At 59.5% G+C, this 230,686-nt stretch carries 189 protein-coding genes, 1 tRNA gene, 19 pseudogenes and 2 riboswitches (2 of these 211 only partly in view); of the genes and pseudogenes, 126 read left to right on the forward strand and 83 right to left on the reverse strand.

Going from position 1 to position 230,686, the window contains the following annotated elements:
- Together CRX69_RS19525 and CRX69_RS19530 are read left to right on the forward strand one after the other, a co-directional pair.
- Window positions 1-243: the end of a FecR domain-containing protein gene (locus CRX69_RS19525; protein ID WP_107322639.1), read on the forward strand. 717 nt of this gene lie to the left of the window's left edge; 243 of the gene's 960 nt are visible here — the last part of the coding sequence; the start codon falls outside the window, past its left edge; its stop codon occupies window positions 241-243.
- 101 nt (window positions 244-344) lie between these two features.
- The gene (locus CRX69_RS19530; protein WP_107322640.1) at window positions 345-2,822 is read left to right on the forward strand and encodes a TonB-dependent siderophore receptor; all 2,478 of its coding nucleotides are present in this window, start codon (window positions 345-347) and stop codon (window positions 2,820-2,822) included.
- Window positions 2,823-2,864: 42 nt separating this feature from the next.
- Here the strand turns inward: CRX69_RS19530 and CRX69_RS19535 are convergent, their stop codons facing one another.
- Window positions 2,865-4,487, reverse strand: a complete 1,623-nt coding sequence (locus tag CRX69_RS19535; RefSeq protein WP_047227800.1) for an MFS transporter — start codon at window positions 4,485-4,487, stop codon at window positions 2,865-2,867.
- A 207-nt stretch (window positions 4,488-4,694) separates the two neighbouring features.
- Window positions 4,695-6,338: a GMC family oxidoreductase gene (locus CRX69_RS19540; protein WP_107322641.1), complete on the reverse strand. Its 1,644-nt coding sequence runs from the start codon at window positions 6,336-6,338 to the stop codon at window positions 4,695-4,697.
- 129 nt (window positions 6,339-6,467) lie between these two features.
- Here CRX69_RS19540 and CRX69_RS19545 point away from each other — a divergent pair, with 129 nt between their 5' ends.
- From CRX69_RS19545 to CRX69_RS19560, 4 genes are all read left to right on the forward strand, one after another.
- Complete coding sequence (locus CRX69_RS19545; RefSeq protein WP_107322642.1) at window positions 6,468-7,352, forward strand: LysR family transcriptional regulator; 885 nt, start codon at window positions 6,468-6,470, stop codon at window positions 7,350-7,352.
- 159 nt (window positions 7,353-7,511) lie between these two features.
- The gene (locus tag CRX69_RS19550) at window positions 7,512-7,883 is read left to right on the forward strand and encodes a c-type cytochrome (protein WP_047227803.1); all 372 of its coding nucleotides are present in this window, start codon (window positions 7,512-7,514) and stop codon (window positions 7,881-7,883) included.
- A 115-nt stretch (window positions 7,884-7,998) separates the two neighbouring features.
- Window positions 7,999-9,297, forward strand: coding sequence for a D-arabinono-1,4-lactone oxidase (locus CRX69_RS19555; RefSeq protein WP_177513953.1), 1,299 nt, complete (start codon window positions 7,999-8,001; stop codon window positions 9,295-9,297).
- Window positions 9,298-9,371: 74 nt separating this feature from the next.
- Window positions 9,372-10,580, forward strand: coding sequence for a DSD1 family PLP-dependent enzyme (locus tag CRX69_RS19560; RefSeq protein ID WP_177513955.1), 1,209 nt, complete (start codon window positions 9,372-9,374; stop codon window positions 10,578-10,580).
- 139 nt (window positions 10,581-10,719) lie between these two features.
- On the opposite strand, the gene CRX69_RS19565 is transcribed toward CRX69_RS19560, so the two are convergent.
- Window positions 10,720-11,658, reverse strand: a complete 939-nt coding sequence (locus CRX69_RS19565; protein ID WP_047227806.1) for a SphA family protein — start codon at window positions 11,656-11,658, stop codon at window positions 10,720-10,722.
- 206 nt (window positions 11,659-11,864) lie between these two features.
- Here CRX69_RS19565 and CRX69_RS19570 point away from each other — a divergent pair, with 206 nt between their 5' ends.
- The 7 genes from CRX69_RS19570 (at window position 11,865) to CRX69_RS19600 (ending at window position 21,382) form a co-directional block, all read left to right on the forward strand.
- Window positions 11,865-12,905 carry an AraC family transcriptional regulator gene (locus CRX69_RS19570; protein WP_107322645.1) on the forward strand — a complete coding sequence of 347 codons (1,041 nt, stop codon included), beginning with the start codon at window positions 11,865-11,867 and terminating at the stop codon, window positions 12,903-12,905.
- A gap of 76 nt (window positions 12,906-12,981) precedes the next feature.
- Window positions 12,982-13,599, forward strand: coding sequence for a transcriptional repressor LexA (gene lexA / locus CRX69_RS19575; protein WP_047227808.1), 618 nt, complete (start codon window positions 12,982-12,984; stop codon window positions 13,597-13,599).
- Window positions 13,599-14,231 (forward strand): translesion DNA synthesis-associated protein ImuA, encoded by a 633-nt coding sequence (gene imuA / locus CRX69_RS19580; RefSeq protein WP_047227809.1) that lies wholly within the window; start codon window positions 13,599-13,601, stop codon window positions 14,229-14,231. Before lexA ends, imuA begins: the two co-directional genes overlap by 1 nt.
- A gap of 7 nt (window positions 14,232-14,238) precedes the next feature.
- Window positions 14,239-15,660, forward strand: a complete 1,422-nt coding sequence (locus CRX69_RS19585; protein ID WP_107322646.1) for a Y-family DNA polymerase — start codon at window positions 14,239-14,241, stop codon at window positions 15,658-15,660.
- Window positions 15,636-18,734 (forward strand): error-prone DNA polymerase, encoded by a 3,099-nt coding sequence (locus CRX69_RS19590; protein ID WP_218277728.1) that lies wholly within the window; start codon window positions 15,636-15,638, stop codon window positions 18,732-18,734. Before CRX69_RS19585 ends, CRX69_RS19590 begins: the two co-directional genes overlap by 25 nt.
- A gap of 159 nt (window positions 18,735-18,893) precedes the next feature.
- Window positions 18,894-21,005 (forward strand): hybrid sensor histidine kinase/response regulator, encoded by a 2,112-nt coding sequence (locus tag CRX69_RS19595; RefSeq protein ID WP_107322648.1) that lies wholly within the window; start codon window positions 18,894-18,896, stop codon window positions 21,003-21,005.
- A gap of 95 nt (window positions 21,006-21,100) precedes the next feature.
- Window positions 21,101-21,382, forward strand: coding sequence for a hypothetical protein (locus CRX69_RS19600; protein WP_047227813.1), 282 nt, complete (start codon window positions 21,101-21,103; stop codon window positions 21,380-21,382).
- A 71-nt stretch (window positions 21,383-21,453) separates the two neighbouring features.
- Here CRX69_RS19600 and srmL read toward each other — a convergent pair whose 3' ends face one another.
- A complete protein-coding gene (gene srmL / locus CRX69_RS19605) occupies window positions 21,454-22,614 on the reverse strand; it encodes a PheS-related mystery ligase SrmL (RefSeq protein ID WP_107322649.1) in 1,161 nt (386 codons plus the stop codon).
- Between the two features lie 445 nt (window positions 22,615-23,059).
- Between srmL and CRX69_RS19610 the strand changes: the two genes are divergently transcribed.
- Window positions 23,060-23,986: a CgnE/CgnB domain-containing protein gene (locus tag CRX69_RS19610; RefSeq protein WP_107322650.1), complete on the forward strand. Its 927-nt coding sequence runs from the start codon at window positions 23,060-23,062 to the stop codon at window positions 23,984-23,986.
- Between the two features lie 245 nt (window positions 23,987-24,231).
- Here the strand turns inward: CRX69_RS19610 and CRX69_RS19615 are convergent, their stop codons facing one another.
- Complete coding sequence (locus CRX69_RS19615; protein ID WP_047227815.1) at window positions 24,232-24,753, reverse strand: DUF4142 domain-containing protein; 522 nt, start codon at window positions 24,751-24,753, stop codon at window positions 24,232-24,234.
- A gap of 217 nt (window positions 24,754-24,970) precedes the next feature.
- Between CRX69_RS19615 and CRX69_RS19620 the strand changes: the two genes are divergently transcribed.
- Window positions 24,971-25,207, forward strand: a complete 237-nt coding sequence (locus tag CRX69_RS19620) for an HP1242/YdcH family protein (protein WP_047227816.1) — start codon at window positions 24,971-24,973, stop codon at window positions 25,205-25,207.
- A gap of 64 nt (window positions 25,208-25,271) precedes the next feature.
- Here CRX69_RS19620 and CRX69_RS19625 read toward each other — a convergent pair whose 3' ends face one another.
- The 3 genes from CRX69_RS19625 to CRX69_RS19635 form a co-directional block, all read right to left on the reverse strand.
- Complete coding sequence (locus CRX69_RS19625; protein WP_047227886.1) at window positions 25,272-26,135, reverse strand: LysR family transcriptional regulator; 864 nt, start codon at window positions 26,133-26,135, stop codon at window positions 25,272-25,274.
- Window positions 26,136-26,409: 274 nt separating this feature from the next.
- On the reverse strand, window positions 26,410-26,727 hold the full coding sequence (locus CRX69_RS19630; protein ID WP_076384034.1) for an SCP2 sterol-binding domain-containing protein: 318 nt from the start codon (window positions 26,725-26,727) through the stop codon (window positions 26,410-26,412).
- Between the two features lie 51 nt (window positions 26,728-26,778).
- The gene (locus CRX69_RS19635; RefSeq protein WP_047227818.1) at window positions 26,779-27,489 is read right to left on the reverse strand and encodes a histidine phosphatase family protein; all 711 of its coding nucleotides are present in this window, start codon (window positions 27,487-27,489) and stop codon (window positions 26,779-26,781) included.
- 229 nt (window positions 27,490-27,718) lie between these two features.
- Between CRX69_RS19635 and sohB the strand changes: the two genes are divergently transcribed.
- Complete coding sequence (gene sohB / locus CRX69_RS19640; RefSeq protein ID WP_047227819.1) at window positions 27,719-28,750, forward strand: protease SohB; 1,032 nt, start codon at window positions 27,719-27,721, stop codon at window positions 28,748-28,750.
- 202 nt (window positions 28,751-28,952) lie between these two features.
- Here the strand turns inward: sohB and CRX69_RS19645 are convergent, their stop codons facing one another.
- The 4 genes from CRX69_RS19645 to metH all read right to left on the reverse strand — a co-directional run bounded on the left by CRX69_RS19645 (window position 28,953) and on the right by metH (window position 35,670).
- Window positions 28,953-29,447, reverse strand: a complete 495-nt coding sequence (locus CRX69_RS19645; RefSeq protein ID WP_047227820.1) for a DUF934 domain-containing protein — start codon at window positions 29,445-29,447, stop codon at window positions 28,953-28,955.
- Window positions 29,431-31,089 carry a nitrite/sulfite reductase gene (locus tag CRX69_RS19650; protein ID WP_047227821.1) on the reverse strand — a complete coding sequence of 553 codons (1,659 nt, stop codon included), beginning with the start codon at window positions 31,087-31,089 and terminating at the stop codon, window positions 29,431-29,433. Before CRX69_RS19650 ends, CRX69_RS19645 begins: the two co-directional genes overlap by 17 nt.
- Before the next feature lie 538 nt (window positions 31,090-31,627).
- A complete protein-coding gene (locus CRX69_RS19655; protein WP_047227822.1) occupies window positions 31,628-31,846 on the reverse strand; it encodes a DUF2970 domain-containing protein in 219 nt (72 codons plus the stop codon).
- Between the two features lie 113 nt (window positions 31,847-31,959).
- The gene (metH, locus tag CRX69_RS19660) at window positions 31,960-35,670 is read right to left on the reverse strand and encodes a methionine synthase (protein ID WP_107322651.1); all 3,711 of its coding nucleotides are present in this window, start codon (window positions 35,668-35,670) and stop codon (window positions 31,960-31,962) included.
- 153 nt (window positions 35,671-35,823) lie between these two features.
- On the opposite strand from metH, the gene CRX69_RS19665 reads away from it, so the two are divergent.
- On the forward strand, window positions 35,824-38,115 hold the full coding sequence (locus tag CRX69_RS19665; protein WP_107322652.1) for a fatty acid cis/trans isomerase: 2,292 nt from the start codon (window positions 35,824-35,826) through the stop codon (window positions 38,113-38,115).
- 94 nt (window positions 38,116-38,209) lie between these two features.
- Window positions 38,210-38,794: a Fe-S biogenesis protein NfuA gene (gene nfuA / locus CRX69_RS19670; protein ID WP_003182850.1), complete on the forward strand. Its 585-nt coding sequence runs from the start codon at window positions 38,210-38,212 to the stop codon at window positions 38,792-38,794.
- Between the two features lie 190 nt (window positions 38,795-38,984).
- Here the strand turns inward: nfuA and cobM are convergent, their stop codons facing one another.
- The 4 genes from cobM to CRX69_RS19690 form a co-directional block, all read right to left on the reverse strand.
- Window positions 38,985-39,731, reverse strand: a complete 747-nt coding sequence (cobM, locus tag CRX69_RS19675) for a precorrin-4 C(11)-methyltransferase (RefSeq protein WP_107322653.1) — start codon at window positions 39,729-39,731, stop codon at window positions 38,985-38,987.
- 75 nt (window positions 39,732-39,806) lie between these two features.
- Window positions 39,807-40,211: a cobalamin biosynthesis protein gene (locus CRX69_RS19680; RefSeq protein WP_076384038.1), complete on the reverse strand. Its 405-nt coding sequence runs from the start codon at window positions 40,209-40,211 to the stop codon at window positions 39,807-39,809.
- Window positions 40,208-40,903, reverse strand: coding sequence for a CbtA family protein (locus CRX69_RS19685; protein ID WP_047227827.1), 696 nt, complete (start codon window positions 40,901-40,903; stop codon window positions 40,208-40,210). The genes CRX69_RS19680 and CRX69_RS19685 overlap by 4 nt, the downstream gene beginning before the upstream one ends.
- An 11-nt stretch (window positions 40,904-40,914) precedes the next feature.
- Entirely contained in the window at window positions 40,915-41,103 is a 189-nt protein-coding gene (locus CRX69_RS19690; RefSeq protein WP_047227828.1) for a CbtB domain-containing protein, read from the reverse strand.
- 102 nt (window positions 41,104-41,205) lie between these two features.
- Window positions 41,206-41,428: riboswitch (cobalamin riboswitch) on the reverse strand.
- Window positions 41,429-41,628: 200 nt separating this feature from the next.
- A riboswitch (cobalamin riboswitch) is annotated at window positions 41,629-41,842 on the forward strand.
- Between the two features lie 99 nt (window positions 41,843-41,941).
- Between CRX69_RS19690 and cobW the strand changes: the two genes are divergently transcribed.
- From cobW to CRX69_RS19725, 7 genes are all read left to right on the forward strand, one after another.
- Entirely contained in the window at window positions 41,942-43,006 is a 1,065-nt protein-coding gene (gene cobW / locus CRX69_RS19695) for a cobalamin biosynthesis protein CobW (protein ID WP_047227829.1), read from the forward strand.
- Window positions 43,007-43,009: 3 nt separating this feature from the next.
- Window positions 43,010-46,771: a cobaltochelatase subunit CobN gene (cobN, locus tag CRX69_RS19700; RefSeq protein WP_107322654.1), complete on the forward strand. Its 3,762-nt coding sequence runs from the start codon at window positions 43,010-43,012 to the stop codon at window positions 46,769-46,771.
- Between the two features lie 194 nt (window positions 46,772-46,965).
- Window positions 46,966-47,967 carry a magnesium chelatase ATPase subunit I gene (locus CRX69_RS19705; protein ID WP_107322655.1) on the forward strand — a complete coding sequence of 334 codons (1,002 nt, stop codon included), beginning with the start codon at window positions 46,966-46,968 and terminating at the stop codon, window positions 47,965-47,967.
- Between the two features lie 53 nt (window positions 47,968-48,020).
- A complete protein-coding gene (locus CRX69_RS19710) occupies window positions 48,021-48,644 on the forward strand; it encodes a vWA domain-containing protein (RefSeq protein WP_370695202.1) in 624 nt (207 codons plus the stop codon).
- A 165-nt stretch (window positions 48,645-48,809) separates the two neighbouring features.
- Window positions 48,810-50,456 carry a phospholipase D-like domain-containing protein gene (locus tag CRX69_RS19715; RefSeq protein WP_107322656.1) on the forward strand — a complete coding sequence of 549 codons (1,647 nt, stop codon included), beginning with the start codon at window positions 48,810-48,812 and terminating at the stop codon, window positions 50,454-50,456.
- 66 nt (window positions 50,457-50,522) lie between these two features.
- Window positions 50,523-50,771 (forward strand): type II toxin-antitoxin system Phd/YefM family antitoxin, encoded by a 249-nt coding sequence (locus tag CRX69_RS19720; RefSeq protein ID WP_107322657.1) that lies wholly within the window; start codon window positions 50,523-50,525, stop codon window positions 50,769-50,771.
- The gene (locus tag CRX69_RS19725; protein WP_053121508.1) at window positions 50,761-51,042 is read left to right on the forward strand and encodes a type II toxin-antitoxin system RelE family toxin; all 282 of its coding nucleotides are present in this window, start codon (window positions 50,761-50,763) and stop codon (window positions 51,040-51,042) included. Before CRX69_RS19720 ends, CRX69_RS19725 begins: the two co-directional genes overlap by 11 nt.
- Here the strand turns inward: CRX69_RS19725 and CRX69_RS19730 are convergent.
- Entirely contained in the window at window positions 51,018-51,491 is a 474-nt protein-coding gene (locus tag CRX69_RS19730; protein WP_107322658.1) for a thioredoxin family protein, read from the reverse strand. The two genes, CRX69_RS19725 and CRX69_RS19730, sit on opposite strands and share 25 nt — an antisense overlap.
- A 345-nt stretch (window positions 51,492-51,836) precedes the next feature.
- Here CRX69_RS19730 and CRX69_RS19735 point away from each other — a divergent pair, with 345 nt between their 5' ends.
- The 8 genes from CRX69_RS19735 to CRX69_RS19770 all read left to right on the forward strand — a co-directional run bounded on the left by CRX69_RS19735 (window position 51,837) and on the right by CRX69_RS19770 (window position 58,527).
- The gene (locus tag CRX69_RS19735; RefSeq protein WP_047227834.1) at window positions 51,837-52,685 is read left to right on the forward strand and encodes a transporter substrate-binding domain-containing protein; all 849 of its coding nucleotides are present in this window, start codon (window positions 51,837-51,839) and stop codon (window positions 52,683-52,685) included.
- Window positions 52,686-52,738: 53 nt separating this feature from the next.
- A complete protein-coding gene (locus tag CRX69_RS19740; protein ID WP_047227888.1) occupies window positions 52,739-53,401 on the forward strand; it encodes an amino acid ABC transporter permease in 663 nt (220 codons plus the stop codon).
- Window positions 53,402-53,410: 9 nt separating this feature from the next.
- Window positions 53,411-54,073: an amino acid ABC transporter permease gene (locus tag CRX69_RS19745; RefSeq protein WP_047227835.1), complete on the forward strand. Its 663-nt coding sequence runs from the start codon at window positions 53,411-53,413 to the stop codon at window positions 54,071-54,073.
- Window positions 54,070-54,861: an amino acid ABC transporter ATP-binding protein gene (locus tag CRX69_RS19750; RefSeq protein WP_047227836.1), complete on the forward strand. Its 792-nt coding sequence runs from the start codon at window positions 54,070-54,072 to the stop codon at window positions 54,859-54,861. Before CRX69_RS19745 ends, CRX69_RS19750 begins: the two co-directional genes overlap by 4 nt.
- Window positions 54,862-54,903: 42 nt before the next feature.
- Window positions 54,904-55,293, forward strand: coding sequence for a RidA family protein (locus CRX69_RS19755; protein ID WP_047227837.1), 390 nt, complete (start codon window positions 54,904-54,906; stop codon window positions 55,291-55,293).
- Between the two features lie 145 nt (window positions 55,294-55,438).
- Window positions 55,439-56,203 (forward strand): IclR family transcriptional regulator, encoded by a 765-nt coding sequence (locus tag CRX69_RS19760; protein ID WP_047227838.1) that lies wholly within the window; start codon window positions 55,439-55,441, stop codon window positions 56,201-56,203.
- Between the two features lie 29 nt (window positions 56,204-56,232).
- Window positions 56,233-57,450 (forward strand): amino acid deaminase, encoded by a 1,218-nt coding sequence (locus CRX69_RS19765; protein WP_107322659.1) that lies wholly within the window; start codon window positions 56,233-56,235, stop codon window positions 57,448-57,450.
- A 153-nt stretch (window positions 57,451-57,603) separates the two neighbouring features.
- Window positions 57,604-58,527 (forward strand): sugar kinase, encoded by a 924-nt coding sequence (locus CRX69_RS19770; protein WP_107322660.1) that lies wholly within the window; start codon window positions 57,604-57,606, stop codon window positions 58,525-58,527.
- 37 nt (window positions 58,528-58,564) lie between these two features.
- Here the strand turns inward: CRX69_RS19770 and CRX69_RS19775 are convergent, their stop codons facing one another.
- Both CRX69_RS19775 and CRX69_RS19780 read right to left on the reverse strand, forming a co-directional pair.
- Window positions 58,565-58,840, reverse strand: coding sequence for a peptidylprolyl isomerase (locus tag CRX69_RS19775; RefSeq protein ID WP_076384045.1), 276 nt, complete (start codon window positions 58,838-58,840; stop codon window positions 58,565-58,567).
- 48 nt (window positions 58,841-58,888) lie between these two features.
- Complete coding sequence (locus CRX69_RS19780) at window positions 58,889-61,426, reverse strand: PAS domain-containing protein (RefSeq protein ID WP_107322661.1); 2,538 nt, start codon at window positions 61,424-61,426, stop codon at window positions 58,889-58,891.
- A gap of 134 nt (window positions 61,427-61,560) precedes the next feature.
- Here CRX69_RS19780 and CRX69_RS19785 point away from each other — a divergent pair, with 134 nt between their 5' ends.
- Complete coding sequence (locus tag CRX69_RS19785) at window positions 61,561-62,679, forward strand: PilT/PilU family type 4a pilus ATPase (protein ID WP_107322662.1); 1,119 nt, start codon at window positions 61,561-61,563, stop codon at window positions 62,677-62,679.
- 151 nt (window positions 62,680-62,830) lie between these two features.
- Here the strand turns inward: CRX69_RS19785 and CRX69_RS19790 are convergent, their stop codons facing one another.
- The 4 genes from CRX69_RS19790 to CRX69_RS19805 form a co-directional block, all read right to left on the reverse strand.
- The gene (locus CRX69_RS19790; protein ID WP_107322663.1) at window positions 62,831-64,786 is read right to left on the reverse strand and encodes an acetoacetate--CoA ligase; all 1,956 of its coding nucleotides are present in this window, start codon (window positions 64,784-64,786) and stop codon (window positions 62,831-62,833) included.
- Between the two features lie 203 nt (window positions 64,787-64,989).
- Window positions 64,990-65,766, reverse strand: a complete 777-nt coding sequence (locus tag CRX69_RS19795; protein ID WP_107322664.1) for a 3-hydroxybutyrate dehydrogenase — start codon at window positions 65,764-65,766, stop codon at window positions 64,990-64,992.
- 8 nt (window positions 65,767-65,774) lie between these two features.
- Window positions 65,775-67,166, reverse strand: a complete 1,392-nt coding sequence (locus CRX69_RS19800; protein ID WP_047227845.1) for a GntP family permease — start codon at window positions 67,164-67,166, stop codon at window positions 65,775-65,777.
- A 301-nt stretch (window positions 67,167-67,467) separates the two neighbouring features.
- A complete protein-coding gene (locus CRX69_RS19805; RefSeq protein WP_047227846.1) occupies window positions 67,468-68,883 on the reverse strand; it encodes a sigma-54 interaction domain-containing protein in 1,416 nt (471 codons plus the stop codon).
- A 222-nt stretch (window positions 68,884-69,105) separates the two neighbouring features.
- On the opposite strand from CRX69_RS19805, the gene CRX69_RS19810 reads away from it, so the two are divergent.
- Both CRX69_RS19810 and CRX69_RS19815 read left to right on the forward strand, forming a co-directional pair.
- The gene (locus CRX69_RS19810) at window positions 69,106-69,321 is read left to right on the forward strand and encodes a TIGR02450 family Trp-rich protein (protein WP_047227847.1); all 216 of its coding nucleotides are present in this window, start codon (window positions 69,106-69,108) and stop codon (window positions 69,319-69,321) included.
- Between the two features lie 167 nt (window positions 69,322-69,488).
- Entirely contained in the window at window positions 69,489-70,823 is a 1,335-nt protein-coding gene (locus CRX69_RS19815; protein ID WP_107322665.1) for a methyl-accepting chemotaxis protein, read from the forward strand.
- 12 nt (window positions 70,824-70,835) lie between these two features.
- On the opposite strand, the gene CRX69_RS19820 is transcribed toward CRX69_RS19815, so the two are convergent.
- The 6 genes from CRX69_RS19820 to CRX69_RS19845 form a co-directional block, all read right to left on the reverse strand.
- Window positions 70,836-72,410, reverse strand: coding sequence for an ABC transporter ATP-binding protein (locus CRX69_RS19820; protein WP_107322666.1), 1,575 nt, complete (start codon window positions 72,408-72,410; stop codon window positions 70,836-70,838).
- Window positions 72,411-72,437: 27 nt separating this feature from the next.
- Window positions 72,438-73,460: an ABC transporter permease gene (locus tag CRX69_RS19825; RefSeq protein ID WP_047227850.1), complete on the reverse strand. Its 1,023-nt coding sequence runs from the start codon at window positions 73,458-73,460 to the stop codon at window positions 72,438-72,440.
- On the reverse strand, window positions 73,460-74,518 hold the full coding sequence (locus CRX69_RS19830) for a microcin C ABC transporter permease YejB (protein ID WP_047227851.1): 1,059 nt from the start codon (window positions 74,516-74,518) through the stop codon (window positions 73,460-73,462). Before CRX69_RS19830 ends, CRX69_RS19825 begins: the two co-directional genes overlap by 1 nt.
- Window positions 74,518-76,386 (reverse strand): extracellular solute-binding protein, encoded by a 1,869-nt coding sequence (locus CRX69_RS19835; RefSeq protein ID WP_107322667.1) that lies wholly within the window; start codon window positions 76,384-76,386, stop codon window positions 74,518-74,520. The genes CRX69_RS19830 and CRX69_RS19835 overlap by 1 nt, the downstream gene beginning before the upstream one ends.
- 130 nt (window positions 76,387-76,516) lie before the next feature.
- Window positions 76,517-76,798, reverse strand: coding sequence for a peptidylprolyl isomerase (locus tag CRX69_RS19840; protein WP_007898306.1), 282 nt, complete (start codon window positions 76,796-76,798; stop codon window positions 76,517-76,519).
- A 96-nt stretch (window positions 76,799-76,894) separates the two neighbouring features.
- Window positions 76,895-77,773, reverse strand: coding sequence for an esterase/lipase family protein (locus CRX69_RS19845; RefSeq protein WP_047227853.1), 879 nt, complete (start codon window positions 77,771-77,773; stop codon window positions 76,895-76,897).
- Window positions 77,774-78,099: 326 nt separating this feature from the next.
- Here CRX69_RS19845 and CRX69_RS19850 point away from each other — a divergent pair, with 326 nt between their 5' ends.
- Window positions 78,100-79,161, forward strand: coding sequence for a hypothetical protein (locus CRX69_RS19850; protein ID WP_240539552.1), 1,062 nt, complete (start codon window positions 78,100-78,102; stop codon window positions 79,159-79,161).
- A 31-nt stretch (window positions 79,162-79,192) separates the two neighbouring features.
- On the opposite strand, the gene CRX69_RS19855 is transcribed toward CRX69_RS19850, so the two are convergent.
- A complete protein-coding gene (locus tag CRX69_RS19855; RefSeq protein WP_047227855.1) occupies window positions 79,193-80,260 on the reverse strand; it encodes a 3-deoxy-7-phosphoheptulonate synthase in 1,068 nt (355 codons plus the stop codon).
- Between the two features lie 617 nt (window positions 80,261-80,877).
- On the opposite strand from CRX69_RS19855, the gene CRX69_RS19860 reads away from it, so the two are divergent.
- The 7 genes from CRX69_RS19860 (at window position 80,878) to CRX69_RS19890 (ending at window position 87,488) form a co-directional block, all read left to right on the forward strand.
- Complete coding sequence (locus CRX69_RS19860; RefSeq protein WP_107322668.1) at window positions 80,878-81,636, forward strand: carbon-nitrogen hydrolase family protein; 759 nt, start codon at window positions 80,878-80,880, stop codon at window positions 81,634-81,636.
- Window positions 81,637-81,646: 10 nt separating this feature from the next.
- The gene (locus CRX69_RS19865; RefSeq protein ID WP_107322669.1) at window positions 81,647-82,081 is read left to right on the forward strand and encodes a GNAT family N-acetyltransferase; all 435 of its coding nucleotides are present in this window, start codon (window positions 81,647-81,649) and stop codon (window positions 82,079-82,081) included.
- A 127-nt stretch (window positions 82,082-82,208) separates the two neighbouring features.
- On the forward strand, window positions 82,209-82,850 hold the full coding sequence (gene gacA, locus CRX69_RS19870) for a response regulator transcription factor GacA (RefSeq protein WP_024781217.1): 642 nt from the start codon (window positions 82,209-82,211) through the stop codon (window positions 82,848-82,850).
- A 2-nt stretch (window positions 82,851-82,852) separates the two neighbouring features.
- The gene (uvrC, locus tag CRX69_RS19875) at window positions 82,853-84,676 is read left to right on the forward strand and encodes an excinuclease ABC subunit UvrC (protein WP_047227858.1); all 1,824 of its coding nucleotides are present in this window, start codon (window positions 82,853-82,855) and stop codon (window positions 84,674-84,676) included.
- 32 nt (window positions 84,677-84,708) lie between these two features.
- Window positions 84,709-85,269 carry a CDP-diacylglycerol--glycerol-3-phosphate 3-phosphatidyltransferase gene (gene pgsA, locus CRX69_RS19880; protein WP_047227859.1) on the forward strand — a complete coding sequence of 187 codons (561 nt, stop codon included), beginning with the start codon at window positions 84,709-84,711 and terminating at the stop codon, window positions 85,267-85,269.
- Between the two features lie 63 nt (window positions 85,270-85,332).
- Window positions 85,333-85,408, forward strand: a tRNA-Gly gene (locus tag CRX69_RS19885).
- 235 nt (window positions 85,409-85,643) lie between these two features.
- Entirely contained in the window at window positions 85,644-87,488 is a 1,845-nt protein-coding gene (locus CRX69_RS19890; RefSeq protein ID WP_240539553.1) for a tyrosine-type recombinase/integrase, read from the forward strand.
- A gap of 703 nt (window positions 87,489-88,191) precedes the next feature.
- Here the strand turns inward: CRX69_RS19890 and CRX69_RS19895 are convergent.
- Both CRX69_RS19895 and CRX69_RS19900 read right to left on the reverse strand, forming a co-directional pair.
- The gene (locus tag CRX69_RS19895) at window positions 88,192-89,016 is read right to left on the reverse strand and encodes an oxidoreductase (protein WP_107322670.1); all 825 of its coding nucleotides are present in this window, start codon (window positions 89,014-89,016) and stop codon (window positions 88,192-88,194) included.
- Between the two features lie 370 nt (window positions 89,017-89,386).
- The gene (locus tag CRX69_RS19900) at window positions 89,387-90,112 is read right to left on the reverse strand and encodes a TetR/AcrR family transcriptional regulator (protein WP_218277729.1); all 726 of its coding nucleotides are present in this window, start codon (window positions 90,110-90,112) and stop codon (window positions 89,387-89,389) included.
- Window positions 90,113-90,203: 91 nt separating this feature from the next.
- Between CRX69_RS19900 and CRX69_RS19905 the strand changes: the two are divergent.
- The 4 genes and pseudogenes from CRX69_RS19905 to CRX69_RS19920 all read left to right on the forward strand — a co-directional run.
- A pseudogene (locus tag CRX69_RS19905) lies at window positions 90,204-90,473 on the forward strand (MMPL family transporter); the annotation flags it as partial.
- Between the two features lie 7 nt (window positions 90,474-90,480).
- Window positions 90,481-90,972 carry a DUF1097 domain-containing protein gene (locus CRX69_RS19910; protein ID WP_218277730.1) on the forward strand — a complete coding sequence of 164 codons (492 nt, stop codon included), beginning with the start codon at window positions 90,481-90,483 and terminating at the stop codon, window positions 90,970-90,972.
- Window positions 90,973-91,294: 322 nt separating this feature from the next.
- Window positions 91,295-92,545: an alpha/beta hydrolase gene (locus CRX69_RS19915; RefSeq protein ID WP_107322671.1), complete on the forward strand. Its 1,251-nt coding sequence runs from the start codon at window positions 91,295-91,297 to the stop codon at window positions 92,543-92,545.
- The gene (locus CRX69_RS19920) at window positions 92,542-93,459 is read left to right on the forward strand and encodes an NADP-dependent oxidoreductase (RefSeq protein WP_107322672.1); all 918 of its coding nucleotides are present in this window, start codon (window positions 92,542-92,544) and stop codon (window positions 93,457-93,459) included. The genes CRX69_RS19915 and CRX69_RS19920 overlap by 4 nt, the downstream gene beginning before the upstream one ends.
- Before the next feature lie 96 nt (window positions 93,460-93,555).
- Here CRX69_RS19920 and CRX69_RS19925 read toward each other — a convergent pair whose 3' ends face one another.
- Genes CRX69_RS19925 through CRX69_RS19955 form a run of 7 tightly spaced genes read right to left on the reverse strand, consistent with a single transcriptional unit; the run spans window position 93,556 to window position 100,822 of the window.
- A complete protein-coding gene (locus tag CRX69_RS19925) occupies window positions 93,556-93,993 on the reverse strand; it encodes a hypothetical protein (protein ID WP_107322673.1) in 438 nt (145 codons plus the stop codon).
- A 10-nt stretch (window positions 93,994-94,003) separates the two neighbouring features.
- Complete coding sequence (locus tag CRX69_RS19930; RefSeq protein WP_107322674.1) at window positions 94,004-94,837, reverse strand: enoyl-CoA hydratase/isomerase family protein; 834 nt, start codon at window positions 94,835-94,837, stop codon at window positions 94,004-94,006.
- A 36-nt stretch (window positions 94,838-94,873) separates the two neighbouring features.
- Window positions 94,874-95,608: a nitroreductase family protein gene (locus tag CRX69_RS19935; protein ID WP_107322675.1), complete on the reverse strand. Its 735-nt coding sequence runs from the start codon at window positions 95,606-95,608 to the stop codon at window positions 94,874-94,876.
- 4 nt (window positions 95,609-95,612) lie between these two features.
- A complete protein-coding gene (locus CRX69_RS19940; RefSeq protein WP_107322676.1) occupies window positions 95,613-96,527 on the reverse strand; it encodes an alpha/beta hydrolase family protein in 915 nt (304 codons plus the stop codon).
- Window positions 96,524-98,215 (reverse strand): AMP-binding protein, encoded by a 1,692-nt coding sequence (locus tag CRX69_RS19945; RefSeq protein ID WP_107322677.1) that lies wholly within the window; start codon window positions 98,213-98,215, stop codon window positions 96,524-96,526. The genes CRX69_RS19940 and CRX69_RS19945 overlap by 4 nt, the downstream gene beginning before the upstream one ends.
- Before the next feature lie 12 nt (window positions 98,216-98,227).
- The gene (locus CRX69_RS19950; protein ID WP_107322678.1) at window positions 98,228-100,003 is read right to left on the reverse strand and encodes an acyl-CoA dehydrogenase family protein; all 1,776 of its coding nucleotides are present in this window, start codon (window positions 100,001-100,003) and stop codon (window positions 98,228-98,230) included.
- Between the two features lie 21 nt (window positions 100,004-100,024).
- Window positions 100,025-100,822 (reverse strand): crotonase/enoyl-CoA hydratase family protein, encoded by a 798-nt coding sequence (locus CRX69_RS19955; RefSeq protein WP_107322679.1) that lies wholly within the window; start codon window positions 100,820-100,822, stop codon window positions 100,025-100,027.
- Window positions 100,823-100,993: 171 nt separating this feature from the next.
- On the opposite strand from CRX69_RS19955, the gene CRX69_RS19960 reads away from it, so the two are divergent.
- Window positions 100,994-101,557: a TetR/AcrR family transcriptional regulator gene (locus CRX69_RS19960; protein WP_107322680.1), complete on the forward strand. Its 564-nt coding sequence runs from the start codon at window positions 100,994-100,996 to the stop codon at window positions 101,555-101,557.
- Here the strand turns inward: CRX69_RS19960 and CRX69_RS19965 are convergent.
- Entirely contained in the window at window positions 101,554-102,165 is a 612-nt protein-coding gene (locus CRX69_RS19965) for a TetR/AcrR family transcriptional regulator (RefSeq protein WP_240539554.1), read from the reverse strand. The two genes, CRX69_RS19960 and CRX69_RS19965, sit on opposite strands and share 4 nt — an antisense overlap.
- 104 nt (window positions 102,166-102,269) lie before the next feature.
- Here CRX69_RS19965 and CRX69_RS19970 point away from each other — a divergent pair, with 104 nt between their 5' ends.
- Window positions 102,270-102,665 carry a cupin domain-containing protein gene (locus CRX69_RS19970; RefSeq protein WP_107322682.1) on the forward strand — a complete coding sequence of 132 codons (396 nt, stop codon included), beginning with the start codon at window positions 102,270-102,272 and terminating at the stop codon, window positions 102,663-102,665.
- 814 nt (window positions 102,666-103,479) lie between these two features.
- Here CRX69_RS19970 and CRX69_RS19980 read toward each other — a convergent pair.
- A complete protein-coding gene (locus CRX69_RS19980; protein WP_107322683.1) occupies window positions 103,480-104,358 on the reverse strand; it encodes an aldo/keto reductase family oxidoreductase in 879 nt (292 codons plus the stop codon).
- A gap of 338 nt (window positions 104,359-104,696) precedes the next feature.
- Here CRX69_RS19980 and CRX69_RS19985 point away from each other — a divergent pair, with 338 nt between their 5' ends.
- Window positions 104,697-105,299, forward strand: coding sequence for a TetR/AcrR family transcriptional regulator (locus tag CRX69_RS19985; RefSeq protein ID WP_107322684.1), 603 nt, complete (start codon window positions 104,697-104,699; stop codon window positions 105,297-105,299).
- Between the two features lie 38 nt (window positions 105,300-105,337).
- Here the strand turns inward: CRX69_RS19985 and CRX69_RS27960 are convergent, their stop codons facing one another.
- The 4 genes and pseudogenes from CRX69_RS27960 to CRX69_RS20000 all read right to left on the reverse strand — a co-directional run bounded on the left by CRX69_RS27960 (window position 105,338) and on the right by CRX69_RS20000 (window position 107,439).
- Window positions 105,338-105,448 carry an IS3 family transposase gene (locus CRX69_RS27960; RefSeq protein WP_240539555.1) on the reverse strand — a complete coding sequence of 37 codons (111 nt, stop codon included), beginning with the start codon at window positions 105,446-105,448 and terminating at the stop codon, window positions 105,338-105,340.
- Window positions 105,449-105,460: 12 nt separating this feature from the next.
- On the reverse strand, window positions 105,461-106,351 hold the full coding sequence (locus CRX69_RS19990) for an IS3 family transposase (RefSeq protein WP_240539556.1): 891 nt from the start codon (window positions 106,349-106,351) through the stop codon (window positions 105,461-105,463).
- Window positions 106,318-106,497: pseudogene (locus tag CRX69_RS27965) on the reverse strand (transposase); the annotation flags it as partial. The gene CRX69_RS19990 and the pseudogene CRX69_RS27965, both read right to left, overlap by 34 nt.
- 270 nt (window positions 106,498-106,767) lie before the next feature.
- Window positions 106,768-107,439, reverse strand: a complete 672-nt coding sequence (locus CRX69_RS20000) for a MoaF C-terminal domain-containing protein (RefSeq protein ID WP_107322686.1) — start codon at window positions 107,437-107,439, stop codon at window positions 106,768-106,770.
- Window positions 107,440-107,470: 31 nt separating this feature from the next.
- Between CRX69_RS20000 and CRX69_RS27970 the strand changes: the two genes are divergently transcribed.
- Window positions 107,471-107,647 (forward strand): hypothetical protein, encoded by a 177-nt coding sequence (locus CRX69_RS27970; RefSeq protein WP_240539557.1) that lies wholly within the window; start codon window positions 107,471-107,473, stop codon window positions 107,645-107,647.
- Window positions 107,648-107,728: 81 nt separating this feature from the next.
- Here the strand turns inward: CRX69_RS27970 and CRX69_RS27975 are convergent, their stop codons facing one another.
- Window positions 107,729-107,914: a hypothetical protein gene (locus tag CRX69_RS27975; RefSeq protein WP_240539558.1), complete on the reverse strand. Its 186-nt coding sequence runs from the start codon at window positions 107,912-107,914 to the stop codon at window positions 107,729-107,731.
- 290 nt (window positions 107,915-108,204) lie between these two features.
- Here CRX69_RS27975 and tnpC point away from each other — a divergent pair.
- Window positions 108,205-109,603 (forward strand): annotated as a pseudogene (gene tnpC / locus CRX69_RS20010) (IS66 family transposase); the annotation flags it as partial.
- Between the two features lie 278 nt (window positions 109,604-109,881).
- On the opposite strand, the gene CRX69_RS27980 reads toward tnpC, so the two are convergent.
- Window positions 109,882-110,094: a glutathione S-transferase family protein gene (locus CRX69_RS27980; RefSeq protein ID WP_338053300.1), complete on the reverse strand. Its 213-nt coding sequence runs from the start codon at window positions 110,092-110,094 to the stop codon at window positions 109,882-109,884.
- 123 nt (window positions 110,095-110,217) lie between these two features.
- On the reverse strand, window positions 110,218-110,970 hold the full coding sequence (locus tag CRX69_RS20020) for an SDR family oxidoreductase (protein WP_107322687.1): 753 nt from the start codon (window positions 110,968-110,970) through the stop codon (window positions 110,218-110,220).
- A 145-nt stretch (window positions 110,971-111,115) separates the two neighbouring features.
- Between CRX69_RS20020 and CRX69_RS20025 the strand changes: the two genes are divergently transcribed.
- Window positions 111,116-112,027, forward strand: a complete 912-nt coding sequence (locus CRX69_RS20025; RefSeq protein ID WP_107322688.1) for a LysR family transcriptional regulator — start codon at window positions 111,116-111,118, stop codon at window positions 112,025-112,027.
- 427 nt (window positions 112,028-112,454) lie between these two features.
- Here the strand turns inward: CRX69_RS20025 and CRX69_RS20030 are convergent, their stop codons facing one another.
- From CRX69_RS20030 to CRX69_RS28125, 3 genes and pseudogenes are all read right to left on the reverse strand, one after another.
- Window positions 112,455-112,697, reverse strand: coding sequence for a thioredoxin family protein (locus CRX69_RS20030; RefSeq protein ID WP_107322689.1), 243 nt, complete (start codon window positions 112,695-112,697; stop codon window positions 112,455-112,457).
- Window positions 112,698-112,719: 22 nt separating this feature from the next.
- Window positions 112,720-113,853 (reverse strand): annotated as a pseudogene (locus CRX69_RS20035) (permease); the annotation flags it as partial.
- Between the two features lie 117 nt (window positions 113,854-113,970).
- Window positions 113,971-114,090 (reverse strand): annotated as a pseudogene (locus tag CRX69_RS28125) (type II toxin-antitoxin system RelE/ParE family toxin); the annotation flags it as partial.
- 14 nt (window positions 114,091-114,104) lie between these two features.
- On the opposite strand from CRX69_RS28125, the pseudogene CRX69_RS20040 reads away from it, so the two are divergent.
- The 3 genes and pseudogenes from CRX69_RS20040 to CRX69_RS20050 form a co-directional block, all read left to right on the forward strand.
- Window positions 114,105-114,393 (forward strand): annotated as a pseudogene (locus tag CRX69_RS20040) (DUF421 domain-containing protein); the annotation flags it as partial.
- Between the two features lie 2 nt (window positions 114,394-114,395).
- Window positions 114,396-114,758 (forward strand): annotated as a pseudogene (locus CRX69_RS20045) (nitric oxide reductase activation protein NorD); the annotation flags it as partial.
- Between the two features lie 37 nt (window positions 114,759-114,795).
- Entirely contained in the window at window positions 114,796-115,152 is a 357-nt protein-coding gene (locus tag CRX69_RS20050; protein WP_047227876.1) for a hypothetical protein, read from the forward strand.
- 188 nt (window positions 115,153-115,340) lie between these two features.
- Here the strand turns inward: CRX69_RS20050 and CRX69_RS20055 are convergent, their stop codons facing one another.
- From CRX69_RS20055 to CRX69_RS27985, 6 genes and pseudogenes are all read right to left on the reverse strand, one after another.
- A complete protein-coding gene (locus tag CRX69_RS20055; protein WP_107322690.1) occupies window positions 115,341-117,362 on the reverse strand; it encodes a nitric oxide reductase activation protein NorD in 2,022 nt (673 codons plus the stop codon).
- Window positions 117,363-118,178 carry a CbbQ/NirQ/NorQ/GpvN family protein gene (locus CRX69_RS20060; protein ID WP_107322691.1) on the reverse strand — a complete coding sequence of 272 codons (816 nt, stop codon included), beginning with the start codon at window positions 118,176-118,178 and terminating at the stop codon, window positions 117,363-117,365.
- A gap of 14 nt (window positions 118,179-118,192) precedes the next feature.
- A complete protein-coding gene (locus CRX69_RS20065) occupies window positions 118,193-119,560 on the reverse strand; it encodes a cbb3-type cytochrome c oxidase subunit I (protein WP_013692871.1) in 1,368 nt (455 codons plus the stop codon).
- Between the two features lie 15 nt (window positions 119,561-119,575).
- Window positions 119,576-120,433: a c-type cytochrome gene (locus CRX69_RS20070; protein ID WP_047227879.1), complete on the reverse strand. Its 858-nt coding sequence runs from the start codon at window positions 120,431-120,433 to the stop codon at window positions 119,576-119,578.
- A gap of 668 nt (window positions 120,434-121,101) precedes the next feature.
- A complete protein-coding gene (locus CRX69_RS20075) occupies window positions 121,102-121,452 on the reverse strand; it encodes a hypothetical protein (RefSeq protein ID WP_034114485.1) in 351 nt (116 codons plus the stop codon).
- Between the two features lie 365 nt (window positions 121,453-121,817).
- Window positions 121,818-121,967 (reverse strand): annotated as a pseudogene (locus tag CRX69_RS27985) (DUF488 family protein); the annotation flags it as partial.
- A gap of 562 nt (window positions 121,968-122,529) precedes the next feature.
- On the opposite strand from CRX69_RS27985, the gene nosR reads away from it, so the two are divergent.
- The 6 genes from nosR to CRX69_RS20110 all read left to right on the forward strand — a co-directional run bounded on the left by nosR (window position 122,530) and on the right by CRX69_RS20110 (window position 130,339).
- Complete coding sequence (gene nosR / locus CRX69_RS20085) at window positions 122,530-124,719, forward strand: transcriptional regulator NosR (protein WP_047227881.1); 2,190 nt, start codon at window positions 122,530-122,532, stop codon at window positions 124,717-124,719.
- A 77-nt stretch (window positions 124,720-124,796) separates the two neighbouring features.
- Complete coding sequence (nosZ, locus tag CRX69_RS20090) at window positions 124,797-126,734, forward strand: TAT-dependent nitrous-oxide reductase (protein ID WP_107322692.1); 1,938 nt, start codon at window positions 124,797-124,799, stop codon at window positions 126,732-126,734.
- A 29-nt stretch (window positions 126,735-126,763) separates the two neighbouring features.
- Complete coding sequence (locus CRX69_RS20095) at window positions 126,764-128,056, forward strand: nitrous oxide reductase family maturation protein NosD (RefSeq protein ID WP_107322693.1); 1,293 nt, start codon at window positions 126,764-126,766, stop codon at window positions 128,054-128,056.
- Window positions 128,053-128,976: an ABC transporter ATP-binding protein gene (locus CRX69_RS20100; RefSeq protein WP_107322694.1), complete on the forward strand. Its 924-nt coding sequence runs from the start codon at window positions 128,053-128,055 to the stop codon at window positions 128,974-128,976. The genes CRX69_RS20095 and CRX69_RS20100 overlap by 4 nt, the downstream gene beginning before the upstream one ends.
- Window positions 128,973-129,803, forward strand: a complete 831-nt coding sequence (locus tag CRX69_RS20105) for an ABC transporter permease (protein WP_107322695.1) — start codon at window positions 128,973-128,975, stop codon at window positions 129,801-129,803. The genes CRX69_RS20100 and CRX69_RS20105 overlap by 4 nt, the downstream gene beginning before the upstream one ends.
- A 23-nt stretch (window positions 129,804-129,826) precedes the next feature.
- Window positions 129,827-130,339: a nitrous oxide reductase accessory protein NosL gene (locus CRX69_RS20110; RefSeq protein ID WP_047230561.1), complete on the forward strand. Its 513-nt coding sequence runs from the start codon at window positions 129,827-129,829 to the stop codon at window positions 130,337-130,339.
- 69 nt (window positions 130,340-130,408) lie between these two features.
- On the opposite strand, the gene CRX69_RS20115 is transcribed toward CRX69_RS20110, so the two are convergent.
- Window positions 130,409-130,723 carry a c-type cytochrome gene (locus CRX69_RS20115; RefSeq protein ID WP_025214358.1) on the reverse strand — a complete coding sequence of 105 codons (315 nt, stop codon included), beginning with the start codon at window positions 130,721-130,723 and terminating at the stop codon, window positions 130,409-130,411.
- 767 nt (window positions 130,724-131,490) lie between these two features.
- Window positions 131,491-133,014: a nitric oxide reductase transcriptional regulator NorR gene (gene norR / locus CRX69_RS20120; RefSeq protein WP_107322696.1), complete on the reverse strand. Its 1,524-nt coding sequence runs from the start codon at window positions 133,012-133,014 to the stop codon at window positions 131,491-131,493.
- Between the two features lie 158 nt (window positions 133,015-133,172).
- On the opposite strand from norR, the gene norV reads away from it, so the two are divergent.
- The 3 genes from norV (at window position 133,173) to CRX69_RS20135 (ending at window position 136,565) form a co-directional block, all read left to right on the forward strand.
- The gene (gene norV / locus CRX69_RS20125; protein ID WP_107322697.1) at window positions 133,173-134,615 is read left to right on the forward strand and encodes an anaerobic nitric oxide reductase flavorubredoxin; all 1,443 of its coding nucleotides are present in this window, start codon (window positions 133,173-133,175) and stop codon (window positions 134,613-134,615) included.
- A complete protein-coding gene (gene norW / locus CRX69_RS20130; protein WP_107322698.1) occupies window positions 134,612-135,745 on the forward strand; it encodes an NADH:flavorubredoxin reductase NorW in 1,134 nt (377 codons plus the stop codon). Before norV ends, norW begins: the two co-directional genes overlap by 4 nt.
- Before the next feature lie 361 nt (window positions 135,746-136,106).
- Window positions 136,107-136,565 (forward strand): alpha/beta hydrolase family protein, encoded by a 459-nt coding sequence (locus CRX69_RS20135; protein ID WP_240539561.1) that lies wholly within the window; start codon window positions 136,107-136,109, stop codon window positions 136,563-136,565.
- A 509-nt stretch (window positions 136,566-137,074) separates the two neighbouring features.
- On the opposite strand, the pseudogene CRX69_RS20140 reads toward CRX69_RS20135, so the two are convergent.
- Together CRX69_RS20140 and CRX69_RS20145 are read right to left on the reverse strand one after the other, a co-directional pair.
- Window positions 137,075-137,858: pseudogene (locus CRX69_RS20140) on the reverse strand (isocitrate lyase/PEP mutase family protein).
- Window positions 137,859-137,971: 113 nt separating this feature from the next.
- Window positions 137,972-138,685 (reverse strand): LuxR family transcriptional regulator, encoded by a 714-nt coding sequence (locus CRX69_RS20145; RefSeq protein ID WP_047229727.1) that lies wholly within the window; start codon window positions 138,683-138,685, stop codon window positions 137,972-137,974.
- 388 nt (window positions 138,686-139,073) lie between these two features.
- Here CRX69_RS20145 and CRX69_RS20150 point away from each other — a divergent pair, with 388 nt between their 5' ends.
- The 5 genes and pseudogenes from CRX69_RS20150 (at window position 139,074) to CRX69_RS20170 (ending at window position 144,020) form a co-directional block, all read left to right on the forward strand.
- Window positions 139,074-139,283 carry an acyl-homoserine-lactone synthase gene (locus CRX69_RS20150; RefSeq protein ID WP_230682647.1) on the forward strand — a complete coding sequence of 70 codons (210 nt, stop codon included), beginning with the start codon at window positions 139,074-139,076 and terminating at the stop codon, window positions 139,281-139,283.
- Between the two features lie 133 nt (window positions 139,284-139,416).
- On the forward strand, window positions 139,417-139,881 hold the full coding sequence (locus CRX69_RS20155) for a hypothetical protein (protein ID WP_173406805.1): 465 nt from the start codon (window positions 139,417-139,419) through the stop codon (window positions 139,879-139,881).
- Window positions 139,882-139,993: 112 nt separating this feature from the next.
- A pseudogene (locus tag CRX69_RS20160) lies at window positions 139,994-140,308 on the forward strand (transposase); the annotation flags it as partial.
- 628 nt (window positions 140,309-140,936) lie between these two features.
- Window positions 140,937-142,628, forward strand: a complete 1,692-nt coding sequence (locus CRX69_RS20165) for a molecular chaperone HscC (RefSeq protein ID WP_047229718.1) — start codon at window positions 140,937-140,939, stop codon at window positions 142,626-142,628.
- A gap of 6 nt (window positions 142,629-142,634) precedes the next feature.
- Window positions 142,635-144,020 (forward strand): J domain-containing protein, encoded by a 1,386-nt coding sequence (locus CRX69_RS20170; protein WP_107322699.1) that lies wholly within the window; start codon window positions 142,635-142,637, stop codon window positions 144,018-144,020.
- Window positions 144,021-144,276: 256 nt separating this feature from the next.
- Here the strand turns inward: CRX69_RS20170 and CRX69_RS20175 are convergent, their stop codons facing one another.
- The 6 genes and pseudogenes from CRX69_RS20175 to CRX69_RS20200 all read right to left on the reverse strand — a co-directional run bounded on the left by CRX69_RS20175 (window position 144,277) and on the right by CRX69_RS20200 (window position 151,281).
- A complete protein-coding gene (locus CRX69_RS20175) occupies window positions 144,277-145,329 on the reverse strand; it encodes an alpha/beta hydrolase family protein (protein ID WP_047229716.1) in 1,053 nt (350 codons plus the stop codon).
- Window positions 145,330-145,544: 215 nt separating this feature from the next.
- Window positions 145,545-145,832, reverse strand: a pseudogene (locus CRX69_RS20180) (transposase); the annotation flags it as partial.
- A gap of 257 nt (window positions 145,833-146,089) precedes the next feature.
- Window positions 146,090-148,480, reverse strand: coding sequence for a TonB-dependent siderophore receptor (locus tag CRX69_RS20185; RefSeq protein WP_107322700.1), 2,391 nt, complete (start codon window positions 148,478-148,480; stop codon window positions 146,090-146,092).
- A gap of 118 nt (window positions 148,481-148,598) precedes the next feature.
- Complete coding sequence (locus tag CRX69_RS20190) at window positions 148,599-149,579, reverse strand: FecR domain-containing protein (protein ID WP_107322701.1); 981 nt, start codon at window positions 149,577-149,579, stop codon at window positions 148,599-148,601.
- On the reverse strand, window positions 149,566-150,081 hold the full coding sequence (locus CRX69_RS20195) for a sigma-70 family RNA polymerase sigma factor (protein WP_107323288.1): 516 nt from the start codon (window positions 150,079-150,081) through the stop codon (window positions 149,566-149,568). Before CRX69_RS20195 ends, CRX69_RS20190 begins: the two co-directional genes overlap by 14 nt.
- Window positions 150,082-150,312: 231 nt before the next feature.
- Window positions 150,313-151,281: an AraC family transcriptional regulator gene (locus tag CRX69_RS20200; protein ID WP_076384078.1), complete on the reverse strand. Its 969-nt coding sequence runs from the start codon at window positions 151,279-151,281 to the stop codon at window positions 150,313-150,315.
- Between the two features lie 101 nt (window positions 151,282-151,382).
- Between CRX69_RS20200 and CRX69_RS20205 the strand changes: the two genes are divergently transcribed.
- The 10 genes from CRX69_RS20205 (at window position 151,383) to CRX69_RS20245 (ending at window position 163,462) form a co-directional block, all read left to right on the forward strand.
- The gene (locus tag CRX69_RS20205) at window positions 151,383-152,633 is read left to right on the forward strand and encodes an MFS transporter (RefSeq protein ID WP_047229711.1); all 1,251 of its coding nucleotides are present in this window, start codon (window positions 151,383-151,385) and stop codon (window positions 152,631-152,633) included.
- Window positions 152,634-152,680: 47 nt separating this feature from the next.
- Window positions 152,681-152,875: a hypothetical protein gene (locus tag CRX69_RS20210; RefSeq protein ID WP_047229710.1), complete on the forward strand. Its 195-nt coding sequence runs from the start codon at window positions 152,681-152,683 to the stop codon at window positions 152,873-152,875.
- Between the two features lie 806 nt (window positions 152,876-153,681).
- Window positions 153,682-157,038 (forward strand): type III effector HrpK domain-containing protein, encoded by a 3,357-nt coding sequence (locus CRX69_RS20215; protein ID WP_107322702.1) that lies wholly within the window; start codon window positions 153,682-153,684, stop codon window positions 157,036-157,038.
- 592 nt (window positions 157,039-157,630) lie between these two features.
- A complete protein-coding gene (locus CRX69_RS27720) occupies window positions 157,631-157,792 on the forward strand; it encodes a hypothetical protein (RefSeq protein ID WP_163006721.1) in 162 nt (53 codons plus the stop codon).
- Between the two features lie 126 nt (window positions 157,793-157,918).
- Entirely contained in the window at window positions 157,919-158,863 is a 945-nt protein-coding gene (locus CRX69_RS20220) for a SctD/MshK family protein (RefSeq protein ID WP_107322703.1), read from the forward strand.
- The gene (locus CRX69_RS20225) at window positions 158,860-159,222 is read left to right on the forward strand and encodes a hypothetical protein (protein WP_047229707.1); all 363 of its coding nucleotides are present in this window, start codon (window positions 158,860-158,862) and stop codon (window positions 159,220-159,222) included. The genes CRX69_RS20220 and CRX69_RS20225 overlap by 4 nt, the downstream gene beginning before the upstream one ends.
- The gene (gene sctY, locus CRX69_RS20230) at window positions 159,219-159,554 is read left to right on the forward strand and encodes a type III secretion apparatus assembly chaperone SctY (protein WP_107323289.1); all 336 of its coding nucleotides are present in this window, start codon (window positions 159,219-159,221) and stop codon (window positions 159,552-159,554) included. Before CRX69_RS20225 ends, sctY begins: the two co-directional genes overlap by 4 nt.
- Window positions 159,551-161,689 (forward strand): type III secretion system export apparatus subunit SctV, encoded by a 2,139-nt coding sequence (gene sctV / locus CRX69_RS20235; protein ID WP_107323290.1) that lies wholly within the window; start codon window positions 159,551-159,553, stop codon window positions 161,687-161,689. Before sctY ends, sctV begins: the two co-directional genes overlap by 4 nt.
- Complete coding sequence (locus tag CRX69_RS20240) at window positions 161,689-163,023, forward strand: type II and III secretion system protein family protein (protein WP_420821195.1); 1,335 nt, start codon at window positions 161,689-161,691, stop codon at window positions 163,021-163,023. The genes sctV and CRX69_RS20240 overlap by 1 nt, the downstream gene beginning before the upstream one ends.
- A gap of 13 nt (window positions 163,024-163,036) precedes the next feature.
- Window positions 163,037-163,462, forward strand: a complete 426-nt coding sequence (locus CRX69_RS20245; protein ID WP_047229703.1) for a hypothetical protein — start codon at window positions 163,037-163,039, stop codon at window positions 163,460-163,462.
- 11 nt (window positions 163,463-163,473) lie between these two features.
- Here CRX69_RS20245 and CRX69_RS20250 read toward each other — a convergent pair whose 3' ends face one another.
- Complete coding sequence (locus CRX69_RS20250) at window positions 163,474-164,253, reverse strand: tetratricopeptide repeat protein (RefSeq protein ID WP_107322704.1); 780 nt, start codon at window positions 164,251-164,253, stop codon at window positions 163,474-163,476.
- 166 nt (window positions 164,254-164,419) lie between these two features.
- On the opposite strand from CRX69_RS20250, the gene CRX69_RS20255 reads away from it, so the two are divergent.
- From CRX69_RS20255 to CRX69_RS20320, 14 genes are all read left to right on the forward strand, one after another.
- Entirely contained in the window at window positions 164,420-165,022 is a 603-nt protein-coding gene (locus tag CRX69_RS20255; protein WP_372241411.1) for a type III secretion protein, read from the forward strand.
- 65 nt (window positions 165,023-165,087) lie between these two features.
- Complete coding sequence (locus tag CRX69_RS20260; protein WP_107322705.1) at window positions 165,088-165,300, forward strand: hypothetical protein; 213 nt, start codon at window positions 165,088-165,090, stop codon at window positions 165,298-165,300.
- 9 nt (window positions 165,301-165,309) lie between these two features.
- Window positions 165,310-165,759 (forward strand): hypothetical protein, encoded by a 450-nt coding sequence (locus tag CRX69_RS20265; RefSeq protein WP_047229700.1) that lies wholly within the window; start codon window positions 165,310-165,312, stop codon window positions 165,757-165,759.
- Window positions 165,760-165,763: 4 nt separating this feature from the next.
- The gene (sctJ, locus tag CRX69_RS20270) at window positions 165,764-166,546 is read left to right on the forward strand and encodes a type III secretion system inner membrane ring lipoprotein SctJ (RefSeq protein ID WP_047229699.1); all 783 of its coding nucleotides are present in this window, start codon (window positions 165,764-165,766) and stop codon (window positions 166,544-166,546) included.
- Window positions 166,543-167,181 carry a type III secretion protein gene (locus tag CRX69_RS20275; RefSeq protein WP_107322706.1) on the forward strand — a complete coding sequence of 213 codons (639 nt, stop codon included), beginning with the start codon at window positions 166,543-166,545 and terminating at the stop codon, window positions 167,179-167,181. The genes sctJ and CRX69_RS20275 overlap by 4 nt, the downstream gene beginning before the upstream one ends.
- Window positions 167,178-167,771 (forward strand): type III secretion system stator protein SctL, encoded by a 594-nt coding sequence (gene sctL / locus CRX69_RS20280; protein ID WP_107322707.1) that lies wholly within the window; start codon window positions 167,178-167,180, stop codon window positions 167,769-167,771. The genes CRX69_RS20275 and sctL overlap by 4 nt, the downstream gene beginning before the upstream one ends.
- On the forward strand, window positions 167,768-169,090 hold the full coding sequence (locus CRX69_RS20285; protein ID WP_107322708.1) for a FliI/YscN family ATPase: 1,323 nt from the start codon (window positions 167,768-167,770) through the stop codon (window positions 169,088-169,090). Before sctL ends, CRX69_RS20285 begins: the two co-directional genes overlap by 4 nt.
- A 16-nt stretch (window positions 169,091-169,106) precedes the next feature.
- Entirely contained in the window at window positions 169,107-169,583 is a 477-nt protein-coding gene (locus CRX69_RS20290; RefSeq protein ID WP_107322709.1) for a hypothetical protein, read from the forward strand.
- Entirely contained in the window at window positions 169,580-170,638 is a 1,059-nt protein-coding gene (sctQ, locus tag CRX69_RS20295; RefSeq protein ID WP_107322710.1) for a type III secretion system cytoplasmic ring protein SctQ, read from the forward strand. The genes CRX69_RS20290 and sctQ overlap by 4 nt, the downstream gene beginning before the upstream one ends.
- A complete protein-coding gene (sctR, locus tag CRX69_RS20300; protein ID WP_047229694.1) occupies window positions 170,635-171,294 on the forward strand; it encodes a type III secretion system export apparatus subunit SctR in 660 nt (219 codons plus the stop codon). Before sctQ ends, sctR begins: the two co-directional genes overlap by 4 nt.
- The gene (sctS, locus tag CRX69_RS20305; protein ID WP_047229693.1) at window positions 171,294-171,563 is read left to right on the forward strand and encodes a type III secretion system export apparatus subunit SctS; all 270 of its coding nucleotides are present in this window, start codon (window positions 171,294-171,296) and stop codon (window positions 171,561-171,563) included. The genes sctR and sctS overlap by 1 nt, the downstream gene beginning before the upstream one ends.
- Window positions 171,564-171,568: 5 nt before the next feature.
- The gene (sctT, locus tag CRX69_RS20310; protein ID WP_047229722.1) at window positions 171,569-172,381 is read left to right on the forward strand and encodes a type III secretion system export apparatus subunit SctT; all 813 of its coding nucleotides are present in this window, start codon (window positions 171,569-171,571) and stop codon (window positions 172,379-172,381) included.
- Window positions 172,382-172,406: 25 nt separating this feature from the next.
- On the forward strand, window positions 172,407-173,453 hold the full coding sequence (locus tag CRX69_RS20315; RefSeq protein ID WP_076384085.1) for an EscU/YscU/HrcU family type III secretion system export apparatus switch protein: 1,047 nt from the start codon (window positions 172,407-172,409) through the stop codon (window positions 173,451-173,453).
- A gap of 215 nt (window positions 173,454-173,668) precedes the next feature.
- Window positions 173,669-176,623: a type III effector HrpK domain-containing protein gene (locus CRX69_RS20320; protein WP_107322711.1), complete on the forward strand. Its 2,955-nt coding sequence runs from the start codon at window positions 173,669-173,671 to the stop codon at window positions 176,621-176,623.
- Here CRX69_RS20320 and CRX69_RS27750 read toward each other — a convergent pair.
- Together CRX69_RS27750 and CRX69_RS20330 are read right to left on the reverse strand one after the other, a co-directional pair.
- Window positions 176,539-176,763: pseudogene (locus tag CRX69_RS27750) on the reverse strand (GMC oxidoreductase); the annotation flags it as partial. The gene CRX69_RS20320 and the pseudogene CRX69_RS27750 sit on opposite strands and share 85 nt — an antisense overlap.
- A pseudogene (locus CRX69_RS20330) lies at window positions 176,754-177,172 on the reverse strand (alpha/beta fold hydrolase); the annotation flags it as partial. The pseudogenes CRX69_RS27750 and CRX69_RS20330, both read right to left, overlap by 10 nt.
- A gap of 88 nt (window positions 177,173-177,260) precedes the next feature.
- Here CRX69_RS20330 and CRX69_RS20335 point away from each other — a divergent pair.
- A complete protein-coding gene (locus tag CRX69_RS20335; protein WP_107322712.1) occupies window positions 177,261-178,700 on the forward strand; it encodes an HD domain-containing phosphohydrolase in 1,440 nt (479 codons plus the stop codon).
- 21 nt (window positions 178,701-178,721) lie between these two features.
- Here CRX69_RS20335 and CRX69_RS20340 read toward each other — a convergent pair whose 3' ends face one another.
- Window positions 178,722-179,639 (reverse strand): LysR family transcriptional regulator, encoded by a 918-nt coding sequence (locus tag CRX69_RS20340; protein ID WP_107322713.1) that lies wholly within the window; start codon window positions 179,637-179,639, stop codon window positions 178,722-178,724.
- 106 nt (window positions 179,640-179,745) lie between these two features.
- On the opposite strand from CRX69_RS20340, the gene CRX69_RS20345 reads away from it, so the two are divergent.
- Window positions 179,746-180,078, forward strand: coding sequence for a nuclear transport factor 2 family protein (locus CRX69_RS20345; protein WP_107322714.1), 333 nt, complete (start codon window positions 179,746-179,748; stop codon window positions 180,076-180,078).
- A complete protein-coding gene (locus CRX69_RS20350; protein ID WP_107322715.1) occupies window positions 180,072-180,848 on the forward strand; it encodes an SDR family oxidoreductase in 777 nt (258 codons plus the stop codon). Before CRX69_RS20345 ends, CRX69_RS20350 begins: the two co-directional genes overlap by 7 nt.
- A 75-nt stretch (window positions 180,849-180,923) precedes the next feature.
- Here the strand turns inward: CRX69_RS20350 and CRX69_RS20355 are convergent, their stop codons facing one another.
- Window positions 180,924-181,973 carry a LacI family DNA-binding transcriptional regulator gene (locus CRX69_RS20355; RefSeq protein ID WP_107322716.1) on the reverse strand — a complete coding sequence of 350 codons (1,050 nt, stop codon included), beginning with the start codon at window positions 181,971-181,973 and terminating at the stop codon, window positions 180,924-180,926.
- 162 nt (window positions 181,974-182,135) lie between these two features.
- Between CRX69_RS20355 and CRX69_RS20360 the strand changes: the two genes are divergently transcribed.
- From CRX69_RS20360 to CRX69_RS20375, 4 genes are read left to right on the forward strand one after another with little or no spacing between them, the layout of a single operon-like run.
- Complete coding sequence (locus CRX69_RS20360; RefSeq protein WP_107322717.1) at window positions 182,136-183,224, forward strand: fatty acid desaturase family protein; 1,089 nt, start codon at window positions 182,136-182,138, stop codon at window positions 183,222-183,224.
- A gap of 36 nt (window positions 183,225-183,260) precedes the next feature.
- Window positions 183,261-183,581, forward strand: coding sequence for a MocE family 2Fe-2S type ferredoxin (locus tag CRX69_RS20365; protein ID WP_107322718.1), 321 nt, complete (start codon window positions 183,261-183,263; stop codon window positions 183,579-183,581).
- A gap of 18 nt (window positions 183,582-183,599) precedes the next feature.
- The gene (locus tag CRX69_RS20370; RefSeq protein WP_107322719.1) at window positions 183,600-184,832 is read left to right on the forward strand and encodes an NAD(P)/FAD-dependent oxidoreductase; all 1,233 of its coding nucleotides are present in this window, start codon (window positions 183,600-183,602) and stop codon (window positions 184,830-184,832) included.
- 1 nt (window position 184,833) lies between these two features.
- Window positions 184,834-185,700 (forward strand): sugar phosphate isomerase/epimerase family protein, encoded by an 867-nt coding sequence (locus tag CRX69_RS20375; protein WP_107322720.1) that lies wholly within the window; start codon window positions 184,834-184,836, stop codon window positions 185,698-185,700.
- Here the strand turns inward: CRX69_RS20375 and CRX69_RS20380 are convergent.
- The 3 genes and pseudogenes from CRX69_RS20380 to CRX69_RS20390 all read right to left on the reverse strand — a co-directional run.
- Window positions 185,683-187,374 carry a thiamine pyrophosphate-binding protein gene (locus CRX69_RS20380; protein WP_107322721.1) on the reverse strand — a complete coding sequence of 564 codons (1,692 nt, stop codon included), beginning with the start codon at window positions 187,372-187,374 and terminating at the stop codon, window positions 185,683-185,685. The two genes, CRX69_RS20375 and CRX69_RS20380, sit on opposite strands and share 18 nt — an antisense overlap.
- 29 nt (window positions 187,375-187,403) lie before the next feature.
- Window positions 187,404-188,156 carry a hypothetical protein gene (locus CRX69_RS20385; protein WP_177513923.1) on the reverse strand — a complete coding sequence of 251 codons (753 nt, stop codon included), beginning with the start codon at window positions 188,154-188,156 and terminating at the stop codon, window positions 187,404-187,406.
- A 324-nt stretch (window positions 188,157-188,480) separates the two neighbouring features.
- A pseudogene (locus CRX69_RS20390) lies at window positions 188,481-188,822 on the reverse strand (MFS transporter); the annotation flags it as partial.
- 162 nt (window positions 188,823-188,984) lie between these two features.
- Between CRX69_RS20390 and CRX69_RS28280 the strand changes: the two are divergent.
- Together CRX69_RS28280 and CRX69_RS28285 are read left to right on the forward strand one after the other, a co-directional pair.
- A pseudogene (locus tag CRX69_RS28280) lies at window positions 188,985-189,146 on the forward strand (TetR/AcrR family transcriptional regulator); the annotation flags it as partial.
- Window positions 189,147-189,734: 588 nt separating this feature from the next.
- Window positions 189,735-190,100, forward strand: coding sequence for a MarR family winged helix-turn-helix transcriptional regulator (locus tag CRX69_RS28285; protein WP_371517147.1), 366 nt, complete (start codon window positions 189,735-189,737; stop codon window positions 190,098-190,100).
- 33 nt (window positions 190,101-190,133) lie between these two features.
- Here the strand turns inward: CRX69_RS28285 and CRX69_RS27990 are convergent.
- Window positions 190,134-190,367 (reverse strand): annotated as a pseudogene (locus tag CRX69_RS27990) (aliphatic sulfonate ABC transporter substrate-binding protein); the annotation flags it as partial.
- 71 nt (window positions 190,368-190,438) lie between these two features.
- Here CRX69_RS27990 and CRX69_RS20410 point away from each other — a divergent pair.
- The 8 genes from CRX69_RS20410 (at window position 190,439) to CRX69_RS20455 (ending at window position 197,829) form a co-directional block, all read left to right on the forward strand.
- Window positions 190,439-190,786 (forward strand): hypothetical protein, encoded by a 348-nt coding sequence (locus CRX69_RS20410; RefSeq protein WP_076384097.1) that lies wholly within the window; start codon window positions 190,439-190,441, stop codon window positions 190,784-190,786.
- A 486-nt stretch (window positions 190,787-191,272) separates the two neighbouring features.
- Window positions 191,273-191,572: a hypothetical protein gene (locus CRX69_RS20420; RefSeq protein ID WP_076384099.1), complete on the forward strand. Its 300-nt coding sequence runs from the start codon at window positions 191,273-191,275 to the stop codon at window positions 191,570-191,572.
- Between the two features lie 271 nt (window positions 191,573-191,843).
- On the forward strand, window positions 191,844-192,350 hold the full coding sequence (locus tag CRX69_RS20425) for an RNA polymerase sigma factor (RefSeq protein ID WP_076384100.1): 507 nt from the start codon (window positions 191,844-191,846) through the stop codon (window positions 192,348-192,350).
- Window positions 192,347-193,273, forward strand: coding sequence for a FecR family protein (locus tag CRX69_RS20430; protein ID WP_107322722.1), 927 nt, complete (start codon window positions 192,347-192,349; stop codon window positions 193,271-193,273). The genes CRX69_RS20425 and CRX69_RS20430 overlap by 4 nt, the downstream gene beginning before the upstream one ends.
- A 131-nt stretch (window positions 193,274-193,404) precedes the next feature.
- Window positions 193,405-195,804 carry a TonB-dependent receptor gene (locus CRX69_RS20435; protein ID WP_076384102.1) on the forward strand — a complete coding sequence of 800 codons (2,400 nt, stop codon included), beginning with the start codon at window positions 193,405-193,407 and terminating at the stop codon, window positions 195,802-195,804.
- Window positions 195,805-196,155: 351 nt separating this feature from the next.
- Window positions 196,156-196,458: an ArsR/SmtB family transcription factor gene (locus CRX69_RS20445; RefSeq protein WP_076384103.1), complete on the forward strand. Its 303-nt coding sequence runs from the start codon at window positions 196,156-196,158 to the stop codon at window positions 196,456-196,458.
- A 62-nt stretch (window positions 196,459-196,520) separates the two neighbouring features.
- Window positions 196,521-197,495, forward strand: a complete 975-nt coding sequence (locus CRX69_RS20450) for a zinc-dependent alcohol dehydrogenase family protein (RefSeq protein ID WP_076384104.1) — start codon at window positions 196,521-196,523, stop codon at window positions 197,493-197,495.
- Window positions 197,496-197,535: 40 nt separating this feature from the next.
- Window positions 197,536-197,829, forward strand: coding sequence for an antibiotic biosynthesis monooxygenase family protein (locus CRX69_RS20455; protein ID WP_076384105.1), 294 nt, complete (start codon window positions 197,536-197,538; stop codon window positions 197,827-197,829).
- A 279-nt stretch (window positions 197,830-198,108) separates the two neighbouring features.
- On the opposite strand, the gene CRX69_RS20460 is transcribed toward CRX69_RS20455, so the two are convergent.
- A complete protein-coding gene (locus tag CRX69_RS20460; RefSeq protein WP_076384106.1) occupies window positions 198,109-199,002 on the reverse strand; it encodes a LysR family transcriptional regulator in 894 nt (297 codons plus the stop codon).
- Between the two features lie 94 nt (window positions 199,003-199,096).
- Here CRX69_RS20460 and CRX69_RS20465 point away from each other — a divergent pair, with 94 nt between their 5' ends.
- From CRX69_RS20465 to CRX69_RS20500, 10 genes and pseudogenes are all read left to right on the forward strand, one after another.
- A complete protein-coding gene (locus tag CRX69_RS20465) occupies window positions 199,097-200,263 on the forward strand; it encodes an MFS transporter (protein ID WP_107322723.1) in 1,167 nt (388 codons plus the stop codon).
- A gap of 150 nt (window positions 200,264-200,413) precedes the next feature.
- Window positions 200,414-200,887, forward strand: coding sequence for a carboxymuconolactone decarboxylase family protein (locus CRX69_RS20470; protein ID WP_107322724.1), 474 nt, complete (start codon window positions 200,414-200,416; stop codon window positions 200,885-200,887).
- A gap of 46 nt (window positions 200,888-200,933) precedes the next feature.
- The gene (locus tag CRX69_RS20475) at window positions 200,934-201,311 is read left to right on the forward strand and encodes a MerR family transcriptional regulator (RefSeq protein ID WP_047230139.1); all 378 of its coding nucleotides are present in this window, start codon (window positions 200,934-200,936) and stop codon (window positions 201,309-201,311) included.
- A 412-nt stretch (window positions 201,312-201,723) separates the two neighbouring features.
- The gene (locus tag CRX69_RS20480; protein ID WP_223194380.1) at window positions 201,724-202,824 is read left to right on the forward strand and encodes an ABC transporter substrate-binding protein; all 1,101 of its coding nucleotides are present in this window, start codon (window positions 201,724-201,726) and stop codon (window positions 202,822-202,824) included.
- 1,288 nt (window positions 202,825-204,112) lie between these two features.
- Window positions 204,113-205,162 (forward strand): annotated as a pseudogene (locus tag CRX69_RS28290) (sensor histidine kinase); the annotation flags it as partial.
- 213 nt (window positions 205,163-205,375) lie between these two features.
- Window positions 205,376-205,711 (forward strand): annotated as a pseudogene (locus CRX69_RS28295) (response regulator transcription factor); the annotation flags it as partial.
- A gap of 519 nt (window positions 205,712-206,230) precedes the next feature.
- Window positions 206,231-206,569 (forward strand): annotated as a pseudogene (locus CRX69_RS28300) (ATP-binding protein); the annotation flags it as partial.
- 184 nt (window positions 206,570-206,753) lie between these two features.
- A complete protein-coding gene (locus CRX69_RS20490; RefSeq protein WP_047230136.1) occupies window positions 206,754-207,368 on the forward strand; it encodes a TetR/AcrR family transcriptional regulator in 615 nt (204 codons plus the stop codon).
- A 280-nt stretch (window positions 207,369-207,648) separates the two neighbouring features.
- Window positions 207,649-208,428: a thioesterase family protein gene (locus CRX69_RS20495; RefSeq protein WP_076384112.1), complete on the forward strand. Its 780-nt coding sequence runs from the start codon at window positions 207,649-207,651 to the stop codon at window positions 208,426-208,428.
- A 50-nt stretch (window positions 208,429-208,478) separates the two neighbouring features.
- Window positions 208,479-209,750, forward strand: a complete 1,272-nt coding sequence (locus CRX69_RS20500) for an OmpP1/FadL family transporter (protein ID WP_076384114.1) — start codon at window positions 208,479-208,481, stop codon at window positions 209,748-209,750.
- Between the two features lie 101 nt (window positions 209,751-209,851).
- Here CRX69_RS20500 and CRX69_RS20505 read toward each other — a convergent pair whose 3' ends face one another.
- Complete coding sequence (locus CRX69_RS20505; RefSeq protein ID WP_047230133.1) at window positions 209,852-210,637, reverse strand: SDR family NAD(P)-dependent oxidoreductase; 786 nt, start codon at window positions 210,635-210,637, stop codon at window positions 209,852-209,854.
- 69 nt (window positions 210,638-210,706) lie between these two features.
- Entirely contained in the window at window positions 210,707-212,167 is a 1,461-nt protein-coding gene (locus tag CRX69_RS20510) for an efflux transporter outer membrane subunit (RefSeq protein WP_107322726.1), read from the reverse strand.
- Between the two features lie 222 nt (window positions 212,168-212,389).
- Here CRX69_RS20510 and CRX69_RS20515 point away from each other — a divergent pair, with 222 nt between their 5' ends.
- Genes CRX69_RS20515 through fabF form a run of 3 tightly spaced genes read left to right on the forward strand, consistent with a single transcriptional unit; the run spans window position 212,390 to window position 217,922 of the window.
- Complete coding sequence (locus CRX69_RS20515; protein WP_107322727.1) at window positions 212,390-213,499, forward strand: efflux RND transporter periplasmic adaptor subunit; 1,110 nt, start codon at window positions 212,390-212,392, stop codon at window positions 213,497-213,499.
- Entirely contained in the window at window positions 213,496-216,576 is a 3,081-nt protein-coding gene (locus CRX69_RS20520) for an efflux RND transporter permease subunit (protein ID WP_107322728.1), read from the forward strand. Before CRX69_RS20515 ends, CRX69_RS20520 begins: the two co-directional genes overlap by 4 nt.
- Before the next feature lie 56 nt (window positions 216,577-216,632).
- The gene (fabF, locus tag CRX69_RS20525; RefSeq protein ID WP_107322729.1) at window positions 216,633-217,922 is read left to right on the forward strand and encodes a beta-ketoacyl-ACP synthase II; all 1,290 of its coding nucleotides are present in this window, start codon (window positions 216,633-216,635) and stop codon (window positions 217,920-217,922) included.
- Window positions 217,923-217,933: 11 nt separating this feature from the next.
- On the opposite strand, the gene CRX69_RS20530 is transcribed toward fabF, so the two are convergent.
- Window positions 217,934-219,637 (reverse strand): ABC transporter ATP-binding protein/permease, encoded by a 1,704-nt coding sequence (locus CRX69_RS20530; protein WP_107322730.1) that lies wholly within the window; start codon window positions 219,635-219,637, stop codon window positions 217,934-217,936.
- Between the two features lie 199 nt (window positions 219,638-219,836).
- Here CRX69_RS20530 and fhuF point away from each other — a divergent pair, with 199 nt between their 5' ends.
- Window positions 219,837-220,520, forward strand: a complete 684-nt coding sequence (gene fhuF / locus CRX69_RS20535) for a siderophore-iron reductase FhuF (protein WP_107322731.1) — start codon at window positions 219,837-219,839, stop codon at window positions 220,518-220,520.
- 178 nt (window positions 220,521-220,698) lie between these two features.
- On the opposite strand, the gene CRX69_RS20540 is transcribed toward fhuF, so the two are convergent.
- The 3 genes in view from CRX69_RS20540 to CRX69_RS20550 are tightly spaced (at most 1 nt apart) and all read right to left on the reverse strand, a layout consistent with a single transcriptional unit that may run on beyond the window.
- Window positions 220,699-222,348, reverse strand: coding sequence for a cyclic peptide export ABC transporter (locus CRX69_RS20540; RefSeq protein ID WP_107322732.1), 1,650 nt, complete (start codon window positions 222,346-222,348; stop codon window positions 220,699-220,701).
- A 1-nt stretch (window position 222,349) separates the two neighbouring features.
- The gene (locus tag CRX69_RS20545; protein WP_107322733.1) at window positions 222,350-226,186 is read right to left on the reverse strand and encodes a non-ribosomal peptide synthetase; all 3,837 of its coding nucleotides are present in this window, start codon (window positions 226,184-226,186) and stop codon (window positions 222,350-222,352) included.
- Window positions 226,183-230,686 carry the final stretch of a non-ribosomal peptide synthetase gene (locus tag CRX69_RS20550; RefSeq protein ID WP_107322734.1) on the reverse strand. Its footprint extends 5,702 nt past the window's final position, so 4,504 of the gene's 10,206 nt are visible here — the last part of the coding sequence; its start codon lies off the right edge, out of view — the gene reads right to left on this strand; the stop codon is at window positions 226,183-226,185. Before CRX69_RS20550 ends, CRX69_RS20545 begins: the two co-directional genes overlap by 4 nt.

Below are 230,686 nucleotides of genomic sequence, written 5' to 3' on the forward strand. Positions count from 1 at the left end.
GCCTGGCAGAAGGGAAGCATCATCGCCATTGACCGTCCTCTGGCGGCGCTGCTGGACGAACTGTCGCGTTACCGCAACGGCGTGTTGCGTTGTGATCCGGCCATTGCCGACTTGAAGGTTTCCGGCGTGTTTCCCGTCGATAACACCGATCTCGCCCTGGCGGCGCTGGAGAGTGGCTTTTCGTTACGCGTGACCCGCTACAGCCGATTTTGGGTCCGGGTATCGAGCGGCGATCAGCGCTGACGTGGCGGCGCGATAAAAAAGAACACTGTCCTGCACTTTTTATCTCCATCGTTCGGCTCTTCCTCAGTGAGTTTTTATCGACCGTTTGGGGGAGGGGAAGCATGTCTTGGGTAAGCGCGCCAGGTCGTCTGGTGTTTGCAGTGAAAATCGGCTTGCTGGCAGCCGTGACCGGCAGCGTCGGGGTCGTGAATGCCAGTCCGGCTCCAGGTGCCTCGGCGCAGCAGCGTTCGGTGCAGGCCTACGATATCGGGGCCGGCAGCCTGGTGGATGTGCTGACCCGGTTCTCCAGTGCCGCCGGTGTCGCCATTTCGTTTGATGCCCGGCAACTCCAGGGCCTGCAATCGCCCGGCCTGAGAGGTTCGTTCGGCGTGGGCGATGGGTTTGCCCGCATTCTTGGCGGTAGCGGCCTGCAAGCCGACCTCCAGGCCAATGGCACGTACGTGCTGCGCTCCGTGCCAGCCAACGGTTCGGCCATGCAACTGGGAGCAACCACCATCGAGGCGCAGATGCTCGGAGCGACCACCGAGAACAGTGGCTCCTACACGACGGGGGCGGTCACGATCGGCAAAGGCGAGCACTCCCTGCGCGAGACGCCGCAATCGGTGACAGTGATCACTCGCAAGATGCTCGATGACCAGAACCTGAACACCATCGATCAAGTGATGGAAAAAACGCCCGGCATTACCGTCTACGACTCGACCATGGGCGGCAAATATTTCTACTCCCGTGGGTTCCGGATGTCCGGTCAGTATCAATACGACGGTGTTCCGCTGGACATGGGCAACAGCTATGTCCAGGCCGACAGTTTCAGCAGTGACATGGCGTATTACGATCGGGTCGAAGTCCTGCGCGGTGCCGCCGGGATGATGAAGGGCGCCGGCGGCACGTCCGGTGGCGTCAATTTCGTCCGTAAACGCGGCCAGGCCACGGCCCAGACCGAACTCAGCCTCTCGGGTGGCACCTGGGACAACTACCGCGGGCAGGTCGATACCGGTGGCCCGCTGAACGATTCCGGCACCCTGCGGGGCAGGGCGGTGATCGCCGAACAGAGCCGGCATTATTTCTACGACGATGCTCGGCGCAAGGACCAGATTTACTACGGTGCCCTGGACTTCGACCTGACGCCCGACACCACCCTCGGCCTGGGCCTGGCCTATGAGGACGTCGATGCGAGTCCTTGCTGGGGCGGGCAGCCGCGCTACAGGGATGGCAGCGATTTGAAACTCAGTCGCTCTACTTGCCTGGATCCGTCGTGGAACACTTGGCGTAGCCAGCGGACCACGGTGTTCAGCGATCTCAAGCATCAACTCAATGACGACTGGGCCGTGAAGGTGGCCGGTGTCTATACGAAAAACACCCAGGACATCAAATACGCCTTTGCATCCGGCTCGGTGACGCCGGGTGTCTCGACCACCAATGTGCTGGGCAGCATGTACGACTATGACCAGGTCGATTACGGCCTCGACGCCTATCTGGACGGCAAGTTCGACGCCCTCGGGCAGCAGCATGAATTGATCGTCGGCTTCAACGCCAGCCGTTCGGACAAGGACGATTTTTTCTCGGTCGCCTTCCTGCCGCAGCAACAGAACGTATTCGATCCGGATCGACACATTCCGGAACCGGATGACAGTTACTTCATCGAGAACTCAACGCGCGGTGGCCCGGTGAAAACCGTCACCCGGCAACAAGGCCTGTATTCGACCCTGCGCCTGAAACTGGCGGACCCGTTGACGTTTGTCGTGGGCAGCCGGGTGAGTTGGTACAACTCCAAGACCGACTCGGTGTTCCTCACCGGCGGTTCGGAACACGCCAAGAGCACGGAGACAGGCCAGGTCACCCCGTTTGCCGCCGTGTTGCTGGATCTCAACGAACACCTGACGGCCTACGCCAGTTACTCGGACATTTTCACGCCCCAAGGCAACTACCGTTCCGAAAGCGGTTCGGCACTCAAGCCCCTGGTGGGTGAAAGCTATGAGCTGGGGATCAAGGGCGAATGGTTCGAGGGACGCCTGAACAGCGCCTTCAACCTGTTCCGCACGTTGCAGAAAGACCAGGCCCAGACCGACTACAACTCAAGCTGTGCGTCCTCGGACGGTTACTGCTACGAGAACGCCGGCAAGGTTCGCGCCCAGGGTTTCGAAGCCGAGATCAGCGGTGAAGTCATCGAGCGCCTGCAACTGCTTGCCGGTTACACCTACACCCAGACCAAGACCCTGAACGACATTGATACCAGCCTCAACGGCGGCTCGTTCAACAGCTATGTGCCGCGTCATGTGCTGCGTCTGTGGGGCGATTATGCCCTGGGTGGGGCGTTCGAACGGTTCAGCGTCGGTGCGGGGGTCAATGCCCAAAGCGACAATTTCCGGGTATCGCCGGCGACGGGGGAGAAGATCACCCAGGCCGGTTATGCCGTGTGGAATGGTCGCGTCGGCTACCGCATTGATGACACCTGGTCGCTGGCCCTCAACGGCAACAACCTGTTCGACAAGCGCTACTACAGCACCATCGGGACCGAGAGCTTCGGTAACTATTACGGTGAGCCGCGCAACCTCACCATGACTCTGAAGGCGCACTTCTGATCCGCTGGCGAGGGAACAAACGCCCTCGCCACGGTTTTGCCCTCAGTTTTTATCCAGGTCCACGTTCCGGGTTTCCCGCAGGCAAATCATGCCCACCACCAGGCTCACCCCGGTGATCATCACCGGGTACCACAGCCCGTAGAAAATGTCCCCGGTGTAGACCACCAGGGCAAACGACACGGTGGGCAGGAAACCGCCGAACCAGCCGTTGCCGATGTGGTAGGGCAGGGACATGGAGGTGTAGCGGATCCGAGTGGGAAACAGTTCGACCATCAGCGCCGCCAGTGGGCCGTAGCACATGGCTGAAATGATGATCAGCGCCACGATCAGTGCCACGATCATCGGCCGGTTGATCTGCTGGGCATCGGCCTGTTGTGGGTAGCCCGCCAGGGTCACCGCGCCGCGCAGGGCGGCTTCGTCGTAGCCTTCAAGCTTCACATCACCGACGCTGACCTGCACATCACTGCCGGCCGGCGCCGCGACACTGCTGTAGGGCAGGCCTTGCTTGACCAGGAAGGTCTTGACCTTGTCGCATGGGCTATCGAAACGGGCCTTGCCCACCGGGTCGAACTGGAAGGTGCACGTGGCCGGATCGGCGATCACGGTGATCGGCGCCTGACGGCTCGCCAGGTCAATGGCCGGGTTGGCGTAGTGGGCCAGTGTCTTGAAGATCGGAAAGTACAACGCCGTCGCCAGCAACAGGCCAATCATCAGTACCGGTTTGCGCCCGACCTTGTCCGACAGCCAGCCAAAAAAGATGAAGAACGGTGCGCCGATGACCACGCTGACGATCAGCAGGCTGTTGGCCAGGGCCGGATCCATCTTCAGGAACTGGGTGAGGAAAAACAGCACATAGAACTGCGCGGCATAGAAGGTCACCGCTTGCCCGGCGTTGATGCTGAACAGCGCGATCAGCACCACCTTGAGATTTTCCCACTTACCAAAGGATTCGCGGATCGGCGCCTTGCAGCACTTGCCTTCTTCTTTCATTTTCAAGAAGGACGGCGATTCATGCAGGCTCAGGCGGATCCAGGTGGAGATGCCCAGCAACACGATCGACAGCAGAAACGGAATGCGCCAGCCCCAGACTTCGAACTGATCGCCCGTGAAATAACGACAGCCCAGTACCACCAGCAGCGAAAGCAGCAGCCCGAGGGTGGCGGTGGACTGAATCCAGCTGGTGTGGAAACCGCGCTTGCCCATCGGCGCGTGTTCGGCGACGTAGGTGGCAGCACCGCCGTACTCACCGCCCAAGGCCAGGCCCTGGAGCATGCGCAGCACCACGAGGATGATGGGCGCGGCAATGCCGATGCTGGCGTAGTTGGGCAACAGGCCGACGCAGAACGTCGCCAGGCCCATGAGTACGATGGTGGCCAGGAAGGTGTATTTGCGTCCGATCATGTCTCCCAGCCGTCCGAATACCAGTGCGCCGAAAGGCCGCACGATAAAGCCGGCGGCGAATGCCATCAGGGCGAAGATGAATGCCGTGGTGTCGTTGACCCCGGCAAAGAACTGCTTGCTGATCACCGCCGCCAGGGCGCCATAGAGGAAAAAGTCATACCACTCGAACACCGTCCCCAAGGACGAGGCGAAGATGACTTTCTGGGTTTCCTGGCTGGTGCCGGCGCTACGCGTGGCTTCCAGGGACTGAACATGTTCAGACATTTGGGTATCCCTCACAGTGATTGTTTTTGTTGTTCCACTGTCGACGCCGGTACAGCGTCTCCTGTTTTGCTGCATACCTTGAATTCAAAGGGTTCTCCTTGTGGGAGCGAGCCTGCTCGCGAAAGCGGTATGCCGGTCGACATCATCGTGAGCTGATACACCGCCTTCGCGAGCAGGCTCGCTCCCACAGGGGGATTCTGTTGTTCTTCAGACCGTGGCAGGTTCCTTTTGGGGCGTGGTGCTGCGGATGTCCGCCTCGAGGATCATCTGCGCCGCCTTCTCGGCAATCATCAGCGTGGGCGAGCAGGTGTTGCCCGAGGTGATGCGCGGCATGATCGAGGCGTCGGCGATGCGCAGGCCGTTGATGCCGTGAACCCGCAGTTGCGCATCCACCACCGCGTCGCGGTCCAGGCCCATGCGGCAGGTGCCCACCGGGTGGAAAATCGTCGTGCCTATACGGGCGGCGGCCTGGTGCAGTTCTTCCTCGGTTTGCAGGCTTGGTCCCGGCAGGTATTCCACCGGCTTGAAGGCGCTCAACGCCGGGGCGGCGACGATGCGTCGGGTCAGGCGGATGGCGTCGGCGGCGACCCGCAAGTCTTCGGGATGGCTCAGGTAGTTGGGCTGGATCAGCGGCGCCTCGTGCGGGTTGGCTGAGCGAATGTCCACCCGGCCACGGCTTTGCGGACGCAGGTCACAGACCGACGCAGTGAACGCCGGGAAACTGTGCAGTGGTTCGCCAAAGCGTTCCAGCGACAAGGGCTGCACGTGGTATTCGAGGTTGGCCGAGGTCTGTTCCGGCCCCGAGCGGGCGAACGCGCCGAGTTGGCTGGGGGCCATGGACAGCGGGCCGCTGCGATCATAGAGGTAGCGCAGCCCCATGCCCATCTTGCCCCATAAAGTGCCGGCGATCTGGTTCAGGGTACGGGCGTTTTCCAACTGGTAGATCAGCCGCAGTTGCAGGTGGTCCTGCAAGTTGCCGCCCACGCCGGGCAGCTCATGAACCACGCCAATGCCCAGGCGTTGCAACAGGTTGCGCGGACCGATTCCCGAGCGCTGCAAAATACCCGGCGAGCCGACGGCGCCGGCGCACAGCACGATTTCCTTGCGCGCCTTGAACGTCATGCCTTTGCCTTGCCAACGGGCGCTGACGGCGTGGGCCCGGTTGTCACGCAACAGCACGCGGTCGACTTCGATATCGGTCATTACCGTGAGGTTGGGGCGCTGACGAACCGGTTTGAGGAAGGCCTTGGCCGCGTTCCAGCGCACCCCGGCTTTCTGGTTGACCTGGAAATAGCCGCAGCCTTCGTTGTCGCCGCCGTTGAAGTCGTCCACGCTGGGGATACCGCTCTGCTCGGCGGCGGTGCGAAACGCATCGAGAATCGGCCATGACAGGCGCTGGCGTTCGACCCGCCATTCCCCGGCGGCGCCATGGAGCTCGGAGTCTCCGGCAAAGTGGTTTTCGCTCTGTCTGAACAACGGCAGCACGTCTTTCCAGGCCCAGCCAGGGTTGCCCTCGGCGGCCCAGCTGTCGTAATCCGCGGCCTGGCCGCGCATGTAGATCATGCCGTTGATGGAGGAGCAGCCACCCAGCACCTTGCCCCGTGGGTAACTCAGTGCGCGCCCTTGCAAACCCGCTTGCGCCTCGGTCTTGAAGCACCAGTCGGTGCGCGGGTTGCCGATGCAGAACAGGTAGCCGACCGGGATGTGAATCCACGGATAGTTGTCGCGCCCGCCCGCTTCAAGCAACAACACCCGGTGCTGCGCGTTGGCGCTAAGCCGGTTGGCCAGCAGGCATCCGGCAGGGCCGGCGCCCACGATCACGTAATCGTATTCATCGACGACAGGTTGCATTCGCGACCTCATTTTTGTTCTTGTGGGATGCATCCTAGTTGTTAGGTTTCGTCAAAAGAATGTTAGTTTTTGCGCAACCACTGTGCGTTTTTAAACAGTCCTGCCTTCAGGCGTGTTCAAGGATGGCCCATGTTCGACTGGAATGACCTGCGCTACTTTCTGGAACTGCAACGCAGCGGCCGTTTGCTCACGGCCGCACGACGCCTGAACACCACCCATGCCACTGTGGCCCGGCACATCGAAGCCATCGAGAAAAGCCTGGGCACTGCGTTGTTTGTCCAGCATGCCCAGGGTTATGAACTGACCCCCGCGGGCGAATCGTTGCTCAAGCACGCCGAAGCCATGGAAAACGTGGCGCTACTGGCTCAGGAGGACATCACCCAGTCCAGCGCGCCCTTGGGCAAGATCCGCGTGGGGGTGACGGAAGGGCTGGGCATCATGTTTTTAGCCAGCCGCATGGAGGGTCTGTTCCAGCGCTATCCGGGGCTGGAGGTGGAGTTGGTGGCGGTGCCGCGTTTTGTCAGCATCCTCAACCGCGAAGTGGAAATCAGCATTCACCTCGAACGCCCGGTGGCCGACCTGCTGGTGACCCGCAAGCTCACCGACTACAGTCTGGCGCTCTACGCCAGCCAGGCCTACCTGGACCGCTCGCCACCGTTGCGCAGTCGCGAAGACCTGGCCCGCCATGCCTGGATCGGGTATGTCGACGACCTGCTGTTCAGCCAGGAACTGATGTTTCTCAACAGCTTTTGCCGCAACCCTCGGGTGGTGTTCCACAGTACCAGCGTCATCGCCCAGCAACAGGCTGCACGCTCGGGATTGGGGATTGCCGTACTGCCTTGCTACATGGCCAGCAGCGACCCGGCCCTGGTCCCTTTACTGCCCGATGAAACCATCCGCCGCAGCTACTGGATCAGCACCCGCCGCGAACTGCACAAATCCGTGCGCCTGCGGGTGCTCTGGGATTATGTGGTGCAGTTGTGCGAGCGCGAGCAGGGGCTGCTGCTGCCCTGATCGCCAATGTCCCTGGCCATCGATCATCCAGCGCTGGCCGCGCAAGTCCCCTTTTATGGCCCCCAATGACCTCAAGCCAACGCGCGGGCGTGCCTTAGTGTGAGTCTGTCTGACCCAACACAATAAAGGCGTGCTCATTGCGCCACCAAGAGGGGCCCCATGTCGGTACCAACGTCTTCAGCCTGGACTCACGCCGCGGCGATTCTTTCGCTTGGCGTATTGCTCGCCGGTTGCGGCGAAGAGGCCAAAACGAGCCCGCCCAGGGCCTTAACGAGTGTGCCCGCCGACGGAGCGCTGGCACAAATCTACGACAGCAGTTGCAAGCTCTGCCACGCCAACCCCGGCGCCGGAGCGCCCCTGACCGGCGACGCCAACGCCTGGGCGCCGCGAGTGGCCCAGGGCAGCGACACCCTGCTTGATCACACGATCAACGGCTACAACGGCATGCCGCCGATGGGTCTGTGTATGCACTGTTCCGAAGAGCAGTTCCTGGCCCTGATCGGCTTCATGTCCGGCCAGCCATTGCAATGACCAACAGGGGAACGACGGCATGACGATGGACTATTCACGGCGCCAGTGGCTGCAACGGGCCGCCGCTGTCGCGGCCTTCACGGCGCTGGGCAGCCAGGGTGCCCTGGCCGAGTTGATGCGCGCCCCGCGACTGATTCCGTGGCGCAATTGGTCCGGTGCGCAAAGTTGCCTGCCGGCAGCGCGTCTGGCTCCCAAGAATCTGGATGAACTGGTGCAAATCGTGGCCCGCGCCGAAGGGCGGATTCGTCCGGTGGGTTCAGGCCATTCCTTCAGCGCCCTGGTGCCCACGGACGGGACTTTGCTGTCGCTGAGTTTTTTCAGCGGTCTGCTGGATCACGATGTCGTCAGCCTGCAGGCCGAGTTCGGTGGCGGCACGCCCATGTCGCGCATGGGCCCGGCACTCAAGGCCATCGGTCAGGCGCTACCGAACATGGCCGACGTGGATTACCAGACCCTGGCCGGGGCCATCGCCACCTCGACCCACGGCACTGGCAAGGCATTCGGTTCGTATTCCGCGCAGGTGGTCGGGCTGCAACTGGTGACGGCCGGCGGCGAGGTGCTTGATTGCGATGCCAACCGCCATCCCGAAGTGTTCAAGGCCGGGCGGGTGTCACTGGGTGCGCTGGGGCTGGTGACCCGTGTGCGTTTGCAGAACCGTCCTGCTTATCGGCTGCGCGAGCGCCAGTGGGTGGCGAAAACCGAAGAGTTGCTCGAGGACCTGGACACCAACACTCGGGACAACCAGCATTGGGAAATGCAGGTGGTCACCCATTCCGACTATGCGTTGTCGATTGCCTTGAACGAAACCACCGATCCGGCCACTGCACCGGTGAGCCCCGAGGAGGAGGGTGGCAACGAATTCGTCACCCTGATCGAAAAGCTCGACAAGTATGGCAGCGACTTTCCGACGATCCGGCGCACGTTGCTCAACAGCCTGCGACTGGTGGCCGACTTCGAGGATCGGGTTGGCGATTCCCACGACATCTACGCCAATGCGCGCACCGTGCGCTTCAACGAGATGGAATATTCGGTGCCAGCTGAACACGGTCCGGCGTGCCTGCGGGAAATCCTCAAGCTGATCCGCGACAAAGACCTGCGCACCTGGTTTCCCATCGAATACCGCTACGTGAAGGCCGATGACATCGCCCTGAGCATGTTCGAAGGCCGCGACAGTTGCTCGATCTCCGTGCACCAGCATTACCAGATGGACCATCACAATTTCTTCGCCGCCATCGAGCCGGTCTTCTGGAAATACCAGGGGCGCCCGCATTGGGGAAAACTGCATTCCTTGAACGCCAGGACGCTCCAGGCGCTCTACCCACGCTGGAATGAGTTTGCCCAGGTGCGCCAGGCCCTGGACCCTGGCGGAAAATTCCTCAACGGGCATCTTTCAACGATTCTGGGAGCGAGCTGATGGGTTTCAATCGTCGAGGGTTCCTGGCTGGGACGGTGGGCGCCGGACTGTTGCTGACCGGCGTCGGTGCCTGGCTGCGACCGCGGGACCAGGGCGGGCCGTACAGCGATTATTTCCGCCAGTTGAACCGGGAACTCAAGGCCCACGGTCCCATGCGACCGGTGATGCTGATTGACCTGGACCGACTCGATCACAACATCGACGTGGTAATGGCCTCGGTCCGGCGCGCCGGCAAACAGCTGCGCTTGGTGGAGAAGTCCCTGCCATCGCCGGGGCTGTTGAACTACATTGGCCAGCGAGCCGAGACTCGACGGTTGATGTCGTTCCACCAACCGTTTCTCAACCACGATGCGTTGCAGTTTCCCACGGCTGATATTTTGCTGGGCAAACCTCTCCCAGTGCGCAGCGCCGCGTTGTTCTATGAGCTTCACAAAGGACCCTTCGATCCGTCACGCCAGTTGCAGTGGCTGCTGGACACACCTGAACGGCTTGAGCAATACCGGGCCCTGGCCCAGGGGCTTGGTACTCGCTTGCGGATCAATATCGAACTGGATGTAGGCCTGCACCGGGGCGGAGTAGCCGACGATGCCACGCTGGAGGCAATGCTCAAGCTGATCCGGGCGAACCCGACGCACTTGGAATTTGCCGGGTTCATGGGCTACGACCCGTTCGTGGGCATGGGCGTGCCCGAGCTGCTGGCAACCCCTCAGGAGCTGCTGGCGCGGGTCATGGCGATCTACACCGCACGGGTGGATTTCGTGCGTCTGCGCTACCCCGACCTCTGGCATCCTGGCCTGACCCTCAACACCGCCGGCAGCCCCAGCTATCGCTTGCACGAACGGGAGAAACTGAGCAGTGAAGTCTCGGTGGGCACGGCCATGCTTAAACCCAGCCACTACGACCTGCCATCGTTGAACGAGCACGTACCGGCCGCCTACATCGCCACGCCGGTCTTGAAGCGCACCGGCCCGGTCAACATCCCGGCACTGGACGACAAGTCGCGGATTTTTTCCTGGTGGGACGTGAACCAGCGCGGGACTTTTTTCATCTACGGCGGCAACTGGATGGCCGATCTCGAATCACCCTCAGGCTTGAAGCACAACGACCTCTACGGTCGCAGCTCCAATCAGGAAATGGTCAACGGTTCTGAAACGGTGGGGCTGGCGGTGGAGGACCAGGTGTTCCTGCGACCGACCCAGAGCGAGTCGGTGCTGTTGCAGTTCGGTGATCTGCTGGCCGTGCGCGGAGGGCGGATAGTCGAGATGTGGCCGGTCTATAGCTGACCACGGATCTTGTGGGAGCGAGCCTGCTCGCGATGACGGCGGTACATTCAGCATCAATGCAGGCTGATCCACGGCTATCGCGAGCAGGCTCGCTCCCACAAGGAATTGCTGGTGAGCCTGCCGGAATCGAATAGAGCGTTCACAACGCAAACGGAATACTGATCTTGGCCCAGAGCATTTCGCCTTCGGGGCGGTTCTCTACGTTGAACTCCTTGGCCCAGCGGATCTCGGCGCTGGCGTATTTGAGAAAGGTCAGGTGCAGCGCCGGACCGATGGCGAACACCTGGCCGCGCACGCCGTCATCCACGTCCTGACCGGCGAACTGCACGGTGCGGCCGTATTGTTTGTCGTCGGTGGTCTGCTTGAGGTAGTAACCGTTGAGCCCCAGCATCACGTTGTCCGTCAGCCGGTAACTGGCGGAGTAATCGAAGTGGAAAATCTGCCCTGAGCGGTAGTCGGTGTCCTTGTTCTCGCGATTGAAACTGTAAGTGCTTTTCATCGACACCTCGGTGTTTTCCGTGGGCAACCAGGTGAAGGAAAACAGCGGCTTGTAGGTGTAGAAATTGGTGCTGGTGTTGGCCAGGCGGTCGGTGCTGTATTCGCCGGTCGGCACGGTGATTTCCAGTGCGGCGGCCAGGGTCAGGTTTTTGCCCATGTCCCACAGCACGATGGGCGAAATGGTGGTATCGCCCATGCCTTCGCGAGTGTCCTGCAGGCCGAACACCGAGATTTCCTGTTTGATCCAGGGCTGGCCAACGTAGATACCCAGGCGTCCACCGGCCACCCGCAAAGGGCTCAGATAATCGATCCGGGGGACCACCGCCGTGGATTCGATTTCGACATCCGGGACTTCGCCGCCCAACGAACTGATGTTGAATTTCCTGGCCTTGTAATGGTTGTAGTAGAGGTTGAACGCAAACATGTGGTCGGGAAGGTTGTCGACGTCCAGCGGCAACACGAAGAAACCGTCGGTGCCGGTGCCGATGTTATCGACTCCGGTTTCGGTGGCCAGGGCCGGCAGGGCACAGGCCAGGCCGAGGGTCAGTTGCAAGGCGAATGTCGTGCGGGTCGGGTTCATGCGGGGGCTCATTATTATTGTTGGAAATGCACCAAAGGTCCGAGCCATACAAATAAGCCGTTCGCCGCCGACAGGGCAGGGTATTGGCGGCCACACAGGGGACATGGGCGGCCAGATTTTTGTGCCCCTCTATACGCTGGGTCATGCTAACGTTTATGAAACAACCGGTTACAAAGACGCCGCCTAACGTACCCCGGAACCCGCCCATGCAGATGAAAGTCATCGACCCGACCTATGAACTGGCGCTGGTGTCGCCGTTTCTTTTGCAAACCTTGGCCGACGTGGTGGCAGACCAGGGTTTCGATGCCGCCAGCCTGTGTCGCGGCCTTGGTTTCGGGCTCGACGATCTGCAGGATCCTGCCCAGCGGATTTCCTATCGCCAGGCCGTGGTCATGATCCAGCGGGCGCTCAAGCTGTTGCCTGATCGGGGCCTGGGCTTGTGGGTTGGCGATCGCAATGTATTGGGTACCCTGGGCCTGCTGGGCCACGTGTTGTCGCTGTGCGAAACCCTGCGCGATGCCTTTGCCCTGGGGATTCGGTATCAACACACCACCGGCGGTATCGCAGTCTCGAGTGTTGAAGAGGCCAGTGACCGGATCATGGTCGAGGCGACTTGCCGCCTGCCTTTTGCCGAGGTCCAGGTCTTTGCGGTCGAAGAGTTTTTCGCCAGCCTGATGGTGTACGGCAGGGCGTTGGCAGGGCCTGACTTCAGGCCCCAGGCCGTGGAGTTCATGCACGCTGCGCCGTCTTATGCCCAGGAATACCAAAGGGTCCTGGGGCCGGATGTGCGTTTCGGTTGTCGTCACAATCGCATGCTGATCGATGCCTGCTGGCTCGGCGTACGCCTGCCCAACCATCACCCGCTGGCCTTGCGTCAGGCCCTGGCCTTGCTGGAACAGGAGGCCACTGAGGTCCATCGCAAGATCGATCTGATCCAGGCGGTGGAGCGGGCGATTGCCCGGGACCTGACCCGTGGCAGCCACATCGAGAAAATCGCCAGCGACCTCAACATGAGCAGCCGCACCCTGCGCCGACGCTTGACCGAGCACAACCTGACCTTCGAAGCCTTGCTGGAACAGGTGCGTCGTGGCCGGACCCTGAACCTGCTGGCCAACCCCGACTGGTCCATCGAGCGCATCACCGAAGAGGTCGGCTACAGCGATGTGCGCAGTTTCCGCCGGGCGTTCCGGCGCTGGACCGGGATGAGCCCGAGCGCGTTTCGGACCGAGGGGTCGACACCGGCTTAGCCGGGACGGTCAATGGTCGGCTCCCTGTGGTTGACTGACTGGCGGTGCTTGTCAGAAAAAACCGACAAGAGTACAAATGTACTCCATGACGACTCTCACCCCCCGCCGTACCGCCATCCTGACCTTCATCCGCGAACGCATCGCCGAGCAGGGGCAGCCCCCCAGCCTCGCTGAAATCAGCGAGGCGTTCGGTTTCGCCTCCCGCAGCGTGGCGCGCAAGCATGTGCTGGCGTTGACCGAAGCCGGTTTCATCGAAGTCAATCCGCACCAGGCCCGGGGTATCCGCTTGCTGAACCAGCCGCCGCGTCCCGAGCTGCTGGACGTACCGGTGCTGGGGCGGGTGGCCGCCGGCCTGCCGATCGGTGCGGATGCCGAGGTCCACAGTCGCCTGATGCTTGACCCGGCGATGTTCACCAAGGCGCCAGATTACCTGCTACGGGTCCAGGGGGACTCGATGATCGAGGATGGCATTCTCGACGGCGACCTGGTGGGCGTGCAGCGTACGCCCCAGGCCTCCAACGGCCAGATCGTCGTGGCGCGCCTGGACGGTGAAGTCACCATCAAGCGCTTCGAGCGAATCGGCGAGCGGATACGTTTGCTGCCGCGCAACCCGGCCTACCAGCCGATCATTGTCGAAGCCGACCAGGACTTGGCCATCGAAGGCGTGTTCTGTGGCTTGCTGAGGCAAGGCTGATGGGCGCTGTCGTTGCGCTGGACACGCTGTTCAACGGTGGCCAGGTCTGGAAGGGCCGGCCCGCGCCCCCGGCTGCCAGCCCGCAGCCCACCGGTCATGCGGCCCTGGACGCGGCGTTGCCCAGCGGTGGCTGGCCGGAAGCGGCGTTGACGGAACTGCTGGTCGCCGCGCCGGGCGTGGGCGAGTTGCAACTGGTCTGGCCAACCTTGGCGCGACTGACGGCGGCGGGGGAGCGGATCGTGCTGGTGGCGCCGCCATTCGTGCCCTATCCGCAGGCCTGGCAGAACGCTGGGGTGGACCTGCGCCAGTTGTCAGTGATCCGGGCCGATGAGCGCGATGCCTTGTGGGCCGCCGAACAATGCCTGCGTTCGGGCAGTTGTGGCGCGGTGCTGTGCTGGCCCCGCCAGGCTGATGATCGCGCCCTGCGCCGCTTGCAAGTGGCGGCGGAAACCGGCCAGACCCTGGCGTTCGCCTGGCGCTCGATTCAGGAAGCCATCAACCCCTCGCCGGCGGCCCTGCGCATCGCCATCGATGGCCGGCCAGGGCAATTGCGGGTGCTCAAGTGCCGGGGCGGGCTGGCCCGTTCGACGCCGATTGCCTTCGCCACGCTCAGCACACCGACCGAGCATTGAGGTTGCGATGCGCTGGGTCTGCATACTCTTCCCGCAACTGGCGCTGGACGCCGCGCTGCGTCAGCGTCCCGATCCCGACGAGCCCTTGGCGCTGTTGACCGGTCCGGCCCAGCGCCGGGTCCTGCAAGCGGTCAATGACCCGGCACGGGCCCTGGGTTTGCGCCCCGGCCAGACCATGACGGCCGCCCAGGCCCTGAGCAAAGGCTTTGCCACGGCCGAATACGATGCGGCGCAGATCGAACACTGGCAACAGTTCCTGGCGGCCTGGGCCTACCGTTTCAGCTCCCAGGTCAGCGTGCATTACCCGCGCACGGTGGTGTTCGAGATCGAGTCGAGCCTGGGCCTGTTCGGCCCCTGGCCGGTGTTCGAGAAGCGCCTGCGGGCCGAGCTGACGCAACTGGGATTCCGGCATCGCATTGTCGCCGCCCCCAACCCGGTGGCGGCGCGGGTGTTGGCCAATGCCTACGACGCCCTGGTGGTGCCCGATATTGAAACCCTGCAAGCCTGCCTGGGGCAGATGCCGGTGGAGCGTATCGGCCTGGAACCCGACGTCGCCACGGCACTGTCACGCATGGGGCTGCGCCAGTTGAGCCAGGTCCAGGCCTTGCCCCGACACACCCTGGCGCGGCGTTTTGAAGCCCAGGTGCTCAAGCATCTTGATGCGCTGACGGGCTGCCGCACCCTGGCGCTGTCGTTTTACCTGCCGCCGGACCGTTTCGATGTGCGCATCGAGCTCAATTACGACGTGCAATCCCACCAGGCGTTGTTGTTTCCGTTGCGCCGGTTGACCGGTGATCTCTCGGCTTTCCTGTGCGGTCGCGACAGCGGCGTGCAACGCTTTGACCTGCACCTGGAACACGCCGGGTTGCCGGACACGCTGATCAAGGTCGGCTTGCTCAGCGCCGAGCGGGATCCTGCGATGCTTTTCGAACTGGCCCGTGGTCGGCTGGAACAGGTGCAGGTCGAGGCACCGGTACGTGGCTTTCGTTTGTGTGCCGAAGACCTGCCCAGTTTCGTGCCCCAACGCCTGGAGCTGTTCGACGAGCGTCCTCAACAGTCCTTGCCTTGGGAGCAATTGCGCGAGCGGCTGCGGGCCCGGTTGGGGGACGACGCAGTGCAGGGCCTGGGGTTTCGCGATGACCATCGGCCTGAATGTGCCTGGCAGATGACCTCTCAACGCCAGGCCCTGGCATGTCCGGTGCGCGAGGGCGTCCGGCGTCCCGGCTGGCTGCTGGACGAACCCCAGGCCTTGCAGGAGAGCCAGGCGCGAATCCTCATGGGCCCGGAGCGCATCGAGTCCGGCTGGTGGGACGGCGCCGACGTGCGCCGGGATTACTATCTGATCGAAACCCGCGCTGGCCAACGGGGCTGGGCCTATCGACCGGTGGGCGAGGGTGGCCCGCTGTGGCTGCAGGGCTGGTTCGCATGAACATCGAATATGCCGAGCTGCATTGCCTGTCGAACTTCAGTTTCCAGCGCGGTGCCTCCAGCGCCCTGGAGCTGTGCCGTCGTGCGCAACAACAAGGTTACAAGGCCCTGGCAATCACCGATGAGTGCACCCTGGCCGGGATTGTCCGGGCCTGGCAGGCTGCCCGGGAGCTGGACCTGCACTTGATCGTCGGCAGTGAGATCCAGATCGAGAACGGTCCGAAACTGGTGCTGCTGGTGGAAAATCTGCAAGGCTATCAAGCCTTGTGCCGGCTGATCACCCGCGCCCGCCGCCGCAGCGAGAAAGGTCGCTATCGCATCGTGCGAGAAGACTTCGACGAGCCCTTGCTGGGGTTGCTGGCGTTGTGGGTGCCCGGTGACAACGATTCCGAAGAGCAGGGGCGCTGGTTGCGGAAGATATTCGCCGAGCGCTTGTGGCTGTCGGTCCAGTTGCATTGCGGGCAGGACGACCGGCGTCGGCTGGCGGACTTGCTGGCGCTGGCCGAGCGTTTGGACCTTCCGGCCGTGGCCACGGGAGACGTGCACATGCATGTGCGCGGCCGGCGCGCCCTGCAGGACACCATGACCGCCATTCGACACCACGTCACGGTGGCCGAGGCCGGTCAGCGCCTGCACCCCAACGGCGAGCGCCACCTGCGCAGTCTCCCGGCCCTGGCCGAAATCTACCCGCGCGCCTTGCTCGACGAAACGTTGAACATCGCCCGGCGCTGTACGTTCGACCTTGGCCAACTGCGTTATCAATACCCCCGTGAACTGGTGCCTGAGGGGCATGATCCAGCGTCCTGGCTGCGGGAATTGACCGAACGCGGTATGCGCGAGCGATGGGCCAAGGGTGTGGAAGACAAAGTACGGGTACAAATCGATAAAGAACTGACTCTGATCGCCGATCTGGGCTACGACAGCTATTTCCTCACCGTACAGGACATCGTCAGCTTCGCCCGCAGCCGCAATATTCTTTGTCAGGGGCGTGGCTCAGCGGCCAACTCGGCGGTGTGCTACGCCTTGGGGATCACCGAAATCGACCCGAGCCAGACCAGCATGCTGTTCGAGCGATTCCTGTCCCGGGAGCGCAACGAACCGCCGGACATCGACGTCGATTTTGAACACGAGCGTCGTGAAGAAGTGCTGCAGTACGTGTTCCAGCGCTACGGCCGCCATCGTGCGGCATTGACGGCAGTGGTCAGCAGCTACCACGGTGCCGGCGCGGTGCGGGACGTCGCCAAGGCCTTGGGCTTGCCGCCGGATCAGGTCAACGCGCTGGCCGACTGTTGTGGGCGCTGGAGTGACGAGGCGCCGCCAGTGGATCGCCTGCGCGAAGGTGGCTTCGACCCGGACAGCCCGGTGTTGCGCCGGGTCCTGAGCCTGACCCAACAACTGATCGGTTTTCCCCGGCATCTGTCCCAGCACCCTGGCGGCTTCGTGATCTCCGAACAGCCTCTGGACACTCTGGTGCCGGTGGAGAACGCCGCTATGGCCGAGCGCACCATCATCCAGTGGGACAAGGACGACCTGGACGCGGTCGGGTTGCTCAAGGTGGATATCCTGGCCTTGGGCATGCTCAGCGCAATTCGTCGATGTTTTGATCTGATCGCGCAGTACCGCGGCCAGCACTACACCTTGGCGACGTTGCCCAAGGACGACGCGGCCACTTACGAGATGATCACCCGCGCCGACACCATTGGCGTGTTCCAGATCGAGTCGCGCGCACAGATGGCGATGTTGCCTCGGCTCAAACCCGAGTCCTTTTATGACCTGGTTATTGAAGTGGCCATCGTGCGACCGGGGCCGATCCAAGGCGGGATGGTGCACCCGTATCTGCGGCGTAAAAATAAGGAAGAAGCGGTGACTTACCCCTCCAAAGCGTTGGAAGAAGTGCTCAAGCGCACCTTGGGCGTGCCCCTGTTTCAGGAGCAGGTCATGCAGATCGCCATCGTTGCGGCGGATTACAGCCCCGGCGAAGCTGACCAGCTGCGTCGTTCCATGGCGGCCTGGAAACGTCACGGCGGCCTGGAACCGCATCGGGAACGCCTGGCGGCGGGGATGGCGAAAAACGGCTACACAGCCGAATTCGCCGCGCAGATCTTTGAACAGATCAAGGGCTTCGGCAATTACGGTTTTCCCGAGTCCCATGCCGCCAGCTTCGCCTTGCTGACCTACGCCAGCAGTTGGCTCAAATGCCATGAACCGGCGGCGTTCGCCTGTGCCCTGATCAACAGCTGGCCCATGGGGTTCTACAGCCCGGACCAGATTCTGCAGGATGCCCGCCGGCATCAGTTGCAGATCCGCCCGGTGGACGTGCGCGCCAGTGACTGGGATTGCAGCCTCGAACCCATGGAAGGCCGACAACCGGCGCTTCGCCTGGGGTTGCGCATGATCAAGGGCTTTCGCCAAGAGGATGCCCATCGCATCGAAGCGGCCCGCCGGCATCGGCCCTTCAGTGACGTGGCCGACCTTGGCGAGCGCGCGCAACTCGATGCCCGGGCCCAGGCGCAACTGGCCGACGCCGGTGCCTTGCGGGGCTTGGCCGGTGATCGTCATCGCGCTCGCTGGGAGGTGGCCGGGGTACAGAAACAGCTGGGCTTGTTCGCCGGTTTGCCCAGCCAGGAAGAACCGCCCGTGGACCTGCCAAAACCTACGGTGGGGGAGAATCTGTTCGCCGATTACGCCAGCGTCGGTACGACACTGGGCCCCCATCCACTGGCTTTGCTGCGCCCCGAACTGCGCGCCCGGCGCTGTCGCAGCTCGCGGGAGCTGCAGGATGTGGAGCATGGCCGCAACGTCAGCGTCGCCGGGCTGGTCACCGGCCGCCAACGGCCAGGTACGGCCAGCGGCGTGACTTTTGTCACCCTGGAGGATGAGTTTGGCAACCTCAATGTGGTGGTCTGGCGCGACCTGGCCGAGCGCCAACGCAAAGCGTTGGTGGGTTCGCAATTGCTCAGGGTCGACGGGCGTTGGGAAAGTGTCGGTGAGGTTCGTCACCTGATCGCCGGCCGCCTGAGCGACCTGACCGAGTTGCTGGCGGGTATCCAGGTGCATAGCCGCGATTTCCGCTGAACCCGGCTGCCACACAGCAAGCATGTCGCCAGCCCGGACAGGTTTGCATCATGACCTGCCCATGAAACCAAACGCCAGCGCAGCGCTCGAAGCTCTGAGCACAAGGGACTTGTGGTATGCCGATTCCCTGCTGGCATTTTCGAGGTTCAGAATCGACTCATGCAGTTCTTATCCCAGAATCATGGATGCCCCGGTTGGGGCGGTGAAATGGCCGGGCGTATCCGGTCGTTCGATTGGAGCCAGACCGAACTGGGTGCCATCGAGCACTGGTCCGCCAGTCTGCGCAGCGCAGTCCAGGTGCTGCTGGCGTCGCCTTTGCCGATGGTCATGTTGTGGGGCCGTCAGGGCTTCATGATCTACAACGATGCTTATGCCGAGTTCGCCGGCGGGCGCCATCCGTACCTGCTGGGCTGCGCGGTAGAGTTGGGCTGGCCGGAAGTGGCCGAATTCAATCGTCACGTACTGGATGTCTGCCTGGCCGGTGGCACCTTGTCCTATCGCAGCAAAGAGCTGGTACTGCTACGCAATGGCAAGCCCGAAGATGTCTGGATGGACCTTTATTACAGCCCGGTGCCCGACGATGATCAGTCTCCGGGCGGCGTTTTGGCGATCGTCGTGGAAACCACCGAGCTTGTGCTGACCGAGCGTGCCCGCCAGGAGGCCGAACGCAGCTACCGCGCCGTCAACGAGCGCATTCAGTTGGCCCTCTCGGCCGGGCCACTGCTGGGGTCGTTTGTCTGGGATATCCAGAACGACACACTTTCCGGCGATGAGCGTTTTTCCCGCACGTTCAATTACCCGCCAGACACGCCTCTGGATGCACTGCCTGTCGAGATTGCCCGCCAGAACATCCACCCCGATGATCTGGAGGAGGTGAACCGGCGGGTCGAACTGACCTTGCGTACCGGAACCCCCTACAACGCTGAGTATCGGGTGCGTCGACTCGGCGGTGATTACCTGTGGGTGCTGGCCAGCGGCCGATGTGAATTCGATACGTTGGGCCGGCCGTTGCGTTTCCCCGGTGTGCTGATTGATATCAACGAACGCAAGGCGGCTGAAGCATCGCTGCTCAAGTTCACCCGTGATCTGGAGCAGCGTGTCGCCGAGGAAGTGCATGCGCGGTTGACGGCCGAAGAGCAGTTGCGCCAGTCGCAGAAACTCGAAGCCATTGGCGGACTCACCGGCGGTGTGGCTCATGACTTCAACAACTTGCTGCAGGTGATCGCCGGCAACCTGCACCTGTTGGCTCGCCACGAACCGCACAACGCCAATGTGCAGCGGCGGGTCAGTGCCTCCATCGAAGCGGTGGAACGGGGCGCCAAACTGTCCTCGCAATTGCTGGCGTTTGCCCGCCGCCAACCGTTGTCACCGGCGGTCTACAACCCACGACGAATCTTCGACGGTCTGGGCGAATTGTTGCAGCGGGCCTTGGGCGAAACCATCCAGATCGAAGTGACCTTGCCCGCCGAGCCCTGGTGCATCCACGTCGATCGCAATCAGCTTGAAAACGCTTTGCTGAACCTGGCGATCAATGCCCGCGATGCCATGTGTGGTGAGGGCACCATCGGCCTGATCGGCGAAAACATCGTGCTCGACGAATCGTCCTGCGCCGGTAAAGACATTCCGGCCGGTGACTATGTGCGCCTGTCGGTGATCGACCGCGGCGCGGGCATGCCACCCGATGTCCTGGACCATGTGTTCGAGCCGTTTTTCACCACCAAGACTGACGGCCAGGGCACCGGGCTTGGGTTGAGCATGGTGTTCGGGTTCGTCAAGCAAAGTGGCGGGCATATCGAGATTACCAGTGACGTGGGAGAGGGCACGCGAGCGCAGATGTATTTCCCCCGCAGTCGGCAACCTGAAACAGGTGAAGAGGCCCCACACAGCCCGCTTCTGACCGGTGGGCAAGAGACGATTCTGGTGGTGGAGGATAACGAAGAGGTGCGCAGCGCGTCGGTGGAGCTGCTGGAACAGTCCGGTTATCGGACCCTCACGGCCGCCAACGCTGATGCGGCCATGGCGCTTTTGCTCGAAGGTGCCTCGGTGGATCTGATTTTTACCGATGTGGTCATGCCTGGCCTGATCAAGAGCTCTGACCTGGCGGCCTGGGCCAGGGTACAGACTCCGCCTATGCCCATACTGTTCACCTCGGGCCACACCCGGGACATCATCTCCCGCAACCACCAGTTGAGCCCCGATACCCATCTGCTGAGCAAACCTTACGGCCCGGATGCCTTGATCACCATGGTGAGGACTGTGTTGGGCAGTTGATCGCGGCGCGCTAAACAAATGGAACCGAAGCCGCCATGCCACCTTCAAATGACCATGACCGGTCATCAATCCGGCCTGTCATGAATGAGGTGCCTATGAACCAAGATCCTGCAAACACCCAGCAACAAGGCCAGACGCAGGCCCCGTCACCGCGCAATGATCCGGCGATCGATCCTCAGGTTTCCCCTGAGCCCGCTGGCACCCAGCCAGTCAGCCCGGCTGGGGCAGGCAAGGCCCAAAGCGCCGACAGCGAAGTCGATCAAAAAAATCACCACCAGGACAACGACAACACCTTCAGCCCTGGCTTCAAGCCTGACCCGGACCGCCCGGAATCCGGTGAGAGCACTGACGCCGATATCGATACGGATGGCGGTTAGCCAATGAGCCCTGCTTCTTTTCTTGAAGCTGGGCTTTCGGATTTCACGACGCCGTTGGGTGGCTGGCGCATCTATTGAGTGGATGAGTGAGGCGACAGGTCCATCCGATACCCAGCCCCCGGCTTGCCTTCATGTAATGCCGACTGGATTTTTTCATACAATGCATTGGCCTCGGCAGTCGTGATTGACCGCGAGCAATCCCGCAATACGACGCGCAACAGAGCATTTTCCTGGCCGGGTAACAGCCCGAGTCGCTCGATGGCTTGTGGTGGTAATTCAGACGAAGTCCAACGACCTTTGACTTGCATCTCCTCAATCCAACCAGAGCAGTCGCCAGCCGCCTGGAGCATTTTCTCAGTCAGTACTTCCTCACTCAAACCCGGAGTCACGGCCACTGAAATGTCCCGAGTAATTGAAGGCAAACGCGAAACCGTACTCCAAGGACGTAAATCTTGCATCTGGGCCTGAACTCGCTCATTAGGGTCACGCAACAGGCGAATATCCGGGATTCCCTTTCGTAGCATAGTCAACCGGTCCAGCCCCATCCCCAACGCCAGACCGCCATGGCGCTGCGCATCGATTCCCAGCCGTTGCAATAACGAAGTGGCAATAAGCCCACACTCCAGCACTTCGACAGCAGAACCATCGTTTATCACATTCACCTCAATGCCACCTTCGGTGTAATGATGCGGACTGTCGCTGTAAACCCAAGGTTTATCGGGGACGGCGACCCCAAGGATATCGCCGACCAAGCGCAAAAGGTGTCCGCGCGCCGAGAGCTCGGGTTCACCCAGCACCCATATGTCCATCTGATGTGGCTCGGCGCAGTGCCAACGATCACGACTGTCGCGGCGGAACGTGATGCCCGGAGCGGCCAGCAAAATGACCTCTCCAGGCTTGCGTTCCTGAGCCGAACGTTGCAGCACAATTGGAATCTGGCTAGTGGTTTGTGTACGCAACAGTGAATGTTCGTCTATCCACCGGGTGTGTTCGCTGCCTAGAGTGATTTCTGCCGGGTCATAACCGAGCAGTCCGTAGTTCTCTTCGGCGGATACGATTCGTGGGCCGGTCTGTATTAGAGCCTGCGGCCACCCAGCACTGACCAGCCCTTCAATTATTTCGTTCATGATCAGGCGGACTGCATGTGTGGGCGAGTGCGCCTCAGTCAGATCTGTAATGGATAACGCCTGCTGAAGCGCGACGTCAGTCAGGTATTTCTTGGTAACACCCATTATTGGCCCCTTTGAATCAGTGTTTGCTACGGCTTGAACAGTCGGAGGAAAAACCTATCAACACTAGACCAAACAAACAACTTAATAAGGCGGATTTTGGTGTTTTCAGAACTCAGCTACAGATGCTTCCTACATAAATAATCTATTTTTATTTTCTGCTATTCTCAGTAGAAGTATTGGTTCTAAAAAGCGATCAAAAAATCATTTAAAAATCAGCATGAATTTGAGCTAATACGACCACCCCCTTGAGCCGCAAGGGGGAAAATAAGGTAAAGGTGAAATCATGAAGAAGCAGAAAGTAATTCAGGAAAAACTTAATCGTATTACCTCAGGTCCAGAAAATTTTGGGTGGGCTCCATTGGCTTGGGCCTATATGGGTGATTGATATCGTTTGATTCAGAAGGGTGGCATGGATCAGCCACCCTTTTTCATAAGGAGCTACTTTATGTCGTCCATGACAAATATCCATACACTTTTTGGCGCTGAGGAATTCTGGGTTGTCGCCGATTCAGAGCAATTTCTTAACAAGTGTTCTAATCAAGGGCTAAAAACTGCGCATATCACCAAGGTCGAAGCTCTGCCTCGCAATAGCATAATTTTCTCCTTCAGCAACAGTGCCGCCAAACTCACATTAGAGATTGCGCAAGCCACACCCAGAAAGAGAAGTGTTTTTTGTGCTGCACAAGTTTTCGAGCCCTCCCTGAGTTGTGCAAGTTATAGTCTGAATTTATTGCTAAATAGCGATTTCAAGAAGGCGCTGAAAAAACAGCGCGCCGTATTAAATATGCTTAATTCTTATGATTTGTTTTCAGTTACAGGCAACGGTTCTTGCGGGCGCGTTACTCTATTGCCCAAGGCAGAGCCTTATGCGCTGATTGCCGAGGATGTCTCTGGCGATTTCATACATTCCGTCGCCGAATTTTTCGAAGTTCATTATGCTCACATGAAGCCTCAAGAACCCTGCCCATTTTTTTTTAGTGGGGAGCTAAATATTTCTGGAATTCTGACTGTCCTGAGAAAGCCTAATCCGATGTTGCCCGAAGATATGAAAATGAAACTTCAGCAGCTATCTGATACCCTTTCTGAGAACGGAGGATTGCTGACTGTCGTGGAGAATAAGGTAACGTCTCTACGAACTGGTAATGGTGAATATATAGAAGTCTTGAAAATGGCCGCAGGAACTCGAGGTCTCGAATTAACCGAATTCGCCATCGGTGTCAACGATGAAATAGCGCCTCTTATAGATTACAAGATGAACTCGCAATTGAATGAGGGTGTCGGCGGTGTTCACTTGGCTATCGGAGATGGCTCTAGTGGTTATCACATTGATTTTCTTAGCCCAGCGGCCAATGTCAGCCCCATAACTCAATAACCTTAATAACGGCGTATGGCAAAGAGAGCAACTCCTCACTGGGGCAGGACTAATACTCTCTTTTTGGTGAAGTAAAATATCAAGGGGGCGCTTCTCGAAGTTGCTCAGAGACATTTCGGTATGCTGAGAGGTCCTCACGTTTGAAACCAAGAATGCCCTGCCAGATTAAACCAGCAGGGCTTCTCGGTCAGGCTGATGATCTCGTTAAACCCTACGTTATGATCGGGCTTTTTTTACATTCTCTGCTATTTACTTGGATGAGCGGCCTGGAGTTTCTTGGCCATTTCCAGATGTTTTTCCAAGTCTGGAAGCATTTTTTGCGCGAACGCCTTCAGCTCGGTGTTGCCGGGCTTCTTGTCGTCAGTGACGGTCTCGGCTTCTTTCTTGAACAGGGCAATGGTTTCTTCGTGGGCCATCACCTGGTTGTTGGCGTAGGCCGCATCAAACGATTCCTCGCGCATATCGAGAATCTTGGCCTTGGCCTTTTTCACCAGCGTGGTTTCGTCCGGCACTTCGATATCGTGTTTTTTCGCCAGCGAGATCAACTCCTCGTTAGCTTTGGTGTGGTCGGAAATCATCATGTTGGCGAATTCCTTGACGTCCGCCGAACTGCTTTTTTCCAGGGCCAGTTTGCTGGTTTCGATTTCCGCGATACCACCGGCCGCCGCGTTGTCGACGAAGTCGCTGGAAGTCGCGGCCCAAGCCATTCCCATACTGGTGCTCAAGGCAACTGCCAGGCCGAGTTGACGCAGGTTGAATCCGTCCATAGGTAAGTCTCCACACAGGTTGTACAAGGGACTTGTGTCGTCCTGTTCAATGGAGAGCGGCGGGCGGACAAAGGTTTGATTGCAAAGCGGTGCGGTACGACGAACGGTCACCGCTGGTCGGATTGGCGGTCGACAGAACCCCGTCGGCGAGGCCATTCTGATAGTCGACGAGCGCCGTAGAAGGCGTTAGCCATCGTTCTACCAAAGGAGGTGTTCCATGCCGGTGATCCACGATTTGTGCCAGGATCTCAACTGCACAAAAGACGACATCCAGCAAAAGCGCAGCGAGAATCCCAGGCTCGACTCGTTACTTCTCAAGTATTCCCAAATAGATGCCGAAGTGGTCGACGCCGAGAAACCGTCCTCCGCGGCACTGTCCGATGTTGCCCTGAAGACGCTCAAGGAGAAACGTTTGCAGGTCAAGGACGAGATCGCGCAGTACTTGCAGGGATAGTCCTAGGGCCGGGCTGTCGGTGAGGAGCCCTCTGCTTGCAGGAGGGCTTTTTTCGGCAGACTCGTCAGGTCAGCGGGTCCCAGCGCTGGGACCAGTCGCTGCCGGTCGTGACGATCTGGCGCAGCACTTCGAACGCTTGCTGCAACGCCGCCGAATCCCGATCCCTGGAGTACACGAGGTAAGTCGGGTAGTTGAATTCCGGCGCCTTGGGCACCCGCTCCAGGATGCCGCTGTCCAGGTAGCTTTGCACCACTCGGGTCCGGAAGTAGCCGCTGCCGCCGTTCTCCAGGATGTACTGCAGGGCCAGGGGGCCGAGGTTGAAGGTCACAGCCGCCTTGGCCTTGTCCGGCAGCGCAGTGTCGTGCTGACGACGGAAGTCGGCACTCCAGTCGATGTACACGTAGGGCTCTGGACGGGTCGCCAGGCGCACCAGGATCAGTTTCTCTTCCAGCAACTGTTCCACTTGCAGCCTCGGCCAGTATTCGGGCTGATACACCACGGCGGCATCCAGCAGGCCCAGTTCCAGTTGTTGCAGCAGTTTTTCGCCATCGCGGATGTCCATGCGCAGGGCATGGCCGGGGATTTTATGGCGCAGTTCCTCGGCCCAGGCGAGCATCAAGGGGTTGCATAGACTGACCTCGCCACCGAGGTGCAAAACGTTGCGAAAGCCTTCGGGCAAGGGCAGGTCTCGGCGGGCCGCTTCCCAGGTCTGCACCAGTTGATTGGCATACACCACGAACGTTTCACCGTCGGCAGTCAGGCGCGCGCCGGCACGGTTGCGCACAAACAGCACGCAGCCAAGCTGGCTTTCAAGCTTCTGGACTCGCGCCGTGATAGCCGTCTGGGTGACGTGCAGCTTGTCGGCCGCGGCGGCGAGGCTGCCGTGGCGGACGATTTCCAGAAAGGTGCGGGCGAGGTCGATGTCCATGGTCAGGCCGATACGGGGAAAGCGGGGATTGTACGACACCTGCGAACTACCGCAGGGTCCTTTGCTGAATGTACCGGCGCTATCGCGAGCAGGCTCGCTCCCACAATTGCTCCGGGTGATGAGGATTGAGCGTCGCTCCAGATCCCCTGTGGGAGCGAGCCTGCTCGCGATAGCGATGGATCGGCCAGTGGAAATGCTCAAGTAAAAACACAAATCCCGCCACAGAGGCGGGATTCGTTTGCAGCCAGGGCGCCCGTAGAAAGGGCAAGCAGACTCAGGCCGGGAACAATTCGGACAGCTTCATCGACAGCATCATGTCGCCTTCGACGCGCAGCTTGCCGCCCATGAACGCTTGCATGCCGTCGGTATCGCCGCTGACGATGCCCTTGAGGGTTTCGCTGTCCATGATCAGCGTGCAGTTGGCGTTCTCATTTTCGCCTTCTTGCAGCTCACAGGTGCCATCCTTGACGATCAGGGCGTATTGCTTGTCTTCGTCGGTGATGTTGAAACCAAATACCAGGTCCAGGCCGGCAGCGGCGGCAGGGTTGAACTTGGCTTTCATGGCTTGTACGGCGTCGGCTACGGAGGTCATGGTTTCGATCCTTATTTGGGTTATACAGCAAGGGTCTACAGTGATCCGGACTCAGCGAAAGGTGATGAGGTCCGGGGCCTTCAGCAGTTGCAGGTGGGCATGACTGTTGAAGGAAGCCAGGGCCACCTCGCGGCCCCTGAATTTCAGGTGGTTGAGCGAGGTGTTGACGATTTGCCAGTTCAGTTCGAAGGCCTGCCGCGCAGGCATCTGGGTGATCAGGTGGAGCAGGGCGGTGATGGTCCCGCCGGAAGTGAACACGGCGATTTTCTGGGAATTGTCGGCTTGCTCCAGAATGCGCTGCAGGCCGGTCTGCACGCGTTCGACGAAACCCAGCCAGCTTTCCAGTTCGGGCGGGTCGTACTGGCCGCTGAGCCAGCGCTCGATGATCAACGCGAAGATGCGCTGGAACTCGGCGCGGTTCTGTGCGGCATTGCGCAGAATGTACAGGGCTTCGGGTTCCTGGGGCAGCATGTCCGGCAGCAGGGCGCGGATCACCGCGTCGGCATCGAACTCATTGAACGCCGAATCGATCTCCAGCCCGGGAACCGGCAGCCCGGCGGCGGACATCTGGCCCAGCGCACCGGTGGCGGTATCCTGCTGGCGACGCAGGTCGCCCGAGAGGCAGCGATCGAACACGACACCCAGTTCGGCCAGGTGGCTGCCCAGCACTTGCGCCTGGCGTACACCGTTTGGCGAAAGGACATCGTAGTCGTCCGCACCAAAGGAGGCCTGGCCATGTCGAATCAGATAGATACTGCCCACGTCCGCGTCATCCCGGTACGTTGAAGGTTTGGCGAGGTTATGAGGATGGCGGTGAGCTGTCAATGAAAAAACATACGCTTGTTTGAAATGCCTGTTACAGCCTTGTCCAGCTGCGCTCCCGTTAAGGTAACCACAGGTTTCACGGCTGGTCGTGGCGCAGGCGCATGGGTATGCTGAACGTGTTGAGTGCCCGCCCTTGAGCGGCGTTTTGAATTTATTAGGAGCCATCGTGGAGTTTTTCATCGAATACGCCAGTTTCCTGGCCAAGACCGTGACGCTGGTGATCGCCATCCTGGTGGTGCTGGCCAGTTTTGCTGCCCTGCGCAGCAAGGGCCGGCGCAAGTCTGCCGGCCAGTTGCAGGTGAGCAAACTCAACGACTTCTACAAGGGACTGCGTGAGCGCCTGGAGCAGACGCTGCTGGATAAAGACCAGCTCAAGGCCCTGCGCAAGACCGAAGGCAAGGCTGAAAAGGCCGCCAAGAAACACAAGGACAAGCCGGCGGCCAAGCCTCGGGTATTCGTGCTGGATTTTGACGGTGACATCAAAGCCTCGGCCACCGAGAGCCTTCGTCATGAAATCACCGCATTGCTGACCCTGGCGACCCCGAAGGATGAAGTGGTGTTGCGCCTGGAAAGCGGTGGCGGCATGGTCCACAGCTACGGTCTGGCCTCCTCGCAACTGGCCCGGATCCGTCAGGCCGGCGTGCCGCTGACGGTGTGCATCGACAAGGTCGCGGCCAGTGGCGGCTACATGATGGCGTGCATCGGCGAGAAGATCATCAGCGCGCCTTTTGCCATTCTTGGCTCCATCGGCGTCGTGGCCCAGTTGCCAAACGTCAACCGTCTCCTGAAGAAGCACGACATCGATTTTGAAGTGCTGACGGCCGGTGAATACAAGCGCACGTTGACGGTGTTTGGCGAAAACACCGAGAAGGGTCGGGAGAAGTTCCAGGAAGACCTGGACATCACCCATGAGTTGTTCAAGAACTTCGTGTCCAACTACCGTCCGCAACTGGCCATTGATGAAGTGGCGACTGGCGAAGTCTGGCTGGGCGTCGCAGCATTGGACAAGCGCCTGGTGGACGAGCTGAAAACCAGCGATGAATACCTGGCCGAACGAGCCAAGAGTGCCGAGCTGTACCACTTGCACTACGCCGAGCGCAAAAGTTTGCAGGAGCGTATTGGCATGGCGGCCAGTGGTTCGGTGGACCGGGTGCTGCTCAGTTGGTGGAGCCGCCTGACCCAGCAGCGGTTCTGGTAACGGCTAACACTGTGGGAGCGAGCCTGCTCGCGATGACGGTGGTTCATCCAGCATCACCTGCTCAGGCGAGCCGCTATCGCGAGCAGGCTCGCTCCCACATTGGGTTCAGGGTGGGCTGAAGATCAGGTTCCGCACCAATCATCCATCCATAAAAAAGCCCTGAACCGGAACACCCGGATCAGGGCTTTTTTTGTATCAGGTTTCAGCGACGACGAAACAACGGCAACGGTTCGTCAGTGGCAGCCTGGTAGGTCACCGAGAAATCCTTGAGGCTTTCGAGGGCTTCAAAGGGGTCCTTGTCGGCGCGCAAGGCAAAGGCGTCGAAACCGCAACGGCGCATGTAGAACAGTTGGTCGCGCAGCACATCGCCAATCGCCCGCAATTCGCCCTTGAAGCCATAACGCTCACGCAGCAGGCGAGCGTTGGAGTAGCTGCGACCGTCGGTGAAGGCCGGGAAGTTCAGGGCGATGACCTGGAACTGATTGGCGTCATCACCGATTTCCTCCGCCTCTTCGTCGGCGTCCAGCCACACACCCAGGCCGCCATCGCGGGCCTTGAGGGCGTGAGCATGATCGCGCCACAGGGCCAGGGGCACGATCAGGTCGTCGCAGTTGGAAATACCATCGAGGGTCGCGTCCTTGGGCAGCAGGTGCCAGGTTTCGTCGATAACCTCGTCGTTCTTAATTATTCGCTGCATAGACGCGTTCCTTGAAGAGGTCGATGCCGATACGTTGATAAGTGTCGATGAAACGCTCGTCTTCGGTACGTTGTTCGATGTAAACGTCGATCAGCTTCTCGATCACGTCAGGCATGTCGTCCTGGGCAAACGATGGGCCGAGGATCTTGCCCAGGCTGGCGTCGCGGCTACCGCTGCCGCCCAGGGAGACCTGGTAGAACTCCTCGCCTTTCTTGTCCACGCCCAGGATGCCGATGTGGCCGACGTGGTGGTGACCACAGGCGTTCATGCAACCGGAAATGTTCAGGTCCAGCTCGCCGATGTCGAACAGGTAGTCCAGGTCGTCGAAACGACGCTGGATCGACTCGGCGATAGGGATCGACTTGGCGTTGGCCAGGGAGCAGAAATCGCCGCCCGGGCAGCAGATTATGTCGGTCAGCAGGCCGATGTTCGGCGTGGCGAACCCTTGCTCGCGCAACTCGCCCCACAGGGTGAACAACTGGCTCTGTTCAACGTCCGCCAGGATGATGTTCTGTTCGTGGGAGGTGCGCAGTTGACCGAAGCTGTAGCGCTCAGCCAGATCGGCCACGGCGTCCAGCTGCTTGTCGGTGATGTCGCCCGGCGCGACGCCGGTCGGCTTCAGGGACAGGGTCACCGCGACGTAGCCCGGCTTCTTGTGGGCCAGGGTGTTGCGGGTGCGCCAGCGGGCGAAGCCCGGATGTTCTTTGTCGAGCGCGGCCAGCTCGGCGTCCTGGTTGCTCAGGGCCTTGTAGTCCGGGTCGACGAAATGCTTGGCTACGCGATGGACTTCGGCTTCGGTCAGGGTGGTCTGGCCGCCGCGCAGGTGAGCCATTTCGGCCTCGACCTTTTCGGCGAACACTTCTGGCGTAAGGGCCTTGACCAGGATCTTGATCCGCGCCTTGTACTTGTTGTCACGACGGCCGTAGCGGTTGTACACCCGCAGGATGGCGTCGAGGTAGCTCAGCAGGTCCTGCCATGGCAAGAACTCGTTGATGAACGCGCCGACCACCGGCGTACGGCCCAGGCCGCCGCCCACCAGCACACGGAAGCCCAGCTCGCCCGCGGCGTTGTAGACCGTCTCCAGGCCGATGTCGTGGACTTCAATGGCCGCACGGTCCGAGGTCGAGCCATTGATGGCGATCTTGAACTTGCGCGGCAGGTAGGCGAATTCCGGGTGGAAGGTGGTCCACTGGCGAACGATCTCGCACCAGGGGCGCGGGTCGATCAACTCATCGGCCGCGACACCGGCGAACTGGTCGGTGGTGACGTTGCGCAGGCAGTTGCCGCTGGTCTGGATCGCGTGCATCTGCACGGTGGCCAGTTCAGCCAGGATCTGGGGCACATCTTCCAGGGCCGGCCAGTTGTACTGGACGTTCTGGCGGGTACTGATGTGGGCATAGCCTTTGTCGTAGTCGCGGGCAATCTTGGCCAGCATGCGCACCTGACGCGAGGTCAGTTGGCCATAGGGCACCGCTACGCGCAGCATCGGGGCGAAGCGCTGGATATACAGGCCATTCTGCAAACGCAGAGGGCGGAATTCTTCTTCGCTCAGCTCGCCTGCCAGATAGCGTCGGGTCTGATCACGGAACTGCTTGACGCGGTCCTCGATGATCCGCTGATCGTACTCGTCATATACGTACATATAAGTCTCGTTCTCAGGCTTGGGCCGATCAGAAACAGCTGCGTGTTGGCTCGCTGGAATCGGATTCTGCCTCGGCAATTCTGCGCGCACGGCCGCGCACTCCTACAGGAGCCGGTGCAAGATACCTGTTTTGAGTTATGCGCAAAAGTGATGTTTGAGTATATGTAAAGAACCAAATCGACTAATGGGATTGATTATTGCCTAACCCACATTTGTCGTGCGGGCAATCATCGTCTTAACTGTGGTCGAGTCCCTATGCAATCACCTACAAAACCGACAAGAGGCGATGCAATGAGCAATCCGACCAAAGCAAGGAAAAGCGACAGTACTGTTGATGCCTGGGCCATTTTGTTCTTGATTATCCTGGTGGTGGGCACCGCGGTGTTCTGGGTCAGTCACCAATAGAGCGGTGGTGAAAAAACTGTGGGAGCGAGCCTGCTCGCGATAGCGGTGGTTCAGTCAATCATGAAGTGACTGACAAACCGCTATCGCGAGCAGGCTCGCTCCCACAGGGGGGTTATGTGTGTCGTAGACAGATTTACAACCCCGCCAGATGCACCACCAGCTTGACGATGCCAAACAGTGTCAGGGCGAAGATCACCGTGAAGGCGATGCCCAATACCACGAAGTGACTCGGCTTGCCGTGGGTGAAGTCACGGGCGCGATTCTTGCCGCTCTGCACGCCGAAGGCGGCAGCCAGCACACTGTGCACCATCTGCCACAGGGTCGGCGGCTTGTTGTCGATCGGATCGTCCATAAATCCCTCGTCTGCCATGGGTTTGGAACAAGCATAGACAAAAGATCGCAACCTGCGGCAGCCCCTACAGCAATACACAAAACCCTGTAGGAGCCTGCGATCCATTAAGGCTCTTAGTTGTCGTAACCCAAATTCGGCGCCAACCAGCGCTCAGTCACGCTCAAGTCCTGGCCTTTGCGCGCGGTATAGCTCTGGACCTGATCCTTGTCGATCTTGCCCACGGCGAAGTATTGCGCCTGGGGATGGGCGAAATACCAGCCGCTGACGGCTGCCGCCGGGAACATGGCGTAATGCTCGGTGAGGAATACGCCGCTGCGTCCAGCCTTCAGTTCGCTGGCCTCGGGGTCGAGCAGGCGGAACAAGGTGGCCTTTTCGGTGTGATCCGGGCAGGCCGGGTAACCGGGGGCAGGGCGGATGCCGGTGTATTGCTCCTTGATCAGGGCGTCGTTGTCCAGGCTTTCGTCCTTGGCGTAACCCCAATGTTCCTTGCGCACCTGCTGGTGCAGCCATTCGGCGCAGGCCTCGGCCAAGCGGTCGGCCAGGGCCTTGACCATGATCGAGTTGTAGTCGTCGCCGGCTTCCTGGTAGGCCTTGGCGACTTCTTCGGCGCCGATGCCGGCGGTGGTGATGAAGCCGCCCACGTAGTCGGTCACACCGCTGTCCTTGGGCGCGACGAAGTCGGCCAGGGAGAAGTTCGGCTTGCCATCGGTCTTGATGATCTGCTGGCGCAGGTGATGCAGGCGGGCCAGTGGCTTGCCATCCTCGCCATAGACTTCCAGATCGTCGTCATGCACCTGGTTGGCCGGCCAGAAGCCGAACACGGCGCGGGCGCTGATGAGTTTCTCGTCGATGAGCTTGCGCAGCATCGCCCGGGCATCGGCGTACAGGGCAGTAGCCGCTTCCCCGACCACTTCGTCGGTGAGGATGCGCGGGTACTTGCCGGCCAGGTCCCAGGAAATGAAGAACGGTGTCCAGTCGATGTATTCGGCCAGGACGTTGAGGTCAATGTTGTCCAGCACCTTGGCGCCGGTAAAGGTCGGCTTGACCGGCTGGTAGCTGCTCCAGTCGAACTGCGGTTTTTTCGCCACGGCGGCCGGGTAGCTCAGGCGTTCGGTACGGGCGCTGCGGTTGGCGGTGCGCTCGCGAACGTCGATGTACTCCAGGCGGGTTTTCTCGACGAATGCCGGCTTGAGTTCCTTGGACAGCAACTGGGTGGCCACGCCCACGGCGCGCGAGGCGTCGGTGACGTAGATCACCGCGTCGTTGCTGTACTTGGGTTCGATTTTCACTGCCGTGTGGGCCTTGGAGGTCGTGGCGCCACCGATCATCAGGGGCAGGTGGAAATCCTGGCGCTGCATCTCGCGGGCCACATGCACCATCTCGTCCAGGGACGGAGTGATCAGGCCGGACAGCCCGATGATGTCGCACTTCTGCTCCTTGGCCACCTGCAGGATCTTCTCTGCCGGCACCATCACGCCCAGGTCGACCACGTCATAGCCGTTGCAACCGAGCACCACGCCGACGATATTCTTGCCGATGTCGTGGACGTCGCCCTTGACCGTGGCCATGAGAATCTTGCCCTTGGCTTCTGGCTTGTCGCCTTTTTCCGCCTCGATGAATGGAATCAGGTGGGCCACGGCCTGCTTCATCACCCGGGCGGACTTCACCACTTGGGGCAGGAACATTTTGCCGGCGCCGAACAGGTCGCCGACGATGTTCATGCCGGCCATCAACGGGCCTTCGATGACTTCGATCGGCCGGGCGAACGACAGCCGCGATTCCTCGGTGTCTTCGACGATGTGCGTGGTGATGCCCTTGACCAGCGCGTGTTCCAGGCGCTTGTTCACTTCCCAGCCACGCCACTCTTCGGTTTCCGCTTCCTTGACGCTGCCGTCGCCCTTGTACTTGTCGGCGATGGCGAGCAGGGCGTCGGTGCCTTCAGGCGTGCGGTTGAGGATCACGTCTTCCACCGCGTCGCGCAGTTCCACCGGGATCTGGTCGTAGATCTCCAGTTGGCCGGCGTTGACGATGCCCATGGTCAGGCCCGAGCGGATTGCATAGAGCAGGAACACCGAATGAATCGCCTCGCGCACCGGGTTGTTGCCCCGGAACGAGAAGGACACGTTGGACACGCCACCCGAGGTCAGCGCATAAGGCAGTTCGTCGCGGATGTAGGCGCAGGCGTTGATGAAATCCACGGCATAGTTGTTGTGCTCTTCGATACCGGTGGCGACGGCGAAGATGTTCGGGTCAAAGATGATGTCTTCCGGCGGGAAGCCGACTTCATTGACCAGGATGTCGTAGGAGCGCTTGCAGATTTCCTTCTTGCGCGCTTCGGTATCGGCCTGGCCAGCTTCGTCGAAGGCCATCACCACCACGGCGGCGCCGTAGCGTTTGCACAACTTGGCGTGATGGATGAACTGCTCGACGCCTTCCTTCATGCTGATGGAGTTGACGATGCCCTTGCCCTGGATGCACTTGAGGCCCGCTTCGATCACTTCCCACTTGGAGGAGTCGATCATGATCGGCACGCGGGAAATATCCGGTTCGCCGGCAATCAGATTGAGGAAGGTCACCATGGCCTTCTTCGAATCGAGCATGCCCTCGTCCATGTTGATGTCGATCACCTGCGCGCCGGCCTCGACCTGCTGCAGGGCCACTTCCAGGGCTTCGGTGTAGTTGTCTTCGCGGATAAGGCGGGCGAACTTGGCCGAACCGGTGATGTTGGTCCGCTCGCCGACGTTGACGAACAAGGAGCTGCGATCGATGGTGAACGGTTCCAGGCCCGACAGGCGGCAAGCCCGCGGGATCTCTGGAATCTGGCGCGGTGCGTAGCCGGCCACGGCCTTGGTGATGGCTTCGATGTGCGCCGGGGTGGTGCCACAGCAGCCGCCGACGATGTTCAGGAAGCCGCTTTGGGCAAACTCTTCGATGACTTTGGCGGTGTCCACCGGCAGTTCGTCGTATTCACCGAATTCATTGGGCAGACCGGCGTTCGGGTGCGCCGATACGTGGGTGCTGGCCTTGTTCGACAGTTCTTCGAGGTACGGGCGCAGTTCGCTGGCACCGAGGGCGCAGTTCAACCCAACGGAGATCGGCTTGGCGTGGGCGACGGAGTTCCAGAAGGCTTCGGTGGTCTGGCCGGACAGGGTGCGGCCGGACGCGTCGGTGATGGTGCCGGAGATCATGATCGGCAGTTCGACGCCTAATTCCTCATACACCCCTTGCACGGCGAAAATCGCTGCCTTGGCATTGAGCGTGTCGAAAATGGTTTCGATGAGGATCAGGTCGGCGCCGCCTTCGATCAGGCCCTTGGTGGCCTCGGTGTAATTCTCCACCAGCTCGTCGAAGGTCACGTTGCGGTAGCCGGGGTTGTTCACGTCTGGCGACAGCGAGCAGGTGCGGCTGGTCGGGCCCAGCACGCCGGCTACGAAGCGCGGCTTGTCCGGTGTTTCAAGGGTCTTGGCGTCGGCGACCTTGCGGGCCAGGCGCGCGCCTTCCAGGTTCAGCTCGTAGGCCAGGCCCTGCATGCCGTAGTCGGCCTGGGACACCTGGGTGGCGTTGAAGGTGTTGGTTTCCAGAATGTCGGCACCGGCATCCAGGTAGGCCTTCTCGATGGCGCCGATCACATCCGGACGGCTCAGGACCAACAAATCATTGTTGCCCTTGACGTCGCTCGGCCAGTCGGCGAAACGCTTGCCACGATAGTCCTGTTCCTCAAGCTTGTAGCTCTGGATCATCGTGCCCATGCCGCCGTCGAGGATCAGAATGCGTTCCTTGAGGGCCTGCTGGAGAAGATAAAGGCGAGCGCTGCGATCGGACATAGGACTACCTGGAAAAAGACCATTACGAAGGCGGGGATGATAGCAAACCTGTACAGGATTTGATCATGGGTGGCTTTTGCATGAATCCTGCTCATGTTTGCATCGCGATGGCGGCCCGGTAGAATCGCCGGATTATCTCTTAGGACCCGAGACATGCCGTACCGCGTCTTATTCGGCAGTCTGTTGCTGCTGTTGTCTTTTCACTCAGTGGCAAAGGATCCCGCCCCGGCGATTTCCTACACTCGCGATATCCAGCCGATCTTCACGGAAAAATGCGTCGCCTGCCACGCCTGCTATGACTCTGCGTGCCAATTGAACCTGGGCAGTGGCGAAGGCGTGTCCCGGGGCGCGAGCAAGCTGCCAGTCTATGACGGTGAACGACGCCAGGCTGCCGAACCCACCCGTTTGTTCTATGACGCCTCCGGCCAGCGGGCCTGGCAGCGCAAAGGCTTCTATTCCGTGCTGGATGCTCAAGGCAGTCAGGCCGCGCTGATGGCGCAGATGCTCGAACTGGGCCACAACACACCGTTGCAGCCCAACGCCAAGCTGCCCCAGGACATCGTGCTTGGGCTTGAGCGTGACAACAGCTGCCCGATGCCGGGGCAATTCGACGAGTACGCCGCCGCGCATCCCAAGGAAGGCATGCCTCTGGCGGTCACTGGCCTGACCGACCAGCAATATCAGACCTTGCAGCGCTGGCTGGCCGCGGGTGCACCCATCGATCAGCAAGCGCTGGCGCCGAGCGCCGCCGAAGCGTTGCAGGTGGTGCAGTGGGAAAACCTGCTCAACGCCCCCGGCGCCCGGGAAAGCCTAGTGGGCCGGTGGTTGTTTGAGCACTGGTTTCTGGCGCACATCTATTTCAAGGATGGCGAGCCGGGGCATTTCTTCCAGTGGGTACGTTCGCGCACGCCTACCGGCCAGCCAATCGATCTGATCAACACCCGCCGCCCGAACGATGACCCAGGCACCCGTGTGTATTACCGGCTCTGGCCGGTACAAGGGGTGATCGTGCACAAGACCCACATCACCTACGGGTTGAGCGCGGCGAAAATGGCGCGGATCAAGAGCCTGTTCTACAGCGGCAGATGGCAGGTCACTGCGTTGCCAGGGTACGGCCCGGAGCGCCGGGCCAACCCGTTTTCCACCTTCGAGGCGATCCCGGCCCAGGCCCGCTATCAGTTCATGCTCGATAACGCCGAGTATTTCGTGCGCACATTTATCCGCGGCCCGGTTTGCCGGGGCCAGATCGCCACGGACGTGATTCGCGACAACTTCTGGGCGTTGTTCCAGGCCCCGGAACATGATCTGTACATCACCGACCCCAATTACCGCGGCCAGGCCACGCCGTTGCTGGCGATGCCGGGGCAGAATGACGACGTGGGCAGTGTTCTGAGCCTGTGGCTGGACTACCGGGACAAGCGCAACGAGTACGAAGCCTTGCGTCGCGACAACTACGCCGACCTGCCTGCGCCCAGTTGGTCGACGCTGTGGGCCGGCAACGACAATGCCTTGCTGAGCATTTTCCGGCATTTCGACAGTGCTTCGGTCACCAAGGGCCTGATTGGCGAGGTGCCACAGACGATGTGGCTGTTCGACTTTCCATTGCTGGAGCGCACTTATTATCAGTTGGCGGTGAACTTCGACGTGTTCGGCAACGTGTCCCACCAGGCCCAGACGCGACTGTATTTCGACCTGATTCGCAACGGTGCGGAGCAGAACTTCCTGCGCCTGATGCCAGCCGATTCCCGCGAGGACTACCTCAACGATTGGTATCAGTCGGGCGGAAAATTCAAGATGTGGCTCGATTACGAGGCTATCGACGACGATAAACCCACCGCTCTCAAGCTTGACGAAGATGATCCCAAGCGCGATTTCGTCCAGCAATTGCTGGTTCGTTATGGCGACTTGAACGCGCGGCCCGATCCGATCAACCGGTGTAATGGCGCCTATTGCTCGCGTCCGAACATTGATCCGGCCTTACAGAACGCCGAACAGGCCCTCAGTCGCCTGGCTTCCAGACCGGCGGCGGGCCTGAGCGTCATCAACCAGTTGCCGGAAGCGACCATGCTGCGCGTCGAAACCGTCAGCGGTCGCCGTGAGGTCTACAGTCTGCTGCGCAACCGCGCTCACAGTAACGTGGCATTTTTGCTCGGCGAGGCGCTGCGATACCAGCCGGGGCTGGACACCTTGACGGTCTTTCCGGGTGTGCTGAGCAGCTATCCGAACTTCATCTTCAACATCCCCGCCGAGCAAGTGCCGGCCTTTGTCGACGCCATGGAGGGCGCCCGGGACGGGCAGGCGTTCGAGCGAATTGTCGAGCGCTGGGGCATTCGGCGCAGTCACCCGCAGTTCTGGCAGTACTTCCATGACCTGAGCCACTACCTGCAGGAGACGGAGCCGCTGGAAAGTGGGGTGCTGGACATGAATCGCTACCAGAACCTCTGACCAGGATATCCGGGCGCTTTCCTGACAAAAATACTAGGACTTTGTCCGGCGCGATGATTGGCGTAAACTGCCGACAAGCCTGCGAGGAGTTTCCATGACCGCCATTACCATTACCGATGCCGCCCACGATTACCTGGCCGACCTGCTGTCCAAGCAGAACACCCCAGGTATCGGGATCCGCATCTTCATCACCCAGCCCGGCACCCAGTACGCTGAAACCTGCATTGCCTACTGCAAGCCGGGGGAAGAGAAACCTGAAGACACCGCGCTGGGGCTCAAGAGCTTCACCGCGTACATCGACTCGTTCAGCGAAGCGTTCCTGGACGACGCGGTGGTCGACTATGCCACCGACCGCATGGGCGGCCAGTTGACCATCAAGGCGCCGAACGCCAAGGTGCCGATGGTCAATGCCGACAGCCCGGTCAACGAGCGCATCAATTATTACCTGCAAACCGAAATCAACCCGGGGCTGGCCAGCCACGGCGGCCAGGTATCGCTGATCGACGTGGTGGAAGACGGCATCGCCGTGCTCCAGTTCGGCGGCGGTTGCCAGGGCTGCGGCCAGGCCGACGTGACCTTGAAGGAAGGCATCGAGCGCACCTTGCTCGAGCGTATCCCGGAGCTCAAGGGCGTGCGCGACGTGACCGACCACACGCAGAAAGAAAACGCCTACTACTGATAGGTGTTCGCTGCGGATAGAAAAAACGGCGCCCGTGAGCGCCGTTTTTTTTGGGCGGATCCGACATCCGCGCAAGCTGATCCACCGCTTTCGCGAGCAAGCCCGCTCCCACATTGGGGCGGCGGTGATGTTCGATTTTTTAATCGCCGCAAATCCCTGTGGGAGCAAGCTCGCTCTTAAAGTTGTGTTTTCAGGGTCTGTAGAGATGCGCGTGCCCGGCGCGGTAGAGCGACGACTCACTGAACACATCATTACCCAGCACGCGTCCCACCAGGATCAGCGCCGTGCGTCGAAAGCCCTTGGCCTGGACCTTTTCGGCAATGTCAGCCAGCGTACCCACCACCCAATCCTGATCCGGCCATGTCGCCCGGTGAATCACGGCAATCGGGCAATCCGCGCCGTAGTGGGGCAGCAGTTCGCTGACGATTTTTTCCAGATGATTGACGCCCAAGTGAATCGCCATGCTCGCCCCGTGCTGCGCCAGGCTGCCCAGTTCTTCGCCGGCGGGCATCGCGGTTTTGTCTGCGTAGCGGGTGAGGATCAGGCTTTGGGACACGTCCGGCAAAGTCAGTTCGGCGCCCAGCAGGGCGGCGCAGGCGGAGGTCGCGGTCACGCCGGGGATGATCTCGAACGGGATGTCCAGTTCCCGCAGGCACCGAATCTGCTCGCCAATGGCGCCATACAGGCTCGGGTCGCCGGAGTGCACCCTGGCCACGTCCTGGCCCTTGAAGTGAGCGGCCTTGATCAGCTCGATAATCTGCTCCAGATGCAGTTCGGCGCTGTTGACCACCTGTTCGGCGCTGTGGCCTTCCAGCACGGCTGTGGGCACCAGGGAGCCGGCGTAGATGATCAGCGCGCAGCTGCGGATCAGTCGCTGACCTTTGACAGTGATCAGTTCCGGGTCGCCAGGGCCGGCGCCAATGAAATATACGGTCATGACCGGTTCCTAAAGGTGAGTCGGCGACCCTTTGAATGAAGATCGCTCATGATCCAGGGCGCGAATTATCGGGTTTTACGACGTCACCGCCAATGCCAGTGTGGCGCTTGGGGTCTTTTGGCGAGGAATCAACAGCGTCGCAGGTGTCGCGCCCAACCGGTCGGCCAGGGCCAGGGCAGCGCTTTCGGCGATGCCATAGCAACCGGTGCGTTCAAAAGCGATCTCGGAGCGGTGACTGAGCCGCTGCTGGTAGCTGGACAATTGCTCGGCATTGAAACAGGTCAGCGGCAACTCCAGTTGCTCGGCCAGCTCCAGCAGGCCCGGCTCGTCACGCTTGAGGTCGATACTGGCCAAGGCGCGAACCTCAGAGAGCTCGATGCCGTGTGCCCGCAAAGTCTGATCAAGCAGTTCTCGCAGCGTGCTGGCCGGGCAGCCGCGTTGACAGCCCAGGCCGACCACCAGGATCGGCCCGGTGCTCATGCGTCGTGCTGAGCCTGGTCGCCACGCCGGAACAACCATGCGCTGACCAGGCCCAAGGCCAGCCAGAACGCAACGTTGGTCACTTGCGAGGCGAGCTTGAACTGGCTTTCAAGTGCTTCGGGCGCCAGCATCGAGTGGACCTCAGGCTGCGGCGCACCGATGACATGGGGCACCAGCAAGGTCGCCACGCCCAACAGTTTGAGCAACCAATGCCTGCCGAAGACAATCAGGGCGATACCTACCGCAGTGGAGGCTGCCGTGCCGATCCACCACATCTGCCGCTGGGCCAGATCGGCCGCCGCCGTGCCGGGCAGCTCCGGTGGCAGGCCGAGGGTGGGGGCCAGGACAAACGTGGCATAACCGGCCAAACCCCAAAGCAATCCCTGGGACGTGCGAGTCGGCGCCCGCAGGGTGTACAAGCCCGCCAACATCAGGGCGAAACCCACCGCGACCACCAGATTGCCGCCGGTGGTGGAGAGCAGTCGTTGCCAACCGTCTTCCGGCTCCCACGCTTGGGCATCATGGGAGTGAACGGCCCCAGCGGCGTGCTCATGGTGCTCGGTAGCCGGTGCGCTTTCGTAGGTTTCGGCCTGCAGAATCAGCGGCGATACCCAGAAACTCTGGAGGAGGGTTAGCAGCAGGGCGGCCAGCAACCCGCTGAAACCGGCGGTTTGCGCGATACGCTTGATCATGTCGTCAGGTCTCAATGGCACGGGAATGCGGCGCTGTGGCGGGTGTCGTGGGCCGCGTTGTGCACCGCTTCGATGTGGGAGAAACCGGCGAAATAGACCAGGCCTGCACCGAGGATCGAGGCGAAAATCGCCGCGCTCAGGCGCTGGCTCAGGGTCGTGGAGCTGCTGGCGGTACGGGCGGTGCTGCTGATGGTCGACATGGCGCTTCCCTATGGTCTCTTGTCATCGGGTGAAGCGAGCGCAATGAAACCCCGGGCGCAGGCCCGCCAAGGTTCGAACAGCGCCCGCCCACCGCGGGTTTGTTGATGCATGAGTCATGGGCCGGTCTCCGGGCTCGCGAGGGGCAGGGCTTGTGCCTGGCCGACAAGCGTCACCTTCCCATGCCGTGAGGCACAGTGGATCTGACGCTTCTCTCGCTTACCGTTGCGGGGGCAGCACCGGACTGACGTGGCCTTGAAGTAAAGCACACGATTCACCGGTTTCCCGTTTCACCCTGTGAAGGGCACCCGTAACTAGGCGCACAGGAGAGCATGGGCGGGGGCGGGGCGTCAATTGGCTGATACCCGTTGCGCCCATCGCGAGCYGGCTCGCTCCCACAGTTGAGCTTTGTTGAACATGAATTTTGTGATCGGCGAGATTTACTGTGGGAGCGAGCCTGCTCGCGATAGGGCCCGCAAGACACCACAGAACTCACCTGCGGACATTGACCCGCCCCCACACCCTGCGTAGCCTTGCGCCTTCGAGGTTCTTCGGCATTGGCCGAAGCTAAGAAGGGAACGCGGTCCAAGCCGCGGCTGCCCCCGCAACTGTGAACGGTGATGTTTCTGCAAGGCCACTGTGCATGCTCTTGACCAAGGGTGCACGGGAAGGCGCAGTAACTGCCAGTCGAATGACTGGCCCGCCGTCAGCCAGGAGACCTGCCTCGACACAGATTCTCACTACAACCGGGCGGGGTGATCCGGTGGCGAAATCTTCCGCGTGCGCCCATGCGTGCGGGTTGTCGTCCCGTTTGCCCGCCACCTTGCCAAAGGGCATCCGATGAAAACACTGGCCAAACTCCCTGTCACCATCGTCACCGGCTTCCTCGGCTCGGGTAAAACCACCTTGCTGCGGCACATGCTCGACAACGCCCAGGGCCGCCGCATCGCCGTGATCGTCAATGAGTTCGGCGAGCTGGGTATCGACGGCGAGATCCTCAAGCAGTGCTCGATCGGCTGCACCGAAGAAGAAGCCAACGGTCGCGTCTATGAACTGGCCAACGGTTGCCTGTGCTGCACCGTGCAGGAAGAGTTTTTCCCGGTGATGCGCGAGTTGGTGGCGCGGCGCGGTGACCTCGATCACATCCTTATCGAAACCTCCGGCCTCGCCCTGCCCAAACCGCTGGTCCAGGCTTTCCAGTGGCCGGAAATCCGCAGCGCCTGCACCGTCGATGCGGTCATCACCGTGGTCGACAGCCCGGCCGTGGCCGCCGGCACGTTCGCCGCGTTCCCGGACCAGGTCGACGCCCAGCGCAAACTTGACCCCAACCTGGACCACGAATCACCGCTGCACGAGCTGTTCGCCGATCAACTGGCGAGCGCCGACCTGGTGATCCTCAACAAAGCCGACCTGATCAGCCCTGAAGACCTGGCCAAGGTGCGCCTGGAAGTGGCCGAAGAACTGCCGCCGGCGGTCAAGGTCATCGAAGCCAGCAGCGGCCGCTTGCCTTTGGAAGTGTTGATCGGCCTGGGCGCCGGCTCCGAGGAGCACATCGATAGCCGCCACAGCCATCACGATCATCACCATGACGGCGACGATGATGATCATGATCATGACGCGTTCGACTCCATTTCCATCGAACTGCCCCAGGCCGACGAAAGCCTGCTGCTGGACGCGCTGACCCAGTTGGTGGTCCAGCACGGCGTGCTACGGGTCAAGGGGTTCGCGGCCATTCCTGGCAAGCCGATGCGTTTGCTGATCCAGGGCGTGGGCACGCGCTTCGACAAACATTTCGACCGGCAGTGGGGCGCCGATGAAGCGCGGGTGACCCGTCTGGTGCTGATCGGCCAGGCGCTGGATGCCGGGCTGCTCGAAGCGCAATTGCGCGCCGCCCTCAGCGTCTAAGCCATGCACCTGCTCAGGACCCAGCCCGGCGGTTTCGTGTCGGACGACAACATTGCCGATCTCGGACAAACCCCCGCCGAGCTGGTGATCCTGTGCAGCGGCGACTCCAGCCTGGCGCTGCTGGCCGAAGCGGCGCGGCAGTTGCCGGACGACTATCCGCAGTTTCGCCTCGCCAACCCGATGCAGGTGCAAAACCACGCCTCGGTGGATCTGTATTTCGACGACGTGTTGCGTCACGCCAAGGTCATCCTGCTTTCCCTGCATGGCGGCATCGGTTATTGGCGCTACGGCATTGAACGTCTTATGGAACTGGCCGAGCGCGGGGTGAAGCTGATCCTGGTGCCGGGGGACGATCGACCCGACCCGGAACTCAGCGACCTGAGCAACGTGCCCAATGAGGATCGGGACCGGCTCTGGCAGTTCCTGCGCCAAGGCGGTTTGGGCAATGCCCTGGACCTGTTCCATAACCTGGCCAGCCAATGGTTCGGTCGCGACTATCCTTGGGGCGAACCGCAAACCCTGCCGCGCACGGCGATCTACCATCCGGAACGAACCAACGCCAGCCTGAGTGATTGGCAAAGCGACTGGCGGGCCGGGCAGCCGGTGGCGGCGGTGCTGTTTTATCGCTCCCACCTGCAAGCAGCGAACACGGCGTTCATCGACGTGTTTTGCCAGCGTCTGCAAGCGGCGGGGCTCAATCCCTTGCCCATTGCCGTGGCGAGCCTCAAGGAGCCTGCTTGCCTGGCCTTGGTTGAAGACTGGCTGGATGAGGTGGCGGCGGGGGTGATCCTCAACACCACCGGTTTCGCCCAATCGAGCCCCGAAGCGCCGCACTTGCGACCGTTTCGCCGCAATATCCCAGTGATCCAGGCGATCTGCGCCCAGGACAACGAGCCTGGCTGGCGCGCCAGTGAGCAGGGTCTGGGCCCGCGGGACCTGGCGATGCACATTGCCCTGCCAGAACTGGACGGGCGGATCATCAGTCGCCCCATCAGTTTCAAGGACCTGGCCTGGCGCAGCGAGCGCAGCCAGAGCGATGTGGTCTGCTACCGGGCCGTGCCCGAGCGCATGGATTTTGTCGCTGAGCTGGCGTGGCGCTGGACTACCCTGGCGTGCCTGCCTAACTCGCAAAAGCGCGTGGCGCTGATCCTCGCCAACTACCCGACCCGGGATGGGCGCATCGGTAACGGCGTCGGCCTGGACACCCCGGCGGCGGCAGTGAATATCCTGCGGGCCTTGCAGGCCGAGGGCTATCCGCTGCCGGCTGAACTGCCTGCGAGCGGCACCGCGCTGATCCAGCAGTTGCTCGGCGGGGTAAGCAACGACCTGGACAGTCTTGACCAACGGCCCTGTCACCAGAGCCTGGCGCTGGATGCTTACCGGGCCATGTTCGACGCATTGCCCGAGGCCAATCGCCAGGCGGTGCTGGAGCGCTGGGGCGCGCCCGAACAGGACCCGATGTTCCGCGATGGCCGGTTGATGATCGCGGGTGTGCGCCTGGGCCTGACGTTCGTCGGCATCCAGCCGGCTCGAGGCTATCAGGTCGATCCGAGCGCCGTGTACCACGACCCGGACCTGGTGCCGCCCCATGGCTACCTGGCGTTTTATTTCTGGCTGCGCAACACCTACGGGGTTCACGCGCTGATTCATGTCGGCAAGCACGGCAATCTCGAATGGTTGCCGGGCAAGGGCGTCGGGCTGTCGGAAAACTGCTGGCCGGATGCGCTGCTGGGACCGTTGCCGAACATCTATCCGTTCATCGTCAATGACCCGGGCGAGGGCGCCCAGGCCAAGCGTCGCACCCAGGCCGTGATTATCGATCACTTGATGCCGCCGCTGACCCGGGCCGAAACCTATGGGCCGCTGCGTAACCTCGAGCTGTTGGCTGACGAATACTACGAAGCGCAACTGCTCGACCCACGCCGCGCCCGGGAACTGCAGCGAGACATACTGAATCTGGTGCGCGAAACCCACATCGACCGCGAGTTGCAACTGGACGGCGACGCTGACGTGGCAATCTGGCTGCCGCGCCTGGACACTTACCTGTGCGATCTGAAGGAGTCGCAGATCCGTGACGGCCTGCACATTTTTGGCGAGTCGCCCACACAACGGTTGCGCATCGACACCTTGCTGGCGTTGCTGCGCATTCCCCGGGGGGATGGCAAGGGCGCGCAGTCGAGTTTGCTGCGGGCGCTGGCCAAGGCCTTTGCACTGGGTTTCGACCCGCTGGATTGTGCGCTGGCCGAACCCTGGACCGGCGCTTGTCCCGAAGCCTTGCGTCGGCTCAGCGACGAACCTTGGCGGACCGCTGGCGATACTCGTGAACGTTTGGAATTGTTCGCCGGGCAATTGATCGAGCAGGCCCTGGAGGGCGGGGTCGCGCAACTTGAGGCGCCGGGTTGGGAAACGGTGAACAGCGTTATTGAAAACCTGCGCGGCGTCGTGGCTCCGCGTCTGGACGCTTGCGGCCCGGCGGAAATGCGCGGTTTGCTCGATGCCTTGAGCGGGCGTTTCGTGCCGGCCGGCCCCAGCGGTGCGCCCAGTCGCGGGCGCCTGGATGTGCTGCCCACCGGGCGCAACTTCTTCTCGGTGGACGTGCGCAACCTGCCGACTACCACAGCGTGGCGCATCGGTTTTCAGTCGGCGTCCCTGATCCTTGAGCGGCACTTGCAGGACCACGGCGATCACCTGCGTCAATTGGGGCTTTCGGTGTGGGGCACCGCCACCATGCGCACCGGCGGTGACGACATTGCCCAGGCCATGGCGTTGATGGGCGTGCGTCCGGTGTGGGCCACGGGCAGCCAACGAGTCGACGATTTCGAGATCCTGCCGTTGAGTCTGCTGGACCGGCCTCGGGTCGATGTCACGCTGCGGGTCTCCGGGTTCTTCCGGGACGCCTTTGCCAATCTGATCCGCCTGTTCGATGCAGCGGTGCAGGCCGTCGCCGCCCTCGACGAACCGGACGACATGAACCCCTTGGCGGCGAAGGTGCGCAGCGAGCGCCAGGCTCTGTTGGAATCGGGCCTTGAACCCGAGGTCGCGGCCCGTCAGGCCGGGTGGCGGATCTTCGGCGCCAAGCCCGGCGCCTACGGCGCGGGTGTGCAGGGTGCCATCGACGGCCGCCTGTGGCAGAGCCGCGAAGACCTGGCGCAGGTCTACCTGAATTGGGGTGGCTACGCCTACGGCGCCGGCGATGAAGGCACTGCCGCCCGGGAGCAGTTCTCCCGGCGCCTTAGCCAGGTGCAGGCGGTGTTGCAGAACCAGGACAACCGCGAACACGACCTGCTCGATTCCAACGATTACTACCAATTCCAGGGCGGCATGCTGGCGGCGGTGGAGACCCTTGGCGGCGCAACGGCGGCCAGTTACCACGGCGATCACAGCCAGCCGGACTTGCCCAAAATCCGCACGTTGAAAGAAGAGCTCAACCGCGTCATTCGTTCCCGGGCGGCCAATCCGAAGTGGATCGACGGGATCAAGCGCCACGGCTATAAAGGTGCGTTTGAACTGGCGGCGACGGTGGACAACCTGTTCGCCTTCGACGCCACCACGCAGTTGATCGACGATCACCAGTACGCCTTGCTGGCCGAGGCTTATCTGCTCGACCCGGACACTCGCGATTTCGTCCGCCAGCACAACCCCGATGCCTTGCGCGACATGACCGAGCGCATGCTCGAAGCGCAGCAGCGCGGAATGTGGCAGGAGCCCGGGGAGTATCGAGAGGCGCTGGAGAACTTGTTGTTGGACATAGAAGAAGACAGCTGACTTGCCCATTCGACGGGCTATACACAACCCCTGTGATGGGTTGACCTGTGGTGAGGGGGTTTATCCCCGCTGGGCTGCGAAGCGACCCTCTTGTCCACATTGGGAGGCCTGCTTTGCAGTCCAACGGGGATAAATCCCCTCGCCACAAGTACTCTGTTCACATCGACGTTACCGACCACCTTTGAGAGTTCAACATGACCGACACCCCTCATTTCCCGCTCTGCGCCGTGGTCGGGGCCGATGACCTGAAACTGGCCCTGTGCCTGGCTGCGATCGATCCGAAAATCGGCGGTGTGCTCATCGAAGGCCCACGGGGCATGGCGAAGTCTACGCTGGCCCGGGGGCTGGCGGACCTGTTGGCCAGCGGTCAGTTCGTCACCTTGCCTTTGGGCGCCACTGAAGAGCGGCTGGTGGGCACCCTGGATCTGGACGCGGCCCTGGGGGAGGGGCGCGCGCAGTTCTCTCCCGGCGTTTTGGCCAAGGCCGACGCCGGGGTGTTGTATGTCGATGAAGTGAACCTGCTGCCCGACCACCTGGTGGACCTGTTGCTGGACGTGGCCGCCAGCGGCACCAACCTGATCGAGCGTGACGGCATCTCACACCGGCATTCGGCGCGTTTTGTATTGATCGGCACCATGAACCCGGAAGAGGGTGAATTGCGTCCGCAGTTGCTCGACCGTTTCGGCCTGAACGTGGCGCTGGACGGCCACACCGCACCGCTTGAGCGCGGGCAGATTATTCGTCGGCGGCTGGATTTCGACAGTGATCCGGCGGCGTTCTGCGCGGAATGGGAACCGACCCAGCGGCAGTTGCGCGAACGCTGCCAACAGGCTCGCGACCGGTTGATGCAGATTCCTCTGGATGACCAGGCGCTGGCGCAGATCACCGAGCGTTGTTTTGCCGCTGGGGTCGATGGCTTGCGCGCGGACCTGGTCTGGCTGCGGGCCGCCCGCGCCCATGCTGCGTGGCGCGGGGCGGATGCCATTGCCGTTGAGGACATTGATGCGGTCGCCGAGTTTGCATTGCGTCATCGCAGGCGCGAGCCTTCGGCCCCTGCGCCGTCCCAGGCGCCGCCAGCCACCGCCGATCAAACCGCCAGGCCTGACGAAGGCCAGGGCCAGTGGGGTGACCTGCCGGCCCGGGCATTGCCCATCGGCACTCGGCGTGACGTGCCGAGCTGGCCAAAAAAGCCCTAGGCATTCGCCCCCGTTCGCCCGCGGGGGTGAATGCCAGACCCCGTGCGGGACGGTTGGACCAGGGGCGCCAGGGCCGCAGCAAAGCGGCGGCCAGCGGGGCGGTGAACTGGCCAGGCACCTTGCTCGCTGGCCGTCCACGCCTGCGTGAAGACCTGCGTTTTCAGCAACGCCATCGTTCGCCCCATGAACTGTGGCTGGTCATCGTCGACGCCTCGGCCTCGACTCGTCGTCATCAAGCCTTGAGCGATGGCAAAGGCCTGCTGGCGCAACTGTTCGATGACGCCTACCGCCAGCGCGCCCGGCTGGCCTTGCTGACGGCCAGCGGCAGCGCACCAGCCTGGCAGGTGCAAGGGCTCAAGGCGTCGGCGGGGCTACGGGACTGGCTCGACGGCCTGGGCGCCGGCGGCGGCACGCCGTTGCTGGCGGCGCTGAACGAGGCCGGACGCTGGTTGACGGCCCGGCGCAAGCGCTACCCGACCGAGCAACAGCGGGTGTTGCTGATGACCGACGGGCGAGTCAAACAGCAGCTGACACTGCCGCCCCTTGATTGCCCAAGCCTGTTGATCGACATCGAACGCGGACCGATTCGCCTGGGCCGGGCCCGGCAATTGGCGGGGCAGTTGGGGGCGCAGTATCGGCATATTGATGAAGGACTACCGGGCTCGGATGTTCGCTGACTGACATGGCCTTATCGCGAGCAGGCTCGCTCCCACATTTAACACTCGATCGATGAATCCCCTGTGGGAGCGAGCCTGCTCGCGATAGCATCGCCCCGGTGTCAGATCCGCACGCTCAATAAGCATCGCTGTTCTATGCTCAGCCAGACCTCACAGGAGTGAACCATGCGCGTACTCGTCACCAACGCCCAGGACGATTTTCGGGTCAAGGCCTACGCTGGCACCAACGGTGTATTGCTCGCCATGGACCTGGCCGAACCCCGGCGCAAGGGCTTGCTCGGCTTTGCCATCGAGAAGCAGCACGGCGCCAAGCCCTGGCTGTTCCTGTTCAACAGCCTGACCTTCCCCGACAAGGTGCATACGTTCCCGCAATTTCGCGCTACGCCGAGCGATAAAGCACCGTTGCAGAAATTTCGCTGGGCCGACTACGCCATCAACCCAGGCGTGGCAATTCACTACCGTGTGCACCTGGCCTATGGCAGCCCTGACGCGCCGCAACTGGGGGAATCACTTGAGGTGTCAGTGACCAGTGACGATGGTCAGCCAAGCAACCAGGGGGTCATCTTCAATCGTGCCGTGGCCGCGAGCCAGGCCTTCCAGCGCAAATTTCCCGAGCTGGATGCGCTGATCGACGCCAACAAAAATCTGTCCATCGATGCTTGGCCCGACGCGCCGCGCCGCTGGCTGGAAAACGGTTTGCTGGGGCGCTTGACCGGTTTTATCGACCGGGCCCTGAACGCCAGTTGGGCCCTGGACGTCGCCATCTATGAATATGAACTGCCGGTGATCGTCGAGGCTGTGAACGCCGCTTTCGCACGGGGGGCGCGGGTACGGGTGCTGTACCACGCTGAGCCGGGAGACGACGGCACATTGCGCAACGAAGCCAGTCTGGCAGCGCTGCCGGCGGCCAACAAGCGCGGGCGCGTCACGCACAATATTTTCCACGACAAGTTCATCGTGCTGAGCAAGGTCGACGACACCGGTTCATTTCACCCCGAGGCCGTGCTGTGCGGCAGCACCAATTTCACTGCCAACGGCGTCTACCGCCAGGCCAACGTTATTCATGTGCTGGACGACGCGCGGGTCAGCAACAGCTATCGCCAGGTGTTCGAGCAGATCTGGGCCGCACCCGAGGACGTCGGGGCCACGCGGCAGTGGATCAACCGGAACAACCCCATGGTCCCCGAGGAGCCATTGTTCACCGGGTTCTCGCCGCGTACGGGAGAGGGCGACCTGGATCGTTTCGTCGATATCATCAATGGCGCTCGCAAGGACCTGCTGTTCGTCACGGCCTTCGCCTTGCCCGACCGGATCCTCGATGCCTTGCTCGGTCAACCCAACGACGACGTGCTGCGTTACGGCCTGCAGAACACCACCAGCCGCATCACTGGCTTTCATGCCGACCGCACCGCCGAATTCGCCGCCACCGCGCTGCTCAATACCGGCCTGGAGGGCTGGCTCAGGGAAAACATGAAAGGCCAGAAAGGCAATCTGCTGGTGCACACCAAAGCCGTCGTCACCGACTTCACCAGCGACACGCCGACCATCATCAGCGGCAGCCACAACCTGAGTGCCGCGGCCAGCAGCGGCAACGACGAGAACTACCTGATCATTCAGGGCGACACCGACCTGGCCGACCGCTACGGGCTTGAGCTGCTGCGCTTCTATGAGCATTACCGCTTTCGCTATTTCGCGAAAAAACTGGCGCTCAAGCAGGTCAAGCCGCTGGCGGTGGATGACAGCTGGACGGACGATTATTACCGCGACGGGGATTTGCGGATGTTGTCCAGAGTGAGGTTTTGCGGACGCTGAACTGTGGTAAGAGGTGTTTTAGAGTGCTATTTTTAGCGCCATTAAGAGTGCTCAAGGACTCACCTCATGACACATATTGTGCTTTCTCAAGTTGTAGCCAGCATTTCCGAACTCAAGAAAAATCCGATGGGCACTGTTGCTGCCGGTGGAGGATTATCCGTAGCAATCCTCAACCGCAATGAGCCGGCATTTTATTGCGTCCCCGCTCGAGAATATGAAGCCATGATGGATCGGCTTGAAGATCTGGAGCTGGTTGCTCTTTGCCGCGAGCGTGAAAATGATCCAACGATAAAGGTTTCTCTTGATGACCTATGAGTTGGAATTTTCTGATAAAGCCTGGAAGGAATGGCAAAAACTGGGTGCAACACTCAAAGAGCAATTCAAGAAAAAGCTCGAGGAGCGACTGGTGAATCCGCATGTCCAGGCAGACCGTCTGCATGGGCTGGGCAACGCCTATAAAATCAAGTTACGTAGCGCCGGCTATCGATTGGTTTACCGAGTGGTAGATGATTTGCTAGTTGTTACAGTGATTGCGGTTGGTAAGCGCGAGCGCGGTCAGGTTTATGACGAGGCGGCCAAGCGGTAGGCGCCCGGCTTTCCTCGCCGCAACCTTTGGAGTCCCCGTGCCCGAGAGACCAGGCACAAGGTTCGCAGTTGCTCGTGCAACCAGTGCAAGTCACGGCGAGGCGAACGACGCGGCCGTCTGGGTTTGGTTCGGCCGATGTGTTCGGCAAAGTTCTGGGTCAGCGAGGCCTGATCACCGACGCCCTTGAGCTTGCGGCGTAACTTCCCATTTTTATAAAACAGCACCGTGGGTGTCCCGGTAACGTCCGGGTGTCGGGGCGATTCGCTGGTACTCAATTTGTAGATCACCGCCCGATCCTTGAATGTCTCGGCAACGCTGCAAAACAGCGGCTCGGCCCAGCTACAGGCGTAGCAGTAGGGGTGGCCGAAATAGAAGACTACCGGGCGCCAGGTCTTGAGAGCCGTGCGGTAGTCCTTCGATGAGGCGATGTGGGTGATGAACGAACTCATGGCGGGTTTCCCTTCATCGATAGGGTGTTTGCAACCATAAGCAACACGGCCGGGCATCGCTACTGTCAGAGTTGACAGTTGAACGGCTCCCTTTTGGTGCGCAAAAGCCTCGCTTGCTCCCTGTCTGGGGCCTTGCTACCCGAGGCTGTAGCCAACAGTAGCAGTCCCTGCGCAGATGCCCGCGTTCCTATTGAAACGTCTGGGCGTGCCATCCTTTTGATTTCATTGGTTTTCCATTTTCCTTATCCATACACCGCATGCCTGTGGCACACTTTCTGCTGTCTATTCCGTTGTTACATACTAAGTTCCGGTATAGCGGAATAAACTGACTCAGGAGTGCTTGCCATGCATCGCCGACCTTCCTTGTTCAAAGCGTGTGTTTTTATCTTCGCGGCCACGACGGCTGCCATGGGTGTCGCTCAGGCGGCGGACAGCAAGCTCGATAGCGTGCTGCAGCGCGGGAAATTGATCGTGGGCACGGGCAGCACCAATGCGCCGTGGCACTTCCAGGGAGCGGATGGCAAGTTGCAGGGTTTTGATATCGACATCGCACGAATGGTGGCCAAGGGTCTGTTCAATGACCCGGAGAAAGTCGAGTTTGTGGTGCAGTCGTCCGATGCACGCATTCCGAACCTGTTGACCGACAAGGTCGACATGAGCTGCCAGTTCATCACCGTCACCGCCAGTCGTGCCCAGCAAGTGGCGTTCACCCTGCCGTATTACCGCGAAGGCGTGGGCCTGCTGCTGCCGGCCAACAGCAAGTACAAGGAAATCGAAGACCTCAAGGCCGCCGGCGATGACGTCACCGTGGCTGTGCTGCAGAACGTCTACGCCGAGGAATTGGTGCACCAGGCGCTGCCCAAGGCCAAGGTCGACCAGTACGACAGTGTTGATCTGATGTATCAGGCGGTGAACTCCGGCCGTGCCGATGCCGCTGCCACCGACCAGTCTTCGGTCAAGTACCTGATGGTGCAGAACCCTGGTCGCTACCGCAGCCCGGCCTACGCCTGGAGCCCGCAAACTTATGCCTGCGCGGTCAAGCGCGGCGACCAGGACTGGCTGAACTTCGTCAACACCACCCTGCATGAAGCCATGACCGGCGTGGAATTCCCCACCTATGCGGCATCGTTCAAGCAATGGTTCGGCGTCGAGTTGCCGTCGCCGGCCATCGGTTTCCCCGTCGAATTCAAATGATCCCGTGAGCCCGGGGCGCCCTTGAGGGCGCCCCGTTGAAGGTACTGCCGACCATGAATTATCAGTTGAACTTTGCCGCCGTCTGGCGCGATTTCGACACCTTGCTGGCGGGGCTCGGCCTGGGGCTTTCCCTGGCGCTGGTGTCGATCGCCATCGGTTGCGTGATCGGCCTGCTGATGGCGTTCGCGCTGCTGAGCAAGCACCGCGTGTTGCGGGTGCTGGCCTCGGTGTATGTCACGGTGATCCGCAATACGCCGATCCTGGTGCTGATCCTGCTGATCTACTTCGCCTTGCCAAGCCTAGGTATTCGCCTGGACAAAATTCCCTCGTTCGTCATCACGCTCTCGCTGTACGCCGGGGCCTACCTGACCGAAGTGTTCCGCGGCGGGCTGCTGAGCATTCACAAGGGCCAGCGTGAAGCGGGGCTGGCCATCGGTTTGGGCGAGTGGCAAGTGAAGGCCTACGTCACCGTGCCGGTGATGCTGCGCAACGTGTTGCCGGCGTTGTCGAACAACTTCATTTCGCTGTTCAAGGACACCTCACTGGCGGCAGCGATCGCTGTGCCGGAGCTGACTTATTACGCCCGCAAGATCAACGTGGAGAGCTACCGGGTGATCGAAACCTGGCTGGTGACCACGGCCCTGTATGTCGCGGCCTGTTACCTCATTGCCATGCTGCTGCGTTATTTCGAGCAGCGTCTGGCGATCCGCCGTTAGGAGTGTTCCATGTACGAATCCCCCAGTTGGTTGCATGAGTTGTGGGTCGCCCGGGAGACGCTGTGGGCCGGGTTCCTGACCAGCGTGCAGTGCTCGGTACTGGCGATTTTGTTAGGCACGCTGATCGGCCTGTTCGCCGGGCTGGTGCTGACTTACGGTCGCTTCTGGATGCGCGCGCCGTTTCGTTTCTACGTCGACGTGATTCGCGGCACTCCGGTGTTTGTGTTGGTGCTGGCCTGTTTCTACATGGCCCCGGCCCTGGGCTGGCAAATCGGCGCATTCGAGGCTGGTGCCTTGGGCCTGACACTGTTTTGCGGCTCCCATGTGGCCGAGATCGTGCGCGGGGCCTTGCAGGCCTTGCCCCGTGGGCAGATGGAGGCAAGCCAGGCCATCGGCCTGACGTTTTTCCAGGCGCTGGGTTACGTGCTGTTGCCCCAGGCACTGCGGCAGATCTTGCCGACCTGGGTCAATTCCTCCACCGAAATCGTCAAGGCTTCGACCCTGTTGTCGGTGATCGGCGTTGCCGAACTGCTGCTCAGCACTCAGCAGATCATCGCCCGGACCTTCATGACCCTGGAGTTTTACCTGTTCGCCGGTTTTCTCTTTTTCATCATCAACTACGCCATCGAATTGCTCGGGCGGCACATTGAAAAGCGGGTGGCCTTGCCATGACTGATGTTTCGACCTCTACCAATGCTCAACCGCTGCTGGACATTCGCGGTCTGCGCAAACAATACGGCCCGGTGGAAGTGCTCAAGGGCGTGGACCTGAGCATGCAGCGCGGCAATGTCGTCACCCTGATCGGCTCCAGCGGCTCGGGCAAAACCACGTTGCTGCGTTGCGTGAACATGCTTGAGGAGTTCCAGGGCGGGCAGATCGTGCTCGATGGCGAGGCCATCGGCTATGACGAGGTGGGCGGCAAGCGCGTGCGCCACCCGGAAAAAGTCATCGCCCGGCACCGGGCCATGACCGGCATGGCCTTCCAGCAATTCAACCTGTTCCCGCATTTGACGGCGTTGCAGAACGTCACCCTGGGCCTGCTCAAGGTGAAAAAGCTACCCAAGGACGAAGCCGTGGCCCTGGCCGAGAAATGGCTGGAGCGGGTCGGCTTGCTGGAACGGCGCAATCATTTTCCCGGTCAGTTGTCCGGCGGTCAGCAGCAGCGTGTGGCGATCGCTCGGGCGATTGCCATGAACCCCAGCCTGATGCTGTTCGATGAAGTGACCTCGGCCCTGGACCCGGAATTGGTGGGTGAGGTGCTGAACGTGATCAAGGGACTGGCCGAAGACGGCATGACCATGCTGCTGGTGACCCACGAAATGCGTTTTGCCTTCGAGGTGTCCGACAAGATCGTGTTCATGAACCAGGGCCGCATCGAAGAACAGGGCCCACCGAAAGAACTGTTCGAACGGCCACAGTCGCCACGACTGGCTGAGTTTCTCAAGAACACCCGTTTTTAATTTTATTGAACCTCTGATTGATACAGGCAAGGAGAAACACCCATGAGCATTACGCGCTACGGCACCGGCAGCACCGCAGGCGGCGGTCAGCCACGGCCCTTCGCCCGAGCCGTTGAGGCCGACGGCTGGCTGCACGTGTCCGGTCAGGTGCCGGCGGTCAACGGCGAGATTATTGTCGGCGGGATCGTCGAGCAGACCCACCAGACCATGAAGAACCTGATCGCGATTCTTGAAGAAGCCGGATACGGCCTTGAAGATGTGGTGCGCTGCGGCGTATGGCTGGAAGATCCGCGGGATTTCTGGAGTTTCAACAAAGTATTTGGTGAATACTTCAGCCCCGAACATGCCCCTGCCAGGGCTTGTGTGCAAGCGAACATGATGGTTGATTGCAAGGTTGAGATTGATTGCATCGCCTACAAGAAAAAGGCTTGAGTCACTGAGGACTCATCGCGGGCACGCCTTGCTCCCACAAGGCAATGCAAACTCCTGTGGGAGCAAGGCTTGCCTGCGATAGCAATCTATCAGGCGGTGCAGCACTCTGGTTAAACTCCCGGCCAATTGAATGGGAACCCAAGACATGACCGAAGACACCATCAAACGCCGGGCCCGAGGGTTGGACCGGGCGTTCGATATCCTCGACTTCCTCAAGGAAATCGGCCAGCCGTTGCGCCCCAATGACATCGCCAGCGGCATCGGCAGTCCCAAGTCCACGGTCTACGAACTGGTGGCGTCGCTGCTGGAGCGACGCATCCTGGAGCCAGTGGGCAAGGACGGCCACGTCTACCTGGGCCGCCAGTTGTACTTTCTCGGGCAGGCGCACCTGCGGCATTTCGACCTGAGTCGCGAGGCCGATCACGCCTTGCAGGAAATCGTCAGCCAGACCCGGGAAACCGCCCAGATGTGCCTGCTCAACGGGCGCAAATACACGGTGGCACTGATGAAGGAGGGGGAGCGGCATTTTCGCATTTCCTCGGACATCGGCGAGAACGCGCCGATTCCCTGGACCGCATCCGGACGCCTGCTGCTGGCGCATCTGAGTGACCAGCAGATCGTCGACCTGATCGACCCCGACGACTTCATCCTACCGGACGGCGAGCGCCTGCCCCTGGAGCGATTTCTCGCGGAGATCCGCCAGGCCGGGCTCGATGGATTTTTCTCCTTCGACAGTGTGGCTGACACCTTCACCCACTGCTTCGCCGCGCCGGTCAAAGACGCCAATGGCGTGGCCATCGCGACCCTGTGCATCGTCGCCCCACGGGCCGACGCCAAGAACAACTACGCCGACTACCGCCGGGTGCTGATCGAAAGCGCCAACAACCTGGCCCGTCGCATCAATGAATAGACAGCCGCGGCTGTGTGAGGAGTGTGAACATGTCTTCTGCCATTCATAACGCTGCCGTGGAGAAGGGGGCCGCCCAAGCGGGCGATCACCTGCTGCGCGACATCAGCCTGCCGGCGCTGGTGCTGCATCGCCAAGCGTTGGAGCACAACATTGACTGGATGCAAAAGTTCGTCACGGACAGTGGTGCCGAACTGGCGCCCCACGGCAAGACCAGCATGACCCCGGCGCTGTTTCGCCGCCAACTCGAGGCCGGCGCCTGGGGACTGACCCTGGCCACCGCAGTGCAGACCCGTGCCGCTTACGCCCATGGCGTGCGCCGGGTGCTGATGGCCAACCAATTGGTGGGCACGCCAAACATGGCGCTGATCGCGGATCTGCTGGCAGATCCAGCGTTCGAATTCCATTGCATGGTCGACCATCCCGACAACGTTGCCGAGCTGGGCGCGTTCTTTGCCTCTCGCGGCGCGAAGTTGAACGTGATGATCGAATACGGTGTGGTGGGTGGCCGGTGTGGCTGCCGGACCGAGGCCGAGGTGCTGGCCCTGGCCGAGGCGATCGGGGCGCAACCGGCGCTGGCGCTGACCGGTATCGAAGGCTACGAAGGCGTGATCCATGGTGACCACGCCATCAGTGGCATCCGTGCGTTTGCCGCATCCCTGGTGGGGCTGGCGGTGCAACTGCAGGACAACGGTGCGTTCGCCATCGACAAGCCGATCATCACCGCCTCGGGTTCAGCCTGGTACGACCTGATTGCCGAGTCTTTCGAGGCTCGGAACGCCCACGGACGTTTCCTCAGTGTGCTGCGTCCTGGCAGTTACGTGGCCCATGACCATGGCATCTACAAAGAGGCCCAGTGCTGCGTGCTGGAACGGCGTAGCGACCTGCACGAAGGTCTGCGCCCGGCCCTGGAAGTCTGGGCCCACGTGCAATCGCTGCCTGAACCGGGCTTTGCGGTGATCGCCCTGGGTAAACGCGACGTGGCCTACGACGCCGGGCTGCCGGTGCCGCTCAAGCGTTACCAACCTGGCTCCGACTCGATAGCGGGGCAGGACCTGGCCGGCTGCAAGGTGACGGCGGTGATGGACCAGCATGCGTTCATGACCGTGGCGCCCGGGGTGGCGTTGCGGGTTGGCGACATCATTTCCTTCGGCACGTCGCATCCGTGCCTGACCTTCGACAAGTGGCGGGTGGCGTGCCTGGTGGATGAGCAGTTGCAGGTGGTCGAGAGCATGGAGACTTGTTTCTAGCCTTGAAACCGAGTCGCGGCTATCGCGAGCAGGCTCGCTCCCACAGTGGGGGCGGTTGTGAACAGAGGATTTATGTTCACCAATATCCCCTGTGGGAGCGAGCCTGCTCGCGATAGCGGCCTGGCAGACACTATCGAAATATCAGGATCGCCCATGAGCTACCCCAACCCAAAACCTCGCATCGCCCTGATCGGCGAGTGCATGATCGAACTGCAGCAGCGCGCCGATGGCAGTCTGCAACAAAGCTTCGGCGGCGACACCCTGAACACCGCTGTGTACCTGTCCCGCGCCCTGGGTGAGAAGAGCGCGGTGGATTACGTTACCGCCTTGGGCGACGACAGTTTCAGCGATGCCATGTGCCAGAGTTGGGCCGCCGAAAATATCGGCCTGGATCGGGTCCAGCGCCTGCCCGGTCGTTTGCCGGGTTTGTATTGCATCCAGACCGACGCGGCGGGTGAGCGGCGGTTTTTGTACTGGCGCAACGAGGCGGCGGTGCGTGATTGCTTCACCACCCCGGCCGCCGCACCGATCCTGGCGGCGCTGCCGGATTACGACGTGCTGTACTTCAGCGGCATCACCCTGGCCGTGCTCGGTGAGCAAGGTCGTGGCAAGCTCATCGAAACCCTGATCCAGGCCCGCCGGCGCGGGGCCGAGGTGGTGTTCGACAATAACTACCGGCCAAGGCTCTGGGCATCAGTGGATGCAGCCCGTGCGGCCTATCGCAGTGTATTGCCTTACGTGGAGCTGGCGCTGCTGACGGTGGACGACGAGCAGGCGCTGTTCGGTTATGCCGACAGCGCTGAGGTGTTCGCCGCGTACGCGCAGTTGGGCACGTCGGAAGTGGTGCTCAAGCGCGGTGCTGAGCCCTGTCTGATCTGTTGTGATGGTGAGTCTTTCGAGATTCCGGCCCAGCGAGTGGAGCGGGTGGTGGACACGACGGCGGCGGGGGATTCATTCAGTGCTGCTTACCTGGCAAGCCGCCTGCTCGGTGGCAGCCCGGTGGAGGCCGCCGAGGCTGGACATCTGTTGGCGAGCCGGGTCATCCAGGTGCCGGGGGCGTTGATGCCCAAGGACTGAAGGGGCCGCGAAGCACCTGTGGGAGCGGGCTCGATCATTAGTCCCGGTAGAACACCTGCACCAGGTGATAGCCGAACTTGCTCTTGATCGGCCCATGCACCACCCGCAGGGGTTTTTTGAAGATTACCGTATCGATCGCACCGACCATCTGCCCGGGCCGTACTTCACCCAGATCACCGCCGCGTTTGCCCGAGGGGCAGGTGGAGTATTTCTTGGCCAGTACATCGAAGGCTTCGCCTTTGGCGATGCGTTGCTTGAGCTGTTCGGCTTCTTCGGCGGTTTTCACCAGGATATGGCGGGCTTGGGCTTTCATTGCAGCAGTGACCTGAACGGTGCGACGGGGCGGCGATTATGCCTCAAGTCAGGCGCCATGGTTGATCATCGTCCGAATCTTGTTCGCCAGCAGATCGAGGCTGAAGGGCTTGGCAACCATATCCATGCCCTGCTCGAGAAAGCCCTGGCGCTCGGTGGCCTTCTGCGCATAACCGGTCATGAACAGCACCTTCAGATCGGGCCGATGCTGGCGGGCGATTTCCGCCAGTTGCCGGCCATTCATGCCTGGCAGGCCGACATCGGTCACCAGCAAGTCGATGCGCTGGCTGGACTCCAGTAGCCCAAGGGCAGCCTTGGCGTCCTGGGCTTGAAGGGTGGTGTAACCCAGGGCGTCGAGCAGATCGAGCACCAGCATGCGCACGGCCGGTTCGTCTTCGACCAGCAACACGGTTTCACCGGCGACGGCGGCCGGTGCATCCAGCGCTACCGGCGCCGCAGTCTGCTGGACAGACGCGACGTACAGCCGCGGCAGGTACAACTGCACCCGCGTGCCCTGGTCCGGCACACTGTCCAGGCTCAGCAGGCCACCCGACTGTTGGGCAAACCCGTAGATCATCGACAAGCCCAAACCGGTGCCCTGGCCGATGGGTTTGGTGGTGAAGAACGGATCAAAGGCCTTGGCCAGCACGGATGGGGTCATGCCGCTGCCATTGTCGCTGACGGCAATCATCACGTAGTCACCGGCCTTGACCGGTTCCAGGGCACTGAGGTCATTCCCGTCGAGGTAGACGTTGGCGGTTTCGATGGTCAATTCGCCACCCTCAGGCATGGCGTCCCGAGCGTTGATCACCAGGTTGAGCAGGGCGTTTTCCAGCTGGCTGGCATCGGTGCTGACCGGCCACAGTTCATCGGCCAACTGCAGGCGCAGCACGATGTGATCGCCGGTGGTTCGGCTCAGCAAGTCTTCAAGTGAACGCACCAGGTCATTGGGGTCCAGCGGTTTGCGGTCCAGCGACTGGCGGCGGGAAAACGCCAGCAGGCGGTGGGTCAGGGCCGCCGCACGATTGGCCGAGGACACGGCCGCTTCGGTGAAACGACCGATCTCGGCGGTGCGACCGCTGGCAATGTAGCGCTGCATCAGGTCGAGACTGCCGAGAATGCCGGTGAGCATGTTGTTGAAGTCATGGGCAATGCCGCCAGTGAGTTGGCCCACGGCCTCCATTTTCTGGGCGTGTCGCAGCGCCTCCTCGGCACGTTCGCGTTCGAACATCTCGTTTTGCAGGCGGTGGTTGGCTTCGGCCAGTTGCTGGGTGCGGGCGATGACGCGTTCTTCGAGCGTCTCGTTGAGGTTGCGCAGGGCCTCTTCGGTTTTCTTGCGCTCGGTCTCGTCGATCACAAAGATGTAGAAACCGTTCACCGCACCATCGGCCCCACGGCGCGGCAGGTAGTTGATCAAGGCATGGCGGGGACGGCCGTCGCGGTGATCCGATTGCACGGTGAAACTGCACGGCTTGCCTGCCAGGGCGTCGGCGATCTGCTCGGCGCGGGCGGCGTAGGCTGAATCGCCAAGCACTTCGCGAATGGTCTTGCCATACAGCTCTTGGGGCGTCAGGCCATACCAATCCAGATAGGCGCTGTTGTTGAGGCGAAAACGTTCTTCCCGGTCCACATAGCTGATAAGGATCGGCATGGCGTTGATGATCAGTTGCAGTTCGGTCTGGCTCTGACGCAGGGCCTGCTCGGTACGCTTGCGATCGGTCAGGTCCAGGGCCGCGCCGAGAAAGCGTTTGGGCCGGCCATGGCGATCCTTGTAGCAACGACCGCGCACGAACACCCAGCGCAGTTCGCCGTCAGGCCGCAGGAGACGGTACTCCTCGGCGTATTCAGTGCTGTGGGTGATGCAATGCTTGATGCTGCGGGTGACCATGGCCCGGTCTTGGGGATGCACGCCTTCAAGGTAAGCGCTGATGGGCAACTGGCGCGACAGGTTCGGGTCGACGCCATGCAGCACCGCGAAGTGCTCGTCGGCAACAAAGCGGTCTTCGCTGATGTCCCAATCCCAGGTGCCTAGCGTATCGGCAGCGGCCAGGGCCAGTTGCAGGCGTTCCTCGCTTTCCTGCTGGGCCTTGAGGCTGGCTTCTGAGCGTCGCTCGAACTCCAGGGCCAGGCGTCGTCGTTCACCGGTCTCGATGGCTGTGACCAGAATACCGGCCACGGCGCCGTCTTCATCGCGCACGGGGCTGTAGGTCAGGTCCAGCCAGACATCGCAGAGGCGACCGGCGAAGGGCACTCGCCATTGCTGATCGCGACAGGTGTGCCCGTGGCCTTGCAACACGCGGTGATAAATCGGCCCGCTCAGGTCTTTGAGTTCGGGCCATGCTGAATGGGTCGGCTGGCCGAACGCCTGGGGGTGTTTGTCGCCCGTCAGGCGGGTAAAGGCGTCGTTGTAGAAATGAATCAGCTGTGGCCCCCACAGCAGGGACATCGGCAGCGGCGAGTGGAGCACGATGTCCAGGGCGGTACGCAGGCTCTGGGGCCAGGTTTGGGCAGTGCCCAGCGGGCTGTTGGCCCAGTCACGTCGGGCGAACAGGCTTTGTATGTCAATGCCGGTGGGTGTTGCGTTCATCACGCAAACCCTGCAAATCGTGTCGCAGCCACGGTGTCTACTATCCTCTGAAGAAGGTAAGCGCGGGTTGGTCTGAAAAGTTTGCTCATCGGGTCAGCTTGTTTCATTGAAGTCTCGCGGAAGTCAATCAGGCCATGGAAATCGATCCCTTGTTACGCATCCTGGCGAGCCAGGATGGCTCCGACCTCTATATGTCCACCGGTGCGCCGCCGTGCGCGCGTTTCGAGGGGGTGCTCAAACCCTTGAGCAACCAGCCCTTCAAGGTGGGCGACATCGCCGGGCTCGCCGAGTCTTTGATGGACGCCGAACAGCGGCTTGAGTTCGATCGAGAACTGGAAATGAACCTGGCTATCTCCCTGGCTGGGGTCGGGCGGTTTCGCGTCAATATCTTCAAGCAGCGCAATGACGTGTCCATGGTGATCCGCAACGTCAAGCTCGACATCCCTCGGTTCGAGGACCTGAAACTGCCAAATGTGTTGCTGGACACCATCATGCAGAAACAGGGGCTGATGCTGTTCGTCGGCGCGACAGGGTCGGGCAAGTCGACTTCCCTGGCGGCGCTGATCGATTACCGTAATCGCAACAGCAGCGGCCATATCATCACCATTGAAGATCCGGTGGAGTATATCCATCGACACAAGAAATCGATCATCAATCAACGGGAAGTCGGTGTCGACACCCGCAGCTTTCATGCCGCCCTGAAGAACACCTTGCGCCAGGCACCAGACGTGGTACTGATCGGCGAAATTCGTGATCGCGAAACCATGGAACATGCCCTGGCCTTCGCCGACACCGGGCACCTTGTGATCTCCACCCTGCATGCTCACAATGCCAACCAGGCGCTGGACCGGGTGATCAATTTCTTCCCGGAAGAACGCCGGCCGCAGCTGCTCAATGATCTGGGCAACAACCTCAAGGCGTTCGTGTCGCAACGCCTGGTGCGCACTCGCACCGGCCAGCGCCGGGCCGCGGTGGAGGTCATGCTGGGCTCGCCCACGGTGGCCGACCTGATCCGCCGCAATGAGTTCGGCGGGCTCAAGGGCATCATGGAAAAGTCAGAAGAACTCGGGATGCAAACCTTCGATCACGCCCTGTACAACCTGGTGGTGGAGGGTGCTATCGATGAGGAGGAAGCCCTGAAAAACGCCGATTCGGCGAACAACCTGCGGTTGCGCCTGAAGTTGCATGCCGAGTCGGGGGCAGCGGTGCCCCCGGCCGATCCGGCGGCGGGGGAGTGGGGGTTGATGGATTGATGGTTCTACAGGCATACCGCGTTGTCGTTCATCGCGAGCAGGCTCGCTCCCACAGGGAATCGATGGTGATTGCCAATCCTGTGTTCACCACCGACCAATGTGGGAGCGAGCCCGCTCGCGATGAGGCCAGATGGCCCATACGGCTTTAACCTCAGGTGGTCAGTTCCAGCCGATCCCTGAACTGCTCCAGCGCCTCGGGATTGGCCAGGGCATCGGTGTTTTTCACCACCTGCCCATGCACCACGTTGCGCACCGCCAGTTCCACCACCTTGCCGCTGATGGTCCGCGGGATGTCGCTGACTGCCAGGATCTTCGCCGGCACATGACGCGGTGTGGTATTGGCGCGGATCACCTGGCGGATCTGTTGCTCCAGGGCCTCATCCAGGGTCACGCCGTCGCGCAGGCGCACAAACAGTACCACGCGCACATCACCCTGCCATTGCTGGCCGATAGCAACGCTGTCCAGCACCTGCTCGACCTTTTCCACCTGCCGATAGATTTCCGCCGTGCCGATGCGCACGCCACCGGGGTTGAGCACTGCATCCGAACGCCCGTGGATCAAGAAACCGCCGTGAGGCAGTTCCTCGGCGTAGTCCCCCTGGGCCCACACACCGGGGAACTGGCTGAAGTAGGAGGCCCTTAGCTTTTCCTGCTGCGGATCATTCCACAGGCCAATGGGCATGGCCGGGAAGTGCCGGGTGCAGACCAGTTCACCTTTCTCACCGATGACCGCCTGGCCTGCCTCGTTCCAGACCTGCACCGCCATGCCCAGACTCTTGCCCTGCATCTCGCCACGGCGAACGGCGGACAACGGATTGCCATTGACGAAGCACGACACAATGTCGGTGCCACCGGACATCGAGGCCAGGCACACCTGGGTCTTGAAGTCGCGATACACGTAGTCGTAGCTATGGGGCGCCAGGGCCGAGCCGGTGGACAGGATGGTTTTCAGGCTGCCCAGGTCATGGGTCTGTCGCGGTTTCAAACCCTGGCTTTCCAGGGCCGCCAGGTATTTGGGGCTGGTGCCGAATACGCTGATGCGCTGCTGGTCGATCAGGTCCAGCAGGCGCTTGGGGCCAGGGTGAAAGGGCGAGCCGTCGTAGAGCACCACCGCACTGCCGACGGCGAGGGCCGACACCAGCCAGTTCCACATCATCCAGCCACACGTGGTGTAGTAGAACAGGCGATCTTCGGGGCCAAGGTCTACATGCAGGCCATGTTCCTTGAGGTGTTGCAGCAATACGCCGCCGGTGCTGTGGACGATGCACTTCGGCACGCCGGTGGTGCCACTGGAATAGAGGATGTACAGCGGATGATCGAACGGCACGTCAACGAACGCCGGTTCGCCGCCACAGCGGTAGAAGTCGCTCCACAACGCGACGCTGGCCGTTGTCTTGAAGTCTTCGGCGCGGGCGTCAGGGCATGCGTAGGGCAGGATGATCAATTGCTGCAGCGAAGGCAGGCGCTCGAGGATTTCGTTGACCTTGGCTCGCTGGTCGATGACCTTGCCGGCGTAGCGGTAACCGGCGCAGGTAATCAGCACCTTGGGCTCGATCTGGCCGAACCGGTCGATGACCCCGTGGGTGCCGAAGTCAGGCGAGGAGCACGACCAGATCGCCCCCAGGCTGGTGGTGGCGAGCATGCCCGCCAGGGTCTGCCAGGTGTTGGGCATGCACGCGGCTACCCGGTCGCCCTTGCTCACACCTGCCGCTTGCAGGCTTTTTTGCAGGCCAGCGACGTGGGCGGCAAGTTCGGCCCAGGTCAGTTGTTCTTGCCCGCCACTTTCGTCGAGGGCAACCACGGCCACGGCGTCATCGCGCCGGCGCAGCAGGTGTTCGGCAAAATTCAGTGTCGCCCCGGGAAACCACCGGGCGCTGGGCATTTGCTCACCTTCGACCAGCACATCGCTGGGCGCCTGGTGAAAACGGATCTCGAAGAAGTCGACGATGGCCTGCCAGAAGGCTTCACGCTGGTCGATGCTCCAGGCGTGCAGCGCCGGATAATCGCTCAGTTGCAGCTGATGCCGTTCGTTGATGAACCGGCGAAAGGCGTCCATGCGTGACTGGGCGATGCGATCGGGGGTGGGTTGCCAGAGGATGTCGGACATGGGGTGCCTCTTTTTCTTTTATGTACACACAAACTATAGAGCGACCCAATCTTGTGGCGAGGGGATTTATCCCCGACTTGTGGGAGCAAGGCTTGCCCGCGATGAACGAAAACGCGGTTTAGCTGTTAAACCGCGGTGCGGCCATCGCGGGCAAGCCTTGCTCCCACAGATAAATCCCCTCGCCACAAGGGATCGCAAGAAATTTACTGAGCCAGCCACCCACCATCAATATTCCACGCCGCGCCACGTACCTGGCTACCGGCTTCGCTGCACAGAAACAGCACCAGTTCCCCCAGTTGCGGCGGGGTGACGAATTCCAGGGAAGGCTGTTTTTCGGCCAGCAGGTCATGCTGTGCCTGTTGCGGGTCGATGCCCGTGGCAATGCGGTCGTCGATCTGTTTCTGCACCAGCGGTGTCAGCACCCAGCCAGGGCAGATGGCGTTGCACGTCACGTTACTGCTGGCGGTTTCCAGGCCGACCACTTTGGTCAGACCGATCACCCCGTGTTTGGCCGCGACGTAGGCGGCCTTGCCCACCGAGCCGACCTGGCCGTGCACCGAGGCAATGTTGATGATCCGCCCCCAGCCCTTGGCGCGCATGCCCGGCAGGCTCAAGCGCGTGGCATGGAACACCGAGGACAGGTTGATGGCGATGATCGAGTCCCAGCGCTCCACCGGAAAATCTTCCACGGCGGCCACATGCTGGATACCGGCGTTGTTCACCAGAATGTCCACGCCGCCGAACTCCCGTTCGGCGTAAGCGAGCATGTCGGCGATCTGCGCCGGATCACTGACATCGGCCGGATGATGGCCGACCTTGCCGCCGAACTGTTTCACCTCGGCGATCACCGTCGAGGCATCGCCGAAGCCGTTGAGGATCAGGTTGGCGCCGGCCTTGGCGAGGCTCAGGGCGATGCCCAGGCCGATGCCGCTGGTAGAGCCGGTGACCAGGGCGGTCTTGCCCGAAAGAGGGGTTGTCATGGGGAGCCTCACACAATGCCAGTGGCGTAGAACACAGCGATCACGAAGAACACCGCGAGGGTCTTGATCAGCGTAATGCAGAAAATGTCTTTGTAGGCTTCACGGTGGGTCAGACCGGTCACCGCCAGCAGGGTGATCACCGCGCCGTTGTGGGGCAGGGTGTCCATGCCGCCGCTGGCCATGGACGCGACCCGGTGCAGCACTTCCAGAGGAATGTTGGCGGCGTTGGCGGCGCTGATGAACGTTTCGGACATCGCCGCCAGGGCGATGCTCATGCCGCCCGAGGCTGAACCGGTGATGCCCGCCAGCAGCGTCACGGTCACGGCTTCATTGACCAGTGGATTGGGGATGTTTTTGAGCCAGTCGGCCAGCACCAGAAAACCCGGCAAGGACGCGATGACTGCGCCAAAACCGTATTCCGAAGCGGTGTTCATTGCCGCCAGCAGCGCACCGCCCACCGCGCTCTTGCTGCCTTCGGCCAGCTTGCTGCGAATGGTGCTGAAGGCGAACAGCAGCACCAGGACAATGCCCACCAGCAACGCGGCCTGCACGGCCCAGATCGCGGTGAGCTTGGCGATGTCGCTGGTCACTGGTGTGGTCATGCCCGGCAGCGCCAGGCTGTGGGTCTTGCCATACCACTGCGGAATCCACTGGGTGAACAGCAGGTTCATGATCCCGACCGCCAACAGCGGCGAAATGGCGAGCCAGGGATTGGGCAGTTTGATGTCTTCGGCAGTCTCCGGCTCGTTGCGCAGTTCGGTGCCGTAGCCTTCGCCTAGGCGCTGGGCCTTGTTGCGCTGGCGTTGCAGGAACAGCATGCCGAAGCTGAACACGAAGATCGTGCCGATCACACCCAGCCAGGGCGCGGCCCAGGCGGTGGTGTTGAAGAAGGTGCTGGGGATGATGTTCTGGATCTGCGGCGTGCCGGGCAGAGCGTCCATGGTGAACGAGAACGCGCCAAGGGCAATGGTGGCTGGGATCAGCCGCTTGGGAATATTGCTCTGGCGGAACATCTCGGCGGCGAACGGATACACCGCGAACACCACGACGAACAGCGACACGCCGCCATAGGTCAGCAAGGCGCAGACCAGCACGATCACCAACATGGCCTGGCGCGTGCCCAGCAGGCGAATCGCCGCCGCGACGATAGAGCGGGAGAAACCCGACAGCTCGATCAGTTTGCCGAACACCGCGCCGAGCAGGAACACCGGGAAATACAGTTTGATGAAGCCGACCATCTTCTCCATGAACACCCCGGTGAAAGCAGGCGCGACGGCGGAAGGGTCAGTGAGCAGGACGGCGCCGAGGGCGGCGATGGGGGCAAAAAGGATAACGCTGTAGCCACGGTAGGCGGCCACCATCAGCAGCGTGAGGGCTGCCAAGGCAATGATCACACTCATGGTGTGTCTCCTGGATTGTTATTTTTGTGGTGAAGCGGTGGGGAGGGCTTTAGCGAGATTTGTGCCAGGTATGTAATTTATTGAAATATAAGGAAATTATTGATTTTTGTGGAAGTGGTTCGAGGGTTTTGTCTCTGTTTTGAGATTTTCAGGGGCTGTGCTGGCCTCATCGCGAGCAGGCTCGCTCCCACAGGTTGACCGAGTTCGTCAGGAAAGTACGGTCCACTGTGGGAGCGAGCCTGCTCGCGATGAGCGCGAAGCGCTCAAAAGGAGCTGTCTATATCTAGAGATATGAGTCTCTTTATTGAGACTCGGCAATCCCCAGCGCCACCATTTTCTTATACAAGGTCGACCTCCCCAGCCCCAACCGCTCAGCCGCTTCAACTACCTTGCCGCCGCATTGCGCGAGGGTGGTTTCGATCAAGTGGCGGTCGAATCGTGCCCGGGCCTGGCTGAAGGTTTCTTGCGGCAGCGGCTCCTGATGTGGATTCAACGCACGGGTGACCGGCGTGAAAGTCCCAATGGCCGCTCGAATATCGGCGGCAGTGAGCAGCAGGTCGTCGCTGAGCAGCGCGGTTCGTTCCAGCACATTGCGCAACTCCCGGATGTTGCCCGGCCAGGCGTGTTGCCCCAGCAGGTCGAGTGCGTCGTGGTTCAGTTCGTGCTGGCTGCGCAGTTCTTCGAGGATCGCCTCGCTCAGGGCCGGTAAATCATCCAGGCGTTCGCGCAGCGGCGGGACCTGGATCGGCAACACATTGAGGCGGTAATACAGGTCGGCGCGAAATTCTCCGCGTTTGATCGCCGCTTCCAGATCCATGGAGGTGGCAGCGATGATCCGCACGTCGCTTTGCAGCACCTCGTTGGAGCCCACGGGTTCGTATTCTTTTTCCTGCAAGACCCGCAGCAGTTTGCTTTGCAGCGGCAGTGGCATGTCGCCAATTTCGTCCAGGAACAGTGTGCCGCCCTGGGCGATCTGCAGCTTGCCGGCGCGGCCTTTGCGGTCGGCGCCGGTGAAGGCGCCCGGGGCGGTGCCGAAAAACTCGGCTTCCAGCAGGGCCTCCGGGATCGCCGCGCTGTTGATGCTGACGAACGCCTTGTGCGCCCTCGGCGAAGCACCATGGATCGCTTGGGCCAGCAGTTCCTTGCCGGTCCCGGTTTCGCCGAGCAACAGCACCGGCGAATCGGCGCTGGCGCTGCGCCGGGCACGACGCTTGACCTCCAGGCTGGCGCTGCTGGTGCCGATGAAGTGGGCGAAGTTGTACCGAGTCTGCCGTGCCCGCAACAGCGAGCGGGTGGAGGCCAGTTCCTCCTGCATGCTCAGGTAGCGCTTGAGCATCGGCGACAGGCTGCGCAATTCATCGAACAGGGCAAAACCGATGGCGCCGATCACCGCGCCCGCGCTGTCGTGGATCGGCAGGCGCATCACCACCAGCGGCTCCTTGGGCGTGTCCTGCATGTCCAACAGAATCGGTCGGCCAGTACGTACCACTTCGCGCAGCAGGCTGCTGGGGATCACGCTCTCGCACGCCCGGCCGATGGCTTCTTGCGCTGAGTTCAGGCCGAAGCGCCGGGCGTAGCGTTCGTTCATCCAGACGATGTTCGCGTCACGGTCGACAATCACCGTGCCTTCGCTGGACTGTTCGATGATCTCGAACAACGAACGGATCGCCAGCGTGCGCACGCGCTTGTAATCCTTGAGGCTTTCGGTGGGGTTCATCGGGCATTTCCAGAAGGTGGGATTTGCCGGCATCCTCCGATCAAAGGGGTTGCCAAAGAGCGGCATTATGCCGGGAGGGGCCGGCCGAGCACTACTCCGCCCGCATCCTTTGCCGTGGCGTATCAATGGCAAACCCTAAGCCTTAGTGGATCTGCTCAGTGGTGGGCAGTCCGATAAACTTGTACAGTTTTCACTAATATGTACATTTTTCTGAGAGCGCTCATGAATAAATTCAACCCTCGCAAGCTGCAGCTCTCCAAATGGACGGCCTGTGCGCCGACTGATCGGGAAAAGCATTTTCTCGTCACCAAGCTGCTCTGTGATGAGGAGGGGACACCCATTAAGATTGAGCTTGAGGCTGTATACAGCGCTCGTGTGACGTTGCTCGACTGGCGCGAGTTGCGCGACAGCAAGCATTGGAAAATGGGCTGGTGCTGAATGGCTTGGGCTGTGCCATAGAGATCCGTATGACTTCTTATAGTTATACACAATCATAAAGTTGTACAAGTTTTCCTGCGATAGTGGCTTAATGCAGCTATCTAGCGATGGCATCTCTGCCTTCGTGTGGCTACAGCCACGCATTCACGCCTCCGGGAGCGCCACCCATGTTCATTCGTACTCGCAAGCATCAGGACGCCTTGCACGAAATCCAGGCCAGGCAGGCTATTCTCGAAGCCGAACGGACGGCCTTGCAGCAATGCATGGCGATCATCGAGTTCACCCCGACGGGCGAGGTGCTCGACGTCAGCCCGGTTTTTTTGAAAATGATGGGGTATTCACTCAGCGAAACCCTCGGTCAGCATCATTCGATGTTTTGTGAGCCTGCCTATTCACGCAGTGCCGAATGCTCGGCGTTATGGCGGCAGTTGGGGCAGGGTTCTCCAGCCGACAGCCAGTTTCTGCATTTGCGGCGTGATGGAAGCTGGCTGTGGGTGCACGCAAGCTACGTCCCTGTGCTGGATCACCATGCAAAGGTGCAGCGCATCATCCTGATTGTTCGCGATATCAACGAGCGGGTGTTGCGCGCCCAGGCCGAAACCAGTTTCATGCAAGCGATCGACCGTTCCATGGCGGTTATCGAATTTGATCTGAGCGGTCAGGTCGTGAATGCCAACGAGAATTTCATGAACGTCATGGGGTACCGCCTGCAAGAAATTCGGGGCCAGCATCACCGGATTTTCTGCAAACCCAGCGAGGTCCAGAGTGAGGCTTATCGTGGCTTCTGGGCCGGGCTCAATCGCGGTGAATACAGGACCGGCCTTTTCGAACGCGTCGACAATCGAGGCGCGACTGTCTGGCTGCAGGCTACCTACAACCCTCTCTACGATGCACGGGGGCGCTTGTATGGCGTGGTCAAGTTCGCCACTGACAGCACTCGCGAAGTCGAGCAACGCCAAAGTGAATCAAAAGCCGCCGGACTTGCTTTCGAGACGTCCCGGCAGACCGATGAGCAAACCCGGCTCGGCACGTGTGTGGTTCAGCAAACCGTTACGGTGGTGCAAAGCATCGCCGATGAGCTTCAGCAGGTGTCAGCCGGGATAGGTGCCCTGAGCGCGCAGTCCGAAGAAATCGGCAGCATCGTCGATGCCATCCGGGGTATTGCCGAACAGACCAATCTGCTTGCCCTCAATGCCGCCATCGAAGCGGCTCGCGCCGGGGAGCAGGGACGCGGCTTCGCGGTGGTGGCCGATGAGGTGCGCAATCTGGCGCGACGTACAAGTCAGTCAACCGTGGCCATTACTCAGGTCGTCGCCAAGAACCGTGAATTGGCCAGGCAAGCGGTGAGCAGCATGCAATCGAGCACGCTCAAGGCAGAGCAGGGCGTGAAACTGGCTAACCAGGCCGGCACTGTCATTCTGGATATTCATCGAGGCGCGCAGCAGGTGGTGGAGGTGATGGGTGAATTCGCTCAAGCGCTGGATCAACGACGTGGTGCCTGAGCGAGCCCGGGATTACTGCGGCTGCGCCGCCGCCAACAGCTCCTTGGTGTAGGGATGCTGGGGCGAGTCGAACACTTCATGGCTGGCGCCGTGCTCCACCACTTTACCGTCCTTGATCACGATCATGTCGTGGGCCAGGGCGCGGACCACCGCCAGGTCATGGCTGATGAACAGGTAAGTCAGGCCATGCTTTTCCTGAAGCTGGCGGAGCAGGGCGACCACTTGCTTTTGCACGGTGCGGTCCAGGGCTGAGGTCGGTTCGTCCAGCAGAATCAGGGCCGGCTTGAGCACCAGCGCCCGGGCGATGGCGATGCGTTGGCGCTGGCCACCGGAGAATTCGTGGGGGTAGCGGTGGCGGCTCTGCGGGTCGAGGCCGACTTCCTGCAGCGCCTGGATCACCTGCGCTTCACACTGCTCGGAACTGGACGAGCTGTGGACCTCAAGGCCTTCACTGATGATCTGCTGCACCGACATGCGAGGGCTGAGGCTGCCGAACGGGTCCTGGAACACCACCTGCATCTGCTTGCGCCACGGTCGCAGGTCTTTCTGCGACAGATGATCGAGGGCTTGTCCCTGGAAGTGGATGCTGCCTTCGGATTCGATCAATCGCAGGATCGCCTGGCCGAGGGTGGATTTGCCGGAACCGGATTCACCGACGATGCCCAGGGTCTTGCCGCGCTGGATCGTCAAGCTGATGCCGTCCACGGCGCGCAGGTATTCCTTGCGCCGGAACAGCCCGCCGCCCAGGGCAAAGCTGACGCGCAGATCCTGCACTTGCAAGACGTCTTCGCGTTCGTCACGGGGCAGGGCTTCGCCTTCCGGTTCGGCGTGCAGCAACTCGCAGCTGTAGGGATGCTTCGGCGCGCTGAAGAGCGTTTCGCACGGCGCCTGTTCGACGATTTCCCCGGCCTTCATCACGCACACCCGTTGCGCGATGCTGCGCACCAGGTTCAGGTCGTGGCTGATCAGCAGCAGTGACATGCCGAGTCGTTGCTGCAGGGACTTGAGCAGCAGCAGAATCTTGCGCTGCACCGTCACGTCGAGCGCGGTGGTCGGTTCGTCGGCAATCAACAGTTCCGGTTCGCAGGCCAGGGCCATGGCAATCATCACCCGCTGTCGTTGGCCGCCGGAGAGTTGATGCGGGTAGGCTTTGAGGCGTTCGGTGGGTTTCTGGATGCCCACCAGGGCCAGCAACTCCAGAATGCGCTGGCGCGCGGCCTTGCCGCCCAGGCCCTTGTGCAGCATGAGGGTTTCGCCAATCTGCTTTTCGACGCTGTGCAGCGGGTTCAGCGAGGTCATGGGCTCCTGGAAGATCATCGCGATCCGGTCCCCGCGCAGTTCGCGCAGGACCCTGGCCTCGGCGCCCACCAGTTCCTGGCCGCGATAGCGGATGCTGCCGGTGGTAAGGTTGCCGGTTTGCGGCAGCAGTTGCAGGATCGAATGGGCCGTTACCGACTTGCCGGAGCCTGACTCGCCCACCAGGGCCAGGCATTCGCCGGGGCGGATATCCAGGCACAGGTTGCGCACCACGGTTTGGTCGTTGAAGGCCACGCTCAAGTCGCGGATTTCGATCAGGTTGTCGCTCATCTCAGGGTTCCGCTTCATGGCCGTGGATCAGGATCGGGGGTCGAATGCATCGCGCAACGCCTCGCCAATGAACACCAGCAGAGAAAGAATCAGCGCCAGGGTGAAGAACGCCGTCAGGCCCAGCCACGGCGCTTGCAGGTTCTGTTTGCCCTGGCCGATCAACTCGCCCAGCGACGCGCTGCCCGCCGGCATGCCGAAGCCGAGGAAGTCCAGGGCGGTGAGGGTGGAAATCGCCCCGGTGAGGATGAACGGCAGATAACTCAGGGTGGCGTTCATCGCGTTGGGCAGGATATGCCGCACGATCACCTTGCGGTCGGACAGGCCCAGGGCTCTGGCGGCCTTGACGTATTCAAGGTTGCGCCCGCGCAGGAACTCGGCGCGCACCACATCCACCAGGGCCAGCCAGGAAAACAGCGCCATGATTCCCAGCAGCCACCAGAAATTCGGCTCGACAAAGCCGGACAGAATGATCAGCAGATAGAGCACCGGCAGCCCGGACCAGACCTCCAGCAGGCGTTGCCCCAGCAGGTCCACCCAGCCGCCGTAATACCCCTGCAAGGCACCGGCGCTGATGCCGATCAGCGCGCTGATGGCCGTCAGGGCCAGGGCGAACAGAATCGACACCCGTGCCCCGAAGATCACCCGGGCCAGCACGTCCCGGGCCTGATCATCAGTGCCCAGCCAGTTCACCGACGAGGGCGGGCTTGGGGTCGGCTGGTTCAGGTCGTAGTTGGGCGTGTCGTCGCTGAACGGGATCGGCGGGAACAACAGCCAGCCGCCGTCCTTGTGGATCAGATCCTGCACGTAGCTGCTGCGGTAATCGGCCTGGAACGGCAACTGCCCGCCAAACTCCTGTTCGGTGTAGCGCTTGAACACCGGGAAATACAGCGACCCCTGGTAACTCACCAGCAACGGCTTGTCGTTGGCGATCAATTCGCCGCCCAGGGTCAGCATGAACAGGCCGATGAACAGCCACAGCGACCACCAACCCCGGCGATTCTTCTTGAAACGCTCAAAACGCCGGCGGCCCAAGGGTGACAACTTGAACATCAGGCGTTCCTCGCGGCGAAGTCGATACGCGGGTCCACCAGGGTGTAGCACAGGTCGCCGATGAGTTTGATCAGCAAGCCGAACAGCGTGAAGATGAACAGCGAACCGAACACCACCGGATAGTCCCGGGACACCGCGGCTTCATAGCTCATGCGTCCCAGGCCATCGAGGGAGAAGATCACCTCGATCAGCAAGGAGCCGGCGAAAAACACGCTGATGAACGCCTGGGGAATCCCTGACACCACCAGCAGCATCGCATTGCGGAACACATGGCCATACAGCACGCGTCGTTCGCTCATACCCTTGGCTCGCGCGGTGACCACGTACTGGCGGGTGATTTCGTTGAGGAACGAGTTCTTGGTCAGGATCGTCAAGGTGGCGAAACCGCCAATCACCAGCGAAGTGACCGGCAGGACCAGGTGCCAGAAATAATCGGTGATCTTGCCCAGTGTCGACAGCGACTCGAAGTTGTCAGACACCAGCCCGCGCACCGGAAACCAGTTCAACGACGTGCCGCCGGCAAACATCACGATCAGGAACATGGCGAACAGAAATGCCGGCATGGCGTAGCCGATGATGATCGCCGTGCTGCTCCACACATCGAAGGCCGAGCCATGGCGCACCGCCTTGCGGATGCCCAGGGGAATCGACACCAGGTAGGTGATCAGCGTGGCCCAGAGCCCGAGGGAAATGGTCACCGGCATCTTCTCCAGGATCAGGTCGGTCACCGTGGCGCCGCGAAAGAAACTCTTGCCGAAGTCCAGTCGGGCGTAGCTGCTGAGCATCAACCACAAACGCTCATGGGCCGGTTTGTCGAAGCCGTATTGTTTTTCGATGTCCTTGATCAGCTGTGGATCGAGGCCGCGACTGGCTCGCGAACTGCCGGTCATGGCAGTGCCCGAACTGCCGACGCTGGCGCCGCCGATGCCTTGCAGTTGGGCGATGGCCTGTTCCACCGGCCCGCCCGGAGCGGCCTGCACGATGACGAAGTTCACCAACAGGATGATGACCAGCGTCGGAATGATCAGCAGCAAGCGCCGCGCGATATAGGCCCACATCAATGCCGCCCTCCAGGGGAGCCGCGTTTGAGGCGTTCGGCGGCCATTTGCTCGTTGGTCAGCGGTGTGGTGCTCATTTCCCACCAGCTCTCGATGGCTTCGTCATTGCTGGCCTGCACTTTGGGTCTGCCAAAGCGGTTCCACCAGACGGTCGAACTGCCCGGCGGGTAGTAGTTGGGGATCCAGTAGTAATTCCATTGCAGCACCCGGTCGAGGGCGTGGGCATGGCGGAGCATGTCGCGCTGGGTGGTGGCTTTGACCAGCCCGTCGATCAGGGCATCGACGGCCGGATTCTGCAAGGCCATGTAATTGTTGGCGCCCGGATCGTTGGCCGCCGCCGAGCCGAAATAGTTGTAGAGCTCCATGCCCGGCGAAGTGCTGACGGGATAGCCGGTGATGATCATGTCGTAGTCGCGACTCATCAGGCGATTGACGTATTGGGAGGCGTCGATGCGCCGGATGCTCATGTCGATGCCGATCTGTGCCAGGGTGCGCTTGTAGGGCAGCAACAGCCGGTCGAGGCCGTTCTGGCTGATCAGGAACGTGAAGCTCAGCGCTTCCCCCTCGGCATTGACCAGGCGGTCGCCGTCGGGTTTCCAGCCGGCCTGTTGCAGCAGCGCCAGGGCTTGCAGTTGTTTGTCACGGATCACGCCGCTGCCGTCGGTTTTCGGTGCGTGGAAGACCTGGCTGAAGACTTCCTCTGGGACTTTGCCGCGCAACGGCTCGAGAATCGCCAGTTCGTCGGCATCGGGCAGTTGCCGGGCGGCCAGGTCGGTGTTGGAGAAAAAACTCTGCTGGCGCACATAGAGGTTGCGCATCATCTGGCGGTTGCTCCACTCGAAATCCCAGAGCATGGCCAGGGCTTGGCGGACACGCCGATCCTGGAACTGCGGTTTTTGCAGGTTGAACACGAAGCCTTGGGCCGTTTGGGGAGCCTCGGTGGCCAGGTGGGCCTTTTGCAGGCGACCGTCATGCAGGGCCGGGCTGTCATAGCCGATGGAATAACCGGTGGCGGAGAACTCGCGATTGTAGTCATAAGCGCCGCCACGCAAGACCTGCCGCGCCACATCGGTATCGCCGAAATACTCGATGCTGAAATGGTCGAAATTGTAGAGCCCGCGACTGACCGGCAGGTCCTTGCCCCACCAGTCGGGGTTGCGCTCGAAGGTGATGCTGCGTCCCGAGTCGATCCGGCCCACCCGATAGGGGCCACTGCCCAGCGGGGCTTCGTAGCCACCTCCACTGGCAAAGTCGCGGGTTTTCCACCAGTGCTCGGGAAAGACCGGCAGTGTGGCGATGTCCAGAGGCAGGGTACGGTTTTCGTTGTTCTTGAAGTCGAAGCGAACGGTGCGCTCGGATTCCACTTCGACGCCTTTGACGGCGGCGAACTGGGTGCGATACCGCAGGCTGCCCTGGGTCATCAACAGCTCGAAGGTGTAGCGCACGTCTTCGGCGGTGATGGGCTTGCCATCGGCAAACCGGGCCTTGGGATTGAGGTAGAAGCGCAAGGACAGGCCATCGTCGGCGCGTTCCATCTTCTGCGCCACCAGGCCATAGACGGTGTAGGGCTCGTCCAGCGAGCGCTGAGCGAGCGGCGAATACAGCATTCCGTCGATCTGGCTGACGCCGATGCCTTTGTCGATGTAGGGCAGGACGTGGTCGAAATGGCCGATCTCGATGGCCGAGCGGCGCATGGTGCCGCCTTTGGGGGCCTGGGGATTGGTATAGGCGAAGTGGCTGAAGCCCTGGGGGTACTTGGCCGGTTCGCCATACACCGTCAGGGCATGTTGCGGTGTGGCATCCACACCGGCGGCACCTGTCAGCAGGACCACGGCAGTGAACAGCAGTGAAGGGAACGCCAGTCGCATTGTCAGCCTTAAAGCCGGGTGATAGATGACCACGATTTGTACGCGAGCTACGCCTTGATCGCTAGCCCCTTGGCCTGACACAAACACAACGGCCCACCGAAGGGCGGGCCGTTATGTCGATAAGCCGGGATCAGTCCTGGCGGCTGGTCACTTCCAGCAGGTGATAGCCGAACTGGGTCTTGACCGGACCCTGCACCACATTGATCGGGGCGCTGAATACCACGGTGTCGAATTCCTTGACCATCTGGCCTGGACCGAACGAACCCAGATCGCCGCCCTGACGGCTGGACGGGCACGAGGAGTTGGCTTTGGCAACTTCAGCGAAATCGGCGCCGGCTTCGATCTGAGCCTTGAGTTCGTTGCACTTCTCTTCGCTGGAAACCAGGATGTGGCGGGCAGTGGCTTTGGCCATGGGTAAAATTCCTTTCAATAGCTTTAAAGGTGTTGAGCCTACCGGAATCACTGACCGGTTGTTGTCAAAAATGCGTCAAAACCTTGAGTCTGTCGATCAAAGGCCGGCTTTGCGCAGGCGTTCGGCGTGGCGCACGTAAAGCTCCACCGGGTCTGTACCCTTGCGGCTGCAACCGGCTGTCTGGTTGATGGCGTCCATGTGGTCCAGTGGATAGTCAGAGCGAATGACCTTGCCCAGGTGCGAGCTGAAGCGTCCCACCAGGCCGTCGTTCTGCCCGGCTTCGGTGATGAAATACTCGGAAAAGGCCCGGCAGAAACCCTGCAGTGGGTCCATCGCATTGCACGCTCCGTTCTCGGAGTCCGGCAACGTGCCGCTCCATGAGTAGTAGCGCACCCCGTTGACCCTTTGTGCTCCGTTGCCGCCCCAGTGTTTGGGCAGGCCTTGGGGGTATTTGTCATTGAACGCGCCTACGCCTTCGGTGGTCAGCGCCGCCAGTGCTGCGATGGCCGCGTGTGGCAGTTGCGCCTGGCCGCCCAGCAGCGAGATGAAGTCAGCAAAAAGCGTGGCGACTTTATCCGCCACATGCTCTGGCAGGCGCCCCGGGGTCAGGGCTTTGTAGAGGAAATCAATCAGTTCGGAGCCATGATTCGGGCCGCTGACCGAGGTCACCGAGGCCACCCTGTCGGGGGCAACAGCGCCGGCGTATCGGGCGGCCAGCGCGCCCTGGCTGTGACCGATCAGGTTGACCCTGGTGGCGCCGGTGCCGCTCAGGATCCGATCGATCTGTGCCAGCAGTTGTTCACCACGGGCTTCATTGGAATGTGTCGCTGACAAATAGGGGATGAACACCCGGGCACCGGCGGCGCGTAATGCCTGTTTGATCCCGTGGAAGAGTTCGAAGCCGCCGACCCTGTCAAACCCGAACAACCCATGGACCAGCAGGATGGGAAATTGAGTGGTTGCATTCCGTTGCATGTTCGTACCTTTTTCGAAGAGGTTCCTGTTGAATTCGCGACGTCACTCTAATGCAGGCTTGTGCTGGACGGTGTAGGAAGAAACCGCAGTGCTCTGCTGAAAACGGAATAGAAGAAGTGGGAAGGGTCGGACTGGAGCCGGACGGATCTGAGCGTATCGGGATACTTCCGATTGCCCTTGGCGCTTGCGGCTACAACTTCACCGGCACCAGGCCACTCCCGTGGTCGTCTTGTCTGACTGTGGGTTTGGGACGGTCGAGGTTTAATGGCTTCATCGGGTGCCGCGATATGAACGCGGTGCCTTTATCCAAGGACTGGAGCCTATGTATGACCACTTACCCATCTGCCCCGCGAGCCCGGCTCGCACCCCTGACGAAATTGCCGGTCCCGTTTCTGGCAGCGGCCACGGCAGGGGTGATCAACCCCGCTTGGCGCAAGGTCGTCATCACCGTCAAGCCATATCCAATGATGACGTGCGGAGATGAGGTGCTGCTGTTCTGGCACGGACTCAATTCAGACGCCGAACCCTATCGGCATGAAGTGCGAAGGTTCATCACTGAGCGACATGTGGGGCGAGATGTCGTTTTTGTTGTGCGCGAGCCGCATATCGCCGAGCTGGACGGCGGCTCGCTGGAGATCAGCTACCAAGTGACGAGCAAACGGCTGCCGGCCACGCTGGTCTCCCAGCCTTTGCAACTGGATATCGGCGATGTTTCCTTGCAACTGCCGGCCGCCGTTGCCAACGATGCCGTGGGCGGCAGCCTGGACCCGGCGCGGGTGCCCGAAGGAACGTGCGTGACCATCAAACCCTATTCCAGAATGGCCGTCGGCGACCGGTTGATCCTGATTGCCAGCAACGACTCCAAGGCCGTTTGGCGCGATGTGCTGGATATCGAGGCTCATGCCGTCGGCCGCGAGGTAGCGTTCTGGATCGATCATTCGCTGATTGCCCCTCATGAGGGTCAAAGCCTGAGCCTGACCTATGTCGTCCGGCGCGGACATTCGGTGCGTCGCGCCGAGCCCCTGTCGTTGCACCTGGGGCCTTTGCGACGTCCTGCTCTGAAAGCGCCGCGGATTGCGGGATTGAACGCGGGCGGGCTGGATGTCGACGGGTTACAGGAAGGGGTGAGTGTCGTCATCGACGATGCCGGGCTTGAGGCTGGCGAGCTGGTCTGGCTGCAGTGCAACGGCAGTTACGCGCATGTCGCCGAGCGCGAAATCACCGCGGCGACGGCAGGTCAAGCGCTGACCTTTGTAGTGCCTGCGGCGTTCTGGCAGGACCAGTGCGGCAGATCGGTGCACTTGTTTTATCAGGTCGAGCGCCTGGACGATGTGAGCCAGCATTCGGAGTGGGTCACCGTCCAGGTTCGCTCCGAGACAAAAAGCTGAGCGCCCTCGCTGGGGAGGGCGCTTTCAGGATTCAGGCCGACACCAGTTGACGATGGGCCTGACGCAGCAGTTGCTCGGTGGTCGCCCAACCCAGGCAGCCATCGGTCACCGATACGCCGTAACGCAGCGACGGGCCCAACGACTGGCAACCTTCGAACAGGTGGCTTTCCAGCATCATGCCGATGAGGGAGTGGTTTCCTTGCAGGCGCTGTTCCAGGACGTCGTTGAACACCTGAGGCTGGCGCAACGGATCTTTGCCGCTGTTGGCGTGGCTGCAATCCACCATGATCCGGGCCGGTATTTTCAGGCGGGTCAGGTCATTGTGTATCTGTGTGACGCTCTGGCGGTCATAGTTCGGCCCGCGATGGCCGCCGCGCAGCACCAGATGAGTGTCGGGGTTGCCCTGGGTCTGGATGATCGCCGGATGCCCCTGGCTGTCGACGCCGAAATGCCGATGAGGATGGGCTGCCGAGCGCATGGCATCGCAGGCGATGCCAACACCGCCGTCCGTGCCGTTCTTGAAGCCGACCGGCATGCCCAGGCCGCTGGCCATTTCCCGGTGGATCTGCGATTCGGTGGTACGCGCGCCGATGGCGACCCAACTGAGCAGGTCATCGAAGTAGTTGGCGGCCATGGGTTGCAGCAGTTCGGTGGCCACAGGCAGGCCCAACTGGAGCATTTCGCGCATCAGTTCCCGGGACAGCGTCAGGCCGCCGGCCATGTCATCGCTGCCATCCAGGCCAGGGTCGTAAGCGAGGCCTTTCCAGCCTACCGTCGTGCGGGGTTTTTCCACGTAGGCGCGCATCACCAGCAGCATGCTGTCGCTGACTTCATGGGCCACGCGCGCCAGGTTGGCAGCGTATTCGAGGGCCGATTTCGGGTCGTGGATGGAGCAGGGGCCGACAATGACCAGCAGGCGGGAGTCCTCGCCGTCGAGGATCGCGCGGATTGCCTGACGATGGGCATTGACCTGTTGGCTCAGCGCCAAGCTGAGGGGCAATTGTTGCTTGAGTTGCAATGAGCTGGGCAGACGCAGGGTCAGGGCTTCATTGGCGGGGTTGAGCGTGGACAGCGGCAAAGCAGAGACGGACGAATTCATGATCTGGTTTCCTGGGCGGGCAGCGGGTTCATTCCCGCGCGCCGGCCCTATTGGGGTGTTCGACAATTGGCCGTATTGGCCCGCAACTGAGGCTTGCCACCGGTAGGTGACCGATCGGAGGCGGCAGGCTGTCCCGAGCGGTGGCTGGTAAATCGCCAGGCGGAAAAACTGTCGTAACGGTAATAAGTGGCGTAGTTCATGGCTCAATCCTCAAGTTTGTCTGGTGTCGCAAAAATGTGTGGGGCTGAAAAAACAAAACCCCCGGTCGGGAGGCCGACCGGGGGTTAGAAAACTCTGGAAGGCGACCCGTTTAAATTGGGCGCCGGTTGGGTATCAGGCGCGCCAGTGGCTAAACCAATACCCAAAATAAAAGCTGACCGGAGTCTGAACACTGTTCGCCCAGGCAGCCGCAACCGAGCGCTGGGCGCTGGCGGTTTGAAGCGATGCGAGGGCGTTGAACATGGTCTGTCTCCGATGAATGGCCCTGAGCTTACTAGAGCAGGGCGGGCCGGTTCAATCAGAAAATTCTATCGTGGGCATGTGATTGTTCATCCTGGCTTGAGTCCGGTGGGCTTTATGACAAACTTTGGGCTTGCACCTTCTTTCAAGGAAGATCCATGACCGCTCTAACCTTCGCCGCGGCCCAGTCGATTTCCATCCCCGGGGACGTTCACGCCAATCTCATCCACCATCAGCGCTTCATGCAGGCCGCTGCTGAACAGCATGTGCAATTGCTGGTGTTTCCTGAGTTGTCGCTCACTGGTTACGAACGGGGCTTGGCTGCGGAACTGGCCATCTTGCCGGAGGATGGAATATTGCAACCACTGCGTGAGCTGGCGCGCGAGCTTGGCCTGACCGCAGTGGTTGGCGTGCCGCTCCGCCTGGAGGCAAACGCACCGGTATTGATCGGTGCGCTGGTCCTCGGCGCCGACGGATCCCTCGGGGTTTACACCAAACAGCATTTGCATCCCGGCGAAGAAGTTGCCTTCGCCCCTGGTCATGGCGGCTCGATGCTGGCGATGGGCTCGGATCACATCGCATTGGCGGTATGTGCCGATTTTTCCCATGCCCGCCATGCTGCGGCCGCAGCCGAGCAGGGCGCTACGCTATATGCGGCTGGCGTTTTGATTACGGAGGGCGGCTACCTGCCCGATACGACGTTATTACAAGGTTATGCCAAGCAACATGCCATGGCGGTTCTAATGGCCAATCATGGTGACGCCACCGGTGGTTGGGAGTCGGCCGGTCGCAGCGCCGTCTGGGGCCCGGACGGTTCACTGATTGCGGCAGCACCAGGCAGGGGTGATCTGTTGGTGATCGCTCGCCGCACCACCGATGGTTGGGCTGGGCAAGTCTTGCCGGTGACCACGCTTTGAAGAGGTACACATGAATTTCCAGTGGCGTGCGGCAACGGCCGAGGACATCGCCTTTGCCCGGCAACTGACGTGCATCAACATGCTTCCCTATTACTTGCACCATGATTTGTTATGGCAGGACGAAGCATTCGATCTGGCCTGGATCATTCGTCAGAACTGGATCATCTGCCGCGAGGGGCAAGCGTTGGGTTTTGTCAGCCTCAGTCGTGATGCCCGGGCGTTGTATATCCGGGAGCTACAGATTGCCGAGGCGTTTCGGGGGCAGGGCGCCGGCACCTGGGCGATCGGTCAGGTTTTGGACATGATGATGCAGGAGCGTCGCCCGGCGTTACGCTTGACGGTTTTCAAGAACAATCCGGCCAGGGTGCTCTACGAGCGCATGGGGCTGCAGGTGGTCGGCGAGGATGAATGTTTCCTGAGGATGGAGCGGGCCGCCAGGGCTTGAGGCCTCGGATTGCGTGCCTGTGAAAGACGCGCTGTAACTTTTATATGTCCCTTTGCGCTAGGTCTGCCGGATGGTTTTTGCTAAGGTGTTGGGCAACCCAAATAAGACCAAATCGTGAGGTGTCTGCTTGATTAGGGTGTTAGTGGTCGACGACCATGATCTCGTCCGTACGGGCATTACACGAATGCTGGCTGATATCGACGGTCTGCAGGTGGTTGGTCAGGCTGAATCCGGGGAAGAGTCCCTTATCAAGGCGCGTGAACTGAAACCCGACGTGGTACTGATGGACGTCAAGATGCCAGGCATCGGCGGTCTTGAAGCCACGCGTAAACTGCTGCGCAGCCACCCGGACATCAAGGTGGTCGCGGTGACCGTGTGTGAAGAAGATCCGTTCCCGACCCGGTTGTTGCAGGCGGGTGCTGCGGGTTACCTCACCAAGGGCGCCGGCTTGAACGAGATGGTCCAGGCCATTCGCCTGGTATTTGCCGGTCAGCGTTACATCAGCCCGCAAATTGCCCAGCAGCTGGCAATCAAGTCGTTCCAGCCGACCAATGAATCGCCCTTCGATGCGCTGTCGGAACGGGAAATCCAGATTGCCCTGATGATTGTCGGTTGCCAAAAGGTGCAGATCATCTCCGATAAGCTGTGCTTGTCGCCTAAAACCGTCAACACCTACCGTTACCGAATCTTCGAGAAGCTGTCGATCAGCAGCGATGTCGAGTTGACGCTGCTGGCGGTGCGCCACGGCATGGTCGATGCCAGCGCCTGATAATGACTGAACTGTTTGATCCAAGTGCTTTCCTGTCCACATGCAGCGGTCGCCCAGGCGTCTATCGCATGTTCGACAGCGATGCGCGTCTGCTTTACGTCGGTAAGGCCAAGAACCTCAAGAAGCGTCTGGCCAGCTACTTTCGTAAAACCGGCCTCGCGCCAAAGACCGCCGCCCTGGTGGGGCGCATCGCGCAAGTCGAAACCACCATCACCGCCAATGAAACCGAGGCCTTGCTGCTCGAGCAGACGCTGATCAAGGAATGGCGGCCGCCGTACAATATTCTGCTGCGTGATGATAAGTCCTACCCGTACGTGTTCCTGTCCGACGGGGCATTTCCGCGTCTGAGCATCCACCGCGGGGCCAAGAAGGCCAAAGGCCGGTATTTCGGCCCTTACCCCAGCGCCGGGGCGATCCGTGAAAGCCTGAGTCTGCTGCAGAAGACCTTCTTCGTTCGCCAATGCGAAGACAGCTATTACAAGAACCGTACCCGACCATGCCTGCAATATCAGATCAAACGCTGCAAGGCGCCTTGCGTCGGGTTCGTCGAACCCCAGGTCTACGCCGAAGACGTGCGCCACTCGGTGATGTTTCTTGAAGGTCGCAGCAATGCGTTGACCGACGAACTGTCGGCGGCGATGGAGGACGCGGCGGTCAATCTTGAGTTTGAGCGGGCTGCCGAGCTGCGTGACCAGATCGGGCTGCTGCGCCGCGTGCAGGATCAGCAGAGCATGGAAGGTGGCAGCGGCGACGTTGACGTGATCGCCGCGTTCATCAACCCGGGTGGCGCCTGCGTTCACCTGATCAGCGTGCGCGGCGGTCGGGTGCTGGGCAGCAAGAACTTCTTTCCCCAGGTGGGTATCGAGGAAGACGTGGCCGAAGTCATGGCGGCGTTTTTGGGCCAGTACTACATCAGCAGCCCGGAACGCGACCTGCCTGCCGAGTTGATCGTCAATGTGGTCCACGAAGACTTCCCAGCCCTGGTCGAGGCCATTGACAAGCTTCGTGGTCGTGAACTGACCATCAGCCATCGCGTGCGTGGCACCCGGGCGCGCTGGCAGCAACTGGCCGTGACCAACGCCGAACAGGCCCTTGGCGCACGCTTGGCCAACCGCCAGCATGTGGCGGCACGGTTCGACGCCTTGGCCGACGTCCTTAACCTGGACGAGCCGCCGCAGCGGCTGGAGTGCTACGACATCAGTCACTCCAGTGGCGAAGCGACCGTGGCATCTTGTGTGGTGTTTGGTCCGGAGGGCCCGATCAAGTCCGATTACCGGCGCTACAACATTGAAGGCGTTACCCCGGGCGATGATTATGCGGCGATGCATCAGGCGCTGATGCGCCGGTTCGGCAAGCTCAAGGACGGGGAGGGCAAGCTGCCGGACATCTTGCTGGTGGACGGCGGCAAAGGCCAGCTGTCCATGGCCCGCGACGTGTTGAATGAGTTGATGGTCCCCGACCTGATCCTGCTGGGCGTAGCCAAGGGCGCAACCCGCAAGGCCGGCTTCGAGACCTTGTACCTGAACGATGCGGCCCATGAGTTCACCCTGAAAGGGGATTCGCCGGCGCTGCACCTGATCCAGCAGATCCGTGACGAAGCACACCGTTTCGCCATTACCGGACACCGCGCCCGCCGGGGCAAGACCCGCCGCACATCGACGCTGGAAGGTGTGGCAGGGGTCGGGCCGACGCGACGTCGCGATCTATTGAAACATTTTGGTGGATTGCAGGAGCTGTCTCGTGCCAGCATCGAAGAGATAGCCAAAGCTCCCGGTATCAGTAAAAAGCTCGCTGAGTCGATTTATGCAAGCCTGCATAGCGAGTAGAATGCCCGTCAACCTCGCAGCCAGTTGTGCCGATGAATATCCCAAATCTGATTACCGTACTCCGCGTCCTGCTCATCCCGATCTTTATTTTGCTGTTCTATTTGCCGTACCACTGGAGCTATGTGGCCTCCGCCTCGGTCTTTGCCTTCGCCGCCGCCACCGACTGGCTGGATGGCTACCTGGCCCGACGCCTGGAGCAGAGCACGCCTTTCGGCGCCTTCCTGGACCCTGTGGCCGACAAGCTGATGGTCGCGGTCGCCCTGGTACTGCTGGTGCAGGAGCACGGCAACCTCTGGCTGACCCTGCCGGCAGCGGTGATCATCGGCCGCGAGATCGTCGTATCGGCACTGCGCGAATGGATGGCCGAACTGGGCGCCCGTGCCCAGGTGGCGGTATCGAACCTGGGCAAATGGAAAACCGCCGCGCAGATGCTGGCGCTGGTGATCCTGCTGGGCAACCCGGCCAACTTCAATTTCTGGGTGCTGTTGGGCTATGCATTGCTGCTGATCTCCGCAGGCCTGACATTGTGGTCGATGGTTCAGTACCTGCGCGCCGCCTGGCCGCATCTGCGCACTGACGTAGACCCGAAATAAAAGTTTTTTGAATCAAAGGGTTGACGGCGTAATCTGAATCTATAGAATGCGCCACACCAAGACGCGGGAATAGCTCAGTTGGTAGAGCACGACCTTGCCAAGGTCGGGGTCGCGAGTTCGAGTCTCGTTTCCCGCTCCAAATATTGCGCTACAGAGTTCCACTGAATTCTGTAAGTGATTGAAATCAGGGCCTTTAGGCCCTTTTTTCGTTCCAGCGGGAACCACTGAAATCCAGCTCCATCCAGTGCTTTTAAGTCCCGATTTAAGTCCCGAATGAGGGTCTTGGATTTGGATGTGCACTGAATCGGTTTTTTGCTGGAGCAGCTTGGATAGCGAGACGAGCATCTGGCCCTGACTCTGTTCAGGAGCTCGCTATGGCACTCTCGGATACGACCGTTCGGCAAGCCCGAATCACTGGCAATGACTACACGATAGGCGACACGGATGGGCTTGCGCTCAACGTGACCGCGCGCGGCGGGAAAATCTGGCGATTCAGATATTACTGGGCGGGCGTGCAGAAACGCATGTCTCTCGGTAGTTATCCGCAAATCAGCCTTAAAGAAGCCCGTGCCCGACGTGATGAGGCTCGCGCCTTAGTCGCCCAAGGCATCAATCCCTATGAGCATCGTAAACAGCAGCGTCGTGCTGTTCGTTTTGCGACAGAGCATACCTTTGAGGCCGTGTTCAACCAGTGGGTGGAGTTCCGAAGGCTGAGCCTGAAGGAAGGCCGCCAGAGCACGCTCTCGCAAATCTTGAGAATCTTCAATAAAGACGTCCTGCCCACACTGGGTGGACGGTCTATCTACGATATCAATCGTCATGATCTTCTGGATTTGCTAAGCAGGATCGAACAGCGCAAGGCCTTAACGACAGCCGAAAAATGTCGGACCTGGTTCAATCAATTGTTCCGCTATGCGCTGGTGAAGATCGAGGGGCTGGAACATAACCCGGCTTCTGATCTCGACGTTGTTGCGCTCCCCAAGCCGCCTGTTACGCACAATCCATTTCTCCGAATGGACGAGCTCCCTGCATTGATGGCAGCTCTTCGAAACTACAGCGGTGCCAACCAAACTCAGCTTTGCCTTCGATTGTTGCTGCTGACCGGTGCCCGCACGGGCGAGCTGCGCTTGGCGACACCCGACCAGTTCGATCTGGATAAGCGGTTATGGATCATACCGGCGGAGGTGGTGAAGCAACTTCAGTTAGCGATGCGGAAGCCCGGTAAGCAGATCTCAAACATACCGCCCTACATTGTGCCGCTATCGGTTCAGGCGCTTGAAATAGTGCGGTGCATGCTGGACCAAGTGGTTCCTGCGCAACGTTACTTGTTTGCGCATCGGAGCGACCTGAGCAAGCGCATCAGTGAGAACACGCTGAATGGCGCGCTACGCCGGATGGGGTACGCGGATCAGCTCACCGGTCATGGGATGAGGGCGACGATCTCGACTGCGCTGAACGAGATTGGATATCCAAAGGTATGGGTGGACGCTCAGCTTTCTCATGCAGATCCGGACAAGGTGAGTGCGGCCTACAACCACGCGGAATACGTGGAGCAGCGCCGGACCATGATGCAGGACTGGGCAAATCGTCTGGATCTGTGGGGGCAGGGCCAGCTGAAAGCGGCAAGCTCTCCACTTACCATCCGTTTGGAAGGGGCCGCTTCGCTGCCGTCGCTTGAAAACGCGATCGCAAATTCCATTCATTTCAACGGCACCTTTCCAGTGGCAGCGGTCTCGGTATCCAAGGCTTCGGTTAGCGACGAACCGGCTCTTGTCGTGTCGCACCAGTCGCCTGTCGTACCTCTTTCGGTCCCGACTGAAAAGCTGCATAAATCTATCGTGTCTGACATCCAGCGCGAACGCGTCGAAATGCTTGCCATTTATGAGGCCGCTAGTAATTTGCCGTTACTGGTTTTCGCTAAACTGGCTGGCAAATCTCGTGATCAGATCAACCGCGATATCAAGGCTCGGCGCCTTCTGTCCCTCAGCTTGGGGAATCGCGGTCAACGCATTCCCGATTGGCAGCTAGATCCATTGCGTCACAAGTTGGTGCTTGCTGCGTTAGCGCGGTTTCCGGATGTCGACCTTGCTGTTAGTCTTCAGCAGAGAATGGATGTATTCCTTCTCCAATCCGACTGCCTCAAGGTCACTAAGCAGCTTTTGATACGCTATTTCAAGATTCTTCACTTGGAGTTGAAAGGCGTCCCGATCCGCTTGTAGCGCGAGGAAGGTTCCTAGACTGACTTTTCCGTGAGCGTCTCTGTCTGATTCAAACAAAAAGGCTGGCTTCTGATCGGGATAATAAATTTGTATCCAGCGACGTAAATCGGAATGACGTATCGTTAGCTGATAGGGCTCCACGTAACTTCCACTGGGAACCGAAATTCCGAGGCATCCGTAAGGCAGTTCTCCATTACGTATTGCGTCGTAGATCTTTTCTGTGGCTGCGTGTAAACACGGCCACTGTGGAAATCGGTAGATAAGCTCCTCTGGACAAGACCACGCAGCTTCGACTATTTGTGCTTCGTAACGGGTAAGATTGCACCACCGCAACGCTGCGTCGATTGGGCGGTAAAAGGTTCTGGAATGTGGATTACAAATATAAGAAGACATAATAGCGATGGACCTCCATATCCTAATGGATAGGCCTCTTGCCGGATACCTGTATACGAACCTACTGATGGCAGTGGTTGTTTACTCGGATTTTTTAACTCGGTGAGGTCATCCATTCGTCTATTGCTTGAAAATTATTTTCATCTATTTTCTCAAGAACCTAACGATAGTACTCAAGGAGTCTGACCTGAAAGAAGCTGGTTTAAGGCTTAATGAAGGGCAGCATCTGAATCAGCAGAAGGTGTGCGCTGCAAGCTCAGACTCCATTCGACCAGTTAATGGGGCATTTAATCTCTCGTGATTATGTGTCTCAGCGCGGGTCGACATTCTTTTGGACGATACTGTCGAGCGTAGCAACATGCTCCGACGACAATGATATTTCAGCTGCGGAAAAGTTCTCCCGAAGGTGAGCCATGGACGTCGTTCCGGCGATAACTAGGATGTTAGGTGATCGTTGTAGCAGCCAAGCCAGAGCAACCTGTTTGGGGCCTGCGCCTACGTCGTTCGCAACGCTTGAGAGCAGATCGGACTGTAGCGGAGAGAACCCACCGAGTGGGAAGAACGGCACGTAAGCCACTCCTTTCGAGGCCAAAGTGTCAATAAAACTATCATCGGTACGGTGCACCAGGTTGTACTGGTTCTGTACGCAGACGATGTTCGCCAATGATTCCGCTTCATGGAACTGAGCAGCCGACACGTTGCTGAGGCCGATATGTCGGATAAGTCCCTTTCGTTGTAGCTCTACCAGGGTTCCCAGCGACTCGGCCACAGAGTTGTCATCCGGCCCGTGCGGACCACCTAAGCGCAGGTTGACTACATCAAGTGCATCCACACCAAGATTGGCGAGGTTTTCATGCACTGCACGGTGAAGTCCTTCGGGCGTACGATCTACCTGCCATGAGCCATCTTCCCCGCGTATAAAGCCAACCTTGGTGGCGATCACTAGGTCGGCCGGATAGGGCGAGAGCGCTTCGCGGATCAACTGATTTGAAACGTGTGGACCGTAAAAGTCGGCAGTGTCGATATGATTTGCGCCGAGGGCAAGCACCTCGCGGAGAACGGCGAGTGCTGAATCTTTGTCCCGCGGCGGCCCCCACACGTGTGGTCCCGGCAGTTGCATGGTGCCATAGCCCATACGCTTAAGCGTCAACTAGGTGTTTGGAAGGGTGAACGTGCCGCCGAGACTGTTTGTTGTTGTCATGGTTTTTCCTCTTGAAGAGATTTGTGTGTCGGGAATGGGAAGCAGTGAAGCTGCCCATGCTTGGGCGGAACTTGGGAATCTCGTCCAGCTTCTGCGCCACAGGAACTTCTTTCGTAACTCTGCCTGGTGTCTGCGGGTGACACGCTGGCGGCCCGCTGCACAAACCAGGCTTTCCTCTGGAACACCTGGTGTAGTGCTGTCCCATAACCACGCATGCAACCCTGGCTGCTGTTCGATGAAGGACATTTGCGTCTCAGTCAGCTGGAATCTTCCTCGCGTGCGACCGCAACTGTCGTGACGTAGGCTACTCGTTTGGGTTGCTGGAACTGCGAGGTAGCGCCGATCGCGCAGTCGCGCCATAGAGAAAGGTATTGACTGCACTCATGACAATCTTGTCGATCGCTGTATCCGATAACGGGGGTTGGACCAGACCGACAATCGCACGCAACTTCACATCGCTAGATGTCATGCTCATGAACTGCTCTGCCAGAACAGCGGGCGAGATATCTGGATTGAGCTTGCTTGTGGGGCTTGCCTGATGTGCTGCGATCCACACCGCTAGCTTGTCCAGAATCTTCAAGTAGCTGGCCGCAAGCATCGCTTGGGCGACCTCCGGGAAGCGACGGCCTTCGTTGGTAAGCAGCCTATGTACAGCCAGCGTTTGAGGCGACAGCGCAGTGCGCACCAACTGACGACCGAAAGCAGGTAATACTTCCTCTATCTCGAGTCCTTCGATTTTGAGTTCATCCAGCGGCTTCGCCATTTCTGTGGATACGTGCAACATCGCGGCCTTGAACAGCCCTTCTTTTCCACCGAAGTAGTCGTAAACATTGCGGCGTGAGCCACCTACGCGAGCAATGAGGTTATCGACAGCCACGGCGTCGAATCCGTTTTCCAAAAACTGTTCCGCTGCTACAGCGATCAGTTCTTGTACTCTTTGGGCCCCTTTAATCGTTCGGTGGGCTGGGGCTTTCGGTGGAACCATCATAGAGTGCGTACTTCGTTCAAATAAGGTCAGGTACAGTACCATACCATAACAGACCATTTCGCCTTGGCAAATACTTTAGGGCACGAGTGCTTCTTTGCTGGCGTAATGCCATTAAAAGCCGGTTTTTACCCCGCTGGCCCATCTGCGCCAAGGCGCAAGCCTGTCAAACGCGTACTACATCGCTTTGCTTTCAACCGGCAAGGTAGTTGTACCCACCGGCGTAACCCTCGGCGTGGCAGTGGCCACCTGGGTTCTATCACCAATCAAGTTCCAGGCGGACATGGGGATCCTGCTGGCCTTCATGTTTATCTGGAACATGCTCGGCGCGCTGATCCTGACCCCGGCATTGGCCCGGTTGCTGTTCCCAGCGTCGGCCATCCCCCTGAAACCTGCCACGAGGTAATACAGCCATGCGTCATACCCTTCGGTTGAATACGCTCAAGGCGATACTGGGAGAGTCTGTCCTGGCCTGCGTTGCCGCAACTCTTTGTGTTCTGCTCAGGATTCCAGTCTCAGCCATGTTTATCGGTTGGATTGCCTTCTTCACCAGAGGCATCACGGCCCGCGACGGTTTGATAAACCTCGGATGTATGCTGATCGGCCTGGCGATCGGCATCGCCAGCGAACTGTTGGCGCCGCACTTGGGGGCGTTGACTATCACCCCGGTAGCACTGCTGGTTACCGTGGTGGTGTTGTCATTACGCGGCTTACCAGTGTTCAACAATTTGTTAAGTCTGTTCCTGGGCGTGGTGTCCTTTTTTGCCTCGCACCTGGCTACCACGCTGGCGACCTTTCTGGAGTTGTCCTTGGCCTGCGCCTTGGGAGTTCTTGCGGGGCTGCTGGCAAGCAGGGTGCAAAGACATTGGGGCCAAGCCAAACATCCTGATATGCCTATGTCCTGAGGATCGCCCTGGGTGTGTTGCGCGAATACTTCCTTTTAGAAATAGGTGTGGTATTGTACCGTACCAAATTAATCGGGAGCTGGGGTTATGTCTGCAGAACCGGTGGAGGTTCTTAATGCTCACCGCTCCGCGAAAGGCGTGCAGCGGACACAAGGCCTGACGGTGGTGGCAACGCAGCCTTTTTTAGAGCGAGGTTTCCAAGTCATTTTGAGGGACGATTTCGTTGTCCGTGTCGTCAACTCGTGGCGCGCCATTTGGGTAGCTGGAAGTCGACGAGATCGCCCTCAATGCGGTTCGTGCAACAAAGCGCGGCGTAACGCAGATGAATAACGCGACTCTTCGATGCTTCTTCGAACACAAAGCCACTTCACGCTGGCTTTATTCTCTTGTGGTGTTGCTGTGCTCGAGTCTGGCCGGAGCCCATACTTTGGCCGAGGTGAGAGTGGGTGATCCGCCAGATTTTGCTACTTATCAACTCGAAACCCGAGCGCAGTTGCGCTTACAGCGCAACTTCCAGACGCACGAGCCGCTGAATGAGTTGCGGTGGAACTCCCCAGGGGAATGGCGCCCTCCCACAGGTATCCGGCCAAGCAAAGGCATTCTGCTTGTTCATGGCTTGGGCGATTCGCCATGGTCGTTTCACGACTTGGCACCTGTTCTCGCAGCCCAAGGCTTTTTGGTGCGCACCGTGCTCTTGCCGGGGCATGGGACTCGCCCCGAGGACTTGCTTAAAGTTGACCTCAAGCAGTGGCAGCGCGTCGTGAACGAGCAAGCGCAAGTGCTTCGACGCGATGTCGAGCATGTGTACTTGGGCGGATTTTCCACAGGGGCCAATCTAGTGCTCGAATACGCCTACGACAATCCTCAAATAGCCGGCTTAGTGCTGTTCTCACCCGCTTTCCGTGCTTCCAGTCGGTTGGAGTGGCTGGCACCGCTGACTGCTTGGCTACGTCCCTGGATCGTGTCCCCCGACGGGCTGCGTCCGATGCAAAACAGTGTCCGTTATCTCAATATGCCCACCAACGGGTTTGCGCAATTCCATAACAGCAGCCTTAAGGCTCAACGGCTCTTGAATGAGCACTTTTACGATAAGCCAGTATTCATGGCCGTTGCGCAGCACGATTCGGTGCTCGATACGAACTATCTGCTCGAGATGTTCCAGTTCCGCTTCACGCATCCAGCCAGTCGGTTGGTCTGGTATGGCGAGGAGACACTGGGTGTGTACGACCGCAGACGTGTCTTGGTGCGCGAAGATTATTTGCCAACATTGCGGATCAGCCAGTTTTCACACATGGGCCTGCTGTTCGCGCCTGGAAACCCGCAGTATGGCGAGCGAGGCATTTTACGTATTTGTTTAAACGGACAGCCATCCAATGCCACCCGAGCCTGCGAACAAGGCGCGCTGACCTGGTACTCGGATTGGGGGTATCGCGAGGAAGGTAAGGTTCATGCCCGCTTGACCTTCAATCCCTATTTCGATTGGCAGGCTTCGGTCCTGGCAACCGTGCTCGACGAACTTCCCATCAACTCTGACGTTGAATCAACGCCTTCCTCCCAAGAGAGTCATCCATGAAATCCATCCGTATTCATACGTATAACGACAAGCCTGTCGCAGAACAGATCCCGACCCCTGCTGTAGCGAAGGATCAGGTACTGGTGCAGGTGCAGGCAACCGCACTCAATCCTCTGGATGCGCTGGTGGTATCAGGTGTGGCGGCCCAGTTCTTCGCCATTTCCCTGCCGCTCACGTTGGGGACCGATTTTGCCGGCGTCATCGAGAAGGTGGGTTCCGAGGTCAGTCAATGGCGCGTTGGGGATCGGATCATTGCCTGCGCCGATGCCAGCACGTGCGGCGGCCTGGCCGAGTTTGCCGCCGTGCCCGCCAGTGCCTGCGTAGCATTGCCGCAAAGCATGTCTGCTATTGAAGGTGCGGCTATCCCTATCGCGGCGCTTACAGCCTGGCATTCCTTGTTTTCTTCCGCTCGCTTGAAAGCAGGGGAGACCGTTTTGATCCACGCAGGTGCAGGTGGAGTAGGAACTTTTGCCGTGCAGTTTGCGAAGAAGGCAGGCGCTCGGGTAATTGCCACGGCTTCGGGGGATGGCCTTGAGCTCGCTCGTCGTCTCGGTGCGGACGAAGTGCTGGATTACACATCAGTAGACTTCACTTCGGTCGTTCACAACGTGGATGTTGTTCTGGACTTGGTCGGTGGTGAGACGCAACAGCGCTCCTTCGAAGTGCTGCGCAAGGGCGGGAGACTTGTATCCACAGCCATGCCACCAGACGCTCACATGGCTGAATCCTGTGGTGTGACGGCGAGCATGTTCTATGCGGCGCAGTATGCCTCTCAACTGGATAAGCTGGTCTCGTCGATAGTCGAGCAGGGCGTTGAGGTTGTGATTGACCGCGTGGTGCCGTTTGACGCATTCGATGATGCTTGGGAACGATTGGTTTCAGGTCGGGCAAGGGGCAAGATTATCGTGCAGTGAGTCAGGGCGACAGAGACTTTGCGTGATTGGTCCCGCTGCACAAAGCAACCTGCAGCGGGGCTTCCTGAAATGGTCGTCATAACGCCCAGCAGATGATCAGCGAAGCACCATCAGATAGACACCACAGGCTAGTGCCACCAGACCTGCGGGAATAGCTGTCACAGAAATGATGTCGATCTGGCGAGATTGGCGAATGACATCGGGTAAGTTGTCCTTTTCGGCTGCGGTGCGTCGCTTCAACACGGGTATCAGACACAGCATATTTCCGAGGACAGCGCTGCCTCCGGCAACGACTTTCAACGCGTAGATGCCATCGAAGCGTGTCGGTTCGATGAGCAACAGACCGGTGACAAGTACTACGGCGAAGGCCGGCATTTCGAAGAGCAGATCAATCTGCCGGTGCAAGCGGGCAACGGTGAAACCCTGATTCCGACTCTGCGCTCGGGTGCGCTCAAGCAGGTACTCGACCGCTACGATGCCCAGCCAGAAAGCGACGGCGAAAAGGTGCAATTGCAACAACAATTCGAAATGCATAGTCCAACCCTCAGTCTCTGACCAATCCAGGGGTCTTCACTGGCGCATCCCTTCGTCTGTCGGGATGATCACGTTCAAGAAAGCGGCGTAACCCTTCGCGGGTTTCCGGTTGATGAATAGAGTGATTGAAACACTGGGCCTCGATACGCAGGCCCTCAGCCAAAGGAAGGCCATACCCCCTGACTGCGGCCTCTTTGTCGGCACGCATGGCAGGTTGCGGCAACGTGCAGAGGAATTGGGCTAGCTCCATCGCTCGCATCAACGAGTGCCCTGTAGGTACGACCTCATTGGCCAGACCGATGGCCAGTGCTTCTGCGGCGGTGATAACTTTGCCCGTGAGGATCAGCTCCATCGCCCGGCCCATCCCCACGATGCGTGGCAAGCGCTGACTTCCGCCGTCGGCGAGCCCGATGTTCCACCGTCGACACGTAACGCCAAAGGAGGCATGTTCTTCGGCAATGCGCATGTCGGCGAAGCATGCCCATTCCAGCCCGCCAGCGTAGGCTGCACCGTTTACTGCGGCGATGACCGGTTTGTAGATATCGGTCCAGCGGCTGGGCCCGAGAACGCCGGGGCGTTCGCCGCGGTTGTGGGCCGCAATCTCGCTCGGGCTGGTGGGCACCAGATCGAAGCCTGCTTCAAGGTCACCACCGGCACAGAATGCTTTTTCACCGGTACCGGTAATGATGGCGACCAGAGCACTGGGGTCATCTCGAAACTTTGTCCAGGCTTCCACCAGTTCCAAGTGAGTAGTCGGCCCGATGCAGTTGCGCTTTTCCGGGCGGTTGAAGCGAATGATCCTTATCGCGCCGTGTGCTTCGTATTCGATTTCCGTAAAGGCCATAACGGGTAATCCTCTTGGTGTTTTTTCAGCTGCTGATCAAAGCCAAGTCACGTTTTGCTCGAGTGGAAAACGTAATCGGGGATTTCGGATCGCGTGCACTCCCGGTAACCCCACGGCTAGTAGCATGATGGGAATTGCTTCTTTGGGCAGAGGTAGAATCTTCTTCAAACGCTTCTCATCGAAGCCTTCCATGGGACAGGTGCTGTAACCGTGGCTCTGAAAGGCGAGCATGAGATTCTGTGCCGCCAGCGCTGTCGATTTCACGGCCCATAGCCGCATTTGCATCAGGCTATTGGGGGTGCGCATGACGGGGCGCTTGTAACCGAGCACCCTGACCATCTGGCGTTTGATAAATCCCCGCCAGCCCATCCAGCCCTGGTTGTACTGGAAAGGAGCCGTTTCCTTGTAGAACCGATCGATCACCCTGGGTACTGCGGCTTCAGGCCATAACTTGAGCACATCGGCACAGGCCGATCTCCAAGTGTCCGGCCGTGCCAACACCGCGATGATCAAGGGGGCCCTCGCGGCACTTTGCCCAAGGCATACCTGTTGCAACTGTTGAAGACGTGCTGGATCGCGCACAACCTGGAAAGACCAAGGTTGCAGGTTGCACGAACTGGGTGCCAAAGCCGCGAGCTCCAGGCAATCTCGTATGATTGTTTCAGGAACGGCTTCTGCGGCGAACTGGCGAGCAGCTCGCCGGCTCTCAACCAGGGAGCGAAATGTTGTCGCGGATTCTGAAAACTCCGAATGGGATGCCAAGGGGTTCATTTTTCTAAGCCTCGGTCAGTCGGTGCTGTTTCGTCGTCTCGGCCTTGTGGGAAACAAGCCATTCGAGTAACTCGTCCCAGACTGGCGCGGCAGATGGGCGGAAATAGCCCATGTGTCCAATGGGCTGTTTTTTTGTGTCGGGATGAAGGTCGCGTACCCGCAACGGGGCATTGCGATAGCCCTTGATGAAAGCATCCCGCGATACGGGTGGTGCCCACGGATCATCCACTGCGTTGGCAAACATGCAGGGCGCGTGAACTCGCGCGTAGCGATCAACGACAGCAGCCATCGCCGGGTCGTCGAAGAAGTAATGGGGGTAGGCGCACCAGCGTCGCCATGCTTTGTAGACCCCCTTCGGCAAGTCGTCGCCCATGCCCAGCAGACTCCAGGCCATGTAGCCCTTGTGTGCGACGATCAAAGGCAGGATGCATGACCACAGCAAGCGGACCTTGAAAGCCTCCAGCCTCGGCATCCACCCGGCCCACCCGGCCCCCGTACCGAAGCAGTAGGCGGCCGTGATGCGGTGATGATTGGGTAGCAACCCCAGTGCATGTCCACCAAAAGAGTGACCGACCCAGTAAAGCGGCGTAATGCCGTCATCCATATGTTCGACTGCCGCTGCCAGGTCGAGCCAACCCCAGTCCAGGTAGGACATCTCAAACCCTTTCAGTGATTTGGGCTTGGAGGCTCCTATGCCCCGGTAATCCATTGTCAGGACGTTGAAGCCTTGTTTGCTGGCATGCTCGGCGAAGCGGCGGTAGAAACGCTGTTGCACCCCCGTCGCCCCCGCCATGATGAGGTTGCCCTTCAACGACCCCTGTGCAGAATAACGGATAGCCGCTAGTCGATAGCCATCGTCAGCCACCAACGTTAATTGATCAGCCATAGAGAAATCGGGTGCGTAAGCCGGCATCGTCATCGGGAGTGCTCCTCCTGCTCGATCCCCACCAACTCCTTGCGCAGAATTTTGCCCACATTGCTCTTGGGTAACTCGTCCCGAAATATGATGCGACGAGGGCGTTTATAGCTGACCAGGTGTTTTTCGCAGTGTGCGATCACGAGAGCTTCATCCAAGTAAGGTTGACGACGTACGACATAGGCGATGGGTACTTCCCCCGCCTTTTCGTCCGGGGCCGGTACAACTGCCGACTCCAGTACTCCGGGGTGAGCGTTCAAGATCCGCTCGATCTCCGAGGGGAATACCTTGAACCCCGAGGAAATGATCATTTCCTTTTTTCGGTCAACCAGGCTCAGATACCCATCCAGATCGAAGAGGCCGATGTCTCCTGTACGGAAGAAACCATCGTGGGTGAAGGCGGCGGCATTTTCTTCGGGACGCTGCCAATAACCGGCCATGATGGCCGGACTACGCACACATATCTCGCCGGCGCCAATAGTGACTTCTTCTTCATCCTCGCCCCGTAGGGAAATTTCAACTCCCGTTACTGGTAAACCTACCGAGCCGGGGCGTGAACGCCCCGCTGGGTTGCAGGAGATCAGCCCGGTTTCGGTCATACCGTAGGCTTCGGTGATATGGCAGCCGGTGATCCGATGCCAGAGCTTGGCCGTGGACTCGCTGACTGGCATGCCCGCACCGAGACAAAGGGCGAGGTCGGTGAAGTCCTGCGAGCGGAAGTTTTCATGCTCCAGGAGCGAGTTGTAGAGGGTGGTGACTCCGGGGAAACTGCTTACTCGGTGACGGGACCATTCTTTGATAAACGCCGTGGTATCGCGTGGATTCATCACCAACACCGCTTTACCACCTTTGGCCAAGGTGAAGAGCAGATTGCCCAGGCCGAGAATATGGTAGAGCGGCACCGCGAGCAGTAACACGTAGTCCTGCTCAGCTCTGCCTAAAAGATGCGGACGCAGAGCCGAATACTGTTGGGCAACGTTGAACAGCAGAGCCCGATGACTGATGGGTACGCCTTTGGGTTGCCCCGTAGTGCCACCGCTATAGATTATGAAGGCTGTCTGCTCGGCTGCGATGGGCCCACGTTGACGGAGTTTGGTCGCCCGAGTGGCTACGACCTTGCGCCAGTCGATGGCGCCTTCTATGCCGGTGAGCTTACTGCCCAAGCGCCGATGGGCTACCCAATTGACCAATGTCCGTCGCCAGCCTAGTTGATCACCTGGAGCGACTTGCACAGCAAGACTCACCCCGGCCTGGAGCATGGCCTGCTGGACTCCCTGGCCCATGGGGCCGAAGAGAAATACAGCTTTGACTTCACTGTCCTTGAAAACCTGTGCCAGCTCCTGCGGTGTATACAAAGGGTTTACGCAGACGGCGATCAAACCCGCCCTGATAATTCCCAGGCACGCCACAGGATGGGCGAGCATGTTTGGCAAAGCGACTGCAACCCGGGCGCCCGGTTGCAGCCCTTGATTGATCAACCAGGTCGCTACTGAGGCACTCAGGTTCTGTAATTGCTCATAACTTATGCTGGCACCCATGGCCGACAGGGCAGGGGCATGAGGCATTTTGGTAGCACTACGCTGCAGCAGCTCTTCGATGGTGCAAACTCCGAGGTCGGCAAGCTCGCCGCTACTCTGCCCGCTACGGACTAACTTCAGCGTCTCGTTATCTTTTTTATTAAAACGATTCATCTGCGCTCCGCCCTAGCCGAGTTGGATTTGTTTGAGCTGCTCAAGACGCGAGGCATTGCGCTTTAGCTTTTCGATAAGCGAAGGCACTCGTAATTCGGCTTCGGAAAAATACAGGCGGGCGAGGGCAGGTTTGCTTCTGAGGAAATCCTCATTAGACGTTGACGGCGCGGCGGCGTCCGCAATCCATGCCCACAAATAGCCAAAAACAACAGTCCCCAGTAGTTCAAGAAAGTCTGGCGCAACCAACCCCACGACATCCCGGTTGAAAACGGTGTCGACGGACAGTTGTTGAATCAATGGTTCGAACTCGACCTGCCAGGCACTCAAAGTCGTTGCAACATCCTCCAGATCTGGGCGTTCGCGCAGACGCTTGGCAAGTGTTGGAATGTGGCTCAGGAAGATTCCCAAGCGCTGCCCCTGGTCACCCAAGGTCTTGCGCCCCAGCAAGTCCAGCGACTGGATATAGTTCGTGCCTTCGTAGATCGGACAGATAGCCGCATCCCTTAGCAATTGCTCCATGCCGGTTTCGACTATGTATCCGTTCCCGCCGAAGAGCTGGAGCGCCGAAGCGATATGTGTACCTGCATGATGCGAGAGATAGCCCTTGACGATGGGTGTCAGCAGTTCTGCAAGGTGGAAAGCCTTAGTGCGCCGCAAGTCATCTGGGTGGCAGCGCGCCTCATCGAGCAGCGTACCGACCCAGGCGCAAAGTAGGCGAGCGGGTTCGATGAACAACCTCTGCTGGACAAGGATCGACTTGACGCCAATATGGCTGAGCAAAGGATCGGCTGCTTGATCCGGGTGTGTAGCACCGTTCAGCGCACGGCCTTGAAGGCGCTCCTGGGTGTAGCTCAGCGCATTCTGGTAAGCGATCTCAGCCAGGCCTACGGTTTGGACACCGACAGCCAGCCGTGCACTGTTCATTAGCACGAACATGCAAGCCAGGCCTCGGTTCAGTTCTCCAACGCGATAGCCCTTGGCATTCTCGAACGACAAGGCGCAAGTAGCGTTGGCGCGAATACCATGTTTATGTTCAAGCGAAACGACTGACACGCCGTTCCCTGAGTTACGTCCATCCAATTGGTACTTTGGCACGACGAACAGGCTGAGGCCGCCGGTACCTGCTGGTGCGCTTTCCGTCCTGGCGAGAACCAAATGAACAATGTTTACGCTCAGATCGTGATCGCCGTTCGAAATGAATATCTTGGCTCCACTGAGCAAGTAGGAATCATCCGGCTGGGCAATTGCTGTCGTGCGAATCAAACCAAGATCACTGCCGGCTTGAGGCTCGGTAAGGCACATGGTGCCAAGCCATTCACCGCTGGCTAGTTTGTCGGAAAACAGGGATCGAACCTGTTCATCGCCGAATCGGTCGATGCAACGTAGAACACCTTCGCGGACATTGGAGAAGATGCTGAAAGACACGTTGGAGGAAGCGAGCATTTCATCAAAGAAAACACCGGCTGCTCCTGGGAAGCCTTGCCCCCCGATCGCCATTGGCACTGTCAGGGCGGGCCAACCGTTCTCTTGGAACAGGCGGTAAGCCGATTGAAAACCCCGCGGGGTTTTGACTTCACCATTTTCGAGCCGGCAGCCCTCGACGTCGCCGCTGCCGTTCAAAGGCAGCAGTTGTTCCTGGGTGAGTTCGGCACCGACCTCCAGAGTTGCCTTGAACAGGTCGATGTCGATATGGCAGTGCTCTGGTAGCAGAGGCAACAGCTCTGGAAGTCGAAGAACCTTGCGAGCGAGGAAATCGCACTCCTCCAATGGTGCTTGGTACTGAAGCATGTCGTTGCCCCTGCTGGTGAGTTAACGGCCTTTGAATTGCGGCTCGCGTTTCTGCATCATCGCCATCACACCTTCACGCACGTCTTCACTCTTGATCAGCGTGAACAACAGCTCATTGAGATTGGAGAGGGCGGCATCGTCGCCTTCATCTCGAGCCTGGAAGGCGGACTGCAACGTAGCCTTGATCGCCAGGGGGGCGGCCTTGGCGATGCGTTCGGCGTATTCGATGGCACGAGGCAACTCCTGCCCGGGCTCAACAACCTCGGTCAGCAGACGCATACCTAATGCATCATCGGCATCGAACTCTTCGCCGGTCAGCATGTAGCGCATTGCGTTGGTCCATCCGGCCGCTTGTGTGAAGCGCACAGTGGAACCGCCGGAGGGTGGAATACCACGCAAGACTTCCAGATGAGCGAAGCGGGTGTTGCTCGCGGCTATTGCGATGTCGGCGTTGAGCATCAGCTCGATGCCTGCTGTGTAGCAGGTACCTTGTACGACGAGGACAATCGGTTTGGTGCGACGCGGCTTCGAGACGCCCCAAGGATCGATGCCTCCATCGGGATACTTGAATCCCCCCGAAGCCAGCTTTGGCGTCAGTTCCATCAGATCCAAGCCAGCGGTGAAATGCTCGCCGTGGGCAAACACGACTGCGCAGCGCATGTCCGCATTGCGCTCGTACTCACCCAGCGCCAAGGCTAGGTCGTTCAGCATGGCGCTGTCGAAAGCATTACGTTTGCCGGCCCGATCCAGACCGATAAGGAACAGATGACCACGCTGCTCCCGGGTGACTCGACCCGGACCGCTGTTTGCTTCGCTCATGGGAAATTATCCTGGCGTTGTGAGATGAGGACCTGTATTTTCAGGCGAACCGTAGATACTTACCGAACGTTCGGTTTGTAAAAACTAAACAAACATTCGGTAACCGTCAAATTGAGACGCCAACGCTTATGGCATAGAATCAATTTGCATGATTGAGAACTGGATAAGCCCATGCGGCCACTGAAAATCCCGCGCGATGAGCTCCTACAGCGCTGCGCCAACACCTTCAAGCGTCTTGGCTACCATGGCACTACCATGGATGCGTTATCGTCCGCCTGTGGACTGACCAAGGCCTCGTTCTATCATCACTACCCCAACAAGGAATCGCTCCTGCGGGACGTATTGGACTGGACGCATGAACGGCTGAAACAGTCGTTGTTTTCTATCGCTTTTGATGAAAGTCTGGCGCCGCAGGAGCGACTTACACGCATGGGGCGCAAGGCTGGCAAGCTCTTTCAGGACGATTCGATCGGCTGTCTGATGGGCGTCGTTGCGGTCGATGCCACCTATGGCAAGGTAGAGCTCATGGCGCCCATTCAGCGCTTTCTGGATGACTGGACTCTGGCGTTTGCCGAGCTCTATGGCGGCCAGCACAGCAGGGAAGAGTCACTGCGTTTGGGGCGGCAGTTGGTAGCCGATTTCGAGGGCGCAATCTTATTGGCCCGTATCTACGCAGATCCAAGCTACATAGACGCGGTGATCGAGCGCGGCCTGAGGCAGTTGGACTGCGCCTAGGTCAGTTCCCTTTCAAAACTCCGTTTCACTTCCCCCCATATCAAGTCGAGCGGTTCTACACTGCGGGCTGCCCTGCAAAGAGCGACAGACCCCTCGATAGCGGCGATTGCCAGTAGCGCCAGACTGTGTGACCGAGCCTTGGTCACTCCAGCCTCCCGTAGCGATGAATCGATGATTTCTCGCCATTGCACAAAGATGGCGTTGGCTTGATTTAGCAGTTGAGTCTGGATTTGCGCTTCGAGTTCGGGCTCAGCTTCGCCACGTTGATCGGATGTGTACTGCTCCACTGAAACGGCCAATACCGCACAACCAGCCTGATAGTCGGATTCTTCCAAAATTTTTCGCCACAAATCAACGAAGCGTTTCATGCCATTCACTGGGCCGTATTTATGCAACAGTAATTTCAGCGGCTCCGTGACTTCGCGTCCGGCATGCTCAACCGCGGCTTCAAGCAGTTGGCGCTTACCGCCAGGAAAATGATGGGCAATGGATCCGCGCGGCGTGTTTGAGTAGCGCACCACCTCACGCATGCTGGTTGCTGTCAGCCCCTTGCGTCGTAGAAGATCCGCTGCGCCGACAATCATTCGATCTCGAGTAGAAGTGTTCATTTTAAAAAATTATGCCATCCGTCATAGTTTGGTGTAGTCTCGGTTTCGACTATGCCACGTGCCATAGTCTCTATCTACTCATTCCGATACGAGGCACAAAAACAATGACTGCTCGTCCAACGCTTCCCAATCCAATCGATTCCGTAGCCCTGGCCTCGCTCGACGCACCCGAAGGCTGGCTTGCCTACCCGCTGGGCGATGATGTAATCGAAGGTAATCCCGATACACGGATGAAGTTGCTTCGCACCGTAGGCGTGAAAACCCCGTACAAAGCCGTCGCGTTTTTTACTTCTCAACCTTCGAAGTTCGACTGGCGCTTTGAAAACGATGAAGCCTTCGTACTGCTTGAAGGTTGTATCGCAATCACTATGGACACCGGCGAGCGATTCGAGATGACAGCCGGCGATGCTGTCTCTATTCCGGCAGGACACACCGGTGTCTGCGAAGTCTTGGAGTTCAGCCGGAAATTCACCGTGGTGACGAGTGGGGGCGTCGAGTAATCTGAGATTGAGGCAGCGAGGGGCTGTGAACCCCGCCGTTCGCTGCCTTCGATGAAGGGAAGCGCAGATGACTTGGCGCTGAAGCCGCCATAGCGCAATGAAGACCATTACTGAGGAACAGTGATCTCAGACCCTCAAATGCCAACGACAGCGCTCAATTCAACCGCCAGATGCGCCAAAGCTTGTGACGCTGCGGTTGTTTGCTGCGCACCTTCGGACGACTGGATAGAGAGTTTGCGAATATTAAGCAAGTTTCTGTCCACCTAATGGGCCACATGGGCATGTTCTTCAGTCTGTGCAATCCAAAGTGTGACTCTGAAATTGTTATTTATTGCTGCATGCTTTATGAGGCTAGAGAAGGCAGGGCGGCAAAAAGGTGAAAGACAAATCGCATGATACGGTTATGGAAAAGTATTTCCGCACCGACCCGTCTATGCTACGGAATTGCTTGACGAAGTCCGTAACAATGGTTGTTCAGCAGAGCTGGCCATTCTATTGCGACAGTTAGGCATGGTCTCGGCAGTTAATCAAAATTCGGGGGTGAATATGTAGGGAATGTCTTGTATTTTTAATTTGAAAGTAGTGTCGTTACGCAGCTGTAAATAATATTGTTTCAACTGACTTATGCTATTCCTATTTAGTAAAATTTAAGAGTAATAATAGTTGGTGGCCGGTATTTACTTGCGTGCGAAGCCAAAAAGCCCGTGTAATTGCGGGCTTTTTGGCTTTCAGTGGGTTGGGATTTTGCTCAAGCCCCGCCTTCATGGCAGCTAGAGCATATGATCTAACATCAGACTAAGCCGCCTAAGCTTCACTAATCGACCTGTCCTGAAACGCTATTGAGTTTCGCCACCTGTGTGTCTGACAGCACGAGATCTGAGGCGGCAAAATTCTCTCTAAGATGAACTGGAGAAGAAGTTCCCGCGATCACCAGAATATTTGGAGAGCGCTGCAGAAGCCATGCTAGTGCAACCTGCTTCGGAGTTGCTCCGACCTCTTCAGCCACTTGTGAAAGAAGCGACGATTGCAGGGGAGAAAAACCACCTAGTGGGAAAAATGGAACATAAGCCACTCCTTCCGCTGCTAGAGAGTCGATGAAATCGTCGTCATCTCGCTTGACCAAATTGTACTGATTTTGGACGCAAACAATCTTCGCTACCGATTTGGCTTCTGCAAACTGTGTCGGAGTAACATTGCTCAGGCCAATATGACGGATCACACCCTGATGCTGCAACTCGATGAGAGCTTGGAGCGGCTGTAAGACTGATCGATCATCCGGGCTATTAGGACCGCCGAGCCTTAGGTTGACGACATCGAGCGTTTCGAGGCCGAGGCTGGCAAGGTTTTCATGCACGGCGCGCTTGAGTCCATCCGGCGTATGATCGGGCGTCCAAGACGCATCTTGACCGCGTACGAAACCGACCTTGGTTATGATCGTCAGGTCATCAGGATATGGCGACAGCGCTTCGCGGATTAGTTGGTTAGATGTACCGGGACCGTAGAATTCGGCCGTGTCGATGTGATTGGCGCCTATTGCTATTGCATCGCGCAACACTTCAAGAGCCGCTTCCCTATCACGCGGTGGCCCCCATACATGAGGGCCGGGCAATTGCATAGTTCCATAGCCCATACGCTTCAGACATAACGAAGTGCCAGCCGGAGTGAACGTGCCTCCGAGGTAAGAAGATTTCATGAGATTCTCCTGAATATGGTTGGTAGTTTCTAATTGAAAAGAACGATGATCTTGCACGGCTGATGACCGAACAACTGTTGATGCCACTCGGCGAGCGCGAGGAGAGAGTTTAGGGAGGTTGCCTGCTCGCGCACGTGTACTCCACCCTTGCCTGCGTGAGATGTAGGAAGGCACTTTCTGCGAGATGCTTCTTCGAAGCCATGAATGTTTTTGGCTCTCATAAGTGACTTCCAGCTTGGGTCTAGGCAGGCTTTGATGATAGATTCTGCACCGAGTGCAAATAAATATATTGCACTCGGTGCATTTTTGCAAGGCCTAGATATGCGGAGAGCGTTGCCATGGAACCCGAGTTGAAACACAGAGATGGCGTTCGAGAAAAGAAACGCCGCGAGATGTACCGTCGTATCACCGACGTAGGTCTGACACTGTTCGCAGAGCATGGCTACGAGGCCACGACACTCGATGCGATTGCAGAAGCGTCGGGCATTGCACGTCGTACCTTCTTTCATTATTTCCGCTCTAAAGAAGAAATAATCTTGGCTTGGCAAAAGGCGCTGCCTGACGAGCTATATGCCGAAATATTGAAGCGGGGTGTAGATGCATCCCCAATCGCCACGACCCAAGCGGCTTTAATTGAGCTGGCAGCGAATATGCATCCGGATGTCGCGGTATTGATCGGTAGGATCGTCCAGTCCACTGAACAGCTTCAATCGGGTAATCAGGCCAAATTTCTGCGAATGGAGCACGCCGCCTACGGAGCATTATGCGAGCTTTGGCCGGATGCTGCGAGACGGGTTGGGCTACATCTGGCAGCAATGGTTGGAGTCGGGTCTATGCGCCTTGCGATCGATGCTTGGGTTGCCGAAGGATGTCAGAGGCCCCTTAGAGAGTATCTCGAGGCGAACTTCAATTGCCTGAAAACTGAAGTAGGTGCTTGCTAGATGGCATTGGACTGCCCCCCCGTAGACATTTTCCAGCCTCAAAGTGAGGCATTTTCGAAGGACTCAGGACTGACGCCGCCCAGGTGACTGTGACGACGCGTTCGGTTATAGAATGCTTCAATAAAATCGAATACGTCGGCACGGGCCATGTCATGGGTATCTTAGATCCTCTTGCGTATGCGTTCTTTTTTCAGGCTGCTAAAAAAAGACTCCGCCACGGCATTGTCCCAGCAGTTTCCTCGGCGGCTCATACTCGGCTCTAGGTGGTTGGCCAAACAAAAACGTTTCCAGTCATCGCTGCCATATTGGCTCCCCTGATCCGAATGCACGATGACTCTGGCTCTGGGTTTACGGCGCAATACCGCAATGAGCAGTGCGTCCAGCGCCAGCTCCTTGCCCAGCGTTGGCTTCATTGACCAGCCAACCACCTTGCGAGCGTAGAGATCCAGTACGACGGCCAGATATAACCATCCCTGCCACGTTCGGATGTAAGTGATATCAGTCACCCACACCTTACTAGGGGCATCGACAGTGAAGGCCCGGTTGAGTCGATTGGCGGCAATGATCGATGGCCTCCCTTTGATTGCGCGCGGGGCTTTATAGCCTCTGAGCGTCTTGATTTTATTGGTGCGCATCAATGCCGCAACACGGTGCTTGCCGCAACTTTCTCCAGCCTCGCGCAAGTCAGCAAACTCCCTGCGTGCGCCATGCACACCTCGACTGGCTGCATAGGAGTCGTGGATCAGCCCTAACAGCCGACCATTCTCATTTTCTCGATCAGAAACAGGCTTGTGTAGCCATCGATAGAACCCGGCACGAGCAACTTGCAAAACCCGACACAGCGTAGTGATTGCGTATTGGAGTCGATGCTCGTTCATAAAGCGGTATTTCACTCGGGTTCCCTGGCGAAGTACCGCGCTGCTTTTTTTAATATGTCGCGTTCTTCTTCCAAGCGTCGCATTTGGGCTCGCAGTCGCAAAATTTTGCTTTTGGCTTCGAGCAGCTTGCTGGCCTGTTTCTCGGTTTTGTCGGGCGTTACGGCTTTGACCCATTTGTAGAGGCTGTGGGTCGAAACGCCGAGGTGCTCGGCTGTTTCCGCAACGGAGCATCCGCGTTCAAAGACTTGCCTGACGGCTTCTGCCTTGAATTCCAGCGTGAATCGTTGGGTGCTCATAAACTTCCTCCTATGCTCAAGCATAGGCTGGAGATGTCCACGATGCCGGTGGCAGTCCAGTTTAAGGCAAAGAGGTGTTTACATAACCCGAGGCGATTCAGACTGAGCGATGGCCACCACCAGTATTCCTGCCGCAACCAGGCGAAGCGCCAAGAAGGTGTTACGGTGCTTCATCCACTGCATGGTCTGTTGGCGCGGCTGAATGACGTGTCGGTTGAGCACGGATAGCCACCTGTGCGAGGGGGGCTCCCTCGTACAGGTTCAAGTGGGCATTTGTGCCTGGAAGTCGTACATTCAAAATGAAGCAGGGTACGCCGTCTCGTTCAGTACCGTCGCCTTCGAACCAAAGGTGAGGTGGATCAGCTTTTCAGGCTTTGGGTCCCAGCAAAAGAAGCGTCCGACGGAACGCATTTGCGCAAGGTCCACGACAATGACTGATTCCACCGGCATGACCGTTTCGGTCCAGAACAGCACGTAAAGGTCATCGGCAACGTCGAAATAAGCGCCACGCTCGACATCCGCCATGCCTTTTTCCGCACCGTTCACGCAGTGCCAGGCCATGGTTTGCGCGCCGAGATAGACGTGTTCATACCAATCGTCCGCGCTGTAGCGGTACAGCACGCGCTTACCTACCAGGCTGGATGCCTGGATAATGGGTGCCCCACCTTGCTTGCCATCGACCACGGCGGTCATGAAATCGGTACGGGTGCGTTTTTCATTCCCTCGATGGTAAAAGGCAGAGACTGCCGCCAACACGTCGCCAGTCTCGTATTTCCACACTAGGGTGGCCGACTCCTGGTGTTCGGGTTTCAGGAATTCGACGACAAAGATGCCGGGCCGTACCTCCACCGCTTCGAACAACGCAGCAGTCTCTTCCGGTTGCAGAAGACAAGAAGGATTTCGTCCTCTCACTTCATACTGTTCATGACGGTTTTGGCGCCATAGGTCACCATTCTGCGCGGGCATTGCATGCGGCTCGCTGATTGGAAGTCGCGATTTGACCAAGGCACAGTTGACTGCAAAAGAGGCCGACGGGGCACAGGGCGTGCTCATTGACCCGACCGTAGACAACCTGGGTCTGAATGATCATCCGGTCAGTGGCGTGGCGCTGTTCTACATGGATCACGCCTTCGCCGGGCTGCGTTTCGCGCAACAGCGCAAGGTCTGCTCCTGAGCATTTCTTCTGGCGTTTTAGAAATGCGCCGCAAATCGCCCGTTACATTCACCAGCCTGACGCGTCGACCATCGTCCTCGGTTATGAGTGGATGGTCGGCGCGACGATGGTGGCGACGCTGCACATTGCCGGGGCATTTGGCCGGGTGGACGAGCGTTGGTCGACGAGCAGGACGGTGGCGGGCCGACGGTGGCCAAGGATTTCGAACACCTGAACAAGATTCTGCCCGCTGCCCTTACACGGCGCGATGGCAAGTATGTCTGGCATGAAGGGGAGGATGCCAAGGTCAGCTTCCGTGCGGCGGACGGTGGAGGCTGGCCGCACTCAAATCGCATAAGGACTATGCTTGTTTTAGCTTTTGATAGCTGCTGAAAACAAATCCAGAATCAAGTCCTGTCCTGCTTCAGGTATAGACGAAACCCTTATACTTCAATGAGTCGGACACCAGATACGAGTCTCGTTTCCCGCTCAAAATATTGCGCTACAGTGGTAAGCGGATGGCGAATACACCTACCGAACTCCAGCATTAAGGGCGATGGTGTCCGCGTATTTTTGATCTGACCTACGAGATCGCACAGCTCAAGCGTTTGAAGTTTGCCAAGCGCAGTGAGCAGATGAGTCCTGAGCAGGCCAGCATGCTCGATGACCTGACCGATACTGATATTGCGGCGATTGAGGCCGAGCTTCAGGCGTTGCAAATAGCACCAGCGGCGACCGAGAAAAAGCAAAAGCCCAAGCGCACGGCATTGCCGGCAGAATTCCCGCGCTCGTTGATCCATCACGAACCGGACAACACTCACTGCCCATGCGGCTGCGCACTGAAGCGCATCGGTGAAGATGTCAGCGATAAGCTGGACTACACGCCTGGACGTGTTCACCGTTGAGCGCCATGTTCGTGGCAGGTGGGTTTGCGATGACTGCGAACGCTAATCCAGGTGCCGGTACCTGCGCACCTCATCGACAAGGGCATCCCGACTGCCGGATTACTTGAGCACGTCATGATTGCGAAGTTCGCTGATCATCTTCCGCTTTACCGTCAGGAATCAATTTTCGGTCGAGCTGGCTTGGCGATTCCACGTTCGACGTTGGCCCAATGGGTTGGCATGACGGGCGAGCAGTTACAGCCCTTGGTCGATGCCTTGCGTGACGTAGTGATCGGGCAACAGGTCGTGCACGCAGATGAAACACCCGTGCAAATGCTCTCTCCGGGCTCGAAGACAACCACCGCTCTTATGTTTGGGCGTACGCCATCAGCCAGTTCTGCGAAACAGCCGCTGTCGTTTATGACCTCAGCCCCAGTCGTGCCGGTGAACATGCTCGTTACTTCCTGCAAGGCTGGAAAGGAAAGTTGGTTTGCGACGATTTTGCCGTTTATAAGGCCAGCATCGAACTCGGCGTGACCGAGATCGGCTGCATTGCCCACGCCCGGCGCAAGTTCTTCGAGTTGCACGCAACAAACAAGAGCCAGATCGCTGAGCAGGCGCTGCGCTACATCCAGTTGTTGTACGAAATCGAGAGCGAAGTGCGTGACCTGGAGCCCGATTTACGATGCCGGATACGGCAAGAAAAAGCCGCACCGGTGATGAATAGGTTGCATGCCTGGATAATTGCCCAGCGTGAACTTGTGCCCGAAGGTTAGGCCATCAGCAAAGCTCTCGATTACAGCCTCAAACGCTGGGCAGCGCTGTCGCGCTACCTCAATGACGGGCCGTACCCATTGATAATAATTGCGCGGAGAATCAGATCCCACCATGGGCTCTTGGCCGCAAGAACTGGCTCTTCGCCTGATCGCTACGCAGCGGAAAACGGGTTGCGGCGATCATTAGCTTGATCCAGTCGGCGCGGCTCAACGGGCATGACCCGTACGCCTATCTAAAGGATGTTCTCACGCGCCTGCCGACGCAGCAGGCCAGTGAGATTTCCGACTTGCTACCGCACAGATGGACGCGAGCGTAATAAAAAGCTTAAGCGCTACGCGGCAAGCTCAACGTAGCTAGACTCCCCACCTCCAGTCGCGCCCGACAACCAACCCCATACGAACATCAGAGTGGTACGTCCTCCGTGATCAACGCCTACATTGCCACGAGACCAGCCAGCAAGAATCTCACACGGTGTTGCGCACGCAGCAGCGCATCCGCAGGATGCAATGCTGGCCCAGGCTGAACATCCTCAACATATTCACAGATTGCAACGCTTTCGAATAGAACGAACTCACGCCCGTTACCGTGTAAAACCTAGAGCAGCGGAACCTTGGCCGTTGGAGACAAAGCGAGGAACCAGTCTGGCTTGTCGCGAAGATCAACATGGATTCGCTCGAAAGAAATCCCTTTTTCGTTCAAAACAATGGCGACACGCTGAACGAAAGGGCATAGAGGGTGGCTGACGAGTGTCAATTGCGTTTGTGGCATTGGAATGCTCCCTGTAAACATGAAGCCCACCCCACGCATGGCGGGGCGAGCGCATGGCGGTTGATTTACCCGTGTGTCTTCGAAAAATCCTGCCGAGGGTGATAGCTCAAAGACTGGCAGAAGAAGTCGGCATGAGAGTGCTCCTTCAGGTGCCGTCTGCAATCAGCCGTTCAGCGTGCGGCCGCCGTCAACGATAATTTCGGAGCCGACCGTCCATCGGGACTCGTCGGAAGCTAGGTACAGCACTGCTTTGGCCACTTCCTCCGGCGTGCCGAAGCGGCCGAATGGAATGGTTGCGGCAATGTCCTTGTTGACCTGGTCGCGGTAGGCATCGGGGATGCCGAGCTTGTCGTACAGCGGCGTTTCAACCGGGCCAGGACTGACGGTGTTGACGCGAATCCCGCGTCCGAGCAGTTCGCTTGAAAGCGTCTTCGACATGTTCAGAAATGCAGCCTTGGTCGCGGCATATACCGACGAATTCGCCGCGCCGACGTGCGCGTTGATCGACGTATTGAGCACCACCGATGTGGGGTTCGCGAAGACAGGCAACAGCGCCTGGATCAGGAAATAGGGTCCCTTGACGTTGATGTCGAACGAGCGATCGAACATTTCTTCCGTCCACGCTTCGATCGGCGCCCAAACGGATACGCCAGCGTTGAGAAAGGCGATATCAAGCTGATCATAGTGAGCCTGGACGGCTTGCGCCAACTCCTTCTGAGCGGCCACGTTGGCTGAATCGGCACGCAGCACAAGAGCCTCGTCGCCAAGTTCCGCCTTGGCCTTCGCTATGGAATCTGGATTGACGCCGGTGACGATAACGCGTGCGCCTTCGGCGAGGAACTGCTTGGCTGTTTCGAGGCCAATGCCACTGGTGCCGCCGGTGATGAGAGTGCGTTTGCCTTGCAAGCGGGACATAAAAGTTCTCCTGTAGATAATCTCATGATCAACCAGCGCTGGCTGACCTGGTGCGAGGAGAACTATGTACTCATGCTTGAAAATCCTTAAGATGGCTTTTTTGTATATGATTCATGCTTCAAATACATGAGTGAGTGACTGAACTTTGGACCGGTTTCTTGTGATGACGTGCTTCGCGCGTGCGGTGGAGACGGGTAGCTTCTCTGCTGCCGGTCGCGACTTGGGCTTGGGGCAGCCGAATGTCAGCCGCTACGTGGCGGCACTGGAGGAGCATCTACAAACTCGACTGCTGCACCGGTCAACGCGCAAGCTTGCCCTCACTCCAGAGGGGGAACGCTACTATGCGGAAGTCCGGCGCATCCTTGACGCCGTGGAGGAGTCAGAATCGTCCTTCAGGGAGAACGTCGATCCGTCTGGCGTGTTGCGCGTCGCCTGCCCGACCGCGCTGGCCCATGCATTCGTGTTGCCGCATGTTCCCGCCTTCCTGGAGCGCTATCCAGGATTGATGCTGGATCTCCAGATCAATGATCGATATGTAAGTCTGGTCGATGAGGGAGCTGAACTGGCGATTCGGATCGGCCATTTGGAAGACAGCGCACTGCGCGCGCGGCGCATCGGTCTGTTGGAGCGCGTGTTCGTAGCCAGCAAGGGCTATCTCGCTAAACGCGGCGTCCCCGTCACGCCCAATGATCTACGCGGCCACGATTGCGTGATCTACACCCTGCTGTCGTCAGGTGCCACATGGCGCTTCCGGGATACCGAAGTTCCGGTATCCGGCAGGCTCCGGGTTAACTCCCCTGAGGCCGTACGCGGATCTGTAAATGCGGGACTAGGGATCGGACATGGGCCGGAATGGCTTTTCGAGGAAGGGCTCAAGAACGGCAATTTGCAATTGCTGCTGACGGGACACACTGCCCCTCCGGTCCCGGTTCAAATCGTCTATGTTGCAAACAGACTGCTTCCGACGCGGGCCGTCGTATTCATGGATTTTATCGCAGAAGTGTTTTCAAAGGTTCCTGCACTCAACGCCCGCCATGAGTTGCCTCTTGTACGATAAGGCTATTATGAGGGAGTGCTTGAAAGGGATCGGCGCCGATTGGCAAACCAGTAAGCCATGGCGTCGCACGGCGGGCGATGCGCGCCTTCTGGACGACAATGACAGTCCGAAGATTTCATTGCGCATCAACACCCGTGAATTGGCACAAGCGCTATACAGAATAAAGTCGTTGCTGCTCTGTTAGTCATTCAATACGCGGACAGCATCGTCCTTAATGCTAGAGTTAGGAAGGTGTGTTCCCAGAACGCTTACGCTATGAGTGCAACTTCTTGGTCCTGACCTTGAATAAGTTGACCCACATCACACCTCCGGGCCTGAGGGGCACAAAAAGTTGGCCGATGAGCAGCCCCCACGGGCCCCTAACCCAAAGCCGTCATCTGCACAGTGGAAGTGTTGAGGTCGTTCGGCTGTTTTGGCTTTGACAGTATCATTGCGCAGTCGAAATCCAGCCTTGGATATCCGCAACAGTCGGAATCTTCCCGCTGCTTACAACCTTCTCATTGATCACCAGAGCCGGCGTGGCGAGGATGTCATACGTTACCATCTTGCCCATGTCGGTGATCTTTTCGAATTCGGCTTGAATATTTAGATTCAGCGTGGCTTGACGGGCTACAGCCTCAAGCTTCTTGCAGTTGGCGCACCCTGAACCGAGAGTTTTGATATTCAGCATTGAAAGCTCCCTGGTGTGTAAGTCAGCTCGCTGTTTGTTTACGTTGATAACGGATCAACTGGTAAATTGCACCGATTATGGCCAGTGAGATCGCCATTCCTGCACCAAGGGTAAGCCAGCCGGTGCCATCGACCCAGGCACCATAGAGCAGGCCTGCCACGATGCTGAACGAAGCGACTAACCCAACGTAGGCTGCTGTCTTCTTCCGACCAATCACAGCCGCCACCATGAGCATGCTCTGCAAGCTAAGTTCAGGATCCGCCATCAGGTAGGCCAAGAGCGGGCCAGGATGCATACCTAGATCAAGGAACATGCGGGCGACGGGCACTTCTACCAAGGTTGGGAAGTACATGAACACGCCGAACCCTACTGCTATTGCATTGGCGGGTACTGTGTTGCTGCCTGCAAGGCTTTCAATCCACTTGGGTTGAATAACCTGGCGAACCATGCCGACGATGAATACACCCACCACCAGTACAACAAATATCTGCTTGACGAAGCGCCAGGCTTCCCACAGCCAGCCTTGCCAGTCTTCGGCTGGCATTTTTTGGGCAAAGTACCAAACAGACAGTATGGTCAATGCGACACCGAATACACGCCCCGTGAAGGTAAAGGATAATGTCCTGGGTTCTGGCGTCAGTCGCATCGAAGCGATCAGCAAGGTACTAGCGGTCAGACTCAACACAACCCATGTCCAGCTATTGGCACCTTCGGTGATGTTATCCAGGCCACGCTTGGCCGTGGCGGCAATCATCAGGAGTAGGGCGATGAGTACAGCCCCTTGAAAGCTGACGCCTTCCTCTCCTTTGCTGGCGTCGTATGGAACCCAGTCAAACAAGGTGTCCTGCCACGCCTGGGCCCAGAAAAGCGGGACGTTGAAACTGATCAGATCTGCGGTCAGGGGCCACAATCTCAAGGTGCCCGCAATCAGCAGGGCCACTAAAGATAGTAATACGCCCAGTGCAGGCCCGGAGACACTGGCCTTCTCTGCGAACAGGGCATCCGCCTGCGCGTCGTGGGTGAGGTCGTCTTTCCAGAATAGCGTTGCCATCAGCAAGCCAATACCGACGCCGAAGATCAGGCAGAGAATCAAACGAGCGATTGCAAACTCCGCTCCCAGAATGCTGCCGGTATAGGCCAGGGCCATGATGTTTCCCGCGGGAGCAAAAAATTGACTGCCCCGTCGACTGACAGCTAGGCGCTCAGGTTCAGATGTAGAGGGGACTGACTTTCGCTGTTCATGGCCAGTTAAACCTTTGAGCCAGGTCGCTGTTCAGTCGCTGGTCAGGTGCAGTTGCACTTCTAGGGCGTCATGCAGGAGTCGGACGATTTCGATCACGTCGTCGTTTGCCACACGATAGAACACGATATGGCGTGGGCTCTTGACCGTCCCACACCATTTACCTGATGTTGATGATTCTGTTCAGATCGTCGGCAGGCGCTCCACGGCGGAACTCACTACCTTCGACCTAGTGTTATTGATGGTGATCCGCGAGGCCGCTCAGCAGGCGTTGCTGGGCGATGATTTTTCTTTGGCCAACGCCGTCTTGGTCATTGTCACGTTGACGCCATCGACATTGGTTTCTCATTGGTCAAACAGCGCTCACGCTGGTTTTTCCGTGTGCTGGATGGCGGGCCGACGATCGTGGTCGAAGACGGCAGAGTACTCGCTGAGCGCCTCAAGTATTCGCGGCTGGCAACGAAGTCGGACTGCGCATTGCCGCACTCGAACCGGAATGCTACACCGGGGCAGGGTTCGCCATAAGCCACGCCAGCACCTTACGATGCGCGAAGTGAGCAGTCATAGTCTGCTATTGTTGATTTCCGATGGCAAACCTAATGATATCGATCAGTATAAGGGTCGTTATGGTGTAGAAGACATGCGCCAGGCAGTCACCGAAGCTGATTTGCAAAGCGTCTATTCTTTCTGTTTGACTATCGACAGGCAGGCAGCAAACTATCCGCCTGCGGTATTTGGCGCGTCAATACGCTTTATTGCCCAGACCCGAGTTGTTGCCCGGCGTGTTGCTGAAGTGGATCGAAAGGCTGGTGATGGCTTGAGCTTCCACAATTCGCCTTCTCTTTGGAGAATCCTTTTATGCCTAAAGACAAGACCCCATCGTCGGTTGTTGCACAACAACTTCAGATGACGCTTTCGAGATGGGACGCTGAAGACACATCAAAAGCTTTTCCCACCCAAGGCACTCATGAGCTTCCCGAATTATCAAATACCGAGTTGGTTCACCTTCGTGTTCGTGTGATTGCTCTGGAAAATCTGGTTATCGCGTTGCTCGCCCAAGGGACGGATCAACAGCTTACGGTCGCCCGGGAAATGGCTGACTACATTAGGCCTAGACCGGGTTTTACCCAGCACCCTTTGACGATTCATGCCGCATCCCAAATGGTCAACAGCGTCGACCGTGCAGTGAGATTTCGAAAGTTGTCGGAAATATGAGCACTGAGCGGCCTGGCCTGTGCGACAAAGCTTGCTCTGCATTCAAAGATTAGGTTTAGAAGTTATTGTGTGCGTCACCAATGGAATCAGGAAAGGCGCAGTCATGATGTCATCTCCCCACTGACGGGAAACTCAGTCATGAGCCGAAAACCGCCTGCCATGAAAAAACCTTGGCGGGCGTCTCTCGTTCACGCTGATACCAGTCGTTTGATCCAGTCCAGCAGCACACTAGGCAGCAACTCGGGTCTGTGCAGTAAGGCATATTGCCGCGAGCCGAATACCGCTGGCAGGTAATTCGCCGCCTGGCGATCGATAGTCAAACAGAAGGGATAGATACCTTGGAGCTTGGCTTCGGTTACGGCCTGACGCATGTCTTCTACACCATAACGACCCTCATACTGATCGATATCATTAGGTTTGCCGTCGGAGAGCAGCAATAAGAGACGGTGCGTGGCAGCTTCGCGCATCAGCAACGTGCTGGCGTGGCGTATAGCTGCGCCGGCCCGGGTGTAGCGTTCCGGTTCGAGAGCCGCTATGCGCTGACCGACTTCAAGGCTGTAACGCTCATCGAAGGTTTTCAGAGTTCGGATCGTGACCCGCTGCGGCCCTTCGCCGGAAAACGCCAGCACACTATAGGGCTCGCCCAGGCTCTCTAGCGCCAGGCAGACCAGCAGCAACGCTTCGCGCTCGACATCAATGACCCGACGATGGCAGGACAGCCAACTGTCGGTGGAGCCGCTGACGTCGATCAGCAACATGATCGCCATGTTGCGACGGCCACGACGCTGGGTCAGATACACCGCTTGCGGCATGCTCAGGCCAGCGCGGGCCTCGGCGCAAGCGTCGATATAGGCTTCCAGATCGATTTCGTCGCCGTCCCATTGTTTGCGTAGCCTGACGCGTTGGGCCCGCAGACTTTCGAATTGCCGACGGATGGCATCCAGCACCGGACGATGAGCATCAAGGGTTCGCTCGACCCATTGCTGCGGGCCTTCCCGAACAGGACACAGTTGCAGGGTCGCCCCCGGATCACGGTACACCTGGTGGTGATAATCCCACTCGGGATAGCTGATTGTGTGGGTTGCGAGATCCTTTGCGCGGTGCTGAAAACGGGTCCGTGGCGGGTCGAGGGACAGCAGCACTTCTTTCGGGCGACCTGCCGTCACCACCAGCCGGGCTTCGTTGAGTTCGGACAATGACTCAGCGAAATCAGCCGCAGGGGTATCGGTATCTCGGTCGGTCGGGCGCTGCATGCCCATGGGGTCTTCGGCTTTTTCCAGCGGTTCGGCGGGTTGCACCATCCATAGGCCTTGTTCCTGATCGTCGTCCTCATCGGCACAGGCCTCGCGCGCCGTGGGCTGACGTGTGAGGCGGGCACTGCGTGGCAGGGCATCGTCGGTGGCGACTTCACCGGGCGGGGGCGACACTTCCTGACCGGCCGACGGTTCGCGCAGGTCGCCGGTCCAGGCATCAAGGAGAAGCCTGTCTGCGCCGAGCCCGTGAGATTCTTCGCAGAGGAGGAGACGTTGCGCGAGTGCTTCTGACAGTTGCAGCGAATCGGCGGTGTGGGTGGGGGGCGCCAACTCTTCCAGAGGCGCGCCGCATTCATTGTTCAGCAGTAAACGCAGGAAGTTTTCCAGGGGGTGTCGCTGGCTGGGAAAGGTGTGAAGCGGCGGGCGGGTCGCCAGGGCATGCTGGCGCAAGTCATGGATCGAGGGCGCCAATCCCGGCAGCAGGCGTATCAAATCCGCATCAGCCGCCCAAGCTTCGAGAAGTAGATAGACGCTGCGCTGCATCGGGTTGTCGAGGGCTGACAGGGCGTTTGCACTGCCTCGGTGGGCGCGCATCGCTTGTTGCAAGGCCAGGGCTCTATAACGCTTCAGGGTGGGCGGATTCTCGCTGCTTCCCAAATCCTGCGGTAGCCATATAGTCACGCCATCGGTCGCTGGGACAGCGCTTTGCTGACACGGCTTTTCGTGACGCACAAAAAGTTTCTTCAACAACGTAGGGGGCGAGGGCGGTTGCGCGACGCGCAGCGAATAGTGGGTGTTGAACACTGCCTTGATCAGCAAGTCGAGGTGTTGTGCGACATCCCCAAGGGTGACGATTTTTTCAGTTTCCGAGGGGGGGCGGTGACGACGCCACAACGCCTGTGCATACACCGTCGCGTGGCGTGCAGCATCGGTAATGAGGTCCTCGGCTTCGGCCATTTAGATAAATGTCAGGTCGACAAGGTCGCGCATGGCAGCGACCAGTACCGCGTCGTCGGACAGCGGCGAGATCAACGCGACCCGACAGGCGATGGGCGCAGCAATGCCGCTGGTAATCAGTCGCGCAGTGGCAATCAACAGACGGGTACTGGGGACTTCCGCCAGGCCCCGGTCCTGCAGGGCGCGTAGTCGCTGGGCGAGGGTGACCAGCGCGTGGGCGATGGCGTAGTCGGTTCCACCTTCATGGATGACAATGGCGATTTCGCGCTCGGCCGGCGGGAAATCGAAATCCAGCGCCACAAAGCGCTGTCGAGTGCTCGGCTTCAAATCCTTGAGTATTCGTTGGTAGCCGGGGTTGTAGGACACCACCAATTGAAAGTGTGGCGAGGCTTCAACGATTTCGCCGATTTTGTCCAGGGGTAGAATGCGTCGGTGGTCGGTCAGCGGGTGCAGGACGACAATGGTGTCTTGCCGCGCTTCGACCACCTCATCCAGGTAACAGATAGCGCCTTCGCGCACCGCCCGGGTCAGCGGGCCTTCCGTCCAGTGGGTACCTTGGTGGCCGATCAGGAAGCGCCCGACCAGGTCGCTGGCACTCAAGTCGTCATGGCAGGAAATAGTGATCAGCGGGCGCTTGAGACGCCAGGCCATGTGTTCGACAAAACGGGTCTTGCCACACCCGGTGGGCCCTTTGAGCATGACAGCCAGCTGCTGTGCATGGCATTGATCGAAGATCGCCACCTCGTCGCCGCTGGGCTGGTAATAGGGTTCACCTTGCTGCGGCGCGGATTCTGCGGCCGACAGGTTCTGCTGCATTCGCGAACGATCCATTACAACGCTGCGCCCGACGCACGAGGCACCAGAACCGGATCTGCTTCATCGACATTGAATTGCGGCGCATGCCGGAAAAAATCGAAGATAAACAGCCCGACACCCAGGCTGAACATCGACGCCGTCGCCACCAGCATCAGGAAATGCACCTGAATCTTCAACTGCACATCCAGATAGCCCATGCCGAGAATGCGTTCCAGGTACACCTGAGCAATTCCCGCAGTGGCAAATGACAGGGTCATGCCGAACATCCCTCCCAACTGCAGCCAAAATGCCCAATAACCGATACTGCTTTCTTCCACGGGACGACGGGTCATGCCTGGAAGTGCGTAGGTGATCATCGCCAGGACTATCATGGCATAGGCCCCATAGAAGGCCGCATGGCCGTGCATTGCGGTAATCAGGGTGCCATGGGTCCATTTGTTGACGTCGGGGAAGGTATGAGCCAGACCGAGGAGGCCAGCGCCAAACATGGTGAACAGGGCGCTGCCCATGGTCCAGTGCAAGGCCAGTTTGTTGGGATGAGAGAGGCCGGAGCGGCGCATTGCGTTGTAGGCGTAGATCGCCATACCGACCAGCGCCATGGGCTCAAGTGCACTGAAGAAACCGCCCAATGGAAGCCAGTAATGGGGGACACCGATCCAATAATAATGGTGGGCGGTGCCGAGGATGCCGGCAATGAACACCAGGCCGACAATCACGTACAGCCACTTTTCCATGACCTCGCGATCAGCACCGGACAGTCTGATCAGCAGATAGGCCAGGAAGCCGCCCTGGATCATTTCCCAGACACCTTCGACCCACAGGTGAATCGTCCACCAGCGGTAGTAGATCGACACCACGTAGTTTTCATAGTGCAGCAGCGCCGGCAGATAAAGCACGGCTGCACTGGCCAGCCCCAACAAAAGAACGCCTTCGGTGGCAGTGAAGCGCCCGGCTTTCTTGATGGTCATGCCGATGTTGTAGAGAAACATCAGCATGCAGATCACGATCACGATCTTGTGCGGTAGCGGTTGCTCGAGCAATTTGTTCCCGGTGCCATAACCGAACAGATAGCCCAGTACGGCGGTGACGCCCATGGCCGTCCACAACCCGAGCTGGATATACGCCAGTTTGGTGCTGTGCAACTCGCCACGGGACTCGTCCGGCACCATCCAGTAGGTTGCCCCCATGAACCCGGTCAGCACCCAGACGATCAACAGATTGGTGTGTATCGCCTTGGTGACATCAAAGGGTAACACGTCCAGCAGGGGATCTGGTCCGAGGTATTTGGCCGCCGAGAGCAAGCCGAATACCAGTTGCAGACCGAATAGCGCCATGGCGACGGCGAAGTACCAGTAAGCGACGGATTGAGATCTGTAACGCATGGTCATCCCCTTTGATTACTGGAACGACGCCAGATAGGCGACCAGTTGATCGATCTGTGCGGGTGTTAGCGATTTGGCGAAGGTGTCCGGCATGAAAGACATACCATTGGCGGAATACATGTCGCCCGGATGCAGGTAGGCGCTTGGCGTGACGATGGACTCGCGGATGAAGCCTTCGACGTCCTTGGCCTTGCCCTTGTAGTCAGGCGAGGCAATGACCTGTTTGGCCCGAGCAGCCAACCCGGCCAGTGTCGGTCCGGCGAGATTGACCCCCGGTGCAATCGAATGACAAGCGCTGCACACCGGTGTGGCAGTGGTTCGAAACAGCGCCTCGCCCAAGGCGATAGGGTCTTCCTTGCCGGACACCGGGCGTGCGGCTGGTGGCTGGTTGCCACTGGCGACGTTCTGTTGCGCAACGGTGAGGTCCATGCCGGGAATCGACGTGCCGGTGACCAGAATCGGCCGCGGTGGCCAGCCTTGATTGTCGACCTTGCTCACCCAATCCATAAAGGCGATCAACGCCGCGATTTCTTCGTCGTTGAGTTCTAGGTTCGGCATCAACCGGCGATGACGTTGCTCGTCATAAAATTTTGAGGGGTCTTTGAGGAACGCGGTGAGATATGGGGTGCCGCGCTGCTGGGTGATTTTCGTAAGGTCCGGAGCGTAATACGCGCCTTCACCAAACAACGTATGGCAATTGATGCAATTGTATTCATGCCATACATCCTTGCCGCGAGTGACTTCTGGCGTGATCTGTTGAGCGTTGGTCAATTTTGGAAACTGCCGGTGACTATCAACCGTCATGCCAAGAAACACAACGGCGGCGATGGCCGTGGATATCAGCGCGAACGAGCGTGTCTGGCGTTTGTTCATTGCGAACTCCCTAGACGCCGATACCCGTCCAATAGGTGATGCCGATAACGCTGGCATAAACGACCGCGCTGGCCATCAGCACGAGCACGGCATAGCTGACTATCTTCAAAGCTTTTTGCACGGCTGCATCCCGAGTAGAAAGTGCAGTTGGAAAGTTCTTGGAAAAGCGCTCTGCCGGTTGGGTACTATTAACGATACCAAGCGCTGCATATTTGAGTGTGGTGGTTCAAGTTGTGAGAATGAATGATCTTGAGGATAGTAGGCTTTGCATGACTGTCAAGAAATTCTATAAAATTTTAACCAGTCTAGTGACGGATACATAGAAGAAATTGAAATAATCAGGTGAAGCAAATGATCAGCATATCTCTATTGAGGGCGGAGGCGCATGGCATTCAGTCATGATCAACCGTAAGCTCGATGGCGTCATGATATTTTGAGATCGGTATTTCGTCTCTTTTCATGATCCTGGATTCAAATTTCCGATCTAGATAGAGTCGATCGAGTAATCAAGGGCGGCGCAGCTCGAAACAATCCGAACGGTGGGAATCCATTTAGGAATAGGATCAAACATCGAATCGTTAATGATAAATATCAAAAACGACTTAAAAAGGCCCGCAAGCGGGCCTAAAAAGGGGGGGCTATTAGTCGCATGAAACTGTTCCGGCTTCTTACTCCTCAACTGCCACCAGTCGCGCACCTTTACGCGTGACCTGCTGCCCGACTTCAAATCTGGCATTGGGTGAGCGCACTGTACTAGTCTCACCTTGTGTGTTTTTTACTTGATAAGCGGTTTCAGATTTACCAATCCCTGTTTGTACCGCACTGCCTGCGAAAAAACCGCCAGCTGCGCCGACTAATGCACCAATCGGCCCCCCTACCGCGCCAACCATCATTCCGGTCAAAGCGCCGAAACCCTTGCCGGCAGTTGTGTCGGGGACTTCACGGATTATCTGGTCTGCCAGGCATAGCGGAGACAGCAGAGTACACAGGGTAAAACTGAGCGCGATTGAACGAGTCATTACATTATCCCTTTGGAGTTTGCGTTAAGTTCAATACTCAATACACAAAACGGGCCAATAATTTTATTCAACAATATCAATTAGTTAAGTAATTGAATGGTCATTACGACCTAATCCGGAAAGGGTCATAATGACAAAACGATAGTCAATATGACTTCTCGACTGGTGACTCATTCGGCGGCAGCTTACGGGACAGACGGTGAAGCGCCGCTAATAGACAATCCACCTCCTGAGAATGCGCGACGCATCGGCGCGGGCAACAAGGGAGCAGCAGTAGATCTGCAATCATGGCGGCTACCGAGATTCCAGAGTTGTCGGGTGCCGAATTAGTCTGCCTTCAAATCCGAGCTCTTGTCTTGGAAAAGCTAGTAATCAAAGAGAGGGTAGTCCGCTACGATTCTGCGATGACAACGCCACCAGACGGCCTCCCACATAGGATCGCATCGCTGGTCCTGACTGAGTTCTTGCAAACGCAAAAAAGCCTGTTCAAATTCTTCGGACGATGCATGGTCGCCATAGTTATGAAAACGTTATCTGATCCAGAGTCCATTAGTGTGGGCGCGATTCGGATATGTAAGTTGCTGCAACTTGAATATTGGTTCGGTCCAACAATACCAAAAGTGCTAACTATGACAATTAACATCGACTCCGTTTACTGTCTCTTGGAAGGCTTAGGCGTAGGGTTAAACGCTTCACCATCGATTGATGGTCCGTCGCCTGAAATTATATTTGCAGGGGGGGCGGAAATTTCGGTCATAGTCAATAAATAATCTATTCAAATCTGTATTTTAGACGAAGGGCGATAAAATCAGGCATGAATGCCCGTCAGGAGAGGTTTTCGTGCCATGAGGAAAAATATATCGACCTGTTGGGAGATGCCTATTTGTCTACTGGATAATCTTTTAAATAAATATTGAACCACTGCTGCTGATAATTGGTTTGACCCGTTTATAGAATATGATTGCTATTTTCGTGAGTAAGGAGGAGTGTTGATCCCATAATTTCAGTTAAGAGGCGATTGAGCATAATCGTTACTCGACGGGTGTTTTTTTCAGAGGTCGATCGCTCAGCGAACCCATGCGTGCTTCCAAACTCCCAATGCCCGGTGTCCCGCGATCATTTCACTATGGGCTGATCATTTTGTTGTGCCTAGTGTTCGATGGTTTTTTCGGATTACAGGCGAAGGACTATGGCGGGCTCGAGCAGCAGCGTGTAGAAACCATATTTCCCGGTAGCGATGGACTTTCCGAGCCTGACGGCGAGTTCAAGGTTCGCACCATCCGCACCGGCAAAGATGTGCTCGGTTACGTGTTCCAGAGTCAGAACGTGGTGGATATTCCGGCTTACTCGGGCAAACCGATCAACATGCAGGTCATCCTCGATACCCACGGCGTCATCCAGGATGCCTACGTGCTGGAGCACCATGAGCCGATTCTGCTGATCGGCATTCCCGTGGAAAAGCTTCATGCCTTCGATGCCAAATACAAAGGGGTCAAGGCCGACCGAAGGGTGGTCGTTGGCCGGTCCAGTGATCTTGAGGCGGTGACCGTTGATGGGATTTCCGGCGCCACGGTGACCGTCATGGTGGTCAATGAGATCATCATGCGCGCCGCGCAAAAGGTCGCCGTATCGCTGAAGCTGATCGAGGACAGGGCCGGCGCAGCACAAAAGCCCGCCACTGTGCGCCAGGACTTTTACGAACCCGCCACCTGGGAGCAATTGACCGGTAACGGCGCGGTGCGCCGGTTGAACCTGACCCGTGGCCAGGTTGATGCCGCCTTCAAGGGTACCGAAGCCGAAGGTATCGACAACGCCGCCGCCGATCAAGTCGATGACACCTTTATCGAGCTGTACACCGCCGATTTGAACCCGCCAGCCATCGGTCGCAACCTGTTAGGCGACAATCAATACCGTTTCCTCATGCAGGATCTAAAGCCGGGCGAGCAGGCCATCGCGGTGTTGGGGCGCGGCCTTTTCTCCTACAAGGGCTCGGGTTATGTGCGCGGCGGAATTTTCGATCGGGTGCAATTGCGCCAGTTCGGAAATGTCATCAGTTTCCGCGACGTGGACCACCAGCGGCTCTCCGACGTGTTTGCCAAGGGCATGCCGGAATTCGATGAAATGTCGATTTTCATTGTGCGTGAAGCGGCCCGGTTCGATCCGGGATCGCCCTGGTCGCTGGAATTGCTGGTACGTCGTCAAACAGGCGCAGTCAGCGGCGTGTTCAGTAGCTTCGAGCTGCCTTACCAGATGCCCGAGCAATACCTCCTGCGGCCACCGCCCACTGCCGAAGAACTGGCCGCCATCGAGGTTGCCAACCGGCCGACCTGGGTGAATATCTGGTACCAGAAAGCGTTTCAGATCGGGGTACTGTGCACCGCTCTTGCCGTGTTGATGGTGATTTTGTTCCTGCAGGACACCTTTACCAAATACCCACGCTTCCTCCACTGGCTGCGTCGGGTATATCTGGTTTTCACCGTTGTGTTCATCGGCTGGTATGCCCTTGGGCAGATTTCGGTGGTCAACGTGCTGACGTTCGTCCATGCCCTGTTCGAGAACTTCCGCTGGGAACTGTTTCTCACGGACCCGATCATTTTCATCCTCTGGACCTTCACCGCCGCCAGCATCCTGCTCTGGGGCCGTGGTGTGTTCTGCGGCTGGCTGTGCCCGTTCGGTGCCTTGCAGGAGTTGATCAACGAAGCCGCGCGCAAGCTGAAGATTCCGCAATACGAGTTGCCGTTCGCGGTCCATGAGCGGTTGTGGGCGATCAAGTACATCATCCTGCTGCTGCTGTTCGGCATCTCCTTGGAGTCGATGACTGCTGCCGAGCAATTTGCCGAGGTGGAACCGTTCAAGACCGCCATCACCCTTAAATTCGATCGCCAATGGTGGTTCGTGGCCTACGCGGTGGCGTTGCTGGTGATCAATATCTTTACCCGCAAGGTCTACTGCCGCTACGTCTGCCCCTTGGGCGCGGCGCTGGCGATTCCGACCAAGCTGCGGCTGTTCGACTGGCTAAAACGCCGCAAAGAGTGCGGTACCCCTTGCCAGCTCTGCGCCAAGGAATGCGAAATCCAGGCAATCCACCCGGACGGCCATATCAACGCCAACGAGTGCCACTACTGCCTCGATTGCCAGATGACCTATCACAACGAAAACAAATGCCCGCCACTGGTCATCAAGAACAAGCGCAAAACGCGGAGCAAACCTGCGCCAGTGCTGGATCGCGAAGAATTGATTCCTGTTGTGCAAGTGTTCGAGCCCTGAGCCACCTCGCTGCAAACGAGGTATCAAGACTCGATTGACCGAGCTTTTTCATATCTGCCCCCGATGGAGCAACACCCATGAGCGATAACAAGTCGAAAAGCGATCATGAAACCGTGAAAGCAAAGCAGGAGACGGAATCGACCGGCCTGAGCCGTCGCGGTTTCCTCGGCACGAGTGCCGTAGCCAGCGTCGCGTTGGCCGGCGCCACGGCCCTTGGTAGCGTGGTATTCACCCGTGAAACCTGGGCGGCAGCGGCCAAGGACGCGCAATCGAAAGTCCACGTGGGGCCGGGCGATCTGGATGATTACTATGGTTTCTGGAGTGGTGGCCACCAGGGCGAAGTTCGGATCATGGGCATCCCGTCGATGCGCGAGCTGTTGCGCATTCCGGTGTTCAACATCGATTCCGCCACCGGCTGGGGCCTGACTAACGAAAGCAAGCGGATCATGGGCGACAGCGCCAAATTCCAGAACGGCGACTGCCACCACCCGCATTTGTCCATGACCGACGGCAAGTACGACGGCAAGTACCTATTTATCAACGACAAGGCCAACAGCCGGGTCGCGCGCATCCGCCTGGATGTCATGAAATGCGACAAGATGATCACCGTACCGAATGTGCAGGCCGTACACGGTTTGCGTCTCCAGAAAATGCCGCACACCAAATACGTGTTCGCCAACGCCGAATTCGTCATTCCTCACCCCAATGACGGCAGCACCTTCGACCTCCAGGACAAGAACAGCTACACCATGTTCAATGCCATTGATGCCGAGAAAATGGAGATGGCGTTCCAGGTCATCGTCGAGGGCAACCTGGACAACACCGATGCCGACTACACCGGCAAGTATGCGGCTTCGACTTGCTACAACTCGGAGAAGGCCTACGACTTGGGCGGCATGATGCGCAACGAGCGCGATTGGGTGGTGGTATTCAACATTCCGCGCGTCGAGGCAGCGATCAAGGCCGGCAAGTTCATCACGCTGGGCGATTCGAAAGTGCCGGTGGTCGACGGCCGTAGAACCGAGGGCAAGGACAGCGCATTCACCCGTTATATCCCGGTGCCGAAGAACCCGCATGGCATCAATATGTCGCCCGACGGCAAGTATTTCATCGCCGCCGGCAAGCTTTCGCCGACCTGCACCATCATCGCCACCGCCAAGCTGGACGATCTGTTTGACGACAAACTCAAGGAGCCGCGTGACGCGGTGGTCGGCGAGCCAGAACTGGGTCTGGGTCCTCTGCACACCACCTTCGACGGTCGCGGTAACGCCTACACCACGCTGTTTATCGACAGCCAGGTGGTCAAGTGGAACATGGACGAAGCCGTTCGCGCCTACACCGGCGAGAAGGTCAATTACATCAAGCAAAAACTCGACGTGCAGTATCAGCCTGGCCACAACCATGCCTCGCTGACCGAAACCAGCGAGGCCGACGGCAAATGGCTGATGGTCCTGAGCAAATTCTCCAAGGACCGCTTCCTGCCGACAGGCCCGCTGCACCCGGAAAACGATCAGTTGATCGATATCTCCGGCGACGAGATGAAACTGGTGCACGACGGCCCGGCCTTCGCCGAACCTCACGACTGCGTCATGGCCCGTCGCGACCAGATCCGGACCAAAAAAATCTGGGATCGCAACGACCCGTTTTTCGCCGAAACTGTAGCGATTGCTGCCAAGGATGGGATCAAGCTGGAAACCGATAACAAGGTCATACGCGACGGCAAGAAAGTGCGTGTGTACATGACCTCGATGGCCCCGGCCTATGGTCTGCCGGAGTTCACCGTCAAACAGGGTGACGAGGTCACGGTGACCATCACCAACATCGACAAGATTGAAGACGTGACCCACGGTTTCGTCATGACCAACCATGGCGTGAGCATGGAGATCAGTCCGCAACAGACGGCCTCGATCACCTTCATCGCCGACAAGGCCGGCCTACATTGGTACTACTGCAGCTGGTTCTGTCATGCGTTGCACATGGAAATGGTCGGCCGCATGCTGGTGGATAAAGTCTGATCGTAGCCTATCGTCAGGAGCGCAGGCCAATGACCCCATTCAAGCCAACCCCGATGAAGGTCATTGTGCTGGCGTCGCTGTTGACAGGTGGCAGCGCGCTGGCGGCAGTACAACCCATCACCACGCTGCCGTTGAAGCTGGACGCCGAGCAACGCTGGCACCTGCCGGCGGGGGAATACCGCGGCTCGTTCAGTGTCGATCAATCGATGCAGATTATCTGTGAGCCGGGTGCGGTGATCCAGAGCGAGGGGCAGGGCAACGCTGTGTTCATCAGCGCTCCCGACGTGCGGATCGAGGGCTGCACATTGCGCGACTGGGGGCGCGACATGACGGCCATGAACTCAGCGATTTTCATCGGTCCCAAAGCCCGGGGTGCGGTGATACGCAACAACCGCATGAAAGGACCAGGCTTCGGCATCTGGGTGGATAGCACCCACGACGTCAGCCTGATTGACAACGATATCGAAGGCGACCCGAGCATTCGCTCCCAGGATCGCGGCAATGGGATTCATCTGTATGCCGTGCACGGCGCCAAGGTTATCGGTAATCACGTGCGACAGACCCGGGACGGGATCTACATCGATACCTCGAACGACAACCTGCTGCAGGGCAATACTTTGGAAGACCTGCGCTATGGCGTGCACTACATGTACGCCAACGACAACCAGTTGCTCGGCAACACCACCCGCCGGACACGCACCGGTTATGCCTTGATGCAGAGCCGCAAGCTGACGGTGATTGGCAACCGTTCCGAGCAGGACGAGAGCTATGGCATCCTGATGAACTACATCACCTATTCCGAGCTGCGCGACAACTTCGTCAGCGACGTGCGCAGCGGTTCCGCCGATGGCGGTATGGTCAGCGGTGCCGAAGGCAAGGCGCTGTTTATCTACAACTCGCTGTTCAATGTCATCGAACACAACCACTTCGAGCGCAGTGCCGTGGGCATTCACCTCACCGCAGGCTCCGAAGACAACCGGATCGCCGACAACGCCTTCGTCGACAATCAGCAGCAAGTCAAATACGTCGCCACCCGCTTGCAGGAATGGTCGGCCGAGGGGCAGGGCAATTACTGGAGTGATTACCTGGGTTGGGATCGCAATAACGATGCGGTAGGCGACGTGATCTACGAACCCAACGACAACGTCGACCGTCTGCTGTGGCTGTATCCGCAGGTCCGTCTGTTGATGAATAGCCCGAGCGTTCAATTATTGCGTTGGGTTCAGAGCAGTTTCCCCGTGACGAAATCACCGGGGGTAAAAGACAGTTTCCCCCTGATGAACCTTCCGACGATGCCCCAAACACAGCGGCCGACCTTATGATCGCCGTCGAAATCGAAGGGGTCAGCCAGCGTTACGGCAGCATGACCGTGCTGCACGATCTGACCCTGAGTCTGGGCGAAGGCGAGGTGCTGGGCTTGTTTGGCCACAACGGTGCGGGCAAGACCACGGTGATGAAATTGATCCTTGGCCTGCTCAAGGCCAGCGCCGGCCAGGTGCACGTACTCGGCTGCCGACCCGCACAAGCCGACGTGCGCCGCCAACTCGGTTACCTGCCGGAAAACGTGACGTTCTACCCGCAGCTCAGTGGCCGCGAAACTCTGCGGTATTTCGCCCGCCTCAAAGGAGCCGCCTTGACGCAAGTGGACGAATTGCTCGAGCAGGTCGGGCTTGCGGGGGCCGCAGACCGTCGGGTGAAAACCTATTCCAAGGGCATGCGCCAGCGTCTGGGCCTGGCTCAGGCGGTGCTCGGCGAGCCGCGCCTGTTGCTGTTGGACGAACCCACGGTGGGGCTGGACCCTATCGCCACCCAAGAACTTTACCTGTTGATCGACCGTCTGCGCCAACAGGGCGCGAGCATCATCCTCTGTTCCCATGTGTTGGCAGGTGTCGAAGCGCATATCAACCGTGCGGCCATCCTGGCCAATGGCTGCTTACAGGCGATCGGGAGTTTGTCCAGACTGCGTGAAGATGCCGACTTGCCGGCGCGAATCCGGGCCAGTGGTCTTTGCCGACGCGAGCAATGGTTGCAGCGCTGGAATGCCGCCGGGCACACCGCCACAGCGGTGGGCGGCAACGGGATCGAGGTGATGGCTGTCAATGGCTACAAAGTTGATCTACTGCGCCAGTTGTTCCACGAGGATCAACCGCAGGACATCGAGATACTGCAACCGTCCCTCGAAGACCTCTATGGCTACTACATGAATCGTGCGACCACCGGCACAGAAGGCACCCAGCCATGATGCAGATCTGGAGTATCGCCGGTAAAGAGTTCAGCGACGGGCTGCGCAATCGCTGGCTACTGGCAATCAGCCTGTTGTTCGCCATTCTGGCGGTGGGTATCGCCTGGCTCGGTGCGGCGGCTTCCGGGCAAGTGGGCTTCACTTCCATTCCGGCCACCATCGCCAGCCTCGCCAGCCTGGCGACGTTCCTGGTGCCGCTGATTGCCCTGCTATTGGCCTATGACGCGATCGTCGGCGAGGACGAGGGCGGGACGCTGATGCTGTTGCTGACCTACCCATTGGGGCGTGGACAAATCCTGTTGGGCAAGTTTGTCGGTCACGGTCTGATCCTGGCGCTGGCCACGCTGATCGGATTTGGCTGTGCCGCCGTGGCCATTGCCTTGCTGGTCGATGATGTCGAGTTGGGAATGCTGTTCTGGGCGTTCGGTCGCTTCATGGTCTCCTCCACGCTGCTGGGCTGGGTGTTCCTGGCGCTGGCTTATGTGCTGAGCAGCAAGGCCAGCGAAAAATCCAGCGCAGCCGGAATGGCGCTGGGGGTGTGGTTCCTCTTCGTTTTGGTGTTTGACTTGGCGCTGCTGGCGTTGCTGGTCTTCAGTAAAGGCCGGTTCAACCCGGACCTGTTGCCCTGGTTATTGCTGCTCAACCCGACTGACGTCTACCGCTTGATCAACCTTTCCGGTTTCGAGGGCAGCGGCAATGCCGTCGGCCTTATGGCGTTGAGCAGCGATCTGCCGGTGCCGGGTTCAATGTTGTGGGGCTGCCTGCTGCTTTGGGTCGGCGTTCTGTTGCTGTTGGCTTACTGGATGTTTCGCCGTCGGCTGACCTGATTTTCCAAGCTCGGGATATTCAAATGAACACTTTGTACCTAACCGGGGCCCGTGTCCTGGTCGTCATCATTACCAGTTTGGTATTGGCGGCGTGCAACGATCGCGCAGAGGAAAAGCAAACCCTTGGACCCGTGGCCTTCCATCAGAGTGACGAGTGTCATGTCTGCGGGATGGTCATCACCGACTTTCCGGGCCCCAAAGGTCAGGTCGTGGAAAAGGGCACGATCAAGAAATTTTGCTCCACTGCGGAAATGCTCGGATGGTGGCTTCAACCGGAGAATCACCACACTGAGGCAAAATTGTATGTGCACGACATGGGGAAAAGTGCATGGGAGAAACCCGACGACCATTTTCTGATTGATGCAACCCAAGCCTACTATGTCGTCGGCACTCAGCTTAAAGGTTCCATGGGTGTAGTTCTGGCGTCATTTTCCGAGGAGGCCACCGCACGCAATCTGGCCAGCGAGCAGGGCGGCAGGGTGTTGCGTTTTGAGAATATCGATCTGGCGCTTTTACAGCAAACCCCGACAATGTAGCCGAGCGACCCGGTTCGCAGAAGAGAGCGGGCTCGCTTCTGCGGTGTGGGTGTTTTTTATTGGGCTCTCTTACTTCAGCGTCAGGATCCAGTCGGCCAAGGTCTTCGCTTCTTCGTCGGTCACCTGGTTGGCCGGCATTGCGATTGGCCCCCATTTGCCCGTACTGCCTTCTTTGATGCTCTTGACCAGGGTTGCCGATGCGTCGGCTTGGCCAGCGTATTTGGCCGCCACTTCCTTGTAACCTGGACCGACCATTTTGGCGTCGACCATATGGCAGGCAACACAGGTTTTGCTCTTGAAGAGCGCCTCGCCATCAACGGCTTGAGCTGACTGCAACGTCAGCGCGGCACTCAGGGCCAGCAGTGGAACAAGAATCCTTTTCATCAGTGTTACCTCAGACTATGAAGCAGATTCGAAACGACCCGCTTCCGGTTTATTCAACAGGCATCGCATTGAATATTATTAGGGTGAATTTATCGGTACTCACATTCTTCATGTGCTGTTGATTGTCGGTGAGGAGCCGAATTGTGGAAAAAACGCTCTTTTCACCTTTATTAGATTTTAGATTTGCCATTTTGGGCATTCGTTCAATTTTATCAGGATGTATTGGAGGGTGTGTGGTTAGTTGTCGCCAGTGGATAATTAACTGACGCATACTAAGTGTGTCGTATTCGCAACTCCTGGGGTTGAGTGCTGATATTTATCTTCATGGCCCTTCCTTTAAGTTTGTGATGTGTAAGTCGCTAAAATATACTGAAATTAAAATAGGGCGTGGAGGATATGCTGGGCGTCAGCAAAGCCCTGTGTACGCTCGGCAATATATCCGCGCTGATTAAATTAATAATAGGTTCTCGAAAAGAAAGAAAACATCATTGAGGTATGGCTTTGCTGAAATGATTGTTGCTGTAACTATGAGGAGCTCGGAGTCAATCATATCCACCCCCCTTGCCACCCCATTCCTCCCGTAGGAGGCTCCTGGGTGCAACCGCTAAATTAAATCGAGTTCTGCAGGGCGCGCCAAATATCGTCGGAGTCCGGGTAGGAGGTGCTAGAGCATTGCCGGTCTCGGTAGCGGGCCCTGACTGACCTGCAACCGGCCAGTCGATCAATGCTTGGTTCTGGTTGAATTGAGCCCTGATCGGCCGTGAGTGTTATTTCAAACCAAGCCGCTTCGCCAGTCGGTGCAGGTTAGCTACGTCCATATCCAGCATTCGAGCACAGGCAGACCATTTCCTTGCGCAATTATTTAGCGTGTTATCAATCAGCTGACGCTGGAAGTCATCCGTCGCATCCCGCAGACCCTGTTCAACGGCGAGGTAAGGAACATCCAGAGCAACAAGCGGCGCTACCATCTGCTCGGGTACTTGATTGAAATGCTGTGCTTCAAGCAGTAGCTCGTCACTTTGCTGGGTCGCACGAGCAATGATCGTCGCCCGATAAACAGCGTGCTCCAGTTCGCGAACGTTTCCTGGCCACGTGTACTGCTTGAGCAACGACAGACAGTTGGCAGCCAAAGCCACCCGTTTCAATCCCATGCGTTCCCGGCTCTGCTCGCAGAAAAAACCCGCTAGCAACGTGATGTCCTGATCACGCTCGCGCAGGGGTGGTACATGCACCGGGAATACGCTTAAACGGTGGAACAGGTCTGCACGGAACCGATTGTTCAACACCTCCTGCTTCAGATCACGATTGGTCGCGGCAAGTACCCGTACGTTGACCCGCAAGACGTTATCGTCACCAACCCGTTGCAGGTCGCCGTATTGCAGTACCCGTAACAGTTTTGCTTGCAGATTCAGTGACAGTTCACCGATTTCGTCGAGAAACAGTGTGCCGTTATCAGCCATTTCGAACTTGCCGGTGCGATGATGGATTGCACCGGTAAAAGCCCCTTTGACATGGCCGAACAACTCACTCTCAGCCACTGATTCCGGTAGCGCAGCGCAGTTAAGATAAACCACAGACTGACCGGCGCGTGATGAACCTTCATGTATGGCTTTGGCGACCAGTTCCTTGCCGACTCCGGTTTCTCCAGTGATCAAGACGTTCAGGTCGGAACCTGCCACCATTTCGATCTCTCTTTTCAACTGTCGCATGACTTCGCTGAGCCCGACCATTTCGCTGCCGGGTTTGCCCGCCGGGATATTGCTAATGGAAAGAGGCGTTATTGTCTGACTTTCCAGTTGCTCCACCAGCAATGCATTAGCCAAGGCAGCAGATGCTAGGGCTCCCACCACTCGCAGCTCTTCGTCGCTGAAGTGATCAAACTGTGCCGGGTCCATGCCATCGATCGTCAGCGCACCAATCAGTGTCTGGTCCGCGAACAACGGCAATCCGATGCAGGCATGCACTTTGAGGTCCTGCCGGCTCGGTATCAGTCCGTCATAGGGATCAGGCAAATGACTTTCTGCCGGAAAGCGCACCACGTCACCGGCGCGAGCGATGGCTTCCAGTCGCGGATGCGCATCAAGGCTGAAGCGACGTCCCAGAACATCCGGTGCCAGGCCGTCAATCGCCAGCGGACGGAACTGTCGCTGTTCATAACGCAACAAGGCAGAAGCGTCGCAACCCAGCAATTGGCGCAAGGTATTGATTAGACGTTGAAAGCGATCCTGATGGGAAATGCCGCTTTGCAACTGAATAGCGATGCGCGCCAAGGATTCAACGGACAGACTCATGTTTTGTCACTTTGACAATGATTAGTCATAAAGACAGTAAATGGGTAATGTCATATTGACAATAGCTGTTTTATTTGTCCTTTAAAATCAACGTCTTATTGTCTGGCACGAACATTGCCATCTTCGGTGTAGAACATCATTTTTTACCGAGGTAGGTTATGTCAATTCTCGTCAAGAACAACATCCATTGGGTCGGTCAGCGCGATTGGGAGGTGCGGGACTTTCATGGCACAGAATACAAATGCCACAAAGGTAGCAGTTACAATAGCTACCTGATCCGTGAAGAAAAGACCGTGCTGATTGATACGGTTGATCACAGGTTCAGCCGGGAGTTCATACAGAACCTGGCGATGGAAATCGACCTGAACACGCTGGACTATATCGTCATCAATCATGCCGAAGAGGACCATGCAGGGGCGCTGACAGAACTGATGTCGCTGATCCCGAATACGCCGATCTATTGCACCGCCAATGGCGTGGACTCGATCAACGGTCATCACCATCATCCAGAGTGGAATTTCCACGTTGTACACACCGGCGACACCCTGGATGTCGGTAATGGCAAACAGCTGGTTTTCGTGGAAACTCCGATGCTGCATTGGCCGGACAGCATGATGACGTACATGACCGGTGATGCCGTATTGTTCAGTAATGACGCCTTTGGCCAACATTACTGTGACGAACACTTGTTTAATGATGAAGTGGATCAAAACGAACTGTTCGATCAGTGCCAACGCTACTATGCCAACATCCTCACGCCATTCAGTCGTCTGGTCATTCCTAAGATTACTGAGATCCTCGGGTTCAACCTGCCGGTCGATATGATTGCCACCGCGCATGGCGTGGTGTGGCGTGATAATCCGACGCAGATTGTACACCGCTATCTGGAATGGGCAGCGGATTATCAAGAGGACCGCATCACACTGTTCTACGACACCATGTCGAACAACACCCGCATGATGGCCGATGCCATCGCACAAGGCATTCACGACGGCGATCCGCGTGTGGCGGTGAAGATTTTCAATGTCGCGCGCCACGACAAGAATGAGATTCTGACCAACGTGTTCCGCTCAAAAGGTGTTCTGGTGGGCTCGTCCACCATGAACAACGTCATGATGCCGAAAGTCGCTGCCCTGCTGGAGGAAATAACCGGGCTGCGTTTTCGTAACAAAAAGGCTTCGGCGTTTGGCAGTTACGGCTGGAATGGTGGGGCGGTGGACCGTATCCAGACGCGCTTGATGGACGCTGGTTTTGAAACCACATTGGCGCTCAAAGCCAAGTGGCGGCCCGACGGTGACTCGCTTGAGGTTTGCCGAGCTCATGGCCGTGAAATCGCTCGGCAATGGGCGCTGCATCCATCGACGAATGCACATGTCGCACCTGCTGCAGCCACCGCAACTGCCCAGGCAGAACCGAGCTCGGACAACGGCCTGCGTATGCGGTGCAGTGTCTGCCAATGGATTTACGACCCCGCGATCGGGGAGCCGATGCAGGATGTGCAGGCCGGTACGGCCTGGTGTGATGTGCCTGATTACTTCCTGTGCCCGGAATGTTCATTGGGTAAATCGGTATTCGATGAGTTGGCTTCGGAGGCGAAATGAACAAGGAAATTGTCATTGTGGGCTCCGGCTTCGCGGCTCGTCAGGTAGTCAAGAACTTGCGCAGGCTCGATGCAGCGGTGCCCATTCGGCTGATCGCCGCAGACAGTTGCGATGAGTACAACAAGCCCGACCTGAGTCACGTCATCAGTCTCAAGCAGACAGCGGACGACATGACTCGTCAGTCTGCGGCGGAGTTTGCCGAGATGTATCGGTTAACCCTGAATGCTGGTTGCCAGCTGACTGCAATTGATCGTGAAAACAAGCGTGTCAGCGCCGGCGGTGAGGCATTCAGCTACGACAAACTGATTCTTGCCACGGGTGCGCAAGCCATCGTTCCGCCAATTCCCGGACGGGAGTGGATGGTGACTTTGAATAGTCAGCAAGAATACCGTCATGCACAACATGCTCTGAGAGCGGCAGAGCGCGTACTGATTCTGGGAGCCGGCTTGATTGGCAGTGAACTGGCAATGGATGTCAATCGTGCCGGAAAGCAAGTGGTACTGATGGATAAGTCCTGCAGCCTGCTGGCATCGTTGCTGCCTGTTGAGGTGAGTAGCCGCTTGCAGCATCGGTTATGCCAGATGGGGGTGGAAATGGTGTTCAACCAGGCTTTGGAATCCATTGAAAAGAGAGACGATAGCCTGTTGGCGACTTTGTCCAATGGCCGGCAAATCACCACCGATGTGATCATTGCCTCAATCGGATTGAAACCTGATACGACGTTAGCGGCCCAGGCTGGCCTACGGATTGATCGTGGCATTGAAGTTGATGAACGCATGTGCACCTCTGACCCACACATATTTGCCGTTGGCGATTGCGCGCAAATCCAGGGCAAGCTGCTGCCGTTTCTACAACCCATTCAGTTAAGCGCCATGACCCTCGCGAGTAATGTGCTGGGTGGCGATGAGCAAGTGAAGTTCCCGGCGATGCTGGTGAAGATCAAGACCCCGGAAATGCCGCTGCACCTGGCCGGAGAAACCAACCGGAAGGACTTGCAATGGCAGATCAACCTTGAGGCACAGGGGCTGGTAGCCAAAGGGCTGGACATGGCAGGGCAGCTACGGGCGTTCGTCGTCAGTGAAGACCAAATGAAGCAGGCCTTTACATTACTACGGCAACTCTCGTTGTAAATCAAAGTGGCAGGGCTCACCCGGATCGACCAATCGCGCTGAGTGCTTTGTTCTTCCTAGACTTATTGTCGACGCCAAGTCTGCAATCGCCAGATCGGTTTTGAGTAATTGACGTTAGACCGTTTTGCCGAACAAAAGCCGGAGTTGTGTGATCGCGACTTGTATATTGTGCAACTCGGCCTTGACCTGCGTTGGCATGGTTTACTCTCAAGAGTTCCCGAGCAAAATGCAGCTGTACCGCTTGATGTGGGCCTCGTCAGCCTTCGAAAACAGGAGAGCACTGTTTTCTAGCCTAGGCTAGGCCGAACGGGTTGCGTTTCGTGCCGGGGGTGGCAGAAGGCGCGGATGGAGCAGCAGGTTCTTGTTTGGTTCGATGGGGTCCGAGTTTCATCATCACCCTAGCCGCCATTGCGAAACGATTGCTGCGCCAACGGCCGGCGATAGTATTTTTGCGAGCTATTTCAATCAGCAGATGGCCGGCAATGCGCTACGCATCTACAACACGCTGGATGTCGTTCCGATGGCATGGTGCGCAACCTTTCTCGACTTCTCCTTGACGCTCTATGAGCCTACCAACGTCATCGATGAAAAAATGAAGGAAATGGTTTGCTCAAAAATCGATACCGTTACCCGTAATAACTTGAACTACACGCAATGGGGCATGGGCGGTGCAAACATGGAGCTGCGGCTCTGTGGGGAACCTCAATCCCCGTGCCCAAGCTATGAAGCGCAATCCGGCTATCAGCACATCTACGAATACATGACGCTGCTGGGGTTGCAGCTTGGTGATATCCCGATGCCGCCGCCGTCTGGCAGCTAGCGCGCAGTCTCATCGATCAGGTGTTCGAGTTGCAGTTGCCGGCATTTGTTCGGGAAATCACACAGCTGCAACTCGCTTATTCGCAGCGCTAATTTCATGGGTCGTTCATAACGCGCGCTCATCATTATTTTCCACATTCGCAATCACCTGAGTAGGTAGCATCCCAGGCAGTCTTTCCAATCACCATCCAATCATAAGCACCTTCCGCCAATACCGAGTCAGTAGGCACAGTACTCGCAGCAATTACAGTAGGTGTCCGGTAAGCGTACGGGCAAACCGTCTTGCACAACTAAGCCGGACGCCACCTACGCGGCGGCAGCGCTGCAATCTCACTCGCCTGCTGCGTAGGCAAACGCGTCATTTCAAGGAATCGGATACCAGATAAGAGTCTCGTTCCCCGCTCCAAGATTCAGAAAAAAGCCATTCAGGTGAGTGGCTTTTTTTTGGTGCGTGTCTCGTCCTGAATAAGGTTTACACCTTCTGACCTATCTTCAGGACTAGACACAGCATTACTCGGCTTTCACCGCCATCAAAGCGTTCAATTCGCCGTATGTGTGGGCTTTCAAGGTTTGCGTGTCGAGTTGGCCGTTGTCCAAGAAACTGCGGACCAATGCTCCCATGGCGCCGTGCAGAAACTTGGCGATGCTGGAGCCCGCACTGAGTCGTCTGACGCCCAGACGCTTCAATTCGTCGGGGGAGGGCAGTCCGTCCCGGGACAGCAGGTTGACTGGCAGTTTGGTGTCCCGGCAGATGGTGGCAATTTCGTTCGAATCGACCACGCCAGCGGCAAACAGACCATCCGCCCCGGCGCTGGCATACAGTGCGCTGCGCTTGAGAAGTTCCTCCAGGCGTTGTTCAGCAGGGAACAGGTTTTTCAGGTAGACGTCGGTCCGTACGTTGATGAACAGCTTGATCCCCGCCTGGTTCGCCACCGTTCTCGCGACGTCGATCTTGCGGACAAGCAGCTCTGGCGAGCCCAGGCCGTCTTCGATGTTGATCCCTACCGCCCCTGCGGCGATGACGGCGTCAATCACTTGGCCGACTCGTTCCAGGTCATCCGAATAGCCGCCTTCGATATCCACTGTGAGCGGTACGCTGAGCACCCGTACCATCGGCTTGACGGTGGTGCTCAACAGGTCGAGAGGCAGCTTGTTGCCATCCTGATAACCATGCGACCAAGCCATGGCCGCGCTGCTGGTCGCTACGGCCTTGCCGCCCAAGCGTTCGACGATACGCGCACCACCCCCCATCGGCCACATTGGCCAAGACTCGAATTTTGGCAATGACCTGGATGAGAACCGGTTGATCGTCAGCTACACGATGGCGCTTTGGTAACCGAGGCTTGCACTGGCCACGACTTCCCATGAGAGGCGTGGTCATCATTCGAGCTTCAGAACATTTGCGTCTCAGGACAACAAGCCAGATAACGACGCCTTGATCGCCGCTTCAGTCTTGTTCGACGCCCGCAACTTGCGCATCGCATTCACCAGATGGAACTTCACCGTTCGTATGTCGATGTTCAGGATGATCCCGATTTCGACATAGGTTTTTCCCGATGCCGTCCACCTGAGAATTTCCTTCTCCCGGGCGGTCATTGGTTTGTAAGTATCGACCATGGTTTTTGCGGAGAAAAACTGCGCCATGGCCTCATGTACCAGATGAGTCAGCCAAATCAGCTTGGTCTCTTTGCTTTCCATTTCCTGTATTGAAATGCGTTCGCTTGAGCGGGAGACGGAGAGCAGACCGATCGAGTTATGTTCACGCCGCGAAGAAAGGCACCAGCCATGGTTGAGGTTGTAATGCCGCGCTTCTTCCCAGAACCCGCGCCCTGGATTTTGCTGCTGCGCAGACCAGCGCAATGGAATCGAACGGATCAGTCCATGTTCAACGGTGGGGTCTTGGGAGAAATAATCGCCGGCAATGTACTTTTTTTCCCAGGCGTCCGGGTAATTTGAAAGCAGAAAATATTGCGCCGACGCTAACGGCGAACTTAGTCTTAACCCATAAGAGCAAAACTCGAAGCCTAAGTCTGTTGTAATTTTAACGAGCTCGTTAAATAGCTGGTTTTCGTAAGTACAGCCAGCCACAAGCGCTATAAAGTCTTCACGCCAATCAATCACCAATATTACCTTCCGTGGTCAGCGCTCTTTCGTGATAAGAGCTGGGCTCATTATACAGGATTAAAACGCTGTCGGGAGATGTAGTGGCCTTCCGATGGTAATCCTTCAGACCGATAAGGCCCGCAGCCCGACGCTTCCAAACATTCGGCATCGCCGATGCGTCTAGACAGAGCAATAGCGGGCAGATTTAATGGCGAACTTTTTAGTACGGAAGTGCCAGGAAAGCTGGCAAGAGACGGCATTATTCTTTTGTCGTAGATACAATTCGGTATTTTCAAGGAGTACCTTGTGGCGACTCGCTGATTTACCTGACCTGCCCATTCGGGCAGCTACCCACAAAGAGCCCGGTTTGTTGTACTGGCGGAATAATCTTCGTCAGGAGGTAGTTATGCTGGCCGCGGTAACAGGGACTGTTAGTGATCTTTTGCCAGGAATGGAAGCTGCTCTGGCTAAATATAGATATCAGGTATTCGTTAAAGAGTTAGGTTGGCCTTTGCCCTGTGAAAAAGGGATTGAATTAGATGCCTTTGATCGTTCTGACACAGTGTATGTCCTGGCCTGTGATGATAATCAGTGTTGTTCAAGGATTACTTCGTAGGGCATCAGTTCGTATTGCTGTGCGCCGTTTTTCCTCTCGCGCTGACCCTGGCCGAAGCGAAGTCCCCTCACACGTGGGATACGCCGTTCTTGTTCATGGTCGGCAATGCCATTGTCACCGGAGTCTATTTACTGTGATTTACTTGATACGCCACGCCACCCCCCTGATCGACTACGGACGCTGCGGTGCTGTCTCGGCCAAAGTGCTGCTGGATGAGTACAACCAGACTTCGTCGATCGACGAGGCCGAAATTGCCGACTTCCTGAGCCGTGCGGAGTTGTCCGGGCCGCTGATGACGCCAGGGCTGAACATCATTTCATCGCCGATCAATCGAGCCTATGCCACGGCCTGCCGGCTGTTCGATGCCGGACGTATCCGGCAAGACAACCGATTGAAGGAGTTCGACCTGCGGCTGGGTCGCGTGCCTTTGTTGAAGATGGGCTTGAGGCAATGGTTTGCCTTGCATCGCGTGCTATGGCTGATGGGTATTTCGTTGGGGGCCGCATCCCGAAGATCGGAACACCTGCGTGCCGTGGGGGTGGCCGATGAGCTTTATACCGCGTGCACTACGACCGGGGAGACCACGGTATGTTCCTGAGGACCGTGCGCAAGACGCTGCAAAGACAGGGCATGCAGTTCCGTACGGTGTATCGCTCGGGGTGTTTTACGGTTGAGGCTTTGGCGCCAGGAAAAGGACCCGCCGCGAGCGTTTGCTGATCGAGATGGATCAGGTGGTGCCCTGGAAAGGCCCGATTGCATTGATTGAACCGCACTATCCGAAGGGCGAAGGCAGTCGTACGGCCTATCCGTTGACGATCATTCATGCACCGAGTTCGACCAAGAACAAGGACGGTAAACGTGATCCCGAAATGCATCAGACAAAGAAAGGAAACCAATACTATTTCGGAATGAAGTCGCACATTGGCGTGGATGCCGACTCCGGTTTGGTCCACGGCGTGATCGGCACGGCGGTCAATGTCGCGGATGTCGCCCAGGTTGATCGGCTGCTCGATGAAGGCGCTGTCGGCCTAAAAAATACTGATTTTGGCCCGTCCTAGAGGCTGTAAAAGCCGCACTGATGTGCTCCAGGTTACAACCGATGCGACACGCAGTATCAATCGTGCAATCGCTCAGCCAACGGGTGTCGATAATCCAAGACGTTGAGGTCATGATCGTTTTTACACACTCTGAGCCGAAAGCAGCCAATTGTGAGTTGACCTGTGAGCAGGGGGAAGGAGTAGCAGCCAGCAGGCGATTTTTGGGTGAGGGCTCGTCTTGAATTGGTCCTTTGCAATTGATACTTAGCGCGGGGCTTTTGACTGTTCCTAGGGCCGGTTTACATGCCGGCGTGAGTGGATGAGGTGATTACTGCGCAGGGTTTGTATAAGGTCGTCGCGATTTTGGGTCCAACACGAGAGAGCATGTTGGCGATTGCTCGCAACGCGGTGAGGATTAGTGTCTGGTATCGCTGGCGTGCTTGATTGATGTTGGCTATGTTCTCCGATCCCGCAAATGGTATTGCGGACGGGTTAAAGCCACCTTTAGCTCTGCCGATAACTCCGACCGTGAATCCGTAACCGCGTCCAGTGTAATGTCTGGGCCTACGACCAAGTTCCGCTGCTGGGCGGTCGCCTCATTTAAGGAAAAGTGACTGTGATCATAGGTATCGACCTGGGCACTACCAACAGCTTAGTGGCTGCTTGGGATGGCGAAAGCGCCAGGCTACTCCCTAATGCCTTGGGCAATCTTCTCACACCCAGCGTGGTTGGCCTCGACGACCACGGCCAACTGATCGTCGGGGAAATTGCCCGCGAACGGCTGCATACCCACCCGCACCTCACTACGTCTCTATTCAAGCGTTATATGGGCAGCGCCCGTGAAACGTTACTGAGCGGGCGCGCTTACCGTGCGGAAGAACTCTCGGCGATGTTGCTACGCAGCCTCAAGGCCGATGCCGAGCGTGCATTAGGCGAACCTGTTCACGAAGCGGTGATCAGCGTACCTGCGTATTTCAGCGACGCTCAGCGCAAGGCCACTCGTATTGCTGGTGAGTTGGCCGGACTGAAGATCGAAAAGCTAATCAACGAACCTACTGCAGCAGCCTTGGCCTATGGCCTTCAAGAGCGAAACGAAACGACCTTCCTGGTGTTCGATCTCGGTGGTGGCACCTTCGATGTGTCCATCTTGGAGCTGTTCGAGGGCGTCATGGAAGTGCGCGCCAGCGCGGGGGACAACTTTCTTGGGGGGGAAGATTTCGATGACCGGCTCGTGGAGCATTTCATCGCCAGAATCGGTGTCGCTGATCTTCCCGACACAACCCACCCCGCCATAGCACAGCGGTTGCGGCGCGAGGCTCAGCGGGTTCGTCATGCATTGGGGCAAGCGCAAGTCGCCCACTTTATCCTTCGCGAGCAAACGCGGGAGTGGAGTCTGGAACTGACCCAGAGTGACCTGGCGGACATTGTCCAGCCTTTGTTGGAGCGCCTGCGCACGCCGATCGAACGTGCGCTGCGCGATGCCCGGATCAAGGTCGCGGATCTGGACGAAATATTGTTGGTGGGCGGCACCACGCGCATGCCCTTGGTACGTAAGTTGGTCGCGACTCTGTTCGGGCGAATTCCGGCAATGCAGCTAAACCCGGACGAGGTTGTTGCGCAGGGAGCGGCCATCCAGGCGGCGCTACAGGCGCGCCATGCTTCCCTCGAGGAAGTGGTTCTTACCGATGTATGCCCCTATACCCTGGGGATCGAGACCGTAGTACAGCTAGGCACCGATTACCAAAGCGGTCACTACCTGCCAATCATCGAGCGCAACACTGTGGTGCCCGTGAGCCGCTCCCGTGACGTGTCGACCGTCAGCGATAACCAGAAGGTGGTCAGGCTGGGTATCTTCCAGGGCGAAAGCCGGTTGGTGGCCAACAACATTTTCCTCGGTGAACTGGAAATTCCCGTACCACCACGCAAGGCCGGCGAGGTTACGCTGGACGTACGCTTCACCTACGACAATAACGGTTTGCTCGAAGCCCAGGTGCATTTGCCCATCAATGGCGAAACCCGCCGGCTGGTTATCGAGAACAATCCTGGCGTACTGGCTCCCGAGGAAATCGCGCAACGGCTGGCCGCCCTCGAAGCGCTGAAAGTGCACCCGCGCGACCAGCAGATCAATACCCTGCTGTTGGCTCGATTGGACCGCCTTTATCAAGAAAGCCTTGGCGATGGCCGGCAGTACATCGCCGGGCTGGCGAACCATTTTCAGCAAGTGCTCGATACCCAGGATGAACACCGGATCCGTAAAGCCCGTGGCGATGTTATCCAGCGCCTTGCTCATTTCGAGCAAGAGGGGTAAGCCGCCATGAGTCATTGGCAAGTGCTGGGCCTCACCCCGGACGCGGACGAGCGCAGCATCAAACGCGCCTATGCACGGCTGCTCAGAATCCACCGCCCAGACGAAAACCCCAATGAGTTCCAGCGCCTTCGTGAAGCCTATGAAGCCTCGTTGGCCGAGGCGCGCTGGCGTGCGCAGGCCGGAAGGAAAGTCGTTTACGCCCCGTCAGCCGTAAGCGCGTCAACTCCCGAGCGCTACCAGCCGGCGGAAGATCCCACGCTGGTCATCCACAGAGAGCGCGTCGATATTCCAACTACCGCCAGCCCACCGGAACCGTCCCTGGGACAGATGCAGCAGTGGTTGACTGAGGGCAAAGATCGTCAAGTAATGGACGCGCTACGCCTCTGGCTGGCCAGCGACTGGCTATTGCCGTTCGAGCGCCGGCAGCAGTTCGAGCAGAACATATTGGATTGGCTCGAATCCGCAGAGGGATGGTCGCCAGCCTTCTTCGATGGGGTGTGCCAAGTGATGGGCTGGGACGAAACCCAGGGCAACCTACCCTGCGAGTACTGGCGCTGGGATCGCCTGATCCGGCAGTGCGAGGCACAAGCCTTGTCAGAGACCGTACTCAGTGATCTGGCCAAGTTCGACGACGATAAAATCCACGGGCAGGCAGCCGCTATGCTGTTCAAGCCCATGACTGACGGCCGTCGTCGTGAAATGGCCGACGGCTTTAGCGCCCTGGACTGGCAACGTTTTGCAGAGCTCGGCCAAGCCATCGAATATCAATATCCTGAAGTGCCCCAGCGTCTTGGGTTGCAACCACTCGACAACTGGCGGGATTGGTTACCGCCCACTAGCTATCGAGGGGTCTACCTATTCCTGTGGTTGGCGCTGTCTGCAATTCTTGTCGCTTCGGGGATTATCGGGCCGAAAAAGAACGATGTGCTGGGCGTGGTGGTTTTAATGCCGCTGATGATGTTGTTCGTGAATTGGATCGGCATGAAGGCATACCACGTTTGGGCTATGGTAGCTGTGGTAGCGGGCCGCCTGGATGTGCTGATCAGTCGATGGTTACTCCCGCGCCGCTGGTACCGGCGAGGCGCTGGGCTCCTATTGCTGCGCCACGTACTCCCCAGCGCAGTGCCCGCAGCCCTGGCATGCTTATGGTCCAGTGATGTCCTGTGGCTGCGGTGGGCAAGCCCAGTGGTGGTGTTCCTCGGTACGATCTACTTCACGAATGGCGCACTGAGCGGCGGCAGGGCTTCAATGTGGACTCGAGCATTACGAGCGCTAAAACTGAGGATCGGACGGTTGCCTTGGCACCTGTTGAAACGCGAGGGCCTTCTAGCTGTGATTGCAGTGGCGGTGATGGCTGCCACAGTCTATTTCCGTATGAAAGCTGTTGTTTAGGACGGCACGCGCAGTGGCTGACTGCTTGTTTTCGATTGCTACCCGCCAAGCGCAGCTCTGATCAATCACAGTCGACCGTATGAGTAAGTAATTTGCGACGAAGTGCCGTGTAGAGGCGGGCGACCCGCACGCTGAGGGTCTGCTTTTGGCCGAGGCTGTGTAGAAACGTTTTGATCGTAATAGGTGGCTGGATTCGACACAAAAATTGGCTCCTACGCAAATTTCAGGTCTGCTGAGTTGCCGAGTGCCAGCAATCCTAGAGCTCCACTTTGTTGTTCGCGGACTGCGTCAGAAACTCGGTGATCAGTGACGTAACCTGCTGTTGAATTACCTCGCGCGGGCGAGCATTGTCGCCATCCCCGCAAATGATCCCATCGCCAGGAATGTCCTCTTCGAGCAATGCCACTGCACCTGGTTTGCAAATCGGCAAGAAGCTGAAATGGCTGGCGTCACTGATCTCGACATAGCGGCTGGACGCTTGGGGCAGGCGTGTGGCCAGGTTGGCGGACTCCAACTGAGCAGGCAGTTCCACCGATGGTGCGCCGGCAGCGATAACCAGCACCGGCACCGGCAGTGCCGCAAGGCTCTCATCAGTCATCCCGCGCGAGAGTCCCAGGTCCAAAGAAACTACAGCGGTGACCCGTTGATCGCGCAAATCGCCGGCCAGACCAGCCTTTAATACCGGAGTACCCTCAGGGTTGATCTTTTGATAAATGGTACAACTGGATAACTGCGGATGGAGTTTGCAGTCACGGGCAAATAGGGCAGGGTCGAAACGAGCGCCGGCGATCTCCATTGCAGTCCAGCCGCCTAGTGAATGGCCTATTACAGCAATTTGATGCTTTGTGGTCACGCCAAATTTTTCAGGTTGAGTGGTGACCGCCTCAATGGCCCGATGCAGGTCAATGGGCCGCTGCCATAACTGCGCGGCCGCTTGCGGGCTTCGATCATGGGTCGTGGTGCCGGGGTGGTTGACCGCTGCGACAATGTAACCCTTATGGGCCAATGCACTCGCCAACCAGTTCTGATTGTTCCAATTGCCTCTGAATCCATGGGAGAGCACCACCAATGGGTGCTCGCCAGCAGAGGGCGGCGCGTTGCGAACCGCAGAAGCACCGACAAACACCACATTGTCGCCGATCAACTGTGGGGTGGTGGTCGTTGTGCTGGGATACCAGACGACCATCTCCAGCGGACGCTCATTGCGTGGGTCCGGTAGGGTGTAGGATTGGAAGCCGACAGAGTTGACGTCAGCGAGAGCGCTGGTCGTCAGACACGTTAAAAGCAGGGCGCCTAGAGCTGTTTTCAATGGGTTGTCGTCCTTGATTTAGACAGGGGTTCAGAACCTGGAACCCACCGATAGCGTGCATCACATCTCGCAAATTATAGAAATCCTGCGCCGTGAGCAGTTGAGTCTGCACCGACATTAAAGCCGATACTCCGCCTAACATGCATAGTTTTCGTTATCTGCATTGACCGGTCAGCAGGCGAGCTTTTGGGGCAAGTTCGAAGGGCCGCTATTGGTAGCCACATCAGCTCGACGTTGCGTTGGGCTTCTGGTTCAAGACACCGACTCGATGGAATGCGGTTCAGATAACCGTAGATGTGGATCTTCAGCAGGATTGCGGGATGGTAAGCCGGCCGGCCAGTATCAGGCGGTATGGCGCCCTCGAAACCCAGTTTGATCGGGTCGAGTTCGTCGACAAAGACATCGACTACGCGCACCGGATTGGCATCGCTGACGTAATCGTCGAGGCTCTCCGGAAGGAAGGTACCTTGGCCTCGATGTTCACCTTGGATAAAGCGCTTCATGAGCGGTCCCTGCGATGAAATCCTCAGAAGTCATAGCAAGGGTTTGCGAAAGCGTTTTTACCCACTCTGGGCCGAAAGCAGATGCTCGAAAACAGGTTGATGTTATCTCGCGCTACTGGCGCTTAGTTAACAGCTGGCGCGTAACGATGAAAGTCGAACGCCCTTGTTTTTCATCTCGCACAATGATGGCCAAGTTGACGGTGCCCGCCGTATAGCGGGCACCGCTTCCTACATGGGGAAAAGGCTTAAACGCCTGCTTACCAGCTGTAACTCACTTTGGCGGTAATCTCGCGACCCGGGTTGTAGAAGTTCGCTGTGCCGGAACCGACCACGTGCTGCTCATCCAGCAGGTTGCTGACGTTCACCGCAAGGTCGGTGCCCTTGGCGATCTCGTAGTTGAAGGCGGCGTCGAACAGCGTGGTGCCATCGCTTTTGCCGGAGTTGGCTGCATCGAAGTAATAAGAGCCGACGTAGCGCGCACCCAAGCCAACGCTGACATCAGTGCCAGGCACGTCGTAATAACTCCAGAGCGAAGCGGAATGCTTGGGTGCCGTGGTGAACTCATTACCCTTCAAGGAGCTGCCGTCGTACAACGAACCGCGCAGTACCTCGGACTCCATATAGGAGTAGCCACCAATCAGGCTGAGGTTCCGCGTCACCTGCGCCTTGGCCTCCAGGTCGAGGCCACGCGCCCGCGATTCGCCCACCGTTTGTTGTTCAATGATGCCGCTCGGCAGCACTACGGCGATGGTGACGTTTTCCTGGGTCAAGTCATAAACGGCTGCGGAGAACAGTGCGTCCATTCCCATCGGCGCATACTTCACGCCCACTTCGTACTGCCTGCCCGTCTGCGGTGTTACGCCAACCTGAGGCGGCGAGACGGATTCCACCATGCTCACATAGGTGGACACCTCATCGTTGACGATATAGGTCAACGCACCTCGGTAGGAGGTTTCGGAGAAGTTGTCTTTCTCAGTGGATTGCAAGCCTTTGCTGGTAAGGTCCATCGAGTCGTTGCGCATACCCGCGGTGACGATGAAACGCTCGTAGAACGATAGGTTCTGCTGAAGGAACACGGCCTTGGTGGTCGCGTCTCGCTTGTTGACGGCATACGGTGTGATTGAGCGTGGAACGCCAGTAAACACGGGATTTGCAATGTCAATCGGGGTCGTCAGGGCGTAGACCGAGCTTTCCTTGGTGGTCGAATCGAGGTACTCCACGCCCACCAGGCTACTGCTGTCGATGTTCTCGAAGCGGGCATCGTATTGCAGCATCAGATTGCCGTTGAACTGGTCGGCCTCACTGTCCGTTCCAAACAGATACCGGTCAACGCTAGTACCGACACGTGCGGCGCTGTCGCTGATGTAAACGTAGCCAAAATCATCGGTCAATTTGCTGTAACGCAGGTTGCTGCGCAGTACGAAGCCGTTGTCGAAGTCATGGGTGACGTTACCGCTGAGGCTGGTGCGCTCGACATCGTGAAAGTTGTAGCTGGGCTCACCATAAAACTTGCTGCGGTCGTATTCCTTGTCCAGCGGATAGCCGCCACTGTTGGGCGAACTTTCAGTTTTCAGATAGTCCAGAATCACGGTGGCTGACGTGTAATCCGTGGGTGCCCAGGTGAGGCCACCCATCACCAACCGGTTGTCGTCCTGTGAGTGATCGTACTCGCGGTCGCTGTTTTGGCCTTTGGCAGTAAAGCGGCCAGCCAAGGTTTTCTCGTCGTTCAGCGCATCCCCCACATCGATGCCTGTCTCTACATGGTCAAACGAACCGTAGGTCACATAGCCTTGGCCAAACTGCTCGAAGCGCGGCTGTTTGGTCACGAAATTCACCGAACCGCCCGGGTCCGCTGGGCCAAACAGCGTGGAGTTGGCGCCACGCAGAATCTCTATGCGTTCATAGGCGAATGGATCTTCGCGTACGCCGCGCATCGAACTCAGGGTCAAGCCGTCACGGTAGGTAGTAGCCTGGAAGCCCCGGATCTGGAAATAGTCGTTGCGGTCATCCGTACCATAGAAGTCACTGACCACGCCCGGCGTGTATTGCAGCGCCTCTTCCGTGGTACTGACGCTGCGTTGCTCCATTTCCTTGTTGGTAACAACCGACACCGAGGCCGGTGTATTGAGAATGCTGGTTGCCACCTTGCCGCCAACCCAGAGCTCCTTGGCGACCACCGAGTTGGCGTCGTCGTCGGCACTGACCCTGACCTTGGCATTGATGATGAGGGGGGCAAGGCGGTAGTCCTCGACGTCTGTTGCGTCGAGCTCCAGCGGGCCGGCGGGCTTTGGTTGAGGGAACAGTAGATAGGCATTCGGACCTTGCTGTTCGATTTGCAATTCGCTCCCCTGCAGCAACGATGACAGCGCTGCCGACGTATCGAGCGTGCCATTCACGCCAGCAGTGGTGCGGTTCACTACACTCGATGCGTCGAAGGAAAGACTGATGCCAGCCTCGCGCGCAAAGCGGTCAAGCGCTGGCGCCAGTGGGCCGGCAGCGATGTTCCACTGTTTCACTTGATTGCTGTGGTCAGCGCTCGACGTTTGCGCCAGCGATGGCAATGCGTAGCTGCTTACGATCAAACCCAAAATCGCACCGTGCAAGGCACGATTTAATGGATGGCGCTGTGAAACAGGGGACGAACTCATTTTCTCGCTCCAAGAAAGGACATCGGCAGACTGGCCTGTATTCCGGCCTTCCTTAGAGGTCGAACGAGAATGAGAAGCTACCTCATTATTTTTCAGGTAGCACAAAGTTCTGATGGGCTCAGGTGGCAGCGGTCACGGTCACCCAATAACGGGTCCGATAATCAATGTGCAAGTGCAGTGACTGCGCGATCAATGCCAGGACCTGATCGTTGTCGGCGAGCTGGAAGGTGCCGGAAACGCGACGATCAGCGACCCCTTCGGCGCAGCGCAGTACCCCGGGGCGATAACGCGACAACTCCGCGATGAAATCATTGAGGCGCATATTGCGCGCACTGATCACCCCGTCACCCCAGCTCCATAGATCAAGGCCGTTGTCCCTGAACATTCGGGCGCCACTTGATGTGAACAGCAGGTGATTTCCTGCCTGGACGCTGCGGCTCGCAGGAGTTTGATCGGAGCCGGGGAAAACCGTGACTGATCCTTCCTGAGCCGCGACCAGAGTGCCATCGTCCAGCTCGCGTGCCAGAAAGCGGGAACTCTGGGCGCGGATGAGCCCGTCACGTGATTGCACCCAGAACGGTCGTGCTCGAGGCGAGTGTTGATCCGCGCCGACATTCACGATGATTTCCCCACGTCGCAGGATTATCAGGCGTCGCTGGGCGTCGAAATCGCTGTCGACGGCGCTATCGCTGTTGAGCTGGATAAGGCTGCCATCATCGAGTTGGAAGCGTCGTTGCTCGCCGGTACTGCTGCGCTGCTGCGCAAGCATGGCGGGTACGGGTGTATAGTCCCGGCCGAGCCAGGCTGCAGCGCTAACAGTCGCCAATATGCCCAGTAGCTTCAGGCTTTCCCGCCGCCGCATTCCATGATTGGTGCCATTCAGGGTTTGTCGGGCCAATTGAGTTGGCACGCCTGCGAATTCATCCCCAAGCGTTTCCACACGCTGCCACGCCACCACATGCTCCGGGTGCTGCTGCAGCCAGTGCTCAAAAGTGCGCTGTGTCTGTTCATCGGCTTGATTGAAGCGAAGGCGCACCAGCCATTGGATTGCCTGCTCAACAATGGCCGGATTGAGCGCCTGCGGCTCACGCCTCGACATAACGCAAGCGATAGCAGTGTTGCAGGGCCGTGGCCAGGTCGCGTTCCACCGTCGCGCGGGAAACACCCAGCTTTTCGGCTATTTGCGCGCAGGTTAGACCGTCGAGTCGGGCAAATAAAAATGCCTGGCGAACTCTTGGTTTAAGCATACCGAGCATGCGGTCTATGCGCTCGAGCGCATCAAGAATCATCAGCCGGCTTTCTTCCGAGGGAACCTCATGTTGAGGCAGCAACGTGATGCTTTCCAAGTACGCACGTTCGAGTTCGCGACGACGATACTGATCAATCATCAGTCCGCGGGCGATACTGCTCAAATAGGCGCGTGGTTCGCGCAAGGGGCTGGACTGACGGGATTTGAGCAGACGTACGAAGGTGTCCTGCACCAAATCTGCAGCGTTGTCGCGACATCCAATGCGTCGGATTAGCCAGCCGTGTAACCACGAGTGGTGGGTTCGATAGAGCAGCCCTAGATCTGCAGTACCTAGTGTTTCATCGCTACGCATCGGAATCCCGGCAAATACATGATTGATAATTAATCGCATTCTACTCACGCGATAGGCCTTAGGCAAATACGTGGTGCTTACTGTCCGTTTTTGGGCGAACGCGATCATTCTGTAGAGGCTGCGAGTGAAAAAATGCATCCAGCGTTTAGAAGATTTGAACGCTAGCCACCGAGCACTTTGAATTTCAAAGTGCTTTTATTCCGCCGGCTCCTCCACGACTCCCGCTCGGCTTCAGGAAACAGCGGACCGCCTCGATTGACGACTTAACCCAGGCGTCTTGCCCGTAATGCGCTTGAATGCGCGACTGAACGCGGCCTGAGAGGTATAGCCCAAGCGCTGCGCCACCTCTTCAATCGGCAGCCTTTCGAGCGTCAACCACTGGCTCGCAAGCCGCATCCGCAACTCAGTCACGTAGCGCAGTGGGGCCATGCCAATAGTCGCCTGGAAACGGTCTGCGAAGACCGAGCGAGAGGTATTGCATTGCTCCGCCAACTGCGCAACGGTCCAGTCGCGTCCCGGTTGTTGATGGAGCGCGAGAAGCGCGCTTGCCAAGCGTGGGTCGCGTAATGCAGCGACCAGGCCAGAGGCATTACCGCAGGCGCACTCCACCCAACCGCGAACGACCATGGCGGCCACCACATCGGCCAAACGCGCGAGGATACCGGCGAAGCCGACACGGGCGGCGCTGACCTCGCGTTCCATGGTGGTCAGGATAGGCACGAGACCGGGGTAACGCTGGCCGCCGGCATCAATCAGCATCAGGCCCGGCATCAGCCTGCCAAGGCCATGAATACTGCCCAGTTCAAACTCCATGCAGCCACTGAACAAAATGGTGGTCGGCGTGGCGCTGGCATCGGTTCCGGTATCCACCGCGCTGACCGTATCACCGAGGGGGGCGCCGTCTAAACGGTCGATGTCCTGAACAGGCACGTCCGTATGGGAAAGCAGTTGATGGGCTGCGCCATGGGAGATGAATACGGCGTTGCCGGCAGACAGCGCGTACGTTGTCCCGTCCTCCATCCGCAGCACCGCATTGCCGATCGCCAGGAAGTGAAACCAGGCATGCCCAGGTTTGTCGGCGAAGCTCAGGCCAAAGGCTGGACCGGCTTGGATACGCCGGTACTCGACGCCACGCAGGCGCATGCCGCGCAACAGTTCGTTGATGAGATCCGAGGAGAGGGCAAACTGATCGGTAGGCATTGTTCGGTGTTTTAGTCAAAAAAACGAGGTTTTCGATCATAGATCATCCAGCTTCTCGCGCCTAGACTGCGGGTCGCAATGAAGATTGGGAGATCCGTGCAATGAATGACTGTGTTTGTAATGCCATATCCAACAACCGTCCCGGCGCCGCGCTGGATATGGAACCTGCGGCCCCTGCGTGGATGGCAGTCTTCTCGTTGGCAATGGGCGTGTTTGGATTGCTCACCGCTGAGTACCTGCCGGCCAGCCTGCTGACGCCGATGGCTACCGATCTGGGGGTGTCCGAAGCGCTGGCTGGCCAGGCGGTAACGGTGACAGCGGTGGTGGCACTGTTCGCTGGCTTGTTGGTGCCAGGCCTGACCCGCGGTATCGACCGCCGCTGGGTGCTGCTGGGTTTTTCCACGCTGATGATCGCATCCAATCTTTTGGTCGCCGTTTCCTCCAGTTTTGCGGTGCTATTGGTAATGCGTATCTTGCTGGGCATTGCCCTTGGCGGGTTCTGGAGCATGGCGGCAGCGGTGGCGATGCGCTTGGTACCGGGGGCTTTGTTGCCCCGAGCGCTCTCGATCATTTTCAGCGGCATTGCCGTCGGGACGGTGGTTGCGGTCCCGCTGGGCAGCTACTTAGGCGGCCTATATGGCTGGCGCAGCGCGTTCTTTGCAGCGGCGGCGGTAGGTCTGGTGACCCTGGCTTTCCAGTCGTTCACGCTGCCGCGCCTTGCGCCGCGCACGCCGGCACGCCTGCGCACCGTACTTGAGGTGTTGCAGCGCCCGGGCATCGCCATTGGGATGTTCGGTTGTGTGCTGGTGCACAGCGGTCACTTCGCGATGTTCACCTATGTTCGGCCATTCCTTGAGGGTACCACCGGCATCGGTCCGCAAGGGCTGTCGCTGATGCTGCTGGGTTTCGGTGTGGCAAACTTCGGCGGCACGCTGTTGGCCGGGTGGCTGCTTGAGCGTCACCCGCTGGCCACTCTGGTGTTGATGCCCGCGCTGGTGGGCGTTGCAGCACTGGCGTTGGTGCTGTTGCCGGCCTCGGTGCCGGGGCAGGCGGTGCTGCTGGCGATCTGGGGCCTGGCTTTTGGCGGTGTGCCGGTGGCGTGGTCGAACTGGGTCGCCAGCGCAATACCTGATCAGGCGGAAAGCGCCGGGGGCATGGTGGTGGCTTCTGTGCAGTCGGCCATCGCAACGGGCGCAGCCGCTGGCGGTGCGATGTTCAGCCTCGGTGGCAGCGCAGGCGTATTCGTAGCGGCGGCCGTGCTGATGCTGCTGGCCGCGTTGCTGATTGCGTTGCGTGTCCGGGTCCCTTCTGCCCATGGCAGTGCCCAGGCCGGGCAAGCGCTGCACCTTTGATCCGGCTCCCCAGCCGCCCCGATTCCATCCGTAACCCGGAGATAGACATGAACAATACGACGTCTCACCAAGGACGCCTGAAATCCTTGCGCGCGGCAGGTATAGGCAATGCGCTCGAGTGGTTCGACTGGACGCTGTACGCAACCGCCACGTGCGAATGGGTACATGGGCTTATGCAGGCAGACATTTACACCGTGATGATCACAAAAAACGTGCTCGATCGTTTCTTGCGCAATACGTAGAAGGTTCGCCGATGTCCATGATAGGCGGTTGATGCTTTGGAATAACGTCAAGCTGCGATGCTCTAGGATTTCTCCGTGCATCACCAAGCATGCTTGGCACTTGGTTAGGCGGCGTAGTACGGCGTGAACGCGTCCAGCAGCGAAGTGAAGTCGGCTCAAATCACTGAGCTGACCACCGTTGCCAAGACCGAGTTGGATTCGTCTAAGCAGCGTCCGCAGAACTGATTAAATGCTATCGGTCAGCCTGGCCCCTGCTGGCTGATCCCCTGCCTACCGTCCGCCTCCCTTTCGAGCGCATCCTGCCCTGACCAACAGCCCTGCAAAGGATGGGGGCGCACGCTCTATTGGAACACCATCAATGGCGGTTTATGTCAGTGCTAAGTCAAGGTTATACGTAACGAAGTCTGGTCTTCAGGCAAGTATTACATTGCAAGATACACGCAGGATATTGGCGGCATTGCATCTGGATGAGTGCGAGGGCAGGGGCTTATAAGTTCAATGCGAACGCTGAATAACTGATCTTAAGTAGGGGGGAGCCAATAATTATAAGATAGTGGTGTGCCGAGGCGGCATATTGATATCAATTTAAAAGTGCAGTGAAAGCGTCATGTAAACTTAATGTGAGCGTTTTTTCATGCTGTAACACTCTCCCGTGATACTCCTTTGATGATGCTGGCGTATGCAGAGCTAATCATCCAGTTAATACCAAACTAATGGCACCTCTAAGCAGGCGTATTTTTGCTGGCTGATCTGCTGCAGTTGTTCAGCCTCTGCGCTTGTCCATACCCTAGAAAAAGGAGTCTTTCATGTCCGTTCAAGATGTCAGTTTTGTAGGCATAACTTCTAAGCCGCAAGACCCTAAACTTGCCGAAGCCTGGGACCAGGCGATCAAGCAGGCCAAGGACGCGGGCATTGAATGGGAGCGGCCAAAAGGCGACGACCGCTCGGCCCAGGACATCATTAACGACACGCCGGTGCTCAAGAACCTGGGTAACCAGAGCGATGTGAAGGATAACCTCAAGGACCGTGTCGGCGATTTTGAGACTGACCCCGATGCGGCCTACCGTGCCAAGCAGGTGCTGGAGCACGTGGAAAAATATGATGAAGGTGGTGAACGGATCGCCAGCAAGGACATCGATAACGGCCGGGTCGACGGCTTCACAAAGGGCGGCGACGCCAAGCATGGCACTGAGGCGGGTCGCCTGCAGGACTTTGGCCGGCAAGGGTTCTCGCACCTCAAAGGCGAGCTCAAGGATCTGTCCAAGCCCGGCGATGATCCCAAGGTACGCGAACAAGCCGAGGCCTTGGGCATCAAGTGGGAGCGCCCTGAAGGCGATGATCGCTCCGCGCAGGACATCATCGATGGCAATGCCTTGCTCAAGAACCTCGGCAATCAGAGCAGTGTCAGGGACATGCTCAAGGAGCAGGTCGGCGATTTCGAAAATGATCCGGACGCCGCTTATCGGGCGACCCAGGTGCTCGAGCATATCGAGACCCTCAATGGCGAAGGAGGCAAGATTGCTGGCAAGGACGTAGGCAACGGTCGTGTCGATGGTTTCACCAAGAGCGGTGAAGCGAAGCATGACACCGAAGCCGGTCGCCTGCAGGACTTCGGCAAGATGGGGTTTTCTGCCCTCAAGGGTGAAATCAAGGACTCGTCGTCGGCGGGCGACAACAAGGAAGCCCGCGAGCAGGCGGAAAAGGTTGGCATCGTCTGGAAGCGTCCGGAAGAGGATAAGCGCTCGGCCCAAGACATCATTGAAGACAACCCGCTGCTCAAGAACCTGGGCAACCAGAGTGGCGTCAAGGACATGCTCAAGGACCAGGTCGGCGATTACGAGAACGACGCCGACGCCGCCTACCGGGCTGCGCAGGTCTTGGATCGCATCACGATGTTCGATGACAAGGGCAATGCCCAGTCCGGTGGTGATGTGTTCAACAGCAGCGTGGACGGCTTCACCAAAAGTGGCGAAGCCAAGCACGGCACCGAGGCGGGGCGGCTGCAGGACTTCGGCAAGGGAGGCTTTTCGACTCTGCCGGAACTCAAGAAAACCGATGATATCGCCAGCTACAAGGATTACCTCAAGACCAACAAAGATGCCGATCCGGCGTCGCAGCAGATCGCCAAGTACGCAGCGATCCTCGATGAAAACTTTGAGGCGATCAAGGGCAAGACCGGTGCGGGCAAGTACCTGACTGCTGACGATATCAAGGAGTACAGGAACCAGAATTCACAGCTGAGCGAGGAGACCAAGCAGGCACTGGATTTCTGGTCTCAGCCAGGTGCGTTCAAGGTCATCGATAACGCCAAGAACCCACTGGACAAGAATCCTGATGGTGAACTGAGCAGGGGTGATGTCCAGGGTTGGCTCAAGAGTGCCAACGTGCCCAAGGATGCGACCTCCGTGACCGCACTGCTTTCTGGTATCGCTGGCAACAATGCCTTGGCCAGGGTCGATACCGCAGGCTTGAACAAGGACGTGTTCGATCACCCGGAGAAATACTCGGCAGAGGAAAAAGCCGCTGTTCTTCAGGATCTCAAGGCCGCCCAGCAGTTGATCATCCAGGGCAGCGCCGCCGGGATGTGGAGGGATGACAAGTCGCAGGTCACGATTGCCAATAAGGTGCGCAGCCATCCCGATGCCCAGAAGCTGTTGGACGACGTCAACAAGCACATTGGTATCTTGGAAAGTGACCCTGCGGTCAGTCAATACATGAGCGAGCACGGCTCCAGTGAGCTGACCAAGCTGGTGGAGGATAACAAGGGGCTCAAGGAGTCCCTGCAAAAAACCTACGATGACGAAATCAAGTCCGGCAAGTCACTCGATACCCTGTGGGAGACCAAGTCCAAGGATGGCAAGACGACTCACACGGAAATTCTTGCCGAGTTCTTCGGTACGGCGCAGACCCTCCAGGGCGCGCTGGGCATCAATAATGCCGGTGAGATCCAGGCCGCCGTCAAAGGCTCCAAGGCGAATGCGGAGTTGGAAAGCTTTTACGAGAAGTCGCTGGCTTCAGGCGATCGCCTGAATGAGTTGCTCAAGGAGCATACCCCTCACGAAGCCATGAGTGCCTTCAGCCTTGAAGTCGCGCTTTACAACTCGGCGCTGGACCCCGAGTTCACCGGCAAGTTCGACACACAGCTCAACGATAACTTCACCAGGATCGCCAAGGACAATGCCTTCAAGGATGCGTCCTTCGACGACATGAAGGCGGCCTTCGGCGTCAATGGCGGAAGTGAGCTGGACGAGGAGAAGGTCAAGAAAATCATTGAGCAGATCAGCAAGGAAAACCCGCAGATGCTGGTCAATGCCGACGGCACCGTCGCCACGCCAGACCAGATCCTTGCTAACTTCAGGGGCGACTGGGACCTGCTTCGCCAAGGCACCAAGACCCTGGATGCGTTGGATGTATTCAGCAAAGACTCCTCGATCAAGGACGCTGCCAACAAAGGCGTCCTACACGGTGTGAGTGGGCTGTTCATGGCCGGCGTTACCATCGCCAAAGGCGCCAACAACGCCGGTAAGCTGACCGAGCGGCAGATCGTCGACATCGCCACCGGCTCAGTGCAGGCCGCCACGCTTCTGGCTGAAGGGGGCCTGAAAAACTATCAGGATTACCTCAAGGATGTGAAAGGCAAGCTGACAGGTGATCGGCTCGGCGATCTGGGCAAAAAGCTGGACGATCCGCTCAAAAGCGTGACTGCCAACCTCAAGGGTATGGAAAACGCGGCTAAGGGGATCGGTGGCATTGCCGCTATCACTGCCGGTGCCTACGGCATCTTCGATGGCGTCAAGGCGCTGAGGAAAGGCGATACGGTATCGGGTGGCATGAATATCACGGCCGGTTCGCTGGGGATCATGGCGGGCTTGGCTTCGGTGGCTGAGGTGGGCGCCAGCGCGATGAGCGTTTCGGCGATTGCCGCTTCGCGTATCTCGATGATAGCCGGTGGCCTGGGCTTCGCGGCGGCGGGTGTGGCCGCGCTGGCACTGCTCGTCCCGGGCTTGATCGAGGAAGGCAAGCAGGAGACCCGGGTGGGCAAATTCTCGGATGCCTTGAGCGATTACCTGACCCAGTACGAAATCGACGGTGTGCCGCAAGGCGATATCTGGGATATCCCTTACGAGGAGTGGCCGGGCGAAGATAGCACCATCGCTTCATGACGCCGGGCCAGTCGACCGCTGATGCGGCATGACGTGTGGAATAACCCCCGGGCGATTGCCTCAAGGCATCGCTCGGGGCAATCAGGGCACTGGCGAGTGTGCGCGTGTAAAAGACCGGTGCTGTCCGGGCAGTAAAACGTAACTGAATTTGTGTGAAGTTGATTGCAACTGGCCATCAATGCTGAGTTGCGTGGTGTTTACTCGGAAAAAGTTCCGTAGATATTTATTTTATTTTATCTCGAGCTTTGAGTGTCGGTGTAAGCGCTGTTTATGCCGTCTGCGCAAAGCCTGTAAGTAGTTGTTCGCCAGAGGTGTCAGGTGGCGTACTGATTTGAGCGGTGGAGCGGTTTAGCCTAATTAATGCAGGGCTTGCGACAGTCTCTGCACGCCGTGATTTAACTTTCCTCTGCCAAGCAAAATATTTCCCAAGTGTGATGCAGTTCTTGTTTTTCATTCGGCCAATATAGTGAGGGGGGCTGAGATTAAAACACGTGTTAGACGTTGAACTGTAATGTTTGGCCCTTACTCTTCGCTTGGCAACATTAGTTGGCCGCTTGGCGGCTCAAATATTTCTTACGTTAGGAGAAACAACATGAGCACAACTCCCCCAGTAAGTTCCGGCAACGCTGACTCGGCTATCGCTAAGATGGAAGCCACCTTCAACATGGCGATCGAGAAATCGGCCAAGATCACCGAGCTGTCCACGGCCAAGAAAGCTGAGCTCGACGCTACCAAACAACGGCCTCAGAACTGATGCCGTCATGCAGGCAGCCCGACGGCTGCCTGCATGTTTGTTGGTTGCGGTGCTAAATCTGGAAAACGACAGCTTCACCTGTGCCTCACGGGTGCCTCTCCGCATGCCTTATTCCGGTAATACACCATGACAGCCCTGACTTTTTTCGCCACGACTCCAGTCGTCGCGGCCACGGACAAGGCTCTGCCAGTGCTGAGTATCACCCACGGTTTACATCAGGGGGTTTGCCTGTCCCTGGAGAAGCCCGCCTACCTGCTTGGCAGCGCCGTCAGTGCTGATCTGCTGCTCAGCGACGCAGGCATTGTCGAGCGTCATGTGGCGCTACGTTTCACCGACGGCCAGGTGGCCGTTGAGGCAATGGGCGGCGATGTGTTCGTGCGTGGTCCCCATGCCCGGGAAATTCTGATTCCCACAGGCAAGGGGCATCGAGCGCACTTGCCCGTGGATATCCGCATCGGCAAGGCCCGCCTGACCCTCAGCCACGGCACCGCGAGCCTGGAGCCGATAGCGGCTGCGATCACATCGCCCCCCCAGCACAAGACACGGTGGTTCATCGCGTTGCTGCTGATGTTCCTGTGCGTGGGCGCTTTTGCTTTTCGGGACGAGTCGGTTTCGCCGTTGGCGTTGAGCACCGCCGACAAGGTCGCTCTACCGACCGTGCACCCTGAATCGACGAACACCGTCGCGCAGGCCAGGGCTTGGCTCGAGCAGCAGCTTGGCACGTTGGGCCTGCGCCACATCAAGGTCGGCGAAATCGATGGTCAGCTCAGTGCCCATGGTTTTTATGGCCCGACCCAGAAGAGCCAGTGGCTGGGTCTGCAGCAAGCCTTCGATAGCCGCTTTGGCCAGAAGGTAATGTTGCTCCCCGAGGTGGTGGCACGTAAAGAAATCGCCAAGCCTCGCGTGCGTTTTCAAGCGGTGTGGTTCGGCGATAACCCTTACGTGATCAACGACAACGGTGAACGCCTGTATCCGGGGGCCGCCCTGACCGATAACTGGATGCTCGAACGCATCGAGAACCATGAGGTGGTTCTCGCCCGCGGTGAAGAAAGGTTCACGTTAACCTTATGAGAATTGATCCTGGTGCTCCCTTACCCGCAACCGCCGAAAGAACCCCTGCGGTAGAAAGCCTTCAGCCGGCCAAGGCGCGCCAGGATGGACGCTTCGATGCGGTGCTGGGCAAGCGCGCGGTGTCGGCACGTCGTTCGCTGCGTGCCGACATTGAACAGTCGGGCATCGTTGAGGGCATGACCGCAGAGTTGTTCGGCAGTCGCCGCTCGATGGAGATTCTCGAATACGTCTTGGACAACGTGATCCCCACCCTCGATGCGGAGCCCGAGATCAAAGCGTTGGCCCATGAGCTCATCAGCGAAGAAATCGACCTGCGTCGTTTACTCGAAGAACAACGTGCCCAGGTGATCGAGTCATGAATCGCCAGGAGCAGGACTGCGTCGATCTGCTCAAGGGCATGGGTGAGCTCTATCGCCGTAGTGGCCAGTCGCAGCGTGCCTTAGTGCTGCTGTTGATCGCCGTCCAGATGACGCCCGCCGACACTGCGCTGCTGCGCAATCTGGTCATGGCCTTTACCGACAGCGGCCAGGCCGAGCGTGCCCTGTCGGCGCTGGATCGCCTGCTCGAACTGGAAGGCGAGTCCAGCGGCCTGTTGCTGTTGCGCAGTCGTGCGCTGTGGAGCGGTGGCCGCAAAGATGAGGCGCGTCAGTGCTTCAAACGTTTTCTGACCGCCCGCAGAGCCGCGCAATAATGTTCCTCGACCGCCTCAACGCATTGGCCCGCATGGCCGCCCAGCGCAGTGACGTGATCGTTGTCGCCTTCATGCTGATGGCCATCGTGATGATGATCATTCCACTGCCCACCTGGTTGGTGGATACGCTAATCGGCCTGAACATCTCGCTGAGCATCCTGATCCTCATCGTCGCCTTTTACATCAAGCACTCGGTGGAGTTCTCGGCGTTGCCGCCGTTGATTTTGCTAAGCACCTTGTTTCGCCTGTCCCTGTCGATCACCACCACGCGCCTGATTCTGCTCGATGGCAACGCCGGTCACATAGTCAAGGCGTTCGGCGATTTCGTCATCGCCGGCCAGGTCGTGGTCGGTCTGGTGGTATTTCTGATCATCACCGTGGCCCAGTTTGTGGTTATCACCAAAGGTGCCGAGCGCGTGGCCGAGGTCGCGGCGCGCTTCACTCTGGATGCGATGCCAGGCAAGCAGATGAGCATCGACAACGACTTGCGCAACGGTGATATCGATCAGCATGAAGCCCGCCGTCGACGCTCGCGTCTGGAGCGGGAAAGCCAGATGTTCGGCGCAATGGATGGCGCTATGAAATTCGTCAAGGGCGATGCGATTGCCAGCCTCGTTATTCTGGCGGTCAACCTGCTGGGTGGCATGATGATCGGCATGGTCGAGCGCAATATGTCGTTTGCCGATGCGGCGCACACCTATTCGCTTCTGACCGTCGGTGACGGCCTGATCGCGCAGATCCCGGCGCTGTTGATCTCGGTCGCGGCCGGTATGGTGGTGACTCGGGTCAACAGTGGCACGACCGAAGGCAACCTGGGCAACGAGATCTTCCATCAGTTGGGATACAGCCCCCAGGCGTTGGGTTTGACCGCATTTATCCTGCTGGGCGTGGCGTTGTTACCGGGCTTTCCGGCCATCGTGTTCATCGGGCTGTCGGCCTTGCTGGGCGTTGCCGCGTTCATGATCTACCGCCGCGACAAAGCGCCCCGGGAAGAGGTGGTCGAAGGCGCCAGCGAAGTCGCGGCACTCGAAGACGAACCGCTCGAACAATACGAAACCCTGGCTAAGCCACTGGACAGCCGCGTGCTGCTGAGCATTGGCCTGGCGCTGGCCCAGGCTGCGCCAGAACTGCCGTTGCGCCAGCGCATCGAAGCCTTGTGCCATGAGATTCGCGGCGACCTGGGGATCGACGTGCCGGTGCCGGACATCTACATCGACCGCAGCCTGCCCGCCAACGGCTTTTCGGTCGAACTCGAAGGCGTGCCCATCAGCGAGGGCGAGATACCGGTTGATTGCCTGATGCTCAAGGACGATCTGGTGCACGTTCAACTGTTGGAGATTCATGCGTTGGAGGCGCCGTCGCCGTTGCACAGTCGCCCGGCGCAATGGATTGAACGCACTCACCAGCCGCTGCTGGAGGAGGCCGGTATCGGTTTTCTCAGCGCCGCTGAAGTCCTGCGGGCCATCCTCGAGCGCAGTCTGCGCCGCAATGCCGCGACCTTTCTGGGCATTCAGGAAACCCGCAGGATGCTGGAGCGCATGGAAGCCAGCTATGACGAGTTGGTCAAGGAAGTCGCGCGCAGCGTGCCCTTGCAGCGTCTGGCTGAAACCCTGCGTTTGTTGGTCGCCGAGGGTGTGTCGATTCGCAACCAGCGCGCCTTGCTCGAAGCCATGGTCGAGTGGGGCGCCCGTGAGCCGGATGCGGCGCGCCTGGCCGACCACTTGCGCGCCAGTCTGGCGCGGCAGATCAGCCATCAGTACGCCGACCGCAACCGGGTCATCACCGCCTTCGTGCTGACCCCCGCGGTGGAAGAACAATTGCGTGCTTACCTGCGCCGTGCCGATAACCCTCGCGAGTTGCTCAATGAGCATGCCAGCCGTTCATTGCTGATCCAGTTGCGTGCCGTTTGCAAGGACTTGGCCGAGGGGGATCGCACCGTCCTGTTGGTGCATCCCGAGTTACGTCGCAGCCTGCGTCGACTGGTGGTGCGGGGCGAGCTGGAGCTGGCGGTGCTGTCATTCCGTGAGCTGGCCGGCGAATACAACCTGCAGGCCATCGGTTCCATCAGCCTGACTGAAACGACCGGCCGCCGGACAGCCGACGGCGCTTCCCTTACTTCAATGGCGACTGCTTGATGATGTGTTTTGCGCTGTTTCGCGTCCCTGTCTATGTCGGCTTCTGGATCGCTGCCGCGTCATTTGTACTGCTGGCGCAACAGGCCAGCGCACAGTCCATCGCTCCGGGCAGCCGGGCCACGCTGGACCTGGCCCAGGGCGAAGGGCGGATCCTGCATTTCCAGGATCCGGTCGAGTCGGTGCTGGTCGCAGACCCTGGCATCGCCGATCTTCGGGTGGTTTCGCCTGGCGTGATCTACGTGTTCGGCAAGGCGCCCGGACAAACCAACCTGATTGCCTTGAGCGCCGAGGGTGAGGAACTGGCCAGCCTGAGCCTGGCGATCAACAGCGGCACCCAGGCCGTGACGCGGTCCATGAAAGACCTGCACCCCGCAAGCAATGTCCAGGTGAGCGGTGCCGGCAATCGCATGGTGGCCAAGGGAATGGTCCAGAGTGTCGGTGAAGCCACCGACCTCAACAGTCTGCTCAACACCGAAGGCCAGGGCTTGGGCTCGGCCCTCAACACGGCCTCCTACGTGGGCTCGGCCCAGGTGAACCTGCGGGTGCGCTTCGCCGAAGTCTCGCGCTCGGAGTTGCTGCGCTACGGCGTGAATTGGAATGCCCTTTTCAACAACGGTACCTTTTCCTTTGGCCTGTTGACGGGCGGTGCCCTGGCCTCCAGTGCGGCGTCTGGTGCCTCCAATGTGGTTAGCGCCGGGCTGACCTCGGGCAATGTCAACATCGATGCGATGCTTGAAGCATTGCAAAGTAACGGCATTCTGGAAATCCTCGCCGAACCCAACATCACCACCATGACCGGCCAGACAGCCAGCTTCCTGGCCGGAGGCGAGGTCGCGGTGCCTGTTCCGGTCAACCGCGACACTGTCGGGATCGAATACAAACCCTATGGTGTTTCGCTGCTGTTCAACCCGACCCTGCTACCCAACGGGCGCATCGCCCTGCAAGTGCGCCCGGAAGTCAGCAGTCTGATGGGCTCCAGCACTGTGGACGTGAGCGGCTACCAGGTGCCCTCGTTCCGCGTGCGGCGTGCCGATACCCGCGTCGAGGTTGGCAGCGGCCAGACCTTCGCCATTGCCGGGTTGTTTCAGCGCGAGAGCACCCAGGACATCGAGAAAGTGCCGATGCTGGGCGAGATGCCCATCCTGGGCAATCTGTTTCGCTCCAAGCGCTTCCAGCGCAACGAAACCGAACTGGTGATTCTGATCACGCCGTACCTGGTGGAACCGGTTCGCACCCGCAGCGTGGCCACGCCGCTCGATGCTCAGCCCGAGGGCGCGACCCATGCGTCTGGTGGGCCGCGCAGCAGTGACATGTTCGGTTTCTACATCAATTGAGCCAGGAGCGAGCATGAACCCTAAATCGTCCCATCTGTCCCTGGTCGCTGTGGCGTTCGGCGCGCTCGTGCTGTTGACCGCATGCAACACCCAGCTTGAACCGGTGAGTTATTCACCGAACTACCAGGCGTTCACCCACGCCGATGGGCGGATTGAGTGGGTGCCGGTGGCTTGCTTAGAGCCGCCGGTCGAAGACAACTTCTATACCGATGATGCGCGTTACGTGCGCCGGCTGCCGCCCGGTTGTGCGAATAACCGGACGCTGCTGCAGATGGTGGAGCAGCGCTCGGATGTGATCGAGGGCCGGGCAACCGGCCCAACGATGGCCGCGCCGGTGGGCCGGGCGGCCCAGGTTTACATCGAAGGTTATGACCGTGAGGAGCTGCGTCGCCGGCTGGCCGAACAGCAGGCCAAGGCCGACAAGCAGGAGGGCCAATGAAACCTTTTGGCTCAGCGACTGCCGACCAACCCCAGCTCCCGGGCCTGCATCGCAGGGTCCCGAATGGCCTTGATGCGTCGGGCCTCTGTCAGCAACCGGGCGTATTGCTTGGGCGTGATGTCTTCCAGGTTTTGAGTCTTGAGGTCCTCTTCGCGGCCGGCCAGCACCATGACCAGCAGGGCGTTGCGTTGGTGACTGGCTTGGGCGCGGGGCGAGTCGCGAACCTCCTTGATGATTTGCAGCGCCTGTTGCGACTGGCCGCCCAAAGCGTAGGCCAGTGCCAGGTTGCATTGAGTGTCCAGGTTGGTGGGCGCCAGGACCAGACTTTGGCTGAATGCCACCTGGGCCGCTGCTGGCTCACCCCGCAGCATCTGCGCCACACCCTGGCGATTGAACGCTTCGGGGTGGTTGCCCGCGCTGGCCTGGGTCAGGGAAGTCACCGCTCGATCCAGTTTGCCCTGGTGCAGTTGGGCTGTGCCCACACCGAGCAATGCCGCGGCATTGTCGGACTGGCGTTCCAGCGCTTGCTGGTAGGCGCGCTCGGCGGCCCGCGCATCGCCGCTGGCCAGGCGCGCTTCGCCCAGTTTCAACCAAGCGTCGATCCGGGCGTCCGGTTCCTGGGTGGCTTTTTCGTACAACGCTGCGGCAGATCCCGCATCACCACGCTTTTGCAGGTCGCCGGCCAGTTGCATGTAGCGCTGGTAGCTGCCATCGGAGGCCGGTTGGTGGGCGCAGGAAGCAAGGGTGATGCTGGCAAACAACAACGATGTGCAGGCAAAACGATTTGGCATGAACAGAGCTCTTTCGGCGAATTTTGCAGTGGGCAAAACCAAGGAGTGTTGACCACTCAGACCGGACAGGTTGACCGACGTTTAAGTCATCTTCTTGACATCATCCATAAGAGTGCCCGTTTTTTGTTCGGGGCGTGTCTTCAGGCCGGCGGCGGAGGGCGATTTCATGCATAAGGTGTCGCGGGCGGCGATCGGCGTGGCGCTGATGGTGATCGCGCTTAACCTGCTGGCCGCCAATCAAACGCAAGTCGACGATGCCAACCCGCAGCCGGACTGGTTCGTTCGGCCCTATGCCTATGTGCTGGTCGAGCAGGACGTACGCGCCGCGCTGCAAGAGTTTGGCCAAAACATGGGCCTGAGCGTCGTCATGTCGGACAAGGTACGCGGCAAATCGCGCAGCCGGATACGTGCCGAGTCCGCCGGCGACTTCCTGACGGCGCTGTGCGACTTCAACGGTTTGACGTGGTACTTCGACGGCAATGTGCTTTACCTCTCCGCCGACTCCGAAACCGATACGCGACTCTTCAAAGCCCAGGGCCGGCAGTTGGAGCAGTTGCAGGATTACGTCACCAGCCGGGATGTCTACGGCACGCATATGTCGGTGCGCACCGGACCCGATGGCGATGAGTTGTTCGTTTCCGGGCCGCCGGCCTGGCTGGCCATGATTGAGCAACACTTCGACCACCAGCTTACGCCGACGCCGATGGCGACGACGACTCGCGAGCGCGGCGTGCGTGTGTTCAGGGGCGGTGCAGTGACACAAGAGTGAAAGCACTCGCCTGTAGGCTCCATTAACCGATCGATCTGTCATCAACCCCGTCAAGGAGAACCACCATGTCAGTTACCCCCATCAGCGAAAATACCGCTGTCACTACTCACTCCGAAGCGCAGTTCAATGCAGCGGTGGACAACGCCAAGAGCGAGCTGAGCGATGAAGAACTCACTGAGGCCCTGATCACTCAGGCCGTCACGATTGGTGGCCAGTTCATCATCATGCCTCGTGCCCAGGAAATCCTGAACGAAGCCCAGTCGGATGATGACGAATAGGCCCACGCTATGACTGTAAGTCTCGGAACAACAGCCACGGCGGCGCTGCCGCCGTCAGGAGGGCAGGTCGATTTGCAGGCCTCCCAGAACTTGTTCGAACACATGACAAACAGCGCCAAGGGCATGCCTGCCGGCGCCAGTCCGCACCAGATTGGCGAAGGCTTGATGGAGCGCCTGAACGGTTTCATCGACCGTTCGCAAAACTTCGCCAAGCGTGCCGATGCGCTGACCAATGGGCCGACGGCTGGCAACGTTGTGGCTCCTCCCGGCACGCAATCGCTCGCCTCACTTCCTGAGGGGGCGGCGGGCGAGTCGGGGAAAAAGGTCGGCGATCAGCAGGTCGACCAGATCGTCCAATCGTTGGGCCGCATGTTCGATTACTCCATTGAAACTCAGATGGTCGTTCGTGGCGCGACGCAGATTTCCGGCGCAGCCAACACGCTCTTGAAAGGTCAATAAAGCCATGTTCCGCCGTTGCCATGCCGTGCGCCTGATGATTGTCCTCGCCTTTGCCTGCATGCTGCAGGGCTGCGATATCGACCTGTACACCAACCTCAGCGAGCGTGAGGCCAATGCCATGGTTGCAGTGCTGCTGCGTGAGGGTGTGCCGGCCTCGCGCAAGGTCCAGGAAAACGGCCAACTCACCGTGGTGGTGGACGAAAAACGCTTTGCCGAGGCCATGAGCCTGCTCGACGAAGCTGGCTTGCCGGGCCAAACCTTTTCCAACATGGGCGCCGTGTTCAAGAGTGGTGGCCTGGTGTCTTCTCCCGTGCAGGAAAGGGCCCAGATGGTCTACGCGCTCAGTGAAGAACTCTCGCACAGCGTCTCGCTGATCGACGGTGTGGTTTCTGCCCGGGTACATGTGGTGCTGCCCGACAATGACCTGCTCAAACGGGTGATTTCCCCGTCGTCGGCTTCAGTGCTGGTGCGCTACGACCCCAATACCGACATCAACCCCCTGATCCCGCAGATCAAAACCCTGGTGGCCAACGGCATCTCCGGCTTGAGCTACGAAGGGGTGTCGGTCACGGTAATCAAGGCCGCCACCGGCAGCGGCCGGGCCAACGCACAGCCGCGCCTGGCCAGCTTCCTGGGCATATGGATGCTCGAAGACAACCTGCCCCGTGCCCGGATGCTGTTCGGCGTCCTGCTGCTGGCCGCGCTGTCGATGGTCGGTGTGTTGGGCTGGCAGTACTGGCAACGACGCGCCTCCCGCGCCTTGTATGAGCTGGAGGACGTGAAATGAGTGCCGCCGCTTTGCCGCAGTGGCAAAACCTGCTCGAGCAGCCGCTGGATTTCGTCGGCACGCAGCCTCTTGCGGCGTGCTTCCCCGAGACCTCCGGCAGTGCGCTGAGCGCATTGCGCAAACAGCCGCGCTTCCAGGCGCGATTGATACGCTTGTTGCTCAGCCGTCATGAGCTGCAGGCTCCCAGTAGCCTGCCACTGCCCGATGTCGACGATCTACCGGTTCTGATGCTGCCTCCCGAGGACTTCAAGCGCCTGCCGCGTCTGTGTGGCGCGATTTTGCATAGCACCACCCTGAGTCGCGAGATCCGTGGCGATGTGGTCAACCAGTTGCGCGATTTGCTGGGCAGTGATGTGTTTGCCCTGGCCCTGGCAAACCGTGCCCTGGGCAGCGGTGCCGACTTGCTGCGTCAGCCGGCCGAACTGCTTGAAGTCATCGACCATGATGGCGCCCGCTGCATCACCGCTTGGCTGAGCGCCCAGCCAGCGCCACTTCGGCCCTGGCTGCGCCTGCGTTTTGCCGAGCTGCCAGTTGAGAGCGGACCGGTAAGTGCCACACCTGTGGCCAATGCTTTGGCCATCGTGCGCAGCGCCGCCTCGAACCTTCCACAGCTTGAGGAGCAGGGGACCCGATGAGCGAGCTCCCGACCCGTCCTGCCGCCCGTATTCTGCGTGCCGAACAGGCAGACCTGTGGATAGACGGCTACGCCTTCCTGCAGGCTGCCCGTGACGAGGCTGAGGCCATCAGGCAAGACAGTGAGCAGTGGCTGCAACAAGCCCATGCCGAAGGCTTTGAAAGCGGGCGCCGGGAGGGTGCCGAACAGGTCAGCGCACTGCTGGGCGAAACGTCGTTGAGGATCGATGCCTGGCTGGCCGGGCTGGAAACGTCCCTGGCCGATCTGGCGCTGGGCATTGTGCGCGAAATACTCGATGACATGGACGATGCCGAGCGCGTGATGCGTTGCGCCCGCAAGGCATTGGGGGCGTTCCGCCAGGATCAGGCCCTGACCCTGTTCGTCTCCCGTCAGGACGCCGAAGCGGTGCGTCAGCAATTCAAACTGCAAGAGGACGGCTTGCCGACGATTGCCGTGGAACCGGACGATCGGTTGCAAGGTGGTCAGGCACGGCTGAGCAGTCCGGTGGGTTCAGTGGAGCTGGGGCTTGAAGCCCAGTTGCTCAACCTGCGCCGCAACCTGCTGCCGTTTGCCGACGAGGCACAGCCATGATCACGATCCCCCACGACCTGCTGCCGCGCCTGACCGAACGTCTGGCCAATGCCCGACCGCGCCCCATGAAGGGCACCATCCGCAGTATCCGCGGAGTGCTGCTGCGCGCTAGCGTCGCCGGTGTGCACATCGGTGAACTGTGCCAGTTGCGCGAACCCGGCAGCGGCCGCAGCCTGGCTGCCGAAGTCATTGGTTTTGAAGATGACGAAGCGATCCTTTCGCCCATCGGTTCGATGGACGGCCTGTCGACCCGCACCGAAATCATCGCCACCGGCGAGACCCTGGGGGTAAGCGTCGGCGATGCGCAGCTGGGCCGGGTGATCAGCCCCATGGGCGAATTTCTCGATGGCAGCCCGCCGCTGGGCGTGTTGCAGCGTTACCCCTTGCATGCCGAGCCTCCAGCGCCGTTCAGCCGCCAACTGATTGCCCACCCGATGTCCTTGGGGATGCGCAGCATCGACGGCCTGCTGACCTTGGCCCAGGGCCAGCGCATGGGCATCTTCGGTGAACCGGGGGTGGGTAAGTCTTCGCTGCTGGCGAGCATCGTGCGCAATACCAGTGCCGATGTCATCGTGATCGCCCTGATCGGTGAGCGCGGCCGTGAAGTGCGCGAGCTGCTCGATGTGCAGTTGGGCGCCGAGGCCCGGGCGCGTACCGTGGCCGTGGTCGCCACCTCCGACCGTCCGGCTGCCGAGCGGGTACGCGCCGCCTTTGTTGCCACTGCGCTGGCCGAATATCACCGCGACCAGGGCCGCAACGTGCTGCTGTTGATGGATAGCCTGACCCGCTTTGCCCGGGCCCAGCGTGAAATCGGCCTGGCGGTGGGCGAGCCGCCAACCCGTCGCGGTTACCCACCCTCCTTTTTCTCCGCCTTGCCGCGCCTGCTTGAACGCGCCGGCCCCGGCGAGACCGGCAGCATCACCGGGTTGTATACCGTGCTCACAGAAGGCGATGCCTCGATGGACCCGGTGGCTGAAGAAACCCGCTCAATCCTCGACGGGCACATCGTGCTCAGCGCCGAACTTGCGCAACGCAACTTTTTCCCGGCGGTGGATGTGCTGCAAAGCCGTAGCCGGTTGATGGACCAGGTGTGTGGCGACGAGCAACGCCACCTGGCCATGCGCATGCGCGAGCTGATGGCGCGGCGCAACGAGATCGAAATGCTCATCCGGGTCGGCGAATACGCCGCCGGGAGCGACCCACTGGCCGACGAGGCGATTGAGCGGCATGACGCCATTGAAGCGTTCTTGCGCCAAGGGGCCAACGAGCCAAGCAATCCCAACGAAACCCTGCAACACATGCGCAGGGTGATGGCATGACAACCATGGAGGTCTTATGAAAACCAGTGACATGCGTAGCCTTCAAGCGTTGCGCAAGTTGCGTGAGCAACGTGCGTCCAGCCAACTGGTCGCTCAGCAGCGACGCTGCCGGCAGACCAACGTGGCGCTGGATGACGCCAAGGAAAACCTGCGCCTGCATCGTGAGGCCCTGGCCCGTGAAGCCGAGCGCATCTACGGCTCGATCAGCGAAGGCATGTCGATCAGCGACTGGCGTATGGCCCAGGAGCATCTGGAGGAGCTGTACGAGGGCGGACAGCGAAAGCTGGAAGTGAGCGTCAGTGAAGTGGCGCGCACCCTGGAAATCCACGAGCACGAGCGCGAAGTGTTTCGGGTTGCCCATGTGGCTCGACAGCGCCAGGCGCAAGCCTGCGACACCTTGCTCGAAGGCCGCGAGCGCGTCGAGCGCCTTGTCGACGAACACCGTTTGGAGGCCGACGAAATTCCTCGCGCTGCTATCGGAGGCCGTGCGTGAGCTGTCACCAGGACCCACTCTGGACACCCTTTGCCGAACAATTGACGCCTGTCGACCCCCAATGGGTGGACCTGCACAATCGCCTGCATCGTAGCCGCGAAACCTGGAAGGGAGAATGCGCAGGCCAGGTGATTGGCGTGCGCTGGGGCTCCGTTGCCGAACCTGACGTCACGGCAGTTGAGCTGTTGCTGGGGCTGGGCGAGGAGGGCGACGCGTCGGCCATCAGGCTGCACCTGCCAGCGCAGGCGCTGCACGCCCTGGGTGTGCCCGTTGCCCTGGACTTTCAAACCTTGCCTGGCGCGATGCTGCTGGAGCTGTCCCTGCTGAGCCTGATCGAACCGTTGGAGCGCCTGACCGGGCAATCGATGCGTTTCATTGACCACGCCGACCCGGTTCACGCCGCCCTGGCCGCGCAACCTTGCCCGTTGAGCCTGGTCACCCAAGTCCAGCTCGACGGCTCGTCCATGCTCGTTGTGCTGCACTTGAGTGCCAATGCTGGCGAGCAGGTCGCGCAGTGGCTCGATCGGTATGCACCGCCGGCTCCCCATGCGCTAACAGACCTGCTCCTGTGGCTGGCGGTCGAGGCCGGCGAAGCCGAGCTGAGTGTCGGCGAGCTGCGCAGCCTCAATCCGGGCGATGTGGTGATGCTCGATCCTTGGCCCATGGGCCAGGTGCGGCTGGTGGTGAACCATCGTTTGCACGCCAGGGCCGGCCAGGACGGCACCAGGCTGACACTGCTTGAAACACCGATGAGCATCAATCTTTCCAAGGAATTTTCTGTGAACGAAGCACCCACCATGAGTGAAACCGCTGACGGGCGAAACCTGGATTCGCGCTTGGACGAACTGCCACTGAAAATGGTTTGCCAGGCCGGCAGTGTCGAGTTGACCCTGGCGCAGCTGCGCGAACTGGGGGAGGGCAGCCTGCTGTCGTTCACCGAGCAACGCCAGGACAGCGTCGACCTGATGATAAACGGGCGTCGCGTCGGCCAGGGGCAATTGGTCAGGATCGGTCCAGGCCTGGGCGTGCGCGTGTTGAGCATCGCCGCGTCATGAATGGCTACCAGCCCAACCTGATTGAAATCATTGTGGTCGTCGCCACCATCGGTCTTATTCCGCTGGCAGTGGTGACCCTGACCGGTTTCATGAAAATCTCCGTGGTGCTGTTCCTGATTCGCAACGCCCTGGGCGTGCAACAGACACCGCCTAACATGGTGCTGTACGGCATCGCCCTGATCCTGTCGGTCTACGTCACCACGCCGTTGCTGGGCGACATGTACCGGCAGGTGCAGGGCCGTGATCTCAACATCGAGAGCATCGAGCAACTTACTGCCTTCGGGGACGCACTGAGGCCGCCATTGCAGGCGCACCTTTCGCGTTTCGCCAACGAAAGCGAGCGTGGTTTTTTCATCCAGGCCACGGAGACCATCTGGTCTCCTGAAGCCCGGGCCGATCTGCGCGACGATGACTTGGTGGTGCTGGTGCCGGCGTTCGTCAGCTCCGAACTGACCCGGGCGTTCGAAATCGGTTTTCTGCTGTACGTTCCCTTTCTGGTGGTGGATTTGCTGGTGGCGAACGTATTGATGGCCATGGGCATGTCCATGGTTTCACCTACGCTGATTTCCATACCGCTGAAGCTCTTTCTGTTCGTCGCCTTGAGCGGCTGGTCGCGCTTGATGCATGGCCTGATTCTTAGCTATGGGGGCACCTGATGGGCCAGGATGTATTTCTTTCGTTGATGAATCAGGCGCTGATGACGGTGCTGCTGTTGTCCGCCCCGGCACTGGCTGTTGCGATCATCGTCGGCCTGGGAGTGGGGTTGCTGCAGGCACTCACCCAGATCCAGGACCAGACCCTGCCGCAGGCGGTCAAGCTGGTGGCGGTGCTGCTGACGATCGTGTTCGTGGGGCCGTTGCTGGCGAGCCAGGTGGTGGAACTGGGTAACCAGGTGCTGGACAACTTCCCGTTGTGGACGCGCTGAATGGCATGAATATCGAGCTTGCCAACCAGTTCATCGAAGTCGCCTATCCGGTCATCAGCTCGGCGGCACTGTCCGCCAGCCGCGCCATGGGCGTGGTGGTGATTACCCCAGCCTTCAACCGCCTGGGCCTGACCGGCATGATCCGCAGTTGCGTCGCGGTGTCCATTGCCATCCCCATGTTTGTTCCGGTGTATGGCGCTTTCACTGCACTGCCAGAACATGGTGGGTTCTTCCTGGCCGGCCTACTGATCAAGGAATTCCTGATCGGTATCCTCATCGGACTGCTGTTCGGCATCCCGTTCTGGGCGGCGGAAGTGGCCGGCGAGTTGGTCGATCTGCAACGCGGTTCGACCATGGCCCAGTTGGTGGATCCCTTGTCATCGGGCGAGTCCAGTGTCATGGCCACCTTGCTGACGGTGATGTTGATCGCCCTGTTCTTCATGTCCAGCGGCTTCATCATGATGGTCGACGGCTATTACCACAGCTACCTGTTATGGCCGGTGACCGAGTTCACACCGTTGTTTGCCAGTTCGGCGTTGATGGCGGTGTTGCGGATTCTCGACCAGGTGACCCGCATCGGCGTGATCATGGTCGGGCCGCTGATCATCTGCATGCTGGTCACTGACCTGATGCTCGCTTACCTGTCGCGCATGGCGCCCAACCTGCACATTTTCGATCTGTCGCTGCCGGTGAAAAATATGTTCTTCACTGTATTGATGGTGGTCTACATCAGCTTCCTGATTCCGGTGATGATCGAGCAACTCGGCGAATTCCGCGGTACGGTGGAGCTCCTGAAGACGCTGGCCGATTCGGTATGACTTCCCTGTTTCGGGCGAAGCGTCCATGAGCGATAGCAGCGAAGAGAAATCACAGCCGGCCACCAGCAAGAAGCTCAGCGAGGCGCGCAAGAAAGGCCAGGTGTCCAAGAGTCAGGACCTAGTCTCCGGCATGGTCATCCTGTTTTGCACGCTCTGTATCTCGATCATGGTGCCCAAGGCCCAGGCACAGATCACCGCGTTGCTGGACCTGATCGCGCTGATCTACATCGAACCTTTTCACACCGTCTGGCCACGGGTGCTGGACATCGCCGGGCAGTTGCTCATCAACCTCACCCTGCCGGTGGTGGCCGTGACGGTGGGGGCGGTGATCCTGACCAACATCATCAGCATGCGCGGCGTGGTGTTCTCGGTCGAACCCCTCAAACCGGACATCAAACGTATCAATCCGATCGATGGCTTCAAGCGCATTTTTTCGATGCGCAGTTTCGTTGAATTCCTCAAGGGCGTGATCAAGGTCGTACTGCTGGGGCTGGCGTTCTACGTGATCGGGCGTGGGGCGTTGCAGGCGCTGATGGAGTCGTCGCGCTGCGGCGCCGGCTGCATCGAATCAACTTTCTACCTGGTACTCAAGCCTCTGGTGTTCACCGTGCTGGCTGCCTTTCTGCTGGTCGGGGCGGCAGACGTGATGATGCAGCGCTGGCTGTTTGGCCGTGACATGAAAATGACCCGCAGCGAACAGAAGCGTGAGCGCAAGGACAGTGACGGCGATCCGGTGATCAAACAGGAACGCCAGCGTCAACGTCGGGAAATGCAAGCCCTGGCCACCAAGCTGGGCGTGGGGCGTGCATCGTTGATGGTCGGCTCCGACCCTGGTTGGGTGGTGGGTATACGTTATGTACGCGGCGAAACTCCGGTACCGGTGGTGGTGTGCAAGGCCGAGCGCGAGGACGCGGCGCAGTTGCTTGCGCAGGCCCGGGGCCTGGGGATTGCCCATAGCCTCGATACCGTCCTGGCCAAGGACATCGCCCGACGGGCAGTGCCGGGGGACCCTGTGCCGGATAACACCTTCCAGGCAGTGGCGGATATCCTGGTGGCCGCTCGGTTGATTTGAGCGTACCTGCTGGTGAGTGCCTCACAAATGGACGGAGCGAGTTTGAAAGTCCCTGTAAACCGGCATGACGTTTGGTCGTCCAGCCGCTCTCCCGATCCATCGGGTCTTTTGCGCGTTTAAGGTTGCGATTCGAGCCGAGTCATTCCCCTGCAATGTTCAATGGTCAAAGTTGATTCCTCTAGCGCTATCGGCGCCATTGTCAGGAGGACGTCCCCTTGCGAATCGACAGCAATGCCCGCCCCACAGATAGCCAATCCCCTGATTTTGAAGCGGGTCAGCGCTTTGAGAAAATGCTTGGCGCGGCCCGCATGCAAATCAGCGATAAAAAGCCTGACCCACGCGGTGCGGCAGACAAAGAAGTTTTGCCGTCCCTGCCTGAGAGCGTGCTCTTGGCGTTGCGAGAAGCGGGCGGCGCCATCGCAGAAACGCTGAAGCAGTCAGATGGACGTACGTTACGCAACGACGAAACCGTACCGCTCCAGGATCTCGAGATTTTCATGGGGTGGTGGGTGGATGGCGAGGTGACGGCGTACTCCGCGCGAGACAAAGAGGGCAATGAATTCACCATCAGCAAAGAGGCGACGCCTGATTACTTCGCCAAGGTTGATGCGTTGCAAAAAGGTAACGACGAAGGCTTTTTGTTGCGCGCAGATGGCGCACTTCTATCAGCAGAAGCACTGGCGAGCGCAGAAATTTTGCCCCCGGATGAACACACAGGCTTTATCCGCCTGACGATCAATGGCGAAAAGATCCATGTCTCGAAGGACGTGACGCCCGACCTCTACAACCAGGTGGTCTGGAAACAGGAAGGCTACCAGAGCAAGTTTTACGAGCAGAACAGCGAGATCATCGACACGATCCGTGATCGATGGGACGACTGGAACGCCTCCGACAGCATTGTCAGTGACAAGGATTTGAGGAAGTACGCTGCCGATGAAAATCGAAGCGCAGAAGATCGCGAGGCGGCGCAGTTCCTGCTCGATAACAAAGGATTTTTTGACCTGCTTGATACCAAGGCACACAACAACAAGGCTGACGGCAAAATCAGCAGCAACGACCTGAATGCATGGCTACGACCTGTTGCTGTCAAAGCCGAAGACATCGGCGCCTATAACGACTTTCTGAAAGCCTCCCCGAATGCTGACGCGACCTCCCTGGAACTTGCGAAGCATTCGGCGCTGCTGCTGGAGAACTTCGACGAGATCAGCGATCGGACGGAGAGCGGTAAATACCTGACGCGTGAGGCCTTGCAGAAGTACCTGGATGAAAACCCGAACATCAGCGATGACTTGAAGCAAGCCCTGACTTTTTGGTCGCAGACGGGGGCGTTCGAAACGCTTGAAACCAGTGGGAAACCATTGGAGAGCAAACCCGATGGCGCGCTCGACAAGCGCGACATCCAGAATTGGTTGAAGGCCTCCAGCCCCAAAACCGCTGGAGACGCTCTGCTGTTCATCAACCAGGTAGCGAATGCCAGTGGGGTCTCCGGCATTGATACCGGTGACCTGGGCAAGGACGTCTTTGAAAACCCTGGCAACTATTCCGCCGAACAGCGGGCTGCGGTGTTACAGGATCTGCTCAAGGCGCGACAGTTGATCATCGACGGTGCGGCTGCCGGTCTGTGGAGTGATGACTACGGTAAGGTGTCCATCGCCAACGCTGTGCGCAGCCATCCAAATCCCAACAAGCTGCTTGCCGATGTCAACAGCCACATTGAGCAGTTACAAAGTGATCCCGAGGTGGTCAAGTTTCTTAATGAAACCACCTCGACGCAGATGGCCAATCTATTTGAGGCAGTTCCTGGGTTAAAGGATTCGGTGCAAAAAAACTACGATGACATCAAGTCCGGTGCAGCTCTTGATGCGCTATGGGAAAAGCATACGAAAGACGGCAGCACCGACCAACAGGCGGTGCTGGCCGAATACTTCTCGACGGCAACGCTTTATCAGGAAGCGCTCGGCATCAATGATCGGGCAGAAATTCAGAAGGGGCTCGCTGCCTCTCAGCATGCCCAGGCGTTCCAGGATTATTACGAGCAGTCGCTTGTTTCCGGGACGCGACTGGAAGAACTGATGAAAACGGGCACCTTCGAAGAAGCGGTCGGCACCTTCTCCGCGGAGGTCGCGCTCTACAACGCGGCGCTGGATCCCAACGTCACCGCAGGTTTAGACCCGCAGTTGAACGACAATTTCAGCCGGATCGGGCGCGACAACGCCATGAAAGACGGCACTTTCGAGGATGTCAAGCAAGCCCTGGGTATCAATGGCGGTGACGAGCTTGACGAGGCAAAAGTCAGGACGATGGCCGAGACGCTTATCCAGTCCAATCCAGAACTCGTGACCAATCCGGATGGCACCGTTGCAACGGCCGATCAGATCGTCGCGGGTGTCCGTTCGAATTGGGACATCCTGCGCCAAGGCACAAAGTCGCTTGCGGAATTGAAGTCGTCCTGGCTCAACCCCGACCTCAAGAACTTGTCTGACAAAGGGGGACTGCATGGCGTTAGCGGCATCTTCATGGCTGGCGTGACGATCGCCAAAGGCGCTCAGAATGGCGCAAACCTGACCGAACGAAACATCATAGACATCACCACCGGATCGGTCATGACGACGACCCTGCTCACCGAGGGTGGTGCCAAGAACCTGAAAAGCTACCTGAAAAACAAAGGAAACATTGATCTTGATCCGAAAATCAGAGCCTTTTTCGACGACCCCATAAAATCTCTCACTGGCACTGCCGACAAGTTTGAAAGCGGTGCCAAGGGTATCGGCGGTTTGGCCGGCATGGTTGCGGGTGCGTACGGAATCTTTGATGGCGTTCAGTCGATTCGCAAGGGCGACCCCGTCAGTGGTGGTATCAGCATCACTTCAGGCGCACTGGCGTCATTGTCAGGCCTGGCATCAGCGATTGAGGGCGGCGCAGGCCTTTTTGGCCATCTGGCAGTCAGGGCGGCGATGGCCCCGCTGGCTGGAGTCCTAGGCACCGTGGCGGCGGGCGTCGGCGCGGTTGCCCTGTTGCTTCCGGGCCTTATTGCGGAGGGCAAACGGCAGACTCAGCAAGACCACTTCGGCGACCTGCTTGGCGACTATCTGACACAGTACGAAATCGATGGCGTGGAGGGCGGTGATTTCAGTGACGTTCCCGACGAGGACTGGCCGCAAACCGATTGAGGGCTGTGCTGGCTTGCGGTAATTCGCGGCATGATCGAGGCATCAGCGATGCGCAGTTTATCGATGCCATATACGCGCAGTTGATGGTCGACCACCGATATCGTGTCTCGGCCCATTTTCGCGGAGCAGGACTGGTGCCAGGGGGCGTGGGCGCGCCTTTACCTTGTTCGCCGCTGGTTTGCCCGGTCTCTGGCGCGAAGGCGGCGACATACACCAGCGCGCTGACCTTCGGATCGCTACCGGCCTCGGTAATCACGGTGCCACCCCAAGAGTGCCCGACTAGAACCACCTTCCTGCTGGTTGTTCAAGGCGCGGCGCGTCGCGGCAACATCGTCGACAAGCGAGGTGAGCGGGTTTTGCACAACCGTAACGGCCACTCCCTTGGGCTTGGAGCAGTGGCACCACTTTGGCCCAATCGGAGCCGTCGGCGAACGTGCCGTGTACGATCACCACGGAGGGCGTTGTATCCTGCGCGTGACTGGCGCTTGCGGTGAAGGTACCGGCCAGGGCAAAAGCGACGGTAGCGATTTTCGATTTGATTGTTTTCATTGGATGAGCTCCTGTTCGGGAGTTCAAATTCCGCTGACCGGCCTGCGATGTGGGCCTCGGTCAATTAGCCGACCCCGGGACATTTTTCATGGATAGTGAGTTGCAACTGGACATCTCCCTGGGTGGGGCACTGGCGACGATCGCCCAGGTCGGTGACCTCAGCATGGGACAACCTCTCGGTCATTCCCGGCGCGTTGCCGCACTGGCGCGGATGCTTGCGCAGGCCCAGCACGGCGACGGTGACCACCTGAGGGTAGCGGAACAGGTTGCCTTGCTGCGCTGGTCCGGTTGCACCGCCAATGCCGAAGGCTTTGCGGATCTGCTGGGCGACGACGTCGATGGCCGCCGCGCGATGCTCGATTTGACGCTGGGCAATGAGCAAATGAACGCGGTGCATCAGGCAACCCCGCTTGCCGTTGTGCACTGTGAGGTGTCTGGAGCCATTGCCAAAACCCTCCAGCTCGGTGCCACCGTCGAGGCGGGGTTGTGTCGCGTGTTCGAAACCTACGACGGCACTGGCCGGCCGCTGGGTCTGACCCATGAGCACATTCCGGAGGTCGCCTATCAGGTAGTACTTGCAGGCGATCTGGATATTCTCAGTCGTGCACACGGCCTGGATGCGGCGCTACGCTGGATCAGAGAACAGTCGGATCGGCGCTATCCAGCGTCGCTGGTATCGTTGCTTCTGGAGAACGCAAAGGACTGGCTGGCGGATCTGGAAACGCTGTGGAAAACCGTTGACCACGGGCATGAGCAGCGTTGCGTCTCACTGACGTTGGTGGGAGACATAATCGACTTGAAGCTGCCGTGGTTGGCAGGGCATTCGCGGCAGGTCGCGCATGTCGCCGTGGAAGCTGCACGCCTGTGGGGGCTGCGTGAACCGACTTTGACAGACATTGGCAAGTCCGCGCTCATCTACGGTCTCGGCCGGGCAGCTGTTTCGAACCACCTGTGGAATACCGCAGGAGCGCTGCCATACAGCGCTGCGGAGCGGGTCCGCCTTGTCCCTTACTGGACGCAACAGGCGCTTAGACCTATCACTGAACTGGCTGTGCCCGCAGAGATTGCAGCCCATGCCTATGAACGGCTCAACGGCAGTGGCTATTTTCGGGGCGTGGCGGGTGATGCGCTGTGTGCCGAGCATCGCCTGTTCGCCACATCGGTAGCCTGGGTCGCGCTAAGGGAAGCCAGGCCATGGCGATCGGCTTACGGCGAAGCGGATGCAGCCAGGCTGCTCAAACAGGATGCTGGCAATGGCTTGTTCGACAACGATGTTTGCGAAGCAGTCATTGCCGCCGCAGGTGGCGAGCGGCGGATGCGGCAACCGAAGGCTTCGTTACTCACGTCTCGCGAGTGCCGCATCCTGCTGGAGATCAGCCGTGGCGCCAGCAACAAGGAGGTGGCGCGGCTGCTGGACATCAGTCCGAGCACGGTTCGCACGCACATGGAAAGCATCTTTCGCAAACTGGAATGCTCGACCCGGGCAGCCGCTACCTTGAAGGGGCTGACACTGGGGTTGATTGCCTGAGCCAGGTCGGGTTGGCTTGAATCAGGCGAGCCCGTCCTGACCGGCTTGACTGGCGCGTGCCAGGTCGATGAATGCCTTGGCTGCCGCGCTGGGGTTGCGGCGGTTCGGGTAGTACAGGCACAGCTTGTCTCTGGGCGGTGTCCAGTCTTCGAGAGTCCGCACGAACTGTCCGGTGCGGATTTCGTTGTGAACGTCCTGCTCCATGAAAAAACCGAGCCCCATGCCTTCCTGCACCGCCACCTTGACCACGCTGGATTCATCCAGCGTAAGTGGCCCGTTCACATCGAGGCGAGTCACTTCCCCGTCCCGCTCGAAATGCCACGGGAAAATCGCTCCATTCGGTAGTCGAACGCGGATGCAGCGATGCTGGAGCAGCTCGGATGGCGTTCGCGGTTTACCGTGTTTTTCGAAGTACGCCGGCGAACCGACCACCGCGTACCGTTGCGGCTGGCCGAGCGGGACCACAATCACGTCGTTCGGAACGAGGCTTGCTGAGCGCACGCCGAAATCGAAGCCGTCAGCCACGATATCCACCAGACGGCCTTCGGTGACGAGGTCGATGTGTACTTGCGGATGATGCTGCAAGAACTCCATCACCAGTGGCAGGAGCGCCGATCGGGCAGCGCTGGCGAACGCATTGATACGCAGCGTGCCTGAGGGCCCGGCGTTATGCGATCGCACTGCATCGAGTGCAGCACGCAGATCCTGCAAGGCTGGCCCCACCTGCTCCAGAAATATCCTGCCGGCTTCGGTGATGGCCACGCTACGGGTCGTGCGATTGAACAGCCGCGATTCGAGGCGGGTTTCCAGTTGCGCGATGGTGTTGCTCAGCGCGGTGGTGGAGACGTCGAGATCGATAGCGGCTTGCCGAAACGAGCCCCTGCGTGCGACCGCTATAACAGCGTCCAGCTCACTGAGGCCTAAACGATCTTGTGGCATGGATTGTCCTGAATTTCGGGATTGGTCATAAATGTTTGTCCCAGTTGAACAAACTATCCGTCAGGCAGCAAGATTGCTCCAGGACATTCATCCAGGAGATCGGCAAATGACCCTTCAGCTTCCCGACGTCGTGCAGACGTACTTTGCAATCAGCAATGGTGGCGATACAGCGCAACTTGCGAGCTGCTTCCGCTCTGACGCCACGGTTTGCGATGAAAGAAAAACGTACGAAGGAACGGCTGCCATCGAAGCCTGGCAACAGGAGGCACGCAGAGCCTTCATCTATCAGGTCCAGCCACTGCAAGCCCTGCAAGGGCAGGGCGAGCTGACGGTCATTGCGCGCCTTGTTGGGAATTTCCCCGGTAGCCCGGTTCAACTGAGTTACCTCTTCACACTGGAAGGCGGTCTAATCCGTTCCCTGGAGATCACGCCATGCTGAATCTAGGTTTGACTGGCAAGCGGGTCCTCGTCACCGGTGGCACCAAAGGCATCGGCAAGGCTGTCGTCGAGTTGTTACTGGCCGAGGGTGCGAAGGTCATTACCTCGGCCAGGCAGGTGGACGTGGAAATGCCGGGCGCTCTTCTGATTGCGGCTGATCTGTCGACCCGGGAAGGTTGTGATGTACTGATCGCCGCGATCCAACAGCGGCTGGGTGGCGTGGACATCATGATCCACGTCCTGGGTGGTTCGTCGGCACCCGGCGGCGGTTTTGCTGCGCTGGACGAGGAACAGTGGCAACGAGAGCTCAGCTTGAACCTGTTGCCGGCGGTGCGCCTCGATCGCGCTTTGCTCCCGGGGATGCTGGAGCGCAGGGAAGGGGTCGTCATCCACGTCACCTCCATCCAGAGTCGGCTGCCACTGCCGGAGGCTACAACAGCTTACGCGGCGGCCAAGGCCGCGCTTTCGACGTACAGCAAAAGTTTATCGAAAGAGGTTTCGCCCAGAGGCGTCCGCGTGGTTCGGGTTTCGCCGGGCTGGGTTGAAACCGAAGCGTCGGTCGCATTGGCCGAGCGACTCGCGCAGGAGGCAGGTACTGACTACCAAGGCGGCAAAGAGATCATCATGAACGCACTTGGGGGTATCCCGCTCGGCCGCCCATCGACGCCTCGCGAAGTTGCTGACCTGATCGGTTTCCTGGCTTCGCCGCGAGCGGCATCTATCACGGGAAGTGAGTTTGTGATCGACGGCGGAACAGTACCAACGGTTTAGCCGTGAGGTAGATCCGACAGGCATAAGCAGGAAGGCCGTGCCATCAAAGACCGAGCAGGTTGTACCGCCAGCCCATCAGCTTTGGGTATTTTCCGATGTCACAATCTGCAGCGGAATATGCACCCGGTGACGCACAGGATCGAACTGCTGCGCAGTCTGCAATTCCACCATCAGATTCACCAGCGCCGTTGCGGTCTGGCGCGGCTGAGAGTCGATCACCACGTCGACCAAACCTTGGGCCAGGGCTTGACGTGACAGCTCGGTGGACTCCTGCAAAATGCAGCACAGCGTCGGGCGCTTGGGCAGTTGCGCCAACGCGTTGATGATCCCGTCGCCACCGCCGCCTACCACGCATAACCCGCGCAAATCGCTATGCCGAACCAGCAGGTCGAGGGTTGCTTCCTCGGTGATGTCGCAGTTATCCAGATTGATCAGCGGCTCCAGCGGGCGCAACCCAGGTGCGTGTTCGGCCAAGTAACTGTGCAAGCCTTCGACCCGCTCCTGGTGGCCAAGAAAGCGATGGCCACCGAGCAGGATGCCGATGCTGCCTTTGCGCGCGCCACAGGTGCGGGCCAGCAGCCACCCCATCGTGCGCCCGACTACTTGATTGTCCTGGCCGACATAGGGCTCGGCCGCCGCCTCATGAATGCCCGACAGCAGTGCCACCACGGGCACTCCGGCCCCGCGAATCTGGGCAAGGGCGGCGTTGATCAGCGGGTGGGCGAAGCTGACCACCGCCAGGCCGTCGCATTGCACTGCCAACTGTTCGATCTGGGCAATGATGGCGCTGGGGGCGCGATCAAAAACGTATTCGAATTGGCAGGTCAGGTTGGCTCCGGCCTGGCGCTGCGCGGCATCGGTGATGGCTTGGGCCAGGTTGGCGTAGAACGCCTGGGCGGTGCCCAGCAGCAGGATGCCGAAACGGTACGTGGGGCGACGTTCGAGAATGCGTTGGCCGATCAGCCGCGCGGCAAAATAACCCACGGCTTCGGCGGCCTGAAGCACCTGTTCGGCAGTGGCTGGATTAACCGGGGCGCGAGCGTTGAGCACGCGGTCGACGGTGGCGACACTTAAGCCTGCGTGTTCGGCGACCGTGGCGATGGTGGGGCGTTTATTGTTATTCATGATGAACCTTCAAAGCGTCTTGATAGAAAACTATCAAGCCCCGCAGGAGCTGGATGATAGCTTGATAGGGAATGTATTCAAGCCCTTGAGGGGGTCTTCCACGCTCTCTATATTTTCTTACGCAAAGCACCTGACATCTCACGCTTGCGGAGAACAATAACAATGTCTCAAGACAACACCGCCTCTACTCGGGACTATCGCCTGACCGGCCCTGAAGCCGCACGCGCGGCTGAAAAAGGCCTTGTATCGGCCAGTTGGTACCAGTCGCCCATCTCCCGTCAACGCATGAAGCAACTGATGCAGCGCCGCGACGGTCCGGCCTTGCTCGACACCGCCATCTGGCTGCTGGCCCTGCTGATCACCGGCTTCGGCGGCTACTGGTTCTGGGGCACTTGGGCTTGTGTGCCGTTTTTTCTTGCGTATGGCGTTCTGTACGCCACCGCCTCCAACCCGCGCTGGCATGAAACCGGCCACGGCACAGCTTTCAAGACTCGCTGGATGAATGATGCGCTCTACCAGGTGGCGAGCTTCATGTGCATGTTCGAGCCCCATGTGTGGCGCTGGAGCCATGCCCGGCACCATACCGACACCATCGTCGTCGGCCGCGATCCGGAAATCGTCGAACCGCGTCCACCGAGCTTGTTCATGATGCTGCTGAGCCTGTTCCAGATCCCGTTGCTGCTGAAGACGATGGGGGGCGTGTGCCGGCACGCGGTTGGCAAAATGGATGCCCAGGAACAGACGTTCATCCCTGAGTCCGAATGGCCCAAGGTGTTCCTGGCGGCCCGTATCTGGCTCGTGATTTACGCGGTTATCTTTGGCGCGGCGCTTTACCTGCACAGCTGGTTGCCGCTGATGTATATCGGCCTGCCCATCCTGTATGGCGGCTGGTTGTCCTACCTGTTTGGCCTCACCCAACATGTAGGCCTGGCGGAAGACGTGCTGGACCACCGCAGCAACTGCCGCACCATCTATATGAACCGGGTACTGCGCTTTCTGTACATGAACATGAATTATCACCTTGAGCACCACATGTACCCGATGGTGCCGTACCACGCCCTGGCGCAACTCCATGAAGAGATCCGCCACGACTGCCCGCCGCCTTACGCCAACATAGGTGAGGCCTTCAAGGAAATCATTCCGACCCTCTTGAAGCAGCGCAAGGACCCGACGTATTTCGTGCGACGCCCCGTCGGTAGCTCAAGGCCTGCCACCGACGCTCATCCACAGGCTGAAGCCACCCTGGGCTGACACCCTCCGGCTGTATCCCGAACAAGAGAAAACGCCATGAACGATCAATGGATCGATGTATGCGCCGTGGGCGAAATCAATGAAGAAGATGTCATTCGCTTCGACCACGGTCCGCATACCTATGCCATCTACCGCTCTGCTGACAACGAGTTTTTTGCCACCGCTGGCCTGTGTACTCATGAGTCGATCCGCCTGGCTGACGGCCTGGTGATGGACCACGTCATCGAGTGCCCCAAGCACAACGGGCGCTTTGACTATCGCACCGGCAAAGCCTTGGGGGCGCCAGTGTGCGTCAACCTCAAGACCTTTCCGGTACGGGTCGACGCGGGGCGGGTTCTGCTCGCCATTTCAGCTTGACCGCCAGGAGTGCACGCCATGAATGCTCCACTGATTATCGTCGGCGCCGGCCATGCCGGTGGCCGCGCGGCGCTGACCTTGCGCGAGCAGGGTTATACCGGTCGGCTGATCCTGATCGGCGATGAACTCCATTTGCCGTACGAGCGTCCTCCGCTGTCCAAGGGCTTGCTGCAGGGCACGATGGACCTGGACGATTGCCGCCTGTGGAGGGATAGCCGGCTCACTGAACTGAACATCGAACACCTGGCGGGCAACCCGGTAAAAAGCCTGGATCCGCAGCACCACCGCCTGCAATTGACCGACGGACGTTGGTTGCCCTACAGCCGATTACTGTTGGCGACCGGGGGCAGAGCGCGTCGCTTGTCCCTGGTGCCTGAACCTCTGGCCAACGTGCTTTACCTGCGCACCCATGACGAAGCCCTGGCCCTGCGCAGCGCATTGATCCCCGGCACGCGCCTGGTGATCATCGGCGGGGGCTTTATCGGCCTTGAGGTCGCGGCAACGGCCCGAACCTTAGGCTGTCAGGTGACGTTGCTGGAAGCCGGGCCACGACTGGCCGGGCGAGTCTTGCCTGAAGCTGTGTCCCAGGCCTTGTTGGAATTGCATCGGCAACAGGGCGTAGACGTGCGGCTGAACGTAGCGCTTGAAAGGGTACAAGGCATCGAACGCGCTGAGGCGGTGCAACTGGTGGACGGCCAGGTGCTGCCCTGTGACTGGGTGGTAGTCGGTATCGGCATGCAACCCAACGTCGAATTGGCCGCGGCGGCGGGGCTTGAGGTGGGCCAGGGTATTCGAGTCGATGCCCAGTTGCGCACCAGCGCGCCAGACATCTTTGCTGCCGGCGATGTGTGTGAGTTTCGCCTGCACGCCGACGCGTTATTCCAGCGCCAGGAAACCTGGCGCAATGCCGAGACCCAGGGCCGTCACGCGGCATTGAATCTGTTGGGTGGCGAGCTGCCGTTCGAGGGGGTTCCCGGCTTCTGGTCTGATCAGTACGACTGGGGCTTACAGACGGTGGGCGTGATCCCACCGACGCCACCTTCGGCCGTTCGCACCTTGGCAGGCGGTGGTCTGCTGCTGTTCTACCTGGACACCGAGCAACGTTTGCAAGGCGCCTGCGGCTGGGGGCAGGGCAACAGCGTTGCCAAGGACATCAAGTTGTGTGAACGGCTGATTGCCAACCTGACTCCACTCTCTGTGGACGCATTGGCCGACGCCGATGTCTCGCTCAAACATCTGCTAAGGCCCTGACATGCGTGAATTCCTGGTATTTCAGTCCCTGTGGGCCATGCAAGATCACCGTGGTCAATGCGATCTTTGCCTGGAGGCGCAGGTGGAGAAGATTGCCGCTGCTGGCTTCGATGGGGTCACCGACCATTTCTGGGTCGCGCCACAGGCCGAACGTCTGCATGCCGCTGCCAAGGCGCAAGGCCTGAAAATCGAAGGTCAGCTGTTTCCCCGCACCGTGAGTGACTTGGCGCAAGCGCTTGAGGTGGCCTCCCGCTACGGCTGCCACCACCTCACGCTGCAAGCCGACGTCCGGCCGCGCACGCTGGCACAGGCGATCACCCTGATCGAAGGCTGGCAGCGTCTGGCCGAGCAGGTGGACTTTCCGATCCTGCTGGAAACCCACCGCTATCGTCTCACCAGTGACCTGTTGTTCACCCTCGACTTGCTCGCGCAGATGCCCGACCTCAAGTTGTTGGCTGACTTGTCCCATTACGTTGTGGGCCGCGAATTGCCTGAGCCGGCCGCGGTCGAAGACGACGAACAGATTCACACCATCCTACGACACAGTTGGGGCTTTCACGGGCGAGTCGCTAATAGTGAGCAGGTCCAGGTGCCCTTGACCTTTGCCCAGCATCGCCCCTGGTTGGACCGGTTTCTGGGCTGGTGGCGCTACGGAATCAAGGATTGGCTGGCGCGACCGAACACACCCACGAGCCTGTCCTTCACCTGTGAACTTGGCCCGCCACCCTATGCGATCACAGGGAATGATGGGCGCGACATAACGGATCGCTGGGACGAGGCGCTGCTGCTGAAGGGCCTGATGCGGGGTGTTTGGGATGAGTGTCAGCAGGGACAAGGTGCGCCCATTCCTTCAGGGCATGATCGGTAGTTCAATGAGATTCGGGCAGCCTGAGCGAATACCTTCTTCGACAGCTCCTGCAATATCGCCGGCGCGCTCGATCCTGCGGGAAGGGATCCCCATGGAAGAGGCGAGGGCCAGGAAATCGATCGCCGGGTCGCAGAGGTCCATGCCGATGAACCGGTGAGTGCTTGCACTCAGATAGTGCGCCTGGCTACGAGCGTAACTCTTCAAAATATTGTATTCGCCGTTGTTCATGACAACGAACGTGATCGGCAGCCGTTCATGCGCCGCCGTCCAGAGTGCTTGCGGTGAGTACATTGCCGAGCCATCACCGACCAGACAGACTAGCGGGCTGCGGTCCAGGCCAAGCGACGTACCGACGGCCGCCGGCATGCCCCAGCCCAGGATGGCGCTGCGGGTAAAAAGATACTGGCGGGCCGAATGGGAATCCAGGCAGGCACGGACATGAGGAATCGTGGCAGGTGCTTCGTCGACGATCCAGACGTCCGGCCCGATTGCCCGGATAGCCTCGTGGGCAGCCACGAAAGGCGTTGTCACCGGCGTGTTGAATTCGCGACTGACGCGAGCGACGACGTCGGCACGACGTGTATCGCGTTCTTGGCCTGCGACGTTTCGCAGCGTTGCGATTGCCTCGCTGTGTGGGACCAATTTCTTGTCCAGTATCGGCAACAGCGTTTGCAAGGAGAGTCTTAAATCTCCGATCAGCCCTAGCGCTGTCTCGTGGACTCTGCCTAATTGGTGTCCATCGCCGGTCAATTGGATAAGGCGACAGTGAGAGGGAATAGCGGGGCCCTGGGAATATTGATAGCTGATCAACGAATGGCCGCCGAGCAGGAAGACTGCGTCGAAGTCAGAGAACGTCTCTCTGATATCGGAAGCCTTCGCAGGCAGCGTTCCCCGCCACTGCGGATGAGCCGTCGGAAACGGAATATGCCCGGGCCAGGATGGCCCGTAGACCGGCGCGCCGAGTGCTTCGGCGAGCTTCACGGCTTCAACTTCCGCGCTCGACTGGAACACTTCCTCTCCAACGATAATCGCCAGACAACCGGGGGTAATTGCCGCTAAGGCAGCGGCCAATTCCTCAATCGCCCCGGGCACGGCACCGCGCTCGATTCGCGATGGCGGGCCGGCCGTTACATCCGTGTGTTGCTCCATCACGTTTATCGGCAGGGAAAGGAAAACCGGGCCGGCCGGCCCCGTGCGACAGTCCTGAAACGCACGACGCAGCAGCATCGGGATGTGTTCGGGATGATGAATTTCTTCCGCCCATTTGACGCTCGGTCGGGCGAGAGCGACGAGGTCTCCGTGGAGCAGCGGGTCGGTCACGCCATGTCGCGTGTCTTGTTGGCCCGCCGTGACGACAAGCGGCGTATTCGCCATCTTCGCGTTGAGAATTGCGCCCATTGCATTGCCGAGTCCACCGGCCGTATGGAGGTTGACGAAGCCGGGGCGACCGGATGCCTGCGCATAACCGTCGGCCATCGCTACGACTGAGGCCTCTTGGAGGCCGAGGATGTATTGGATGTCTGAGGCGCCTGAGAGGGCGTCGAGCAAAGGCAGTTCGGTTGTTCCCGGATTGCCGAAGACGTAACGTACCCCCTCGCTGCGAAGCACTTCTACGAACAGGTCCGCGCCGCGTTGCCCGCGGCTGTTGAAAAAAACATTGGATCCTGAAGGCATGGCGCAGAACCTCATCTGATCTGGAAGCTTTAATTTAGCTGGCTTGCTGTGGCGACGGTTAGCTGGCTCCGGACCGAACCGTTACCCGTGGCCTTCAAAATCGCATTGCACAAGGCCCGGGCGACAGGTGCGTAACTGGTCTGGCTGGGCTGGCCGACTTCGGGAGCCCCGGTGGGATTGATCAGGTGCACCGCGATCTGTCCTGGCAGCCATGAGACGAGTGGCCAACGGGTGCGATAGGCAGGTTTAGCCCGGGTATCTCCGAGGGTCGGCTCAAAATCGCAGGATGTCACGAACGCTATCCCTATCAGGCAAGCGCCTTCGAGCTGCGAGCGCACGCGACCAGGATTTTTCAAGAAACCCAAGTCCGCGACAACGACCGCGTCATGAATGATCAAGCGGCCTTCGTCGCTCACTTCGATATCGAGAACGACCGCCATGCAGGTCTGCGCGTCATAGTGGGCAGCGATGCCTTGCGCCCGACCCTGTCTTGGGGGCTTGCCCCAATGAGCTTTCTTTGCCGCTTCGGTTATAACGCTCCGCATTCGATGGCCGTCGACGCTTGATGAGTGCCGAGTGCCATCGTTCACCGTCGATGCCGGATCAATCAGCGAAAGCAGATAGTCCCTGTGATCCAGCTTGCAGGTTCGCACCTGCGCGGCCATGAATCGCTGTTCGGCGAACAGGCGGAGCAACAGGCCTTTTCTGTCCAGATTGCTGTCGAGCGTCGATTGCCAAGTAAATGGATCAAGAGCACTAGCGTGCGCATCAGGATGGCTCATTGCGTTTCTCCTTCCGGCGGATGGCAAGAGGTCCAGCTAAAGCGATGTGTCCTTGGTGCCTGTAACGCTGGCACCGTAGGGCAGTCATTGGGGGTACTTTAGGGGCAAGGATCTGACGTCAGAGTGACCGGAGGCTGACAGGAACATGTCAGGCGTTGGGCTGGTCGGCTTTGGTCCAGGCGTCGTTAGGAAACGCACGATAGACGTGCACCGGCGTCCCAGGTTCACGCACCAGGTCGATGTTAGTTCATGGATTTCTGAACTAACTATTTGCTACAGCCTATTCAATCATTTGTCACGATGGCCTTAGGATCCTCCACATGGGCGTCCTGCAATCAGCGTATCGAGGGTGTTGGCAAGGCCTGCGATGACGGTGCCCACCACGAAGATCGCGAGTCCGCCCAACACCAGCTTCTGGCGCCCATAGCGGTCAGCCAGTGGCCCGACCACCAACTGGCCCAGTGCGAAGGTGATGAAGAAGCTGGATAGCGTCAGGCCAAGCGCGCGGGCGTCCACTCCCAGGTCTTCACCGATGACGGGGAATGCCGGGAGGATGATGTTGGTGGAGAGCATACCGATAGCAGCCAGGCCAGCGAGCAGTGCCACGATTTTTCCGGTCAATGGCTGGATGGCCTGGACGGGGGCATTCACAAAAGTTGTCGTCATGGATTTACATCCCTTGGCGCTTATGGAAGCGGTAGTCGTGGAATTGGCCGTCAGGCGGAAGTCGGCCCGCACTCTGGCTACGGCGTATGATGGTTGTCATATTTTCAGCCAAGCATGATGATCATCATGTTATTCGTCAAGCATAAATATCGAGGTCCACCGATGAGATATCCTGCAAGCCAGACTGCAGAACGGCGCGAGAAAATCCTTGAGGAGGCCTCCCGGTTGTTTCGCGGCAAGGGCATCGCAGGGGCGAGCATTGCGCAGGTCATGAAGGCATCGGGCCTGACTCATGGCGCGTTCTATGCGCACTTCGATTCGAAGGATGCGCTGGCTTGTGCCAGCCTTGAGCATGCGATGGACCAGCTGGCGCTACGTCTGCGCGACACTGTCTCCAGCAGCGATACGCCCAAGCAAGCCTTTCTGGACAGGTACCTGAGTCAGGGTCACCGCGACCACCCGGAAGCAGGCTGCGCAATGCCTGCGTTGGCCATTGATGTCGCACGGGAACCGGGGATGCGGCGTTCGTTCACGGGCCGGGTCGCCGGAATGATCGAGTCGTTCAGCGCCAGTCTTCCCTGGCGGCGTGACCGATCCAGGGAAGACCAGGCGATCGGTTTCATGTCGGCGATAGTCGGCGCCATGGTGCTCGCCCGAGCGGTCGACGATCAACCGCTGTCCGACCGCATTCTTCAAGCGACACGTGACGAACTGCTTGCGGGTGAGCAGGCTGGGGCAGCAGCAGTACAGGCCTTGGACAATATCCCCGACATCAGCCGACCAGTAGCTCCGAAAATATCTAGTGAGCTAGATAATATTGGGCTAAAAAAGCGAGTTCCTGCCAAAAAGGCTGCAGTGCAGCGGGAAGTCGGAACCCAACTGTCCTTTGCTCTGTACGGTGCCGCCAATCGGATGATTCGCCTGCACAAACCCTTGCTGGAGCCCCTTGGGCTGACGTTCCCCCAGTACCTGGTCATGCTGGAACTGTTCACGGACGCGCCCAGGACCGTGGGCGATCTGGGCGCTGCACTTGGGATGGATACCGGGACGATCACGCCCTTGCTCAAGCGTCTTGAAGTGTCGGGCATGGTGACTCGAGCCCGCGACAAAAGCGACGAACGCCGCGTGCTGATTGCGCTTACCGACGCTGGGGAAGGTCTGCGCGAAGAGCTTTGGGCCGTCACGGACAAGATCAAGACCGCCTGTCAACTGACTGAGGATGGGTTGGAAGCTCTTCGCGGCACGCTTAAGGCTTTTGCGCGTCCCGCTGGCGAATGAGGGCAGCCCTCCGAAGATAGGCGTCGATGCGGCAAGTGCATTCTTCACGTCCAACCGTTTAGGCAACAGCTTGTTGGCATAAAACAGATCTGCTGTGGCCTGCTGCGCTTCGATGAGTTTTTCATCCATGGGCAGTACCGGTGACGGCTGCCGATTATCCACGTAACGAGCGATCACGGCTTCGGGCAGCCCCATGGATTGAGTCAGCACCCGAAGGCTTGCTTCTCGTTGGCTGCGAGTCAGGGCTTCGGCTGCGGTAAGCTCATCGTTTCGCGGGTAACGCGATACCTAATTCAATGTGTCAAGATTCGGCCACCAAGGATGAGTACCCATCGAATATGCCTACTCTGACCTCCAATGCCGATTTCATGCAGCTTGCCCTTGCCCAAGGGCGCTTGGCCTTACCTGACTGCCTTCCAAACCCGCCAGTAGGTTGCGTGCTGGTAAACAGCGGGGTCGATAAAGTTTTTGTTGGATTGCTTGATCCCGATCCAAGAAACTCGGGAGCGGGCATAAGAATGCTACGAGATGCAGGCATTACAGTCGTTGTCGGCTTACTGGCGGAGGAAGCTGCTGAGGACTTAGCTGATTTTTTGGTAAGTAATTGCGGTGGATCTTTGGATCGCAATGATCAGCAAATCGTTAGTCCCTCAGCGCAAGGTGGGATGCTCGGACGGTTACATTGAAAAGTATGTGGCTGGCGACGATCGTTGCTTGCGTCATCAGTGTGAGCTTTTGGCTGGCGGCGTCATGGTTCGCCGGAGTGAATGAGCCTTGGGACGCGCAATGTTATTGGGCTGTTCTATATCCTGCGTCCCTGGCGCTGACATTGACGCTTGGTCTGCTGTTTCAAAAACGCGGATGGCTGGCAGGCCCTATCGTAATGTTCGGGCAGATTCCGTGTGTGATGATGACATCTGGAGCGGGGCCGCTACTGGCAGTTGGCATTTTGTATTGCATTTTGCTTTCGATCCCAGCAGTGATGCTGTCTTGGGGCACGTGCGCGATCTATCGGCGGCTCGCCGCTAGCTGATGCAGATCGAACCGTGGTGAGCGCGCGGGGCGCAATTGTCCAGACGAACCAGCGCATCCCCTTGTCTCGATTCTGCTGGGGAACGACCCCCTGTGCTTGTAAGTCTACCTGTATCTACTCATTGGTAAGGTACAGCGCAATGGATAAGGCAATCACCGTGGATCAACTGGCTACCACTGACCTTGGATCATTCAATGAGATATGGCTCGGCGGGACTCATACCCAGCTATGCCTGTGGCGTGGCGCCCAAGTCTTCACTCACGAAATGCTCAGCGAAGGCACTCACGATCAGAATGTCCGACGCCTGTGCTTGCAGTTGGTCAACCCTGACGATCAGGCCGCAGTGGCCAGCGTTGAGCTGATTGCGCGCGAACGGCTGAAAAAGATGGGGAAGGAAGGCGAGTTTTATCCGGCTGAGGAGGCGGACACCCATCAATAGTCGCTCTGCAGTTCTGATAAAAAAAAGGAATACCGGCTAGTCATGAGGGTCTCAGTACGTCACATGATTTAGTGGCTACTGCCCCAGCGACCATCGCTTCTGGCCTAGAGTGTGGTCTCTCAATAACGATCCCTATCGTAGTCTCCCGATTGGTTGCCCCTGATTGTTCCACTGTTGGTCATAACCAACGAAATGTCGCAAACGCCTCATTAATTGAAAGTCATTATCATTTGAGATAATCTCGCGGTTCTTCCTCGCTTGAGTCGCTTGCGTGTCCTGGCCACCTGATCCTCATTCCGCTGACGGCGAGTTCGAGAGCCATTCGAGCGAGCTGCTGCGCTTCCTCACGCGGCAGGTGAAGTGCGCAGAACTGGCAGCCGACCTGCGCCAGGAGACTTGGTTGCGCTTTCGCCGGCGCGAGTCCGGGAAGGAGATCGGCAATCTTCGTGCTTTCCTCTATCGCATCGCGCGCAACCTGATCATTGACTACCGCCGTCAGCAAAAATCGCGCCCTGTCGAAGAGGAGATATCCGTCGAATTGGTCAGTGCCCAGCCTGGTCCGGAGCGAGCGGCAAGCGACGCCCAGCGCCTGGAGCTATTGCAGCGCGTAGTCCAGGATTTGCCACCGCATCTGCGTCAGGCGTTGTTGTGGAATCGCCTGGACGGGCTGACCCAGCGTGAGATCGGCGAGCGCCTGGGTGTCTCGGAAAGCATGGCCGGACGTTATATTTTGAAGGCCCTCGAACACTGCCAGCAGCAGATGGACCCGCAGCCGTGACTCATCCTTCGCTTCTCGATCAGGCCCGGCAATGGCAGGTGTTGCTGCATTCTGGTCGCGCCACCGCTGCCGATCGCGAGGCCGCGCAGGCCTGGCGCCAGGCGGCGCCCGAGCACGAGCAAGCATTTCGTGAGGTGGAAGGGCTGTGGTCTTTGCTCGGCCAGATAGAACGTCCGGCCGAGCAGCCTCAGGTGCGCGTGGTGCGTCGCCATCGACGTTGGGCAACTCCACTGGTCTGCGCCGCGATGCTGTTGCTCGCTTTGTGGCTACCGCGTGGCACCTGGATTGGCCTGTATGCCGATATCAGCACCCAGCCGGGCGAGGTGCGCGAGTTGCGTCTGGCAGATGGTTCGCTGTTGACCCTCAACGGTGATTCGGCGCTGGACTGGCAGTTTGTCGACGGTCGCCGCGAGGTCAGGCTGTACCGCGGCGAGGCGGATTTCCAGGTAGCCCATGACCCGGCTCGGCCGTTCACTGTCACTGCCGGCGAGGCGCGTATACGCGTCACCGGCACGCGCTTTGATGTGCGTCTGGAGGAGGGCGGTGTCGACCTCGCGGTCAGCGAGGGCCGAGTGTTGGCCTCCAGCGAGGGGCGCGACCCGCTGCCGGTGCTCGGCGGGCAACAGGTGCTGTGGCGCGGCGGCGAACTGCAGGTGCCGCAGGCATTGGATGCGCGCCAGCGCTTGGGCTGGCAGCGCGGCAAGCTGATATTCCGTGACAGGCCACTGGAGCAAGTGTTCGCCGAACTTGAGCGCAGCCAGTCTGCGCGCGTGCTGTTTGTTGACGAAGCCGCTCGCAGGGTACAGGTGACCGGTGTGTTCGCCCTCGACGATCCACAGGCGGTGTTAAGTGCTGTTGAAACCACCTTGCCTGTGCGTCTGGTGCGCTTGCCGGGGTTGATTCTGGTCACGTCACGCCGCTGAGACTCGCGCCGCGCCTGGGCCTTCAAGAAAACAGAAAATATTTAGGCGGCGATGGTTCAGAAATCATCGGCCCCTTCGTCTTCTGTTCCTGCAAATGCGACTTCTTCGCATTGATAGCCAAGGACATCAGCATGCGGTCGACCCCCTTCCTCGCGGCGCTAGCCGTACTCCCCCTGGCCATGGCTGCCGCACAGGCGCAAGCCGTACAGCTCGACGTGCCCGCCCAGCGACTCGACGCGGCGCTCATCGACTTCGCCGAGCAGGCCGACGTGCGTCTGCTCTATGAGGCCGGCCTGACCCGTGGCAGTGGTGTGGCGCAGGCGCTCAAGGGCGACTATTCGGTGGTCGACGGCCTGCAGCGGTTGTTGGAGGGCAGTGGCCTGAGCTTCCAGACTGGCGACGACGGCACCATCACTCTGGTGCCGCTGCCCGAGCAAGGTGTGTTGGAGCTGGGCTCCACCACCATCAGCGGGATCGCCGACGGCCGTGTCGATCTGCCGGCCGAGTACGCCGGTGGGCAGACGGCGCGGGGTGCCCGCATCGGCGTGCTGGGCAACCAGGACATGCAAGATGTGCCCTTCGCCTTCTCCAGTTACACCTCCGAGCTGATTGAGACGCGCCAGGCGCAGACTCTGGCCGAGGTGCTGGCCAGCGATCCGGGCGTGCGTCAGTCATTCGGCTTCGGCAACTTCTCCCAGGTGTTCGTTGTGCGCGGGTTCCAGCTGTTCAGCGACGATATTGCCTTCAACGGGCTGTACGGTGTTCTGCCGCGACAGATCATCTCCACCGAGTCGGTCGAGCGGGTTGAGGTGTTCAAGGGGGCTAACGCCTTTGTGAATGGCGTGTCGCCGTCGGGCAGCGGTGTCGGCGGGGCGATCAATGTGGTCTCCAAGCGTGCCGAGGACAGCCCCACGCGCCGCGCCACCTTGGACTATGCCAGCGACAGCCGAGTGGGTGGGCACCTCGATCTGGGCCAGCGCTTCGGCGAGGAAAACCGCTTCGGCGTGCGGGTGAACCTGGCCCAGCGCGAGGGCGAGACAGCGGTGGACGAGGAGCACTCGCGCTTCAGTCTCGCCACCCTCGGCCTGGACTACCGCGGCGACCGTCTGCGACTGTCTGCGGATCTCGGTTACCAGAAGCAACGGGTCAACGAAGGGCGCTCGGTGGTCTATCTGACCACGACGGGGCCTACCAGCACTCTCAACGGCAAGACGCCGTCGGCACCCGACTCCGACCACAACTACGCGCAACCCTGGAGCTGGTCGCAACTCGAAGACACCTATGGCATGTTCAGCGCCGAGTACGACCTGTCGCCCACTTGGACGGCATACCTAAGTGCAGGCGGCAAATACACGCGGGAGAACGGTATCTACGCCTCCAACTACGTCTACGGCGCGAACGGCGACGCACGTATCGGTCGCCTCTATTCGCCGCTGGACCAGGAGACCCTGAGTGCCGTTACGGGGCTGCGCGGCGAACACACCACCGGGCCGGTCAGCCACCGCATCAACCTGGCCGCCAACGGCATCTGGCAGGAGAAGCGCAACGCGTTCGAGTCCACCGCGGCGGGCAGTCGCGGCTTCGGCAATCTGTATGAGGGCCAGCCCATCGTCGAGCCGCCGGCCACCAGCATCTCCGGCGATATTCACGACCCGGACACCACCGCCAAGGTGCAGAACCGCAGCCTGGCGGTGTCCGACACCCTGGGCTTGCTCGACGACCGCGTGCTGCTGACCCTGGGCGTACGTCGCCAATCCATCAGCTCCGATGCCTGGAGCACGGCCAGCGGTGCCCGCACCTCAAACTATCAGGAAAGCATCACCACGCCGGCCTATGGCCTTGTGATCAAGCCCACCGAGTTCCTGTCGCTCTATGCCAACCGCGTCGAGTCCCTGCAGCAGGGGCCGACCGCGCCGGGCGCCGCGCTCAACAGCGGCGAGATGTTCGCGCCCTATCGCTCCAAGCAGATCGAGATGGGCGCCAAGCTCGACTGGGGCACCTTCGGCGGCAGTCTCAGCCTGTTCCGCATCGAACAGCCGCAGGGCGTGCTCGGCGGCGACGGCTATTACCGGGTGGATGCCGAGCAGCGTAATCGCGGCGTGGAGCTGAGTCTGTTCGGCGAGCCGCTGGACGGCCTGCGCCTGCTGAGCGGCGCCACCTGGACCAAAGCCGAGCTGCGCGGCACAGCTGGCGGCCGCGACGATAGCAACCAGGCGGTGGGTGTGCCGCAGTTCCAGTTCAATCTGGGCGCCGACTGGGATGTGCCCGGCTTGCCCGGGTTGAGCCTGAACGGCCTGCTGCTGCGCACCGGCGGTCAGTTCGTCGACAGCGCCAACGAATACAGCATCCCCGCCTGGACCCGTGTCGACCTGGGCGCGCGCTATCGGACGCAACTGGAGGGCCGCGCGCTGACCTTCAACGCGATGCTAGAGAACGTCGCCGACGAGAACTACTGGGCTTCTGCCAACGGAGGATATCTGACCCAAGGTGCGCCGCGCACGCTCAAAGTGTCGGCCACCGTTGATTTCTGAAGTTACCCTCGATAAGGAGGGCGCCGTTTGCAAGCTGTGTGAATACGCTAAAGGCGATTTCACCTGACGCTCCGAGAGGCTGCATTCGCGGCCTCTGTCGTCGTTGCTGCGATCGCACCAGAACCAGTCATGGGTAGCGTCAAAGAGGGCGGTGAATTCGCCCTTGACGCTTTTGACCTGCTTGGCCTGTTATCGTGGTTTTTTTTAAAAAAGCCTTCACTCATGGCCACAGGCTGCTTTCGGCTAGAAGCAGGCACTCGCTCCAGCCTGTGAAACCGCTGGCAATTCGAACTCCAAAATTATTCTAATCCCTCGTATTGACATATCGGTAAATCTCGATATCCTGAGCGCATGGAACTGATCGAAATATTCAAAGCCCTCTCGAACCCTACGCGTCTTCAAATCCTGAAAGGTTTGAAGGATCCCGTAAAGAACTTCCCTCCGCAGGATGAGGGTGACGTTCTCACGGTCGGCGTCTGCGTCAGTAGTATTCAAGAGGGTATCGGGCTGTCGCAGTCAACGGTGTCTGGCTATCTTGCCACGTTGCAACGAGTGGGCCTGGTCGAAGTCAGGCGTATCGGTCAGTGGACCTACTACAAGCGCAATGAAGCAACCATCAGCGCGCTTGCCGAGATCATAGGGAAAGATTTGTAATTTTTTTACCGCAACATATCGATATATCTCGATATGCCATTTTATAGATATGAGGATTTACCATGAAAGCGATGATACTGAAGTCATTTGGCGGTCCTGAGTCGTTCGAACTCCGCGACGTGCCCAAGCCCGTGCCGGGCGCGGGACAGGTCCTGGTCCGGGTACACGCAACCTCGATCAACCCGTTGGATTATCAGGTTCGACGTGGCGACTATGTCGACCTGGTGCCACTGCCGGCCATTACCGGACACGACGTATCGGGCGTTGTCGAAGAAGTCGGGCCGGGTGTAACGAGCTTCGCTCCGGGAGACGAAGTCTGGTACACCCCGCAAATTTTCGACGGCCCAGGCAGTTATGCCGAGTACCACGTTGCGGCCGAAGGCATCATCGGGCGTAAGCCGCAATCACTGAGCCACCTTGAGGCAGCAAGTCTGACCCTGGTTGGCGGGACGGTGTGGGAAGCACTGACCGTGCGAGCGGCGCTCAGAGTGGGGGAGAGCATTCTGATACACGGCGGCGCGGGAGGCGTAGGGCATGTCGCGATCCAGGTGGCAAAAGCCATTGGAGCGCGGGTCTTCACGACCGTGCGCGAAGCAAACTTTGAGTTCGCACGCAGCCTGGGTGCCGATGTGCTCATCGACTACGAAAAGGAGGATTACGTCGACGCCATCATGCGCGAAACCGGTGGTCACGGCGTGGATGTGGTGTTCGACACCATCGGCGGCAACACACTGACGCGTAGCCCCGACGTGCTCGCCCAACTCGGCCGCCTAGTCTCGATTGTGGATATTGCCCAGCCGCAAAACCTTGTTCAGGCGTGGGGTAAGAACGCGAGTTATCACTTCGTTTTTACCCGACAAAACCGCGGCAAACTTGATGAGCTGAGCGCATTGGTCGAGCGCGGCCAACTGCGCCCGCACGTTGGCGCGGTCTATTCGCTCGCCGACATTGGGCTTGCCCACGCTCGACTGGAGAGCCCCAACAACGGCCTTCAGGGAAAAATCGCGATTGCAGTCGAGCCATCGCTCATCTCGTGAGTGCGTACTTTTAGTCAACTGAGCTTGTTGGAGGAATGCCATGATTTATGAAATCGCTCTGCTCCCCGTTCACAAAGAACGCATTGAAGCGTTCAGACACGCATTTGCCGAGGTCGCCCCTTTGCTCACCCGCGCAAAGGGTTACGGCGGCCACTTGCTAGCGCAAGGGATTGAAACCCCCCAGCAATTCAACCTGATCGTGCGCTGGGATTCACTCGAAGACCACACGCCGGGCTTCGAAGCGAGTGAAGACCATCGGCTATTCATGATGGGATTGGAGGAATATTTTTCAGAAGAACCGAAGGTCTACCATATTGAGGGGGGGAGCTTTTAGGACTGACGAACATGATGCTTCCAACAATGCCGTCGGCATGGATGCTGCCGGCGCCTTGAGGGGCTTGAACTGGGACTAGGTGCCGGGTTTGAAGTCTTCTATGAAAGGCCCTAGATGTTTAGATCTAGACGTTTGAGCTGACTATCGTCCGCTTCTAGCCGAAAGTTGCCTCTCGCCAATCGCCACCGGCCAATCTCGGCTATAGCTCCCGATTGTTCCAGTCAGGTAAAACTCCCACAGCATTACGAGCATCCGGAAGGGGCAAGTGACGTTACCCGTTTACATCCGGTGATGTTCCAGCAAGAAGTCCACGAATAACCGCACCCGCGCCGGCATTGCCGAACCACCTACGAACACCGCATGAATCGGCTCCCGGTCTCCGGGGTTCCAGGCTTCCAGCAGCGGTACCAGATCGCCGCGCCGCAGGTCCTCGGCTACGGTGAAATCGCCGATACGCGCGATGCCAGCGCCTACCCGTGCGAGTTGTGCCAGCGCTTCACCACTGCTGCATTCGATGTTGCCGCTAACCTTCAGGGAAAACTCATTTCCCTCGCGGATGAACGGCCAGTTGGGTTCGGCACGCCGGAAGTTGAAGCGCAGGCAGTTGTGCCGTAGCAGGTCTTCCGGTTCCCGGGGGATGCCGTGGCGCTGCAGATACTCGGGCGATGCCACCACGACCTGGCCGGTGTCGCCGATCCTTCGTGCGGTCAGCGGGCTGTCGGGCAGATGGCCAAAGCGTACCGCCACGTCGGCCTGACCGCCGAGAATGTCGACCACTTCGTCGCCGAGGGTGAGGTCGACGACGATGTTCGGGTAGCGGGCGCTGAACGCTGCCACCAAGGGAACGATGGTCTGGCGCCCATGGCCGAGGGCGGCGCTGACCCGCAAACGGCCCCGGGGCACGCCCTGGTCGGCGATGGCTTCTTCGACCTCGGCCATGTCGGCCAGGATACGGCGGGCGCCGCGCAGGTAAGCCTCGCCCTCGGCGGTGAAGGTGATCGCTCGGGTGGTGCGCAACAACAGGCGAGTGCCAAGACGTTGTTCAGTACGCGCGATGATCCGACTGACCGCCGAGGGGGTCAGCCCCAATGCACGCGCGGCGGCTGACAGGCTGCCTTCCTGCGCCACGGTGGCGAACACGCTCATTTCACCTGATCTGCCGTTGAAGTCCATTTGTGCTCCGTACGCAAAGGTGATTGCCAGAAATGCTATCTACCGCCTGAAAAAGTTGGATCGTAGCATTGACGGCATAGATAAGGAGCCTTCCATGCGTATCAATCCACCGCTTGTCGCACTCGCCATTGGTGCCTTTGGCATCGGCGTTACCGAGTTCGCCCCCATGGGCATGTTGCCGGGCATCGCTGCGGATCTCGGCGTATCCATTCCCGCCGCAGGTTTGTTGGTCAGTGCCTACGCCTTGGGCGTATTGCTCGGCGCGCCGCTGATGACCCTGACCACCGGCAGGATTCCCCGGCGCTATCTGCTGATCGGACTCATGGCGATTTTTACCCTGGGTAATCTGATGTCAGCCCTGGCTACCGATTACTACAGCCTCATGGTTGCCAGAGTGGTGACCTCACTGAACCACGGTGCGTTCTTTGGCGTCGGCTCCATCGTCGCCGCTAGCGTGGTCGCCCCGGAGAAACGCGCCGGGGCGGTTGCGGCCATGTTCTTGGGCCTGACCCTGGCCACCATCGGCGGTGTGCCGCTGGCCGCCTGGTTTGGCGAACTGTTCGGCTGGCGCACCGCATTCTGGGGTATTACCGGACTCGGCGTGGTAACCATGGCCGCGTTGTGGTACGCGCTACCGAACCTGCAGGCGCCACAAAGCGTCGGTGTACTGGCCGAAATTCGGGTGCTGGGTCGTGGACCGGTGCTGGGGGCGTTGGCCCTGACCGTAGTCGGCTCGGGTGCAATGTTTACCGTCTTCACCTACATCGCGCCGATCCTCAGCAGCGAAACCCATGCATCAACCGCCTACATCACCGCCATGCTGATGCTGTTCGGTGTGGGGTTGACGCTGGGCAACATGTGGGGCGGCAAGGCCGCCGACCGCTCGATAGATCGCACCCTGATTGTTTCGCTGAGCGTGCTGATTCTGGTCTTGTTGGCATTCACCGTATTGATGCGTTGGCCGCTGGCTGCCGCTGTTGCCATCCTGATATGGGGTGTCGCCAGCTTCGCCCTGGTGCCGCCGCTACAGATGCGCGTCATGGAAGCCGCCAAGGACGCACCCAATCTGGCCTCGGCGGTGAACATCGGCGCCTTCAACTTGGGTAACGCGATGGGTGCAGCGCTGGGCGGAGCGGTGATCAATACCGGGCTGGGTTATCCGGCGATTTCCCTGGCTGGAGCGGCAATGGCGGGTCTGGGGCTGTTGATGGTGTTGGCTTTTGCCTGGCGTTCCAGAACGGCTGCAACTGCGGTGGTGTGACGATGATGTGAGGGTGGCTCCCTTTAGCTGCGGGCCCTTTTAGCTGAAAGCAACTGGCGCTTGACTTAGAGCGCGCTCTAACCAATAGCCTCCTTGTTGCACCGCCAAAACGGCCAGGTCCGTTGCGCGGCTTAAACAAGGAGACAGGTCATGACATTAAAAAAACTGAGCGCTGTAACCGGGCTCGTGCTTTCAGCAATCGCAATTCCGGCGTCGGCAACTGAACCGGATAGTCGACGAGTGAAAGGGGTCGAGACCCTGGAAAGAATCACCGGGACCGCCGGCAACAACGTGGTCAAGTCGCTTAGCGATATCTCGCCCGAGCTGGGTGAATGGATAGTCGATTTCGCCTATGGTGATGTGTTTTCCAGGCCCGGTGTCGCCCTGTGTACGCGCGAGTTGGCAACCATCGCGGCCCTCACCGCATTGGGGAACGCGCAACCTCAACTCAAGGTGCATATAGAGGGGGCGCTGAATGTGGGTTGCAAACCTGAGGAGATCGTTGAAATCATCATCCAGATGGCGGTGTATGCTGGTTTTCCCAGCGCGTTGAATGGCATCAGCGCAGCGCGGGAAGTGTTTGCCAAACGAGGCATCAAAATCGTTGCCGCACCTTCCGAGTGAGCGGAACGGGTGCATTACCGAACACCGATGGCCAAGGATTGTGCTTATGAACGCCTACCAGACGATTGACCAGGTCGCCAAGCGCACCGGCCTTACGGCCTATACCCTGCGCTACTACGAACGCATCGGCCTGTTGGCACCGGTCGCCCGTGCGGCCGGAGGGCAACGGCTTTATGCGCCGACTGATATGGCGTGGCTGGAGTTTCTGCTGCGTTTACGCACCACTCACATGACCATCGGCAAAATGCAAACATTCGCCAAGCTGCGCAGCGCTGGGGACTCAACGATTGCCGAACGCCGCCAGATGCTGGAGAGCCATTTACAGGATGTACAGGCCGAAGTTGCTGCCATGCAAAAGGCCGTTGCTGCACTGCAAGTCAAGATTGACCACTACCGTGCGCTTGAGGCCAAGGAGGAAGGTTAGGATCTGCTCTGTTGGTCGACTCCCGCCCATCACGACAAGCAGAGTCTCGCTGAAATCCTTCATGGCCGCGAGCGAAGTGGGCACCTTGAGACTATGCTCAGTGTCACTGCAGGCAATGTACTGATTTCGGTTTTCAGCCGCCAAGGAAAGGAGTCTGTATGTCTCTGGTTCTTCGTGCCCGGTTCTATGATTGGAATGACCGAATGAGCAATCCGGTAACCGGTGCCCAGGGGCGCAGCTTGATCAATGGGCAATATCTCCTCAGTTCGTGAGCGTTTGGGCGCTTCATTCACAGGGTCGACGATCTCCAATCTGAAGGCCGACTTCTCCAACCAGGTCGAGCAGTCGATCCAGACTGTCGGCAAATGCAGGTGGATTACTTTTGGTAAATCCCAAGGACATGGAGAGCCGCATGAACACTAAACCACTCCACAAAATCTTATGGCGCCTCGCCGGCTGCGTGACCGGGCTGGCGATGGTTGTCGCCAATCCAGCCCAAGCTGCCGATGGCGGCATCGCCGGCGGCCCTACCTCAAGCTATAGCATTGCCTTCAGCAACTCCTACGCGGGCAGTGATTTCCGCAAAGTGATGGTGCGCAACTGGCAGGAGGTGGCGGCCCAAGCCCAAAAGGATGGCTTGATCCGCGAGGCTCCGGTGGTCAGCGCCAATAACTCCGCAGCGGAACAGGCGGCCCATATCCAGGACATGATCGTCAAAGGCGTGAACGCCATCGTCATCCTGGCCGCGTCCGACACGGCCCTCAACGGGGTGATTCGCGATGCATGCAACGCTGGCATCGTGGTGGTCGTCATGGCCAGTCTGGTCACCGAAAGTTGCGTCTATACCGTGGACTACAACTGGTCCGCCATGGGCCGCGTGGAAATGGATTATATCGCCGAGCGTCTCAAGGGGAACGGAACACTGCTGGAGATCCGCGGCATTGCCGGCGATGCCACCGATAAAAACATCAGCGACGGCATTCGCAAGGCCGCCAGCGACTACCCGGGCCTGAAGTTCGCCAAGACCGTGTACGGGAACTGGACGGCGTCCGTCGCACGCAAGGAGGTGGCGCTGGCACTGCCGTCGCTTCCCAGCATTGATGCCGTCGCGACTCAGGGGGGCGACGGCTACGGCGCGGCCATGGCGTTCAAGGCGGCGGGGCGCCCTTTGCCGATTATTGTGATGGGGAACCGTCAGGACGAACTTGCCCTGTGGAAGCAGGAGCGCGATGCCAATGGCTACGAGACCGTCTCGGTCTCCGCCTCCCCAAGCGTTTCCCAGGTGGGGTTCTGGGTGGCCCAGCAGATTCTGGCGGGCAAGCAAGTGCCGAAGTTCGTCGAGGTGCCGCTGGTACGCATCGATGCGAAGGACCTGGACGCGTGGCTCGCCACTATGCCGGTGGGCGGCGCCGCCAATCCTTTCTACAGCCAGGCTTCCGTTGCGGCGATGATCGACGCGGCCGTCAACCATACGGCGCCGCCGACGCCTTTGCCGGAGGTGACGAAGCAGTAGTGGTGGGCGGGGAGCGAGGAGGCGAGGCGCGGTGCTGACATTCAGGCCCACCACAGACAGGCCCATTGCCGTCAGGATCGGGCTGGCAGTCGCCGCACTGGTGTTTCTGATGCTGGCGGTATCGCTAGTGAACCTCTATGGCCTGCGAGGCATGGTTCGTTCGGTGGATTCGGCCAGCCATTCCGCAGAAATTCTGGCCTCGGTCAACGGGGCCACCGAGCGGGTGGAAAACTTCATCGCCACCCGCGACCAGGAAAGCCTCTCCCAAGCCGAGGGCATGGTGGCGACCGCTATTGCCGGCCTTACCGCCATTGCGGTGGCAGAGGCGCAATCGCTCAAGGGCGGTCTGGACAGGCTCGCCGCGGCGATCGCCGCTTTGCGGGCGGCGACCCTGACCATGGATGGCGAAACGGAGAACATGACAGCCCACTACGGTCGGATGCGAGAGGCGACGATCCTGGTCGAACAGGGCATCGCCGATGGGCTGAAGGGGCTTGACGCCCGCACCGCTGAGCACCAGGCACAGGTGAGCAACATTGAAGGCGCCCATCGCATCCTGGATATCCTGCGCAACGGCGAACGGATCATCATCGCCAATGTGGCCAAGATGCTGGTGACCGGTGATGGGGCGGCCGCAGCGCGCAACGCCTGCGCGGCACTCCCGCCGGTGGTCGAGCAATTGCGCGAGGTGATGGGGGAGCCGCAGGAGAGAGAGCCCCTCGACCAGTTGGCAACAGCGGTCGTTGCTACCTGCGTGACGGTAGAGCACCTTGGCGAGGCGCCCAAGTTGCGGGGAGGCGAGGCGTTGCGGCAGCTCGCCGTCGTCGGGGATGTGGTCGAGCACCTCGAGGCAATGTTGAGTGAGGTGGATGGGCGCGTTGCTCATGATGCAAGCGACATTCAGGCAGCCACCGGCTTGCTGCACAATGCCGCCGCGTTGTCCAAGCGTTTCGCCGAGCGTGTTGCCACCCTGGAGGCGCAGACCCTGTCGTTTCGCCTGTCACCGTCAGCGGAGGTCGCCAGCTCTGTCGGCCACATCCTTGATGAACTTTCCCGTCTCGCGCGCGTTCTGCCTTCGTCCGTGGGGCCGCAAGCCAAGGCTACGCCTCTGACGGTCAGCGATCAGATTGCCGGCTACCGGGCGGCATTCGCCAGGTTCCATCAGGCAAGCAACGCTTTGAGCGATGCACGCGATCAGGTTCGCGACGAGGCTCGCAGCGCCGGCCAGTTGGTTGCGCGCTTCGCTGGAGAGGCGCGCTCCGACGCCTTGGTCCACAATGATCGCGGCATGCTTGCGACGATAATTGCAGGTACCGTCGCCATCCTGCTAGCCGGCGCCATCGCCTGGAGCACGTCGCGATTTATCGCACAGCCCATCGTGGCCCTGGCCTCGGTCATGCGCAGGCTTGCGGCCGGCGACCTGAACGCCGAGATCGCCAGCGCCGGACGCGGCGACGAGATTGGAATCATGACCCGCGCCGTACGGGTGTTCCAGGAGAATGCCCTGCGCATCCGGGTGCTGGAGGCTGAGGCTGAAGCCGAACGACAGCAAGTCCAGGCCTCCTTGGAGAGAATGGTCGCCGAACGGACCGACACGCTGCATCAACAGACCGAGGTGCTGGAGGCGCAGGCCGTCGAGCTCATTCAGGCGCGCAACCAGGCCGAGACGGCCAACCAGGCAAAGAGCGATTTCGTCGCCACGGTCAGCCACGAACTGCGCACCCCCCTGACCCTCATTCTCGCCCCCCTGGAGCAGCTCTCGGCGGCGACCATCCCGCCGGCGGACTGGCATGTGCAAATCGACCGCGCCCAACGCAACGCACTGCGCTTGATGAACCGGGTGAATGACATTCTCGATTTCTCCAAAGCCGAAGCGGGCAAGTTTGAGGTGTGTCCGGCGCCAATTGACTTGAACAAGATGGTGGGTGTGCTGGCCGAGGATGCCGCCATGGTGGCCGAGGGCAAAGGCTGCACTCTGACCAGCAGCATCGATCCTGCGCTCGGCACGGTGTTCCTGGACCCCCGACACTTCGAGAAGATTCTTCTCAACCTGGTGAGCAATGCTATCAAGTTCACGTCCGCTGGCGGCACCGTGCACCTGGCAGTGACGCTGATTGATGGCGAGCGTTTTGAACTCGCGGTGCAAGACTCGGGGATCGGCATTGCGCCTGACAAACTGCCGTTGCTGTTCCAGCGTTTTTCCCAGATCGACAACTCCGCCACGCGCCACTACAGCGGCACAGGCATCGGTCTGGCCCTGGTCAAGGATCTGGCCGAACTGATGGGGGGCGAAGTGGGCGTGAACAGCGAGCCTGGACGGGGTTCGTGCTTCTTTGTTCGACTTCCGCTGGGGGCCGAGCAAAACACCGTGCCGAGCGAAGCCAGCAATATGCAGGAGCGATCGTCATCGAGCACAACAAGCACTATTGAGCAGCGCCACTTGCGTTTCGACGACGGCCACCAAGGCAGTCGCAACGACCAAGTCGTGACGCAAGGCGCAGGTGACGAGCAGCACCCGGAACACGCCTTGCGATCCAGAGTGCTGGTGGTCGACGACAGCCCGGAAATGCTCAGCTATCTCAGAGAACTTTTGCAAAACGATTACATCGTCGCCACCGCAGTTGATGGCGAGCAGGCCTGGGCACTCCTGCAGCGTCGACCCATCGATGTGGTCGTTTCGGATGTGATGATGCCGAAACTCGATGGCTTTGGCCTGACAGCCAGAATCAAAGCCAGCGCCGGTTTTGCCCATTTACCGGTGATCCTGGTGACCGCCCGTGGCGGTAGCGAGGCCTGCGTCTCCGGGCTGGAGAGTGGCGCCGATGACTATATCGCCAAACCCTTCTCGCCGCTGGAGCTCATGGCTCGCGTGCGCGCGGCGCTCCGCATGAGTCACGTGCAAACCGAACTGCATGCAAAATCCCGTCAGGCGGGCATGGCCGAAATCGCTACGACTGTGCTGCACAACGTCGGCAACGTCCTTAACAGTGTGAACGTATCGGCAGAACTGGTCAGCAGCCTGATGCGCACCTCCAAAGCCCAGGGGCTGGGCAAGGTGGCTCAGATGATGAACGAACACGTCCATGACTTGAGCGATTTTCTCACCACAGACCACAAAGGAAAGATGCTGCCCGGCTACCTGCTCAAGCTGGCGGAGGTGGTGGCGATAGAGCAACAGGGCATTATCGAAGAGCTCGGGCAACTCACCAAGGGCATTGACCACATCAAAACCATTGTCGCTGCCCAGCAGTCCTATGCCGTTGCTGTCAGTATCGTCGAGACAGTACCGGTCCCGGAGTTGATCGATGATGCCTTGCGCATGAGTGCTGGATCACTGGCGCGCCAGGAGGTGACGGTGGTCAAGGACATTGCCGACTTGCCCTTGCTGCCGCTGGACCGGCACCGGATGCTGCTGATTCTGGTGAACCTGATCCGCAATGCCAAACAAGCAATGAACGGCGTGATCGATCGCAGCCCGTGCATCACGTTCAGCGCCTTGCTGGCTGACGGGCCAGCATTGCGTATCACGGTGACCGACAACGGCAATGGGATTGCACCAGAGCATCTGGCGCGGCTCTTTTCCCATGGCTTCACTACTCGCAAAGACGGTCACGGTTTCGGCCTGCACAGCTGCGCGCTGGCCGCACAGGAAATGGGGGGCAGCTTGACCGTGCACAGCGACGGGGCTGGACAGGGTGCAACCTTCATCCTTGATGTTCCGCTCGATGGTCCGCAGACGCAGTGATGAGCACCAGATGTCAGGAAATCATTTGGAAGCGAGTCCCAGATAGACCCAGTACAGCAGGGCAGTTGCGCCGATGGCAGCTCCTGACATGCAAACGGCTATCCAGCCAAATCGCCAGATATGTGACTTAATTACAATGTGGTCACAAGTTGTCAACCGCCTTTGAGGTGAGTAAGCTGACCGCATGAACCAGCCAATATCCCCCAGCGTCCGTGGCCCAGTCGACCATGACATCCGAGACCAGATTGTCGCGGCGGCCAATGAGCATTTCAGTCAATACGGTTACGGCAAGACCACGGTGTCCGACCTGGCCAAGGCCATCGGGTTTTCCAAGGCTTACATCTACAAGTTCTTTGATTCCAAGCAGGCAATCGGCGAAGCCATTTGCAAAAATTGTCTGGCGCAAATCGTTGCCGCCGTGGAGCAGGCCATCAACGTGGAAGGCCTCTCACCTACGGAGCGCTTTAGACGCATGGTCAAAACACTGATGGTCACGGGCGCGGACCTGTTCTTCAACGACCGCAAGCTTTATGACATCGCCGCGTTCTCGGCCTCGGAGCGTTGGCCAAGCTCGCAGGTTTATAATGCCCGGATCAAAGACTTTGTTCTGCAGATCGTACGAGAGGGGCGAGAACTCGGTGAGTTCGAGCGCAGGACGCCACTGGACGAGACGGTAGACGCGATACATCTGGCGCTCCAGCCTTTCGTCAATCCTTTGCTGTTGCAGTACAACCTCGATCGCATCGAGGATGCCCCAACGCTCACCTCCAATCTCATCCTGCGTAGCCTCATGCCCTGAGTTTCGGCTGAGGGCTGCATTGCCATTGCAACCTATTCCCGCGTGGTCCCTGCGATTTTACCTTCTGAATGAAGGTATCTATTTGTCTGGATTGTGACTGTTGACACAAATGGTCACATGAATAAGTATGGCGCATCTGTTCTCAAGAGATCGCCATGATCCAGCGCCGCCTTCAGCTTAGGTCTTCACCGATTCCATCCACCCGTTTCGATTGGGAGAGGGCGACGCCTGCGTGCTGCTTGGTGGGGATCACGACGGGTCAGTTCAGGGGAGCGTTGATATGACCAGCTTTGCCCAGATGCTGCAGCAATTCGATCCAGACTCACCTTTTATTGCACCACCCAACTGGCTACAGGGGCGCACTGTCTTTGGGGGCCTGTCTGCGGCGCTGTCGCTGCAAGCGGTTTTGCGTGAGTGTCCGACAGATTTCCCGCCGTTCAGGTCAGCCCAGGTGTCGTTCATTGGCCCTGTCACACAGGCCCAGACATTCGAAACCAGCGTGTTGCGTCAAGGGCGGTCAGTCACCTCGGTAGCGGTCGACTGTATGTCGGGCGATGACCTGGCGCTGCGCACCACGCTGTTATTCGCTCAGCCGCGCGAAAGCAAAATCAGCCACAACTCCTGGGGAAGACCGCTTGTAGAGGGGCCATCCAAATACTCCACGCTGGTTCTGGATAGCAACGTCGCACCGGCTTGCGCCCATAACTTCGAGATGCGCGCGGCGGGCGGTTCATTGCCAGTATCTGGCGCAGAAAATCCCGAACTGTTGATGTGGGTGCGCCACCTGGATGCACAGGGCGTGGACCCGGCCGTCGCCTTGGTTGCGCTCGCTGACAGTTTGCCGCCGGCCGCCATGACCTGCTTCACCGAGCCCGCCGCCATCAGCTCTGCGTCCTGGATGATTGATCTACCGCAGCCGGCCGTTGCTGGTGAATGGTTTCTCATCAGTTCTTTCAGCCAGCAGGCTCTGGAAGGTTACTCATTGCAAGATATGGAAATCTGGGACGAAAGCGGTCGACGAGTGCTTTGGGCGCGTCAGACCGTGGCAATTTTCACATAACACAACCACCCGCTTCATTCACCTCAGCTACTGCTGTAAGAGTTCTAATAATGAAAAAAATATGGCTCAAGACCCCGCTAGGTCTCGCTGTTGCGCTCGCCACTTCTCATGTGCTGGCGAGCGGTTTCGCGCTCAATGAGCAAAGCATCAGTGGGATGGGATCCGGGTTTGCCGGTCGCTCGTCTTCTGCTGAAGATGCGAGCACCGTTTTTGGCAATCCGGCGGGCATGTCTCGCTTGAAGAGGGAGCAGGTCAGTCTGGGGGCGGCGACGCTTTTCGCCAAGTCCGACATCAGCCAGACTCGCAGCACCTTCGGTGGCCAGCAGGACGGCGATATGGTGCCAGCGACCACGGTGCCGATGGGTTACTACGTCAAACCCATTGATGAGCACTGGGCGTTCGGTGTTGGTTTTTATGTTCCTTTCGGCCTGATTACCGACTATGGCAGCGGTTTCGCCGGGCGTTATTACGCCAACAAAAGCGAGGTCACGACCCTTACGTTCCAGCCCACTGTAAGCTATGCCTTTAACGACAAAGTGTCGATCGGGTTCGGTCCTACCATCAACCGTATCAGCGGTGAGTTGTCCGGGATGGTGCCCAACCCTCTCAGCCCTGGGCGCAATGATGGAAAACTCAAAAGCACCGGCGACGACACGGCCCTGGGTTTCAACGCGGGGATCCTGGTGCAGGCTACTGACCGAACCCGTTTAGGTCTGACGTACCACTCCAAAGTCAGTTACCACTTGGACGCCAAGACTAAGGTTACTGGTGGAGTCTTCAGCTTGCTGGGCGTCAGCGGCCAGAGCTATGACGCTTCGCTGGATGTGGATACACCGGAGTCGGTGGACTTCTCGGTGACTCATCAGCTCAACGATGACTGGACGCTTTATGCAGGGACCACCTGGACACGCTGGAGTCGCTTCAAGGAACTGGTCATCCAGAACTCGGGTTTGCCTCCTTTGCTCAGTGGCTCGCTGGGCACCGTTGCCGAAGAGCAGAACTGGCATGACACGTGGGCCCACGCCATCGGTACGGCGTACCGGTTGAACAACCAGTGGGTGCTTCGCGCAGGCTTGTCGGTCGACCAGTCGCCCGCCAACAACACCGACCGCGGGCCACGTATTCCTACGGGCGACCGGACGGTGATCAGCTTCGGTGCAGGCTGGACGCCGGTGGACGATGTCACGATCGACGTTGCCTATTCTTATCTGTGGGAAGAGAGCGTGCAGGTCAATCACACCTCAGCGACCCGGGGCGCCTACAGCTCCACGTATAAGAACAGTGCCAGCGGCCTCGGTGCTTCTGTCAGCTATCGCTTCTGATTGATTGCCGCTTTACGATAACGAAAAGGCCGGGGCACAGGTTGCCTCCGGCCTTTTTGTAGGCATTCCTTTCCCTTCGGGAAGGCCTTCACCTCGCCCACTCAGACGCCCATGACGTGCGCCATGATGCCTTGGTGAAACCGGCGAGGCGTGGCCCAGGTCAAGACCGTAATCGCTTTGTTGCCAAAGCCTGGCACGACACTCATGCGTCCGGCTTGCAGCGCACGGATTCCCGCAGCGACAACGGGCTGGGGCTGCATCATCACCATTTTCAGGGCCGGTGTGAGCTTTTGCCTGGCGCTTTGTGCAAATCCGGTGTCCGACATCCCGGGGCAAAGTGCGGTCACGACGACGCCGTCGGTTTTGAGTTCACGATGAAGCGCGTCAGAGAAACGAAGCACATAGGCCTTTGCGGCAGAGTAAACGGCGAAATTCTTCACGCCCTGGAAGGCCAGCAGGCTGGCAACCATCAGGATATGTCCGCGTTTTCGGGCCCGCATGTCAGTCGCGAAGAGGCGCGTCAGGGCTGTCAGGCTGGCGATGTCCAAATCGATCATGGCCAGGGATTGTTCCACGGATTGATCCAGAAAGGGCCCTTGCAAGCCATGACCGGCATTGTTGATGAGCACATCGATCACGACACCGCGCTCGCTCAGTCGCTGATACAGTTCGATGATCGCCGGAATCGAGGACAGGTCGACTTGCTCGACGAGCACCTCAACGCCGAAGCGTTCGCGCAACTGCGCCGACAGCGCCTGAAGTTTATCCAATCGGCGTGCTACCAGGACCAGCGATTTCCCTTGTGCTGCGTACTGCCGGGCAAACTCCTCGCCAAATCCGCTCGACGCGCCCGTGATGAGCACCCAAGAGTTATCGTTCGTTTTCATATTGCTGTTCTCTGCTGGTTTTAGCTGAAGGAGGAGGGCGCGCAGGTGGTGCCACGTCACCTGGTTACGTCATCGACTTGCCACAGGCTCGGCGTGAGCAGGCTGCCAGCCACCACCCAGTGCCCTGAACGCGGCGACCGCCGCTCGTGCCGATTCGGTTCGCGCTTGCGCTCGGGCATCGGAAGCTCGCAGCAGTGTTTCGTCGGCTTGCAGGACGTCGATGAGGCTGGCAGTGCCTTTCTCATAGGCAATGAACGAGGATTGACGAGCCTGAGTCAGAGCTGTCTCTGCTGCGGTGAGGGTGGTTGCCTGGGCTTCGCGATTGACCAACGAGGAGAACGCGTTCTCGACATCCTCGCTGGCGCGCAGCGCGGACTGGCGATAAGCGGCCAGGGCCTCGGCTTCCTGCCCCTTGGCTTGATCGATCTGTGCGTTGATACGGCCAAAGTCGAAGAGCCTCCAGCGCAGTCCCAATACACCCGCCGACTGGCTGGCGCCGCCGGTAAAAAGGTTGCCGGCGGATACGGCGGTGGCGCTACCGAGCAGCGCGCTGAGGGAGAATTTTGGATAGTACTCAGCAACGGCCTCTGCGATGCGTGCATTGGAGGCCGCTAGACGGCGCTCGGCCACGATGAGATCGGGCCGGCGGCGCAGCAGATCGGCAGGCGTTCCCATGGCGGTTATCTGGGGTGCCAGAGGAATGCTTCGCGCATTGGCCAGTTGTGTGCGATGCGTGCCGGGCGGCGTGCCGAGCATGATGTCCAGTGCGTTCATCGCAGCATCCAGGCCAATTTGCAGGACCGGCACTGTCGCTTGGACCTGTGCCAAGGCGCCCTCGGTCTGGCGAACCTGATAGCTGGCGGCGAGGCCCTTGCTGTAGAGCAGTTGGACCTTCTCCAGCAGTTCCTGTTGCGTTTTGACCTGTTGGTTCGCAATGCCCAAACGGGTCTGCAATCCGCGGACAGTGATGTAGATGTCGGCGGTCTGCGCAGCGACGGCCAGGCGGGTGGCCGTGGCGCCCGCTGCGGACGCCTGGTATTCGGCCAGGGCGGCCTCGCGTGACCGGCGCAGGCTGCCAAACAAATCGACCTCCCAGCTGGCCCCGAGGTTGAGTTCGTAAGCGCTTCCATACCGATCATAGCCAGGCGTTGAATTCAGCACCTGGCCGAGTGGGATTTCGACTGACTGATAGGCGCGCGCGGCCTGGCCGCTGATATTGCCCGAGGGCAGCAAAGCAGCATCGGCCGCACCCAGGCCGGCCCGCGCCTGCGCGACGCGCGCCGAGGCCTGCGCCAGGTCCAGGTTCTGCTCAAGTGCCTTGGCGACGAATTCGGTCAGCGCTGGGTCATCAAAGCCTTCCCACCAAGCTACGAGACTGGCCGGCATCGTCGCGGGCCGCTGTTCGACAGAGGGCTGACCGAGGAAACGGTCCGATAGCGCAGTGTCCGGACGGTGATAGTCCGGACCAACGGCGCAGCCTGCCATCAAGCTGGCACTCAGTATCAGAGCAGCGGGGTGGAGTGGCGACATGGAGATTCCTGAAGTGGAGATTGATGTGTGACCATATTATATATTGGTCACTTTCTGTCAATGAACTCCTCATGGGTGGGTGCTCTCGCTGGGGGCTATGGTCGCAATAAGTGTTGAGAAAATTGTAATTTAGTCTCTGGTCGCAATAGTTGTGACCATTGACAGTAATGGTCACAAGCCAGAGAATGTGACACCTGTTTCTATTCTTCAAGTAGGGAATCTATGCGCCGGCTTCGACCTGTCACCCTTGCCGCTTGCTTGTTGCCTCTCGTCCTGACGGCGTGTGGCGACTCTTCCACCGTCCAAGATCCGCGCACGCTCGCTCCTTTGGTGAGGGTCTCTGAAGTTCAGGATTCGTCCGGCCTCTGGCGTTCATTCACCGGAGTCGTGGCGGCTCGCGTCCAGAGTGACTTGGGTTTCCGAGTGTCGGGCAAAGTGCTTGAGCGTCTGGTCGATACCGGGCAGACCGTCAAGCGTGGTCAGCCGCTCATGCGTCTGGATCCCATCGACTTAGGCTTGCAAGCACGAGCGCAGCAAGAAGCGGTCACTGCCGCCAAAGCCCGTGCCAAACAGACCGCAGATGACGAGGCTCGTTATCGTGAGCTGGTGGCCGCAGGCGCCATTTCCGCATCGGGCTACGATCAGATCAAAGCCGCAGCCGATACCACGAAGGCACAACTCAGCGCCGCGCAAGCTCAGGCTGACGTGGCCCGGAATGCGTCGGGCTATGCCGTACTGCTGGCAGACGCCGATGGCGTTGTCATGGAGACGCTCGCCGAACCCGGGCAGGTGGTCAGCCCTGGGCAGCCGGTGGTTCGACTGGCACGGGCCGGTCAGCGCGAAGCCATCGTGCAATTGCCAGAAACCTTGCGTCCGGCCGCAGGGTCCACCGCTCAGGCGACGCTTTACGGCAACACCTCGGCTGCTGTCACTGCCAAGCTGAGGCTGCTGTCGGATTCGGCTGACCCTGTGACACGCACCTTTGAGGCGCGGTATGTATTGGCGGGCGGGCTGGCCAATGCGCCGCTGGGTTCGACCGTCACCCTTCGGATCGCCGAAGACGCCGCGCAAGGGCCGGTCCTGCAAGTTCCGATCGCTGCCCTCTATGACCCGGGCAAGGGAACCGGTGTGTGGGTCATTGCCGGCGAACCGGCGAAAGTCAGCTGGCGGCCTGTTCAGGTCCTGGGCTTGAGTGACGACGCTGCCCGAGTTGCAGGTGAGCTCAAGGTTGGCGAGCGCATTGTCGCGCTGGGCGCGCATCTACTGCGCGATGGCGAGGAAGTGCGACTGAGCCCACAGGGTGACGTGAAGGTTGCCGGGGGCCGTCAATGAGTCTCAATTTATCGGCACTCGCCGTTCGCGAGCGCTCCATTACCGTGTTCCTGATCTTTCTGATTGCCGTCGCGGGTACCTTGGCGTTCTTCCAGTTGGGGCGTGCCGAGGACCCGCCGTTTACGGTCAAGCAGTTGACCGTCATCACTGCATGGCCGGGCGCGACTGCCCAGGAGATGCAGGACCAAGTCGCCGAGCCGCTGGAAAAGCGCCTGCAAGAACTGAAGTGGTACGACCGCACGGAAACCTACACCCGTCCAGGTCTGGCTTTCACCATGGTCTCGCTGGTCGATCGCACGCCACCCTCGCAAGTGCAGGAGGAGTTCTATCAGGCGCGCAAGAAACTCGACGATGAGGCCACTCGGCTGCCGGCGGGCGTCATTGGGCCGATGGTCAATGACGAGTATTCGGACGTTACCTTCGCGCTGTTCGCCCTGAAGGCCAAAGGCGAACCGCAGCGCCTGCTGGTGCGAGATGCCGAAGCGTTGCGCCAGCGCCTGTTGCATGTGGCGGGCGTGAAGAAGGTCAACATCATCGGTGAGCAGCCCGAGCGAATCTTTGTGTCGTTCTCCCATGATCGACTGGCGACCTTGGGCGTCTCGCCCCAGGATATCTTCGCCGCGCTGAACAGCCAGAATCTGCTCACGCCTGCTGGCTCGATCGAAACCAAAGGGCCGCAAGTCGTCCTGCGGGTGGACGGTGCCTTCGATAAATTGGCGAAAATTCGCGACACACCGCTTGCGATCCAGGGGCGCACGCTGAAGCTCTCGGACGTCGCGACAGTCGAGCGCGGATATGAAGATCCGGCCACTTTCCTGGTTCGCAATAACGGCGAAGAGGCGCTGCTGCTGGGGATCATAATGCGCGAGGGCTGGAACGGCCTGGACCTGGGCAAGGCACTGGACGCCGAGACGACCAAGATCAATGAAGGCATGCCACTGGGCATGACGCTGACCAAGGTCACCGATCAAGCCGTGAACATCGACTCGGCCGTCGGTGAGTTCATGGTCAAGTTTTTTGTCGCGCTGCTGGTTGTCATGCTCGTTTGCTTTCTCAGCATGGGCTGGCGTGTAGGCGTTGTGGTCGCAGCCGCCGTACCGTTGACGCTGGCGATAGTGTTTGTGGTGATGGCGGCCACCGGAAAGAACTTCGACCGGATTACCCTGGGTTCGCTGATCCTGGCGCTTGGGCTGTTGGTGGACGACGCGATCATCGCGATCGAAATGATGGTGGTAAAGATGGAGGAGGGCTACGACCGGATCAAAGCGTCCGCGTATGCCTGGAGCCACACCGCCGCGCCGATGCTGTCCGGTACGCTGGTGACGGCGATTGGCTTCATGCCCAACGGCTTTGCGCAATCGACCGCCGGCGAATACACCAGCAACATGTTCTGGATCGTCGGCATTGCCCTGATCGCCTCCTGGGTCGTCGCGGTGGCTTTTACCCCTTATCTTGGGGTGAAGCTATTGCCGGATATCAAGCCGGTCGAGGGCGGTCACGCGGCTATCTACAACACGCGTCATTACAATCGCTTTCGCCAGCTCCTGACCCGCGTCATCGCGCGCAAATGGTGGGTGGCCGGCACCGTGGTCGCGACATTTGTCGTGGCGATTCTCGGCATGAGCCTGGTCAAGAAGCAATTCTTCCCGACCTCAGACCGTCCCGAGGTATTGGTCGAGGTGCAGATGCCCTATGGAACCTCCATCGAGCAGACCAGTGCCGCCACGGCCAAGGTCGAGGCCTGGTTGCAAAAGCAGGATGAGGCGAAAATCGTCACCGCCTATATCGGTCAAGGTGCGCCACGCTTCTACCTGGCGATGGCGCCGGAACTCCCTGACCCGTCCTTCGCCAAGATTGTGGTGCTGACGACCAGCCAGGAGGCCCGTGAAACCCTCAAGTTCCGTCTTCGCGAAGCGGTCGCCGAAGGGCTTGCCCCGCAGGCGCGGGTGCGGGTGACTCAACTGGTGTTTGGTCCGTATTCGCCATTCCCCGTGGCTTACCGGGTGATGGGCCCCGATCCGTCAACGTTGCGCGAGATCGCCGGTCGGGTACAGGACGTCATGCAAGCGAGCCCGATGATGCGGACCGTCAATACCGACTGGGGGCCACTGACGCCGACGCTGCATTTCAGTCTTGATCAAGATCGTTTGCAGGCGGTGGGCCTGACCTCGAATGCCGTCGCCCAGCAGTTGCAGTTCCTGCTCACGGGGGTGCCGATTACGGCGGTTCGCGAGGACATCCGTTCGGTGCAAGTGGTTGGTCGCGCCGCAGGTGATATTCGACTCGATCCCGCCAAGATCGAAGGTTTTACCCTGGTGGGCACGGCGGGACAGCGTATTCCGCTGTCCCAGGTCGGCGAGGTGGATGTGCGCATGGAGGACCCAATCCTGCGGCGGCGTGATCGCACGCCGACCATTACCGTGCGCGGCGACATTGCCGAAGGCTTGCAGCCACCGGACGTATCGAGCGCAATCCTCAAACAACTGCAGCCGATCATGGACACCCTTCCTGACGGGTACCGGATCGAGCAGGCGGGGGCCATCGAGGAGTCGGGCAAGGCCGGCCAGGCGATCGTGCCGCTGCTGCCGATCATGGTTGCCCTGACGCTGCTGATCATCATCCTCCAGGTACGCTCGATCTCGGCGATGGTCATGGTGTTCTTCACCGCGCCGCTGGGATTGATTGGCGTGGTGCCGACCTTGCTGATCTTCCAGCAGCCGTTTGGAATCAACGCCCTGGTCGGCCTGATCGCGCTCTCGGGTATTTTGATGCGCAATACGCTGATTTTGATTGGGCAAATCCACCACAACGCGCAAGAAGGGCTGGACCCGTTCCACGCGGTGATCGAGGCCACCGTGCAACGGGCCCGGCCGGTGCTGCTGACGGCGCTGGCGGCCATCCTGGCATTCATCCCCCTGACACACTCCGTCTTCTGGGGGACGCTGGCCTACACGCTGATCGGAGGGACCTTCGTCGGCACCATCATGACGCTGGTATTTCTGCCGGCGATGTATTCCATCTGGTTCAAGATCCATCCTGACAAACAGGTCCAAACTGAAACGGCGAGGCTGGCGTAAGTCAGCAAACGCATGCTGCTGTCAGTGGATGTCGACTGAAAAATGAAGAGGTTTTTATGATGACTGCCGAAGGTCAAAAGCGAATCGTCGTCACAGGCATGGGCATTGTCAGCCCCCTGGGTTGTGCAGTGGAAGAAGTCTGGCTGAGGTTGCTGGCAGGACGTTCCGGTATCCGTAACCTGTCTGGCGATATCACCGAGGGTACCGGCGTTGCGGTGGGCGGTCAGGTGCCGTCTCTGCAAGAGGATGCCGTTGCGGGGTATGACCCCGAGCGCTTCATCTCGGTCAAGGATCGCAAGAAGATGGACCGTTTCATCGAGTTCGCCCTCGTTGCTGCCGATGAAGCCCTGGCGCAGGCAGGCTGGCATCCGACGCAAGCCTCAGACCAGGAACGCACCGCGACAATCATTTCATCGGGCGTCGGTGGCTTTGGCGCAATTGCCGACGCTGTACGCACCACCGATGCGCGTGGCCCGCGCCGCTTGTCGCCATTCACCGCGCCGGCCTTTCTCGCCAACATGGCGGCCGGGCACGTTTCCATCCGGCATGCGCTCAAGGGGCCTCTCGGTGCGCCTGTAACGGCTTGTGCCGCCGGGGTGCAAGCCATTGGAGATGCGGCCAGGCTCATCAGAAGCGGTGAGGCGGATATCGCCATATGTGGCGGTACTGAAGCGGCGATAGACCGTGTGACCCTGGGCTGTTTTGCCGCCGCCCGCGCACTGTCCACGGGCTTTGCCGAGCACCCTCAGGAGGCCTCGCGTCCCTTTGATCGCGACCGTGACGGTTTCGTCATGGCCGAAGGGGCCGGGCTGCTGGTGATCGAGTCGCTGGAGCATGCCCTGGCCCGTGGTGCCAAGCCCCTGGCCGAACTGGTCGGCTATGGCACCAGCGCCGATGCCTATCACCTGACCGCAGGCCCGGAAGACGGCAGCGGCGCACGGCGCGCCATGCAGCAGGCTCTGCGCCAGGCGGGGGTCAGCCCTGCGGACGTGCAGCATATCAATGCCCACGCGACCTCCACACAGGTGGGCGATAACGGGGAGTTGGCAGCGATTCGCTCGGTGTTCGGGGCTGACTCTGGCGTGGCTATCACCTCGACCAAGTCCGCCACCGGGCACCTTCTGGGGGCGGCGGGGGGCATTGAAGCGATCTTCACCGTGCTCGCGCTGCGTGATCAGGTCGTACCGCCGACGCTGAACCTGCTTCATCCCGATGAAGCCGCAGAAGGGCTCGATCTGGTCGCCCTGAATGCCCGGAAGATGTCGATCACCCATGCGCTCTCAAATGGATTCGGGTTCGGCGGCGTTAACGCCAGCGTCCTGTTTCGTCGTTGGGATGCTAAATAGAGACGGCGAACTCACACCGGTTGCTTCACCTTCCGATGCACCCATCGTGCTTCGCTTTGCAGCTCCAGGACCTGCCAATGGAAGCGCTCAAGCGAAGCATTGTGGCCGACGCTGATCAGGATCGTTTCTGGCAGCGTCTCTTTGAGCAGTTGATAGCAGCGCGCCTCGTTGGTTGAATCCAGTGCCGAACTGCTCTCGTCGAGGAACAGCACCGTCGGGCGGGCCAGCAGGGCCCTGACGAACGCACAGCGTTGCTGTTCGCCGACGCTGAGGGTCTGCGCCCAGTCCCGCTCTTGCTCCAACAGATCGCTCAGGTGCTGCAGGCCAACTTGCTCCATGGCCTGGCGCAGCGCGGCATCTTCTTCGCGACGGGGTGGGTTGGGGTACCACAGCGCTTCACGCAGACTGCCCAACGGCAGGTAGGGTTTCTGCGCAAGCGTCAGGGCACGCTCACGGTCATAACAGCTTGAGCCGCGAGCGTGATGCCAAAGCCCGGTAATCGTGCGGATCAGCGTTGATTTGCCGTAGCCGGACGGCGCGCGGATCATCAGGCTGTCACCGGGCTTGAGCGACAGATTGAAGTCTTTGAACAACGGCCGGCCGTTCGGCAGCCAGATGTCCAGGTCCTTGATATCGAGACCGTGGGCCTGTTGTTCGAGCCTGACCTGGGACTTGACCTCAACGTTATCCAGGCGCTCCTGGAAGCCGATCAAGCGGTCAATCACCGACTTCCATTCCGACAGCTCCGGGAACACGCTCACCAGGTAGGCGATGGCGGCGTGCACTTCGCCGAAGGCCGCGCTTATCTGTGTCAGGCGGCCGAGGGGAAAGGCGCCGGCAAAGAACTGTGGCGCCATGATGAACATCGGGATGACCGTCGCGCTGCGCAAGTAGAAGGTCGAGTAGCCCATGATCAGCTTCTGTTTTTTCACCAGCGCCCAGAAGTTTTCCAGCGCCGCCTCCAGGCGGTGGTTGAAGCGTTCGTTCTCTACGACTTCGCCGCGGTATTGCGCTACCGAGTCAGCGTTCTCCCGCAGGCGGATGAGCGAGAAACGAAAATCCGCTTCACGTCGCTGCTGCATGAAATTCAGGCTGGGCAGCGCGCGTCCCAGCCAGAAGGCCAGGCCGGTGCCCAGGAGCGCATACACCAGGGCGATCCACACCAGCAGTCCCGGAATGATGATGGACTGGTCGTTGAACGGCACGCTGACCAGGCTTGAGGCCTGCCAGAGGATATGCAGGAAGGAAAACAGCGACACCACCGAAGTCAACAGGCCCAGGCTCAATTTGAGCGACTTGACGATGAACAGGTCGATGTCTTCGGCGATCCGCTGATCGGGGTTGTCGACCTCGGTTTCTGTCAGCTTCAGCTTCTGGTAGCGCTGGCTGTCCAGCCATTGATCAAGCATGTTGCGGGTCGCCCAGCGCCGCCAGCGGATGGTCAGCTTCTGCTGGAAGTGGAACGCGCCCACGGTGAAGGCGGCCGTGCCGATCTGCAGCAGGATGAACTGCAGGCTGCCGATCAGGAAACCGTGGTAGTCCAGGGCCTGCAAGGCATTATAGAAATGCAGGTTCCAGAAGTTGGTGAGGATGTTGACCCCGACCAGGCACAGGGTCATCAGCACGGTGGCCAACAGCAGCAACAGGGCCGGGTACTTTTCCTCGGATGCCCAGAAAGGCCGCGCGAGACGCCAGAAATTGCGGAGTGTGTGCATGTGGTCTTGGTGAGCCTGGTCGCTAACGACGTTGAGTTTGCAGGGGAGGGAGGATAGGATCAGCCAATGCTAATCGTTTGCATTAATTAGGGAAAGCCACGGGAGCCCCGTTATCGAATTTCCAGAATGGCTTAACCAGGCCTGGCCGCCGATACAGCGGGTCATTCGGCAGGAACCTGGTGATCAGCCTGCCATCGCGTTGAGCCAGCTTGCCGACCCTGGCGTACTGCAACCCTTGCTGACCCGGTTTGCCTTGCGTTACCCAGGGGTGAACCGCGCCGCCGTGGTTTCGCAGTGGTCGATGAACTACATGAGTATCGTCCTGCCGGCCACCCTGGCCTGTGTGCTGACGCGTCGCTGCGCGATCGAGTTCTGGGGCGAGGACGCATTGCTGTTGCACGACGACGGCCAACCTGCGGCGCTGGGCCTGGCCGCCGGACTGTCAGCCTTGGACGCGGATGGCCGTGCGGTGTACTGGTCGCGGTTGATCCACGAGCACCTGGCGCCGCTGTTCAGCACATTGGCCACCGCCGGTGGCCTGGCCCCGAAAATATTGTGGGGCAACTTCGTTGCTATCTGGGACGGTGCCTTTGCCAGAATGGACCCTGACCTGTCCAAAGACGGTTTTGCCGAGGCGCACCAGTGGCTGGAGCAGGTCACGGTGAACAACGGACGCTTGAAGCTGCGAGGCCTGCAACGCATGGTCGAATCACCGGCGCCGCAGATTTGCCCGTGCTTGCCATTGCGCCGGCATTGTTGCCTGCATTACCAACTGCACGAGCCGGTCGAAGGCCAACCGCCGGTGCTCTGCGAATCCTGCCCCAAGCTGCACCGTCTGCCGCTGGCGGAGCAGGTGAGCTATTTGCATTACATCTATGAGTAGGGTTGGGCGCGCGTTCAATCCTTACCCCACTGGTTTCTGGCACAGCAAGTCCTTGTGGGAGCGAGCCTGCTCGCGATAGCGGCGGGTCAGCTTGCATCAATGCTGAATAGTCGACTTCATCGCGAGCAAGCTCACACACATTTGGGTTGGGGGTTGCCCTGGAGTTGTGGGCGCATTCTCAAGTGGACAGCATTTGCGCCAGGGGCACGGCGTCAGCCTGGGGAGCGACTTCACTGAGCTTGCCATGTTCGATGCGGATCAGCCGGTCGGCCAGGCCGAAGTAGGCGTCGTCGTGGGAGATGACGATCAGTAGTTTGCCGCGTTCGCGCAGGTCCGGCAGGATCCGGGTGTAGAAGAAGTGCTTGAACACCGGGTCCTGGTCGGCCGCCCATTCGTCGAACAGGTAGCAGGGGCGATCATCCAGGTACGCACTGAGCAGCGCCAGGCGCTTGCGTTGCCCGGTGGACAACGCCAGCGTCGTCAGTTTGCCGTCCTCGATTTGCACCTTGTGGTCCAGCTGCAGGTGCACCAGGTAGTCCTGTGCCTGTTTCACCAGGTGCGGATCGTCGCCATCGAACAGGTTTTCGAACAGGCAGAAGTCGGTGAAGATCGCTGAGAAGTGCTGTCGGTAATGGTGATTGTCATTGCTCGAGGACACTTGTTCGTCGAGCATGACGTCGCCGCTTTCCGGCCGGTACAGCCCTGTCAGCAACAGCGCCAGGGTGGTCTTGCCGCTGCCGTTGCCGCCGGTGATGAACACCACTTCGCCGGCATTGAGGGTGAGGTTGATGGGGCCCAGGGTGAAGTGACCGTCCTCGCGCTCGCGGTAGTAAGTGTGGGTGACCTGGCGGCACACCAGGCTGCGAACCTGGGTCGGCGAGATCGTCTCGACGGTTTCGTCGGCGGTTTGCATCTCGCCTTCCAGGGCGCGGATCTTGTTCAGGGCCACGCTGGCCCGACCGAGGGTCGGCAAGGCGTGCATCAGCTCCGACAACGGCGTGATCATGTAGAGGATCGCCAGGATATAGCCGGTGACCAGGCTCGCGCTCAGGTCGATGAAATGCGGCGCGGCGAACAGCACCACACCGATCAGCATGTAGAACACCGCATTGCCCCAGTTCAGGACCAGGGCGTAGATGCTCATGCCCCGTACAAAATCGCGGCGGTATTGCTGGCTCACCGGTATCAGCAGGCGGGTGAAGAAGTGCTGCCGGCGCGGATGGTTGAGTTGCAGTTCCTTGCTGCCATCGGTGAGCAGGCGGTACTGATTGAACAACTGGTCCTTGAGCTCGCGAGCACGGGAGATCGAGGTCAGCGCCCGACGTTGCGGCCAGTGAAAGCTCAGGCTGCCCAGGACGATCAGCAGCAGCGTCAGGCCGAGCAATGGCATGCTGAGCCAACCCAGGTAGCCGAGGCACGCGGCGATGATCCCGACGTTGACCAGCAGGATCGGCACCAACTCCACCGCCTGGCTGATGGTCTGCGTATCGTCGGTGAGCATCGCCAGCAGGCGATGCTTGCCCAGGCGCTGCAATTGCGCGTAGGGCGTGTCGATCAGCTTGGCGCTCAGGTGCAGGCGCATGTCGTTGACCGCAGCCTGGCCCAGGCGCAACAGGCTGATGTCGGAGATGATCCGCGACACCGCGACCAACACCACCAGGCCAGCGAAGAGCAGGCCATCCACCGGGCGCAGCTTGTCGAACACCTCCAGGCTGTGGTTGATGTTGGCGATCAGGCCGGCAGCCGCGAGGCCGCAGATCAACCCCGTCAGGGTCGCCACCAGCAGTGCGCGCCAGGAGCGTTTAGCCATGAGTAACAACAGATCCATTTCAAACCGCTCCGTGTGTAGCAATGGCCGTGAGACGCGCCGCCAATTGTTCGTGCAAGGCGCGTTGCTCAAGGATGGTCAGGTGTTGCGCCGTGATGACCTCGCGGGTCAACGGCCCGCTGCTCAGGTCTTCCCAATGCGGGTCGGCGAAGTCGGCCTGGGCCAGGGTGTCGCTGGCCCACCAGACTTGCACCGGGCAGCTTAGCCGGGCAGGCTTGAAGGTCGCCAGCAGATGCTGCGTGTGCTGCTGGTAGCGCAGCCGCGTTTGCAAATGCTCCCAACTGTCGCCATCGAGTTGCAGGCCTTGCTGGCGTGCCCACTGCACCAGCTCCGGCAGGCGTGCCGCTGGGGGCAGGGCGTCCAGTTGCTCCAGCAATGCGGCCATGATCGGTGGCGGCAACCGGCGCATCACGCTCTGGCTGTCCGGTGTCAGCGCTTGGGAGGCTGACTCCAGCAGCGCCTCGACACTGTCTTCTGGCGCTTGATGCTGGTACTGCGAGTCGATGATACCGAGAAACGCCACTGCTTGGCCCTGGCTTTCCAGGCGCGCGGCCGCAGCAATCGCCAGCAGACCACCAAGGGAGAAGCCCAGCAGGTGGTACGGCCCCTGGGGTTGCTGTTGGCGCAGGTGCTCGACATAGAGCGCGGCGAGGCTCTCGATATCGCCGCCCAGCGTTGTGCTGTCGTCGCTCAGGTACGCCGCCTGCAAGCCCCACAGATGCCAGGCCGACAGCGGCGCCAGCAGCGTGCGGTAATCCTGCACGTGGCCGGTGGAGGGGTGGAAGCAGAACAGGTTGGCGGCTTCGACAGCGCTTGGCGCCGACAACCGCACCAGCGGCGAGAGTTTGAGTTCGGCCTGCACCAATGCTGCAAATGCCGAGACGCTCGGGGCGTTGAACACCGCATTGACCGTCACTGGTGCCGACAGCGCGGTCTGCAGGCGACTGGCAAGCGTCACCGCCGCCAGGGAATGGCCGCCCAGCTCGAAGAAATCATCGTCGATGCCCACTCGCTCCAGGCCCAGCACCTGTGCCCAGACCTCGGCGAGCAAGGCTTCCAGCGGCGTGCGTGGCAAGGCACTGCCGACCGTGTCGAGGACTTTGTCAGCCCATTGCTGCAGGGTCTTGCGGTCGAGCTTGCCGTTGCCCATCAGGGGCAAGGCTTCGACGATCCGCAGGGTGGGCAGCATGTAGTCCGGCAAGCAATCCTGGGCCTGGCCATGCAGCCTGGCGACTGTGGTCGAATGCCCGGGCGCCAGGGTCATGAAGGCGAACAGTTGGTGGCCGAGCTCGCCGCGAGGGATGCATTCCACCGCGGCCTGGGCCACACCGGGAAGGCTGGTCAACTGCGCCTGGATCTCGTCGAGTTCCACGCGGAACCCACGGATTTTCACCTGACGGTCGGCCCGCCCGGTGATCTCCAGGCTGCCGTCATGGCGATAGCGGGCCATGTCGCCGGTGCGATAGAGGCGTTCGCCCGGCCGATGTGCCAGCTCGATAAAACGTCCGGCGCTTTGTTGCGTGTCCAGATACCCGCGGGCCAGTTGCGGGCCGGCGATATACAGCTCGGCGCTTTGCCCTGGGGCGGCCAACGCTTGCTGCTCGTCGAGCAGGTACAGGCGCATGCCGTCGAGGCGGTCGCTGAGGGGCAGGCGACGATAATCTACGCTCGGATCGGCTTTGTGCATCACCACCCCAACGGTGGTTTCGGTCGGGCCGTAATGGTTGAAGACCGTTAGCGCCGGAGCAAGGCTGCGAATGCTTTGCAGCAGGCGCCGCGAGCAGCTTTCGCCACCGAGAACCAATTGCTTGCGCGGCAACACGGCAGCGCTTTGGGCATGAATCAACCAGGCGTCGAGCAACGACGGCACGATCTTCAGGTGATCGATCGGGTACTGCGCCTGCCAGGCTGCCCAGGCCTGGGCGTCCATGGCCGTTTCCTTGTCCAGCAGGTGCAATTCGCCGCCGCTGAGCAGGGCCGGGAACAGCAACGTGTAGCCCAGGTCGGCCGCCAGTGAGGTGACCACTGCACTGTGTTCGCCTGCGGCCAGTTGCAAGCGCCGGGATACGCTGGCGACATAACTGGCCAGCTGTTGGTGCTCGACGATGACGCCTTTGGGTGTACCGGTGCTGCCGGAAGTGAACAGCACGTAGGCCGCGTCCTGTCCTTGGATCTCGACGTTGGTTGCAGTCGTTGGCGCTTGCTGCCAGGCCGCTTCCTCGCGCAGGTCGAGGCTGCCGATGCCCGGCAACGCAGGGGCGCTGCCGGCCGAGCCGCTGAGTATGAAGGTCGGCTGGGCTTGTTGCAGGATCGCCAGCGAGCGTTGTGCCGGCTGATGCACATCCAGGGGAACGAACGCCGCGCCGCTCTTGAGCACGGCGAGCATGGCCAGGACCATCTGTGCCGAGCGATCCAGGTACAGCGCCACGCGATCTTCGCGACCCACGCCCTGGGCGCGCAGGAAATGCGCCAGTTGGTTACTGCGGGCCTGCAGTTGGGCATAGCTCAACTGCCCATTGGGGTCGCGCAGGGCCAAATATTCGGGAAACTGCGCGGCACATTCATCGAAACTCGCCGGCACGCTGGTAAACGGCAGTGCCGCAGCGTCGGATGGCGCCTGCAGGGCGGTCAGCGTTGCGGTAAAACTCGGCGCCTGCACTGACAGTTCGGCCAGGGGCTTGCCTGGGTTGGCCAGGGCATCGAGCAGCAGCGATTGGAGTTGCTCCAGCAGGACCAGGGCGGCCTGTTCGCTATAGCGGCCCGGCAGGTGGCAGAGGTTCAGGCGATAGCCGCCAGCGGTCGTTTCGGCCACCAACAGCAGCTCCATACCGGCGGGGATGGCCTGTGCGTCCAGCACCGTGAGCGTCGACGCCATGCTGCCCAAGGTGTCGAGTCGATCGGGCAACTGCCCACCCCACTGGAAGCCGTACTGCAAAGTGTCGGCCGGCAGTGCAGCGCTGACGCCGCAGTATTCCTGCCATTCGGTGGCTTGCTCGCAGAGCACCTGCAGGTTCGCCAGCGCCTGGGCAAACTGGCTGTCCGCCGCCGCTTGCCAGCGCAGGGGCAAGGGCTTGGCGAACAATCCCCAGCAATCGGCGAGTTCTTCATAGTCGTCGCGGCAATCGTGGACCCAGTTCAAGGTCAGTGCCGGGCTGTCGCCGCTGCTCAGGCGCTGCAACAGCACGCCCCAGGCCGTCATCAGCACTTGTTCGGGCGATGCGTCGTGACGTTGGCAAAAGCTGTCCAGGGCCATGCTCAACTGTGGGTTGGCGCTCAAGCGAGTGGTCACCGGGGCGTCGGAGCGGTCGCTGCGAACCTCACGGTAGAGCAACTCGCTGGCGGCCGCTTCGTCCAAGGCTTGGCTGGCCCAGAAACGCCGGCCAGGCTCGGCGTCTTCATCGGCCTGCAATTCGTAGAGCCAGGCGCTGTACTGGGTATAGGTCATCGCCTCGTCATCCACCGATGGCGCCTCTATCGAGCCCAATGCCTGCGCCAGGCGCAGCAAGGTCCCGCGATCCGCGCTCAGCGCCGGCAGTTGCAGCGTGACCCGCTGCCGATCGCCGTCGAGCGCTTGCACCTCGACGCTGATGGCGTCCGTGGCCGTGACCGTGGATTCAACCACTTGCAAGGGCATCAGCAAACCTGGCTCTGGCCGTACCCGCAGGCGCAGGGCCTCGTGACACACGCTCAGGGCGGCGAGTCGTTGGTGAAGACGCTCCAGGGCCAACGGGCCTTTTATTTCCAGTTCCAGGCGCGCCGCTGGCAATCCCGCCAACCACTGGCTGCGTTGTTGGGGCGAGAGGGCGAAGGCTTCTTCGCGAGTTTCAAAGGCGCTCATGCCTGCACCTCCGCAGCCAGCGGCGGCTGTGCTTCGGGCAGGCAACCGGTCAATTGTTCGCGACGCATCATCTGGCCCATGGCGACACAGATCTTGCGCTCACCCTCGAAGGGATCCCGAGCGTGGGCCACCAACATATTGTCCAGCATCACCATGTCACCCTTTTGCCAACTGAAACGTACCGCGCAGTCTTCATAAGCCTCGCCGATCACTTGCATCACTGCGTCTTCAATCACGCTGCCATCGCCGTAGTACACGTTGCGTGGCAAATGTCCGGGGCCGAACAGGCTGATCAGGTTGCTGCGCACTTCCGGCTCCAGGCAGGCGGTGTGGTGCAGTTGCACCTGGTTGAAGAACGACAGTTCCAAGGTCTCGGGATGCTCGACGATGGCCGGGCAGTGCTGGGCGATCCGCAGGTTGTCGGCCCCCAGCCATTCCCAGCGCATGCCCGACGCCAGGCATTGGCGCTCGACTTCCTCACGCTGTTCGGTCTTGAAGAAGTCCTGCCAGCGCACATCCAGCTTGTCGGTGAAGTGCCGCACGTACAGCAGCCCCAGGGCCTTGAAGCGAGCGACGATGTCCTCGGGCAAGCGCGCCAGCACCTGCCGGCAATCGACGATGGGCGTGCAACCGCCCCGCGGCGCCGGCGTTTCGCAATAGAACCACTGCTTGCGTGGCCACTGCGGCAGATGGGAGCTCTCGTTGTGGAAGAGAATCATGTGCTGTTCCGGGTACGGCGTGGAGTGGTAGATGTTCTTGCCGGACTTGTTTTTCGGCAGGTCACCGTAGGTCCCGTAGAGGTCGGGTTCGATGGCCTGGGCGAACTGTTCGAAAGCGCTGGCATCCGGCAGGTTGAAACCCCGGAACAGCAGGCCACCGTGGGTCAGCAGCTGTGCATTGATCCATTCCCGCGCTTGCAGCGCCCAGTGCACCGGGTCCAGGTCGCCGAGCAACGGCTCGATCACCAACGGCAAGGCTTGCCCGGCGCTGAGGGTGCGGGTCCGGACCTGCTCATGGGCCACCTGGCTCACAGCGGTTGCACGGGTCTGCTTGAGCTTGCTCAATTTGGACTGCTTGCGCGCGCTGCGGGCCGTGGCTTCGTCGAGCGACGAATTCGCCAGGGACGTTGCGCTGGCGTTGCCACCCTCAAGGCGCCACGACCAATTGTCCAGCGCTTGTCCCGGGGGCGAGACGATCTGCTCCAACAGGCTCTCGAAGCCTTGTTCGAGGCGCTGGATGGTCGGCTCGTGCAACACGCTGGTGCGATACACCCAGCGCACATTCAGGCCTTGATCTTCGTCCTCTTCGACAAACACGGCGAGGTCGAACTTGCTGCTTTCCTGGCGTGATACCAGGTGTTCCACCTCAAGGTCCGGCAGGCTGGCATTGCCGCTGGGGGTGTTCTGCATGACGAACAGCACCTGGACCAGGGGATTGACCCCTGGTGTACGCGGCGGTTGCAGTTCCTCGACCAGTTTGTCAAACGGCACCTGCTGGTGCTGGAACGCCGACAGGCAATCCTCGCGCAAGCGTTGCAGACGGGCGTCAAAGCTTTCGCCCTCGCTCAGGCGGGCACGGATCGGCAGCACGTTGACGAAGAAGCCAATGAGATGCTCCAGGGCCGGATGTTCGCGGTTGGCCAGGTCGGTGCCGACGATAAAGTCGTTGGTCCCGGTGGCCCGTTGCAACAGGCTGTTGAAGGCATTGAGCAGGACCATGAACAGCGTCGCCCGCTGCTGTTGAGCATAGGCCTTGAGCACCTGGGCCTGGGCCGGTGTGAAGCGTTGTTCCAGGGCCGCCCCCTGATAGTCGGGACGCGCCGGGCGTGGCTGGTCAAGCGGTAGCGGGATCAGCGTTGGCGCGCCGTCGAGTTGGCGGCGCCAGTAGTCGATGGCCCGTGCCAGCAGGCGCTGTTGGGTTTCGCTGCGTTGCCAGTAGGCATAGTCGGCGAACTGGATCGGCAACACCGGCAGCACCGGTGTCGAACCGCTGGTACGAGCCTGGTACCCGACGATCAGCTCCTGCATGAGGATGCCCATGGACCACGCATCGGTGGCGATATGATGCAGCACCAATTGCAGCACATGATCGACGGCGCCCAGGCGCAGCAGACTGGCGCGCAACATCGGCGCCTGTTGCAGATCGAACGGGCGTGCCGCCTGTTCATCAATCAAGCGTTGCAGGGTTTGCGCTTGTTCCTCGTGGTCGAGGTGACTCAGCTCGGTCGGCGTCAGGTCAACCCGCGGTGCCGGGCTGATGACCTGGCAAGGCTGGTCGCCGTGGAGATGGAACGCCGTGCGCAAGGACTCATGGCGTTCGAACACGGCCTGCAACGCCGCTTGCAGCGCTGCGACGTCCAGCGCACCACGCAGCCTGATGGCGGTGGTCATGTTGTAGGCGGCGCTGGGGCCTTCGAAGCGATCCAGGAACCACAACCGTTGCTGGCTGTAGGACAGCGGCAATGGCTGGTTGCGTGGCGCCAGGGCAATCTCGCTGTTGCCGTCGGCCTCGGTCTGGGCGTCGCGTTGCTGATCGACCGCTTCGGCCAATTGTTCCAGGGTGCCACGCTCGAACAGCGTGCGCAGCGGCAGGTTCACGTTCAACCGTCGGCGAATCCTCGACAACACCTGGGTGGCCAGCAACGAGTGACCGCCGATGGCGAAGAAGTCGTCGTGCACACCGACGGTGTCCAGGCCGAGAATTTCCTGCCACAGCTCGGCCAGGACCTGCTCGGTCGGCGTGCGCGGTGCCAAGCACTGCGCCTGCGCCGTTTCGTCCTGGGGCACACCCAGGGCGGCGAGGGCGCGACGGTCGACCTTGCCATTGGCGTTCAGCGGCAATTGCGCAAGGGCCAGCCAACGGGCTGGAACCATGTAGCTTGCCAGCTGCTGGCCCAGGTAAGCGCTCAAGACCTGTTGCGCGGACTCGCCGCCCAGGTTGGCCGTGTCGTCGAGCACATACCAGGCCACCAGTTGCAACGCCCCGCGGGCGTCGGGCAGTGCCAGCACCGCCGCGCTGTCCACCGCTGGGTGTTGCATCAGGCGGTTTTCGATCTCGCCCAGTTCGATGCGGTGGCCACGAATCTTCACTTGCTGGTCGCGCCGCCCGAGGTATTCGATCACGCCATCGGCGCGCATCCGGCCGATATCACCGCTGCGATACAGCCGCGCATCGGCCTGGAACGGGTGCGGAACAAAGGCTTCGCGGGTGCGTTGCGGGTCGCGCAGGTAGCCGCGACCGACGCCGACACCACCGATGCACAATTCGCCGGGTACACCGACAGGGACCAGGCGCAGCGCCGAGTCGAGAACGAACACCTGGTTATTGGCGGTCGGCTTGCCGATGGGCATGTGCAGGCAGTCGTCGGCGGGCGCTTCGGTGATGGGGTAGAAGGCAACGTCGTCCGAGCATTCGGCGGGACCGTAGGCGTTCATCAACGGGATCGCCGGGAAGCGGGCGAACCAGTCCCGCGCCAGGGCCGGCGGCAATGCCTCACCGGTGGGCAGGAGCCAGCGCAGGCTCGCCAAGGTGTGGTGCGCCTGGCTTTCCTGGAGCATGCCGCGAATCAGCGCCGGCACGGTTTCCAGCAGTGTCAGTTGCTGCTCTTGAACCGCATCGAGCAGAGCCACAGGGTCGTGGGCCTGGGCATCGGGAAGGATGTGCACGGTGGCGCCGAACAGCGGCGCGGCGAGGAACTGCCACACGCTGATATCGAACGCCGCCGAAGCCGTCTGGGCAATCCGGTCGTGCTCACCCAGGCCCAGGCTCGGGACCTTGCCGAACATGTTGTTGAGCATCCCGCGTTGTTCAACCATCACGCCTTTTGGCGTGCCGGTGGAACCCGAGGTGAAGATCACGTAGGCCAGTTGATCCGGGTTGTGCGCATAGGTGACCGGCGGCTGTTCGCGGCCTTGCCAGAGCGCTTGGGCGATCAGGCAGGTGGGTTGCTGGCGCATCTGCGGCAGGACGTAGTCCAGCGTCGAGCTTGCGTGCTCGCAGACCAGCAACAGCGGTGCTTCGCCCAGGTCCAGCAGCTCCGCCAGACGAGCATGGGGCTGTTGGATGTCCAGGGCCTGGAACGCCGCGCCGACCTTGAGCGTGGCGATCATCATCGTCAGCAAGGCCAGGCCTCGCTCAGCGAACAGCGCCACCAGGGTTTCCGGGCCGGCACCGGCCGCTTGCAGCGCATGGGCGATGCTGTTGGCGCGGCGGTCCAGTTCGGCGTAGGTCAGCGATTGCCCCTGGCATACGGCAGCGAGGTGTTGCGCACGGTTGCGAACTTGTTCGGCGAACAGCGCCGCATAGCCGCGCTCCAGCGGGAAGTCGACGTCGCTGCGGTTGCAGTCGATCTGCAACTGCCGGCGTTCCGCCTCGGGCAGCATGTGCAGGCTGCCCAGTGGCGCTTGCGGCGTCTCCAGCATGCCCGAAAGCAGCTGCACCAGATGGCCGAGCATGCGCTGCACGGTGTCAGTGCTGAAACGCATGCTGTCGTAGGACAGG

This window comes from Pseudomonas rhizophila (assembly GCF_003033885.1).
Classification (GTDB): Bacteria; Pseudomonadota; Gammaproteobacteria; order Pseudomonadales; family Pseudomonadaceae; genus Aquipseudomonas; species Aquipseudomonas rhizophila.

What these genes read in the sequence shown, in the direction of transcription:
- CRX69_RS20070 (WP_047227879.1), bottom strand. Translation starts at nt 120,433, where the DNA reads ATGAACAAACGCCAGACACGCTCGTTCGCGCTGATATCCACGGCCATC.
- nfuA (WP_003182850.1), top strand. Translation starts at nt 38,210, where the DNA reads ATGACCGCCATTACCATTACCGATGCCGCCCACGATTACCTGGCCGAC.
- CRX69_RS20170 (WP_107322699.1), top strand. Translation starts at nt 142,635, where the DNA reads ATGAGTCATTGGCAAGTGCTGGGCCTCACCCCGGACGCGGACGAGCGC.
- CRX69_RS20250 (WP_107322704.1), bottom strand. Translation starts at nt 164,253, where the DNA reads ATGCCAAATCGTTTTGCCTGCACATCGTTGTTGTTTGCCAGCATCACC.
- sctJ (WP_047229699.1), top strand. Translation starts at nt 165,764, where the DNA reads ATGTTCCGCCGTTGCCATGCCGTGCGCCTGATGATTGTCCTCGCCTTT.
- CRX69_RS20050 (WP_047227876.1), top strand. Translation starts at nt 114,796, where the DNA reads ATGCCTAAAGACAAGACCCCATCGTCGGTTGTTGCACAACAACTTCAG.
- CRX69_RS20420 (WP_076384099.1), top strand. Translation starts at nt 191,273, where the DNA reads ATGGATAAGGCAATCACCGTGGATCAACTGGCTACCACTGACCTTGGA.
- CRX69_RS19860 (WP_107322668.1), top strand. Translation starts at nt 80,878, where the DNA reads ATGACCGCTCTAACCTTCGCCGCGGCCCAGTCGATTTCCATCCCCGGG.
- CRX69_RS19725 (WP_053121508.1), top strand. Translation starts at nt 50,761, where the DNA reads ATGACCTATGAGTTGGAATTTTCTGATAAAGCCTGGAAGGAATGGCAA.
- CRX69_RS19645 (WP_047227820.1), bottom strand. Translation starts at nt 29,447, where the DNA reads ATGCAGCGAATAATTAAGAACGACGAGGTTATCGACGAAACCTGGCAC.
- sctT (WP_047229722.1), top strand. Translation starts at nt 171,569, where the DNA reads ATGAATATCGAGCTTGCCAACCAGTTCATCGAAGTCGCCTATCCGGTC.
- CRX69_RS27980 (WP_338053300.1), bottom strand. Translation starts at nt 110,094, where the DNA reads ATGCGTGGGGTGGGCTTCATGTTTACAGGGAGCATTCCAATGCCACAA.
- CRX69_RS20385 (WP_177513923.1), bottom strand. Translation starts at nt 188,156, where the DNA reads ATGAGCCATCCTGATGCGCACGCTAGTGCTCTTGATCCATTTACTTGG.
- CRX69_RS19650 (WP_047227821.1), bottom strand. Translation starts at nt 31,089, where the DNA reads ATGTACGTATATGACGAGTACGATCAGCGGATCATCGAGGACCGCGTC.
- CRX69_RS19595 (WP_107322648.1), top strand. Translation starts at nt 18,894, where the DNA reads ATGCAGTTCTTATCCCAGAATCATGGATGCCCCGGTTGGGGCGGTGAA.
- CRX69_RS20185 (WP_107322700.1), bottom strand. Translation starts at nt 148,480, where the DNA reads ATGAGTTCGTCCCCTGTTTCACAGCGCCATCCATTAAATCGTGCCTTG.
- CRX69_RS19745 (WP_047227835.1), top strand. Translation starts at nt 53,411, where the DNA reads ATGTACGAATCCCCCAGTTGGTTGCATGAGTTGTGGGTCGCCCGGGAG.
- CRX69_RS20210 (WP_047229710.1), top strand. Translation starts at nt 152,681, where the DNA reads ATGAACAATACGACGTCTCACCAAGGACGCCTGAAATCCTTGCGCGCG.
- norW (WP_107322698.1), top strand. Translation starts at nt 134,612, where the DNA reads ATGAACAAGGAAATTGTCATTGTGGGCTCCGGCTTCGCGGCTCGTCAG.
- CRX69_RS19720 (WP_107322657.1), top strand. Translation starts at nt 50,523, where the DNA reads ATGACACATATTGTGCTTTCTCAAGTTGTAGCCAGCATTTCCGAACTC.
- CRX69_RS20275 (WP_107322706.1), top strand. Translation starts at nt 166,543, where the DNA reads ATGAGTGCCGCCGCTTTGCCGCAGTGGCAAAACCTGCTCGAGCAGCCG.
- CRX69_RS19735 (WP_047227834.1), top strand. Translation starts at nt 51,837, where the DNA reads ATGCATCGCCGACCTTCCTTGTTCAAAGCGTGTGTTTTTATCTTCGCG.
- CRX69_RS20350 (WP_107322715.1), top strand. Translation starts at nt 180,072, where the DNA reads ATGCTGAATCTAGGTTTGACTGGCAAGCGGGTCCTCGTCACCGGTGGC.
- CRX69_RS27960 (WP_240539555.1), bottom strand. Translation starts at nt 105,448, where the DNA reads ATGGCCCGTGCCGACGTATTCGATTTTATTGAAGCATTCTATAACCGA.
- CRX69_RS20265 (WP_047229700.1), top strand. Translation starts at nt 165,310, where the DNA reads ATGACTGTAAGTCTCGGAACAACAGCCACGGCGGCGCTGCCGCCGTCA.
- CRX69_RS19840 (WP_007898306.1), bottom strand. Translation starts at nt 76,798, where the DNA reads ATGGCCAAAGCCACTGCCCGCCACATCCTGGTTTCCAGCGAAGAGAAG.
- CRX69_RS20475 (WP_047230139.1), top strand. Translation starts at nt 200,934, where the DNA reads ATGAACGCCTACCAGACGATTGACCAGGTCGCCAAGCGCACCGGCCTT.
- CRX69_RS28285 (WP_371517147.1), top strand. Translation starts at nt 189,735, where the DNA reads ATGATTCGCCTGCACAAACCCTTGCTGGAGCCCCTTGGGCTGACGTTC.
- CRX69_RS20110 (WP_047230561.1), top strand. Translation starts at nt 129,827, where the DNA reads ATGAACACTTTGTACCTAACCGGGGCCCGTGTCCTGGTCGTCATCATT.
- CRX69_RS19960 (WP_107322680.1), top strand. Translation starts at nt 100,994, where the DNA reads ATGCGGCCACTGAAAATCCCGCGCGATGAGCTCCTACAGCGCTGCGCC.
- CRX69_RS27975 (WP_240539558.1), bottom strand. Translation starts at nt 107,914, where the DNA reads ATGCCAGACATACTTGCCATCGCGCCGTGTAAGGGCAGCGGGCAGAAT.
- CRX69_RS19780 (WP_107322661.1), bottom strand. Translation starts at nt 61,426, where the DNA reads ATGAACGCAACACCCACCGGCATTGACATACAAAGCCTGTTCGCCCGA.
- CRX69_RS19865 (WP_107322669.1), top strand. Translation starts at nt 81,647, where the DNA reads ATGAATTTCCAGTGGCGTGCGGCAACGGCCGAGGACATCGCCTTTGCC.
- CRX69_RS19790 (WP_107322663.1), bottom strand. Translation starts at nt 64,786, where the DNA reads ATGTCCGACATCCTCTGGCAACCCACCCCCGATCGCATCGCCCAGTCA.
- sctS (WP_047229693.1), top strand. Translation starts at nt 171,294, where the DNA reads ATGGGCCAGGATGTATTTCTTTCGTTGATGAATCAGGCGCTGATGACG.
- CRX69_RS20495 (WP_076384112.1), top strand. Translation starts at nt 207,649, where the DNA reads ATGACCAGCTTTGCCCAGATGCTGCAGCAATTCGATCCAGACTCACCT.
- CRX69_RS20490 (WP_047230136.1), top strand. Translation starts at nt 206,754, where the DNA reads ATGAACCAGCCAATATCCCCCAGCGTCCGTGGCCCAGTCGACCATGAC.
- CRX69_RS20055 (WP_107322690.1), bottom strand. Translation starts at nt 117,362, where the DNA reads ATGGCCGAAGCCGAGGACCTCATTACCGATGCTGCACGCCACGCGACG.
- CRX69_RS20515 (WP_107322727.1), top strand. Translation starts at nt 212,390, where the DNA reads ATGCGCCGGCTTCGACCTGTCACCCTTGCCGCTTGCTTGTTGCCTCTC.
- CRX69_RS20255 (WP_372241411.1), top strand. Translation starts at nt 164,420, where the DNA reads ATGCATAAGGTGTCGCGGGCGGCGATCGGCGTGGCGCTGATGGTGATC.
- sctL (WP_107322707.1), top strand. Translation starts at nt 167,178, where the DNA reads ATGAGCGAGCTCCCGACCCGTCCTGCCGCCCGTATTCTGCGTGCCGAA.
- CRX69_RS19775 (WP_076384045.1), bottom strand. Translation starts at nt 58,840, where the DNA reads ATGAAAGCCCAAGCCCGCCATATCCTGGTGAAAACCGCCGAAGAAGCC.
- CRX69_RS20520 (WP_107322728.1), top strand. Translation starts at nt 213,496, where the DNA reads ATGAGTCTCAATTTATCGGCACTCGCCGTTCGCGAGCGCTCCATTACC.
- CRX69_RS19715 (WP_107322656.1), top strand. Translation starts at nt 48,810, where the DNA reads ATGCGCGTACTCGTCACCAACGCCCAGGACGATTTTCGGGTCAAGGCC.
- CRX69_RS20355 (WP_107322716.1), bottom strand. Translation starts at nt 181,973, where the DNA reads ATGAATAACAATAAACGCCCCACCATCGCCACGGTCGCCGAACACGCA.
- CRX69_RS20215 (WP_107322702.1), top strand. Translation starts at nt 153,682, where the DNA reads ATGTCCGTTCAAGATGTCAGTTTTGTAGGCATAACTTCTAAGCCGCAA.
- cobN (WP_107322654.1), top strand. Translation starts at nt 43,010, where the DNA reads ATGCACCTGCTCAGGACCCAGCCCGGCGGTTTCGTGTCGGACGACAAC.
- CRX69_RS19530 (WP_107322640.1), top strand. Translation starts at nt 345, where the DNA reads ATGTCTTGGGTAAGCGCGCCAGGTCGTCTGGTGTTTGCAGTGAAAATC.
- CRX69_RS19690 (WP_047227828.1), bottom strand. Translation starts at nt 41,103, where the DNA reads ATGTCGACCATCAGCAGCACCGCCCGTACCGCCAGCAGCTCCACGACC.
- CRX69_RS19835 (WP_107322667.1), bottom strand. Translation starts at nt 76,386, where the DNA reads ATGCGACTGGCGTTCCCTTCACTGCTGTTCACTGCCGTGGTCCTGCTG.
- CRX69_RS19940 (WP_107322676.1), bottom strand. Translation starts at nt 96,527, where the DNA reads ATGACGATGCCGGCTTACGCACCCGATTTCTCTATGGCTGATCAATTA.
- CRX69_RS19845 (WP_047227853.1), bottom strand. Translation starts at nt 77,773, where the DNA reads ATGCAACGGAATGCAACCACTCAATTTCCCATCCTGCTGGTCCATGGG.
- CRX69_RS20455 (WP_076384105.1), top strand. Translation starts at nt 197,536, where the DNA reads ATGATTTATGAAATCGCTCTGCTCCCCGTTCACAAAGAACGCATTGAA.
- metH (WP_107322651.1), bottom strand. Translation starts at nt 35,670, where the DNA reads ATGTCCGATCGCAGCGCTCGCCTTTATCTTCTCCAGCAGGCCCTCAAG.
- sctR (WP_047229694.1), top strand. Translation starts at nt 170,635, where the DNA reads ATGAATGGCTACCAGCCCAACCTGATTGAAATCATTGTGGTCGTCGCC.
- CRX69_RS20410 (WP_076384097.1), top strand. Translation starts at nt 190,439, where the DNA reads ATGCCTACTCTGACCTCCAATGCCGATTTCATGCAGCTTGCCCTTGCC.
- CRX69_RS19550 (WP_047227803.1), top strand. Translation starts at nt 7,512, where the DNA reads ATGTCGGTACCAACGTCTTCAGCCTGGACTCACGCCGCGGCGATTCTT.
- CRX69_RS20480 (WP_223194380.1), top strand. Translation starts at nt 201,724, where the DNA reads ATGAACACTAAACCACTCCACAAAATCTTATGGCGCCTCGCCGGCTGC.
- CRX69_RS20370 (WP_107322719.1), top strand. Translation starts at nt 183,600, where the DNA reads ATGAATGCTCCACTGATTATCGTCGGCGCCGGCCATGCCGGTGGCCGC.
- CRX69_RS19985 (WP_107322684.1), top strand. Translation starts at nt 104,697, where the DNA reads ATGGAACCCGAGTTGAAACACAGAGATGGCGTTCGAGAAAAGAAACGC.
- CRX69_RS20245 (WP_047229703.1), top strand. Translation starts at nt 163,037, where the DNA reads ATGAACCCTAAATCGTCCCATCTGTCCCTGGTCGCTGTGGCGTTCGGC.
- CRX69_RS19925 (WP_107322673.1), bottom strand. Translation starts at nt 93,993, where the DNA reads ATGCATTTCGAATTGTTGTTGCAATTGCACCTTTTCGCCGTCGCTTTC.
- CRX69_RS20435 (WP_076384102.1), top strand. Translation starts at nt 193,405, where the DNA reads ATGCGGTCGACCCCCTTCCTCGCGGCGCTAGCCGTACTCCCCCTGGCC.
- CRX69_RS19955 (WP_107322679.1), bottom strand. Translation starts at nt 100,822, where the DNA reads ATGAGCGAAGCAAACAGCGGTCCGGGTCGAGTCACCCGGGAGCAGCGT.
- CRX69_RS19765 (WP_107322659.1), top strand. Translation starts at nt 56,233, where the DNA reads ATGTCTTCTGCCATTCATAACGCTGCCGTGGAGAAGGGGGCCGCCCAA.
- norR (WP_107322696.1), bottom strand. Translation starts at nt 133,014, where the DNA reads ATGAGTCTGTCCGTTGAATCCTTGGCGCGCATCGCTATTCAGTTGCAA.
- CRX69_RS19850 (WP_240539552.1), top strand. Translation starts at nt 78,100, where the DNA reads ATGACCACTTACCCATCTGCCCCGCGAGCCCGGCTCGCACCCCTGACG.
- CRX69_RS19600 (WP_047227813.1), top strand. Translation starts at nt 21,101, where the DNA reads ATGAACCAAGATCCTGCAAACACCCAGCAACAAGGCCAGACGCAGGCC.
- CRX69_RS19935 (WP_107322675.1), bottom strand. Translation starts at nt 95,608, where the DNA reads ATGAACCCCTTGGCATCCCATTCGGAGTTTTCAGAATCCGCGACAACA.
- CRX69_RS19930 (WP_107322674.1), bottom strand. Translation starts at nt 94,837, where the DNA reads ATGGCCTTTACGGAAATCGAATACGAAGCACACGGCGCGATAAGGATC.
- CRX69_RS19755 (WP_047227837.1), top strand. Translation starts at nt 54,904, where the DNA reads ATGAGCATTACGCGCTACGGCACCGGCAGCACCGCAGGCGGCGGTCAG.
- cobM (WP_107322653.1), bottom strand. Translation starts at nt 39,731, where the DNA reads ATGACCGTATATTTCATTGGCGCCGGCCCTGGCGACCCGGAACTGATC.
- CRX69_RS19565 (WP_047227806.1), bottom strand. Translation starts at nt 11,658, where the DNA reads ATGAACCCGACCCGCACGACATTCGCCTTGCAACTGACCCTCGGCCTG.
- CRX69_RS19890 (WP_240539553.1), top strand. Translation starts at nt 85,644, where the DNA reads ATGGCACTCTCGGATACGACCGTTCGGCAAGCCCGAATCACTGGCAAT.
- imuA (WP_047227809.1), top strand. Translation starts at nt 13,599, where the DNA reads ATGGGCGCTGTCGTTGCGCTGGACACGCTGTTCAACGGTGGCCAGGTC.
- CRX69_RS20105 (WP_107322695.1), top strand. Translation starts at nt 128,973, where the DNA reads ATGATGCAGATCTGGAGTATCGCCGGTAAAGAGTTCAGCGACGGGCTG.
- cobW (WP_047227829.1), top strand. Translation starts at nt 41,942, where the DNA reads ATGAAAACACTGGCCAAACTCCCTGTCACCATCGTCACCGGCTTCCTC.
- CRX69_RS19980 (WP_107322683.1), bottom strand. Translation starts at nt 104,358, where the DNA reads ATGAAATCTTCTTACCTCGGAGGCACGTTCACTCCGGCTGGCACTTCG.
- CRX69_RS19730 (WP_107322658.1), bottom strand. Translation starts at nt 51,491, where the DNA reads ATGAGTTCGTTCATCACCCACATCGCCTCATCGAAGGACTACCGCACG.
- CRX69_RS19740 (WP_047227888.1), top strand. Translation starts at nt 52,739, where the DNA reads ATGAATTATCAGTTGAACTTTGCCGCCGTCTGGCGCGATTTCGACACC.
- CRX69_RS20225 (WP_047229707.1), top strand. Translation starts at nt 158,860, where the DNA reads ATGAGAATTGATCCTGGTGCTCCCTTACCCGCAACCGCCGAAAGAACC.
- CRX69_RS19785 (WP_107322662.1), top strand. Translation starts at nt 61,561, where the DNA reads ATGGAAATCGATCCCTTGTTACGCATCCTGGCGAGCCAGGATGGCTCC.
- CRX69_RS19770 (WP_107322660.1), top strand. Translation starts at nt 57,604, where the DNA reads ATGAGCTACCCCAACCCAAAACCTCGCATCGCCCTGATCGGCGAGTGC.
- CRX69_RS20115 (WP_025214358.1), bottom strand. Translation starts at nt 130,723, where the DNA reads ATGAAAAGGATTCTTGTTCCACTGCTGGCCCTGAGTGCCGCGCTGACG.
- CRX69_RS19610 (WP_107322650.1), top strand. Translation starts at nt 23,060, where the DNA reads ATGTCGTCCATGACAAATATCCATACACTTTTTGGCGCTGAGGAATTC.
- pgsA (WP_047227859.1), top strand. Translation starts at nt 84,709, where the DNA reads ATGAATATCCCAAATCTGATTACCGTACTCCGCGTCCTGCTCATCCCG.
- CRX69_RS20465 (WP_107322723.1), top strand. Translation starts at nt 199,097, where the DNA reads ATGCGTATCAATCCACCGCTTGTCGCACTCGCCATTGGTGCCTTTGGC.
- CRX69_RS20545 (WP_107322733.1), bottom strand. Translation starts at nt 226,186, where the DNA reads ATGAGCGCCTTTGAAACTCGCGAAGAAGCCTTCGCCCTCTCGCCCCAA.
- CRX69_RS19750 (WP_047227836.1), top strand. Translation starts at nt 54,070, where the DNA reads ATGACTGATGTTTCGACCTCTACCAATGCTCAACCGCTGCTGGACATT.
- CRX69_RS19820 (WP_107322666.1), bottom strand. Translation starts at nt 72,410, where the DNA reads ATGAGCGACAACCTGATCGAAATCCGCGACTTGAGCGTGGCCTTCAAC.
- CRX69_RS20315 (WP_076384085.1), top strand. Translation starts at nt 172,407, where the DNA reads ATGAGCGATAGCAGCGAAGAGAAATCACAGCCGGCCACCAGCAAGAAG.
- norV (WP_107322697.1), top strand. Translation starts at nt 133,173, where the DNA reads ATGTCAATTCTCGTCAAGAACAACATCCATTGGGTCGGTCAGCGCGAT.
- CRX69_RS20290 (WP_107322709.1), top strand. Translation starts at nt 169,107, where the DNA reads ATGAAAACCAGTGACATGCGTAGCCTTCAAGCGTTGCGCAAGTTGCGT.
- CRX69_RS19655 (WP_047227822.1), bottom strand. Translation starts at nt 31,846, where the DNA reads ATGGACGATCCGATCGACAACAAGCCGCCGACCCTGTGGCAGATGGTG.
- CRX69_RS19680 (WP_076384038.1), bottom strand. Translation starts at nt 40,211, where the DNA reads ATGAGCACCGGGCCGATCCTGGTGGTCGGCCTGGGCTGTCAACGCGGC.
- CRX69_RS19705 (WP_107322655.1), top strand. Translation starts at nt 46,966, where the DNA reads ATGACCGACACCCCTCATTTCCCGCTCTGCGCCGTGGTCGGGGCCGAT.
- nosR (WP_047227881.1), top strand. Translation starts at nt 122,530, where the DNA reads ATGCGTGCTTCCAAACTCCCAATGCCCGGTGTCCCGCGATCATTTCAC.
- sctY (WP_107323289.1), top strand. Translation starts at nt 159,219, where the DNA reads ATGAATCGCCAGGAGCAGGACTGCGTCGATCTGCTCAAGGGCATGGGT.
- srmL (WP_107322649.1), bottom strand. Translation starts at nt 22,614, where the DNA reads ATGGGTGTTACCAAGAAATACCTGACTGACGTCGCGCTTCAGCAGGCG.
- fabF (WP_107322729.1), top strand. Translation starts at nt 216,633, where the DNA reads ATGATGACTGCCGAAGGTCAAAAGCGAATCGTCGTCACAGGCATGGGC.
- CRX69_RS20335 (WP_107322712.1), top strand. Translation starts at nt 177,261, where the DNA reads ATGGATAGTGAGTTGCAACTGGACATCTCCCTGGGTGGGGCACTGGCG.
- CRX69_RS19900 (WP_218277729.1), bottom strand. Translation starts at nt 90,112, where the DNA reads ATGGTACTGTACCTGACCTTATTTGAACGAAGTACGCACTCTATGATG.
- CRX69_RS19545 (WP_107322642.1), top strand. Translation starts at nt 6,468, where the DNA reads ATGTTCGACTGGAATGACCTGCGCTACTTTCTGGAACTGCAACGCAGC.
- CRX69_RS20200 (WP_076384078.1), bottom strand. Translation starts at nt 151,281, where the DNA reads ATGCCTACCGATCAGTTTGCCCTCTCCTCGGATCTCATCAACGAACTG.
- CRX69_RS19990 (WP_240539556.1), bottom strand. Translation starts at nt 106,351, where the DNA reads ATGGGTCAAAGCCGTAACGCCCGACAAAACCGAGAAACAGGCCAGCAA.
- CRX69_RS19920 (WP_107322672.1), top strand. Translation starts at nt 92,542, where the DNA reads ATGAAATCCATCCGTATTCATACGTATAACGACAAGCCTGTCGCAGAA.
- CRX69_RS19760 (WP_047227838.1), top strand. Translation starts at nt 55,439, where the DNA reads ATGACCGAAGACACCATCAAACGCCGGGCCCGAGGGTTGGACCGGGCG.
- CRX69_RS20030 (WP_107322689.1), bottom strand. Translation starts at nt 112,697, where the DNA reads ATGCTGAATATCAAAACTCTCGGTTCAGGGTGCGCCAACTGCAAGAAG.
- CRX69_RS20530 (WP_107322730.1), bottom strand. Translation starts at nt 219,637, where the DNA reads ATGCACACACTCCGCAATTTCTGGCGTCTCGCGCGGCCTTTCTGGGCA.
- CRX69_RS19585 (WP_107322646.1), top strand. Translation starts at nt 14,239, where the DNA reads ATGCGCTGGGTCTGCATACTCTTCCCGCAACTGGCGCTGGACGCCGCG.
- CRX69_RS20075 (WP_034114485.1), bottom strand. Translation starts at nt 121,452, where the DNA reads ATGACTCGTTCAATCGCGCTCAGTTTTACCCTGTGTACTCTGCTGTCT.
- CRX69_RS20150 (WP_230682647.1), top strand. Translation starts at nt 139,074, where the DNA reads ATGCTGGCCGCGGTAACAGGGACTGTTAGTGATCTTTTGCCAGGAATG.
- CRX69_RS19535 (WP_047227800.1), bottom strand. Translation starts at nt 4,487, where the DNA reads ATGTCTGAACATGTTCAGTCCCTGGAAGCCACGCGTAGCGCCGGCACC.
- CRX69_RS20000 (WP_107322686.1), bottom strand. Translation starts at nt 107,439, where the DNA reads ATGCCCGCGCAGAATGGTGACCTATGGCGCCAAAACCGTCATGAACAG.
- CRX69_RS19665 (WP_107322652.1), top strand. Translation starts at nt 35,824, where the DNA reads ATGCCGTACCGCGTCTTATTCGGCAGTCTGTTGCTGCTGTTGTCTTTT.
- lexA (WP_047227808.1), top strand. Translation starts at nt 12,982, where the DNA reads ATGTACTCCATGACGACTCTCACCCCCCGCCGTACCGCCATCCTGACC.
- CRX69_RS19685 (WP_047227827.1), bottom strand. Translation starts at nt 40,903, where the DNA reads ATGATCAAGCGTATCGCGCAAACCGCCGGTTTCAGCGGGTTGCTGGCC.
- CRX69_RS20360 (WP_107322717.1), top strand. Translation starts at nt 182,136, where the DNA reads ATGTCTCAAGACAACACCGCCTCTACTCGGGACTATCGCCTGACCGGC.
- CRX69_RS19615 (WP_047227815.1), bottom strand. Translation starts at nt 24,753, where the DNA reads ATGGACGGATTCAACCTGCGTCAACTCGGCCTGGCAGTTGCCTTGAGC.
- CRX69_RS19895 (WP_107322670.1), bottom strand. Translation starts at nt 89,016, where the DNA reads ATGGGCTATGGCACCATGCAACTGCCGGGACCACACGTGTGGGGGCCG.
- CRX69_RS19965 (WP_240539554.1), bottom strand. Translation starts at nt 102,165, where the DNA reads ATGAACACTTCTACTCGAGATCGAATGATTGTCGGCGCAGCGGATCTT.
- CRX69_RS20505 (WP_047230133.1), bottom strand. Translation starts at nt 210,637, where the DNA reads ATGAAAACGAACGATAACTCTTGGGTGCTCATCACGGGCGCGTCGAGC.
- CRX69_RS20190 (WP_107322701.1), bottom strand. Translation starts at nt 149,579, where the DNA reads ATGTCGAGGCGTGAGCCGCAGGCGCTCAATCCGGCCATTGTTGAGCAG.
- CRX69_RS20060 (WP_107322691.1), bottom strand. Translation starts at nt 118,178, where the DNA reads ATGCAGCAGAACCTGTCGGCCGCAGAATCCGCGCCGCAGCAAGGTGAA.
- CRX69_RS20240 (WP_420821195.1), top strand. Translation starts at nt 161,689, where the DNA reads ATGATGTGTTTTGCGCTGTTTCGCGTCCCTGTCTATGTCGGCTTCTGG.
- CRX69_RS20095 (WP_107322693.1), top strand. Translation starts at nt 126,764, where the DNA reads ATGACCCCATTCAAGCCAACCCCGATGAAGGTCATTGTGCTGGCGTCG.
- CRX69_RS19540 (WP_107322641.1), bottom strand. Translation starts at nt 6,338, where the DNA reads ATGCAACCTGTCGTCGATGAATACGATTACGTGATCGTGGGCGCCGGC.
- CRX69_RS20380 (WP_107322721.1), bottom strand. Translation starts at nt 187,374, where the DNA reads ATGCCTTCAGGATCCAATGTTTTTTTCAACAGCCGCGGGCAACGCGGC.
- CRX69_RS19910 (WP_218277730.1), top strand. Translation starts at nt 90,481, where the DNA reads ATGCGTCATACCCTTCGGTTGAATACGCTCAAGGCGATACTGGGAGAG.
- CRX69_RS20445 (WP_076384103.1), top strand. Translation starts at nt 196,156, where the DNA reads ATGGAACTGATCGAAATATTCAAAGCCCTCTCGAACCCTACGCGTCTT.
- CRX69_RS19570 (WP_107322645.1), top strand. Translation starts at nt 11,865, where the DNA reads ATGCAGATGAAAGTCATCGACCCGACCTATGAACTGGCGCTGGTGTCG.
- CRX69_RS19950 (WP_107322678.1), bottom strand. Translation starts at nt 100,003, where the DNA reads ATGCTTCAGTACCAAGCACCATTGGAGGAGTGCGATTTCCTCGCTCGC.
- CRX69_RS20260 (WP_107322705.1), top strand. Translation starts at nt 165,088, where the DNA reads ATGTCAGTTACCCCCATCAGCGAAAATACCGCTGTCACTACTCACTCC.
- CRX69_RS19855 (WP_047227855.1), bottom strand. Translation starts at nt 80,260, where the DNA reads ATGAATTCGTCCGTCTCTGCTTTGCCGCTGTCCACGCTCAACCCCGCC.
- CRX69_RS20450 (WP_076384104.1), top strand. Translation starts at nt 196,521, where the DNA reads ATGAAAGCGATGATACTGAAGTCATTTGGCGGTCCTGAGTCGTTCGAA.
- CRX69_RS20500 (WP_076384114.1), top strand. Translation starts at nt 208,479, where the DNA reads ATGAAAAAAATATGGCTCAAGACCCCGCTAGGTCTCGCTGTTGCGCTC.
- CRX69_RS19970 (WP_107322682.1), top strand. Translation starts at nt 102,270, where the DNA reads ATGACTGCTCGTCCAACGCTTCCCAATCCAATCGATTCCGTAGCCCTG.
- CRX69_RS20345 (WP_107322714.1), top strand. Translation starts at nt 179,746, where the DNA reads ATGACCCTTCAGCTTCCCGACGTCGTGCAGACGTACTTTGCAATCAGC.
- CRX69_RS20195 (WP_107323288.1), bottom strand. Translation starts at nt 150,081, where the DNA reads ATGCGTAGCGATGAAACACTAGGTACTGCAGATCTAGGGCTGCTCTAT.
- CRX69_RS19795 (WP_107322664.1), bottom strand. Translation starts at nt 65,766, where the DNA reads ATGACAACCCCTCTTTCGGGCAAGACCGCCCTGGTCACCGGCTCTACC.
- CRX69_RS20205 (WP_047229711.1), top strand. Translation starts at nt 151,383, where the DNA reads ATGAATGACTGTGTTTGTAATGCCATATCCAACAACCGTCCCGGCGCC.
- CRX69_RS19825 (WP_047227850.1), bottom strand. Translation starts at nt 73,460, where the DNA reads ATGTTCAAGTTGTCACCCTTGGGCCGCCGGCGTTTTGAGCGTTTCAAG.
- CRX69_RS19915 (WP_107322671.1), top strand. Translation starts at nt 91,295, where the DNA reads ATGAATAACGCGACTCTTCGATGCTTCTTCGAACACAAAGCCACTTCA.
- CRX69_RS27720 (WP_163006721.1), top strand. Translation starts at nt 157,631, where the DNA reads ATGAGCACAACTCCCCCAGTAAGTTCCGGCAACGCTGACTCGGCTATC.
- CRX69_RS20510 (WP_107322726.1), bottom strand. Translation starts at nt 212,167, where the DNA reads ATGTCGCCACTCCACCCCGCTGCTCTGATACTGAGTGCCAGCTTGATG.
- CRX69_RS20020 (WP_107322687.1), bottom strand. Translation starts at nt 110,970, where the DNA reads ATGTCCCGCTTGCAAGGCAAACGCACTCTCATCACCGGCGGCACCAGT.
- CRX69_RS20460 (WP_076384106.1), bottom strand. Translation starts at nt 199,002, where the DNA reads ATGGACTTCAACGGCAGATCAGGTGAAATGAGCGTGTTCGCCACCGTG.
- CRX69_RS19830 (WP_047227851.1), bottom strand. Translation starts at nt 74,518, where the DNA reads ATGTGGGCCTATATCGCGCGGCGCTTGCTGCTGATCATTCCGACGCTG.
- CRX69_RS19620 (WP_047227816.1), top strand. Translation starts at nt 24,971, where the DNA reads ATGCCGGTGATCCACGATTTGTGCCAGGATCTCAACTGCACAAAAGAC.
- nosZ (WP_107322692.1), top strand. Translation starts at nt 124,797, where the DNA reads ATGAGCGATAACAAGTCGAAAAGCGATCATGAAACCGTGAAAGCAAAG.
- CRX69_RS19630 (WP_076384034.1), bottom strand. Translation starts at nt 26,727, where the DNA reads ATGACCTCCGTAGCCGACGCCGTACAAGCCATGAAAGCCAAGTTCAAC.
- CRX69_RS19810 (WP_047227847.1), top strand. Translation starts at nt 69,106, where the DNA reads ATGAATAAATTCAACCCTCGCAAGCTGCAGCTCTCCAAATGGACGGCC.
- CRX69_RS19800 (WP_047227845.1), bottom strand. Translation starts at nt 67,166, where the DNA reads ATGAGTGTGATCATTGCCTTGGCAGCCCTCACGCTGCTGATGGTGGCC.
- CRX69_RS20065 (WP_013692871.1), bottom strand. Translation starts at nt 119,560, where the DNA reads ATGCGTTACAGATCTCAATCCGTCGCTTACTGGTACTTCGCCGTCGCC.
- CRX69_RS20470 (WP_107322724.1), top strand. Translation starts at nt 200,414, where the DNA reads ATGACATTAAAAAAACTGAGCGCTGTAACCGGGCTCGTGCTTTCAGCA.
- CRX69_RS20100 (WP_107322694.1), top strand. Translation starts at nt 128,053, where the DNA reads ATGATCGCCGTCGAAATCGAAGGGGTCAGCCAGCGTTACGGCAGCATG.
- CRX69_RS19815 (WP_107322665.1), top strand. Translation starts at nt 69,489, where the DNA reads ATGTTCATTCGTACTCGCAAGCATCAGGACGCCTTGCACGAAATCCAG.
- CRX69_RS19625 (WP_047227886.1), bottom strand. Translation starts at nt 26,135, where the DNA reads ATGGACATCGACCTCGCCCGCACCTTTCTGGAAATCGTCCGCCACGGC.
- uvrC (WP_047227858.1), top strand. Translation starts at nt 82,853, where the DNA reads ATGACTGAACTGTTTGATCCAAGTGCTTTCCTGTCCACATGCAGCGGT.
- CRX69_RS19555 (WP_177513953.1), top strand. Translation starts at nt 7,999, where the DNA reads ATGCGCGCCCCGCGACTGATTCCGTGGCGCAATTGGTCCGGTGCGCAA.
- CRX69_RS20540 (WP_107322732.1), bottom strand. Translation starts at nt 222,348, where the DNA reads ATGGATCTGTTGTTACTCATGGCTAAACGCTCCTGGCGCGCACTGCTG.
- CRX69_RS20340 (WP_107322713.1), bottom strand. Translation starts at nt 179,639, where the DNA reads ATGCCACAAGATCGTTTAGGCCTCAGTGAGCTGGACGCTGTTATAGCG.
- CRX69_RS20365 (WP_107322718.1), top strand. Translation starts at nt 183,261, where the DNA reads ATGAACGATCAATGGATCGATGTATGCGCCGTGGGCGAAATCAATGAA.
- CRX69_RS19945 (WP_107322677.1), bottom strand. Translation starts at nt 98,215, where the DNA reads ATGAATCGTTTTAATAAAAAAGATAACGAGACGCTGAAGTTAGTCCGT.
- CRX69_RS20220 (WP_107322703.1), top strand. Translation starts at nt 157,919, where the DNA reads ATGACAGCCCTGACTTTTTTCGCCACGACTCCAGTCGTCGCGGCCACG.
- CRX69_RS20375 (WP_107322720.1), top strand. Translation starts at nt 184,834, where the DNA reads ATGCGTGAATTCCTGGTATTTCAGTCCCTGTGGGCCATGCAAGATCAC.
- CRX69_RS20285 (WP_107322708.1), top strand. Translation starts at nt 167,768, where the DNA reads ATGATCACGATCCCCCACGACCTGCTGCCGCGCCTGACCGAACGTCTG.
- CRX69_RS19805 (WP_047227846.1), bottom strand. Translation starts at nt 68,883, where the DNA reads ATGAACCCCACCGAAAGCCTCAAGGATTACAAGCGCGTGCGCACGCTG.